Origin of the sequence: Sphingomonas sp. HMP9, assembly GCF_013374115.1 — a bacterium.
Taxonomy (GTDB): domain Bacteria; phylum Pseudomonadota; class Alphaproteobacteria; order Sphingomonadales; family Sphingomonadaceae; genus Sphingomonas.
Genome location: NZ_AP022673.1, coordinates 2,779,726 through 3,007,097 on the forward strand (window position 1 = coordinate 2,779,726; position 227,372 = coordinate 3,007,097).

The 227,372-nt window shown below is 65.0% G+C and carries 213 protein-coding genes, 5 tRNA genes, 11 pseudogenes and 1 riboswitch (2 of these 230 only partly in view); of the genes and pseudogenes, 120 read left to right on the forward strand and 109 right to left on the reverse strand.

All coding sequences use genetic code 11. The features are described 5' to 3' along the window. Window positions 1-426, reverse strand: partial view of a cell division ATP-binding protein FtsE gene (gene ftsE / locus HMP09_RS12430; RefSeq protein WP_176501753.1) — the 5' portion only. It extends 294 nt beyond the left edge of the window; 426 of the gene's 720 nt are visible here — the first part of the coding sequence; the start codon lies at window positions 424-426; the stop codon falls past the left edge of the window. A gap of 164 nt (window positions 427-590) precedes the next feature. Here ftsE and HMP09_RS12435 point away from each other — a divergent pair, with 164 nt between their 5' ends. Further along, the gene (locus HMP09_RS12435) at window positions 591-1,388 is read left to right on the forward strand and encodes an MJ0042-type zinc finger domain-containing protein (RefSeq protein ID WP_176500619.1); all 798 of its coding nucleotides are present in this window, start codon (window positions 591-593) and stop codon (window positions 1,386-1,388) included. Between the two features lie 37 nt (window positions 1,389-1,425). Here the strand turns inward: HMP09_RS12435 and HMP09_RS12440 are convergent, their stop codons facing one another. Continuing rightward, a complete protein-coding gene (locus HMP09_RS12440) occupies window positions 1,426-2,787 on the reverse strand; it encodes an MATE family efflux transporter (protein WP_232090238.1) in 1,362 nt (453 codons plus the stop codon). A 112-nt stretch (window positions 2,788-2,899) separates the two neighbouring features. Here HMP09_RS12440 and HMP09_RS12445 point away from each other — a divergent pair. Beyond that, window positions 2,900-2,986: transfer RNA gene (locus tag HMP09_RS12445), tRNA-Leu, on the forward strand. A 76-nt stretch (window positions 2,987-3,062) separates the two neighbouring features. Next, entirely contained in the window at window positions 3,063-3,215 is a 153-nt protein-coding gene (locus HMP09_RS12450; protein WP_164913449.1) for a hypothetical protein, read from the forward strand. Between the two features lie 204 nt (window positions 3,216-3,419). Here the strand turns inward: HMP09_RS12450 and HMP09_RS12455 are convergent, their stop codons facing one another. The 6 genes from HMP09_RS12455 to HMP09_RS12480 all read right to left on the reverse strand — a co-directional run bounded on the left by HMP09_RS12455 (window position 3,420) and on the right by HMP09_RS12480 (window position 12,198). Next, window positions 3,420-3,611, reverse strand: coding sequence for a hypothetical protein (locus HMP09_RS12455; protein ID WP_176500620.1), 192 nt, complete (start codon window positions 3,609-3,611; stop codon window positions 3,420-3,422). A gap of 17 nt (window positions 3,612-3,628) precedes the next feature. Beyond that, window positions 3,629-8,656: a DUF11 domain-containing protein gene (locus HMP09_RS12460; RefSeq protein ID WP_176500621.1), complete on the reverse strand. Its 5,028-nt coding sequence runs from the start codon at window positions 8,654-8,656 to the stop codon at window positions 3,629-3,631. Window positions 8,657-8,726: 70 nt separating this feature from the next. Next, a complete protein-coding gene (locus tag HMP09_RS12465; protein ID WP_176500622.1) occupies window positions 8,727-9,863 on the reverse strand; it encodes a DUF11 domain-containing protein in 1,137 nt (378 codons plus the stop codon). 56 nt (window positions 9,864-9,919) lie between these two features. Beyond that, the gene (locus HMP09_RS12470) at window positions 9,920-10,393 is read right to left on the reverse strand and encodes a DUF11 domain-containing protein (RefSeq protein ID WP_176500623.1); all 474 of its coding nucleotides are present in this window, start codon (window positions 10,391-10,393) and stop codon (window positions 9,920-9,922) included. An 11-nt stretch (window positions 10,394-10,404) separates the two neighbouring features. After that, window positions 10,405-11,433, reverse strand: a complete 1,029-nt coding sequence (locus tag HMP09_RS12475) for a hypothetical protein (RefSeq protein ID WP_176500624.1) — start codon at window positions 11,431-11,433, stop codon at window positions 10,405-10,407. A gap of 303 nt (window positions 11,434-11,736) precedes the next feature. Then, complete coding sequence (locus HMP09_RS12480) at window positions 11,737-12,198, reverse strand: hypothetical protein (protein ID WP_176500625.1); 462 nt, start codon at window positions 12,196-12,198, stop codon at window positions 11,737-11,739. 469 nt (window positions 12,199-12,667) lie between these two features. Between HMP09_RS12480 and HMP09_RS12485 the strand changes: the two genes are divergently transcribed. Genes HMP09_RS12485 through HMP09_RS12505 form a run of 5 tightly spaced genes read left to right on the forward strand, consistent with a single transcriptional unit; the run spans window position 12,668 to window position 18,146 of the window. Continuing rightward, on the forward strand, window positions 12,668-13,732 hold the full coding sequence (locus tag HMP09_RS12485) for a type III polyketide synthase (protein WP_232090240.1): 1,065 nt from the start codon (window positions 12,668-12,670) through the stop codon (window positions 13,730-13,732). Beyond that, window positions 13,729-14,409, forward strand: a complete 681-nt coding sequence (locus HMP09_RS12490; protein WP_176500626.1) for a methyltransferase domain-containing protein — start codon at window positions 13,729-13,731, stop codon at window positions 14,407-14,409. The genes HMP09_RS12485 and HMP09_RS12490 overlap by 4 nt, the downstream gene beginning before the upstream one ends. Beyond that, the gene (locus HMP09_RS12495; protein ID WP_176500627.1) at window positions 14,388-15,476 is read left to right on the forward strand and encodes an NAD(P)/FAD-dependent oxidoreductase; all 1,089 of its coding nucleotides are present in this window, start codon (window positions 14,388-14,390) and stop codon (window positions 15,474-15,476) included. Before HMP09_RS12490 ends, HMP09_RS12495 begins: the two co-directional genes overlap by 22 nt. 31 nt (window positions 15,477-15,507) lie before the next feature. Then, window positions 15,508-15,918, forward strand: coding sequence for a peptide-methionine (R)-S-oxide reductase MsrB (gene msrB, locus HMP09_RS12500; RefSeq protein WP_176500628.1), 411 nt, complete (start codon window positions 15,508-15,510; stop codon window positions 15,916-15,918). Window positions 15,919-15,962: 44 nt separating this feature from the next. Next, on the forward strand, window positions 15,963-18,146 hold the full coding sequence (locus HMP09_RS12505; RefSeq protein ID WP_176500629.1) for a transglycosylase domain-containing protein: 2,184 nt from the start codon (window positions 15,963-15,965) through the stop codon (window positions 18,144-18,146). Here HMP09_RS12505 and HMP09_RS12510 read toward each other — a convergent pair. Genes HMP09_RS12510 through HMP09_RS12520 form a run of 3 tightly spaced genes read right to left on the reverse strand, consistent with a single transcriptional unit; the run spans window position 18,122 to window position 19,825 of the window. Continuing rightward, the gene (locus HMP09_RS12510; protein WP_176500630.1) at window positions 18,122-18,796 is read right to left on the reverse strand and encodes a M48 family metallopeptidase; all 675 of its coding nucleotides are present in this window, start codon (window positions 18,794-18,796) and stop codon (window positions 18,122-18,124) included. The genes HMP09_RS12505 and HMP09_RS12510 overlap by 25 nt on opposite strands. 4 nt (window positions 18,797-18,800) lie before the next feature. Continuing rightward, on the reverse strand, window positions 18,801-19,235 hold the full coding sequence (locus tag HMP09_RS12515) for a YcgN family cysteine cluster protein (protein ID WP_133020171.1): 435 nt from the start codon (window positions 19,233-19,235) through the stop codon (window positions 18,801-18,803). Then, window positions 19,232-19,825, reverse strand: a complete 594-nt coding sequence (locus tag HMP09_RS12520; protein ID WP_176501756.1) for an SCO family protein — start codon at window positions 19,823-19,825, stop codon at window positions 19,232-19,234. Before HMP09_RS12520 ends, HMP09_RS12515 begins: the two co-directional genes overlap by 4 nt. Before the next feature lie 79 nt (window positions 19,826-19,904). On the opposite strand from HMP09_RS12520, the gene HMP09_RS12525 reads away from it, so the two are divergent. Then, window positions 19,905-20,513, forward strand: a complete 609-nt coding sequence (locus HMP09_RS12525; protein WP_232090241.1) for an ankyrin repeat domain-containing protein — start codon at window positions 19,905-19,907, stop codon at window positions 20,511-20,513. Between the two features lie 144 nt (window positions 20,514-20,657). Here the strand turns inward: HMP09_RS12525 and HMP09_RS12530 are convergent, their stop codons facing one another. The 3 genes from HMP09_RS12530 to tsaD all read right to left on the reverse strand — a co-directional run bounded on the left by HMP09_RS12530 (window position 20,658) and on the right by tsaD (window position 23,243). Beyond that, window positions 20,658-21,167, reverse strand: a complete 510-nt coding sequence (locus HMP09_RS12530) for an MmcB family DNA repair protein (RefSeq protein WP_176500631.1) — start codon at window positions 21,165-21,167, stop codon at window positions 20,658-20,660. 61 nt (window positions 21,168-21,228) lie between these two features. Continuing rightward, window positions 21,229-22,206 carry an NAD(P)H-dependent glycerol-3-phosphate dehydrogenase gene (locus HMP09_RS12535; RefSeq protein ID WP_176501758.1) on the reverse strand — a complete coding sequence of 326 codons (978 nt, stop codon included), beginning with the start codon at window positions 22,204-22,206 and terminating at the stop codon, window positions 21,229-21,231. An 11-nt stretch (window positions 22,207-22,217) separates the two neighbouring features. Next, complete coding sequence (gene tsaD, locus HMP09_RS12540) at window positions 22,218-23,243, reverse strand: tRNA (adenosine(37)-N6)-threonylcarbamoyltransferase complex transferase subunit TsaD (protein WP_176500632.1); 1,026 nt, start codon at window positions 23,241-23,243, stop codon at window positions 22,218-22,220. A gap of 52 nt (window positions 23,244-23,295) precedes the next feature. Between tsaD and hemC the strand changes: the two genes are divergently transcribed. Continuing rightward, window positions 23,296-24,213 carry a hydroxymethylbilane synthase gene (gene hemC, locus HMP09_RS12545; RefSeq protein ID WP_232090243.1) on the forward strand — a complete coding sequence of 306 codons (918 nt, stop codon included), beginning with the start codon at window positions 23,296-23,298 and terminating at the stop codon, window positions 24,211-24,213. Further along, window positions 24,210-25,883: a uroporphyrinogen-III synthase gene (locus HMP09_RS18430; protein ID WP_232090245.1), complete on the forward strand. Its 1,674-nt coding sequence runs from the start codon at window positions 24,210-24,212 to the stop codon at window positions 25,881-25,883. Before hemC ends, HMP09_RS18430 begins: the two co-directional genes overlap by 4 nt. A gap of 849 nt (window positions 25,884-26,732) precedes the next feature. Here HMP09_RS18430 and HMP09_RS12555 read toward each other — a convergent pair. Beyond that, window positions 26,733-27,524, reverse strand: a complete 792-nt coding sequence (locus HMP09_RS12555) for a DUF72 domain-containing protein (protein ID WP_176500633.1) — start codon at window positions 27,522-27,524, stop codon at window positions 26,733-26,735. A 41-nt stretch (window positions 27,525-27,565) separates the two neighbouring features. After that, window positions 27,566-28,231 carry a Crp/Fnr family transcriptional regulator gene (locus tag HMP09_RS12560; protein ID WP_176500634.1) on the reverse strand — a complete coding sequence of 222 codons (666 nt, stop codon included), beginning with the start codon at window positions 28,229-28,231 and terminating at the stop codon, window positions 27,566-27,568. 146 nt (window positions 28,232-28,377) lie between these two features. Here HMP09_RS12560 and HMP09_RS12565 point away from each other — a divergent pair, with 146 nt between their 5' ends. Both HMP09_RS12565 and HMP09_RS12570 read left to right on the forward strand, forming a co-directional pair. Continuing rightward, window positions 28,378-29,148 (forward strand): class II aldolase/adducin family protein, encoded by a 771-nt coding sequence (locus HMP09_RS12565; RefSeq protein WP_176501760.1) that lies wholly within the window; start codon window positions 28,378-28,380, stop codon window positions 29,146-29,148. A 27-nt stretch (window positions 29,149-29,175) separates the two neighbouring features. Then, window positions 29,176-30,342 (forward strand): alpha-hydroxy-acid oxidizing protein, encoded by a 1,167-nt coding sequence (locus tag HMP09_RS12570; protein WP_176500635.1) that lies wholly within the window; start codon window positions 29,176-29,178, stop codon window positions 30,340-30,342. Window positions 30,343-30,352: 10 nt separating this feature from the next. Here HMP09_RS12570 and HMP09_RS12575 read toward each other — a convergent pair whose 3' ends face one another. The 8 genes from HMP09_RS12575 to HMP09_RS12610 all read right to left on the reverse strand — a co-directional run bounded on the left by HMP09_RS12575 (window position 30,353) and on the right by HMP09_RS12610 (window position 38,487). Next, window positions 30,353-30,538 carry a Trm112 family protein gene (locus HMP09_RS12575; RefSeq protein ID WP_176500636.1) on the reverse strand — a complete coding sequence of 62 codons (186 nt, stop codon included), beginning with the start codon at window positions 30,536-30,538 and terminating at the stop codon, window positions 30,353-30,355. After that, entirely contained in the window at window positions 30,535-30,729 is a 195-nt protein-coding gene (locus HMP09_RS12580) for a hypothetical protein (RefSeq protein ID WP_176498639.1), read from the reverse strand. Before HMP09_RS12580 ends, HMP09_RS12575 begins: the two co-directional genes overlap by 4 nt. Next, complete coding sequence (locus HMP09_RS12585; RefSeq protein ID WP_176500637.1) at window positions 30,726-31,364, reverse strand: LON peptidase substrate-binding domain-containing protein; 639 nt, start codon at window positions 31,362-31,364, stop codon at window positions 30,726-30,728. Before HMP09_RS12585 ends, HMP09_RS12580 begins: the two co-directional genes overlap by 4 nt. Further along, on the reverse strand, window positions 31,361-32,257 hold the full coding sequence (locus tag HMP09_RS12590; protein ID WP_176501761.1) for a tetratricopeptide repeat protein: 897 nt from the start codon (window positions 32,255-32,257) through the stop codon (window positions 31,361-31,363). The genes HMP09_RS12585 and HMP09_RS12590 overlap by 4 nt, the downstream gene beginning before the upstream one ends. A 250-nt stretch (window positions 32,258-32,507) precedes the next feature. Beyond that, the gene (locus tag HMP09_RS12595) at window positions 32,508-36,023 is read right to left on the reverse strand and encodes an error-prone DNA polymerase (protein ID WP_176500638.1); all 3,516 of its coding nucleotides are present in this window, start codon (window positions 36,021-36,023) and stop codon (window positions 32,508-32,510) included. Between the two features lie 13 nt (window positions 36,024-36,036). Continuing rightward, complete coding sequence (locus tag HMP09_RS12600) at window positions 36,037-37,506, reverse strand: Y-family DNA polymerase (RefSeq protein WP_232090878.1); 1,470 nt, start codon at window positions 37,504-37,506, stop codon at window positions 36,037-36,039. Then, a complete protein-coding gene (locus HMP09_RS12605) occupies window positions 37,475-38,257 on the reverse strand; it encodes an ImuA family protein (RefSeq protein ID WP_176500639.1) in 783 nt (260 codons plus the stop codon). Before HMP09_RS12605 ends, HMP09_RS12600 begins: the two co-directional genes overlap by 32 nt. Then, window positions 38,254-38,487 (reverse strand): hypothetical protein, encoded by a 234-nt coding sequence (locus HMP09_RS12610; protein WP_176500640.1) that lies wholly within the window; start codon window positions 38,485-38,487, stop codon window positions 38,254-38,256. The genes HMP09_RS12605 and HMP09_RS12610 overlap by 4 nt, the downstream gene beginning before the upstream one ends. 182 nt (window positions 38,488-38,669) lie before the next feature. Here HMP09_RS12610 and HMP09_RS12615 point away from each other — a divergent pair. The 6 genes from HMP09_RS12615 (at window position 38,670) to HMP09_RS12640 (ending at window position 44,785) form a co-directional block, all read left to right on the forward strand. Further along, window positions 38,670-38,744, forward strand: a tRNA-Gly gene (locus tag HMP09_RS12615). Window positions 38,745-39,193: 449 nt separating this feature from the next. Further along, window positions 39,194-39,880 (forward strand): ABC transporter ATP-binding protein, encoded by a 687-nt coding sequence (locus HMP09_RS12620; protein WP_176500641.1) that lies wholly within the window; start codon window positions 39,194-39,196, stop codon window positions 39,878-39,880. Next, a complete protein-coding gene (locus tag HMP09_RS12625) occupies window positions 39,870-42,416 on the forward strand; it encodes an FtsX-like permease family protein (protein ID WP_176500642.1) in 2,547 nt (848 codons plus the stop codon). The genes HMP09_RS12620 and HMP09_RS12625 overlap by 11 nt, the downstream gene beginning before the upstream one ends. Then, entirely contained in the window at window positions 42,416-43,483 is a 1,068-nt protein-coding gene (locus tag HMP09_RS12630; RefSeq protein ID WP_176500643.1) for a lipocalin-like domain-containing protein, read from the forward strand. Before HMP09_RS12625 ends, HMP09_RS12630 begins: the two co-directional genes overlap by 1 nt. Window positions 43,484-43,566: 83 nt before the next feature. After that, window positions 43,567-44,451, forward strand: a complete 885-nt coding sequence (locus HMP09_RS12635; protein WP_176500644.1) for a type 1 glutamine amidotransferase — start codon at window positions 43,567-43,569, stop codon at window positions 44,449-44,451. A 28-nt stretch (window positions 44,452-44,479) separates the two neighbouring features. Then, window positions 44,480-44,785, forward strand: coding sequence for a hypothetical protein (locus HMP09_RS12640; protein ID WP_176500645.1), 306 nt, complete (start codon window positions 44,480-44,482; stop codon window positions 44,783-44,785). A gap of 46 nt (window positions 44,786-44,831) precedes the next feature. Here the strand turns inward: HMP09_RS12640 and HMP09_RS12645 are convergent, their stop codons facing one another. The 3 genes from HMP09_RS12645 to HMP09_RS12655 form a co-directional block, all read right to left on the reverse strand. Further along, a complete protein-coding gene (locus tag HMP09_RS12645; RefSeq protein WP_176500646.1) occupies window positions 44,832-45,182 on the reverse strand; it encodes a response regulator in 351 nt (116 codons plus the stop codon). A 90-nt stretch (window positions 45,183-45,272) separates the two neighbouring features. Beyond that, window positions 45,273-45,617, reverse strand: a complete 345-nt coding sequence (locus HMP09_RS12650; protein WP_176500647.1) for a hypothetical protein — start codon at window positions 45,615-45,617, stop codon at window positions 45,273-45,275. Between the two features lie 14 nt (window positions 45,618-45,631). After that, window positions 45,632-47,053 carry a PAS domain S-box protein gene (locus tag HMP09_RS12655; RefSeq protein ID WP_232090247.1) on the reverse strand — a complete coding sequence of 474 codons (1,422 nt, stop codon included), beginning with the start codon at window positions 47,051-47,053 and terminating at the stop codon, window positions 45,632-45,634. A gap of 256 nt (window positions 47,054-47,309) precedes the next feature. Between HMP09_RS12655 and HMP09_RS12660 the strand changes: the two genes are divergently transcribed. Continuing rightward, a complete protein-coding gene (locus HMP09_RS12660; protein WP_232090249.1) occupies window positions 47,310-47,684 on the forward strand; it encodes a hypothetical protein in 375 nt (124 codons plus the stop codon). Window positions 47,685-47,688: 4 nt separating this feature from the next. Here the strand turns inward: HMP09_RS12660 and HMP09_RS12665 are convergent, their stop codons facing one another. The 4 genes and pseudogenes from HMP09_RS12665 to HMP09_RS12675 form a co-directional block, all read right to left on the reverse strand. Further along, a complete protein-coding gene (locus HMP09_RS12665) occupies window positions 47,689-49,353 on the reverse strand; it encodes a putative bifunctional diguanylate cyclase/phosphodiesterase (RefSeq protein WP_176500648.1) in 1,665 nt (554 codons plus the stop codon). A gap of 481 nt (window positions 49,354-49,834) precedes the next feature. Next, a pseudogene (locus HMP09_RS18590) lies at window positions 49,835-50,119 on the reverse strand (MHYT domain-containing protein); the annotation flags it as partial. Window positions 50,120-50,209: 90 nt separating this feature from the next. Continuing rightward, on the reverse strand, window positions 50,210-51,604 hold the full coding sequence (locus HMP09_RS12670; RefSeq protein WP_176500649.1) for a sensor histidine kinase: 1,395 nt from the start codon (window positions 51,602-51,604) through the stop codon (window positions 50,210-50,212). Next, complete coding sequence (locus tag HMP09_RS12675) at window positions 51,594-52,259, reverse strand: response regulator transcription factor (RefSeq protein WP_176500650.1); 666 nt, start codon at window positions 52,257-52,259, stop codon at window positions 51,594-51,596. Before HMP09_RS12675 ends, HMP09_RS12670 begins: the two co-directional genes overlap by 11 nt. 91 nt (window positions 52,260-52,350) lie before the next feature. Between HMP09_RS12675 and HMP09_RS12680 the strand changes: the two genes are divergently transcribed. The 4 genes from HMP09_RS12680 to HMP09_RS12695 all read left to right on the forward strand — a co-directional run bounded on the left by HMP09_RS12680 (window position 52,351) and on the right by HMP09_RS12695 (window position 57,082). Beyond that, the gene (locus HMP09_RS12680) at window positions 52,351-53,433 is read left to right on the forward strand and encodes an ABC transporter substrate-binding protein (protein WP_176500651.1); all 1,083 of its coding nucleotides are present in this window, start codon (window positions 52,351-52,353) and stop codon (window positions 53,431-53,433) included. Further along, window positions 53,430-54,911: an OprO/OprP family phosphate-selective porin gene (locus tag HMP09_RS12685; RefSeq protein ID WP_176500652.1), complete on the forward strand. Its 1,482-nt coding sequence runs from the start codon at window positions 53,430-53,432 to the stop codon at window positions 54,909-54,911. The genes HMP09_RS12680 and HMP09_RS12685 overlap by 4 nt, the downstream gene beginning before the upstream one ends. 169 nt (window positions 54,912-55,080) lie before the next feature. Next, entirely contained in the window at window positions 55,081-56,382 is a 1,302-nt protein-coding gene (locus HMP09_RS12690) for a CitMHS family transporter (protein WP_176500653.1), read from the forward strand. A 40-nt stretch (window positions 56,383-56,422) separates the two neighbouring features. Then, window positions 56,423-57,082, forward strand: a complete 660-nt coding sequence (locus HMP09_RS12695; RefSeq protein ID WP_176500654.1) for an alpha/beta fold hydrolase — start codon at window positions 56,423-56,425, stop codon at window positions 57,080-57,082. Between the two features lie 96 nt (window positions 57,083-57,178). On the opposite strand, the gene HMP09_RS12700 is transcribed toward HMP09_RS12695, so the two are convergent. After that, window positions 57,179-58,393 carry a UbiH/UbiF/VisC/COQ6 family ubiquinone biosynthesis hydroxylase gene (locus tag HMP09_RS12700; protein ID WP_176500655.1) on the reverse strand — a complete coding sequence of 405 codons (1,215 nt, stop codon included), beginning with the start codon at window positions 58,391-58,393 and terminating at the stop codon, window positions 57,179-57,181. A 143-nt stretch (window positions 58,394-58,536) separates the two neighbouring features. Here HMP09_RS12700 and HMP09_RS12705 point away from each other — a divergent pair, with 143 nt between their 5' ends. The 6 genes from HMP09_RS12705 (at window position 58,537) to HMP09_RS12730 (ending at window position 65,957) form a co-directional block, all read left to right on the forward strand. Further along, the gene (locus tag HMP09_RS12705) at window positions 58,537-60,849 is read left to right on the forward strand and encodes a DNA translocase FtsK (RefSeq protein ID WP_176500656.1); all 2,313 of its coding nucleotides are present in this window, start codon (window positions 58,537-58,539) and stop codon (window positions 60,847-60,849) included. 224 nt (window positions 60,850-61,073) lie between these two features. Beyond that, the gene (locus HMP09_RS12710) at window positions 61,074-62,459 is read left to right on the forward strand and encodes a carbohydrate porin (RefSeq protein WP_176501765.1); all 1,386 of its coding nucleotides are present in this window, start codon (window positions 61,074-61,076) and stop codon (window positions 62,457-62,459) included. Between the two features lie 203 nt (window positions 62,460-62,662). Beyond that, window positions 62,663-63,292 (forward strand): LolA family protein, encoded by a 630-nt coding sequence (locus HMP09_RS12715; RefSeq protein WP_176500657.1) that lies wholly within the window; start codon window positions 62,663-62,665, stop codon window positions 63,290-63,292. A 330-nt stretch (window positions 63,293-63,622) separates the two neighbouring features. Next, window positions 63,623-64,405: an exodeoxyribonuclease III gene (locus tag HMP09_RS12720; RefSeq protein WP_176500658.1), complete on the forward strand. Its 783-nt coding sequence runs from the start codon at window positions 63,623-63,625 to the stop codon at window positions 64,403-64,405. Continuing rightward, a complete protein-coding gene (ribA, locus tag HMP09_RS12725) occupies window positions 64,402-65,445 on the forward strand; it encodes a GTP cyclohydrolase II (protein ID WP_176500659.1) in 1,044 nt (347 codons plus the stop codon). Before HMP09_RS12720 ends, ribA begins: the two co-directional genes overlap by 4 nt. A 32-nt stretch (window positions 65,446-65,477) precedes the next feature. Continuing rightward, window positions 65,478-65,957 (forward strand): YdcF family protein, encoded by a 480-nt coding sequence (locus tag HMP09_RS12730; protein ID WP_176500660.1) that lies wholly within the window; start codon window positions 65,478-65,480, stop codon window positions 65,955-65,957. A gap of 208 nt (window positions 65,958-66,165) precedes the next feature. Here HMP09_RS12730 and HMP09_RS12735 read toward each other — a convergent pair whose 3' ends face one another. Both HMP09_RS12735 and HMP09_RS12740 read right to left on the reverse strand, forming a co-directional pair. Next, window positions 66,166-66,840: an HAD family hydrolase gene (locus tag HMP09_RS12735; protein WP_176500661.1), complete on the reverse strand. Its 675-nt coding sequence runs from the start codon at window positions 66,838-66,840 to the stop codon at window positions 66,166-66,168. After that, window positions 66,837-67,508, reverse strand: a complete 672-nt coding sequence (locus tag HMP09_RS12740) for a YggS family pyridoxal phosphate-dependent enzyme (RefSeq protein WP_176500662.1) — start codon at window positions 67,506-67,508, stop codon at window positions 66,837-66,839. Before HMP09_RS12740 ends, HMP09_RS12735 begins: the two co-directional genes overlap by 4 nt. A 22-nt stretch (window positions 67,509-67,530) precedes the next feature. On the opposite strand from HMP09_RS12740, the gene HMP09_RS12745 reads away from it, so the two are divergent. Then, window positions 67,531-68,049, forward strand: a complete 519-nt coding sequence (locus HMP09_RS12745; RefSeq protein WP_232090251.1) for a thiamine phosphate synthase — start codon at window positions 67,531-67,533, stop codon at window positions 68,047-68,049. A gap of 202 nt (window positions 68,050-68,251) precedes the next feature. Here HMP09_RS12745 and HMP09_RS12750 read toward each other — a convergent pair whose 3' ends face one another. Beyond that, window positions 68,252-68,959: a hypothetical protein gene (locus HMP09_RS12750; protein ID WP_176500663.1), complete on the reverse strand. Its 708-nt coding sequence runs from the start codon at window positions 68,957-68,959 to the stop codon at window positions 68,252-68,254. 304 nt (window positions 68,960-69,263) lie between these two features. Between HMP09_RS12750 and HMP09_RS12755 the strand changes: the two genes are divergently transcribed. Genes HMP09_RS12755 through holA form a run of 4 tightly spaced genes read left to right on the forward strand, consistent with a single transcriptional unit; the run spans window position 69,264 to window position 73,855 of the window. After that, the gene (locus tag HMP09_RS12755; RefSeq protein ID WP_056419732.1) at window positions 69,264-69,695 is read left to right on the forward strand and encodes a DUF3576 domain-containing protein; all 432 of its coding nucleotides are present in this window, start codon (window positions 69,264-69,266) and stop codon (window positions 69,693-69,695) included. Between the two features lie 10 nt (window positions 69,696-69,705). Beyond that, window positions 69,706-72,312: a leucine--tRNA ligase gene (gene leuS / locus HMP09_RS12760; RefSeq protein ID WP_176500664.1), complete on the forward strand. Its 2,607-nt coding sequence runs from the start codon at window positions 69,706-69,708 to the stop codon at window positions 72,310-72,312. Beyond that, window positions 72,309-72,839 (forward strand): LPS assembly lipoprotein LptE, encoded by a 531-nt coding sequence (gene lptE, locus HMP09_RS12765; protein ID WP_176500665.1) that lies wholly within the window; start codon window positions 72,309-72,311, stop codon window positions 72,837-72,839. Before leuS ends, lptE begins: the two co-directional genes overlap by 4 nt. After that, window positions 72,836-73,855 (forward strand): DNA polymerase III subunit delta, encoded by a 1,020-nt coding sequence (holA, locus tag HMP09_RS12770; RefSeq protein WP_176500666.1) that lies wholly within the window; start codon window positions 72,836-72,838, stop codon window positions 73,853-73,855. Before lptE ends, holA begins: the two co-directional genes overlap by 4 nt. A 190-nt stretch (window positions 73,856-74,045) precedes the next feature. Here holA and HMP09_RS12775 read toward each other — a convergent pair whose 3' ends face one another. Genes HMP09_RS12775 through HMP09_RS12800 form a run of 6 tightly spaced genes read right to left on the reverse strand, consistent with a single transcriptional unit; the run spans window position 74,046 to window position 79,760 of the window. Continuing rightward, window positions 74,046-74,942, reverse strand: coding sequence for a ParB/RepB/Spo0J family partition protein (locus HMP09_RS12775; protein WP_176500667.1), 897 nt, complete (start codon window positions 74,940-74,942; stop codon window positions 74,046-74,048). After that, window positions 74,939-75,721 carry a ParA family protein gene (locus HMP09_RS12780; protein WP_176500668.1) on the reverse strand — a complete coding sequence of 261 codons (783 nt, stop codon included), beginning with the start codon at window positions 75,719-75,721 and terminating at the stop codon, window positions 74,939-74,941. Before HMP09_RS12780 ends, HMP09_RS12775 begins: the two co-directional genes overlap by 4 nt. Further along, window positions 75,718-76,338, reverse strand: coding sequence for a 16S rRNA (guanine(527)-N(7))-methyltransferase RsmG (rsmG, locus tag HMP09_RS12785; RefSeq protein ID WP_176500669.1), 621 nt, complete (start codon window positions 76,336-76,338; stop codon window positions 75,718-75,720). Before rsmG ends, HMP09_RS12780 begins: the two co-directional genes overlap by 4 nt. A gap of 13 nt (window positions 76,339-76,351) precedes the next feature. Next, window positions 76,352-78,187: a tRNA uridine-5-carboxymethylaminomethyl(34) synthesis enzyme MnmG gene (gene mnmG, locus HMP09_RS12790; protein ID WP_176500670.1), complete on the reverse strand. Its 1,836-nt coding sequence runs from the start codon at window positions 78,185-78,187 to the stop codon at window positions 76,352-76,354. A gap of 54 nt (window positions 78,188-78,241) precedes the next feature. After that, window positions 78,242-79,519 (reverse strand): tRNA uridine-5-carboxymethylaminomethyl(34) synthesis GTPase MnmE, encoded by a 1,278-nt coding sequence (mnmE, locus tag HMP09_RS12795; RefSeq protein ID WP_176500671.1) that lies wholly within the window; start codon window positions 79,517-79,519, stop codon window positions 78,242-78,244. Window positions 79,520-79,526: 7 nt separating this feature from the next. Further along, window positions 79,527-79,760 carry a DUF6489 family protein gene (locus HMP09_RS12800; protein WP_056419235.1) on the reverse strand — a complete coding sequence of 78 codons (234 nt, stop codon included), beginning with the start codon at window positions 79,758-79,760 and terminating at the stop codon, window positions 79,527-79,529. Window positions 79,761-79,816: 56 nt separating this feature from the next. Here HMP09_RS12800 and HMP09_RS12805 point away from each other — a divergent pair, with 56 nt between their 5' ends. Then, window positions 79,817-80,290 carry a methylated-DNA--[protein]-cysteine S-methyltransferase gene (locus HMP09_RS12805; protein WP_176500672.1) on the forward strand — a complete coding sequence of 158 codons (474 nt, stop codon included), beginning with the start codon at window positions 79,817-79,819 and terminating at the stop codon, window positions 80,288-80,290. After that, a complete protein-coding gene (locus HMP09_RS12810; RefSeq protein WP_176500673.1) occupies window positions 80,287-80,988 on the forward strand; it encodes a dienelactone hydrolase family protein in 702 nt (233 codons plus the stop codon). Before HMP09_RS12805 ends, HMP09_RS12810 begins: the two co-directional genes overlap by 4 nt. A gap of 228 nt (window positions 80,989-81,216) precedes the next feature. Here HMP09_RS12810 and HMP09_RS12815 read toward each other — a convergent pair whose 3' ends face one another. The 4 genes from HMP09_RS12815 to hemE all read right to left on the reverse strand — a co-directional run bounded on the left by HMP09_RS12815 (window position 81,217) and on the right by hemE (window position 85,110). Then, a complete protein-coding gene (locus tag HMP09_RS12815; protein ID WP_176501767.1) occupies window positions 81,217-81,936 on the reverse strand; it encodes a TerC family protein in 720 nt (239 codons plus the stop codon). Window positions 81,937-82,168: 232 nt separating this feature from the next. Next, on the reverse strand, window positions 82,169-83,425 hold the full coding sequence (gene rho / locus HMP09_RS12820) for a transcription termination factor Rho (protein ID WP_031395107.1): 1,257 nt from the start codon (window positions 83,423-83,425) through the stop codon (window positions 82,169-82,171). Between the two features lie 267 nt (window positions 83,426-83,692). Beyond that, a complete protein-coding gene (locus HMP09_RS12825; protein ID WP_176500674.1) occupies window positions 83,693-84,154 on the reverse strand; it encodes a CopD family protein in 462 nt (153 codons plus the stop codon). Then, on the reverse strand, window positions 84,151-85,110 hold the full coding sequence (gene hemE, locus HMP09_RS12830; protein ID WP_232090879.1) for a uroporphyrinogen decarboxylase: 960 nt from the start codon (window positions 85,108-85,110) through the stop codon (window positions 84,151-84,153). The genes HMP09_RS12825 and hemE overlap by 4 nt, the downstream gene beginning before the upstream one ends. A 418-nt stretch (window positions 85,111-85,528) precedes the next feature. Between hemE and HMP09_RS12835 the strand changes: the two genes are divergently transcribed. From HMP09_RS12835 to HMP09_RS12880, 10 genes are all read left to right on the forward strand, one after another. Further along, complete coding sequence (locus HMP09_RS12835) at window positions 85,529-86,362, forward strand: pyruvate, water dikinase regulatory protein (RefSeq protein WP_176500675.1); 834 nt, start codon at window positions 85,529-85,531, stop codon at window positions 86,360-86,362. Beyond that, window positions 86,359-86,949, forward strand: coding sequence for a Maf family protein (locus HMP09_RS12840; protein ID WP_176500676.1), 591 nt, complete (start codon window positions 86,359-86,361; stop codon window positions 86,947-86,949). Before HMP09_RS12835 ends, HMP09_RS12840 begins: the two co-directional genes overlap by 4 nt. A 255-nt stretch (window positions 86,950-87,204) precedes the next feature. Next, window positions 87,205-88,017 (forward strand): shikimate dehydrogenase family protein, encoded by an 813-nt coding sequence (locus HMP09_RS12845; protein ID WP_176500677.1) that lies wholly within the window; start codon window positions 87,205-87,207, stop codon window positions 88,015-88,017. After that, a complete protein-coding gene (gene coaE / locus HMP09_RS12850; protein WP_176500678.1) occupies window positions 88,014-88,589 on the forward strand; it encodes a dephospho-CoA kinase in 576 nt (191 codons plus the stop codon). Before HMP09_RS12845 ends, coaE begins: the two co-directional genes overlap by 4 nt. A gap of 15 nt (window positions 88,590-88,604) precedes the next feature. Next, window positions 88,605-89,297 carry a DNA polymerase III subunit epsilon gene (gene dnaQ / locus HMP09_RS12855; RefSeq protein WP_176500679.1) on the forward strand — a complete coding sequence of 231 codons (693 nt, stop codon included), beginning with the start codon at window positions 88,605-88,607 and terminating at the stop codon, window positions 89,295-89,297. Between the two features lie 61 nt (window positions 89,298-89,358). Continuing rightward, the gene (gene hpf / locus HMP09_RS12860) at window positions 89,359-89,958 is read left to right on the forward strand and encodes a ribosome hibernation-promoting factor, HPF/YfiA family (RefSeq protein WP_176500680.1); all 600 of its coding nucleotides are present in this window, start codon (window positions 89,359-89,361) and stop codon (window positions 89,956-89,958) included. A gap of 113 nt (window positions 89,959-90,071) precedes the next feature. Then, window positions 90,072-90,539 carry a PTS sugar transporter subunit IIA gene (locus HMP09_RS12865; RefSeq protein ID WP_176500681.1) on the forward strand — a complete coding sequence of 156 codons (468 nt, stop codon included), beginning with the start codon at window positions 90,072-90,074 and terminating at the stop codon, window positions 90,537-90,539. Between the two features lie 109 nt (window positions 90,540-90,648). Next, entirely contained in the window at window positions 90,649-91,116 is a 468-nt protein-coding gene (locus tag HMP09_RS12870) for a PaaI family thioesterase (RefSeq protein ID WP_176500682.1), read from the forward strand. Further along, window positions 91,113-91,439, forward strand: a complete 327-nt coding sequence (locus tag HMP09_RS12875) for a DUF1491 family protein (protein ID WP_176500683.1) — start codon at window positions 91,113-91,115, stop codon at window positions 91,437-91,439. The genes HMP09_RS12870 and HMP09_RS12875 overlap by 4 nt, the downstream gene beginning before the upstream one ends. Window positions 91,440-91,592: 153 nt before the next feature. Continuing rightward, window positions 91,593-92,228: a cell wall hydrolase gene (locus HMP09_RS12880; protein WP_176500684.1), complete on the forward strand. Its 636-nt coding sequence runs from the start codon at window positions 91,593-91,595 to the stop codon at window positions 92,226-92,228. Window positions 92,229-92,328: 100 nt separating this feature from the next. Here HMP09_RS12880 and HMP09_RS12885 read toward each other — a convergent pair whose 3' ends face one another. From HMP09_RS12885 to recQ, 4 genes are read right to left on the reverse strand one after another with little or no spacing between them, the layout of a single operon-like run. Then, entirely contained in the window at window positions 92,329-94,224 is a 1,896-nt protein-coding gene (locus tag HMP09_RS12885; protein ID WP_232090252.1) for an AsmA family protein, read from the reverse strand. A 45-nt stretch (window positions 94,225-94,269) separates the two neighbouring features. After that, window positions 94,270-94,668 (reverse strand): hypothetical protein, encoded by a 399-nt coding sequence (locus tag HMP09_RS12890; RefSeq protein WP_176500685.1) that lies wholly within the window; start codon window positions 94,666-94,668, stop codon window positions 94,270-94,272. After that, complete coding sequence (locus HMP09_RS12895) at window positions 94,665-95,093, reverse strand: TIGR01244 family sulfur transferase (RefSeq protein WP_176500686.1); 429 nt, start codon at window positions 95,091-95,093, stop codon at window positions 94,665-94,667. Before HMP09_RS12895 ends, HMP09_RS12890 begins: the two co-directional genes overlap by 4 nt. Beyond that, complete coding sequence (gene recQ, locus HMP09_RS12900; RefSeq protein ID WP_176500687.1) at window positions 95,090-96,859, reverse strand: DNA helicase RecQ; 1,770 nt, start codon at window positions 96,857-96,859, stop codon at window positions 95,090-95,092. The genes HMP09_RS12895 and recQ overlap by 4 nt, the downstream gene beginning before the upstream one ends. Window positions 96,860-96,997: 138 nt before the next feature. Here recQ and HMP09_RS12905 point away from each other — a divergent pair, with 138 nt between their 5' ends. From HMP09_RS12905 to HMP09_RS12910, 3 genes are all read left to right on the forward strand, one after another. Beyond that, complete coding sequence (locus tag HMP09_RS12905) at window positions 96,998-97,972, forward strand: hypothetical protein (RefSeq protein ID WP_232090253.1); 975 nt, start codon at window positions 96,998-97,000, stop codon at window positions 97,970-97,972. 94 nt (window positions 97,973-98,066) lie between these two features. Further along, entirely contained in the window at window positions 98,067-98,288 is a 222-nt protein-coding gene (locus tag HMP09_RS18440; protein ID WP_232090254.1) for a type I restriction endonuclease, read from the forward strand. A gap of 63 nt (window positions 98,289-98,351) precedes the next feature. Beyond that, complete coding sequence (locus tag HMP09_RS12910; protein WP_232090256.1) at window positions 98,352-99,140, forward strand: hypothetical protein; 789 nt, start codon at window positions 98,352-98,354, stop codon at window positions 99,138-99,140. A gap of 467 nt (window positions 99,141-99,607) precedes the next feature. Here the strand turns inward: HMP09_RS12910 and HMP09_RS12915 are convergent, their stop codons facing one another. Further along, window positions 99,608-101,437 (reverse strand): ABCB family ABC transporter ATP-binding protein/permease, encoded by a 1,830-nt coding sequence (locus HMP09_RS12915; RefSeq protein ID WP_176500689.1) that lies wholly within the window; start codon window positions 101,435-101,437, stop codon window positions 99,608-99,610. A gap of 121 nt (window positions 101,438-101,558) precedes the next feature. Between HMP09_RS12915 and HMP09_RS12920 the strand changes: the two genes are divergently transcribed. Then, entirely contained in the window at window positions 101,559-101,789 is a 231-nt protein-coding gene (locus HMP09_RS12920) for a hypothetical protein (RefSeq protein ID WP_176500690.1), read from the forward strand. A 73-nt stretch (window positions 101,790-101,862) separates the two neighbouring features. Here the strand turns inward: HMP09_RS12920 and HMP09_RS12925 are convergent, their stop codons facing one another. The 5 genes from HMP09_RS12925 to crtY all read right to left on the reverse strand — a co-directional run bounded on the left by HMP09_RS12925 (window position 101,863) and on the right by crtY (window position 106,738). After that, window positions 101,863-102,810, reverse strand: a complete 948-nt coding sequence (locus HMP09_RS12925) for a phytoene/squalene synthase family protein (protein WP_176500691.1) — start codon at window positions 102,808-102,810, stop codon at window positions 101,863-101,865. 154 nt (window positions 102,811-102,964) lie between these two features. Then, window positions 102,965-103,546, reverse strand: coding sequence for a TIGR00730 family Rossman fold protein (locus tag HMP09_RS12930; RefSeq protein ID WP_176500692.1), 582 nt, complete (start codon window positions 103,544-103,546; stop codon window positions 102,965-102,967). A 94-nt stretch (window positions 103,547-103,640) separates the two neighbouring features. Beyond that, complete coding sequence (locus HMP09_RS12935; protein WP_176500693.1) at window positions 103,641-103,913, reverse strand: hypothetical protein; 273 nt, start codon at window positions 103,911-103,913, stop codon at window positions 103,641-103,643. Between the two features lie 186 nt (window positions 103,914-104,099). Then, on the reverse strand, window positions 104,100-105,575 hold the full coding sequence (locus tag HMP09_RS12940) for a phytoene desaturase (protein ID WP_176500694.1): 1,476 nt from the start codon (window positions 105,573-105,575) through the stop codon (window positions 104,100-104,102). Beyond that, a complete protein-coding gene (gene crtY / locus HMP09_RS12945) occupies window positions 105,572-106,738 on the reverse strand; it encodes a lycopene beta-cyclase CrtY (protein WP_176500695.1) in 1,167 nt (388 codons plus the stop codon). The genes HMP09_RS12940 and crtY overlap by 4 nt, the downstream gene beginning before the upstream one ends. 357 nt (window positions 106,739-107,095) lie before the next feature. Here crtY and HMP09_RS12950 point away from each other — a divergent pair, with 357 nt between their 5' ends. Next, window positions 107,096-107,638 (forward strand): GNAT family N-acetyltransferase, encoded by a 543-nt coding sequence (locus tag HMP09_RS12950; RefSeq protein WP_197942431.1) that lies wholly within the window; start codon window positions 107,096-107,098, stop codon window positions 107,636-107,638. Here HMP09_RS12950 and HMP09_RS12955 read toward each other — a convergent pair. Further along, a complete protein-coding gene (locus tag HMP09_RS12955; protein ID WP_176500697.1) occupies window positions 107,622-107,798 on the reverse strand; it encodes a hypothetical protein in 177 nt (58 codons plus the stop codon). The two genes, HMP09_RS12950 and HMP09_RS12955, sit on opposite strands and share 17 nt — an antisense overlap. A gap of 138 nt (window positions 107,799-107,936) precedes the next feature. After that, window positions 107,937-109,898 (reverse strand): glycoside hydrolase family 127 protein, encoded by a 1,962-nt coding sequence (locus HMP09_RS12960; RefSeq protein ID WP_176500698.1) that lies wholly within the window; start codon window positions 109,896-109,898, stop codon window positions 107,937-107,939. Window positions 109,899-110,036: 138 nt separating this feature from the next. Between HMP09_RS12960 and HMP09_RS18445 the strand changes: the two are divergent. The 9 genes and pseudogenes from HMP09_RS18445 to HMP09_RS13000 form a co-directional block, all read left to right on the forward strand. Next, window positions 110,037-110,450 (forward strand): annotated as a pseudogene (locus HMP09_RS18445) (sterol desaturase family protein); the annotation flags it as partial. Then, on the forward strand, window positions 110,419-110,805 hold the full coding sequence (locus HMP09_RS12970; protein ID WP_176500699.1) for a DUF2141 domain-containing protein: 387 nt from the start codon (window positions 110,419-110,421) through the stop codon (window positions 110,803-110,805). The pseudogene HMP09_RS18445 and the gene HMP09_RS12970, both read left to right, overlap by 32 nt. Window positions 110,806-110,874: 69 nt before the next feature. Beyond that, window positions 110,875-111,738 (forward strand): MipA/OmpV family protein, encoded by an 864-nt coding sequence (locus HMP09_RS12975; RefSeq protein ID WP_176500700.1) that lies wholly within the window; start codon window positions 110,875-110,877, stop codon window positions 111,736-111,738. Between the two features lie 82 nt (window positions 111,739-111,820). After that, window positions 111,821-111,949: a hypothetical protein gene (locus HMP09_RS18550; protein WP_269473565.1), complete on the forward strand. Its 129-nt coding sequence runs from the start codon at window positions 111,821-111,823 to the stop codon at window positions 111,947-111,949. A 174-nt stretch (window positions 111,950-112,123) separates the two neighbouring features. Further along, the gene (locus tag HMP09_RS12980; protein WP_176500701.1) at window positions 112,124-113,143 is read left to right on the forward strand and encodes a ferritin-like domain-containing protein; all 1,020 of its coding nucleotides are present in this window, start codon (window positions 112,124-112,126) and stop codon (window positions 113,141-113,143) included. Window positions 113,144-113,194: 51 nt separating this feature from the next. Then, a complete protein-coding gene (locus tag HMP09_RS12985) occupies window positions 113,195-114,244 on the forward strand; it encodes a ferritin-like domain-containing protein (protein ID WP_176500702.1) in 1,050 nt (349 codons plus the stop codon). Between the two features lie 81 nt (window positions 114,245-114,325). After that, window positions 114,326-115,204: an outer membrane protein gene (locus HMP09_RS12990; RefSeq protein WP_232090258.1), complete on the forward strand. Its 879-nt coding sequence runs from the start codon at window positions 114,326-114,328 to the stop codon at window positions 115,202-115,204. 345 nt (window positions 115,205-115,549) lie between these two features. After that, a riboswitch (TPP riboswitch) is annotated at window positions 115,550-115,661 on the forward strand. 38 nt (window positions 115,662-115,699) lie between these two features. Then, window positions 115,700-117,622, forward strand: coding sequence for a phosphomethylpyrimidine synthase ThiC (gene thiC, locus HMP09_RS12995; RefSeq protein ID WP_176500703.1), 1,923 nt, complete (start codon window positions 115,700-115,702; stop codon window positions 117,620-117,622). After that, on the forward strand, window positions 117,594-117,869 hold the full coding sequence (locus tag HMP09_RS13000) for a hypothetical protein (protein ID WP_176500704.1): 276 nt from the start codon (window positions 117,594-117,596) through the stop codon (window positions 117,867-117,869). Before thiC ends, HMP09_RS13000 begins: the two co-directional genes overlap by 29 nt. A gap of 66 nt (window positions 117,870-117,935) precedes the next feature. Here the strand turns inward: HMP09_RS13000 and HMP09_RS13005 are convergent, their stop codons facing one another. Both HMP09_RS13005 and ung read right to left on the reverse strand, forming a co-directional pair. Continuing rightward, window positions 117,936-118,235: an alkylphosphonate utilization protein gene (locus HMP09_RS13005; protein ID WP_176500705.1), complete on the reverse strand. Its 300-nt coding sequence runs from the start codon at window positions 118,233-118,235 to the stop codon at window positions 117,936-117,938. Then, window positions 118,232-118,927 (reverse strand): uracil-DNA glycosylase, encoded by a 696-nt coding sequence (gene ung, locus HMP09_RS13010; protein WP_176500706.1) that lies wholly within the window; start codon window positions 118,925-118,927, stop codon window positions 118,232-118,234. The genes HMP09_RS13005 and ung overlap by 4 nt, the downstream gene beginning before the upstream one ends. A 244-nt stretch (window positions 118,928-119,171) precedes the next feature. Here ung and aguB point away from each other — a divergent pair, with 244 nt between their 5' ends. Continuing rightward, on the forward strand, window positions 119,172-120,032 hold the full coding sequence (aguB, locus tag HMP09_RS13015; RefSeq protein WP_151990362.1) for an N-carbamoylputrescine amidase: 861 nt from the start codon (window positions 119,172-119,174) through the stop codon (window positions 120,030-120,032). 106 nt (window positions 120,033-120,138) lie between these two features. Here the strand turns inward: aguB and HMP09_RS13020 are convergent, their stop codons facing one another. Next, complete coding sequence (locus HMP09_RS13020) at window positions 120,139-120,714, reverse strand: DUF4337 domain-containing protein (RefSeq protein ID WP_176500707.1); 576 nt, start codon at window positions 120,712-120,714, stop codon at window positions 120,139-120,141. Between the two features lie 68 nt (window positions 120,715-120,782). Between HMP09_RS13020 and HMP09_RS13025 the strand changes: the two genes are divergently transcribed. Continuing rightward, window positions 120,783-121,829, forward strand: a complete 1,047-nt coding sequence (locus tag HMP09_RS13025; RefSeq protein WP_176500708.1) for an MBL fold metallo-hydrolase — start codon at window positions 120,783-120,785, stop codon at window positions 121,827-121,829. Between the two features lie 201 nt (window positions 121,830-122,030). Here HMP09_RS13025 and HMP09_RS13030 read toward each other — a convergent pair whose 3' ends face one another. Then, on the reverse strand, window positions 122,031-122,768 hold the full coding sequence (locus HMP09_RS13030; protein ID WP_176500709.1) for a uracil-DNA glycosylase: 738 nt from the start codon (window positions 122,766-122,768) through the stop codon (window positions 122,031-122,033). 22 nt (window positions 122,769-122,790) lie between these two features. Here HMP09_RS13030 and folK point away from each other — a divergent pair, with 22 nt between their 5' ends. From folK to HMP09_RS13045, 3 genes are all read left to right on the forward strand, one after another. Then, window positions 122,791-123,300: a 2-amino-4-hydroxy-6-hydroxymethyldihydropteridine diphosphokinase gene (folK, locus tag HMP09_RS13035; protein ID WP_176500710.1), complete on the forward strand. Its 510-nt coding sequence runs from the start codon at window positions 122,791-122,793 to the stop codon at window positions 123,298-123,300. A gap of 21 nt (window positions 123,301-123,321) precedes the next feature. Further along, window positions 123,322-123,397 (forward strand) — tRNA-Lys (locus tag HMP09_RS13040). A 155-nt stretch (window positions 123,398-123,552) separates the two neighbouring features. Next, the gene (locus HMP09_RS13045; RefSeq protein ID WP_176500711.1) at window positions 123,553-124,074 is read left to right on the forward strand and encodes a phosphatase PAP2 family protein; all 522 of its coding nucleotides are present in this window, start codon (window positions 123,553-123,555) and stop codon (window positions 124,072-124,074) included. Here HMP09_RS13045 and HMP09_RS13050 read toward each other — a convergent pair. After that, entirely contained in the window at window positions 124,054-124,887 is an 834-nt protein-coding gene (locus HMP09_RS13050; protein WP_176500712.1) for an HpcH/HpaI aldolase/citrate lyase family protein, read from the reverse strand. The two genes, HMP09_RS13045 and HMP09_RS13050, sit on opposite strands and share 21 nt — an antisense overlap. After that, complete coding sequence (gene galE / locus HMP09_RS13055; protein ID WP_176501771.1) at window positions 124,884-125,864, reverse strand: UDP-glucose 4-epimerase GalE; 981 nt, start codon at window positions 125,862-125,864, stop codon at window positions 124,884-124,886. The genes HMP09_RS13050 and galE overlap by 4 nt, the downstream gene beginning before the upstream one ends. A gap of 92 nt (window positions 125,865-125,956) precedes the next feature. Here galE and msrA point away from each other — a divergent pair, with 92 nt between their 5' ends. Then, window positions 125,957-126,499 carry a peptide-methionine (S)-S-oxide reductase MsrA gene (msrA, locus tag HMP09_RS13060; protein ID WP_197942432.1) on the forward strand — a complete coding sequence of 181 codons (543 nt, stop codon included), beginning with the start codon at window positions 125,957-125,959 and terminating at the stop codon, window positions 126,497-126,499. Between the two features lie 97 nt (window positions 126,500-126,596). On the opposite strand, the gene HMP09_RS13065 is transcribed toward msrA, so the two are convergent. Continuing rightward, a complete protein-coding gene (locus HMP09_RS13065; RefSeq protein WP_176500714.1) occupies window positions 126,597-127,607 on the reverse strand; it encodes an L-threonylcarbamoyladenylate synthase in 1,011 nt (336 codons plus the stop codon). 46 nt (window positions 127,608-127,653) lie between these two features. Between HMP09_RS13065 and HMP09_RS13070 the strand changes: the two genes are divergently transcribed. Both HMP09_RS13070 and HMP09_RS13075 read left to right on the forward strand, forming a co-directional pair. After that, the gene (locus tag HMP09_RS13070; RefSeq protein WP_176500715.1) at window positions 127,654-129,366 is read left to right on the forward strand and encodes an acyl-CoA dehydrogenase; all 1,713 of its coding nucleotides are present in this window, start codon (window positions 127,654-127,656) and stop codon (window positions 129,364-129,366) included. A 262-nt stretch (window positions 129,367-129,628) separates the two neighbouring features. After that, window positions 129,629-130,444 carry an arylamine N-acetyltransferase family protein gene (locus HMP09_RS13075; protein ID WP_176500716.1) on the forward strand — a complete coding sequence of 272 codons (816 nt, stop codon included), beginning with the start codon at window positions 129,629-129,631 and terminating at the stop codon, window positions 130,442-130,444. A gap of 359 nt (window positions 130,445-130,803) precedes the next feature. Here HMP09_RS13075 and HMP09_RS13080 read toward each other — a convergent pair whose 3' ends face one another. Together HMP09_RS13080 and HMP09_RS13085 are read right to left on the reverse strand one after the other, a co-directional pair. Beyond that, on the reverse strand, window positions 130,804-131,160 hold the full coding sequence (locus HMP09_RS13080) for a GntR family transcriptional regulator (RefSeq protein ID WP_176500717.1): 357 nt from the start codon (window positions 131,158-131,160) through the stop codon (window positions 130,804-130,806). A gap of 37 nt (window positions 131,161-131,197) precedes the next feature. Further along, entirely contained in the window at window positions 131,198-131,773 is a 576-nt protein-coding gene (locus HMP09_RS13085; RefSeq protein WP_176500718.1) for a nitroreductase family protein, read from the reverse strand. 117 nt (window positions 131,774-131,890) lie between these two features. Between HMP09_RS13085 and HMP09_RS13090 the strand changes: the two genes are divergently transcribed. Then, on the forward strand, window positions 131,891-133,684 hold the full coding sequence (locus tag HMP09_RS13090) for a peptide MFS transporter (protein WP_176500719.1): 1,794 nt from the start codon (window positions 131,891-131,893) through the stop codon (window positions 133,682-133,684). A 146-nt stretch (window positions 133,685-133,830) separates the two neighbouring features. Here the strand turns inward: HMP09_RS13090 and HMP09_RS13095 are convergent, their stop codons facing one another. Next, a complete protein-coding gene (locus HMP09_RS13095) occupies window positions 133,831-134,823 on the reverse strand; it encodes an aldo/keto reductase (protein ID WP_176500720.1) in 993 nt (330 codons plus the stop codon). Then, window positions 134,798-136,060 carry a dicarboxylate/amino acid:cation symporter gene (locus tag HMP09_RS13100; RefSeq protein ID WP_176500721.1) on the reverse strand — a complete coding sequence of 421 codons (1,263 nt, stop codon included), beginning with the start codon at window positions 136,058-136,060 and terminating at the stop codon, window positions 134,798-134,800. The genes HMP09_RS13095 and HMP09_RS13100 overlap by 26 nt, the downstream gene beginning before the upstream one ends. 68 nt (window positions 136,061-136,128) lie before the next feature. On the opposite strand from HMP09_RS13100, the gene glmM reads away from it, so the two are divergent. The 8 genes from glmM (at window position 136,129) to HMP09_RS13140 (ending at window position 143,604) form a co-directional block, all read left to right on the forward strand. Continuing rightward, complete coding sequence (gene glmM / locus HMP09_RS13105; RefSeq protein ID WP_176500722.1) at window positions 136,129-137,469, forward strand: phosphoglucosamine mutase; 1,341 nt, start codon at window positions 136,129-136,131, stop codon at window positions 137,467-137,469. Further along, window positions 137,469-137,684: a DUF1272 domain-containing protein gene (locus HMP09_RS13110; protein ID WP_176500723.1), complete on the forward strand. Its 216-nt coding sequence runs from the start codon at window positions 137,469-137,471 to the stop codon at window positions 137,682-137,684. Before glmM ends, HMP09_RS13110 begins: the two co-directional genes overlap by 1 nt. Before the next feature lie 300 nt (window positions 137,685-137,984). Beyond that, complete coding sequence (gene thiD, locus HMP09_RS13115) at window positions 137,985-138,860, forward strand: bifunctional hydroxymethylpyrimidine kinase/phosphomethylpyrimidine kinase (protein ID WP_176500724.1); 876 nt, start codon at window positions 137,985-137,987, stop codon at window positions 138,858-138,860. Beyond that, window positions 138,860-139,498, forward strand: a complete 639-nt coding sequence (locus tag HMP09_RS13120) for a ribonuclease HII (RefSeq protein WP_176500725.1) — start codon at window positions 138,860-138,862, stop codon at window positions 139,496-139,498. The genes thiD and HMP09_RS13120 overlap by 1 nt, the downstream gene beginning before the upstream one ends. Window positions 139,499-139,673: 175 nt before the next feature. Continuing rightward, on the forward strand, window positions 139,674-140,831 hold the full coding sequence (locus HMP09_RS13125) for a site-specific DNA-methyltransferase (RefSeq protein ID WP_176500726.1): 1,158 nt from the start codon (window positions 139,674-139,676) through the stop codon (window positions 140,829-140,831). Between the two features lie 128 nt (window positions 140,832-140,959). Continuing rightward, window positions 140,960-142,018, forward strand: coding sequence for a dihydropteroate synthase (gene folP / locus HMP09_RS13130; protein ID WP_176500727.1), 1,059 nt, complete (start codon window positions 140,960-140,962; stop codon window positions 142,016-142,018). A gap of 67 nt (window positions 142,019-142,085) precedes the next feature. Next, a complete protein-coding gene (locus HMP09_RS13135; RefSeq protein WP_176500728.1) occupies window positions 142,086-142,970 on the forward strand; it encodes a bestrophin family protein in 885 nt (294 codons plus the stop codon). 190 nt (window positions 142,971-143,160) lie between these two features. Next, window positions 143,161-143,604, forward strand: a complete 444-nt coding sequence (locus HMP09_RS13140) for a hypothetical protein (protein WP_176500729.1) — start codon at window positions 143,161-143,163, stop codon at window positions 143,602-143,604. Between the two features lie 78 nt (window positions 143,605-143,682). Here the strand turns inward: HMP09_RS13140 and HMP09_RS13145 are convergent, their stop codons facing one another. Then, entirely contained in the window at window positions 143,683-145,098 is a 1,416-nt protein-coding gene (locus HMP09_RS13145; RefSeq protein ID WP_176500730.1) for a sigma-54-dependent transcriptional regulator, read from the reverse strand. 140 nt (window positions 145,099-145,238) lie between these two features. Between HMP09_RS13145 and HMP09_RS13150 the strand changes: the two genes are divergently transcribed. From HMP09_RS13150 to HMP09_RS13190, 9 genes are all read left to right on the forward strand, one after another. After that, on the forward strand, window positions 145,239-145,361 hold the full coding sequence (locus HMP09_RS13150; protein ID WP_082441508.1) for an aa3-type cytochrome c oxidase subunit IV: 123 nt from the start codon (window positions 145,239-145,241) through the stop codon (window positions 145,359-145,361). 4 nt (window positions 145,362-145,365) lie between these two features. Beyond that, the gene (locus HMP09_RS13155) at window positions 145,366-146,502 is read left to right on the forward strand and encodes an NAD(P) transhydrogenase subunit alpha (RefSeq protein WP_176500731.1); all 1,137 of its coding nucleotides are present in this window, start codon (window positions 145,366-145,368) and stop codon (window positions 146,500-146,502) included. Window positions 146,503-146,561: 59 nt separating this feature from the next. Beyond that, on the forward strand, window positions 146,562-146,951 hold the full coding sequence (locus tag HMP09_RS13160) for an endonuclease domain-containing protein (RefSeq protein WP_176500732.1): 390 nt from the start codon (window positions 146,562-146,564) through the stop codon (window positions 146,949-146,951). Between the two features lie 41 nt (window positions 146,952-146,992). Then, on the forward strand, window positions 146,993-147,208 hold the full coding sequence (locus tag HMP09_RS13165; protein WP_176500733.1) for a type II toxin-antitoxin system HicB family antitoxin: 216 nt from the start codon (window positions 146,993-146,995) through the stop codon (window positions 147,206-147,208). Window positions 147,209-147,227: 19 nt separating this feature from the next. Then, window positions 147,228-147,557 carry a proton-translocating transhydrogenase family protein gene (locus HMP09_RS13170; RefSeq protein ID WP_056415987.1) on the forward strand — a complete coding sequence of 110 codons (330 nt, stop codon included), beginning with the start codon at window positions 147,228-147,230 and terminating at the stop codon, window positions 147,555-147,557. Between the two features lie 27 nt (window positions 147,558-147,584). Then, complete coding sequence (locus HMP09_RS13175; protein ID WP_176500734.1) at window positions 147,585-149,072, forward strand: NAD(P)(+) transhydrogenase (Re/Si-specific) subunit beta; 1,488 nt, start codon at window positions 147,585-147,587, stop codon at window positions 149,070-149,072. A 101-nt stretch (window positions 149,073-149,173) separates the two neighbouring features. After that, window positions 149,174-150,115 (forward strand): MarR family winged helix-turn-helix transcriptional regulator, encoded by a 942-nt coding sequence (locus tag HMP09_RS13180; RefSeq protein WP_176500735.1) that lies wholly within the window; start codon window positions 149,174-149,176, stop codon window positions 150,113-150,115. 64 nt (window positions 150,116-150,179) lie between these two features. Next, window positions 150,180-150,255, forward strand: a tRNA-Val gene (locus tag HMP09_RS13185). A 553-nt stretch (window positions 150,256-150,808) separates the two neighbouring features. Next, window positions 150,809-150,885 (forward strand) — tRNA-Pro (locus tag HMP09_RS13190). 137 nt (window positions 150,886-151,022) lie between these two features. Here HMP09_RS13190 and HMP09_RS18450 read toward each other — a convergent pair. Both HMP09_RS18450 and HMP09_RS18455 read right to left on the reverse strand, forming a co-directional pair. Continuing rightward, window positions 151,023-151,231: pseudogene (locus HMP09_RS18450) on the reverse strand (integrase core domain-containing protein); the annotation flags it as partial. A 54-nt stretch (window positions 151,232-151,285) separates the two neighbouring features. Then, window positions 151,286-151,543 (reverse strand): annotated as a pseudogene (locus HMP09_RS18455) (transposase); the annotation flags it as partial. Window positions 151,544-151,812: 269 nt separating this feature from the next. On the opposite strand from HMP09_RS18455, the gene HMP09_RS13200 reads away from it, so the two are divergent. From HMP09_RS13200 to HMP09_RS13215, 4 genes are all read left to right on the forward strand, one after another. Then, window positions 151,813-152,640 carry a class I SAM-dependent methyltransferase gene (locus HMP09_RS13200; RefSeq protein WP_176500736.1) on the forward strand — a complete coding sequence of 276 codons (828 nt, stop codon included), beginning with the start codon at window positions 151,813-151,815 and terminating at the stop codon, window positions 152,638-152,640. Window positions 152,641-152,758: 118 nt separating this feature from the next. Continuing rightward, window positions 152,759-154,012 carry a hypothetical protein gene (locus HMP09_RS13205; protein WP_176500737.1) on the forward strand — a complete coding sequence of 418 codons (1,254 nt, stop codon included), beginning with the start codon at window positions 152,759-152,761 and terminating at the stop codon, window positions 154,010-154,012. A 209-nt stretch (window positions 154,013-154,221) separates the two neighbouring features. Beyond that, window positions 154,222-155,490 carry an IS256 family transposase gene (locus HMP09_RS13210; RefSeq protein ID WP_176500218.1) on the forward strand — a complete coding sequence of 423 codons (1,269 nt, stop codon included), beginning with the start codon at window positions 154,222-154,224 and terminating at the stop codon, window positions 155,488-155,490. A 94-nt stretch (window positions 155,491-155,584) separates the two neighbouring features. After that, window positions 155,585-156,466: a class I SAM-dependent methyltransferase gene (locus HMP09_RS13215; RefSeq protein WP_176500738.1), complete on the forward strand. Its 882-nt coding sequence runs from the start codon at window positions 155,585-155,587 to the stop codon at window positions 156,464-156,466. Window positions 156,467-156,504: 38 nt separating this feature from the next. Here HMP09_RS13215 and HMP09_RS13220 read toward each other — a convergent pair whose 3' ends face one another. Next, window positions 156,505-157,611 carry an acyltransferase family protein gene (locus HMP09_RS13220; protein WP_176500739.1) on the reverse strand — a complete coding sequence of 369 codons (1,107 nt, stop codon included), beginning with the start codon at window positions 157,609-157,611 and terminating at the stop codon, window positions 156,505-156,507. 8 nt (window positions 157,612-157,619) lie between these two features. Next, window positions 157,620-158,567 carry a glycosyltransferase family 2 protein gene (locus HMP09_RS13225; protein ID WP_176500740.1) on the reverse strand — a complete coding sequence of 316 codons (948 nt, stop codon included), beginning with the start codon at window positions 158,565-158,567 and terminating at the stop codon, window positions 157,620-157,622. Window positions 158,568-158,760: 193 nt separating this feature from the next. Here HMP09_RS13225 and HMP09_RS13230 point away from each other — a divergent pair, with 193 nt between their 5' ends. Further along, the gene (locus tag HMP09_RS13230; RefSeq protein ID WP_176500741.1) at window positions 158,761-159,456 is read left to right on the forward strand and encodes a class I SAM-dependent methyltransferase; all 696 of its coding nucleotides are present in this window, start codon (window positions 158,761-158,763) and stop codon (window positions 159,454-159,456) included. Between the two features lie 145 nt (window positions 159,457-159,601). Here HMP09_RS13230 and HMP09_RS13235 read toward each other — a convergent pair whose 3' ends face one another. After that, on the reverse strand, window positions 159,602-160,261 hold the full coding sequence (locus tag HMP09_RS13235; RefSeq protein ID WP_232090260.1) for a metallophosphoesterase: 660 nt from the start codon (window positions 160,259-160,261) through the stop codon (window positions 159,602-159,604). Window positions 160,262-160,544: 283 nt separating this feature from the next. On the opposite strand from HMP09_RS13235, the gene HMP09_RS13240 reads away from it, so the two are divergent. Then, window positions 160,545-161,357: a hypothetical protein gene (locus HMP09_RS13240; protein ID WP_176500742.1), complete on the forward strand. Its 813-nt coding sequence runs from the start codon at window positions 160,545-160,547 to the stop codon at window positions 161,355-161,357. Between the two features lie 8 nt (window positions 161,358-161,365). On the opposite strand, the gene HMP09_RS13245 is transcribed toward HMP09_RS13240, so the two are convergent. Then, a complete protein-coding gene (locus HMP09_RS13245; RefSeq protein ID WP_176500743.1) occupies window positions 161,366-162,415 on the reverse strand; it encodes a glycosyltransferase family 4 protein in 1,050 nt (349 codons plus the stop codon). 331 nt (window positions 162,416-162,746) lie between these two features. Here HMP09_RS13245 and HMP09_RS13250 point away from each other — a divergent pair, with 331 nt between their 5' ends. Further along, window positions 162,747-163,901 carry an IS4 family transposase gene (locus HMP09_RS13250; RefSeq protein ID WP_176500186.1) on the forward strand — a complete coding sequence of 385 codons (1,155 nt, stop codon included), beginning with the start codon at window positions 162,747-162,749 and terminating at the stop codon, window positions 163,899-163,901. Here HMP09_RS13250 and HMP09_RS13255 read toward each other — a convergent pair. From HMP09_RS13255 to HMP09_RS13265, 3 genes are read right to left on the reverse strand one after another with little or no spacing between them, the layout of a single operon-like run. Then, window positions 163,893-165,092, reverse strand: coding sequence for an O-antigen ligase family protein (locus tag HMP09_RS13255; RefSeq protein ID WP_176500744.1), 1,200 nt, complete (start codon window positions 165,090-165,092; stop codon window positions 163,893-163,895). The genes HMP09_RS13250 and HMP09_RS13255 overlap by 9 nt on opposite strands. A gap of 6 nt (window positions 165,093-165,098) precedes the next feature. Beyond that, on the reverse strand, window positions 165,099-165,593 hold the full coding sequence (locus HMP09_RS13260) for a glycosyltransferase (protein WP_176500745.1): 495 nt from the start codon (window positions 165,591-165,593) through the stop codon (window positions 165,099-165,101). Beyond that, window positions 165,590-165,985, reverse strand: coding sequence for a glucuronosyltransferase (locus HMP09_RS13265; RefSeq protein ID WP_176500746.1), 396 nt, complete (start codon window positions 165,983-165,985; stop codon window positions 165,590-165,592). Before HMP09_RS13265 ends, HMP09_RS13260 begins: the two co-directional genes overlap by 4 nt. A 293-nt stretch (window positions 165,986-166,278) precedes the next feature. Between HMP09_RS13265 and HMP09_RS13270 the strand changes: the two genes are divergently transcribed. After that, complete coding sequence (locus HMP09_RS13270; protein WP_176500747.1) at window positions 166,279-167,136, forward strand: glucosamine inositolphosphorylceramide transferase family protein; 858 nt, start codon at window positions 166,279-166,281, stop codon at window positions 167,134-167,136. Between the two features lie 21 nt (window positions 167,137-167,157). Here HMP09_RS13270 and HMP09_RS13275 read toward each other — a convergent pair whose 3' ends face one another. From HMP09_RS13275 to HMP09_RS13285, 3 genes are all read right to left on the reverse strand, one after another. Further along, the gene (locus HMP09_RS13275) at window positions 167,158-169,278 is read right to left on the reverse strand and encodes a GumC family protein (RefSeq protein ID WP_176500748.1); all 2,121 of its coding nucleotides are present in this window, start codon (window positions 169,276-169,278) and stop codon (window positions 167,158-167,160) included. A gap of 159 nt (window positions 169,279-169,437) precedes the next feature. Then, window positions 169,438-170,649 (reverse strand): outer membrane beta-barrel protein, encoded by a 1,212-nt coding sequence (locus HMP09_RS13280; RefSeq protein ID WP_176500749.1) that lies wholly within the window; start codon window positions 170,647-170,649, stop codon window positions 169,438-169,440. A gap of 28 nt (window positions 170,650-170,677) precedes the next feature. After that, window positions 170,678-171,235 (reverse strand): polysaccharide biosynthesis/export family protein, encoded by a 558-nt coding sequence (locus HMP09_RS13285; protein ID WP_232090262.1) that lies wholly within the window; start codon window positions 171,233-171,235, stop codon window positions 170,678-170,680. A 320-nt stretch (window positions 171,236-171,555) separates the two neighbouring features. Here HMP09_RS13285 and HMP09_RS18595 point away from each other — a divergent pair, with 320 nt between their 5' ends. The 5 genes and pseudogenes from HMP09_RS18595 to tnpC form a co-directional block, all read left to right on the forward strand. After that, on the forward strand, window positions 171,556-171,720 hold the full coding sequence (locus HMP09_RS18595) for a hypothetical protein (RefSeq protein WP_176500751.1): 165 nt from the start codon (window positions 171,556-171,558) through the stop codon (window positions 171,718-171,720). Between the two features lie 257 nt (window positions 171,721-171,977). Continuing rightward, entirely contained in the window at window positions 171,978-172,253 is a 276-nt protein-coding gene (locus HMP09_RS18600; protein ID WP_176500752.1) for a hypothetical protein, read from the forward strand. 35 nt (window positions 172,254-172,288) lie between these two features. Continuing rightward, a pseudogene (locus tag HMP09_RS13300) lies at window positions 172,289-173,231 on the forward strand (IS630 family transposase); the annotation flags it as partial. A gap of 624 nt (window positions 173,232-173,855) precedes the next feature. Next, window positions 173,856-174,097, forward strand: a pseudogene (gene tnpB, locus HMP09_RS13305) (IS66 family insertion sequence element accessory protein TnpB); the annotation flags it as partial. A 1-nt stretch (window position 174,098) separates the two neighbouring features. After that, window positions 174,099-174,857: pseudogene (gene tnpC, locus HMP09_RS13310) on the forward strand (IS66 family transposase); the annotation flags it as partial. A 600-nt stretch (window positions 174,858-175,457) separates the two neighbouring features. On the opposite strand, the gene HMP09_RS13315 reads toward tnpC, so the two are convergent. The 4 genes from HMP09_RS13315 to HMP09_RS13330 form a co-directional block, all read right to left on the reverse strand. Continuing rightward, window positions 175,458-176,291, reverse strand: coding sequence for a WecB/TagA/CpsF family glycosyltransferase (locus HMP09_RS13315; RefSeq protein WP_176500753.1), 834 nt, complete (start codon window positions 176,289-176,291; stop codon window positions 175,458-175,460). Between the two features lie 188 nt (window positions 176,292-176,479). Next, complete coding sequence (locus HMP09_RS13320; protein WP_176500754.1) at window positions 176,480-177,571, reverse strand: glycosyltransferase; 1,092 nt, start codon at window positions 177,569-177,571, stop codon at window positions 176,480-176,482. A 248-nt stretch (window positions 177,572-177,819) separates the two neighbouring features. Then, window positions 177,820-179,001 (reverse strand): polysaccharide pyruvyl transferase family protein, encoded by a 1,182-nt coding sequence (locus tag HMP09_RS13325; protein ID WP_176500755.1) that lies wholly within the window; start codon window positions 178,999-179,001, stop codon window positions 177,820-177,822. 41 nt (window positions 179,002-179,042) lie between these two features. Further along, on the reverse strand, window positions 179,043-180,494 hold the full coding sequence (locus HMP09_RS13330; RefSeq protein ID WP_176500756.1) for an oligosaccharide flippase family protein: 1,452 nt from the start codon (window positions 180,492-180,494) through the stop codon (window positions 179,043-179,045). Between the two features lie 340 nt (window positions 180,495-180,834). Here HMP09_RS13330 and HMP09_RS13335 point away from each other — a divergent pair, with 340 nt between their 5' ends. The 4 genes from HMP09_RS13335 to HMP09_RS13350 all read left to right on the forward strand — a co-directional run bounded on the left by HMP09_RS13335 (window position 180,835) and on the right by HMP09_RS13350 (window position 186,217). Continuing rightward, a complete protein-coding gene (locus HMP09_RS13335) occupies window positions 180,835-181,752 on the forward strand; it encodes a glycosyltransferase family 2 protein (RefSeq protein WP_176500757.1) in 918 nt (305 codons plus the stop codon). Window positions 181,753-182,821: 1,069 nt separating this feature from the next. Next, window positions 182,822-183,916 (forward strand): acyltransferase family protein, encoded by a 1,095-nt coding sequence (locus tag HMP09_RS13340; protein ID WP_232090266.1) that lies wholly within the window; start codon window positions 182,822-182,824, stop codon window positions 183,914-183,916. A 240-nt stretch (window positions 183,917-184,156) separates the two neighbouring features. Further along, window positions 184,157-185,071 carry a glycoside hydrolase family 5 protein gene (locus tag HMP09_RS13345; protein WP_232090274.1) on the forward strand — a complete coding sequence of 305 codons (915 nt, stop codon included), beginning with the start codon at window positions 184,157-184,159 and terminating at the stop codon, window positions 185,069-185,071. 99 nt (window positions 185,072-185,170) lie between these two features. After that, window positions 185,171-186,217: a glycosyltransferase gene (locus tag HMP09_RS13350; protein WP_176500760.1), complete on the forward strand. Its 1,047-nt coding sequence runs from the start codon at window positions 185,171-185,173 to the stop codon at window positions 186,215-186,217. Window positions 186,218-186,510: 293 nt separating this feature from the next. Here HMP09_RS13350 and HMP09_RS13355 read toward each other — a convergent pair whose 3' ends face one another. Then, window positions 186,511-187,791: a nucleotide sugar dehydrogenase gene (locus tag HMP09_RS13355; protein ID WP_176500761.1), complete on the reverse strand. Its 1,281-nt coding sequence runs from the start codon at window positions 187,789-187,791 to the stop codon at window positions 186,511-186,513. Then, entirely contained in the window at window positions 187,788-188,786 is a 999-nt protein-coding gene (locus tag HMP09_RS13360) for a GDP-mannose 4,6-dehydratase (RefSeq protein ID WP_176500762.1), read from the reverse strand. The genes HMP09_RS13355 and HMP09_RS13360 overlap by 4 nt, the downstream gene beginning before the upstream one ends. Before the next feature lie 363 nt (window positions 188,787-189,149). Between HMP09_RS13360 and istA the strand changes: the two genes are divergently transcribed. Together istA and istB are read left to right on the forward strand one after the other, a co-directional pair. Next, window positions 189,150-190,676, forward strand: a complete 1,527-nt coding sequence (gene istA / locus HMP09_RS13365; protein ID WP_176495470.1) for an IS21 family transposase — start codon at window positions 189,150-189,152, stop codon at window positions 190,674-190,676. A gap of 13 nt (window positions 190,677-190,689) precedes the next feature. After that, window positions 190,690-191,430, forward strand: a complete 741-nt coding sequence (gene istB / locus HMP09_RS13370) for an IS21-like element helper ATPase IstB (protein WP_176495471.1) — start codon at window positions 190,690-190,692, stop codon at window positions 191,428-191,430. Window positions 191,431-191,504: 74 nt separating this feature from the next. On the opposite strand, the gene HMP09_RS13375 is transcribed toward istB, so the two are convergent. From HMP09_RS13375 to HMP09_RS13385, 3 genes are all read right to left on the reverse strand, one after another. Then, the gene (locus tag HMP09_RS13375; RefSeq protein WP_176500763.1) at window positions 191,505-191,777 is read right to left on the reverse strand and encodes a hypothetical protein; all 273 of its coding nucleotides are present in this window, start codon (window positions 191,775-191,777) and stop codon (window positions 191,505-191,507) included. An 8-nt stretch (window positions 191,778-191,785) separates the two neighbouring features. Then, entirely contained in the window at window positions 191,786-192,181 is a 396-nt protein-coding gene (locus tag HMP09_RS13380; RefSeq protein ID WP_176500764.1) for a response regulator, read from the reverse strand. 128 nt (window positions 192,182-192,309) lie between these two features. Further along, window positions 192,310-193,440 carry a sensor histidine kinase gene (locus tag HMP09_RS13385; RefSeq protein ID WP_197942433.1) on the reverse strand — a complete coding sequence of 377 codons (1,131 nt, stop codon included), beginning with the start codon at window positions 193,438-193,440 and terminating at the stop codon, window positions 192,310-192,312. Between the two features lie 359 nt (window positions 193,441-193,799). Here HMP09_RS13385 and HMP09_RS13390 point away from each other — a divergent pair, with 359 nt between their 5' ends. Continuing rightward, entirely contained in the window at window positions 193,800-196,655 is a 2,856-nt protein-coding gene (locus tag HMP09_RS13390) for a PAS domain S-box protein (protein WP_176500766.1), read from the forward strand. A gap of 637 nt (window positions 196,656-197,292) precedes the next feature. Here HMP09_RS13390 and HMP09_RS13395 read toward each other — a convergent pair. From HMP09_RS13395 to HMP09_RS13415, 5 genes are all read right to left on the reverse strand, one after another. Further along, the gene (locus HMP09_RS13395) at window positions 197,293-198,408 is read right to left on the reverse strand and encodes an IS110 family transposase (protein WP_176500188.1); all 1,116 of its coding nucleotides are present in this window, start codon (window positions 198,406-198,408) and stop codon (window positions 197,293-197,295) included. A gap of 104 nt (window positions 198,409-198,512) precedes the next feature. Next, on the reverse strand, window positions 198,513-198,782 hold the full coding sequence (locus HMP09_RS13400) for a TonB-dependent receptor (RefSeq protein WP_176500767.1): 270 nt from the start codon (window positions 198,780-198,782) through the stop codon (window positions 198,513-198,515). A gap of 49 nt (window positions 198,783-198,831) precedes the next feature. Continuing rightward, window positions 198,832-200,277, reverse strand: coding sequence for an ISKra4 family transposase (locus HMP09_RS13405; RefSeq protein ID WP_176500768.1), 1,446 nt, complete (start codon window positions 200,275-200,277; stop codon window positions 198,832-198,834). After that, window positions 200,274-200,951 (reverse strand): plasmid pRiA4b ORF-3 family protein, encoded by a 678-nt coding sequence (locus tag HMP09_RS13410; protein WP_176500769.1) that lies wholly within the window; start codon window positions 200,949-200,951, stop codon window positions 200,274-200,276. Before HMP09_RS13410 ends, HMP09_RS13405 begins: the two co-directional genes overlap by 4 nt. After that, the gene (locus HMP09_RS13415) at window positions 200,948-201,538 is read right to left on the reverse strand and encodes a recombinase family protein (RefSeq protein ID WP_176500770.1); all 591 of its coding nucleotides are present in this window, start codon (window positions 201,536-201,538) and stop codon (window positions 200,948-200,950) included. The genes HMP09_RS13410 and HMP09_RS13415 overlap by 4 nt, the downstream gene beginning before the upstream one ends. A gap of 630 nt (window positions 201,539-202,168) precedes the next feature. On the opposite strand from HMP09_RS13415, the gene HMP09_RS13420 reads away from it, so the two are divergent. Both HMP09_RS13420 and HMP09_RS13425 read left to right on the forward strand, forming a co-directional pair. Next, on the forward strand, window positions 202,169-202,816 hold the full coding sequence (locus HMP09_RS13420) for a hypothetical protein (RefSeq protein ID WP_176500771.1): 648 nt from the start codon (window positions 202,169-202,171) through the stop codon (window positions 202,814-202,816). Next, complete coding sequence (locus HMP09_RS13425; RefSeq protein ID WP_176500772.1) at window positions 202,816-203,262, forward strand: hypothetical protein; 447 nt, start codon at window positions 202,816-202,818, stop codon at window positions 203,260-203,262. Before HMP09_RS13420 ends, HMP09_RS13425 begins: the two co-directional genes overlap by 1 nt. Before the next feature lie 106 nt (window positions 203,263-203,368). On the opposite strand, the gene HMP09_RS13430 is transcribed toward HMP09_RS13425, so the two are convergent. The 3 genes from HMP09_RS13430 to HMP09_RS13440 form a co-directional block, all read right to left on the reverse strand. Then, on the reverse strand, window positions 203,369-205,225 hold the full coding sequence (locus tag HMP09_RS13430) for a S8 family serine peptidase (RefSeq protein WP_176500773.1): 1,857 nt from the start codon (window positions 205,223-205,225) through the stop codon (window positions 203,369-203,371). Window positions 205,226-205,539: 314 nt separating this feature from the next. Then, window positions 205,540-206,106 carry a hypothetical protein gene (locus tag HMP09_RS13435; protein WP_176500774.1) on the reverse strand — a complete coding sequence of 189 codons (567 nt, stop codon included), beginning with the start codon at window positions 206,104-206,106 and terminating at the stop codon, window positions 205,540-205,542. Continuing rightward, window positions 206,103-206,729, reverse strand: a complete 627-nt coding sequence (locus tag HMP09_RS13440; RefSeq protein WP_176500775.1) for a recombinase family protein — start codon at window positions 206,727-206,729, stop codon at window positions 206,103-206,105. The genes HMP09_RS13435 and HMP09_RS13440 overlap by 4 nt, the downstream gene beginning before the upstream one ends. Window positions 206,730-206,823: 94 nt before the next feature. On the opposite strand from HMP09_RS13440, the gene HMP09_RS13445 reads away from it, so the two are divergent. Then, window positions 206,824-209,721, forward strand: coding sequence for a Tn3 family transposase (locus tag HMP09_RS13445; protein WP_176500776.1), 2,898 nt, complete (start codon window positions 206,824-206,826; stop codon window positions 209,719-209,721). Here the strand turns inward: HMP09_RS13445 and HMP09_RS13450 are convergent. Next, window positions 209,718-211,022 (reverse strand): DUF4158 domain-containing protein, encoded by a 1,305-nt coding sequence (locus HMP09_RS13450; RefSeq protein WP_176500777.1) that lies wholly within the window; start codon window positions 211,020-211,022, stop codon window positions 209,718-209,720. The two genes, HMP09_RS13445 and HMP09_RS13450, sit on opposite strands and share 4 nt — an antisense overlap. A gap of 17 nt (window positions 211,023-211,039) precedes the next feature. After that, the gene (locus HMP09_RS13455) at window positions 211,040-211,645 is read right to left on the reverse strand and encodes a recombinase family protein (RefSeq protein ID WP_176500778.1); all 606 of its coding nucleotides are present in this window, start codon (window positions 211,643-211,645) and stop codon (window positions 211,040-211,042) included. 589 nt (window positions 211,646-212,234) lie between these two features. Between HMP09_RS13455 and HMP09_RS13460 the strand changes: the two genes are divergently transcribed. The 3 genes from HMP09_RS13460 to HMP09_RS13470 all read left to right on the forward strand — a co-directional run bounded on the left by HMP09_RS13460 (window position 212,235) and on the right by HMP09_RS13470 (window position 214,698). Further along, window positions 212,235-213,077, forward strand: coding sequence for a GGDEF domain-containing protein (locus tag HMP09_RS13460; protein WP_232090276.1), 843 nt, complete (start codon window positions 212,235-212,237; stop codon window positions 213,075-213,077). Window positions 213,078-213,319: 242 nt separating this feature from the next. After that, window positions 213,320-213,838: a MarR family winged helix-turn-helix transcriptional regulator gene (locus HMP09_RS13465; protein WP_176500780.1), complete on the forward strand. Its 519-nt coding sequence runs from the start codon at window positions 213,320-213,322 to the stop codon at window positions 213,836-213,838. Continuing rightward, window positions 213,835-214,698 carry an SDR family oxidoreductase gene (locus HMP09_RS13470; RefSeq protein WP_176500781.1) on the forward strand — a complete coding sequence of 288 codons (864 nt, stop codon included), beginning with the start codon at window positions 213,835-213,837 and terminating at the stop codon, window positions 214,696-214,698. The genes HMP09_RS13465 and HMP09_RS13470 overlap by 4 nt, the downstream gene beginning before the upstream one ends. Before the next feature lie 213 nt (window positions 214,699-214,911). On the opposite strand, the gene HMP09_RS13475 is transcribed toward HMP09_RS13470, so the two are convergent. Next, complete coding sequence (locus tag HMP09_RS13475; protein ID WP_176500782.1) at window positions 214,912-215,586, reverse strand: TetR/AcrR family transcriptional regulator; 675 nt, start codon at window positions 215,584-215,586, stop codon at window positions 214,912-214,914. A 73-nt stretch (window positions 215,587-215,659) separates the two neighbouring features. Between HMP09_RS13475 and HMP09_RS13480 the strand changes: the two genes are divergently transcribed. The 4 genes from HMP09_RS13480 to HMP09_RS13495 all read left to right on the forward strand — a co-directional run bounded on the left by HMP09_RS13480 (window position 215,660) and on the right by HMP09_RS13495 (window position 218,917). Further along, window positions 215,660-216,094 (forward strand): pyridoxamine 5'-phosphate oxidase family protein, encoded by a 435-nt coding sequence (locus HMP09_RS13480; protein ID WP_176500783.1) that lies wholly within the window; start codon window positions 215,660-215,662, stop codon window positions 216,092-216,094. Next, window positions 216,091-216,996, forward strand: coding sequence for an aromatic alcohol reductase (locus tag HMP09_RS13485; protein WP_176500784.1), 906 nt, complete (start codon window positions 216,091-216,093; stop codon window positions 216,994-216,996). Before HMP09_RS13480 ends, HMP09_RS13485 begins: the two co-directional genes overlap by 4 nt. Before the next feature lie 21 nt (window positions 216,997-217,017). Next, window positions 217,018-218,172 (forward strand): epoxide hydrolase family protein, encoded by a 1,155-nt coding sequence (locus HMP09_RS13490; protein ID WP_176500785.1) that lies wholly within the window; start codon window positions 217,018-217,020, stop codon window positions 218,170-218,172. 172 nt (window positions 218,173-218,344) lie between these two features. Then, window positions 218,345-218,917: a recombinase family protein gene (locus tag HMP09_RS13495; RefSeq protein ID WP_176500786.1), complete on the forward strand. Its 573-nt coding sequence runs from the start codon at window positions 218,345-218,347 to the stop codon at window positions 218,915-218,917. Between the two features lie 47 nt (window positions 218,918-218,964). Here the strand turns inward: HMP09_RS13495 and HMP09_RS13500 are convergent, their stop codons facing one another. From HMP09_RS13500 to HMP09_RS13515, 5 genes and pseudogenes are all read right to left on the reverse strand, one after another. Further along, entirely contained in the window at window positions 218,965-219,327 is a 363-nt protein-coding gene (locus HMP09_RS13500; protein ID WP_176500787.1) for a TniQ family protein, read from the reverse strand. After that, the gene (locus HMP09_RS13505; RefSeq protein WP_232090278.1) at window positions 219,317-220,234 is read right to left on the reverse strand and encodes a TniB family NTP-binding protein; all 918 of its coding nucleotides are present in this window, start codon (window positions 220,232-220,234) and stop codon (window positions 219,317-219,319) included. The genes HMP09_RS13500 and HMP09_RS13505 overlap by 11 nt, the downstream gene beginning before the upstream one ends. Window positions 220,235-220,236: 2 nt before the next feature. Continuing rightward, a complete protein-coding gene (locus HMP09_RS13510) occupies window positions 220,237-220,707 on the reverse strand; it encodes a Mu transposase C-terminal domain-containing protein (RefSeq protein ID WP_232090882.1) in 471 nt (156 codons plus the stop codon). Beyond that, window positions 220,693-220,932 (reverse strand): annotated as a pseudogene (locus tag HMP09_RS18465) (transposase); the annotation flags it as partial. The gene HMP09_RS13510 and the pseudogene HMP09_RS18465, both read right to left, overlap by 15 nt. A 444-nt stretch (window positions 220,933-221,376) precedes the next feature. Further along, window positions 221,377-221,618: pseudogene (locus tag HMP09_RS13515) on the reverse strand (transposase); the annotation flags it as partial. 91 nt (window positions 221,619-221,709) lie between these two features. Here HMP09_RS13515 and HMP09_RS18475 point away from each other — a divergent pair. Continuing rightward, a pseudogene (locus HMP09_RS18475) lies at window positions 221,710-221,913 on the forward strand (IS5/IS1182 family transposase); the annotation flags it as partial. 93 nt (window positions 221,914-222,006) lie between these two features. Here the strand turns inward: HMP09_RS18475 and HMP09_RS18605 are convergent. Then, window positions 222,007-222,915: an AMP-binding protein gene (locus tag HMP09_RS18605; RefSeq protein ID WP_332103222.1), complete on the reverse strand. Its 909-nt coding sequence runs from the start codon at window positions 222,913-222,915 to the stop codon at window positions 222,007-222,009. An 80-nt stretch (window positions 222,916-222,995) separates the two neighbouring features. Next, window positions 222,996-223,646, reverse strand: a pseudogene (locus HMP09_RS18610) (AMP-binding protein); the annotation flags it as partial. A gap of 172 nt (window positions 223,647-223,818) precedes the next feature. On the opposite strand from HMP09_RS18610, the gene HMP09_RS13530 reads away from it, so the two are divergent. After that, on the forward strand, window positions 223,819-224,997 hold the full coding sequence (locus tag HMP09_RS13530) for an acyl-CoA dehydrogenase family protein (protein WP_232090280.1): 1,179 nt from the start codon (window positions 223,819-223,821) through the stop codon (window positions 224,995-224,997). Window positions 224,998-225,008: 11 nt separating this feature from the next. After that, the gene (locus tag HMP09_RS13535) at window positions 225,009-226,121 is read left to right on the forward strand and encodes an acyl-CoA dehydrogenase family protein (protein WP_176500791.1); all 1,113 of its coding nucleotides are present in this window, start codon (window positions 225,009-225,011) and stop codon (window positions 226,119-226,121) included. Between the two features lie 111 nt (window positions 226,122-226,232). Here the strand turns inward: HMP09_RS13535 and HMP09_RS13540 are convergent, their stop codons facing one another. Continuing rightward, window positions 226,233-227,372: the 3' portion of a spinster family MFS transporter gene (locus HMP09_RS13540; RefSeq protein WP_176500792.1), read on the reverse strand. Its footprint extends 177 nt past the window's final position; only the last 1,140 of its 1,317 coding nucleotides appear in the window; its start codon lies off the right edge, out of view — the gene reads right to left on this strand; it ends in the stop codon at window positions 226,233-226,235.

Genomic DNA, 227,372 nt, shown 5'->3' on the forward strand with positions numbered 1-227,372 from the left:
CGGCCGCGCATCGGCACGCTCGGTCAACCCGACCCAGGCGAGCATCTCGCGCACCGGTTGCTCGATATCCGCTTCGGGCATGCCCGCAACGCGCAACGGCAGCGCGATATTGTCCCAGGTCGACAGATGCGGAACGAGCCGGAAATCCTGGAACACCACACCGATCCGCCGCCGGAACCCGGGCAGGCGATCGCGCGACAACACCACTGCATCCTCGCCGAACAGGCGGATCACGCCGCGCGTCGGCCGTTGTGCCAGATACAGGAGCTGCAGCAGCGATGTCTTCCCCGCACCGCTCGCCCCGGTCAGGAAATAGAACGCACCGCTGCGCAGCGTGAAGCTGACGTCTGACAGCGTCTCCGGTCCAGCGTCCGGGCCCGTGCCGTAGCGAAGCCCGACATTCTCGAATTGGACGATATTCGCCATGACGTGGTTGCGCCCGCTCTCGCCCGCTTGATGCCCGTGCCAATGCCCGTATCGGCGCTTTCGCATGAAAGCGCGCGCCGCTTCAAGCTTGCCACATATGCGGGCCGCGTGCTTATTCGCCGTGAGAACGGTCGCGCTCCGGCGGCCGCTGGTGAAGCGTATCCATGATCCTCCAATGTCCCGAGTGCAGTACGCGCTATCTGGTCCCCGACAGCGCGATCGGGACCGAGGGGCGCACCGTGCGCTGCGCCAATTGCCGGCATAGCTGGTTCCAGGCCGCCGCACCGGAGATCGAGGACGCGCTGGAAAGTCCCGAACCGACGCCGCTCGCCCCCGTGCCGCCCCCGCTCGCCCCGCTCCCGCCTGCTCCGCTGGCGCGTCCGCCGGTGGTGGAGCCTACGGAACGATTCGCACCATTTGCTTCCCCTGCGCCGGTGACGGCCGCACCGGCGGCACCCGAGTCTGCGATCATCCCGACCTATGCCGCACCGACATTCCCGCCAGTCGCCGAGCAGCCACCGTTCCGCCCCCGTCGCAACACCACGCGGCGCTGGACGATCGTGGCTGTGCTCGCCGGGTTGCTGATGCTGATTGCGGCGGGGGCGATCGTGTATCTCGGTGCGCCCGGTGTCGCGGCCAAGCTCGGTCTCGGGATCGGCAGCGACGAGACGCCGCTACGGCTACGCGACAATCCGATCGAGCGACGCGAACTGGACAACGGTTCCGAGCTGTTCGCGGTCAGCGGTCAGGTCACCAACCCGTCGAACCAGCGCCAGCGCGTGCCCGACATCCGCGCCGAACTCCGCGATGCGCAGGGACGCCTGGTGTATAGCTGGACGATCACCCCGCAGCAGCGGACGCTCGCGCCGGGCGGTGCGATCGACTTCAACTCGGCGACGTTGAACGTGCCCGCGAACTCGAAGCGGCTCGAACTGAGTTTCGCGGGCGAGGCGACGCGCTAAGTCCTTCGAGTCCTCCCTCGCCAGGGGGAGGATCGTGTCAGTGGCGCAACCGCCGGCTCACGATCCAGAACCGCACGCCGTGCAATAGTGCCGCTGTCACCATGCCGAGTCCGGAGGCGTAGACCAGCGCCATCGGCCCGAGCCCCGCGTGCACCATCCACCAGCCTGCGCCGCCTGTGACGATGAAATACGCGACGATGCTGTTCACGCCCGCGACGACCTGATCACCGAGCGAGCGGAGTGCGTAGACGAGGACGACCTGGGCGCCGTCGAACAGGATGAACGGCGCCCATACCGGCAACATTGCCAGCGCGGTTCCGTGCGTGGCGATGTCGGCCGGGAACGCCGCGACGATCGGCCCTCGGCCGACGATCAGGACGATCCCGCACATGCCCAGCGCGAGCATCGACAGGCCGGTCGCGATCAGCGCGCGCGCGATACCCGCAGTCGGATTTCCCTCGCCCACCGCATTGCCGACGCGGACGCCGCATGCCGAGCCAAGCCCGAGCGCCACCCCGAAGGTGACGTTGTGGACCGAGAACACGATCTGGAACGCGTGCGCGACGTCGTCGCCGAATTGCGTCGACAGCGCGATCAGGATCGAGAAGCCGGCAAGCTCGAGCCCCGACGCGACGGCCGGAACTATGCCGAACACCGCCAGCGTCGCGATCCCGGCTGGCACCCCCTGCCATGCCGCGAGATCGATTCGCCGTACACCCCGTTCCTTCGCGCGCGGCAGGGTCAGTGCTGCGGCGATCATGCCGACCGCACCGAGGCCGGACGCGACCGCGGTGGCCGTCGCCGCCCCGACCGCACCCATGGCGGGCAATCCGAGATGGCCGCCTGACATCGCCCAGGCGAGCACGGCGTTGAACGGCAGGATCGACAAATTCACCACCGCGACCCGCCGTGGCCGGCTGACGCCCTCCAGGAAGAAGCTGGCGGCGACGATCATGAGTTGCGGCGGATAGGTGAACGCCATTACCCGCACGACTCGCCCGGCCGGCTCGACCAGCGCAGGCGCAACGCCGATCCCGGCGAGCATGGCGTCGGCGAACACGAACATGACGCCGCCGACGACAAGCCCGAGCAGCAACCCCAGCACGAGACCTTCGCGGAGCACCTGCCCGGTTCGCGGCAGGTCGCCCGCCCCGTCGGCGCGCGCGGTGTGGACGAGCACGCCCGACAGCCATGCGAGCCCGGTGACGATCGCGATGAACGTCAGCGAGCGGCTCGCCCCCAGTGCTGCGACTTCATGCACGCCGACGAGGCCGACGACGATCACGTCGGTGACGTGCAGGATCGTCCAGTTGAGGCTCGTCAGCATCACCGGCCACGCGAGCGCGAGGATGCGCCGCGTTTCGGCCCTCAGATTCGTGGAATGACGGGGTGCGGCCATCCTTTGCGGTACCGGACGAACGCTTTTTCGCAAAGGGCGTTGCGCGATGCGGAAAGCCTTGCTAGTGGCGCTCGCCTACCAGATGCCGGGTCCGCCCGGTGATGTTTCATGGGCGGCCATGGCGGAACTGGTAGACGCGCAACGTTGAGGTCGTTGTGGGCGAAAGCCCGTGGAAGTTCGAGTCTTCTTGGCCGCACCATTTTTCCGATAGAGTAAACACCCCCTTCGAGGGTCCCCATGTCGCCGCTGTGCGTTGGGCTTGGCGGAGGCATTGCATGAGTTCGATCGACGACACGATCATCGAAACGCCCGAGGGCCCGATGACGTTTGCCCAATGGAAGAAGAAGAACCCGGTCCAGCTGCCTTCGCGCCGGACCAAGGGAAAGAAGCTGCCCAACAAGGTGAAGCTGACCACCGACGAGACATAGCGGTGGCTGAAATCCTCCCCTGCCAGGGGGAGGTGGCTGGCACTTGCCAGACGGAGGGGGAGGACACGGAACAGGCGTCATCGCCGTCCTCCCCCTCCGTCACCTTCGGCGACACCTCCCCCTGCCGGGGAGGATTTATTGGCGGTTCACCGCAGCCCCCGGCCCTTGCGTTGCGCGGATCATTCGCGCCTGGAACTTCACCCGCTACCAGAACGTCGCGTCGTCCAGCCGCCATTGACGGATCGCCTGCGTCGCGAGCGTCTCGATCAAGGCCTCGCTCGTCGCCGCATCCTGCGTCGCGAACGCCCGGGCGAGGTCCTCGACGCATGGACCGTGGTCGGTGAAGTCGCGTGGCAGCGGCATCGGTGCGGGCTGGCCCGGCATCGGCATTGGCATGGATCTCTCTCCCTGTATCATCGCCGCCCGCCGAACAGGGCGCGCGTGGCGCCACCGATCGTCGTTTGGTCGAACTTCAGCCGCATCGTCACGTACGGCCCCTGCCGCGTGTAGCGGTCATCCTCGAAATCGCGGTCGCGGTAGCCGGACACGTTATAGCCGGCACTGATCCACGTGTTCTGCGCGGGCGACACGCCGACCGACGGCCCGCCGCTCCACGACCATGCGCCGCGCTCCCATGCGTGCTGGACCGAACCGCTCACGCCGATATCGAACCGCGTGCCGATATCGTGGCGCATCTCGAACCCGGTCACGTCGATATAGCCGTCATAAGCGTCGTCGACGAAGCGCCCGGCGACGTATTTCGCGCCGTAATACAGCGTCGCCTCGGTGCCGTGGCCGAGCCCTTCGGGGCCGGTGCGATAGTTCACCGCCAGATTGTTGATGATCCGCGACGTCACCTGATCGCCGCCGCCATAGGCGGGCACGCCGAGGGAATTGGTGTCCGTGAATCCTGCATCCGCGCTCTCGTGCCGCAGTTCGAGCCGTTCGAGCACCGACCAGCGGCTGTCGAGCGGACGGAAGGCAAGCGCGACGTCGGCGGTGGCATAGGTGGCGACCGCGCCGCCGTTATCCTTGATCGTATAGGCCTTGATGCTCGACGCGAGCGTCTTGCCCTGCCCCAGCGTGCGGAGGAAATTGGTCGTGATTCCCCAGCGATCGCCGCTGTCCGCGTTGCGATATTCGAGCCGCCCGTTCCACGACCAGCGTGCCTGGCGATAGGTCGCGCCGAGCGTCGCCGCCGCGTAATCGCCGTTGGTCTGGTCCTGCCCGACATAGCCGCCCGAGGTGACCGGCTGGAACGCGTTGACCACCGCGCCCTCGGGGATCGTGCCCTTGAGCGTGTTGCTGGCGTCGAGCGTGCCGTCGACGGTCCAGTTCTTGCCGAGTGGCACCGACTGGCTGAGACCATATTGCGCATAGGTCCGCGCGCCATTCTCGCCGATCGCCTGCTGGTTGAGCGTGCTCATCAGCTTGGCACCGGTCCAGGGGGCGACGTCGACGCCGAACTGCTTGGTATGCGCGACATAGCCGTCGCCGTTCGCGATCTCGTATCCACCGATCAGGCGGATGCCGGGCTTGATCCGGTACGCGAGCTGGATCTGGTGACGGACCGGGAAGTCTACGCTGTCGCTGTCGCCACCGGGCGCGAACTGGGTTTGGCCGGTTATCGTCACCGCGCTGCCGAACAACGCCTGCGTGCCGCCGACCGTCAGCAGACGGCTGTCGCGGTTCTTGCCGTCGATGCCGCGATCCGACGCGAACTGGCCGCCGACGAAGATCGTACCGGTGTCGCGGCGATATTCCAGGCGGGCCTCGCCCGCGGCGCGCGTACCGGGGTTGCTCAACTGCTGCTGATACCACGCGACCCCCGTCACGCTCAGCCGATCGGTCAGCCGCAACCGGCCGTCGAGCCCGAATTTGCGCGTGCCTGCCTCGACGAGGTTCTGCTGACCGACACCGAACGCGGTATCCTGCTGGCGGGCATAGGCGAGCAGGTCGAGCTTGGTGCCGTGGTGGTCGACCTCGGCCAGATAGGCGAAGCCTTGCCCCAGTCCGCCGCGACCGCCCTTGGCGATCTCGCCGCGCAATTCGGTGGTCGCATCGACGCGCGCCTTGATATCGGCGCCAAGCACGGTGGCCTTGCCGACCGTCTCGTCACGGATGACCGCGGCGCCGACTTCGACGCGACCGTTGGCGAGCTTGGTCGCGACGCGCGCGGCGGCTGCCAGTTTCGCCGACCTGCCGCCCTCGATCTCGTAATCGGCGACGATGAAGATCGGGTTCAAGCTACTGTCGCGGCTCAGGATCGGCTGGCGGAAGCGGACCGTGCCCATGGACGTGTCGATGTCGTAATCGATGTGGCGGGTCAGTTCGGTGCTGGTGACGATCAGTTCGGAGCGAAAGCGATCGCGGGTTTCGAGCCGCAATTTGTCGCTGTTCGGCACGATTTTACGGCCCGACAGACGGTAGGGACCGCTCAGCCCGTTGCCCTGGATCTCGTCGCGCGAATACAGCGTGTCGGTATGCGCCGCGAACCCGGTCGCACGTACGCGCTTGCCCTCATACGCGGTCTTGATGCCGTTGAGCGTGCGATTGTAGCGCGTCAGCTGCGTGTCGGTGAAGCCGGTCTCGAAATCGCCGAACAGCGCGTAGAACTCGCGACGCTCGAGCCGCAGGTACAGTTTCCGGCGGGTCGCCGCGTCATAGCCCTGGCGCGATCCGTCGCCGTACACGGTGTAATAGCGGTCGGGGTCGATCGTGCCGAGCAGCCCGCGATCGGGATCGTATTTGTGGTCACTGTCATAGGCGATCGTCGCCAGCCACGATCCCTTGACCCGCCCCTTGGCGTAGAAGGCGAGCTGGCCGTCGGTGACCACGCTGCCCCGCTCCGACCGCGGCAGACCGGACTGGCGCTTGCTGAGCATGTCGTAGCCGAGCGAGCCCGCGCCGAACCCGACCACGACCCAGTCCTTGGCGGACGCAGCGAGCCAGGCGCGGACTTCACTGGTGTGAACGATCTTCTCTTCCGCCAACGAGACGACGACATGCACCGCACCGGCCTGCGTGGTCGGCTGGAGCGCGATGAAGGCGAGACCGTCGTCGCCGACCACCAGCGCCGTGGTGGACGCGCGCTCGCGACCGGCGAGCTGGCGACCCTGTTCGAGTTCGGCTTCGACCGCCGCGGTATAAGGCTGGTCGACGGTGAAGGGGACGAGCGTGTCCGCGCGCACCGGGCGGCCGGTCTTGTCGGTCACGCGCACCGCGATCAGCGGACGGGTCAGGCCGTCGGCGACGAGCCGGCTGTTGGCGGCATCGAACACCGCGCGGACGCCGGGCCCGGCATAATACACCTTGCGGTCGAGCGTCTTCACGACGCTGCCGTCCGCGGCGAGCACGCGTGCCTCGAGGCGATTGTCGCCGTCGATCAACGGGATACCCGTCCAGCGCGAGACCGCGACGTCGGAACCGTCACGCTGATCGGTACCGTCGAACGCGAGCGGCTCGACCTGCTTGCCGTTGATCGTCAGCGCGACTCGCTGGCCGGCCGCGTGCTTGACGACGGCGCGAACGACCGGCGCGCGCGGATTATGGTCGGCGCTCGGGAACAGCCAGTCGATGCCCGCGGTCTGTTCGCTCGCCAGCCAGTCGCGGCTACCCGCGGCGAGGGCGGCATCCGCGACCGTGATGGGAAGGCCCGAATCGGCCGCCGCGGCCTTGCCGGTGGGCTTCAACTGGAAGTCGACGCGCTTGAGCAGGCCGCCATCCCCCTCGACGAACCGCGAGATCGGGCTGTTGGCCTGACGCGTGTCGATGTCGCAGGCGACCGGCGCGTGCGTCGCGGGGATGCTCGACGTGTCGATCTGGACGACGTGCCGCCCGGCGCGGACGCCCTCGAAATGATACAGCCCGTCGCGATCGGTGGAGACGAACGTGCCGTCCTCCATCAAAAGGCGGATTCCGGGCACGCCCTTGCGCTTGTCGACCGGATCGCCGCAATTCCCCTCGGTCACGCGGCCGATGATCGTCATCGCATCGGTGAACAGGAGCGGACGCAGGCGAACCGATGCCGCCGCCTCGTTGCTGGTGACGCTGCCCTGGCCGACGACGCGCGCACGGTTGAGCGCTTCGCCGGTGGGTGCGCCGGGGGCGATGCTGACGACGTATTTCAGCTCGGTCGAGGCACCGGCGGCGAGCACGGGTATGACGAAGTCGAGGCTGCGACCATCGCTCGACACGCTCGGCTCGTCACCGCCGCGCGCGGAATTGCGCTCGTAGCGCAGTCCCCTGGGCAAGGTGTCGGCGACGTGGAGCCCGCGGGCCGCGACCGAATCGCGGTTGGTGATGCGCAGCAGATACTGGACGAAATCGCCGGGCGACGCCTCGCGCACCGATGCCACCTTCGTCAGCAGCAGCGACCCCGCCCCGGGGGCGTCGAGCGGGATATCCGCCGAAAACGGCTCGGGCGTCGACAGCGTGAATGTTTCCCCGAAACTGGCGCCCTTAAGGATGAACGCCGCGCCATCCGGGTCCTTGAGGGCAGCCAGCGTCGCGCGCTCGACCGTCGAGGGCGCGACATACGTGCCGGGCGGCACGACCCTCAGCGCATAGCGGCCAGGCGCGGTCAGCGGGAAGCGATAGCGCCCGGTTTCGCCAGGGTAGACCCGTCCGCTGGCGTCAGTGACGCTCTCGCCCGTCACCATCGACGAGGGGTAGCGGCTGACACCGTCGTCGCCGAAGACGGTTGCCGGCTGGCCGGTCTCGTCGACCAGCGTCACGGTAGCGCCATCGACCAGTGCGCCGGTGCGCGAATCGAAGGTATAGCCGGCCGGATCAATAAGGATCGAGGAGGTCGAGCCGAAGCTGAATTCGTCCTCGGTGAAGATGAGCGTGATCTTCGCGCCGCGGGTCCGCACTTCGCAGGGTTCGAGGTCGGGATATCGGCCGGTCTCGGTGGAGGGAACGCCGCCAGCGAAGATGCCGCTGTCGGGCGTGGTTTCGGTCAGCGTCAGCTTGACGGTGCTGTTGCCGATATCGGCGGTGATCACCGACGTTTCACGGACCGCGGAATCATGATTGCCGGCCTGATTGTCGAGCACCAGGATCATGTCTTCCTTGACATCCAGCGCCGCGACCTTGGGCGCGGCCGCGAACGTAGTCCCGTCGATCGGTGCGGGAGTGAAGACATAGGTCGGGGCAGTCTGACACTTCGCGCCGGTGAAGGTATAATTGGTGGGTGCCAGTCGAAAGGATAGCGTGGTCGGACGCTTGCCACGGTTTACGTCGAGCGCGACCGTGTTGGACGGCACGGTGCGTATGCCGGAATCGCTGGCCGCGTCGTCGAACGACAGCGTCGCGGTATTCTGGATACGGCCGGTCGGGGCGCCCGCCTGCGCAATCGTCGGCGAAGTGCCGACGATCAGCCCGAGCAGGAGCGTCAGGAGCAGCGCGCAGAGGCGCAAAAGGCGACGGAAGCTGGACATGAAGGGTCCTCTCCCGACGCGCGTCTCCACGCGCCGGGATCGGTCGTTCCTTTGTACGAGGGCGTGGGGTTTAGTTGATCGTCACGCGGAAGAGTGCCGCGACCGATGTCCCGCCGAGCAATGTCGGAATCGTCGCACTCACCGTCTTCGTGCTCGCGTTGTACGAACCGGAGTAGAGCAGCAACGGTACGGTGACAGAGCCGTTGTCCGCCAGCGGAACGCCGCCGGTGATACCCGTCACCAGGCAAGAGTTGCCCAGCGCGATGGCGCCGATCGAGATCGAGTTGGCGACATAGGTCGTGTTGGCCGGGATGATGTCGGTCAGCGTGACGTTGGACGCTGGCGTTCCCGTCGTGGCGTTGTTGACGACCAGGCAATATTGCACGACCGCGCCCGGGATCGCCTTCGGCGCGACGAGCAGATTGACCGGATCGGACAGCACCAGCTGCGACTTCGCCACGCTCAACGAGACATTGCGCGTGGTGATCTCGTAGCCGAGCGATGCGCGGCCCTGGCCGTTCAGCGCGGTGTCGAGGCCCAGACCATCCGAGTCGTTATCGGCAAAGACCACGTCGACGATGTTGTCGTCGTTAAGCGCGACACTGGCGGCCAGAGGCGTTCCCTGCGCGGCGATATCGCCACCCGCAGCCACTTGCGCGATCAACGTGATACCCGCGAGTGCGGCGCTCTGCGTGTTGGGGACGTCCGCAACGATGAACACGACCGCCGACGCATCGGCAGCGAGTTCATTGATGTAGGTCGCGGTATCGCTGCCGACCTCATACGTGCCGTTGTTGTTCCCATCGACGAAGATCTTGATGTTGCTGACGTCGAGATTGTCGCCCGCGAACAATCCCTGGATCGGCGTCTGGCTGGTCGACAACAGGAAATCCTGCGTGCCGTTGGTGTTGTTGGTCACCCTGAACGTCGTCACCGCGCCGGCCTGGCCGATCGCGACCTGCGTATTGGCGGGCTGGTTCGTGGAGACGGTGAGGTTGACCTTGCGATCGACCACGAAGCTGACCGCATTCGACGTCGCCGATTGCTGGACGCCGTTGACCGAATAGCTCGCCTGCGCCGTGTTGGTGACGGTCGTACCGGCGGCGGTACCTGCTAGTCCCGGTGCGGTCTGCGCCATGGCAGTACCGGCGGACACGATGGCGGCCGTACCGGCCAGCAGCGTGCGTATTACCCCTTTTGCGTACATTGTCAGGTCTTCCTTCTGTGATGGTTTTGGTCGGGAGTGGAGAGAGATTGGCCGGATCATTTGAGGACGGCCTGAAACGCGAACTGGCCTTGCGAACCGGCCGCTAACGGGCTCGCGAGGCGCCACCGGACGCTGGTGACATCGTTAGGGCTCGCCGCGCGCGTGCTGCCGTCAGGGCTGCGGACGCGGAGGGTGGCGAGCGAACCGTAAGTCTTGCCGTCGACCGAGACGTCGGGCGCAGGCGAACCGGGATTGGCCGATCGGTAGGCGATCTGGCGCGGCAACGGGTTGTCGAGCACCACGTTCGCCAGCGGCTGAGCACCGCTGTTGCGATAGGCGAGGACGAAGATGACCTTGTCGCCCGGCGTCACCTTGGTCGGCTTCACCAGCGTGACTCGGGTGGTGCCGTCGGGCGCGGCGCTGCGCGCCTCGACCAGGATGCTGCTGGTGACCTGCAACGGGCCGGCTGCAGCAGACGCGACAGCGGCGGTGGCAACCAGAACGGCGGCGATCATTGGACGCGTAATCATGGCTTGGCTCCTCATTGAATCTTGGTTTTGAACTGGACGATATGGCTGGATCCGCCGGCAACCCGGCCGAGCGCGACGGTGATGCCGGCGCCCTGCGCGGTGGTCGGGTCGAAGCGCCCGGCGTCGTCGTCGACGCCGTCGCTGAGCGGCGCGCCGTCGAGCGTCAGGCTGCCGGGGACGAAGACGGTGCCCACAGGGATCGGGTCGGCGATCCGCGCGCCGGTGACGGCATCGGTGAAGCGCGCCTCGAGCGTGTAGGTGATGACCGCGTCGCGCACCGCATTCTGCGATCCGTCGGCGGCGCGGACCGACTGGCTCTTGAGCAGCACCGGGCCCGCGACCGCCGTGCCGAGCGGAACCGAGACGGTGGCGAGGGCGCCGGTCGGTCCGACAACCGCATCGCCGCCGCCGTCGCCCGCGCCGGGATAGACACTGCCGTTCGCGCCGGATCCCGTCGTCGAGCGCGCGGTGACGGTCAACACGGCATTCGTGGTGCCGCCCTCGGGCGTCGCAACCAGAATCACGAGCAGCTTGATCGACTGGCCGGGCGTCAGAAGCGGCGTCCGGCCATCGACGGGCGCAACGTCCTTGGCAGGATCGTAGAGGCCGTCGTCATCGGCATCGATCACCAGGGCGCGCACCGTGGCCGCGCCGGGCGATACCGATGCGGTTAGGGCGAAGGATTCTATGCCATTGTCCAGATTGGTCAGCGTGAAGGGAATGGCGACCGGTTGCGCGGACACGACGATCGCGCCCTGTCCGTCGCGGCCCAGCGCCACGTCGAGGCGCTCGGCGACGATGATCGTGACGGTGTTCGAACGGGTCGACTGCGCCGTACCGTCGGCATCATACCCAAGGCCCGCGGTATTGACGATCGGCGTACCCGCCGGCGTGCCGGTCGAGGTCGCGACCGGTGGCGTCTGGGCGAGCAACGGCTGCGACAATCCCGCACCCAGGATACAGGACAGCAGGCAGGGTGCCGCTGCGACGCGTCGAAACCGTCCTCTGCTTCCCCCATGCTGTGCCATCAGACGAATCAATTTTGTCCCAATCGCTAAGATCGGGAACAAATTGTCCGAAGCCACTTAATCAAATACTACGAAATCAAAATGGGATGCGAAACCCGAACTATAGTAGTTAACGTGACAAAATCCGTTTTGCTGGAGATGATCAGTTCATAATACCCAAAACGATATCTTTCATCGTTTCCGTTCGATTGTTCGGATATCCAAATCCATAATGACTATATTTATGGAGACGTTGCCCAGACGCAAAAAGACCGGCCACGCCACGTCTCCGAAGAAGACGCGTCGTGGCCGGTCGTGGCAGGCGTGGGGCTAGGGTTAGTCGCGGAGAAGCGCGCGCAGATACGCCTTCATCTGCTGGTCGCCATTATGGCTCAGCGATATCTCGACCCGCCGCCGATCGGTCGGATCGATGACGCGGTCGATCAGCTTCAGCTTGTGGAGATGTTCGATCCAACGCTGCGACGTGGTGACGGGCGCGTCGGACATGCTGACCAGCGCCTTGATGTTCATCGGCATCCGGTCTTCGCGCGCGGCGAACAGCGCGAGGAGCATGTCCCAGGCCGGTTCGTGAAACAATTCGGCGGGCAGGAACTGCCGTCGCAATCGTCGTTGGGCCAGCACGGCATTCGCGTGCTTCACGAGGGCCGCGTCGTTCGGCTCGCCGCCTGCAAGTACAGGCTCGGCTGCTCTCTCCACCCGTCCGTTGAACTCTTCGGCTACCGCCGACAGCTTGGCAGTCAGATCCTTGATCAAGTCCACCACGGTCTCGTTCTTCACACAAGGCCCCCCGTTGCCTGTTGATACCGTTACGTGATCGCTCGGCGCATGTTTGCGGCTTGTACCGCTATGTCATGCACCGCCGACCATCCCAGACGCCAGGCTGAGACACCCCGACCTTCCAACCAGCAGCAGGATTTCGAACATAGGCCCCTGAGGAACTAACTGCACAAACATCCGGAAACCGACCACAGTATATTTAAGTACGGTTATCAAAACGATTATATGCAAATATGTCCACTCTGAACGCAATTTAATATTCTAACCCAGATCAATTCTGCATGTGTGCCAAAGTGATTTTGTTTTTTATTAAGCCGATCTGGCGACGTCGAACACGGGACCCTCAGCCCGCCCGCTGGCCGTCAAGTGCGCGTCGGACACCGTAATTTGCGACGAAACGATATCGAACCGTCCCATAGTCCGATCGAACGTGCCATGCGTTAGGCATCGATCGAAGCGAAAGGGTATCGTGTCCGCCTATCTCAATGCCGTCGGGTCCGCTGTTCCCGGTCACGATATCCACGCGGCGTTCATCGCCTGGGCGCGGTCGCGGGTCGATGCCCGGACGGAACGCGTGTTCGACCGGATGGCGTCGCGGTCGGGCATCGGGCATCGCTGGTCGGTGCTGCCGCCCACCGCGAATGGCGGCTCGCCGGTCGACGATGCAGGCTTCTATGCCGTCGAACCCCATCCGGGCACCGCGGCGCGAATGACGCTGTATGCCGAGCACGCACCCGACCTCGCCATCCGCGCGATCGAGGCGTTGCGGGCCAAGGTCGCCGTCGCGGGTATCACGCATCTCGTGGTGGCGAGTTGCACCGGCTTCGTCGCGCCGGGGATCGACCAGATCATCGCCCGCCGGCTTGGCCTTTCGTCGAGCGTCGAGCGGCTGCTGATCGGCTTCATGGGGTGTTACGCAGCGATCGTCGCGTTGCGGAGCGCGCGGCATATCGTCCGTTCCGAGCCCGCCGCGCGCGTGCTGGTCGTGACGGTCGAGCTGTCCACGCTGCACCTGCAACCGGCCGACGACATCGAGGCGCTGTTGGCGATGCTGCAGTTCGGCGATGGTGCCGCCGCCGCGCTGGTGACGGCGGATGCGACCGGGTTCGCGCTCGAAGCGCCGTTCGCCGCGGCATTGCCCGATAGCGAGCAGCTGATCCGCTGGGACGTCACCGATGCGGGCTTTGCGATGCATTTGTCGGGCGAGGTGCCGGGGCGGATCGCCGCAGCGCTGTCCGACGAGGAATTCCGCACGATCGTGAGTGCCGGCCAGCCGCCGGAGTCGATCGACGGCTGGGCGGTCCATGCCGGCGGACGATCGATCCTCGATGCGGTCGAGCATGCGATGCACCTCAATCCCGACGCACTGGCGGAATCGCGGCAGGTGCTGGCGGACAATGGCAACATGTCGTCGGCGACGTTGATGTTCGTGTTCGAGCGCTTGCTCGCCGGGCCACCGGTCGAGCATGGCGTGGCGCTGGCGTTCGGACCGGGCCTCGCCGCGGAGGGCTTCGGGTTCCGGAGCGCGGCATGAGCCTCGCGGTCCGCAGCCAGGCCGAAGAGCTGATGGATGCCGATGATCTCGACGCGGCGACCTATGCCGACGTGGTCGGCGATCTCGCGACGGTCAACACGGTGACGATGGCGCGCCGCCCGACGCTCGACTTTCTCAGCCGCGCGACCGCGGGGCGACGGAGCTTCCGGTTGCTCGATGTCGGGTTCGGCGATGGCGACATGCTCCGCCGGATCGCGCGCTGGGCGAAGGCAAAAAATATCGAGGCCGAGTTGGTCGGCGTCGATCTCAACCCGCGCAGCGAACAGGCGGCGCGGGCACATGGCGGCGACATCCGCTATGTCACGGGCGACTATGCCGACCTTGCGCATGAGCCGTGGGACGTGATCGTCAGCAGCCTCGTCGCGCATCACATGAGCCACGACCAACTGGTCGCGTTCCTGCGGTTCATGGAAATGCAGGCCCGAGCCGGGTGGTTCGTCAACGACCTCCACCGCCACGGGTTCGCGCATTGGGGCTTCCCGGTTCTGGCGACGATCGCACGCTGGCACCCGATCGTCCGGCACGACGGCACGTTGTCGATCGCGCGCAGCTATCGCCCCGACGAATGGCCGCCGCTGCTTGCCGAGGCCGGCATCACCCAGGCGAAGGTCCGCCGCGTCTTGCCGTTCCGGTTATGCGTCGAACGCCTGCGCTGATCGTCGGCGGCGGGCTCGCCGGCACCGCGACCGCGATCCAGCTCGCGCGCGCCGGCCTGCCGCATCTGCTCGTCGAGCGATCGCGCGAGACCGGCGATGCGATCTGCGGCGGGTTCCTGAGCTGGCGCACGCTGGAGACGCTCGGCGGGCTCGGGATCGACCCCGACACGCTGAACCCCGAACGCGTGACGCGCGCCCGCATTTTCGCGGGTAATCGCCGTGCGGAGGCCGCCCTGCCCCATCCGGCGGTCTCGGTCTCGCGTCGTCGGCTCGATACCGTCCTGCTGGCCGAAGCCCAACGGCTTGGAACGCCGGTCGAGCGCGGGATCACCGTGCGCGAGATCGACGGGACGAGCGCACGGCTCGCGGACGGCGCGACGATCTCGGCCGACGCGCTGTTCCTTGCCAGCGGCAAGCACGACGTTCGCGGCATGGCACGCCCCGAGGACGCGCGCGGCGCCGACCCGACCCTGGGGATCCGGGTGCGGATCACGCCCTCGCCGGCACTGCGCACAGCGCTCGCCCGCGGAATCGAGCTGCATCTGTTCGACCGCGGCTATGCCGGCCTGGCGATGCAGGAGGACGGCACCGCGAACCTGTGCATGGCCGTGCATCGTTCCAGGCTCCAGGCTGCGGGCTCCCCCGCGCAACTGCTCGACGCACTGGGACGAGACATGCCAGCACTTGGCGAATGGGTTGCGCTGATCGCGCCGAACACCCCGATCGATGCGATCGCCAACGTCCCCTATGGCTGGCGCCAACGCACCGGCGTCGATGCGATCTTCCGGCTCGGCGACCAGGCGGGTGTCATCCCCTCGCTCGCCGGCGAGGGCATGGGCATCGCGCTAGCCAGCGGAGTCGCGGCGGCCAACGCGTACGTCGTCGGCGGCCCCGCCTCCGCCGCGCACTGGCAGAAGGACTTCGCCCGCCGTCTCGCCCGCCCGATCGGTATCGCCGGCATCGTCCGCCATATCGCCGAAAGCGAACGCGCCGCGTGGCTGCTCCCGTTCATGCGGCCCGCACTGATCCAGGTCATCGCCAACGCAACCAGAATGGGCCAATCTTGAAATACGCGCCGCCAGCACGAGATGCATGCTTATGGACCAGCTCAATCTTTCCGAGGCCGAATGGCGCAAGCGGCAAACCCCCGAACAATATCACGTGTTGCGCGAGGCGGGCACCGAGCGCGCCTTTGCCGGCGTCCTGAACGATACCAAGGCCGACGGCATCTATCGGTGCGCGGCGTGCAGCAACGAACTGTTCGACAGCGCCGACAAATATGATTCCGGTTCGGGCTGGCCCAGCTTCACCCAGCCGATCGGCCCCGACGCGGTCACCGATCACGCCGATCGCAGCCACGGGATGACGCGCGTCGAAACGCGGTGCGCGCGCTGCGACAGCCATATGGGGCACGTCTTCCCGGACGGTCCGCCGCCGACCGGGCAACGCTATTGCATGAATTCGCTGTCACTCGAATTCCGACCGCGCAAAGCGAACGTCGCGGCCTGATGCCGCTTGTAGGGCGGGACCATCGCGCGTAATTCTGCGGCCACATGGCTCGTACGCGTTCTGCTTCCCCGTCCCGTCGGTCCCCAACTCCCCCGGCGTCACGCTGGCGGCGGCGGCTGGTCGTGTTCCTGCAGCTTTGCATCGGGATCGGCGTCCTCGCGCTCGGGGCGCTGGCGATCGCGGTCTATATTGCGATGTCGCAGCTGCCGAGTTTCGACAGCCTGAAATCCTCGCCCAACGGCCAGATGATCCGCGTCCATGCCGCCGACGGCACCGTGATCGTGTCGATGGGGCCGAGCTTCGGCGAATGGCTGCCCTACGGCCAGATCCCCAAGGTGATGCGCGACGCGACCGTCTCGGTCGAGGATCGGCGTTTCCGATCGCATATCGGCGTCGATCCGGTCGGCATCGCGCGGTCCGTGAAGGTGCGGTTCGATCGCGGTCACTGGACGCAAGGCGGGTCGACGATCACGCAGCAGCTTGCGCGTACCGTCTTCCTCAACAACCAGAAGAAGTTCGGGCGGAAATTCCGCGAGGGCATCCTGGCGTTCGCGCTCGAATGGAAATTCACCAAGGACCAGATCCTCGAGCTCTATCTGAACAAGGTCTATTATGGCGGCGGCGCGTACGGGATCGACGCGGCGAGCCGCAAATTCTTCGGCCACGGCGCGGATCACCTGAGCCTCGCCGAGGCCGCGGTCATCGCCGGACTCGTCAAGGCGCCGTCCAACTATTCGCCGACCGCCGATGCCGAGGCCGCGATGGGCCGCGCGGGCGTCGTGCTGGAGACGATGCAGGAAACCGGCGCGATCTCCGCGTCCGAAGCCGCCGATGCCGACGTGTCCGGACTGAAACTGGCGCCCGAACCCAAGCAGAACAGCGTCCGGTATTTCACCGACTGGGCGTTGCCGCAGCTCGATACGCTGATCGACGAGACCTCCGAGCCGCTCGAAGTGTGGACCACGCTCGACCTGACGATGCAGCGCCAGGCGGACGAGGCGATCCGGGCCAATGCACCGCCAGGCGCGCAGGGCGCACTGGTCGCGCTCGATCGTGGCGGCGAAGTCCGCGCGATGGTCGGTGGCAAGGATTATGTCTCGTCGATCTATAATCGCGCCACGCAGGCGGTCCGGCAGCCCGGCTCGTCGTTCAAGCTGTTCGTGTACCTTGCCGCGCTCGAGGCTGGCCACAAGCCGGAGGATTCGATCGTCGACGAACCCGTGACGATCCAGGGCTGGAGCCCGCGCAACGATTCGCGGCGCAACTCCGGCGCGGTCTCGTTGCGGACCGCGTTTGCCTATTCGCTCAACACGATCGCCGCGAAACTGGGGCAGGAGGTCGGCTTCAACACGGTCGCCGACATGGCGCGGCGGTTCGGCATCACGACGCCGGTCAACACGCATCCCTCGATGGTGCTCGGCACGTCGGAGGTCCGCGTGATCGACATGACGCGCGCGTTCGCTTCCGTCGCCAGCAAGGGCGTCGCGGTGACGCCGTACGGGATCACCCGCGTCACGGCGAACGGCCAGACGATCTACACGCACGAAGTCGACCGCAGCCACGTGCTCGTCGCCCCCTATGTCGCCGCAGAAATGACCGACCTGTTGCAGACCGCGGTCAACACCGGCACCGGTCGCGCGGCGCAGATCGGCCGCCCGGTCGCGGGCAAGACGGGGACGACCAGCGCGTCGAAGGATGGCTGGTTCCTGGGCTTCTCCAGCGGGATCACCACCGGCGTGTGGATGGGCCGCGACGATGCCAAGCCGATCGCCGGGCTGCATGGCGGCACCGCACCGGCAAAGGCGTGGGCCGCGTTCATGAAGCCTGCGACCGCGAACCGTCCGATCGAGCAGTTCGATACCAAGGTCACGCTGCCCGAATGGCAGTTGGAGCCGGACGAGGAGAGCTATTTCGGGCAGCCCGACAACGGCCAGATGGCGGTCGATGCGGACGGCAATCCGATCGAGCAGGGCCAGCCGCCGGTCCCGACCGACGCGCAGACCGGCGACACGATCCCGCGGCCCGATGCGGACCAGCCCGAGGCCCCCGCCGTGCCGCCGCTACAGTTGAACCAGGACTGGATCGACCGCGTCACCGGGCGTGAGCGCCGCGAGCCGTCACCGGCTGGCCGGCAGCCGCTCCAGCGCGACGTGCCCCGGGATGGGCCACGCGACCAGGTCCAGACGCAACGCTTCCAGAGCGATCAGGAAGAGCGCCCGAACCAGTGAAGCCCCGCGCCCTGCGTGCGTAACCAGACGCGCGCGGGCGTCGGATCTTCGCCGTAGAGCTGCTCGACCAAGGCGTGGAAGATCGGCGCGTGGTTCATGTGGACGCGGTGCGCCACCTCGTGCGCGACGGTGGCGCGACGGACCCAGCTTGGCGCCAGGATCAGCCGCCAGCTGTAGCGTATGACGCCGCTCGAGGCGCAGCTGCCCCAGCGGCCCTTGGCGTCACCGACCGCGACCTGGGCGACGCTGACCTTGGCCTTGGCGGCATATTCATGGGTCTCGGCCTCCAGCACGGCGAGGGCGGTACGCTTCAGCCAGGCCTCGACCCGGCGCGCGATGGTTTCGGACGGGCCCGACAGCGACAGGACCGAACCTTCGCGAACCACGGTTCGGCGGCTGCCCGGCGTCCACGCGATCGTCAGCGGCTCGTCGGCGACGGTGAGGACCGCGCCGGGCACGAACGGCCGCGGCTGCGGGAGCAACGCGCGCTGTTCCGCGATCCAGCCGGCCTTGTCTTCGGCCCAGGCCAGCGCCTGCTTCAACGCCGCACGCTTGGGGAGGACGAGCCTGGCGCGGCCGCTCGCGGGATCGATCGACAGACGCGCGCGGCGGGCGCGCGGATGACGAACGATCTCCAGTCCGTCTATCATTGGGTCAAAGCTCGCGGTCGATCACATGGTATTCCAGCTCGCCCGCCTCGTCCTCGCTGATGGTCCAGCCGCGGACCGATTGCTTGGCGCGGTGGACGGCTTCGCGGTCGCCGCAGACGAGGTAGTGCCATTCGGGCAATTGCTCGCCCGCCGCGCGCAGGCGGTACGCGCAGGTCGACGGCAGCCAGTCGATCCCGCGGACGTTGCCGGTCGTCAGCCTGACGCATTCGGGGACGTAGGCATGGCGGTGGCGGTAATCGGAGCATTGCCCGCTGCGCCGATCGAGCAGGCGGCAAGAGACGTTGGTCGCGACGAGTTCGCCGGTATCCTCGTCCTCAAGCTTGTGGATGCAGCATTTGCCGCAGCCGTCGCACAAAGCTTCCCATTGGCCGCGGTCGAGCTGGTCGATCGGCGTATCTTCCCAGAAGCGCGCGCTCACCGGACCCAGCGCTTTATCTCTGTCGCCACCGCATCGGGCCCTTGTTCCTGCGGCAGCAAAGCGATGGGCTTGCCGTCCGGATCCATCAGATAGGCCTGGCGAGAGTGGTTTACGAGGTAGCCGCCGCCGGGCGAGGCATCGCCCTTGCTCGAATAGACCGCATATTCGGTCTTGATCGCGGCGATCTGCGCATCGGTGCCGGTCAACCCGACCATGCGCGGGTGGAAGGTCGAGACGAACTGCTTGAGCACCGCAGGCGTATCGCGCGCCGGGTCGACCGTCACGAACACCGGCACGATCTTCGCGGCGATCGCAGGATCGCTCGCCTCGAGCTTTTTCACCGCAGCGCCGATCGCCTGGACATCCGTCGGACACACATCGGGACAGAAGGTGTAGCCGAAATACATGATCCGGTATTGGCCGGCGAACGCCTGATCGGTGATGGTCTGCCCGTTCTGGTTGGTCAGCGTGAAGCCGCCGCCGATCCGGGCGCCTTCCAGTGGTGGCTTGGCCGGGGGCTGGGACGAGTGGCACGCCGACAGCGCCAAGGCAGGCAGCGCGAGCGCGCAGAGGAGGAAACGGAGGGTCATGATGCCGCCAGCCTTGATCTGTTCGCTAGTGCGGCGCAAGCGTCACCCTATATCCAGGACGAACCAAGGAAGTCTCTCGATGCGTATCCGCCTGATGCTCGCCGCTACCCTCCTGACGCCTGCGCTGGCCTGCGTCGCGGCGCCCGCGTTCGCGCAAGGCCAGTCGGAGGGGTACAAGTTCCTGTCCGCGGTGCGCGATGCGAAGAACAACGAGGTGCTGGAAATGCTGGGCAAGCCCGGCAGCAACATCATCAACACGCGCGACGTGACCAGCGGCGAAGGTGCGCTCCACATCGTCATCAAGCGCGGCGACGAGGTGTATCTGCGCTTCCTGCTGCAGAAGGGCGCCGATGCGAACCTGCGCGACGGCAAAGGGAACACGCCGTTGTTGCTCGCGGTGACGCTGGGTCAGACGAACATGATCCCGATCCTGACCGCCGCGGGCGCGAACCCGAACCTGGCCAATTCGGCGGGCGAGACCCCGCTGATCCGCGCGGTGCAGCGCCGCGACGTGGGTATGATCCGGGTGCTGCTGGCCGAGAACGCCGACCCCGATCAGGCGGATATTATGGCCGGCATGTCCGCACGCGCCTACGCCAAGCAGGACGGACGCAATCCGATCGTGAGCAAGCTTCTAGCCGACGCCCCGAAGAAGGTGCGCAAAGCGGTTTCGGGCCCGAAGTTCTGATCGTCCTCGGGTCGGTACCGACCCACTCTGTGAAATGCACGTAAACCCACCCCCGTCATCCTGACGAAAGTCAGGATCCAGAGTTACGGAACGCTATCTTCAATGGCTCTGGATCCTGACTTTCGTCAGGATGACGCACCGCACTCAGAATGCCAGTCCGTCCGCATCCGGGTCCATCTGCGCGATCAACCGCCGCGCCGCGCGCCGGGCGAACGCCAGCGTGCACCGTTTGCGGACATGCGCGGGCAGCGGCACGGTATGCGCCTCCCGCACGATCGCCGCGTCGTAGCGGTCCGCGACGATGATCCCCGTGCGCTCGGGCAGGAACGCAGGCCCGTCCAGCGGCCCGACATCGAACCCGGCCGGGACCGCCCAGAAATACCGGTCGCAATGCCCGAGATAATCCGGCCACTTGCCGTCGCCGAGCAGGTCGGCGCGGGACACCTTGATCTCGACGATCACGATCTGCCCGCGCGCATCGACCGCCATCAGGTCGGCGCGTCGCCCCCCGTCGAGCGGCACTTCGGTCATCGCGGTGAGATCGTGGCGCAGCAACATCCGGATCACGCCGCGCGCCACGTCGGCCGCACACAGGACCGAGTCGGGGGGTGATCCAGGTTTGTCGATGCAAGAGTCCGGCGGCATATCGAGCATGCGCCGGAAATAGAACAATCCACGAACGAGGCAAGCCCATTCGCGGATTGGTCGCGCTGGATCAGCCCGCCTCGCCCTTCAGCGGCCGCGCGAGCAGGTCGCCGATGACGTCGCTCACCGGTGCCCCCTCCAGCAAGCGGCAGACCGCTTCGGTGATCGGCATGTCGACGCGCGCGTCGCGGGCGGCTTCGCGCAGGACAGGCGCAGTGAAGGCGCCTTCCGCAACGGTTCGCCGGTCGGCCAGCAAGGCCGCCGCCGACTCGCCGCGCCCGAGACCGACACCCAGCGAGAAGTTGCGCGAACTGGTCGAGGAACAGGTCAGCACGAGATCGCCCAGCCCCGATAGCCCCGCCAGCGTCTCCGCCCGCGCGCCGCGGGCCAGGCCGAACCGCGTCATCTCGGCGAACCCGCGCGCGATCAACGCCGCCCGCGCGTTCTGGCCGAGCCCTGCCCCCTCGACCACACCGCAACCGATCGCGAGCACGTTCTTCACCGCACCCCCGATTTCCGCACCCGCGACGTCGGTCGAAGCGTAGGTGCGGAAATGGCGTGCCGCGAGCCGGGTGGCGAGGCGTTCGCCAAGCGCGGCATCGTCGCAGGCGAGCGTCACCGCGGTCGGCAACCCGGCGGCGACCTCATGCGCGAAGGTCGGCCCCGAGAGCACCGCGATCGGCGCATCCGGATGCACCGCGCGCGCGACCTCACCGACGAGCCGCTTGCTGCCCGCCTCGATCCCCTTTGCGCAGAGCACGAGCGGAATGCGGCCGATCGGGGCGGCGGCGAGGACGCTGCCGACGTGCTGCGCGGGCGCGACGACGAGGATCGCATCCATGTCCGCCAGCGCGGTCAGGTCGTCGGTCGCGCGGATCGTCGGCGACAGCGCCACACCGGCGAGGAAAAGCGTATTCTCATGGGCGGCGTTGATAGATTCGACCACCGCTCCCTCGCGTGCCCAGAGGATCACGTCGCGCGCGCCATAGGCGGCGACCTGCGCCAGCGCGGTACCCCATGCGCCACCACCGATGACGCCGATCCTCATGGCCTGGACGCTCATGCCTTGACCCCCGCGCCACGCACCGCCTCGGCGTTCGGATCGAGCGGCCAGCGCGGTCGCGCCGCGACGTCGAGCGGATCGGTAAGGCCCGTAGCCAGTCGCTCAGCCCCCGCCCAGCCGATCATCGCGGCGTTGTCGGTGCACAGCCACAAGGGCGGCGCGACGAACCGGAGCCCGTGCGCGCTCGCGAGCCCCTGCAACGCGGTACGAACCGCGGTGTTGGCCGCGACTCCGCCCGCGACGACGAGCGCAGTCGCGCCGTGCGACGTCCGCAGCGCTTTGGTCGTGCGGTCGATCAGGCAATCCACCACCGCCGCCTGGAACGAGGCGGCGATGTCCTCGGGCGAATACTGGCCGACGACGCGCGCGACGGCGCTCTTCAGCCCCGCGAACGAGAAATGCGGTTCGGCCGAGCCTTTCAACGGGCGCGGCAAGGGGACTGCCTTCGGGTTCCCCAACGCCGCCGCCCGTTCGACGGCGGGGCCACCGGGAAAGCCCAGCCCCAGGAGCTTGGCGGTCTTGTCGAACGCCTCGCCCGCGGCATCGTCGATCGTCGTCGCCAACCGCCGATAGGCTCCGACGCCCTCGACCAGCAGCAACTGGCAATGCCCGCCCGACACGAGCAGCAGCAGATACGGAAACGCCAGGTCCGGATCCGACAGCCGCGGCGACAGCGCGTGGCCCTCGAGATGGTTGACCGCGACCAGCGGCTTGCCCGCGGCGTGCGCGAGCGCCTTGCCGGTGACGAGCCCGACCATCACCCCGCCGATCAGCCCCGGCCCCGCGGTCGCGGCGATCGCGTCGACATCGGCCAGCGTCAACTTCGCGTCGGCCAGCGCCGCGACGATCAGCGGCTCGAGCGCCTCGACATGCGCGCGCGCGGCGATCTCGGGCACGACGCCGCCGAACGGGGCGTGCGCCGCCTCCTGCCCGAGCAGCCGGTGCGCAAGGACCTGCCGGTCGCCAGTGACGAGCGCGGCGGCGGTTTCGTCGCAGGAGGATTCGATACCGAGAATGATCATCGCGCGTCTGTATAGGCCTGCGTGAAGCTTGTCGAAGGGTGCCCCTTTCTGCATGGCACGCACCATGACATGTTTTCGGCTCGGTACGCGCGGTTCGCCGCTGGCGCTCACCCAGGCAGGCCTGGTCCGCGATGCCCTGTGCGTCGCGCATGGCTGGTCGCCCGATCAGGTCGAGACGGTCGTGATCCGAACCACCGGCGACCGCGTGCAGGATCGCGCGCTTGCCGAGATCGGCGGCAAGGCCCTGTGGACCAGGGAGCTCGATCGCGCGCTGCACGATGGCGACATCGACTGCGCGGTGCATTCGATGAAGGACGTCGAGACGATCCGGCCCCCCACGCTGAAGATCGCGGCGATGCTGCCGCGTGCCGACGTACGCGATCGGCTGATCGGCGCGGAGACGTTCGCCGACCTGCGGACCGGCGCCGTCGTCGGCACGAGTTCGCCGCGACGCCGCGCGCAGATGCTTCGGCTGCGGCCCGACCTGGAGATCGTGCTGATCCGCGGCAACGTCGATACGCGGCTCGGCCGGGTGGCGAGCGGCGAGATGGACGCCACGCTGCTCGCCGCCGCCGGGCTCGATCGCCTCGGGCGCGACGACGGCCATGCGATCCCGACCGACATCATGTTGCCCGCGCCGGCGCAGGGCGCGGTCGGCGTCGAAGTGCTGGACGGCAGTGCCGCGCACGCGATCGTCGCCGCGATCGATCATGCCGACACCAGCCTGTGCGTTCTGACCGAGCGCGCGCTGCTGGCGCGGCTCGGGGCGGATTGCCACTCGCCGGTCGCGGCGCTCGCGTCGCTGGCAGGCGAGACGCTGACGGTGCGCGCCGAGCTGATCGCCGAGGACGGGACGTGCGACGTCGCCGGATCGATCGAGGGCGGTGCGGGCGAGGATTTGGGCACGATGCTGGCGATCGACCTTCTCACGCGCGCACCGGCCAGCGTCCGGCGGTTGTTCGCGGCATGACGCCCGGTCGCGCCGTTGCCCACGCCGTCGTCGTCGTGCGGCCGGAGCCCGGCAATGCTCGAACCGCAGCGGCGCTGCGGGCGCTCGGGATCGACGTACGGCAGGTTCCGCTGTTCGCCGTGACGCCGGTATACTGGAGCATGCCCGATCCGGCGGGGTTCGACGGACTGTTGCTGACCAGCGCAAACGCGGTGCGCCACGGCGGCGCGGGCCTGGACGCGCTCAAGCGCCTTCCGGTGGTCGCCGTCGGCGCGGCCACGGCAGCGGCGGCGACCGACGCCGGCTTTGCGGTCGCGGTGACCGGGTCGGGCGATGCGCGCGATGCGGTATCCGAAGCGCGCGATCGCGGCTTTGCCCGCCTGCTGCATCTTGCCGGACGGGATCGTGCCCCGACCGGCGACGGGGTCGAGGCCGTCACCGTCTACGCCAGCGACGATCTGCCGATCGACGCCGACACCACGCGATCGTTCGCCGACACCGTCGTACTGCTGCACTCCGAACGCGCTGCGATCCGGTTAAAAGACCTGCTCGACGCGACGCACGTGGACCAGTCCGGCGTGGAGATCGCAGCGATCAGCGCGGCGGTTGCCGAAGCGGCGGGAACGGGCTGGGCTGCCGTCTCGATCGCCCCGCAACCCAGCGATCCGGCGCTCGTCGCGCTTGCTGCGGCACGGGCGACCATACGCGCGATTGACCATCCGGTGCGCGGCGGGGATAAGCACGCCATGAGCGACTACGTGCCGACCGATAGCCCACGGGCACGCGGACCCAGAATGAGCATCATCATCGCTCTGACCGCGCTTGCGTTCATCGCCGGGCTGGCGCTGATGGCTTATGCCGCGAGGAAGTTGCCCTGGTTCGGCGTCACCGCGTCGACGACCGCAGGCCCGCCGGTCGCAGGGCAGAAGGCCGGCGCGAGCAGCACTGGCTATATCCCCTCGCAGCCGCTCGGTCCGGATGGCCAGCCCCAGGCGGCGGCGCCGGTCGACACCGCGGTGCTGGCAACGCGCGAAGCGACGTTGGCGGGCCAGTTGACGGCACTGGAGGCGCGGACCGCGGCGATCACCACCGATGCCGCTGCGGCCGGTGGGCAAGCGACCCGCGCGGAAGGGCTGCTGGTGGCGTTCGCGGCGCGCCGTGCCCTCGATCGCGGGGTCGGGCTGGGCTATCTCGAGGAACAGTTGCGCCTGCGGTTCGGCCAGGCCCAGCCGCGCGCGACCATGCTGCTGATCCAGGCCGCACGCCAGCCCGTGACGCTCGAGGACCTGCGCCAGGGCCTCGATGCGATAGCGCCCGATATCACGAGTTCGACCGGCGAGAACTGGCTCGACACGATCCAGCACCAGATCGACACGCTGATCGTGCTGCGCAAGGCGGGTACGCCGTCGCCGATGCCCGCCGATCGCCTCGCGCGCGCACGACGTCTTCTCAGCGCCGGCCAGGTCGAGGCGGCCCGCGCCGAAGTCGCGCGCCTCCCCGGCGCGGGCCAGGCCGGCAATTGGATGGACGCGGCGCGACGCTACGTCGTCGCGCGCCAGGCCCTCGACGTGATCGAGAACACCGCGCTGATCGGTCAACCGGGGCAGCCCCAGCCGGCACCGGTGGTGATGCCCACTCCCGAACCAGCAGCTCCCACGATCGAACCAACGCCGGACGCTACGGGGGTCTGACCCGAGGCGCCGCTGCCTTTCGCGAGGGACCGATGGTCCGACGCCGTTCCGCCCTATCGGGAGCAAGATCCTAGCGCGTCAGAGCACTCTGGCTTGGGTGATCGTTTCTAACGCTAACCAAGTATCCACTTTCCCGTCCGACTCAAAAATTCGTGGTTTTTTCGTCTGGAATGGCCGGAATGGAGAGGACAGCGGAACGGCGGCTTCCGGGGAGAACTACCGTTTAGCGGACATTTGGCTCGCCGAGGTAGGTGCCGCCATAGATCAAGCGATCCGCGGGTAGATGGCCATCGAACGACGATCCATCTCCATAGGGACGTTCGCATAGAACAATGGAGAGAATGTCTAAGCTCATCTCGCGACCTTTCCCGAAGTCGATCTTGACACGCGTAGCAGTCCCGGCCTCGCGAATCGCTACATGACAAACCCGACGAGCTTTGAGGTCTCTGATAACTTCGACAGCATGACTAAATGACGCGTGCGGCCCAAGGCTGACCAAGGCCATCGGCTTAAGCTGTTGTCCCGCAGGAGGGGCGAAGTATTTCGAGCGTAGGACCCGAAGAGGGTCTGCGTCCCACGTTCCGTTGCGATATTCCGGAGCGCGAAGTGAGGCAGGAACAGTCATAATGACTGAGTCGAGCCCGATGTAAGTGAGCGCTGCGCTTGGGCGGTAATAGCGATAGTAAATCGTCGTGCCATCGAGTGCTAGCAAGGCAGCAGCAATAGTTCCAAGGATCGCAGAACGCGGGGACATACACTCTTAATAGCGGAGGATAAAACGTCCGCAATCCGGCAGCGCAAACACTCCTCGGAATGACCCCAATTGGGCGCTAGCGGACAAACGAGCCGCTATCCTCGAACCCTGTCGATCAGCGCCATTGCCGCATGGGGTGCGCGGACCTTGGCGCCGTTGATGAAGAAGATGAACGTGTCGCGTGGCGTCTTCGCGGGTGCTGCGTCCTCGACATAGGGCAATCCCTCGGGTCGTCCGCCTGCCGCCCAGATCTTCGCCTTGTCGGCCCATGCATCCAGCGCGGTCGGTGCATAGCCGGCTACGAAGCGCTCCTCGGCATCCTCCAGCCGCGCGTAGACGAAGTCTCCGGTCACGTCGGCGATCGCGGGATAGTCCGCGGATTGCGCGAAGACGATCGCGGCGCCAGCATCGCGGCACATCGCGACGAATTCGGGCACCGCGAAACTTGGGTGCCGGACCTGGATCGCATGGCGCAGCGCGAGGCCGTCCTGCCTGGCCGGCAACAGCTTGAGGAACGCGGCGAAATCATCGGCGTCGAAGGTCTTGGTCGCCATGAACTGCCACAGGATCGGCCCGAGCCGGTCGCCGAGCTCGACGATCCCCTGCCCGGTGAATTTGGCGATCGACTCGCCGGCCTCGGCCAGCACCTTGCGGTTGGTGCAATAGCGCGAGGCCTTGAGCGAGAAGACGAACCCGTCGGGTACCGCCTTTGCCCAGGAAGCGAACGTCGCCGGCTTCTGGCTGCCATAATAGGTGCCGTTGATCTCGATCGCGGTGACGTGCTCGGCGGCATAATCGAGTTCGCGCTTCTGCGGCCATTTCTCCGGATAGAAGGTCCCGCGCCACGGCTCGTAGGTCCAGCCGCCAATACCGATTCTGATGGTCATGATGGCGAGTGTAGCGTGCTGGAGAAGGGCTTGGCGATGCCCTATTCGGTGATGACGCCGCGCAGGCCCGGCAGGTCGAGAATACGCACCTGCGCATAGGCGACCGCGACCAGGCCATCGCGCTCGAACCGCTTCAGGTGCCGGTTGAGCGTCTGGCGCGCGATGCCGACCACGCCGGCAAGCTCCTCCTGCCGGATGGTGATGCGACCGTCCCCCGCCTGCGACGCCCGCATCAGCGCCTGCGCCAGTCGCACCCGGATCGACTGTCCGACGCTCTGCGCGATGAACCGCAACGCGGTGCGTTGATGCGCGCACACGAGCAGGCCGAGATCGCGGTACAGTTCCGGGTCTGCGACCGCCGCCCGCGCAAACGCCGCCACCGGCACGTGCAACAGTCGCGCCGCTCCGAACGCGGTCGCGTCATGTGGTCTGGGATGGCCGTCGAGCGTCGACAGTTCGCCGAACCACGTCCCCGGCCGCACGATCAGCGCGAGGAGTTCCGCACCATTGGCGGACAGCCCCTTCAGCCGGACCTGCCCGTCCAGAACCGCCCACAATCCGTTCGGGGGATCGCCCGACCCATAGATTCGCGCGCCGTTCTCCAGAGCCTCGACCCGCGCCTCCTGCAACAGGCGTTCGCAACGACCCACCGGTATCGCGCCGAACCACGTGTCGGTCGCCAACATCGCATGATCCCGATCGTCCATCGCCCAAGGCTAAGCGAAATTTCGAGATTGTCACCATCGAGACAAGGTTTGCCGAATGCCGGTCGTACAAGGCGTCAAACATAAGGAGGCGGATGATGGCAACGGCATTCAAGGCGATGGAACCGGCCGCGATGGAACCGGCTGCGATGGCGACGGCGGCAACGACGATCAAGGACCAGGTATCGGCCGAGGAATGGGCGCTGCGCGTCGATCTCGCCGCCGCGTACCGGCTGGTGGCGCTGTACGGTTGGGACGATCTGATCTTCACGCATCTGTCGGCGCGCGTGCCTGGCCCCGAGCATCATTTCCTGATCAACCCGTACACGCACATGTTCGAGGAGATCACCGCATCGTCGCTGGTCAAGATCGACGTCGACGGCAACAAGGTCATGGACACCCCTGCCCCGGTCAACCGCGCGGGCTTCGTGATCCACTCGGCGGTCCACGCCGCGCGCCACGACGCGGTCGCGGTGCTGCATCTCCACACCCCGCATGGCCAGGCGGTATCGGCGATGGCCGAAGGGCTGCTCCCGCATACCCAGACAGCGATGATCGCCGGGCACGACGTGGCCTATCACGACTTCGAGGGCATCGCGACGGAACTGGAGGAACGCGAGCGGCTGGTGCGGGATCTGGGCACGAAGAACGCGATGATCCTGCGCAATCACGGCACGCTGACCGTCGGCGAGTCCGTACCGCAGGCGTTCCTGCGGATGTATTTCCTGGAGCGCGCCTGCGAGGCCCAGGTCCTGATGCTCAGCGCTGGTCGCGAGAATCTGAACTCCCCGAACCAGGGTGTCGCCGAGAAGGTCGAGGGGCAATCGAGCGGCACCGGGATGCGCATGCTCGCCGATGGTCTTGCCTGGCCCGCGCTGCTGCGCAAGCTCGACCGCGTCAATCCGGGCTATCGGGACTGACCGCAACCGGTTTCGGAAGGGCATTTCATGCCGCATTACGGCGATTACCAGAACGCGATCTATTTCGCCGGCCTCGCCGGTGTCGTCCCAAAGGTCCCGGTCGATTTCGCATCGCTCGAGGCTCGGGCGGCAGCCGCCTTGCCGCCGTCGGTGCTGGGCTATCTGCAGGGCGGGTGCGGCGACGAATTTACGCAACGCCAGAATGCCGAGGCGTTCCAGCACTGGGGCATGATGCCGCGGATGATGGTCGATGCCACGCGGCGCGACCTGTCGATCGACCTGTTCGGGATGACGCTGCCCAGCCCGATCTTCATGAGCCCGGTCGGGATCAACGGGCTGTGCACGCAGGACGGGCACGGCGACCTCGCCGCCGCGCAGGCGGCCGCACTCACCGGCGTCCCGCTGATCCAGTCCACGCTGTCGAACGATCCGCTCGAGGACGTCGCTGCGGCGATGGGCGACACGCCCGGCTTCTTCCAGCTCTACACGCCCAAGGACACGCCGCTCGCCGAAAGCCTCGTCCACCGTGCCGAGGCGGCAGGGTACAAGGCGATCGTCGTCACGCTCGACACTTGGGTGACCGGCTGGCGTCCACGCGACCTGAACGTCGCGAACTTTCCGCAACTGCGCGGCCATGTGCTGGAGACGTACTTCAGCGACCCGGTCTTCCGCGCGATGCTGGCCAAGCCACCGCGCGAGGATCTGCCCGCGGCGGTGCGGCAATGGGCCGGGACGTTCGGCAAGGTCCTGACATGGGACGACATGCCGTGGCTGCGATCGATGACGTCGCTGCCGATCGTCCTGAAGGGAATATGCCATCCCGACGACGCCCGCCGTGCGATCGATCTGGGTGCGGACGCGATCTACTGCTCCAACCATGGCGGCCGGCAGGCGAATGGCGGGATCGCCGCGATCGACATGCTGCCCGCGGTCGTCGAGGCGAGCGGAACCGTACCGGTGCTGTTCGATTCCGGCATCCGCTCGGGCAGCGACGTGGTCAAGGCGCTCGCACTCGGCGCCACTGCGGTCGGGATCGGCCGGCCCTACACCTATGGCCTGGCGCTCGACGGCGCGAACGGCGCCGCGCACGTGCTGAAATGCATCCTCGCCGAAGCCGACCTGCTGATGGCGGTGAACGGCTACCCGACGCTCGCCGCCGTCCGAGAAGCCGGAGCAACGCGGATGGGCCGCTGACGCCGGACGGTCAGGCGGCGGTGTCGTCGATCCGGCGTGCCTCTTCGATCAGCATCACGGGCACGCCGTCGCGGATCGGATAGGCCAGACCTGCCGCATCGGAGATCAGCTCCTGCGCGGCGTCGTCATAGCGAAGCGGCGTGCGCGTCATCGGGCAGACGAGCCGTTCGAGCAGCCACGGATTCAGAGGCGTCATCGTCCAACGCCTTCGCCGCGTGACGGCGGCGCCGCGGCGGCCTGGGCGATGCGACTGGATTCGCTGCCGATCCGCCGCTGCGTCGCGACGTGTTCGATCGCGGTGATCTTCTTGGGGTCGAACAGATTGGCGAAGAACATGCCGATCATCATCACGGCACCGTGCGCGCGCCCCTTGCCGGGCGACGTCACTGCAACGTCACCGATTCGTCGCCATCGTGCCGGCCGAAGAACTGCATCAGCTGGATGATCAGTTCGGCACGCTGTTCGATATCCGGCGCTTCGAGCAACGCCTGCTTCGCGGCGGCATCGAACGGCGCGATCTGCGCGATGCCGTTGACCAGGCTTTCGTCGTCGAGCCGCCCGACCGCATCCCAATCGACCGCATAACCCTGCACGTCCGCAAACCGGCGCGACTCCAGTTCCAGCGAAGACCGGCGCCCGAGCGACAGCGAGTCGTCCTCGATCAACGGCAGCAACTCGGCCTCGACCTGGCGGAACGCCGTCGTCACATCGAGCTCGCGGACGATCCGGAACAGCGCGATCCCCTCCAGCACGACGTTGTAGCGCCCGTCGTCGAGCGCCTCGACCTCGGCGATCTTGCCGACGCAGCCAATGTCATACAGCGCATCCGCATCGTCATGCGGTCCGCCCCGCGGCTGGATCATCCCGATCCGCCGGTCGCGCGCCATCGCGTCGCTGATCATCGCCCGATAGCGCGGCTCGAACATGTGCAGCGGCAGGTGCATGCCGGGGAACAGAAGCGCCCCCGGCAGCGGGAAGATCGACAGACGCGTGGTGGCGCGGGGAGGCGACTCGGTGGTCATCCGAACAGGATCGCAGACAGACGCCGTCGCTGTCCAGAGACCCACGGGTCCTCGAGCCCGACGACCTCGAACAATTTGAGCAACTGCGTGCGCGCCGCGCCCTCGTTCCAGTCGCGCTCGGCGGCGATGATGCCGAGGAACGTGTCGGCGGCGGCATCGCGGTCGTTCGCCGCCATCTGGCCGTTGGCGAGCGCGAAGCGGGCATGCAGGTCGTCGGGGGTCGCCTCGACCGCAGCAAGCAACGGCGAGAGGTCTTCAACGGGAGGCGCCGACTGCGCGAGCGCGAGCGCCGCCTGCGCGCGGTGGATCGCCGGGTCCTTGGCGATCGCCGGATCGAGGTTCGCCAGCCAGTCGGTCGCCTCGTCGAGTTGCCCGGTCGCGACCAATGCACGGACGAAGCCGGCATGGACCTGCGGATGCTCGGGCGCGATCTCGGCGATCTCGCGGAAAATCCCAAGCGCGCGCTCGCCGTCGCCCTCGGCCAAGGCCTCTTCGCCCACCGCGATCAGCGGCTCGACGTCAGGCGCCGCGTCCGTCGCGTCGGCTTCGATCGGCAACTGCTTGAGCAACTGGTCGAGGATCACGCGCAGCTGCGATTCGGTGCGTGCGCTGGTCATGTCGGCGACCAGCTGGCCCTGGAACATCGCATAGACGGTCGGGATCGACTTGATCTGGAATTGCGCGGCGATGAACTGGTTCTTGTCGGTATCGACCTTCGCCAGCACGACGCCCTTGTCGGCATAGTCCGCGGCGACCTTTTCGAGCGTCGGGGTCAGTGCCTTGCACGGCCCGCACCATTCGGCCCAGAAATCGATGATCACGAGCTTCGTCATCGACGGTTCGACGACATCGCGACGAAACGCCTCGACGGCATCCTTCTCCGCGGGGGACATTCCAAGCGTGGCCAAGTTCAACTCCCGTATTGCACTGCGCGCTATTTGGGGGCGCGCGCGATGAATGCCACCTCTAGGATGGATCGGTACGCACGACAAACCGCGCTTATTACGCGTTACCCACCGTTTTCCTGCGCACGCAGGAATCCAGGGCCAAGCAGATAACCACGTGCGGCGCTCGAAACCCTGGGCTCCTGCTTTCGCAGGAGAACGAGGCGCAGAGGCCCCGCATTGGCCGTGATGACGGCGCTCAATGAAAATCGCGCGACTTAGGCAGGACGCGAACGTCGCGCGGATGCGTCGCGCGGGGATGTCGTTCGCGAGCGTCCGGACTGCGCGTCAGTACCGGCCGGATCACCTCGTCGACGCGTGCAAGCGGCGGCTCCAGCGCATGATCTTCCGACAACAGCCGCAACATCTCGGTGCGATCCTGCACGCGCGCGGTCATCAAATGCGTGACGCCTTCCTCGCTGCGCTGGATCACGCCCTCCAGCACCATCAGCCGCGACGCCATCACCGCGCGGCGATTGGCCTCGAAATCGCGCGCCCACATCAGCCCGTTGGTGATCCCGGTCTCGTCCTCGATCGTCACGAAGATCGCATTGCCCTTGCCCGGCCGCTGGCGGACCAGCACCACGCCCGCGACCTTCGCGCGGCGGCCGTCCTTGGTGGCGTTGGCCTGCGCGCTCGACAGGACGCCTTCCGCTGCGAACCGCGCGCGGAGGAATTGCATCGGATGCGCCTTCAGCGACAGCCGCGTCGTCTGGTAATCCGCCGCCACCTGCTCGGACAGCGGCATGGCGGGCAGATGCGCGTCGGGCTCGGCTCCGAGTTCGGGCACCTCCGCCGCGGCGAAGAGCGCGAGCTGCTTGGGCGGGGTCCGGCGCACGTCCCACAACGCCTCGCGCCGCGGCTTGGCGACCGAGCGGAACGCGTCGGCATCGGCGAGCAGGTTCATCGCCCGCTGCGGCAGGTTCGCGCGGCGAGCGAGGTCCTCGATGCTGGCGAACGGCGTGGTCCGAACGCGGACGATCTCGTCGGCCCAGTCCTGACGGAACCCATCGACCTGCCGGAACCCAAGCCGCAAATCCTCCCCGGTACGGAGAGGGGGACCATCCGCAGGATGGTGGAGGGGGGCCGCCGCGGACGTTCCGCCTGGAAGGGTGGCAGGCGCAAACGCGCCGTCCGCAACGGGCCCGGCCGCAAGCGATCCGTCCGTGGAAGCCCCCCTCCACCCCGCTTTGCGCGGTCCCCCTCCCCGTGCCGGGGAGGATTCGAGCGTGCTGTCCCACGCGCTGGCATTCACATCGACCGGCAGCACCGTTACGCCGTGCTCGGCCGCATCGCGCACCAGCTGCGCGGGCGCGTAAAACCCCATCGGCTGCGAATTGAGCAGCGCGCAGCAGAACACCGCGGGGTGGAAGCATTTGATCCACGACGACACATAGACCAGCCGCGCGAACGACAGCGCATGGCTCTCCGGAAACCCGTACGATCCGAACCCCTCGATCTGCTTGAAACAGCGCTCGGCAAACTCCGCCTGATAGCCGCGCGCGACCATCCCGCCGATCAGCTTGGCCTGGAAATTGTCCATGCCGCCCACCTTGCGGAACGTCGCCATCGACTTGCGGAGCTGGTTCGCCTCGTTCGGCGTGAACCCCGCCGCGACGATCGCCAGCTTCATCGCCTGTTCCTGGAACAGCGGCACGCCGTAGGTGAAGCGCAGCAGCTGCTGCAGCTCGTCGGGCGGCCCGAATTTCGGATCGGGGGAGGGGAATTCGACCTTCTCCTTGCCGCTGCGCCGCCGGAGATACGGATGGACCATGTCGCCCTCGATCGGCCCAGGCCGGACGATCGCGACCTGCACGACCAGATCGTACAGCACGCGGGGGCGGAGCCTTGGCAGCATGTTGATCTGCGCGCGGCTCTCGACCTGGAACACGCCGATGCTGTCGCCCTTACACAGCATGTCGTACACGCGCGGGTCCTCGGCGACCGCGATCGTGTCGAGCAGATGATCGCCGTGGCCATGCTGGCGCATCAGGTCGAACGCCTTGCGGATGCAGGTGAGCATCCCGAGCGCGAGGATGTCGACCTTCATCAGCCCGAGCGCGTCGATATCGTCCTTGTCCCATTCGATGAAGGTGCGGTCCTCCATCGCGCCGTTATTGATCGGCACCATCTCGTCGAGCCGGCCCTGCGTCAGCACGAACCCGCCGACATGCTGCGACAGATGGCGCGGGAATTCGAGCAGCCGGTCGACCATCCCGCGAAGCCGGGCGATCTCCGGATTGTCGACGTCGAACCCGGTTTCGGCAAAGCGCTGTTCCTGGAACCGGCTTGAGAAACTCCCCCACACCGTGCTCGTCAGCCGCTGCGTCACGTCTTCGGTAAGCCCCAGCGCCTTGCCGACCTCGCGTACCGTGCTCTTGGGCCGGTAATGGATCACGGTCGCGGCGATCGCGGCGCGCTCGCGGCCATAGCGGCGATAGATATACTGCATCACCTCCTCGCGCCGCTCATGCTCGAAGTCGACATCGATATCGGGCGGCTCGTCGCGCTCGCTCGACACGAACCGCGAGAAGAGCAGGTCGTATTTCATCGGATCGACCGACGTGACGCCGAGGAGGTAGCAGACCACGGAATTGGCGGCCGATCCGCGCCCCTGGCACAGGATCGGCGGGTCCTGCGCGCGCGCGAACCGGACGATGTCGTGCACCGTCAGGAAGTAATAGGCGTATTTGCGCTCGCGGATCAGCACGAACTCCTCGTACAGGAGCTTCAGCATCTTCTCGGGCACGCTATAGTCATAGCGATCGAGCGCGATCTGCCAGACCATATGCTCCAGCCAGTCCTGCGCGTCCCACCCCGCTGGAATCGGCTCGTGCGGATATTCGTATTTCAGGTCGTCGAGCGTGAAGGCGATCCGTGACAGCAGCCGTGCGCTCTGCGCCACCGCGTCGGAGCGATCGCGGAACAGCCGTACGATCTCGTCCTCTGGCTTCAGGTGCCGCTCGCCGTTCGCGGCCAGCAGGCGCCCCGCCTTGTGGATCGTCGTGCGCTCGCGAATGCAGGTGACGACGTCGTGCAGGTCGCGGTCGTCGGGATAGGCATAGAGCGCGTCGGTCGTAGCGAGCACGGGAACGCTCGCCGCATCGGCGATGCGGCCAAGCCGCGCCAGTCGCCGCCGATCGCGACCACCACGCGGCATCGTCACGCCCAGCCAGATCGAGTCCGATCCCAGTCGCCTGACCGCACGAAGGACCGTCGCCAGATCGCGCTCTTTCCGTTCGGGTAGCGCGTCGCCGTCCGGCAGCGGCGACACCGGCGTCGCACCGCGCGCGCTGCTCTCGGGCATCACCACCAGCATCATGTCGGCGTGATGCGCGATCAGGTCTCCCAGCCCGAGGATGCAGCCGCCCTTTTCGGCACGGCGATTGCCGACCGTCAGCAGCCGAGTCAGCAGCCCCCAGCCACGGCGTGTCGCCGGGTAGGCGACGATGTCGGGCGTACCGTCCTCGAACACGAGCCGCGCGCCGACCACAAGCCGGAAGTCGATCGGCGGCATCCCCATGCCCAGCAGGCCGTCGCGGGCCTTCTTCAACGCCTGATGCGCGCGGACCACGCCCGCCACGGTGTTACGATCGACGATCCCGATCCCGCCGAGCCCGAGCTCCACCGCGCGGCCGACCATCGCGCCCGCATCGCTGGCCCCGTCGAGGAACGAGAAATTGGTCGCCGCGACCAGTTCGGCGAACCCGGTCATGACACGGGAGGGGTCACGCGAACACGCCGTGGAGGTACCAGCGCGGTGCCTCCATCTCGGTGTACAGCCCATGGCGGAAGATCCAGAAGCGTCGTCCGCGGCGGTCTTCGATCCGGTAGTAATCGCGCGTCGGGATATCCTCGCGCCGCCACCATTCGCCCGCGATCCGCTCCGGCCCCTCGCTGTGCGCGACGTCGTGGACGGTGCGGCGCCAACGGAAGCGGTGTGGCGGGCCGTCGGGGACCTCCGCCAGCATCGATTCGATCGGTTGAGGCGGGTCGAACAGGTAGATCGGGCGGAGCGGCGGCTCGCCGGTTTCGGGCGCGACCCACGGCGTCGGGGCCGGTGCGTCGGCCGCCGGAAGCATCAGCTCGGCCTGTTCCGGAATATGACTGTCGCGGGCGGAGAACCGGCGCACGCGCGCCCGGCCCAGACGCGTGCCGAGCTGGTCGACGAGTTGCGCCACCTCCCCCTTTTGCGCCTCGCCACCCTCCAGCTTCAGTTGCGACGCATCGAACTTCTCGGCCAACGCGACATCAAGCCGCACCAGGTCATAGCCGAACCCAGGATCGAGCGGATCGGCAAGGCTGTCGATCCGCTCGCGGAACAGCCGCATCAACAGCGCCACGTCGCGCGTGGGCTGGCCGGTCTCGATCCGCAGCCGCTGGACGAGGCCATCCGCCCGGAACAACCGCGCCTCCCACCGCCGCCCGCCCTCATGACGATCCGCCAGCTGGCCCGCCGCTTCGGTGGCGAGCTCGGCCAGCATCTCCAGCGCATATTCGGTGCGCGCGATCGGCTCCGCGAAGCGACGCTCGACCCCGATCTTGGGCACCGTGCGCCGCGCGACGATCGGCCCTTTCACGGAACCGTCGAGCCGGCGGATCATCATCGCCGCCTCCTCGCCGAACCGCGCCGCGATCACGCTAAGCGGCCGCGCCATCACGTCGCCGACCGTCTTCAGCCCGGCACGCGACAAGGCGGTGGTCGCATCCTCGTCGAGGCCCAGTGCGGCCACGGGCAGCCGCTTGACCGCGCGCTTTTCATCCGGCGCAGGGGCGCCCGCATAGCGCGCCAGCGCGCGCGCCGTATCGGGGGTATCGCCGAACGCATGGCGTACCAGCAGGCCCCGCCGCGCGAGGCGCTCCTCCAGATCGGCGGCAAGGCGACGTTCGCCCTCGAACTCGTGCACGCACCCGGCGATATCGAGGATCAGCCCATCGGGTTCGTCGAGCGCGACCGACGGCGTGTATCGCTGGCATCCGTCCGCGAGCCGCTCGAGCCATTCGTGATCGGCATGCGCGTCATGCTCATACACTTCGAGCTCCGGCACCCGCGCCCGCGCATCGGCTAGCGTCAGCCCGGGCTGGAGCCCTGCCCGCACCGCCTCTCGGTCGAGCGCCTTGAGCCGGACTCCGCCCGAGACCGTCTCGACGAATGCGATCGGCGTTTCAGCCCGTCCGACGAACAGATGCGGCCGCATCGTCCGCAGCCGCTCGATCGGCAGCCACGGGAATACCAGCGCCAGGTAGCGCCGCGGAATCACCAGAGGCGAAGGCGGTTTGGTCGAAGATATACGCGTCACGGTCCCACTCCACACGCCAGCGAAGCCCGGCCTGGCCTCCGCGTCGGCGCAGCAATTCGATGTCGAAGGCAGGTTTGCCCGGTGCGTCGGCCTCCAGCGGTCGCGAACGGCACGCGGCCACCTGCCAGCGCGATGCTGCGGCACTCGGCACCGGATCTGCACCGATGCGTAAACTCAGGATCGTCACGCCCGAGGCTTCGGCGGCCAGCATCAGCCGCCGCGTCGCGGTCAGGTCGATCTTCGGCGCACGACCCCAGGACTCGATCAAGAGCGTCCCCAGCCCGTGGCACCGCGCGGCATCGGCGGCCGCACGCAGCAAACCCGCCTCGTCCTCGACCAGCCCCAGCACCAGCGACGTCACGTCGAGACCCATCTCGACCAGCCCTGTCGCATGCAGCCGCCCGCCCTGTCGCTCGCTCGCCTCGGTCCGCAGCCACATCACCGGTGCCGCGCGCGCTGCCAGAACCGACGCCACGGCAAACCCCGCGCCACTCGCCGAATCATCGACCGTCGCGAAAACCTCGTGCAACTGCGCCTTCGCCATACCCTGCGTCAGCCACGCATCATCCGCACGGCCATCGCCCTGGGTCGGCATTCCCGTCGTGGCGATCCGCTTCAGGCGGGCGATCAGGGCGGACGACTCGTTCACAATTGTTCTTGTAATGTTCTAGTGTCGGAGTCGCCAAGCGGAATCTTTTCTGCCGGTCGATCAAAGGCTGCGATCACCGCTGATAAACCACCATAATACCGCTCTTCCGTCGCTCGCAGATGATGCACGTATCGGTTCGTCGATTTCGTTGGCACGCAGATCGGTGCGGTCGCCCGGACGATCCGGGTGAGCGCGAACTTCCGTTTCTGATCGGCAATACGGAACGCCACGTCCTAACGAGGCCCGTGGTTGCGGACGGCATCGCCCCCGCTTTTCCATGTTCCCCAGACCCCAGCCCGTCACATTTTTACACGAAGAATGCAGAAGGCGCTTGCCGTCCCGGAAACACCGGGCTAACAGCGCGCCTCACCCAGTCACCGTGTCGCTTCAGACCGGAGACATAGGCGCCAGAGCGGGCGTAGCTCAGGGGTAGAGCACAACCTTGCCAAGGTTGGGGTCGAGGGTTCGAATCCCTTCGCCCGCTCCAGTTTTCTACAGTGATACATCCACTTAGAGGCTGGCCGCCGAGGCCGAGGGTACCAATCCACAGCTTTGGGTAACGCTGGGTAACGCAGAATGATTCGCGCGCTGCTGCCGACCAGCGGCTTGTGCCACTGCAACCCAGGTCACAAACGCGCAACGAACCGGTCCCATATGACAGGAGCCGGCACAGGGGCCGTCGCCGCATCGAGAGTGTGTTCGGCACCTACGAACAAAGCCATCTGCGGACCAAGGTGCCGATCTTTCAGGATGTACGGATGTGGCGTCGCTGAAGGGCGAACGCCTCGGACGACATGCTGTTCGCGGACGGCAAAAGCGAGATCGTGCTCCTAATGCGGCAGTTCATGCCGATCCGAGACGACGCTTCGACTATACCCGGCGCCTCCCGCAAACTCGACGCTTGCGGAGCTACCCAAGCTATTGCACGGACTGGGCATGCGTGACGCCCCTCCCCTTCTCGCGGTCCGTGCGCTCGGCAAGTCGGTGCCGGGGCCGCGGCGGTTGTTCCGGCATCTGGAGCTCGACGTCGGCGCGGGCGAACTGGTCGCGATCATCGGCGAATCGGGGGTCGGCAAATCGACGCTGCTCAACATCCTTGCCGGGCTGGACGAGGCGGACGACGGCAGCGTGGCGATCGACGGGATCGCCCTCGGCACGCTCGACGAGACCGCGCGGACTCGGTTGCGGCGCGAACGGATCGGCTTCGTCTTCCAGGCCTTCCACATCCTTCCCTATCTGACATTGCGCCAGAACGTCGCGCTGCCGCTGGCGCTCGTCTCGCCGGACAAGGAAGCGGCATCGGCGCGTGCGGAAGAGATGCTGAATGCCGTGGGCCTGGACGGTCGCGGCGACGGGTATGCGCGCGACCTGTCGGGGGGCGAGTTGCAGCGCGTGGCGATCGCCCGTGCGCTTGTCCACCGCCCCGCGCTGATCCTCGCCGACGAGCCGACCGGCAACCTCGATCCGGAGACCGCCGCCCGCGTGCTGTCGCTGTTCGCCGATGCGGTGCGCGGCAATGGTGCGGCGGGCGTGATGGTGACGCATTCGGACGCGAGTGCGGCGATCGCCGACCGGGTGCTGACGCTGGGCGCCGAAGGACTGGTGGAGCGGCGTGGCGGCTGAGCGCGACCTGCAATCAGGGTCCAGACTCTGGTCGGGACGTCTCGGGCTCGGCTGGCTGATCGCGGGCGAGTGGCGGTTCCACCCTGCCCGCTTCCTGTTGACGGCGGTGGCGATCGCGGTCGGCGTGGCGCTCGGCTTTGCGGTGCATCTCGTCAACGGATCGGCGCTGGCGTCGTTCGATGGCGCGATGCGCGGCGTCAGCGGTGCCGCCGAACTGTCGGTTCGCGCGACCAGCCCGCTCGGCTTCGACGAACGCCTATATCCCCGCGTCGCGCGTGCCGACGGGGTCGGCGATGCCAGCCCGGTGCTCCGCCTTGATGCGCGGATCGGGACGGCGCGACTGACACTGCTGGGTGTCGACGTGATCCGTGCGGCCGCGGTGACGCCGTCGCTGATCGGCATCCGTCCGCGCGGTCCCGATACCGGCAATGATGCGGCGTTCGATGAGTCCGCGCTGTTCCTGTCGCGCGCGGCCATGGCTCAAATTGGCGCTAGGGTCGGGACGCGGATCGTCGTCGTCGCCAATGGCCGGTCGGTGCCGCTGCGCGTGGCGGGCACGCTGCCGGCGACGGACGAATCGACCGCGGTCGGCGTCATGGATATCGCCGCGGCGCAGTGGCGGTTCGGGCGTCTCGGGCGGATCGACCGGCTCGACCTGGCGCTATCGGATCGCGCGACTGCGGAACCGGCGTTGCGCGCGATTTTGCCGGCGGACGCGATCCTGTCGACCGCAGAGACGCAGAACGCACAGGGCGATGCCCTGTCGCGTGCGTACCGCGTCAATCTCGACATGCTGGCACTGGTCGCGCTGCTGACCGGCGGTTTCCTCGTCTATTCGGCGCAGTCGCTGTCGGTGGTGCGGCGGCAACGCGCGTTCGCGCTGCTCCGGACGCTGGGCATGCCGCGCGCCGGGATCATCGCCGCAGTCGTCATCGAAGGCCTTGCGATCGGCCTGGTCGGCGCCGCGGCGGGATTGGCGGCAGGATACGGCCTAGCATGGGCGGCGCTCCACTGGTTCGGCGGCGATCTCGGGGCGGGCTATTTCGCTGGCGGGGCGGCGCGCGTCGTGATCCAGCCCGGCGCGGCGATCGGGTTCTTCGCGCTCGGCCTGCTCGCGGCGATCCTCGGCAGTGCATTGCCCGCCCGCGTCGCGGCGCGGGCTGCACCCGCTGCCGCGCTCAAGAACGCGGGCGACGTGCTCGATCCGCGGCGGGCGGTCGCGTGGTGGCCCGCCGCCGCATTGCTCGTCGCAGGCGGTGTCGCGTCCTTATTGCCCGCAATAGCAGGCCTACCGCTGTTCGGTTTCCTGGGGATGGCGCTGATGCTCGCGGGCGGGGTTGCCGGCGTGCCGTGGTTCGCGCGCGCGCTGCTGACCCCGCTGGCGCGGCGGACGCGGGGCAGCGTGCCGGACCTGCTCGCGGTCCGCCATCTCCACGGTGCGCCCGGCGAAGCGGCGACCGCGTTGTGCGGGATCGTCGCGTCGACCGCGCTGATGATCGCGATGGCGACGATGGTGACGAGCTTCCGCGGCGCGGTCGACGAATGGCTCAACCAAGTGCTCGGCGCGGACCTATATCTGCGTACCACCGCCGGCGCGACGTTCGATCCGGCGACCCGCACCCGCATCGCGGGGACACCCGGTATCGCCCGCATCGCCTTCAGCCGCCAGATCCCGCTGACCATCGCCGCGGATCGCCCACCGGTCAGCCTGATCGCGCGACCCGAGCGCGGCGGCCGCGATCCGTTGCTGGTGCTCATCGATCGCGGTCCGCCGGTGCCCAGGGGCGTGCTGCCGGTCTGGGTCTCCGAGCCGGCGCACCGCCTGTACGGCTGGGATCCGGGCGAACGCATCACGCTGCCGATCGCCGGCCGCACGCAGTTCATGGTCGCCGGCATATGGCGCGATTACGGGCGCCAGGCGGGCGCGGTGCTGATCGACGAGGGCGATTACCAGCGTCTCACCGGCGACGACCGCCGCGACGAGATTTCCGCCATGATCCTGCCCGGTGCGGATGCGGCGAAGGTCGCGCAGGCGATGACCGATCGCCTGTCCGCCGACCTGCGTCCCCAGGTCGAGGTCGGCCAGCCGGCGACGCTACGCAAGCTGGCGCTGACACTGTTCGACCGCAGTTTTGCGGTCACCTATCTGCTGGAGGCGGTGGCGATCCTGGTCGGGTTGGCAGGCGTGGCGGCGACGATGTCGGCGCAGACGATCGCGCGCGAACGCGAATTCGGAATGCTCCGGCATCTCGGCCTCACCCGCGGCCAGCTCACCAGGATGCTCGCCACCGAAGGCGCGATCGTCGGGCTGACCGGCGCACTTGCGGGGATCGGGCTCGGCCTGATCCTGTCGCAGGTGCTGATCCACGTGATCAACCCGCAGTCGTTCAACTGGACGATGACCACGCGGATTCCGGTCGGCACGCTGATCGGCGTGGCGACCGCGCTGACCGGCGCGGCGGCGGCGACCGCGATGCTGGCGGGGCGGCGTGCGACGGCGAAGAGCGCGGTACAGTCGGTGCGGGAGGATTGGTGATGCTGCGACTCCGGGCCCTGCTCGGCTGGATCGCCGCGATCGGTGTCGCCGCGCCGGCCGCGACCCCCTATCCAGTGGTGCGGCCGGGGATCAGCCTGCGCTTTCCGGCGGATCACGGCGCGCACCCGGCGTTTCGCACCGAATGGTGGTACGTCACCGGCTGGCTGCGGACCGAGGACGGCAAGGATCTCGGCTTCCAGGTGACGTTCTTCCGCACGCGCCCGCCGGTCGACCCGCGCAATCCGAGCCGGTTCGCCGCGCGCCAGGTGCTGTTCGCGCACGCCGCACTGTCCGATCCGACCACCGGCAAGCTGCTGCACGGCGAGCAGGCGGCACGCGATGGCTTCGGTCTCGCGCAGGCGCGTACCGGCGATGCCGACGTTGCGATCCGCGACTGGCGATTGCGCCGCGCAGGGAATGGCCGCTGGACGACGCGCGTCAACGCCGACGGCTTCGGGCTGGCGCTCGACTTCCAGCCGACGCAGCCGCCCCTGCCGCAGGGGATCGGCGGCTATAGCCGCAAGGGACCGCGCCCCGAGGAGGCGAGCTATTATTATTCGGTGCCGCATCTGCGCGTGACTGGCCGCGTGCGCCGCGGCACGGGCACGGTCGCGGTGACCGGCGAGGCGTGGCTGGACCGCGAATGGTCGTCCAACTATCTCGCGCCCGCCGCGCAAGGCTGGGACTGGACCGGGCTCAATTTCGACGACGGCTCCGCGCTGATGGCGTTCCGCATCCGGCGCAAGGGCGGCGGCACAGTCTGGACGGGCGGTTCGCTCCGCCGCGCCGACGGCAGCATGACGATGTTCGGCCCTAACGACGTCGCCTTCCGCCCGCTGGCGACATGGCGGAGCAAGGCGACCGGGGCGGTGTATCCAGTCTCGCAGGAATTGAGCGTCCGCGTCGCCGGCGGCATCCAGCGCTGGCGCCTGGTCCCGATGTTCGCCGCGCAGGAACTCGACGCCCGGCGCAGCGGCCTGCCGGTCTATTGGGAGGGCGCGGTTCGCACCCGCGGCGGTCGCGGCTATCTCGAACTGACCGGCTACGAGCGCGCGCTGGAGATGTGAGCCCGCAAAATTTGCGGCGGCGGCGGACGAAACGCGCGCCAGCGCGTTGAGGTCGCTCGAACCGAAACGGGAGAGGACCGGGTTTGCCGCATTTTCTGGTTGCCGAAAGCGAGACCGCGGACGAGCGCGAGGCGCGTCGTCGCCACGCCGGCAAAAGCTCGGGCGAAACCTACGCGTCGACGCTTCGGCAGCTCCGTCCCGATGCGGAGATCACGATCGTCGCGCCCGCCGACGACGATGCAGAGGTATACGGAACCGACGCGCTGGGCCTGTTCGACGCGGTATTCGTCACCGGATCGCCGCTCCACGTCTATGACGACAGTCCGGAGGTCCGACGCCAGCTGACCTTCATGCGATCGGTATTCGCGTCGGGCACGCCGTCGTTCGGATCCTGCGCCGGGCTGCAGCTCGCGGTCGCCGCGGCGGGCGGGAAGGTCCGCAAGATGCCGCAGCAAATGGAGGCCGGGATCGCCCGCCGCATCACACCGACCGACGCGGGCCGCGATCACCCGTTGCTCGCCGGCCGCGCGGCGAGCTGGGATGCGCCTGCGATCCACGGCGACGAGGTCGAGACGCTCCCGGCCGATGCGACGCTGCTCGCGAGCAACGCCGTCACGACGATCCAGGCCGCTGAGATCCGCCATGACGGCGGGGTTTTCTGGGGCGTACAATATCACCCCGAACTCGCGCTCGGCGAGATCGCGGTAGCCCTTCGTCGCCAGGCGGAGGATATCGTCGAAGCGGGCCTCGCGGAGACGACCGACGAAGTCGAGCGCCGCGCCGCACAGCTCGATGCGCTGCACGACGATCCCGGTCGCCGATCGCTGCTATGGGCGCTTGGCGTCGACCGCGAGTTCGCCGACGAGCCACGCCGTCGCACCGAACTCGGTAATTTCCTCGATCACCTTGCCGACATAGATGCCAGCGAGCGTGCGCACGCCGCATCGGCCGATCTGTGTTCTGCCTGACCCTTTGACCCGCAACAAGGAGCGACCAATGTCCACCACTCTCAAAGCAAAGTTCGATACCCGCCGCGAAGCCGAGATGACCGTCGAGCGCCTGGTCCAGGAGCAGGGCATCGAACGGACCGATATCTTCATCACCACCGACGGCGCAGAGAACAGCGTCGGCGAGGAAAAGGCCGGTTCGGATACCGAAGGCAAGACCCCGACACCGGAGTCGCGCGACGATGCCGCGCTGGAAGGCAAGATCGTCGTGTCGGTCGATATCGCCGACGATGCCCGCGCCGCCGAAGTGAAGGCTGCGTTCAAGGAATTCGACGCCAGCGATATCCAGGGCTGATACCCCGGCGAGGTACGGCGCTAACCCCGCCGTACCTCGCCACCGTTCAGCGCGGGGCGAGTTTCCGGAACGTCTCGATCACCGCAGATTCTAAGATCGGCTTGTCGAGCACTGCGGCTGTCGGATCGCACGGTACGCATGCCTCGGGCGTGCCTGTAATGAACATGACGGGGATGTCGCCGTGCGTGGCGATGATCCGCTGCACCGCCAATGGCCCAGTCCCCTCGCGCAGCCGGACGTCCGAAACGATCATGTCCGGGATATGTGCGCCAGCCGCCACGACAGCATCGGCCTCGCAATCGGCCTGGTCATAGGACGTTGCGCCGGCCTGCTCGATCAGGCTGATGATGTGATCCGCTATCAGCCAATCGTCTTCGATCACAAGCACGTGGCACATCTGCGTTTCCCGTAAATCAGGGTTCCTCAACGCGCTGGATCGGGGTCGGGTCCAGCTTGGCCACAGTTTGTGGTAAAATAGGTTAATCGGTTAGTGAGCTTCGTCCGCGGCGTCAGTCGCCGTAGCAAACCAGTCGGCATACGGCGTGGTGCGCGCCATGTGACGGTTGAGATCGGGCGCTCCGTCCGTCCACCACACCGGCCCGCGCTCGCCGAGACCGTGCTTCGCCGTATCGACCGCAGACCGAGCGGCCACCTCTGCAGCACTGTCGCCGGCGCGCTTCGCCGCGGCCACCCCTCGCCGACCGTCCATCAACGCCGCGACCAGTCGAACGCGTTCGTCTTCGGCCAAGCCGGGGTTCGCGGTACGCCAAAGCCGTCCGCGCACCACGATATACCGTCCGTCGGGAGTCGTCAGCGCAGGCGGTTTCGGCATCGAAGCGAATGCGCCTAGAGCGGCGCGTCGATCGTGAAGACGACACCGGTATCGCGATACTCGATCCGCGCGGTGCCGCGCATATGCTGCGCGAGCACGCGTTCGATCATCCGCGATCCAAAGCCGGTGCGGGTCGGCGCGGTGACCACCGGCCCGCCGGTCTCCTTCCACAAGAAGGCCAGCCTGCGCCCGCCTTCGCCGATGCCGATACTCCAGGCGATCGTGACATGTCCGCCCGCGACATGGAGCGCGCCGTATTTGGCAGCATTGGTCGCCAGTTCGTGCAGCGCCATCGACAAGGCCAGCGTCACGCGCGGCTCGAGCCGGACATCCGGCCCCTCGACCGAGAACAGGCGACCATCGCCATCATCGAACGGCGCCATCACACCCGTCACGATATCGGCGATCGTCGCACCCTCGACCTCGTCGCGCAGCAACAGGTCGTGCGCGACCGCCAGCGATCCGATCCGCGCACCGATCGTGTCGCGTGCCTCGGACATCGACGCGGCATCGCGCAACGTCTGGTTGACGATCGCGCTGACCGTCGCAAGCGTGTTCTTCACCCGGTGCGTCAGTTCGCCTGCCAGCAATGCGCGGTGTTCCTCGGTACGCTTGCGCTCCGTGATGTCGGTCGAGAACCCGGTCATAGACAACGCCGTGCCGTCTGCGCGCGTCAGCAATTCGCCACGGATACCGACCCAGCGGACATCGCCCGACGGCGTCACGATGCGGTATTCGATGTCGTAGTCGGATCCCGTCGCCACGGTGTCCACAATCGCCGCGACGACGCGCGCGCGATCCTCCGCATGGATCGTTTCGAGGAATTCGGGATAGCCGAACGCAGCATCCGGATCATAGCCGAACACGATCTTGCAGCCCGCCGACGCGTCGAGGTGCTGGCTGGCGGGGTCGAAGGTCCAGGCGCCAAGCCGCCCCGCCTTCAACGCGAATTGCAGCCGTGCGGCGCTGTCGGCGAGCCTCGCCTGCGTCTCCGCGGCGGACGCCTCGAGCTGGCGCTGCTCGGCTTCCAGCAACGTCAGCGTTTCGCGTTCGAGCGTCACGTCGTGCTGGGACGCGACATAATAGCGCAGGTGCCGGCTGCGATCGAATACCGGCGCGACCAGCAGCCGGTTCCAGAACGGCGTACCGTCCTTGCGGTGGTTGAGCAGGTCGATCTCGATACGCTCGGCCCGCCCGATCGCATCGCGCAGCCGCGACACGTCCCCGGCATAGGTCTCGGGTCCCTGCAGGAACCGACAATTCCGTCCGACCACCTCGTCGCCGGCATAACCCGTCAACCGCTCGAATGCGGCATTCACGTGAATGATCGGGTTGTCGGGAAGCGTCGGATCGCTGATCGCCATCGGCAGGGTTGCCTCGTGGAAGCCGACGACGAAAGGATCGGTCGGATCGAGCGAACAGCCGAATGCCGCCATGGTCAGCGTATGATCGGCATCGTGGTCCGGCAAGGACGTCTGGTTCTTACTCTGTTCCAAGCGACCATTTGCTATCGAAAATCTTACACCTCCACAATAGCATACAGTCGGTGCGGGCGTTCCATTTCGGCCACCGGACGGCATCGCCGAACCACGGGCGACCGTCCTCGCGGGACGGCGCGCACACAACCGCCGTTCAGGTTGAAGCGGGTAGCGCACGCCCTCCAACGCTAGGTGCTTTGGCAGGAGAATAATCGTGAAGTCAGTCATGGTCGCCGTCATGATCGCAAGCGTGGCCGGTGCCGCCGCGCATGCGCAGACGCCGCAACAGGATTATCCGAGCTGCAACCGAACCGACCAGCACGCGGTTGCCGGCCAACGGGGCGGATCGATCACAGATGCGCGCCAGGCGCATATCTCGGTACGCGCGAACATCCTCCAGGCCGATATCGGCACCGCGCGCAAAGCTCGCCGGATCACCGAAAGACAGAGCGCGCAACTCTGGCAGCGCGTCGACAAGATCCGCCGCGCCACCGACCGCTTCGTCGCCAAACAGGGGTTCCTGAGCGCCGCCGAGCGCGCCAGCTACGATCGCGAACTCGACGCGATCGCGCTGCAGATCTGTCGGTAAGCCGTCAGGCGGCGATCCGCGCGACCGCCGCCGGCTCGCCGCCGATCGGGTTCGAGATCGCAGCCGGCGCCACCGGCACGAGGGTTTGGACGGCATCGGTGAACGGCACGATCGGTCGCCCGACCAGATAGCCCTGCACCGCGTCGCACCCGATCGCGCGCAGCAATTCGAGCTGTTCGCGCGTCTCGACACCCTCCGCATGCGTCAGCACGCCGAGTTCCTGGCCGATCGCGACGGTCGCACGCAACACCGCCATGCACCGCGGGTCTGACCCGGCTTCGATCACGAAACTCCGGTCGATCTTGATCCGGTCGAACTGGAAATCGCGAAGATGCGCGAGCGACGACTGGCCGGTGCCGAAATCGTCCAGCGCGACCTTGATCCCGGTCCTGCGGATCCGCGCCAGCATCGCCGCCGTGCGCGTGGCATCGTCGATCAGCGCGGTCTCGGTGATCTCGACCTCGACTCGCTCCGCCGCGACGCCGTAGACCAGGATCGCCTGCGTCAGATGATGCAGCAGCGCGTCCGACTTCAGCTGTCCCGCCGACACGTTGATCGCGACGTGGAGATGCGGCGACCAGCCTGCCAACTGGCGGCACGCTTCCATGATCACCCACCGGCCGATTTCTTCGATCAGGCCGCAGTCCTCGGCGATCGGGATGAAGGTATCGGGCGAGATCCAGCCGCGCGTCGGGTGGTTCCAGCGGATCAGCGCCTCATATCCCGTCGTGATCCCCGACGACAGCGCCACCACCGGCTGGAACGCGAGCGAGAAGCCGCCATTCTGCACTGCTTCGTACAGGTCGTCGGTGATGTGCTGTCGTTCGGCGAGGCGTTCGGCGAGGCCCGAGACATAGGGTTGCGCGCGCCTGCGCCCGCGCCGCTTCGCCTCGTACAGCGCCATGTCGGCGCGCTTCATCAGTTCGTCGGGGGTCAGGTCGTTGGCGAATCCGGCGATGCCGATGCTGCATCCGGGCAGCAGCCGGCGTTCGTCGATGATCACCGGCGCGCTCAGCCGGATGACGATCGTGTCGGCCAGCGCGGTCGCCGCCTCGCCGAGCTGCGTGGCGATGATCGCGATCTCGTCGCCGCCCATCCGCGCGACGAAGCTGTCGTCGGGCAACAGGCTCGTGAGTTCGGCCGCGACATGGATCAGCAACGTATCGCCGACCGCATGCCCGTACGCATCGTTGATCCGCTTGAAATCGTCGAGGTCGATCAGCAGCAGCGAGAACGGCTTGCCCAGACCGATCCGCGCCTCTTTCTCCTCGCGCAGCGCGCGGCGATTGCGCAGCCCCGTCAGCGGGTCGTGATAGGCGAGATGCGTGAGGTTGTGGAGCGCGCGGCGTTCGGCGCTGACGTCGTTGAACGTCAGCACGATGCCTTGCCGCGGGATCGATCGGCACTGCATCTGATAGGTACGGCCATCCTCCATCTCGCACTCGCGGTCGAAATCGTCATCGCGCTCGACCCATTGCTTCATGGCGCCTCCGACCAACGCGCGCTTTTCCGCCGTCCAGCCGCGGCACGCCGCGATGATGTCGAGGAACGCGTCGATCGTCAGCCCGGAAGCGATCGCGTCGAACGGCGTGTTGAACAGGTCCAGGAAGCGCCGGTTGAAATGGCGCAGGCGACCTTCGCGGTCGATGAACACGAGCCCGTCGGACATGCTTTCCATCACCGACTTCAGCGTCTGCGCCTCTTCCGCGCGCCTCTTCCGCGCGCGTCGTCTTGAAGCGCGCGAAGGTCAGCAGGCTGCCGAGGCACGTGACCGAGACCGCAAAGGTCATGCAGGCCGCGACCAGCCCTGGCGACAACACGCTGCCCGGCACGTCGTCGATGCTGCCGAGGACAAGGTCGCCCGACAGCGACAGGAAATGCGTCACGCAGATCGCCAGCGCGAACAGCAGGCAACCGATCGGACGCGAGCGCGACCAGCGGCGGTTGATCTGCCAGGACGACAGCAGCAGCGTCCCCATGACCAGCCCGGCGACATTGGTGGGCCAGGAAAAGACGTGGATGCAGTCCATCATGCCGGTGATGCCCACGGCGTGCATGCACCAGATACCGGCGCCCGCCGCCGCTGCCGCGGCGATCCGCCCCCCGTGTGCGGGCAACCGCGTGATCGCGACGATCGGCACGCCGACGGTCAGGATCCCGACCAGCGCCGACACCGTCGTCACGAACGGATCGTATCGCAGCAGCAGGTCGGGCCGGTACGCGAGGATGGCGATGAAGTGCGTCGCCCAGACACCCAGCCCGGCGGCCAGCGCAAGCGCACCGTGCCGCCAGCCGAACGGCTCGCGCTGCGAGGTGTTGGCCATGTCGATCGTGAGCAGCGACACCGACCAGCTTGCGGTCAGGCAAATTCCGACCGCCACGACGACGAGATAGCCCGAATGCTGGAAATGGAGATTGAAGAGAGTGGGTAGCATGGTCGCTCGGTCGTTTTTTTTCCGCGTGACATGAACACCTTAAAAAAATCGAACGCGTGGCAGTCGACCGTCTGGTGAAGTTGATACAGGTTACTCTAGCGCGTGAAAAAACCGCAGGATGACGGTCGTGCCGCTGGGCGCGTCGCCGAACGCGACGGTCGCGTTGAGGCGTGCGGCCGCCGACCGCACGATCGCCAGACCGAGGCCGCTTCCCTCCGAACTGCCGGGAGCGCCGAGGCGGACGAACCGGTCGAACGCCATGTCCCGCTGCTCGATCGGTATCCCCGGGCCATCGTCGACGACCGCGATCGACGTTTGCGATGGCGTCGTCTGGAGCCTGACCGACACCGTGCCACCGCGCCGGTTATAGCGAATGCCGTTGTCGATCAGGTTCGACACGATCTCGAAGATCAGCGTGCGGTGACCGGGAACGACGTGGCCGACCTCCGGGTCGCCCTCGATCGTCAGGTCGATGCCGGCGTCGATCGCGCGGTTGATCTGTCGCGTGATGACCGCCGCCGCCACTTCGCGCAGGTCGACCGCCTCCAGCGGCGCGGACACGCCCGCCTCCTCGGCGCGCGCCAACGCCAGCAACTGCGTCACCAGGCGTTCGAGACGTGTCACCGCGTCGGCGATCTCGTCGAGCGCGATGCTGCGTTCCGATCCCGAACCGCGGCGGGCGAGCGCAACCTGGACCTTCAGTACAGACAAGGGCGTGCGCATCTGGTGCGAGGCGTCGGCAGTGAAGCGGCGGACGCCGACGGTGGCCGTGTCGAGCTGCGCGAGCAGCCGGTCGAACGCGCCGGCGAGCGGGCGGAGTTCGCTGGGGAGCGGGCCGGTGTCGAGCGGGGAAAAATCCGGTCGCGCGCGGCCGTCTCGCGCCTCGACCGCGCCGCGCAGGCGAGCGAGCGGACGCAGACTCCAGCCCAGCGCAGGCCTGAGCAACAGCGCGGCGGCACCCACCAGCACGCATTCGCCGATCAGCAACGCGAGCATCAGCCGGCGGGTAAGCGCGCCGCGATTGTCGAGCGTCTCGGCGATCTGGACGATGACGGGCTTGTCGATGCGGGGAAGCGAGCGGCGGACTTCGGCGATGCGGATTGGCTGGCCACGGTAGCGCCCGAAACGGTACCGCGGCACATCGATGTCGAGCGTCGTTGGGTCGGCCGCGGGCAAGTCCGCATAGCCGGTGAGCAGGTCCGACCCGACGGCGACCCGGTAATAGACGTTGTCGCGCTCGGTGTTCTCCAGCATCCCGAACGCGGCGGAGGGCAGATCGAGCGTCACCTCGCCACGTTCGACCTGCACCGTCTCGGCGATCGCGCCGAGCGCGCCGCCGAGCACGCGGTCGTCGGTGCGGCGGACGACGTCGGCGATCAGCGTCGCACCGACCACGCCGATCAGGATCGCCGCCGCCAGCAACGGCCCGAGCACCGCGACCAGCAGGCGGGTGCGCAGCGCTGGCGTCCGCGGCTCAGCCGGCATCGAGCATATAGCCGACGCCGCGGACGGTGCGGATGCCGGGGCCGTCGGGCGCGAGCTTCGTCCGGAGGCGAGTGACATGGACCTCGATCGCGTTGCCGCCGACCGGTTCGTCGAAACCGAACACCTCGCCGATCAGCAATTCGCGCGGCACCACGCGGCCCGCACGCGTCGCCAGCGCCTCCAGCACCGCGCGCTCGCGACGGCGCAGGTCGAGCGCGCGGCCGGCGATGTCGGCGTCGCCGGTCGAGCGGTTGATCGTGAGCGTACCGACGCTGAGCACCGGGAGCGGATCGCCGCCGCGGCGCCGGCCGAGCGCACGCACGCGCGCCTCCAGTTCCTCGGGCTCGAACGGCTTTCGCAGGTAATCGTCGGCCCCGAGATCGAGCCCGCGCACCCTATCGTCGAGCGCGTCGCGCGCGGTGAGCATCAGGACGGGAACGCGCTCGCCGCGCCGTCGCAGCGTCTCCAGCACGGTGAACCCGTCGATCCCGGGAAGCCCGACGTCGAGGATCACCAGCGCGTACGGCTCTCCCGCGACCACCGACAACGCGTCCTCGCCCGTCGCGACGTGATCGACCGCGTTGCCGCCCGCGCGCAGCAGCGCGGCGATGCTGCGCGCGAGCGCCGCGTCGTCCTCGATCAGCAGGATGCGCATGAAAAACCATGAAAGGTTGGTGACAGGTTCGCTTCGTACTCCACCGCTGCAGTCTATCCGAACACAGAGACGGAAGGCGAGGAGAGTGATGATGGCCCGAATTTTTCTGAAGATCGCACTGCTGGCTACGAGTGTCACCGCGACCGCCGTCGTGGCGCAGCGCCCTGCCGGCTATCCGCGATCCTACGACCAGCTGATCTCCGATGCGCGCGCCGAGCGGCAGGTACGGATCTACGGCAATGCCGATCGCGCCGAGTTGCTGCCGGTAGTCGCTGCGTTCCGGAAGCGCTATCCGGGGATCACCGTCCTGTACGCCGACCTCGGCTCGACCGAGATGTATCGCCGCTTCGTCACCGAGACCCGCGCCAAGCGGCTGTCCGCGGACCTCGTCTGGTCGTCGGCGATGGATTTGCAGGTCAAGCTGATCAACGACGGCTTCGCGCAAGGCTATGCGAGCCCCGAAAAGCCCGCGCTGCCGCCGGTATCGGTGTGGAAGAACATGGGCTTCGGCGTCACCGCGGAGCCGATCGGGATCGTCTACAACACGCGGCTGATCCCCGCCGCGCGCGTACCCCGGACGCATGCCGCGCTTGAGGCTATGCTGCGGCAGAACGCGCGCGCCTTCGCGGGCAAGGTGACGACGTTCGACCCCGCGCGATCGAACACCGGCTATCTGTATCTGACGCAGGACATGGCGACGACGCGCGACACGCGGTCGCTGCTGGAGGCGATCGCCGCCACGAAGCCCGTCCTCTCGCTGACCACCGAGCCGATGCTGCGCGGTGTCGCCGAGGGGCGGCAGGCGATCGCGTACAACGTCATCGGCTCCTACGCGCTCGAACGCGCCCGCACCGACCGCCGCATCGGCGTGGTCTTTCCGCAGGACTATACGCTGGTCACGTCGCGGATCGCGTTCATCGCGCGCGAGGCCGCGCACCCGGCGGCGGCGAAACTCTTCCTCGATTTCCTGCTGTCGCGCGAGGGGCAGTCGCTGCTCGCCAAGCGCAGCCTGTGGCCGGTCCGCACCGATGTTGCGGCTCGCCGTCTTCCCACCGCGCAGGCCCGACCGATCCGCGTCGGCCCGCAACTTCTCGTCAACCTCGACCGCGTCAAGCGCCAGCGTTTCCTGCGCGACTGGACCGCGATTCTCGCCACCGGAGCCCAAGCCCAATGACTCTCTTCCGTACCGGGTGCGCCGCACTCGCCTTGATTGCAGCAACCCCGGCGCTGGCGCAGACTCCGAGCGATGCCGACCTTGCCGCGCTGGTCCGCGCGCAGGCGGCCGAGATCGCGGCATTGAAATCGCGGCTCGACCGGCTGGAGAATGTCGCCGCCGTTGCGCAGGCGTCCGTGCCGGTCGCGCCCGTGCAGGCTGCACCGCAGGCCGTCGCGCAAAACAACGAGCCACGCCGGACCGTGCCGTTCGCGCCGCAGCTTGCCCCGCCGGGGCCAGCCGATCGCAGCGTCGCTCAGGCTCTAGCCGCGCGCGACAATCCTTCAGGCGTGACGACCGAATGGGGCGCCGGCCTGCCCGTCTTCCACTCGGCGGACGGCGTGTACACGTTCAAGCCGCGCGGCCGCATCCTGACCGATGTGAGTTCCAGTTTCGGCTCCAAATATGACGGCCGCAACATCACGACGACGGGCATGCGCGCACTGCGCCTCGGCCTCGAAGGCGGCGTCGGCACGCATTTCTTCTACCAGTTCGAGAGCGACTTCTCGGAGAACGAGGTCGACGTCGTCACGGCGTTCGTCGGCTGGCGCAACAAGATCAGGCCGGGCCTCGATTACGACGTCCGCGCCGGCCACCTGTTCAACGACCGCAGCTTCGAAGGGTCGACCGGCTCGGATTCGACGCCGTTCATGGAACGCACGACGGTCGCGACCGCGATCATCCCGCAGCGCGGTTTCTACGGCATCGGCGTGATGCCGCGCGTGTTCTGGAAGACCGGCCATGCCTCGGTCACCGTCACCGGTGACCGGATCGACGGCACGCAGACCGTCGGCGATAGCCGCACCGTGCTGGGCCGCGCGCACTGGAACCCGATCAAGTCCGACACCGGCGTGCTCCACATCGGCGCCTGGGGCTTCGACGAGTCGCTGTCGTCGGTTGCCGGCACGCTGACGCGCAACACGGTGATCGGCGGCCGCTTCAACGGCGCGCTGCGTGTGTCGACCGGGCCGCTGATCGGCGGCACGGGGACGACCGGCTACGGGTTCGAGCTCGGCGGATACCGCGGGCCATTGTGGGTGATGGGCGAAGCCGGCCGCCGCAACGCGCGGCTCGACGGCGGGCGTGCCGATTTCGTCAGCAAGGCATGGAGCGTCTCGGGCGGTCTGTTCCTGACCGGCGACCTGCCGCCGTACAATCCGCGGCTCGGCAGCTTCGGCCAGCCCAAGGTGTTGAAGCCGACATTCGACGGCGGGGTCGGCGCGATCGAACTCACCGCGCGCTACGAAAGCCTCGATTTCGACAATCTGCTGACCGGCGGCGACGGCTGGGCGGCGACCGTCGGCGTCAACTGGTACCTCAATTCCTTCACCCGCTTCCAGGTGAACGCGATCCAGTGGAACACCGACAACCGCGCCGGCGACTATGTCGGCAACGACAGCGGCCAGACGCTCAGCGCCCGCGTCGGGGTGACGTTCTGATGCGGAGCGGCGTCTTCGGCATCTTCCGTTCCGTTATCCTGACGAAAGTCAGGATCCAGGGTTACGGCGTGCTGCCCTGCTTGGCTCTGGATCCTGACTTTCGTCGGGATGACGGGGTTCTTGCTTCCGCCCCCACCCCCTTTTTCACGCCCTTTCCTAGGACGATGCGATGAACCTTGCCCTGCTCGGCTTCCTGATGGTGGCCACGTTCATGACGTTGATCATGACCAAGAAGATGACGCCGCTGGTCGCGCTCATCGTGATCCCGTCGATCTTCGGCGTGTTCGCGGGTGAGGCCGCGGGTCTCGGCCCGATGATGATCGACGGTATCAAGAACCTCGCGCCGACCGGCGTGATGCTGCTGTTCGCGATCCTGTTCTTCTCGACGATGACCGACACCGGCCTGTTCGATCCGCTGGTCGGGCGGCTGATCCGGATGGTCCACGGCGATCCGATGCGCATCCTGATCGGGACGGTCGTGCTGTGCACGCTCGTCAGTCTCGATGGCGACGGGTCGACGACCTATATCATCACGATCGCCGCGCTGTTGCCGCTGTACAAGCGCTTCAACATGAACCGGCTGTACCTCGTCTGCCTGTTGATGACGACGAGCGGGATCATGAACCTGACGCCGTGGGGCGGGCCGACCGCGCGTGCCGCGAGCGCGCTGAAGATCGATCCGGCGACGCTGTTCCTGCCGCTGATCCCCGGCATGATCGCCGGCCTCGCCTTCCTGATCGGTCTCGCCGTGTATTTCGGCCGCAAGGAACGCGCGCGGATGGGTGATGCGGGAATCACCGCGGACACCGAGTTCACCGGCATGGCGGTCTCGCAATATCCCGAGGCACGCCGTCCCAAGCTGATCTGGTTCAACGCCGCGCTCGTCGTCACGCTGCTGACCTTGCTCGTCTGGGGCATCCTGCCCTTGTCGATGCTGATGATGCTGGCGTTCGCGATCGCGATGATCGTCAACTATCCCGGCGTCGCCGACCAGAAGGAGCGCATCTCCGCGCATGCCGGCAACGTGCTGGCGGTCGTCTCGCTGATCTTCGCGGCGGGTATCTTCACCGGAATCCTCGGCGGCACCGGCATGGTCGAGGCGATGAGCAAGGCAGTGGTCGGCGTGATCCCGCCCGCGCTGGGGCCGTACATGGCGCCGATCACCGCGCTGCTCAGCATGCCGTTCACCTTCTTCATCTCGAACGACGCGTTCTATTTCGGGATGCTGCCGATCCTCGCCGAGGCAGGCGCACATTACGGCGTCGCACCAGAGGCGATCGCGCGCGCGTCGCTGATGGGCCAGCCGGTCCATCTACTCAGCCCGCTGGTGCCCTCGACCTACCTGCTCGTCAGCCTGGTCGGGATCGATCTCGCCGATCACCAGCGCTTCACGCTCGTGCCGGCGATCGCCGTCTGCACGGTGATGACGCTGGTCGGCATGATCGCGCTCGCCTTCCCGTTCGTCGCCTGAGGTGAGCATCCCTGCAACCCGCCGCTACCGGAGATTTCGCATGGTCCGACCGCGTACACCGTTGATGCTGCTCCCCGCGATGGGCTGCGACGGGCAGCTCTGGGCGCGCCAGATCGTCGACCTCGCCGCCGTCGCGCAGGTCGAGTTCGGCGACCTCTCGCAGGACGATACGCTGTCCGAAATGGCCGCGCGCGTGCTCGCCGCCGCACCGCCGCGGTTCGCGGTCGCCGGCGTCAGCCTGGGCGGCTATGTGGCGATGGAAATGATCCGCCAGGCGCCCGAGCGGATCGAACGGATCGCGCTGTTCGGCACGCGCGCGTCGATGGAGGTCCGCCCGCGCACCGTCGTCGGCCAGGGCCTGCTCGCCACCGCGCCGCACGCCGACCCGCGCCTGACCGCGATCGTCGCCGGGCCTGCGCAGGCGATGGCCGAGCGCGTCGGCCAGGTCGTGTTCGAGCGCCAGCAACGCGCCTTGCTCGCCCGTCCCGACATCAGCGAGGCGATCGCCGCGATCCACGTGCCGACACTGGTAGCGGTCGGTGACCGCGACCTGATCTGCACGCCGGACGATGCGCGTGCATTGAGCGCACGGATCGAGGGGTCTCGGTTCCACATGCTGCGGTCCTGCGGTCACCTAGCGCCGATGGAACGGCCCGGCGAAGTCACCGCGCTGCTGCGTCAGTGGCTTAAGACCGGCTGAGCGCGCGACTATTCGCGATAGCCGTTTATCCTGCATGATCGGTTCCCCCGATCCGATGATAGGGCGCCCGCCACGCCTTATCCAGAAGCGTTCGGTTTAGATCACCATGCCCTGCAACAGCTTGGGCAGGTCACCGCTTTCGCCGCGTGCTTCGGCCATGAAGCGGTCCTTGAGCGGCGGGATCGCGTTGACGGCGCTGATACCGAAGCGGCGGACGGCGCTGGCGGTCTTGCCGGGAAGGCCGAACAGCCGCGTGAGCGTGTCGGTGGCCGCCGCGGTCATGAACGTGTCGAGCCCGCGCCAACGCTGGTAGCGCGCGAGCAGTGCGGCGTCGCCAAGGTCCAGGCCGAGGCGTTTGCCCTCGACCAGCACTTCGGTGAGCGTCGCGACGTCGCGGAAACCCAGGTTCAGGCCCTGTCCGGCGATCGGGTGGATACCGTGGCCGGCGTCGCCGACCAGTGCGAGCCGCGTGTCCGTGATGCGCGCGGCGTGGTGGAAGCCGAGCGGGTAGGACGAGCGCGGCGTAGCCATCGACAGCGCGCCGAGGAATCCGCCCATGCTCTTTTCCGCTTCGGCCAGGAACGCGCGGTCGCCGAGTTTCAGCATGCCGGGCGCGTTCTTCGCGTCGACCGTCCAGACGATCGCCGAGCGGTGGCCGTCGGCGTCATCGGGCAGCGGAAGCAGCGCGAACGGGCCACTCGCATAGAAGATCTCGTATGCAACGTCTTCATGCGGGCGTTCGTGGTGGAACGCGGCGATGATCGCGGTGTGCTCGTACGACCAGCGCGCGATGGTGATCCCGGCGGCCTCGCGCGTCGGCGAGTTGCGACCCTCCGCGGCGATCAGCAGCGGCGCACGGATCACGTCACCCGTATCCAGTGTGACGGTGACCCCCGATTCGGCGCGGTCGACCGATACCGCCCGCGTGAGCATACGCAGGTCGACATGCGGCGCGGCGGTGGCGGCGTCGAACAGCGTGCGGCGGAGAAGCTTGTTCTCGTACATCGTGCCGAGGGCGCCATCGTCCGCTTCGGGGACGAAATCGAGCTTGCCCGGCTCCAGCCCGTCGCTGACTCGGATCTGGCGGATCGCACAGCCCTGCCCCGCCAGCGTCGCGCCAATACCGATCGCGTCGAGCATGCGGTGGCTCGCGCTCGCGACGGCCGACGCACGGCCGTCGAAACCGGGCGCTAGCGTCACGGCAGGGTCGGCGGGGTCGATCACGATCGTCGAGATGCCGTGCACGCCGAGCGCCACGGCGAGCGTCGCGCCGACCAGCCCGCCACCGAGGATGATTACATCTGTGTCCATGACGCCGCTGTATCCCGCCCGCCGGTCGCTGCCAACGACGATCCGGGCACAGCTTAACCCGTGTTGTCGCGTGGTTACCTTGACGTTGCGGCCGCCGGGCGCGATGAAAAGTCGGGTTTTCGTACATTGAAGGATTGAGGGTCATGGCCAGCCGCGCGCAGCCAGCCTTGTGGCGTGAGACGGTGAAGGCGGGTGCCGTCCGCAGCGGTGCGCTGATCGCGGCGATCGCGTTGTTCGTCGGCACGCTGCTGATGGCGCTGGCGCTGGCAAGCTATCACCCGAGCGACCCGGCGCTCAACACCGCGTCGGGCGGGTCGCCGGCCAATCTGATCGGGCCGCCGGGCGCGTGGTTCGCCGATATCGCGCTCACCCTGTTCGGGCCGGCGGTCGCGCTGATGCTGCCGATCGGACCCATCCTCGGCATGCGGCTATGGCGTGATGCGCCGCTCGGGCATTGGGTGCGGATGGTACGCGGCGCCGCGATCGGCGTCGCGCTGATGGCAAGTGCGCTGGCGTTCGTGTCGGGTAGCTCGGTGCTTGCCCTCCCTGCCGGCTGGGGCGGCGTGATCGGCCTGTCGGTCTCCAGCGCGGTGCACTGGGCGTTGCACTTCATCGGCCAGCCGGTCGCCGAGCTCTGGTCCGCCCGCGCGGTCGGGCTGGTCGCGGCGATCGCCGGCGCGATCGTCTGGGGCAAGAGCATCGAGATCGATCTCGGCGAGCGCAAATGGCGCTTTCCCCGCCGCAATCGCACCGAGGCGCTCGGCTATGACGGCTTTGCAGAGATCGACGAGGACGACGACGAGCCGCTGACCTTGACGCGCAAACCGGTCGAGCCGCGCGCGGTCGCCGAGCCGGACCCGCGCCCTGCCCCCGTCATCGCCGATCGCCAGAACGCGCCGTCGCAGGCCAAGCCCAAGGAGCGCCAGTCGTCGCTCGACCTGCGCGACAACTTCACGCTGCCGAGCCTCGACCTGCTGACACCCTCGCCGCCGAGCCAGGGCAATGTGATCGACAAGGCGGGCCTCGAGCGCAATGCGCGGCTGCTGGAGAACGTCCTAGACGATTTCCACGTGAAGGGATCGATCATCGAGGTGCGGCCCGGCCCGGTAGTGACGATGTACGAGCTGGAGCCCGCGCCTGGCATCAAGGCGAGCCGCGTGATCGCGCTGGCCGACGATATCGCGCGCAACATGTCCGCGATCTCCGCGCGCGTCGCGGTGATCCCGGGGCGCAACGTGATCGGCATCGAGCTGCCGAATGCGCGGCGCGAGGCGGTTTCGCTGCATGAGCTCGTCGGCAGCCAGACGTTCGAGGACCAGTCGGCGCAATTGCCGATCATCCTCGGCAAGAACATCGCGGGCGATTCGGTGATCGCCGATCTCGCGCCGATGCCGCATCTGCTGGTCGCGGGCACCACCGGCTCGGGCAAGTCGGTCGGGCTGAACAGCATGATCCTGTCGCTGTTGTACAAGCTGACACCGAACCAGTGCCGGATGATCATGATCGATCCGAAGATGCTCGAGCTGAGCATGTATGACGACATCCCGCACCTGTTGTCACCGGTCGTCACCGATCCGGCCAAGGCGGTGCGCGCGCTGAAATGGGCGGTCGAGACGATGGAGGATCGCTATCGCCAGATGTCCTCCGTGGGCGTGCGCAGCCTCGCCGGTTTCAATGACAAGGTGCGTGGCGCCAAGGCGAAGGGGCAGCCGCTCGGGCGGAAGGTGCAGACGGGGTACCACCCCGACACCGGCGCACCGATGTACGAGGAGGAGAAGCTCGAATACGACGTGCTGCCGCAGATCGTCGTGATCGTCGACGAGCTGGCCGATCTGATGATGACCGCGGGCAAGGAGGTCGAATTCCTGATCCAGCGGCTCGCGCAGAAGGCGCGTGCGGCGGGCATCCATTTGATCATGGCGACGCAGCGGCCGTCGGTCGATGTCATCACCGGCGTCATCAAGGCCAATCTGCCGACTCGCATCAGCTTCCACGTCACGTCGAAGATCGATTCGCGCACCATCCTGGGCGAACAGGGTGCAGAGCAGCTGCTGGGCAAGGGCGACATGCTCTACATGCCGGGCGGCAAGGGCATCGTCCGCGTCCACGGGCCGTTCGTCACCGATGACGAAGTGCGGCTGGTGGCGGATCACTGGCGCTCGCAGGGGCTGCCCGACTACATCTCGTCGGTGACCGAAGAGCCCGAGGAGAGCTTCGCGCTGGAGGGTTCACCGACCGGCGAGGATTCGGCGGAAGACCAGCAATATCGCCAGGCGATCCAGCTGGTATGCGAGTCGCAGAAAGCGTCGACCTCGTGGCTGCAGCGGCAGTTGCGGATCGGCTACAACTCGGCCGCGCGGTTGATCGAGCGGATGGAGAAGGACGGCATCGTCGGTCGGCCCGATCATGTCGGGCGGCGCGAGGTGCTGCGCGATACGGAGGGGCATGCGATCTGAGGGTGGGCGTCGCTCGTTCAGTTCCTCGAGATACCCGCATTGTTCCCCCGCGAACGCGGGGGGCCAGGAGCCACTGACGCTATCGTCTGGAACCCTGGGCTCCCGCGTTCGCGGGAGAACGAGGAGGTCATCGCTCGTTGCGCCAAGCCGATTTCGACAAGGGTTTCGGACGATCGAGGCGCGGTCTACGGGGGAACACAAGTTACGGACGACAGGTGGAATTAATGCAGTATCGGCGGTTAGGCGTGGCGGCGTTGGCGCTCGCGATATCGGGGCAGGTCTCGGCGCAGGACACCGCCAAGCAGACCCCCGGCAGCACCGCCACCGACACGCAGCACCGTCCCCGTTCGGGCGTTCGCCGCGACAGCGATCTGTCTCCGTCGGCGCTGACCGCGGATACGCGGCGCACCCCGCCGCCCGGGCTGTTCGCCGACTGGTTCGATATCCGTAAAAAATTGGCGGATCGCGGCATTGGGCTCAGCGCGCGCTATGCCTCGGAAAGCGGTTATAATTTTTCCGGTGGGGACCGGAAATTGCTCCGTGAGACCGGCCAGTTCGACGTCGGCATGTTGCTCGATCTCGACAAGGTCGTCGGACTTCAAGGCGGCGCGTTCCAGGTGACCGTCACCTATCGCCGGGGCCGCGATCTCGGCGCCGACGCGAATCTGGGCGTGCTGCAACAGGTGCAGGAGGTCTATGGCCGCGGCCAGACGCTGCGCCTCACGCAGTTCTGGTACGAGCAGACGCTGGGCGAGAAACTCGAGCTCAAGATCGGACGCACCAATCCCGGCGAGGATTTCGCGGTCTTCTCCTGCTATTTCCAGAATCTCAGCTTCTGCGGGGCGCAGCCGGGCAATCTGGTCGGCGATTACTGGCAGAACTGGCCGGTCGGGCAATGGGGGGTGCGGCTGCGTTACGACGTCAATGACCATGTCACGGTGAAGACCGCGGCGTATGAGGTGAACCCGCGCAACCTGGAGAAGGACTTCGTGATCGGCCGGTTCCACGGTGCGACCGGCGCGCTGATCCCGGTCGAGGCCGAATGGCGGCGCGGCGACGACGATGGCCGGGTCGGCGCGTACAAGGTCGGCGGCTGGGTCAACACGTCGAACGGCGACGACGTGTTCTACGACGTGAACCGCCAGCCGATCGCGATCACGGGACTCGCTCCGCTCCGCCGCAGCGCGCGCTACGGCGTGTATTTCAACGTGCAGCAGCAGATCACCGGCACATCGAAAGACGGCAAGTCGGTGACCGGGCTCAGCGTGTTCCTCAACGCGACCCAGGCTGACCGCGCGACCTCGACCACCGACAACCAGATCGCCGCGGGGCTGTTCTACAAGGGGCTGGTGCCGTGGCGGCCGAACGACATCCTCGGCTTCGGCGTGGCCCGGACCAACGTGAACGGACGCCTCGCCAAGGGCCAGGCACTCGATCCCACCCGGCCCGCCGTGCAGGATGCGGAATACGCGTCGGAGATTTATTACAGCGTGCATCCGACCAGGTGGCTGGAATTGCGGCCGAACGTGCAGTTCATCCACAATCCGGGCGGCGTGCATGACGCCCGCGATGTCGGGGTGCTCGGGTTGAAGGGTGCGATTACGCTGTAGGGGAGTCGGTCTTTCCTCTTCCGTCATCCTGACGAAAGTCAGGATTCGGAGTAATATCCGCCGCGCTGCTTGATCCTGGATCCTGACTTTCGTCAGGATGACGGGGACTGTGACGGCGGACGAGCATTCCCACTGAAGTCACGCCGAATTCAGTGGCGGTTCAACCGCGGGGCGGCAATTGTCCGCGCTCCAAGGAGATTTCGATGTTCAATACCCGCCCCGCGGTGATCGCGACGATCGCCGCTCTCTCGGTTGCCGCACTACCCGCGCCGATCGCCGCACAGGCCACCGGCGATCTAGCCGCCGTGCAGAAGCACCTCCAGTCGGTCGAAACGATGACAGCCAGTTTCTCGCAGGCGGATCGCAACGGCAAGGTCCTGACCGGCGTGCTGACGCTGAAGAAGCCCGGCAAGCTGCGTTTCCAATATGAGAAGGGCGTGCCGATCCTGATCGTCGCGGAGGGCGGCGCGCTGACCTTCATCGATTATTCGGTGAAGCAGGTGCAGCGCTGGCCGATCAAGAACTCGCCGCTGGGGGTGCTGCTCGATCCGACGCGCGACATCACGCGCTATGCCAAGCTCGTCCCCGGCTATGACCAGCGAATCGTGTCGGTCGAGGCGAACGATCCCAAGCACCCCGAATATGGCCGGATCACTTTGGTGTTCGTGCGCAACGCGGGCGCGCCGGGCGGGCTGATGCTGCAGGGCTGGGTCGCGCTCGACAGCCAGAACAACCGCACGACGATCCGCCTGACCAACCAGAAGTTCGGCGAAGCGGTCAGCGACAACACCTTCCGCTGGAACGATCCGCGCCGCACGGGTGGAAGAAAGTAACAAAACTTTCGCGTCATTCATGCAAGCGACAGGTTGCGATCCCTAGAGAGTGGCTCGCGGATGTGAGGCATTCGGGATTTTTCCCCCTGTTGCCCGGATGGTTTCCCCATATCTTGCCTGCGTGACGAACGCTGAGTTGGCCCTCGCTCCATGCCCCCGGAGCGAGGGTCTTTCGCGTAGAGCGGCAAGCAAACGCATTTTGCGAGACTCGCTCAAGCGCGGCCGGCGGGCAAAGCCCGTCCGACGACAGCGGCTTTGCCGATAGCATAGCTAGTTAGAAGCCCACGCCCCTTCCTTGTCCCCACCCCCACGCGACGCTACATCGCGGCGGTGAAGATCGTCTCCTGGAACATCAACTCGGTCCGTTTCCGGATCGCCATCGTCGAGCAGTTCCTGCGTGACGAACACCCCGACATCCTGTGCCTGCAGGAAACCAAGGTCATCGACGGCGACTTCCCGTTGGAAGCGTTCCGCGCGCTCGGCTACGAGCACATCGTCCTGCACGGCCAGCGCATGCACCACGGCGTCGCGATCCTGAGCCGAGTCCCGATCGTGGAGGACGACCGATTCGACTGGCAGGCGAACAGCGAGGCGCGCCACATCGGCGTCCGCCTCGAGAACGGCGTACGGCTCGAGAACGTCTACGTCCCGGCGGGCGGCGACGTGCCCGACCGCGCGGTGAACCCGAAGTTCGGCCAGAAGCTCGATTTCATCGACCGCATGACGACCTGGTCGGAGACACTTCCCGGCCCGACGATCCTGGTCGGCGACTTCAACATCGCCCCGCTCGAATCGGACGTCTGGAGCCACAAGCAGCTGCTCGACGTCGTCAGCCACACCCCGATCGAGGTCGACGCGCTCGCCAAGTTGCAGGCAGCGGGCGACTGGGTCGATCTCGGCCGCCGCTTCCACCCCGCCCCCGCCCGCCTGTTCACGTGGTGGAGCTACCGCGCAAAGGACTGGGCGGCATCGGACCGCGGGCGGCGGCTCGATCACATGTGGGCGACCGGTGCGGCGGCCGAAGCGGCGGTGTCGCACCACGTCTACGAACGCTGCCGGAGTTGGCTGAAGCCCTCCGACCACGTCCCGATCATGACCGAGTTCGCGTTTTGAATCCGCGCGCGGCGGCCCGCGCTGTCGATGCGTTGCGACGCGGCTGGCCGATCGCGATCGACGGGCTCGTGCTCCTCGCGGTCGAAACGGCGGACGCGGAGCGACTGGCGGCGTTCGATCCCGAAGCGAATGGCGGTGTGCTGATCTCGTCAGGCCGCGCGGCAACGTTGAAGCTTGCGAACCAGCTTGCGGCGGCGGATCCGACCGAGCCGGTGCTCGTCGATCGCGCGCCCTGGATCGATTTCGCCGCCGCGACCGCGCTGGCCGATCCGCAGTTCGATCTGGCCACTCCGCTCAAGGGTCCGTTCCGCACGCTCCCGGTGACCGATCCCGACGCCGCGGCTGCGGCCTTGCGCCTTGCGAGGATTGCCGGACTCCTGCCTGCCTTCTTCCTCGGCACCGGCGAACCCGAAGTCCGCATAAGCACCGCAGACATAGACGCGCACGAAGACGCGACGCGGCTGACCCTCGCAACCCGCGCGCGCCTCCCGGTAGAGGGTGCGGAGGACGCCGAGATCGTCGCATTCCGCAGCCCCGAAAGCGCGGACGAGCATATCGCGCTGCTGATCGGCCAGCCCAATGGCCAGCCCCCACTGGTCCGCCTGCACAGCGAATGCCTAACGGGCGACGTGCTTGGCAGCCTTAAATGCGATTGCGGGCCGCAGTTGCATGCCGCGATCCACGCGATCCGACATAGCGGCTGGGGTATCCTGCTCTATCTTCGCCAGGAGGGGCGCGGGATCGGACTGGTCAACAAGCTGCGCGCCTATGCATTGCAGGACCAGGGTTTCGATACGGTCGACGCGAACACGCGGCTTGGCTTCGCCGTCGATGCGCGCGATTTCGGGGTGGCGGCGCGGATGCTGACGTTGCTCGGGCAGCGCGAAATTCGGTTGCTGACGAACAATCCGGCGAAAGTAGCGGGGCTCGAGGCCGCGGGCGTGACGGTGATCGAGCGTGTGCCGCACTTCCTCCCATCCAACCCGCACAATGCGCAGTATCTCGCGACCAAGCGCGACCGCACGGGGCACCAGTTCTGACCGATATCCCGCCCTCCCGCCGCCTGATCGTCGTGTTCGGTGCGGCCGTTCGTCCCGATGGCAGCCCGAGCCCGACCCTGGCCCGCCGCATCGCGTTCGCCGCTGCGGCGGCCGCGCGCTACGTCGATGCGGACCTGTTCTGCTCGGGTGCCAAGGGGACCCACGGGCCTTCGGAAGCGTCCGTGATGGCCGACGTGCTGGCCGAGACGGTCGACCGCTCGCGTATCCATCTCGACGAAGCGAGCGTGGATACGTTGCAGAGCGTCGTGGCAGCGACCGCATTCGCGCGTGCGGGCGAGTATGCGCAGTGCATGATCTGCACCGACGCCTATCACCAGCCGCGCATCCGCATGCTGTTCGCGATGCTCGGCATGCCGGCGAGCGCGATCCACGTGCCGCATGGCGGGAGCCGACGGTACCAACTCAAGATGCGGACGCGCGAGGCCGCGGCGATCCCCTATGATCTGGTGGCAGGGGTTGGTGCGATCTGGCGGCGGAAGCGGGGCAACTAGTCGCCGCGGACGCATTGAGTTTACGTATTCCTCGAGCGGGCACCTCCCCGGCGAAGGCCGGGGTCCAGTTGGGAAGGCCGATGTAACGAAGGTCCATCTGCCGTTATTGCCGTTCCCCAACTGGACCCCGGCCTTCGCCGGGGGGGATGTAGCTATCGGAACGGAATACTGGCTGGCTTGTCCCTGACTTCAAGAACCGGGATCCAGCTTATCCGATCAACCGCGCGACGTCCTCGAAACTCTCCGCCAGCGCATCCACACCGATCGCCTTGAGCCGCGCACCATGCTCGGCGTTGCAGTGCGATCCAGCAGACAAGCCAATGACATACCCCCCCGAGGCAACCGCGCCGGTCGCCCCCACCGGCGAGTCCTCAAGGATCGCCGTCCGCGCGATATCGACGCCAAGTTGCCGCGCCCCGAACAGGTACAGGTCGGGTGCGGGCTTGCCGTTCGTGACGTGTTCGCTGCCGCTGTAGAGGTGGTCGCCGAACGCATCGCGCAGGCCGATATGCTCCAGATGCCGCGCGATCCAGCTGACCGGGCTCGACGAGACGATCGCCTTGGGCAGGTCCGCCGGGAGCGAGCGGACGAACGCCACCGCGCCCTCGATCGCGTCGACGCCCGCGGCCATGACGCGGTCGTCCTCGGCCTTGCGCGCGGCGTAGAAGTCATCGGGGAGTGGCCGGTCTATCCAGCGCTCGATCGCGTCGATGAACTGCGGCCCGGCAAGCCCCATGAAGTTCGCCATCGACTCGTCGGCAGTGGTCGGATGCCCGGCGGCGGTGAGCCATTCGGCGATGTGTCGGTTGCCGACGGCTTCGCTGTCGATCAGCACCCCGTCGAAGTCGAACAGCAACGCGTCAAACCGTACCGCAATGCTCATGCGCCGGTCCCCCGCGCGCCGAATAACGCGCTACCGATCCGAACGTGAGTCGCGCCGATCGTCACCGCGGTCTCGAAATCGTCCGACATGCCCATGCTGAGCCCGGTCAGCTCATGATCGCGCGCAAGCTGCGCCAACAGCGCGAAATACGGCGCCGGCTCGATATCGGCGGGGGGCAGGCACATCAGCCCCGCGATCGGCAAGCCGGCGGCGCGGGCCTGTTCCACCAGCGCAGGCAGGTCCGCGATCGCGCAGCCACCCTTTTGCGGTTCGTCGCCTATGTTGACCTGGAGGAAGCAGTCCGGCCGGCGATCGCCTGCCGCCATCGCCTTGCCCAGCGCCTCGACCAGCGACGGGCGATCGACCGCGTGGATGCAATCGAACAGCGCCACCGCCTCGGCCGCCTTGTTCGACTGGAGCTGGCCAATCAGGTGGAGTTCGACGTCGGGATATGTCTCGCGCAACGCCGGCCATTTCTCCGCCGTCTCCTGAACGCGGTTTTCGCCGAACACGCGCTGGCCTTGTTCGAGCAGCGGCGCGATCGCGGCGGCGGGGTGCGTCTTGGAGACCGCGATCAGCGTCACGTCTTCCGCGCGGCGATCGGCGATGTCGGCGGCCTTGGCGATCCGGGTGCGGATGGACTCGAGCGGCGTGGTGTCAGATGTCATGGCCCGCGCTATAGGCAGCGCCGTGTCGGATCGAAAGCCCATCCCCGAGCGCTGGTTGATGACCGACGAGCGGATGGGCGACGCCTTGTGGCCTGCGCTCCGGCGATTGCCGCCCGGATCGGGCGTGGTGTTTCGCCATTACGCCACACCGGCGGCGGCGCGACGCGTGCTGTTGCGGCGAGTGCGACGGCTGGCGCACGCACGGCGGCTGGTGCTGGTGGTGGCCGGGACCTCCGCGATTCGCACCGATGGCGTTCATGGTGGCGCACGCGCGGGCGGAATCAGGACTTGGCCGGCGCATTGCCGGGGCGAGGCCTTGGCAGGCCAGCGCGCGGGGGCCGATGCGCTGTTCGTTTCGCCGGTCTACGCCACGCGGTCGCATGAGGATGCGGCCGGATCGGGCCCGGCGCGGAGTATGCGGATCGCGCGCGGACTTGGCGTGAAGGTCGTTGCGCTGGGCGGTATGAATGAAGTGCGGTGGCGACGAATACGCCGGTTCGGGTTCCACGGCTGGGCCGCGATCGATGCGTGGATGCGCTAGGGTCGCGCGCGACCATCGCCGGCTAGCGGCGAGCGCCCCTTCCGTCATCGCAGCGCGAGCTGGGATGTCTTGGCTTGGCGGGTGTCACGCGCTGCGAGGGATACCCCAGCTTCCGCTGGGGTGATGGGTCAGCGTGGCGCGGGGCATCGGTCTGCGGTCGGCAACTGGCCGGGATGCGTTCAGCGAGCCGTCGTCACAGCACTTAGAAGCGGAAGGCAGTGCCCAGATACACGGCCTGGCTGTCGCGACGGTCGTCATCGACCTTCACGAAGCGCTCACGATCCGACCGATACCGCACGCCCGCCGTCACCGCGAGGCTACGCGTCAACGCGTAGGACCCGCCAAGATCGACCGAATAGCTCGGCGCGTCTTCGACAAGCCGCGGCGCATTCGACAGCGGACGATCCGCCGCAGCCTTCACCGTGCCGCTGAACCGCTTGGCGCTATAGCTCACTGCAAGGTCAGCCGCTTCGCGCCCACCGGGCATTGCGCCGAGATCGAGCTTGTTCACGTCGCCCGAGATCGCGAACCGCTTCCAGCCCACCGACATGCCAAGGTTATACGCGATCGGCGCGATGCCGACGGTCGGCGTGGTCGAGGCCAGGCTGGCGGTGTTCGCGACACTGCGATTGGTCTGCGCACGGACCGCGACGGTCACGGCGCGATTGTCCTGCCGCGTTTCGGCAGGCGTAAAGCGGAAGCTGCCGGCGTCGAAGCCACCGCGCGCGAACATCGCGGCAAGGCGGGGGTCGGCAGCGGCCGGCGTGAACGATCCGATACCGCGAACCGCGGCGACGTTATGCTTGGCGATCCGGGCAGGCTGTTCGCTGGCGCCGAAGGCGGGCGCGACGATTGCAGCGGTGGCGACAAGCGCCCCGGCAACCACCCCGAAAATTCCCCCACGCGTCATCACAACGAATATGTCCTTCGAATCCCGTGATCGGATCCTGTTAAACCGCATCTAACATGAATTGATCCGTAGCAAAGGCCGCAGACCGGCCCATTCCCACCCTTCGTCGCCGAATTGTACGACAGTGTTGCAATCAGCACACATGTCGGCCCGATAGCGCTACCGGATCGGCCCCAGTTCCGGATGCGCCAACCCCCGCGACGATGAGCGCGCCGATACGCGCGCCACGCATGCGGGCGTCTGCTTGCGGGCGCGCGGGCACGCCTGTAGAGCAAGGGCTGATTTTCTTGCCAGGATGATGCCCATGTTCCGCCGCTCGCGTATCGCAGTCGTGCTGTTTGCCCTGCCCCTCGTCGCTTGCGGCGGCGGTTCGGCGCGTCCCAAGGCGGATCTCGCCGCATCGAAAATCACGACGATCGGCGTCAACAGCTATCTGTGGCGCGCGAGCCTCGACACGCTTGGCTTCATGCCGCTGCTCCAGACCGACTCCAACGGCGGCGTGATTGTCACCGACTGGTACACCAACCCGCAGACCCCGACCGAGCGCATGAAGGTGACCGTGTCGATCCTCGACCAGGATCTGCGCGCCGATGCGCTGCGCGTCGCGGCCCTTCGCGAAGTCAATCGCAACGGCCAGTGGGTGTCGTCGCCGGTCCAGGCCGCAACCACGCAGAAGCTCGAGGATATCATCCTGACCAAGGCCCGCGACCTGCGCCGCGCCTCGATCGCGGGCTGAGGACCAAATAATGGCGTCGCGTTTCAATGCGTTGAAGGCGGACGCGGCGTGGCAGAAAGTCTGGGACGAGCGCAAGACGTTCGCCGCCGACGACCTGTCGACCAAGCCGCGTTCGTACGTGCTCGAGATGTTCCCCTATCCGTCGGGGCGCATCCATATGGGGCATGTCCGGAACTACACGATGGGCGACGTGCTCGCGCGGTTCCGTCGGATGAAGGGCATGGAAGTGCTCCATCCGATGGGCTGGGATGCGTTCGGCATGCCCGCCGAGAATGCGGCGATGGAAAAGGGCGTGCATCCGGGCAATTGGACGCGCGCCAACATCGCGACGATGAAGGCGCAGCTGAAGCGGCTCGGCTTCGCGCTCGACTGGACGCGGGAACTGGCGACGTGCGAGCCTGAGTATTACGGGCATGAGCAGGCGCTGTTCCTCGACCTGTTCGCGGCGGGGCTCGTCTATCGCAAGGAATCCGCGGTCAACTGGGATCCGGTCGACATGACCGTGCTCGCCAACGAGCAGGTGATCGACGGGCGCGGCTGGCGCTCGGGTGCGCTGGTCGAGCGTCGGAAACTGTCGCAGTGGTTCCTGAAGATCACCGACTTCGCCGACGAGCTGGTCGACGGGCTGGGCGCGCTCGAGCATTGGCCCGACAAGGTCAAGCTGATGCAGGAGAACTGGATCGGCCGCAGCCAGGGGTTGCAGTTCGAGTTCGCGCTGGCTTCCCCCCTCCCGCTTGCGGGAGGGGTCGGGGGAGGGCCTGACACGACCGCGACGACGGCGATTGGGGAGGCCTCCCCTCCCCTGACCCCTCCCGCAAGCGGGAGGGGAATAGAGTCGGTCGAGGTGTTCACGACGCGGCCCGACACGATGTTCGGATCGAGCTTCGTCGCGGTCGCGGCCGACCATCCGATCGCGCGCGCGATCGCCGAGACGAACCCCGACGCAGCCGCCTTTATCGAGCTGTGCAAGCGTGGCGGCACCACCGCGGCAGAGCTCGACACGCAGGAGAAGCTGGGCTTCGACACCGGTATCCGCGCGACGCATCCGCTCGACACGACGTGGGAACTCCCCGTCTACATCGCGAATTTCGTGCTGATGGAATATGGCACGGGCGCGGTGTTCGGCGTGCCCGCGCATGACCAGCGCGATCTCGATTTCGCGCGCAAATACGACCTGCCCGTCAAGCGTGTCGTCTCCGAAGGCGATGACGTAGCCCCCGTATTCGTCGGCGACACCGCCTGGATCGGCGCGGGCACGATCGTGAACTCGCATTTCCTCGACGGCATGGACATCGAGGACGCCAATCGCGTCGTGATCGAACGCGCCGAGGGCGAAGGCTGGGGCAAGGGCACGACCGTGTTCCGCCTGCGCGACTGGGGCGTCAGCCGCCAGCGTTATTGGGGCACGCCGATCCCGATCATCCACTGCGACACGTGCGGCGCGGTGCCGGTGCCCAAGGACCAGTTGCCGATCGTCCTGCCCGAGGACGTCAGCTTCGACATCCCCGGCAACCCGCTCGATCGCCATCCGACCTGGAAGCACGTCGCCTGCCCGTCGTGCGGCGCGGACGCGCGGCGCGAGACCGATACTCTCGACACGTTCGTCGATTCGTCGTGGTATTTCATCCGCTTCGCCAGCCAGCCCGACGCCAAGCCGTTCGACCGGACGGACGCGGAGAAGTGGTTGCCGGTCAACCAGTATATCGGCGGCGTCGAGCATGCGATCCTGCATCTGCTCTACGCGCGCTTCTGGACGCGTGCGCTCAAGCATATCGGGATGCTCGACATCGCCGAGCCGTTCGCCGGGCTGTTCACGCAAGGCATGGTCACGCACGAGACGTACAAGTCCGCGGACGGTCGCTGGCTTGGCCCCAATGACGTGCGCGACGGCATCGAAATCGCGACCGGTGACGCCATCACCGTCGGTCGCGTCGAAAAGATGTCGAAGTCGAAGAAGAACACGGTCGATCCCGAGCCGATCGTCGACCAGTACGGCGCCGACGCGGTGCGCTGGTTCGTCCTCTCCGACTCTCCACCCGAGCGCGATCTGCCCTGGAGCGAATCCGGCATCGAAGGCGCTTGGCGGTTCGTCCAGCGTCTCTGGCGCCTGATCGAGTCGGACGATGCGGCGAAGGCCGAAGGTGAGGACATCGCGTTGCGCAAACTGTGCCACCGGACGACGGTGGGTATCGAGAGCGATATCAACGCCTTGCAGTTCAACAAGGCGGTCGCGCGGCTCTATTCGTTGTGCAGCGCGATCGAGAAGGCGGCACCCTCCGCGGATCGCGAAGAGGCGGTGCGCACGCTGCTGCTGCTTGTCAGCCCGATGGTCCCGCACGTCGCCGAGGAAGCCTGGGCGACCGCGGGGAATGACGGCCTGATCGCCGACGCCGCCTGGCCGATCGTCGATCCGGCGATGCTGGTCGACGACGAGGTGACCATTGCGGTGCAGGTCAACGGTAAGCTCCGCGATACGCTGGTGTTCCCCAAGGGCGCGCCGAAGGACGAGGTCGAGGCCGCCGCGCTCGCCTCTGAAAAGATCGTCCGCCTGCTCGAGGGCAAAGCGCCCCGGAAAGTGATCGTCGTGCCCGACCGTCTCGTGAACATCGTCGCATGAAGCGGCTGGCGATCCTCGGCGCGCTGGCGCTGGCACCTTTATTGTCCGGCTGCGGGCTGCATCCGCTCTATGCGGGCGGCAGCAGTGGTCCGGTCGCAGGCGCGCTTGGCCAGGTCGAGATCGCGCCGATCGCGGGCAAGAATGGCTGGCTGATGGCGACCGCGCTGCGCGACCGACTGCCGTCGAACGGCGCGCCGGCGATGTACCGGATCGATATCCGCCTCGACGACCAGATCAGCGGGCTGGGCGTGCGGACCGACGACAGCGTCTCGCGCGAACGGCGGACGCTGCGCGCGCGGTATCAGTTGGTACGGATCGGCGACAATTCGGTGTTGCTCGATGCGACTGCGGGATCGGATGCCGGCATCGATGTGGTGCGTTCGGAATATGCCACGATCGCGGCTGAGAATACCGCGCTCGAACGGCTGTCGGCGATCGTTGCGGACCAGATCGTCGCGCGCATCGCGCTGTACGCGCGCAATACGCCTGCCGTTGCCGCGGCGCAGGGCCCCGCACCGGCGAAGTGAAGGCGTCCGCTGGCCAGATTCGCGGTGCGCTGGCCAAACCGGGTGCGGAGATCCGCCTGTACCTGCTGCACGGGCCCGACGAGGCCGGCGCGAGCGACCTGGCGCGCCTGCTGGCCAAGGCGATGGGGGCGGATGCCGAGCGCATCGATCTCGACGGTGCGACGCTCAAGAGTGATCCCGGCCGGCTGACCGACGAGGCCGCGTCGCTGTCGCTGTTCGCGGGGGCGCGGTTCGTCCGCGTCGCGTCGGCGGGCGAGGAAAGCCTCGAGGCGTTCGCCAATCTGTTGGCCGCGGAGCGTGTCGGCAATCCGGTCGTCGCGATCGCGCCAACGGTCAAGTCGACCGCGAAGATCGTCAAGCTCGCGATCGACTCGCCGCGCGCGATGGCGTTCGCCTGCTACGCCCCCACCGCGCAGGATGCCGAACGGCTGGCGACGACGATCGCGAGCGAGAACGGCCTGCGCCCTGCCCCCGGCGTCGCGCGACGGCTGGTCGACACGACCGGCGGGGATCGCGCGGTCATTTCACGCGAGATCGAGAAGCTCGCGCTCTACCTCGACGCCGCGCCCGATCGGCCGGCGGACCTCGATCATCACGCGCTCGACGCGGTCGGTGCCGACCTGGGCGATGCGGAGATGAGTCGCGCGATCGATGCGGTGATCGAGGGACGCGTCGACGATCTCGGCGCCGAGCTGGCTGTGCTCGAAGAGGCGGGGACGTCGCCTATCCCGTGGCTGCGCCAACTCGTCCGCCGCCTGATCGCGCTGGCCGACATGCGCGGCGAGATCGACCGCGGGGAGTCGGTCGATGCGGTGATGAAGCGCCACCGTGTGTTCTTCAAGGAGGAGGCAAGCACCGCACGCTCACTGCGCCGCTGGACGCCCGTCATGCTCGCGACCGCGATCCAGAGGGTCCGGACCGCCGAGCGCGCGATCATGGCCTCGGGGAATGCCGGCGGGGTGGTCGCCGAGGCTGCCGTCGTCGCGCTGTCTCAGGCGATCGCGCGGCGGAAGTAAGTTTCGGCCCACGCCGGAATAGGTTGGTATGCTCCCTATCCCACAACGTCGTCATTCCCGCGCAGGCGGGAACCCATACTGGCAAGCTTAGCCCTGGGGTCGCAAACCGTAGAGGATATGGATCCCCGCCTGCGCGGGGATGACGAAGGGTTGAATGGTTGGGCGGGGTGGTCCCCAACCCGCCTCTCCCCTAGATCGCCCCGCCCGTAAGCCGCTGGCAAACCATATCCAGCTGATCCAACGTCGAGTAGCTCAGCGTCAACGTTCCCCCAGTCTCGGTATGCGCGACCCGCACCTGGAGCCCCAGAAGATCCGCCAACTGCCGCTCCAGCGCCGCGATATCCGCATCCGGGATCCGCGGCTCCGACGACCCGCCGCTGCGGCTACGTCCAGGCTTCGCATCGCGCGCCAGTTTCTCGGTCTCGCGCACCGACAGCCCGCGTGCGACCACCTGATCCGCCAGTGTCTCGACGTCGGGCGATCCCAGCAACGCCCGCGCATGCCCCATCGACAGCGATCCATCGACCACCTGCGACTGGACCTGCGCCGGCAGCTCGAGCAACCGCAGCAGGTTCGCGACATGGCTGCGCGACTTGTGAACGATCTTGGCGAGCACCTCCTGCGTGTGGCCGTACTCGCCGGCCAGCCGCTGATAGGCCTGCGCCTCTTCGATCGCGTTCAGATCCTCGCGCTGGATGTTCTCGATCAGCGCGATCTCGAGCGTCTCGGCGTCGTCGAAGTCGCGGACGACGACCGGCACCTCGTGCAGCCGCGCACGCTGTGCCGCACGCCAGCGGCGCTCGCCCGCGACGATCTGGAAATCATGCCCATGTGGCCGAACGACGATCGGCTGGATCAGCCCGCGCGACGCGATCGACGCGGCGAGTTCATCGAGCATCGCCTCGTCGAAATGCCGGCGCGGTTGATCGGGATGCGGCGACAGCGAACTGACCGGCAGCATCCGCACACCCGACGACTGCGATGCGGACGCCCCATCGGCGGATACCGGTGTCTCGCGTGCCATCTCGCCGAGCAACGCGTTGAGGCCCCTGCCCAGCCCCGGGCGGCCGCGCTTGTTCTCGCTCATGCCGCGGCCTGCGCGGTAACAGGCAGTCGACCGATCAACTCACGCGCGAGCGCGATATAGGCCTGCGAGCCGGAGCAACGGTGGTCGTAGATCAATGCGGGCAGCCCATGACTCGGCGCCTCCGACAGCCGCACGTTGCGCGGGATCACCGTCTCGAAAACCACTTTCCCCAATACCGCACGGACGTCCGCCGAGACCTGATCGGTCAGTCGGTTGCGTCGATCGAACATCGTCAGCGCAACCCCCAGGATCGACAGCCCCGGATTGAACCGCTGGCGGATACGCTCGACCGTGCTCAACAACTGCGACAACCCCTCGAGCGCGAAGAACTCGCATTGCAGCGGCACGAGTAGAGAATCCGCCGCGACCATCGCGTTGATCGTCAGCAACCCGAGCGATGGCGGGCAATCGATCAGCGCAATATCCCACGGCCCCTGCGCCGCCTTCACCGCGCGATTGAGCCGGTGCGTGCGCGCATCGAAATCGACCAGCTCGATCTCGGCCCCCGACAGGTCGACCGTCGCCGGCACGATATCGAGCCGCGGTACGCGGGTATGCACCACCGCCTCCTCGATCGAGGTCTCACCGACGAGGACGTCGTAGCTCGAGCGTTCGCGCTGCGAATGACCGATGCCGAGCCCGGTCGATGCATTGCCCTGCGGATCGAGATCGACCAGGAGCACGCGCATGCCCGTCGCCGCCAGCGCGGTCGCGAGATTGATGGCGCTGGTGGTCTTGCCCACCCCGCCCTTTTGATTGGCGACCGCGATGGTGATCATCGCGCGCTTACCCCATCCAGAACCACGATCGACGACTCCGGGTTCGTGACGCTTTGTTCCACGTGGAACATAAACCGCCAATGTTGCTTGAGCGCGGCCAGCTCTTCCTCATCGAAACGCCCCCGAGGAAGCAGCCACCGCGTCTCCTTTGTGGCGCAGTGCGCCGCGCCACGCAAAAGGTTTTGCAGCGACGCGACCGCGCGCGCGGAAATGATCACGGCGTCGGCAGTCGCATTCTCGACCTTCGACGCGTGGACTCGGACCTGTCCGCCGAGTCCGAGCCGGGCGACGCAGAGCTGCAGGAAGTCGGCCCGGCGACGGCGGGGCTCAACGAGATCGACCGGACCATCGCGCACCAGCGCAACGACCATGCCGGGAAAGCCCCCGCCCGTGCCGATATCGAGCCAGCGTTTTGCGCCCGCGTCGGCGCCCGCGAGTGGGACGAGCTGGAGCGAGTCAACGACGTGGCGGTCCCAGATCGTCGGGATCGTCGACGGCGCGATCAGATTCTGGTGCGGCGCCTCCGCGACGACCATGTCGACGAACGCCGCCAGCCGCTCGGTGGCCTCGGGGCCGAAGCGGTCGGCAACCCAGGCCTGTGCCCCATCTTCTGTCATGCTGCGTCTTCGGTCATGCTGGCACTCGTTTCGTATGCAATAGGACCGCCGACAGCGCGGCGGGCGTGATCCCGCCGACGCGGGCGGCGGCGGCCAGCGAGGTCGGGCGGGCGGCGCTCAGGCGATCGATCATCTCGTTCGACAGGCCGGGTATGCGATCATAGGCCAAGTCCTCGGGGAGACGGATCGCCTCGTCGGCACGCAGCCGCGCGACCTCCTGCGCCTGACGTTCGATATACGGCGCGTAGCGGGCGTCCTCTAAGACTTCGTCAACAACCGTGGTCGGAATAGCATTGGCGGCATCCGGTGCAACATGCGCAAGCGTCACGCCGTCGAACCGCAGCCAGTCGAACGCGGTCCGCCGTGCGCCGTCACGACCGATCCCCGCCCCCTTGTCGGCGACATGGGTCGCGGTGCGTTCGCAGTCGAGCGATGATCGGAAACGGGCGCGATGCTCGGCCAGCGCGTGTTGGTGCGCGAGACGCTCGGGTCCAAGGCACCCTGCCGCTTCGGCAATGCCGCCAAGCCGCGTCTCGGCGTTGTCCGCACGCAGCGACAGGCGGAACTCGGCGCGCGCGGTGAGCATCCGATAGGGCTCGGTCACGCCCTGCAGCGTCAAGTCGTCGATCATGACGCCCAGATAGCTCGACGCGCGATCGAGGATCACCGGCGCCAACTCGCACGCATAGGCCGCGGCGTTGAGCCCGGCGACGAGCCCCTGCCCTGCCGCTTCCTCATACCCTGTCGTGCCGTTGATCTGCCCCGCGCAAAACACGCCCTCGATCGCGCGCAGCGCCAACCGCGTGTCGAGCGCGCGCGGATCGATATGGTCATACTCGACAGCATAACCCGGCATCGTCATCGTCACGCGTTCGAGACCGGGGATGCTCGCCAGCATCGCCGCCTGGACCTCGATCGGGAGCGAGGTCGACAGGCCATTGGGATAGACCGTCGAATCGTCGAGCCCCTCGGGCTCGAGAAACACCTGATGCCCGTCGCGATCGCCGAATCGGTGGACCTTGTCCTCTATCGACGGGCAATAGCGCGGCCCCGCGGCCTCGATCGCGCCGGTGAACAGCGGCGACCGGTGGAATGCCTCGCGGATGATCGCGTGCGTCCGGTCGGTCGTGCGTGTGATCGCGCAGGCGATCTGCGGCAGCGGACGCGCGCGCGTCATCGGCGACATCGTCCAGGGATCGAGGTCGGAGGGCTGCTCGGCGAGCGCCCCCCAGTCGATCGTACGACCGTCGAGCCGAGGTGGCGTGCCCGTCTTCAACCGCGCCATCGGCAGGTCGCGTGCGCGGAGTTGGTCGGCCAGCGGCTTGGCAGCGCGCTCGCCGATCCGTCCGCCTTCCTCGCGATCGTCGCCACGGAAGATGCGGCCGCCGAGGAACGTGCCCGTCGCCAGCACGACCGCGCGCGCCTTTACGATCGCGCCGTCCGCCAGCACGACACCCGCCATGCGATCGCCCTCGAAATGGAGCGCGATGGCCTCTCCTTCGACGATCGACAGCCCCGCGGTCGCCGCCAGTATCGTCTGGATCGCGTGCGAATATAACCGGCGGTCGGCCTGGATGCGCGGCCCCTGCACCGCCGATCCCTTGCTGCGATTGAGCATCCGGTAATGAATCGCAGCGGCATCCGCGGCTCGCCCGATCAGCCCGTCGAACGCGTCGACTTCGCGGACCATATGCCCTTTGCCGAGCCCGCCGATCGCAGGATTACAGGACATGGCGCCAATATGCCGCGCGTCGAACGACACGAGCGCGGTGCGCGCGCCCCTGCGCGCCGCCGCGGCTGCGGCTTCGGTTCCGGCATGGCCACCGCCAACCACCACTACATCGAACATGTCACCGCCCTAGAACGGCGCAGGGAGCGCGTCAAAGATGTTCCACGTGGAACATCACTTGCCGATGCAGAAACGTCCGAACAGCGCGTCGAGCATCTCCCCCGTCGCGTCGAGGCCGAGAACGCCAGCGAGGATAGCGCGCGCCTGCCGGAGATGCTCGGCGAGGATGAGCGCATCCGAACCGGCATAGTGCAGCGCTTCGACCGCTAGCGCGCATTGCCGCCGCTGGTGCGCCTTGAGCGCGATCGCGTCGCTGCGCGGGAGCATCGCCGCGGCGCGGGCATGCAAGGCAGCCCATAGCCGGTCGAGCGATCCGCGGTCGGTCTGCGCGATGGCAAGCGCGCGGCCTTGCGGGATCGCGCCCCGCCCCGGCAGATCGGCGCGCGCGTGGATCCAGATCGCGTCGGCGCGCGGCGGTGGCGTGTCGGCCAACCAGAGGACTATGTCGGCAGCCGCCAGCGCATCCTCGGCACGTGTCACGCCGATCGCCTCGATCGGGTCCTGCGTATCGATCAGCCCCGCGGTATCGGTGAGCACATAGGCGACGCCGTCACGCGTCACGGGCAATTCGATCCGGTCGCGCGTCGTCCCCGATATTGGCGAGACGATCGCCGCATCGCGCTCGCCGAGCAGATTGAGCAACGTCGACTTGCCGCTATTGGGGGGGCCGCCGATCACGACGCGCAAGCCATCCTTCAGCCGCTCGACCGGTGGCGCGGCGATCACCGTTTCGATCTCGCCGGCTAGCGCACTCACCCCGGCAACGATCGCCTCGAACGCAGCGCTGTCGCTGGCGACGTCGTCCTCGTCGGCAAAATCGAGCATCGCCTCGATGCGGGCGGACAGCATCGCGACCGAGTCCATCCAGCCGCGCACCGCCTGGCTCACCCGTCCTTCCGCCGCGGTCATCGCCGCGACGCGTTGCCCCTCGGTTTCGGCTTCGAGCAGGTCGGCAAGACCCTCGGCCTCGGTGAGGTCGATGCGGCCGTTGGTCAGCGCACGCCGGGTGAACTCGCCGGGTTCGGCGGGACGAAGCCCGGCGACCGCGGACAAGGCCTGCTCGACCGCGGCGATCACGGCACGACCGCCATGGCAGTGGAGCTCGACGAGATCCTCGCCGGTCGCGGTGTTGGGACCCGGGAAGACGATGACCAACGCACGGTCGAGCAAAGCCCCGCCCGCATCGCGTAAGCCCCGCAGGCTCGCATGACGCGGCGCGGGCAGTGGCCCCGCCAGCGCCTGCGCTGCGGCGAACGCGTTTGGCCCGCTGATCCGGACGACGGCGATCGCCGCGGGCGGGCGCCCGCTCGATACCGCGAAGATCGTTTTCACGTAGAACTCAGCTGCTTTTCGTCGCGGTGTCGAACATGCGTTTCCACATCGCCATCCCCGCCTCGCCCATCGGCTGCCACCCGCGCATCATCGATTCGAGCATCTCGGGCTTCATCTGGCCGTCGGGGATCGCGTCCATCATCATCGCGACATAGCGGTCATGGATCGGAGTCAGATCGGGCAGCCCAACCGCACGGCGCGCCTCTTCCGGAGTACATTCGATCTCGATATTCATCTTCATGTGCGACACCCCCGATGACGCTTGAGCGGCCGATCGGGGCGCTGCATAGCAAGGCCATGTATGCGCGCGATGCCGCCTCGATCGCAACGCCAATCGGGCTGGTCCGCGTGACCGGCACCGCGGACCGGATCGACTCGATCGCGATACTGGCGGGCGGCGATGCCGTCCCGAGTGATGCGCCTGCGATCCGCGAGGCACTGCGCCAGATCGAGGCGTATTTCGCGAAGCGACTGACGGTCTTCGATCTGCCGCTCGCCCCCTCGCCTACCGACCGCGGCGCGGTCCTCCGCCAGGGGATCGTCGACATCGGCTACGGCCAGACCGCGAGCTACGGCGCGCTGGCCAAGGCGATCCGGTCGAGCGCGCGGGCGATCGGCCAGGCGTGCGCGCGCAATCCGTTTCCGATCGTCGTCCCCTGCCACCGAATCCTAGGAGCCGGGGGCAGGCTTGGTGCGTATTCCGCAGGCAACGGCCCGATCACCAAATCCAGGCTGCTCGACCACGAACGGCCGCAAGGAGGATTGCTATGACGAACACCACCACCATCTCGACGCTCGCCGGCGATGGCGAATTCACCGCGTATCGCGCGACGCCGGCCGGCACGCCCAAGGCCGCGATCGTCGTGATCCAGGAGATCTTCGGCGTGAACGCCGGTATCCGCCGCAAGTGCGACACGCTTGCCGAAGCCGGCTATCTGGCGATCGCGCCAGACCTGTTCTGGCGGCTTGAGCCCGGCATCGAGCTCGATCCCGACATTAAGCCCGAGTTCGACCGCGCTCTCGAACTGATGGGCCAGTTCGACCAGGACAAGGGTATCGCTGATATCGACGCGAGCATTCGCGCCGTCCGCAACGAGCTCGGTGACGGTGGCAAGGTCGGCGTGGTCGGTTACTGCCTAGGCGGTCGCCTCGCATTCATGACCGCGGCGCGCACCGACGTCGATGCGAGCGTTGGCTATTACGGTGTCGGGATCGACGGGCTGCTCGGGGAGAAGCATGCGATCGCGCACCCGGTGTTGCTCCACGTTCCCGAAGAGGATCATTTCGTCGACAAGGATTCACAGGCGGCGATGCACGCCGGGCTCGACGATCACCCCAAGGTCACGATCTACGATTATGCGGGCGAGGATCACGGCTTCGCGACCGAGTTCGGCGAGCGCCGGTCGGACGCAGCGGCAAAGCTGGCCGACGAGCGGACGGCCAAGTTCTTCGCCGAGCATCTGGACTAAGCGGGCCCCGACTACCGTCGTCATTCCCGCGGAGGCGGGAATCCATACTGGCTGGCGTCGCTGCAAGATGGCCGCCCATTGAGGATATGGATCCCCGCCTGCGCGGGGATGACGATAGGGTGTGTGTTGGGGCGAGAAACGCGCGGCATGACGAGCAGCGACGGATATGAAAAAGGCCTCGTCGGGAAATCCCGGCGAGGCCTTTTTGCTATCCTTGGTGCGACACCATCACTTGAACAGCGTGATGATCCCCAGCGTGTCGCTGGTCCCGGTCCAGCCTTCGTAGATCATCTTGAACGCGACCAGGACGATGACGGCCAGGCCGATATAGGCGATCCAGCGATGGCGGTTGATGATGCGCGCGATGAAGTTCGCGGCCAGGCCCATCATCGCGACCGACAGCAACAGCCCGATGACGAGGATGCCGGGATGCTCGCGCGCCGCGCCAGCGACGGCCAGCACATTGTCGAGGCTCATCGAGACGTCGGCGACCGCAACCGCCCAGGCCGCGGCGACAAAGCTCTTGCGGGACTTGATCCCCGAGCGCTCGTCGCCCTCGATCTCTTCGGATCCGGGATTGTCCGCGCCCTCGCGGATTTCACGCCAGAACTTCCAGCTGACCCACAGCAGCAGCAGGCCGCCCGCGAAGATCAGACCGACGATCCCCATCAGCCACGTCACGATCAGCGCGAAGAAGATGCGCAGGACGAGCGCCGCGCCGATGCCGATCAGGATGACCTTCTTGCGCTGGTCGGCGGGAAGCCCCGCGGCGAGTGCGCCGACGACGATCGCATTGTCCCCTGCGAGGACGAGATCGATCATCAGGACCGATCCGAACGCGGCCAATGCCTTGGGATCGCCAAGGTTGGAGAAGTCGGCGACGATGTGCTGCCAGATTTCCAGCGGCGAGCCAGGTCCGGCGACTCCCGATGCGGCGGCGGCCAGCATGGCGATGATACTCAAGATGTCAGCTCCCGGTGACGGGCCACCGCCGGTGCGCGGGGGTGGCGGATTTCATGGTGTTTCATAGCAAAGCGGCACGCGAAAGCCATTGCTCTCGCGTGCCGCCTGGTCGGTCTTTTGGGCGGACAAGGGCTAAGCCCATGTCGTCGGTCGGGGCGCTGCCCCGCCGGCCGGATCGATGCGAGTCCTGCGTCAGCTTGGCGCAGGCCGCACTCGGTTATTGATTCATGCTGTCGAAGAAATTCTCGTTGGTCTTCGAATCCTTCATCTTGTCGAGCAGGAACTCCATCGCGTCGATCGTGCCCATCTGCATCAGGATGCGACGCAGGACCCACATCTTGGAAAGCTTGGCCTTGTCGACCAGCAACTCTTCCTTGCGCGTACCCGACTTGCCGACGTCGAGCGCCGGGAAGATGCGCTTGTCGGCGACCTTGCGATCGAGCACGATTTCCGAGTTACCGGTGCCCTTGAACTCCTCGAAGATCACCTCGTCCATGCGGCTGCCCGTATCGATCAGCGCGGTCGCGATGATCGAGAGCGAACCGCCCTCCTCGATGTTGCGCGCGGCACCGAAGAAGCGCTTCGGACGCTGCAGCGCGTTCGCATCGACACCGCCGGTCAGGACCTTGCCCGACGACGGCACGACGGTGTTGTAGGCGCGACCGAGACGCGTGATCGAGTCGAGCAGGATCACGACGTCCTTCTTGTGCTCGACCAGACGCTTGGCCTTTTCGATCACCATTTCGGCGACCTGGACGTGGCGCTGCGCGGGTTCGTCGAACGTCGAGCTGACGACCTCGCCCTTCACGCTGCGCTGCATGTCGGTGACTTCCTCGGGGCGCTCGTCGATCAGCAGGACGATCAGGAACACCTCGGGGTGATTGTCGGTGATCGCCTTGGCCATGTTCTGCAACATGACGGTCTTGCCGACGCGCGGCGGCGCGACGATCAGCGTGCGCTGGCCCTTGCCCTGCGGCGACACGATGTCGATCACGCGGGCCGACTTGTCCTTGACGGTCGGGTCGGCCGGATCGAGCGTCAGTTTGCTCTCGGGGTAGAGCGGCGTGAGATTGTCGAAATTGACGCGGTGGCGGACGACGTCGGGATCGTCGAAATTGACGGCCGTGAGCTTCACAAGCGAGAAATAACGCTCGCCATCCTTCGGCCCGCGGATCTCGCCCTCGACCGTATCACCGGTCCGCAGGCCGAACTTCCGGACCTGGTTCGGCGAGATATAGATGTCGTCGGGCCCGGCGAGATAGTTCGACTCCGGCGAGCGCAGGAAGCCGAAGCCGTCGGGCAGCACTTCGATCGTGCCGAGCCCCATGATCTGGTCGCCATTGTCCGCCTGCACCTTCAGGATCGCGAACAGCAGGTCCTGCTTGCGCAGCGTCGAGGCGCTCTCGACCCCCAGTTCCTCGGCAAGCTGGACCAGCTCGGCAGGCTTCTTTTTCTTCAGGTCTTTGAGATGCATGGGGATTTCCGGATAGCGATCAACGGGAACAGGTTCGGTCTGCGCGTGCGCTGGAAAGCGGAACTGGGCGAGCCGAACAGGCAGGACCACACGACCGGGCAGGACGCCAGGAGGCCGTGCTGGGAATTGGGGTAGAATTGAGGGGGCGGTTAGTCAAGCGGGGACGGGAGAACCGCGCTTACCGTTCTCCTGCGCACGCAGGAGCCCAGGATCACGAACGCTAACGCCTGTAACCCTGGGCTCCTGCGTTCGCAGGAGCACTCGGGTTCAGAACGGCTTCACGATCACCAGCACGACGATCAGCGTCACCGCAAGCGCGGGCACCTCGTTAAGCATCCGCAAGTGCTTGCCAGTCAGCGTCGGCTTCCCCGCCGCCAGCTTCTTCGAATAGCCGACCATCCAGCCGTGATACCCCGTCAGCAGAAACACCAGCAGCAGCTTGAGGTGCAGCCACCCCAGCCCCGGCGCACCGTCCGCCAGCCCGAGGTTCAGCGACAGCGCGATCCCCAGCACCCAGACGACGATCATCGCCGGCGTCAGGATGATGCTGCGGATCTTGCCCTCGCGCTCGACCCAGTTCGCCGCCTCGCCCGTATTACCGGCCGCCAGCGCCTCCTGGTGATAGACGAGATAGCGCGGCATCATGAACAGCCCCGCCATCCAGAAGATCACGAAGATCAGGTGCGCAGCCTTCACCCAGTCATAGGCTGCCCCGAGAAAACCGCTCATGTCGTGCTCCTAACGCGGGCGATCAGCTGCTCGACATGCGCGATGGGCGTGTCGGGCAGGATGCCGTGGCCGAGGTTGAAGATATGCGGCCGCGTAGGGAACGCCGCCAGGATCCGGTCGATCGCCGCGTCGAGATCCGCGCCGCCCGCGATCAACGCGAGCGGATCGAGATTGCCCTGCACCGGCATATCTTCGGGCAAAGATGCGTTGGCCCAGACCGGATCGACCGTCTCGTCCAGCCCGATCGTATCGACCCCCGTCTCACGCGCATAGGCGGGCAGCTTGCCCCCTGCCCCCTTCGGAAAGCCGATCACCGGCACCCCCGGACACCGCGCATGCAACTGATCGACGATCCGCGCGGTCGGCGCGATCACCCAGCGTTCGAACTGCGCGGGCGAGAGCGACCCCGACCAGCTGTCGAACAGCTGCACCGCGTCGACGCCAGCCTCGATCTGCCGCGCGAGATAGTCGACGGTGTTGTCTGCGATCGCATCGATGATCGCGCCGAACGCCGCCGGGTCGGCATAGGCGAAGCGGCGCGTCTCGGACTGATCCTTACTACCCTTGCCCGCTACCATATAGGTCGCGACCGTCCAGGGAGAGCCTGCAAAGCCCAGGAACGTCGTCTCGGGCGGCAATCCCCCGGCAACCTTGGCGACGGTGCCGTAGACCGGCTCCAGGCGATCGGGGACGGCCTGCAACCGATCGAGCGCATGATCGACCAGCGCGGGTTCGAGCCGCGGCCCCTCGCCGACCCCGAAGCTGAGGTCCTGGCCAAGCGCCCATGGGATCATCAGGATGTCGGAGAACAGGATCGAGCCGTCGAACCCGAACCGGCGGATCGGCTGGAGCGTCACCTCGGCGGCGGCGTCGGGATCGGTCGCCAGCGCGAGGAATCCCCCCTTCTCGGCACGCAGCGCGCGATATTCGGGGAGATAGCGCCCCGCCTGCCGCATGAGCCACAGCGGCGGCACGGCCTGACGCTCCCCGCGAAGAGTCGCCAGGAGGGACTTGAAGGCGAGCGAATTGGAGGTCGGATCGGTCAGCGGAGCACCCTTCTTCTACTATAAGAAGATTCAAGAAATAGGTTGTTGCAGTGGTTGGGCGGTTGAACCCGGGACTTATGCGGTGATCCCGGAATTGCCAACAGCTTGACCCTCGCGCACCGGGACAAACGCGCTGATTCGATTCAAGGCTCCCCGTTACCCACAGCCTGTGGATAAAATCGGAGGCTGTGCGCGAGCGTGTGGATAGAATCGCTGTTATCCACGGCGAACCCGTCGCTTGGCGAGGCGGACGAGTTACGCTAGCCGTTCTCCCCATGTTATCCACAGATTCACGCCCATGGACCCGCTCGCTGGGGATAAAACGCCGATGATGCGGCTTCACCTCCATTTGTTGTCGGATTCGACCGGCGAGACGCTCGAGAACATCGCCAAGGCGGCGTTGGCGCAATATGACGACGTCGAGACCGTCCGCCATTTTTGGCCGATGGTGCGCACCGAGGCGCATCTCGAGCGCATCCTGCAGGAGATCGCGCAGAACCCGGGGCTTGTGGTGTTCACGCTGGTGAACCCGGCGACGCGGCGGATTCTCGAGCAGCGGTGTCTGGCCTTGGGGTTGCCCGCGGTGGCCCCGCTCGACCCGGTCAACGACGCGCTTTCCGGCTTGCTCGGGCAGCAGGCGAAGGCGCGGCCGGGGCGTCAGCATGTGCTCGACGCGGCCTATTTCGCGCGCGTCGATGCGATCCAGTGGACAATCGCGCATGACGACGGGATCGCGTGGGAGGAATGGGAGGAGGCCGATATCGTCCTTGCGGGCGTGTCGCGCTCGTCGAAGACGCCGACCTCGATCTATCTCGCTAACCGTGGCTACAAGACGGCCAACATCCCGATCGTGGTCGAGAGCCCGCCGCCCAAGATCCTCTACGGACTCAAGACACCGCTGATCGTCGGGCTGACGACCAGCGCCGACCGGCTGATTCAGGTCCGGCGCAATCGCCTGCTGTCGCTGAACCAGCAGCCGGATACGTCGTATGTCGAAGAGGAGGCGGTGATGCGCGAGCTCGCCTTTGCGCGGCGGATGTTCGCGGACAATGGCTGGCCGGTGATCGACGTCACGCGCCGTTCGATCGAGGAGACCGCGGCCGCGATCATCGCGCTGTGTAACCAGCGGAGAAGCGACGACACCGCGAAGGTCGAGGCATGAGCCTGATCCTCGCCTCGCAAAGCGCCTCCCGTCGGGCGATGCTGACCGCCGCGGGCGTGCCGTTCGAGGCGACCTTTGCAGGCGTCGACGAGGATGCGGCGAAGGCGGCGCTCCGCGACCTGTCGCCGCGCGATCTTGCGGACGCGCTGGCCGAACTGAAAGCGTTGAAAGTGTCGGCACGGATGCCGGGCTATCTCGTGCTGGGCAGCGACTCGCTGGTCGCGCTGGAGGACGGCACGATCCTCGACAAGCCGACCGACCGGGCCGACGCGGCGGCGCATCTGCGGCTGATGTCGGGCAAGCGCCACGATCTCTGGAGCGCGGCGGTCATCGCGGAGAACGGTCAGGCGATCTGGCGTCACGTCGAGCGCGCGAAAATGCATGTGCGGCCGCTGTCGGAGGCCTTCATCGAGAAATATCTGGAGGCGGAATGGCCGGCGATTGCGGGCTGCGTCGGGTGTTATCGGATCGAGGGGCCGGGTGCGCAGCTGTTCGCCAAGATCGAAGGCAGCCAGTTCACGGTTCTCGGCATGCCACTGCTCAACGTCCTCGATTTCCTGCGCGTGCGTAGCGAATTGCCGGCGTAACAGGAAATTCCCGATCCTCCCCCGCCAGGGGGAGGTGTCTGGCGCTTGCCAGACGGAGGGGGCGGTAAGGGAAACGCCTGTTCCGTGCCCTCCCCTTCCGACGCCTCCACCGCCACCTCCCCCTGGCGGGGGAGGATCGTGAGTGATGTATGCCGGTGCATGGCAATTCCATCGCGGTAGACTAAACCTTCTCGACCCGCGAAGGCGGGTGCCCAGACTGGATCCCCGCCGTCGCGGGGACATACGGAGCCTTGCATGACCCGACCCTATGCCGAAGTGATCGGCGATCCGATCGCGCAGTCGAAATCGCCGCTGATCCACGGCTTCTGGCTCGACGCGCTCGGGATCGACGCGGAATACCGCCACAAGCACGTTACCGCCGACGCGCTTTCCGCCTATTTCGCGGAGCGCAAAGCCGACCCCGCCTGGCGCGGGTGCAACATCACGATGCCGCACAAGCTCGCCGCGCTCGATCACGTCTCCGACCCCGGCGACGTCCGCGGGACGATCGGCGCGATCAACACGGTGTTCCGCAACGAGGGCGGCGACTGCATCGGCACCAACACCGATGCCGCCGGATTCTGGGCGCCGATCGACGACCTCGACATCGCAGGCCAGCCGGTCACCGTTATCGGTGCCGGCGGTGCAGCGCGCGCGATCCTTTTCGCGCTTTCGCGGATGGGCGTCGGCCCCATGACGATCCTCAATCGCAATCCGCTCAAGGGGGCCGCGTTGCTGTCGACCTTCGGACTAAAGGGTCAGGCGCTGCCGATCGGCCCCGCCGCCCCGCCCTCGCGGCTTCTCGTCAATGCGAGCGTGCTCGGCATGGCGGGCCAGCCCGCGCTTGAGATCGACCTTGGCGCGCTCGAGCCCGACTCCCTCGTGTACGACATCGTGTATTCGCCGCTCGAAACCGGCCTGCTGAAGGCGGCGCGCGCGCGCGACCTCGAAACGGTCGATGGGCTGGAAATGCTGATCGGTCAGGCGGCGGTCGCATTCGAGATATTGTTCCACGTGGAACCACCGCGTGATCGCGATGATGATCTCCGCGCGTTGCTGATCGCATGATCATCGGGCTGACCGGCTCGATCGGCATGGGCAAGTCTGCGGTCGCGGCGATGTTCGCTGACGAAGGCGTGCCCGTGTTCGATGCCGATGCGACCGTACACCGGTTGCAAGCCGCTGGTGGCCGGCTGGTCCCCGCGATCGAAGCCGCCTTCCCAGGCTCGACCGCCAACGGCGCCGTCGATCGCGTCAGGCTCGGCGCAGCCGTGTTCAGTGACGACGCCGCTATCAAGCAGCTCGAAGCGATCGTCCACCCGGCGGTCGGGGAAGAGCGCGCCGCGTTCCTGGCAAAACATGCCGGCCGGCGAGTCGTGTTCGACATCCCTCTCCTTTTCGAAACCGGCGGCGATCGGAAGGTCGACCGGGTCGTCGTGGTTTCCGCCTCGCCCGACGTCCAGCGCGCGCGCGTCCTCGCCCGCCCCGGCATGACCGCCGAGAAGTTCGCGACCATCCTCGCCCGCCAGACCCCCGACGCGGAGAAGCGCGCGCGTGCGCATCATGTCATCCACACCGACACGAGCTTCGACGATACCCGCGCGCAAGTCCGGGCGGTGCTTGCATCCTTGGAAATCTGAGCCGATACCATCGAGATGCGTGAGATCGTCTTCGATACCGAAACCACTGGACTCAGCTTTTCCGGGGGCGACCGCATGGTCGAGATCGGTTGCGTCGAGATGGTCAACCGGGTCGAGACCGGCCGCACCTTTCACGCCTATTACCATCCCGAACGCGACATGCCGGTCGAGGCGTTCAACGTCCACGGGCTGAGCCAGCAGTTCTTGTCGGACAAGCCCAGATTCGCCGATGCAGTCGAGGACTTGCTCGATTTCGTCGGCGATGCGCCGATGATCGCGCACAATGCGGGCTTCGATTTCTCGTTCCTCAATGGCGAGCTGACCAAATGCGGGCGTCAGATCGTCCACATGAAGCGAATGGTCGACACGCTGCAAATCGCGCGCAGCCGTCACCCCGGCGCCAAGCATTCGCTCGATGCGCTGTGTTCGCGCTTCGGGATCGATCGCAGCCACCGTGTGCTGCACGGCGCGCTGCTCGACGCGCAGCTGCTCGCGCAGGTCTATGTCGAGCTGATGGGTGGCCGCCAGATCGGCCTCGGCCTGCTCAGCGACACCGGCAGCAGCGCCTCGACTCCGATCGTCGTACAAGCGCCTCGGGTCGTTCGCCCGCCGCGTGTTTTCGCGGTGAGCGAGGGAGACCTTGCGGCGCATGCGGCGTTTATGAAGGGGATCAAGGATCCGATTTGGGGGGCCGTGGCGTCCGGATGACGCTGGCAGGGTGGAGCCAACAGGACCGCCCGAGGACTGTAACGCCGTTAAGGAGACGACAATGGATATCCGGATTTCTGGTCATCAGGTTGACACTGGCGAAGCACTCAACAGCCATGTGGAAGACCGACTCCAGGGTATCGCCGACAAGTATTTCTCGCGCGCCATCTCGGCCGAGGTCACGTTCGGCAAGGGCCCGCACGATGCGGGCTTCAAATGCGATATCGTCTCGCATGTCATGAAGGGCCTGGTGCTCAAGGGCCATTCGGAGGCCTATGACGCCCGCGCCGCGTTCGACGGTGCCGCCGCCAAGATCGAGACGCAGCTCCGCCGCTACATGCGCCGCCTGAAGGACCGCCACGCGGGCGAAGCGGTCGCGATGGCCGAGAGCAACGGCTATGACAATGCCGGGTACACACTGTTCCAGGAAAGCGTCGAGGAAGACGATGTCGCCGATGCACCGCTGATCATCGCCGAAACGCGCGTCGATATCCCCGAGGCCAGCGTGTCCGACGCGGTGATGATGCTCGATCTGCGCAACACCGCAGCCTTGTTGTTCACGAATGCGGGTACCGGTGCGCACAACATGGTCTATCGCCGCGGTGACGGCACGATCGGTTGGGTCGAGCCCCAGCGGGCAGCGGCCTCCAGTAACCAATAATCCCCTTCTACCGTAAGAAAGGTTCATAAGGGCGTGCGTCTATGACGCGCGCCTTTACGCCGTTGCGCAACCCGCTAAGGCAGACGCGCGGGGGCGCTTGAGACAATGAACGCATGACTGATTTCAGTGATATGCTGCGTCCCGACGCAGTCCAGACCGATGTGATCGCCACCAACAAAAAGGCGGTCCTTCAGCACCTTGGCGCAATTGCATCCGAGATTGTCGATGCGGATTGCAAGACCATCGTCGACCGTCTCACCGCGCGCGAGAAGCTTGGATCGACCGGGTTCGGCGGTGGCGTCGCGATCCCCCACGCCAAGCTTGAGGGCCTCGCGCAGGTAACGGGCGTCTTCGCGCGACTCGCACAGCCGGTCGATTTTCAGGCGGTCGACGATCTCCCGGTCGATCTCGTCTTCATGCTGCTGTCCCCCACCGATGCCGGCGCCGTCCATCTGAAGGCCCTCGCCCGCGTCTCGCGACGGTTGCGCGACAAGGCGTTCCTCGAAAAGCTGCGCGGCAGCGGATCGCCCGACGCGGTCTACGCGCTGTTCACCGCCGACGAGGTTCGCGATGCCGCGTGACCCCCGCGCTCTCGTCATCCCGACGCGCGTGCATCATGGACGGATGCCGATCGTGGCTCTGGATCCTGATGTTCGTCAGGAAACGGCCTGCGGGTCGGGCAGTACGCGGATGCCTGACACCCAGAACACCGCCGGGGCCGATGCGCATTTCCGTGCGCTCGAATCGCTCTACGCGCAGGCGCCGATCAACCGCTTCTTCGACTCCTCGCTCGAAATTCCGGAGGCCGGCGTCGCGCGAATCCGTTTCACGATCGACGAACGCCACTACCACGCGGGCGGCGCAGCGCACGGCACGAGCTATTTCAAGATGCTCGACGACGCCGCCTTCTACGCCTGCAACAGTCTGGTCACCGATCGTTTCCTGCTCACCACCGCCTTCAACCTGTTGCTCACCCGGCCGCTCAAAGTCGGTCCCGTGATCGCCGAGGGACGCTGGATCAGCGGCAAGCGACGCGTGTTCGTCGCGGACGCGCGGTTGATCGATGCGGACGGTGAGGAAGCGGCACGCGGCACAGGCACCTTCATGCGGTCCCGGATCGCGCTCGCCGGCCTGCCCGGATACCGCAGCGCAGCATGAGCGGCCGTCTTCCCAGCGGGATCCTTGTCAGCGCCTTGCTGCGGCGCGTCAATGACGCTGGCGGGTTCGGCGCGGTATTGGCGAAAGGCGACCCGCAAGGGGGCGCGATCCTGGTCATCGCGATCGACAAGTACACCCCGCCCCGGCTGCTCGAACGCGGGATCGGACCCGATGGACGGACCGCGCTGATCGACTCCACCCCGCTCGAGGACCTCGACGGATATTGGCGTCGCCGCCGCGCAAGCGACCCGGATCTATGGGTTATCGAGGTAGACATCGCAGCGGCGGAACGGTTCGCCGCTGAAACGATCCTCGACGATTGACTCGAAAGCCCCCCCAATAGAGGGGGATTGCAACATTGATTGGCGTTGTGCTGGGACGGGTGCGATCCGGATCAGTTACGCAGTCGGGGGGATGCCCGGACGATCGGCTCGTACGATTGGTTCCGTGGTCCAACCGCATCTGAATAAGTTTGAATGACGATTCTTCAGCGGGCTGCGACGATCGCAGTCATGACCTTCTCTCTGGCCGGCTTGCTCGGCAACAGCGCTCCCGGTCAGGCAACCGGTATCGATCGCTCGACCACCAATCTCACTGCTCTCGCCAATCTTAACGCACTCTCGCCGCAGAATGTTCCGCAGGTCGCTCCCGCCGCAACCACCGTTGCAGCCGTCGAGCCGATCGCTCCTGCCGAGGAAGAAGAATTCGACACGCTTGCTCAGGCCGTTGCCGCGCAGGACAGTGCCGCTGCCGACGAAGCGCTTCAGTGCCTTGCCGGCGCGATCTATTTCGAATCGAAGGGTGAGCCGCTGACCGGCCAGCTCGCGGTCGCCGAAGTCATCATCAACCGCGCCAAGTCGGGTCGTTTCCCCGCCGATGTCTGCGCCGTCGTCAAGCAGCGCGGCCAGTTCAGCTTCGTTCGCGGTGGCCAGATCCCCAACATCAACGCTGGCACCGCCTACCGCACCGCGATCGCGGTCGCCAAGGTCGCTCTGGCCGATGCGTGGAACAGCCCTGCCCAGAAGGCGCTCTACTTCAATACGCCCGATCGCCGTCCCAGCGTCCGTGCGATCAAGGTCGCATCGATCGGCAACCACGTCTTCTATCGCTGATATCCCGCGAATATCGCTGAAGTTTGACCCCGTCCCGCACCCCGCGGGGCGGGGTTTTCTGTATCGGGCGGCGCCCGCGGCGGCTCGGCAAATCCCCGCCTTAGCGAAGGACCCGCGCCGCCAATCCCGCGCAATCTGCATCCCTCGCCGTCGGGCCCTGCTCGCCGCTGATCGCCCGTCCGATCGCCTTGAAGATATTCCCGACCGATTTGACCTCGGGCGGGATCGTCACATGCGGCTGCTGGATCGTCCCGGTCATGTACGCCGACCCCGGCAGTTGCAGCAGCGCATGCTGTTTAGGCGCGCCGCTCAGGCGAATGGCGATCGCCTCGGCAGGAAACACCACGCTCCCCTGCCCGTGCAACTGGCTCGCGGTGGTATCGACGACCATCGGATCGACGCGTCCCCGCCCCTGCGTCACGTCGAGCTTCACGACCACGCACCGTAGCCCAGCGCGCGCGCCGTCCTTGGCGAGCAACGCGCGCGCCGCGTCGAACCCCAGCGCCGCGGCGATCCCCTGCGGCAACTGCCCGTCGCGCGCGACGAACCCGATGCTGCCGTCGGCGTTCCCGACCGCCGCCCGGATCGTCTCGCCCGACCCCTTCAGCCGGACCCGTGCGCTCACATTCCCGCTGAAATCGCCGCGACCGCCTGCCAGTGCCTGTACGCTGCTGCCGCGTAAACGGAGGTCGATCGCGACGGTCGGCGTCTTGCGACCGCCGCGCTGGTCGACCGTGACCCTGCCGGTGACGGTCCCCTGCGGCAGCCTGGCGACCAGCCGGTCCAGTGTCAGCAGCTGGTGATCGATCGCGATGGTCCCCTTGGCGGACACGATCGGCGACTTGCCCTTCGCCGCGACGATATGGTGGATACGGAACCCGAATGCGGCGTCGGTAGTGTCGATCTTGCCGATATCGATCCGGGTATCGGGAACCAGCCTCGGCCCGATAGCGCGTTCCAGCGCCGCGCCTTTCGCCTGCGCCTCGTCCGACGACAGATCGGCAAAGTCAAACTGGCGGGAGACGATGTCGCCGTTCACCTTGCTGCGGCCATCCCGCTTGTCGACCGTGACGTGGCCCGCAAAGTCGGACCGCCCGACCACGCCCTTCAACTGCGTGACGACCCATTTCGGCGAATCGTGGCGGACGTGCGCGCTGAACGACACCGGCTGTGTCCGGAACAGCCCTGCCTCGATCACCGCATCTATCAACTTCAGGTCGGTCGCGCGCGCCGTAACGTCCAGGGTAATCGCGTCGGTATCGAGCGGCCGGTCCATCAGGCCCCTCGCCGAGATCGACAGCGCATCGCCGTCGATCGACGCGGTGAACGGCCAGGGCTTGCCCTGCGATCGTTCGATCGACGGCCCGGCGACCGCAATCCGCACGGCCGCCCCGCGCACCGTGCCGGTGCCGTTCGCGCGGATGCCCGCAACCGGATCGGACGAGAACCGCGCGGTGATCTGCCGTCCCTGCTTGGCATCGCGGTACGAAATCACGCTGTCGCGAATGACGAGCCCCTGCAGATCGTTCGAACTGCCGCCGCCCTTGGCCTTGCCCGGCCGGTCCCAATTGGTCCGCCCTTGCTTGTCGCGCACCAGCGCCAGCTGCAGCCCGGTCGCCTTCACGTTGCGCGGGCCGAATCCGCCCTTCAACAGCGACAGCGCGGAGAAGGTCGCCTCCGCCTCGCGCAACCGCACGAAATCGCCGCCCCCGGCCCATGTCGCCTGCGGGATACGGACCTGCGTGATGCGGATCGTCGGGGAGAAGCCGAACCCGTCGACCCGCTCGATCCCGCCGATCGTTACCGGGCGACCGAAGCGCGCGGTGAGCTGTCGTTCGATCACGCCCTTGAGCGATCCCCAGGGAAACACGGCGAGCCCGATGATGACCGTAGCCATCACGGCCACGACGACGATGCCGGCGACTTTGACCCAGCGCTTGGCGACCCATGTTCTCATCCAGAGCGGCGACGCCTCGCCGCGCCAAACGTTCCGCAAGCGTCAGAACCGCTGCCGCAGAATTACCGCAGTACCGGCAGGTCGCTAGACCCGAACGCTTTTCGGCGCCAACCGCCTGATATCAAGGACATCCACCTGCGCGAGCATCACCGCGCCCAGCGCCTTGTCCCCGGTCTCGACCAATATCCCCTCTCGCGTCGCGCGCACCGTCCGCCACGACACTTCGCGCACCGCCAGCGTCTTGCCGATCCGCTTGACTGCAGCAACCCGCCCGTCATCCGCGATCGCCAGCGCGCCCTGGCCATCCGCGCCGACCACGGCCCCCGCCACCGCAAACCCGCGAAGCTGCGCTTGCGCCGCGTCCGCCGCCTCTTCCGGTGTCTCGATCTTCACGATCCGCCGCATCCGCACGACCGTCCAGCCGACGCCAGCGAGCAGTAGCACCACGACGGTCGCGATGCCGCCGACGATCGCAGGTGTCATCGCGGCCCTGCGAGCGCGTCCAGCATCGGGCGGATTCCGCGCAAATCATACCCGGCGTCCTCGGCCTGCGCGAGCAGCAGGTTCGGATTCCGCCCCGCCTTCGCTGCCGCCAGCGCCCACAGGTTGCAGCTCCGCGTTCCCGACCGGCAATAGGCCAGCACGGGGCCGTCGGCCTCGACCAGAGCCTGCGTCATCGCGTCGATCTGCGGATGCGAGAAGCCCGCATGCGTCACGGGAATCGCGACGTATTTCAGCCCGGCCGCTTCCGCCGCAACGCGAATCGCGTCGCCTGAAGGCTGTCCCGCATCCTCGTCGTCGGGACGATTGTTGACGATCGCCTTGAAGCCCGCCGCGGCGATCGTCGCCACGTCGTCGACCGCGATCTGTGGCGCGACCGAAATACTTTCGTTGATTTGCCGTATCATGCGGACTCGCGGATCACCTGGAGGAAGGCATCCCCATAGGCGTCGAGCTTGCGCGCGCCAATGCCTGAAAGCAGGCTCAGCTCGGCCCGCGATCCGGGTCGCTGCCGCGCAATGTCACGCAACACCGAATCGTGGAAGATCACATACGGTGGAACGCCCGCTTCCTTCGCCAGGTCGCGCCGCCGCATGCGCAGCGCCTCGAACAGCGGATCGTCGACCGGGTTCGGCACGGCGCCAGCCGCACCCTTGCGCCGGCGCTCGCGCTTGGGCGGCACGACGATCGACACCGCCGCCTCGCCCTTGAGGATCGCCTTCGCCGCGGGCCCGAACTCTAGGCCCCCATGCGGATTGGTGCGCAGCGCATCCTTCAGCATCAGCGCACGCGACACGGGTTTCAGCAGCGCCACCTCGTCGCCATCGACGATCCCGTACACCGACAGCGCCTCATGCCCGTTCATCAGGCTCCGCTCCGACGACACGCCCGTAAGGATACCCTCGATATACCCCACGCCGAACATCTGCCCCGTCCGGAACACCGCCGACAGGAATTTGCGCGCGGTCTCGGTCGCGTCCACCGCATCGACATTGCCGAGGCAATTGTCGCAATTCCCGCAATCCTCCAGCCGCTCCTCGCCGAAATGCTTGAGCAGGATCCGCCGACGACACCCGGCGGTCTCGACCAGCCCGCCCATCGCGGTCAGCCGCTGGCGCTCGCCCGCCTGCCGCTCGGGCTCGACCTCGCCGATCCGTTGCCGAGCGCGCGCGAAGTCCTCCGCGCCCCAGAACAGGTGCGCGATCGCCGGGTCGCCGTCGCGCCCCGCGCGCCCCGTTTCCTGATAATAGGCCTCGATCGACTTCGGCAGCCCCGCATGCGCCACGAACCGCACGTCGGGCTTGTCGATCCCCATCCCGAACGCGACCGTGGCGCAGATCACCATGTCCTCGCTCGCGACGAAATCCGCCTGGTTCTTCGCGCGCACCTGCGGGTCGAGCCCGGCATGATACGCCCGCGTCGGCCGCCCGCTCCGCCCCAGCGCCTCGGCGAGCTTCTCGGTCGCCGCGCGCGTCTGGGCGTAAACGATCCCCGGCCCCGGGATCTTCTCGAGGATGTCGGCGATCTGCCGGTTGACGTTGTCGCGCCCCGAAATCGCATAGCGGATGTTCGGCCGGTCGAACCCCGACACGATCAGCCCCTCCTGCGATATCCCCAGCTGCTCCAGGATATCCGCGCGCGTATGCGCATCTGCGGTCGCGGTCAGCGCGAGCCGCGGCACATCCGGAAAACTGTCGAGCAACGGCCGCAGCAACCGATAGTCCGGCCGGAAATCATGCCCCCATTCGCTGACGCAGTGTGCCTCGTCGATCGCGAACAGCGACAATTTGGCCTGGCCGAGCAGGTTCCGGAAACTCTCGTTCGAGGCGCGCTCGGGCGCGACGTAGAGCAGGTCGAGATCGCCCGCCCGGAACCGCGCGATCGTCTCCTCGCGATTGGTATCGACCGAGGTCAGCGTCGCCGCCTTGATCCCGACCGCCGTCGCCGCACGCAACTGGTCGTGCATCAGCGCGATCAGCGGCGACACGACCACGCACGTGCCCTCCAGCATCGTCGCCGGCAACTGGTAGCAGAGCGACTTGCCCGCCCCCGTCGGCATCACCGCCAGCGTCCGCTGGCCCGCGAGCACCCGGTCGACGACATCGCGCTGCACGCCACGAAAATCAGGAAAGCCGAAGATGCGCTGGAGATCGGGAAGGGGGTCGAGTGCCATTACCAAGCGATCTAGGCGTCGCGCGGTCGCCCGTCGAGGGGCGTGCCTGTATTCGGTATCCAGCCATTACCGATCATGAAATCGTTGCGAATACGATACGACACGGCAAGATCGCGGCGCCCTGTCGGTGGAGACCTCATGATGATCGCCTATAGTCTACGAGCCGGCGTGGTTGGATCGGTGCTCATGGGCAGCGTCGCGCTTGCCGGCGATACGGTCGCGACCATCCGCGAGGTGCCGGTCGGCGGAATGATCGCCGCAACGATCGACGGCACGCCCGTCACGCTGCGCGTCGATCCCGCGGCGCCCGGCCTGGTATTCGTCACGACTTCGGTCGCGGAACGGCTTGCGCTGAAAGGCGGTGCGCTCGGACTTGGCTATTCGGTCGGCGGGCAAGGCGCGATGCAGGCGACGACGGTGCGGCCAATGACGTTCGGGACCGATCCGGTGAAGCGCCGGATCGGTTTTCCGAGCCGCAAGCATGAGACCAAGGGCGACGCTGCCGACCCGCGGTGGATTGGGCGCGCCTATGCCGATGTCGGCGATGGCAGCATCGGGCCGGGGTCGCTGCCCGAACCGGTCGTGCGCATCCTCCTGAACGCGCCGCGTACCGGCGAACGGACCGTCGCCTTGCCGATGGTCGATGGCGGCGGCCTGCTGGGGCGGCTCTCCGGCACCTTTGCCCAGATCATGATCGGCGGCCAGCCGATCCGCGTCCGCTTCGATCCCTATCACCCCCGCACGACCGTCACCGCCAACGCCGCCACGCTGATCGCGCAGGCGCAGCGCGGTACGCTGGCCGGCCTCACCGCACCGGTCGAGATCGCCTTCGGTATCGCCCGACCGGTCCGCATGATGACGCTCGCCACCCCCCTCGCGGTTGGCCCGCTTGCGGTGTCGTCGATCGGCGTGCGAACGACCGACGTCGGCAGCGCCACCACGATCCCCGATGCCGACGCGCCACCCCCCGACCCCGACGAGATCGTCGTCATCGCCAAGGGCAAGCGCGACCCCAAACACGATCGCCTGACGATCGGCGCCGACCAGCTCGACCGCTGCTCCGCCATCGTCTTCGACAAGCCGGCGAAACAGATCCGGCTGACCTGCGGCTAAAGTCGGTCGATATCCGGCCAGTCTGTCGCGGTCCGATCATGGACCGCGACACCGCGTCCCTGCATCCGGTCACGTTCAAACCGGGGGGACGCGCATGGAACTGAACATCAGGCTGGCCGAGCTTCAGAAGCGGACGATCGAACATCGCGAGGTGCTGTTGACCGAAGAAGCGGCAAAGACCGCGCTGGTCATGCCGTTCCTCCAGTCGCTCGGCTATGACGTGTTTAATCCATCCGAGGTCGTACCCGAATTTACTGCCGACGTCGGCACCAAGAAGGGGGAGAAGGTCGACTACGCGATCTGCGCGGGCGGCTAGGTGTCGATCCTGATCGAGTGCAAGCCGTCGTCGGTCTAGCTCAACGTCAATCACGCGGGGCAGTTGTTCCGCTATTTCAGCGTTACCGACGCGCGCCTCGCCGTGCTGACCAACGGCGTCGTGTATCAATTCTATTCGGACATCGAACGCCCGAACAAGATGGACGACAAACCGTTCTTCACCTTCACGATGGACGCGATCAAGCCTGCCGACATCCGTACGCTCGAGAAATTCACCAAGGCCGCGTTCGACATTGACAAGATCGTCCAGGAGGCCGGCAACCTCAAGACGCAGTCGTTGATCCGCCAGGAGCTGGAAAAGGAGTTCGCCGAGCCGTCCGACGAGTTCGTCCGGATGATGGCGCAGCGCGTCCATGGCGGGCGCCTGACGCCGGCGATCAAGGACGGTTTCGCCAAGCTGCTCGCGCCCGCGATCGCCGCGCTGATCCGCGATTTCGTCAACGAACGCCTTTCATCGGCACTGAAGGCGTCCAGTCCGGTCGAGGACCTGCCTGTGGGGGCGTCCGACGACCCCTCCGACGGCGACGGCATCGTCACCACGCAGGAGGAGATTTCCGGCTTCCACATCATCCAGGCGATCGCCTCGCGACTGGTCGATCCGAAACGCGTGATCGTCCGCGATGCGAAATCCTATTGCGCGATCCTGCTCGACGACAACAACCGCAAGACGGTCGCGCGGATGCACTTCAACGGCATCACGACCAAGTATCTCGGGATGTTCGCCGGCAAGGACGAAACGCGGCACCTGCTGTCGGATCTGACGCACATCTACCAATATTCGAGTGCGATCGAGGCAAGGTTGCGCGAACTGGACCCGTCAATCCCGGCGTAGGTACGGCGACACCCTTCTGTTCCCCTGCGAAAGAGAGGGCCCAGGACCAAGCAGCACCATCGCTCGCAATTCCTGGCCCCCCGAGTTCGCGACGGAACAGATTTGGCGGCGTATATCGCGGCGCTTCCCGCCGATGCTTCGCCCGATACACCCCCCCAACCTCCACCCCGGCGGAGGCCGGGGCCCAATTGGAAAGGTGGCAATAACGACGCGCCGCCCTCCGTTAGCAACGTCTCCCAATTGGACCCCGGCCTACGCCGGGGCGGTGGCGCGAAGGCGGGACCCAGACTGTTCTCCCGCCTTCGCGGGAGAACAAGGAAGGGGGAGCTGCCGTTCGAATGCTGCCACCGTCCGTGCGTAACGGGACGAGCACGGAACACGTCCGACTCAGAGGGGGCGTGGGGCGCGCTGATGAGCGATGGCCATGTACGGCTGCTCATGCCGTTAGCGCCAACGCCTGAAGCCCCCTACTCCGCCGCCAGCGCCCCGTCATCGTCCCCTGCCCGCTCCTGCGCCTGCCGGTTCCACATCTCCGCATACACGCTGCCCTGCCGCAGCAGATCCCCATGCGTCCCCTTCTCGACGATCCGCCCCGCCTCGAGCACGACGATCTGGTCCGCATGCACCACCGTCGACAACCGATGCGCGATCACGATTGTGGTGCGGCCACGCTCGATTGCCTCAAGCGTGTCGAGGATTTCCGCCTCGGTCCGGCTGTCGAGCGCCGACGTTGCCTCGTCCAAAATCAGGATCGGCGGGTTCTTGAGCAGCGTACGCGCGATCGCCACACGCTGCTTTTCGCCGCCCGACAGCTTCAGCCCACGCTCGCCGACCCGGGTCGCATACCCGAGCGGCTGGCGTTCGATGAACCCGGCGATCGCCGCGCCCTTCGCTGCCGCCTCGACTTCGGGCATCTCGGCCCCCTCTCGGCCATAGGCGATGTTGTACCCGATCGTGTCGTTGAACAGCACCGTATCCTGCGGCACGATGCCGATCGCGGCGCGCAGCGACGCCTGTGCCACCTGCGCGATGTCCTGCCCATCGACGGTGATCCGTCCGCCGGTCAGGTCGTAGAACCGGTACAGCAGCCGCGCGAGCGTCGACTTGCCAGCCCCCGACGGCCCGACCACCGCCAGCGTTGATCCCGCCGGTACGTCCAGCTCCAGGTCACGCAAGATCGGCCGCCCGGCATCATAGCCGAACGAGACATTTTCGAACCGGACATGCCCCGCAGTCACTGCCAACGCGGGCGCGCCCGGCGTATCCACCACGGAGGCGGGCGTATCGATCAGGTCGAACATCGCCGCCATGTCGAGCGCGCCCTGCCGGATCGTGCGATACACCATCCCCAGCAGGTCGAGCGGCCGGAACAGCTGCGCCAGCAGCGTCGACACGAACACCACGTCGCCGGCGGATGCGAGCCCACGGCTCCACCGCCACACGACGAACCCCATGCCGCCCGCCAGCATCAGGTTGGTGATCAGCGCCTGGCCCAGGTTCAGCCAGGCAAGCGAATTCTCGCTCTTCACCGCGGCCTCTGAATAAGCCGTGATCGCGCTGTCGTAGCGTTTCGCCTCGCGCTCCTCCGCGCCGAAATACTTCACCGTCTCGAAGTTCAGCAGCGAATCCACCGCATGCGCCACCGCCCCGGTATCGAGGTCGTTCATCCGCGCCCGCAGGGCGTTGCGCCAGTCGGTCACCATCCGCGTGAACGCGATGTACCCGACCACCATGATCACGGTCGCGACGACCAAAGGCCAGCCGAACTTGGTCCAGAACAGCCCCAGCACCAGCACGAGTTCGAACACCGTCGGCGCGATGTTGAACAGCAGGAAGTACAGCATCGTGTCGATGCTCTTGGTGCCGCGCTCGACGACCTTGGTGACCGCGCCCGTGCGCCGTGACAGATGAAAATCGAGGCTCAGCGCATGCAGATGGCGAAACACCTGCGCGGCCAGCCGCCGCGACGCGTCCTGCCCGACGCGCTCGAACACCGCGTTGCGCAGATTGTCGAACAGCGTCGTCCCGAACCGCGACGCGGCGTATCCGACCACCAGCAGCACGACGAGCGTCAGCGCCCCGCGGTCGTTCCCCGCCATCCGGTCGACCGCGTATTTGAGCGTAAACGCTGCGCCGAACACCTGGATCAGCTTCGACGCGATGACGAGCAGCATCGCGACGACGATCCGCGCCTTCAGCTTGGGCTGCCCCGCCGGCCACAGGAACGGCAGGAAGCGGCGAAGCGTCGGCAGCAGGGGCTGGTCCGCGCGGGTGGAGGTGTAGGTGTCGGGTGGCATGGATTGTAACGATGTAGGCACAGTCAAGCCCAGGCGAAAGCAGTTGGGGGAACAATCCTGCCACTTCGTCTCTTTAATTACCGTGTCCAACGCCGGCCACCGCGATCCACTGGAGAATGAAATGGAACCGCTGTTCTACGTCATGGCCATCATGGGCTGCGGTGACGGCAACGTGAACTGCACCGAGGCACGCGTAATTCCGGCACGCTACGAAACGATGGCGCAGTGCCGCGCCGCGCTTCCCGACCAGCTGGCGCACAACACCGATGTCCCCTATCCGATGATCGGCGCGAACTGCCGTGCTCAGGGCCAGTTGATGGCGAAGACCGGCAGGGCCAAGTCGCAGGGTTGACCAGTTTAACCGCGATAGTGGAGACCGAGACTGGACCTCCCTCCTCGCGAAAGAACTAGCTAGACGTCGGTGATCAGCGCGGCCGCGTCCACAATCGCGCATCCCGCGCAGTTCGCGGATACAGTTTGTCCCGCTGAGCCGCCTCCCGCGCTGCTGTCAGGATAAACCCCAGCTTCTGCATTCCCGACGTCGTCACCCGGTGGTCCCAGGCATGCTCGCCGCGCGCTGCCACTGTCCGGCCGATCGCGCCATAGATCCCTGCCGCCGACAGCACGGCCCAGGCTGAGCGGAACGACAGCGCCGGCGTCCCCTCGCGCGCACTAGCCTCGAACGCCGCAGCCCGGTCCGCCATTCGCTTCGTCAACACGGCAAGGCGAGACCGGAAGGGCGGCTTCATGTGCTGGCCCGGCGGAAAGTCCATTTCGACCAGCCATTCCTCGGGGAGATAGCATCGCCCGACCCGGTCATCCTCCTCGACATCGCGCGCGATATTGGCGAGCTGGAACGCCATCCCAAGGTCGCAGGCGCGGTCTAGCGTATCCTCGTCATCCGGGTCGACGCCCATCGCCACAGCCATCATGCACCCGACGACGCCTGCGACATGGTAGCAATATTTATAGAGATCGTTCTCCGACCGCGGCCGCCATTCGCGTGCATCCAGCGCGAACCCCTCGACCAGATCACGCGCGAACCGCTTCGGCAACCGGGTCTCCGCCGCGAAGATCCGCAGCGCATCGAACGCCGGCTCGCCGACCACCTCGCCTGCGAGCGCCTGCTCGGTCATCGCCGACAACTGCACCAGCCGGGCCGGCGCGTCGTCGACGACGGTCATCCCGTGGCCGTGATCCTGCCCATCGGCGATATCGTCGCACCGCCGACACCACGCGTACAGCAGCCAAGCCCGCTCGCGCGTCGGCGTGTCGAACAACAGGCTGGCTGCCGCAAAGCTCTTAGACCCGCGCGCAATCGACTCGCGCGCGGTCGCGACGATCGCCTCGCGGGAGGGCAGGGGGTGGCTCATGACCTACCCCTTAACGCTACCACCCCGGCGAAGGCCGGGGCCCAACTGGAAAGTCTTGAGTAACTACGCGTACCGCAAACCAATTCACGTTTCCCAATTGGCCCCCGGCCTCCGCCGGGGTGGAGGGGAGTGTCGATGTGCGATCCGACGACCGTCACAGATCCGACGCGTTCATCCGCACGATCGGCTGCGTCGGAACGTGCCGCGCCATCCGGTCGAGCAGCACGTCCAGCGTATCCGCCACGATCAGCAGATCGCGGTGCTGCGGCCGGAGGAAACCGACCTCGCCCATCTTCTCCCAGAACGCGATCAGGTGGTCGTAATAGCCCGCCGTATTGAGCAACCCGACCGGATCCGCATGATAGCCAAGCTGCGCCCAGCTCAGCGCCTCCCACAACTCGTCCATCGTGCCGGTCCCGCCCGGGATCGTCACGAACCCGTCGGAAAGATCGGTGAACATCTGCTTGCGCTGATGCATGCCCTGCACGACGTGCAGCTCGGTAAGCCCCCGATGCGCGACCTCCGCATCGACCAGCGCCTGCGGAATGACCCCGATGACCTCGCCGCCACCCTCGAGCGCCCCATCCGCGATCGCGCCCATCAGGCCCGTCCGTCCGCCGCCATAGACAAGCCCGATCCCGCGCTTGGCAAACGCCAGCCCCAGCGCCCGCGCGCCCTCGATATAGGTCGGATCGGCCGGCGTGGCCGACCCACAATAGACTGCAAGACGTTTCATATGCCCGCGTTAGGGGATGTGATACCCGGTCACAAGGAGGGTACCCGGCCTGATTATGCGGGTGCCGCCGCAATGACGGCACCCGCCAACTATCTCAGCACTTGCTCCGGCAAAAATCGCCGGCCTTCCCGGCGGCATAGTTGCAGACCGTGCTTGCGGGCCAGGGCAGGGCGCTACAGGCGGCTTGGGCTGCCTGCTGCGCGATGTTGCAGGCCGTCGTGCAGGCATTGCCGACGTCTGCCTCCATGGGAGTCTCGCCGACCTCGACCGTCTGTCCGTCGAAGTTCTCGCCGATGATGTCGCGGATCTTTTGCTGCTCGTCGCTGCTGATCCCGTTCCAGTCCACGCTCTTGACAGTAATGGCCATGATGCATCCTCTCTGTTGTCGACCGGTATCCGGTCGAAAGAGATGCTAGAACAACGACCGCCGGCATCTACATCCGATACAGCCATTACTGAGTTGGTCGCCACTTCAGAGGAAGTGTAGCCTGCTAATCTATGAAACTTACACCGTTTCGGACAAATCTGGCGGACAGTAAAAGGTTTGGTAAGGCTATCGTTCGCCGAGCATCAGTGCCGCCGTAGCCTTCGCGCTCCCCACGACCCCCGGAATCCCCGCGCCGGGATGCGTGCCAGCCCCGACGAAATACAGGTTCGGAATATGCTCGTCGCGGTTGTGCACGCGAAAATATGCGCTCTGCGTCAGCACCGGCTCCAGCGAGAACGCCGACCCCAGATGCGCGTTCAGATCCTGCGCGAAATCCTTCGGCGCGTAGCTGAACTTGGTCACGATCCGCTCGTGGATATCCGGGATCAACCGCCGGCCGATCTCGTCGAGGATGCGCTTTTCCAGGATCGGCGCGATCTCGTTCCAGTCCACCGGGAACTTCCCCATGTGCGGCACCGGCGCCAGCGCATAGAACGTCGAATGCCCTTCCGGCGCCAGCGAAGGATCGGTGACGGTCGGATGATGCAGGTACAGCGAGAAATCTTCGCTCAGCACCCCGTGATCGTAAATATCCTCGAGCAGACCCTTATAGCGCGGCCCGAACAGGATCATGTGGTGCGGGATGCCCGGCCACGTCCCCTTGATCCCGAAATGCACCACGAACAGCGACGGCGAATATTTCTTCCGCTCGAGCGACCCCGTCTTGCGCTTGGCACTGCGCGACGTCGCGAGCAGATCGCGGTAGGTGTGCATGATGTCGCTGTTCGCCGCCACCGCATCCGCCTGACCCGACCAGCCGCTTGCGCACGTCACCCCGGTCGCGCGGTCGCCGAGCGTCTCGATCGACGTCACCGGATCGTCGAGCCGCAACACGCCGCCCAGCCGCTCGAACTGCGTGACGAGCGCCGCGACCAGCCGGTTGGTCCCGCCGCGCGCGAACCATACGCCGCCATCGCGCTCCAGCTTGTGGATCAGCGCATAGATCGCGCTGGTCGTCATCGGATTGCCGCCGACCAGCAGCGTGTGGAACGAGAGCGCCTCGCGCAGCTTCTCCGACTTCACATAGCTCGACACGATCGAATAGACCGACCGCCACGCCTGGTATTTCGCCAGCGCGGGTGCCGCCTTGATCATCGACCCGAAGTCGAGAAACGCGACATGGCCGAGCTTCTCATAACCCTCGTGGAACACGCCCGCCGAATATTGCAGGAACTTCTCGTATCCCGCCCAGTCGCCGGGGTGCAGCTTCTCGATCTCGGCGCGCATCTGCACGTCGTCGTTGGTGTAATCGAAATTCGTCCCGTCAGGCCAGTTCAGGCGGTAGAATGGCAGCACCGGATCGAGCGTCACGTCCTCGCTCATGTCGCGCCCGGTCAGCGCCCACAGCTCGCGCAGGCAATCCGGATCGGTGATGACGGTCGGCCCCGCATCGAACGTGAAGCCGTCGCGTTCCCAATAATAGCCACGCCCGCCCGGCTTGTCGCGGCTCTCCACGATCGTCGTCTGCACACCCGCGGATTGCAGCCGGATCGCGAGCGCCAGCCCGCCGAAACCTGCGCCGATGACTATTGCGGTCTTCATGATGACATACTGCCTGCGATGGCGCGGACGGCGCGCACGATGGGGACGGGGGGCTTGCCGGTTAGGACCCGCGCCTTGTCGGAGAGGGTCGAGCGTCCGGCGTAGAAACGGCCGATTAGCGGTGGTGAGAGGCGATAGAAGCGTTCGAGGATGCGGTAGCGTTCCTCGGGCTCTGCCGCGCGAAATAGCATCGTGTCGAGCATCCGGTAGAAGCCGCGGCTTTTCCACGTCGCCCGCGCCATCGCATGCGTGGCGTCGTGCAGGTTCGCGCCCGAGAAATCGCGAAGGCCGGCGATCATGGCGGCGGTCCGCACCGCGTCGGGCAGCGAGTAGCCCGTGGTCGGATGGAACATCCCCGCACGCATCCCGGCCTTGGCAACCTTGGCGCCACCCGAGCGCCAATAGGCGTCGAAATCGCCGCCCATCGCGACCGGCAGCACGCCCGCTTCGTGGCGCGCCGCCTGCGCCACACGCCAGCCGCGCGCGTCGGCATAGTCGTGGATCCGCGTCGTCAGCGCCTCGACGTCGAGATCGGGCGTGTCGCTGTAATAGGTGTCCTCGACGAACATCCGGTCGGCGGCGAGCGGCAGGCAATAGACGAAGCGATAGCCGTCGATCTGCGGCACGGTCGCGTCCATGACGATCGGCACCGGGCTCTCATGCGGCGCGTCGAGCACCAGTTCGCGACCGACGAATTTCTGCCACGCCAGATCGAGCAGCGACAGGTCGCCCGGCCCGCGCGCGTCGATCACGCCGGTCGCCTCGATCCGGTCGCCGTCCGCCAGCACCACCGCGGTGGCACTTGCGCCCGATACCTTGCGCCCCAGCATCAGCGCGTGCGGCGGCAGGACGCGGCGCACCTCGCGGTCGAGCCGCTCGCTCTCGATCGAATAATAGGTCGCGTCGATCGTCCGCGCATGCGCGGGGAAGCGCACGTCATAGCCGCGCCACGCATGCACCACGAGCGGCGCGACGAGCCAGCGATCGGCTTGCGCGACGTCGCTGCCGAAGAACGACCAGAGGTGATTGCCGCCGACCACGCGCGCGGAGTCGATCAGTCTCACGTCGAGCGCGGGGTGCTTGGCTTTGAGCGCCAGCGCGATCATCCCGCCGGCCAAACCCGCGCCAACGATCGCGACGTCGCAGGTTGTCGTCGATGCCATGCCTCCGACTAGCGCAAACGGCGGGACACGAAAACAACCTTTGCGAAGCAATCGCCCGCGAAGACAACCTGCGTTGTCCAGGGGAAGGGGAGGGCAGGGCTTCCAATCCTCCCCCGCCAGGGGGGGTGGCTGGCTCTTGCCACACGGAGGGGAAGGAAAGGAAAGCGTGGGATCCGCGTCCGCCCCCTCCATCGCCTTCAGCGGCACCGCCCTATCGGTGAGAGGATCGAACGATCGAGGATCACGGCGTCCGTGACGTGCGAGGGGGAAGCCGAACGTCCCTCCCTTCCAGCGAGCGGAGAATGCCCGGCAACGGATACCCCCTCGTCGTGATCGGTCCTAAGCTAAAGCATGCCCATGCCCCCATCCGCCCCCACGCTGACCACCGCCCGCCTGACGCTGAGCGGCCACGCCACCACCGACCTCGAGGACTGCGCCGCGATGTGGACCGACCCGCGCGTCTACACGATGATCGGCGGCCAACCCCGATCGCGCGAGGACGTCTGGATCCGCCTGCTCCGTTCGGTCGGCCAATGGACGGTGTTCGGCTATGGCAGCTGGATCGCGCGCGAGACCGCCACGGGCCGCCTGATCGGCGAGCTCGGCCTGATCGAGGCACGCCGCGCGATCGCGCCCTCGATCGACGCCTCTCCGGAAGTCGGCTGGACGCTGACCGGCGACGCGCACGGCCGAGGCTACGCCACCGAAGCGCTTGCCGCGATCCTCACCTGGACCGACGCGCGCATCCCCGCCACCAGCTGCATCATCGACCCCGACAACGCCCCGTCGATCCGCCTCGCCGAGCGCCTGCGCTACCGCCTGCGCACCACGGGCACCTACCGGGACGCCTCGATCCTGATCTTCGACCGAGCCGCGACCGGCGTTATTTCTGCGCGGTAACCACCGGCCTCTGTACCGACGCGATCGGCATGGGATCGCCCGCCCGGTCGTAGAACGCCATCAGCACCAACCCCAAGGCCAGGATACTGCCCGCGATCACGTAGATCAGGCTCTTGTGATCCCTGCCGGTATCCCCGCGCGCGGCGTCTTGATTTGCCATGCATCACTCTCCGAATTGGCAGGTCGTCCTGCTCTGGAGGGGGAAGCTATCAGGTTTCGCCGCACTGCATAGAGGCTATCGAAACCGCGCGGGATACGTCGGGGATAGCGATATTCCCCGGCCCGCTCGGGCCGCAGCCTATGCCGGTCCCGGCGCGATCGGCCAGTATGTGGCATACCGCTCATGCGCGACGCGGAAATACGGCACCATCCGCACCGGCTGCCGATCCGCCGCGAGGATCGTGAACTCCAGCGGCCGGTTCCCCGCCCGCATGCCTTGCGCGATCGCATCGGGATCGCCTGCCAGCGTCGGCGGCGTGAACGGCGCGGCGTTATACTCGCCGTATTTGCGCTCGTTGACGATGATGTCCGATCCCGGCGCCAGGCCTTCGCGCCCGAAGCTGCCCGCCATGACCAGCGGTCCATAGGTGAACGCGGCGATATCCGGCGCGGCGGGCGATCGCTCGACCCCGGCCCGCATCTCCAGCCGCAATTCCACCGTGTCGCCGTCGCGCCACTCGCGCGCCAGCTCCAGATACCGGCCCGGTCGGGTCGACCGCACCGCCTCGACTCCGTTCACCAGCACCACCGCGGTACGGCTCCAGCCCGGATGCCGCAGCTTCAGCATCAGGTCGGTCGGCCGCGTCAGCGTCCAGCGCAGCGTCGTCGTCGCGACGTCGGGGAACGCGGTCATTTGGGTCAGCACCGCGTCCTTGTCCTTCCAGCGCACGGCCGAAGGCACGAACAGGTTCACGTACAGCGCGGAATCGTCGTGGAAATAGATCGAGTCGCGATATTTGACGTGGTTCTCCATGCCGGTGCCGGTGCAGCACCAGAACGAATTCTCCGGCGTGTGATACAGCTTCATGTAGCCCGGCCGCGCGCCCTGGAAATAGGTCGCCATGCCGCTGTCCGGGTCCTGCGACGCGAGGATCCCGTTATACAGCGTCCGCTCGTAATAATCGGCATAGCCCGCCTGCGGATCGTGCAGGAACAGCGCGCGCGTCAGCTTCAGCATGTTGTGCTGGCAACACGTCTCCGATCCCTTCGCCGACAGGACGTGCTCGGCGAAATCGGCGACCGGAAAGAAATGCTCGTTGTCGCCGTGTCCGCCGGTCGCGAACGACCGCGTCAGCGCGACCGTCTTCCAGAAGAATTCGGACGCATCGCGGTATTCGGGCTTCCCCGTCACTTCCCAGACCCGCTGGAAGCCGATGATCTTCGGCACCTGCGTATTGGCATGCATCCCGTCGAGATGGTCGCGGCTCTTGGCGAGTGGCGCCAGAATCGCCTTGTGCGAGAACCGCTCCGCCATCGTGCGATAGTCGGCGGTCCCGGTCATCGTGTAGAGGTCGGCGAACACCTCGTTCATGCCGCCATGCTCGGTATCCAGCATGGTCTCGAACTGCGCATCGCTCAGCGGCCGGCTCGCGACCACCGCCCAGTCCGCCAGCCGCAGCAACACCGCGCGCGCCGTATCGCTGTCCGCCAGAAGCGTCGCATCGCGCAGGCCCGCATACACCTTGTGCAGCGTGTACCACGGCACGCCGGTGATCGGATCGCCGCGCAGATGCGCCGCCACCAAGGCCGGGCCGTCCGGGAATGCGCAGACCAGCCCGCTCCCCGCCGCCGCCTGGCACGCCGCCAGTTCGCGCGCGATATGGTCGATCCGCGCCTTGAACCGCCGGTCGCCGGTCGATCGATAGGCCAGCGCACACGCCGACAGATAATGCCCCAGCGTATGGCCATGGCAGTTGATGTCCGCCCACAAGGGATCCGATTCCCAGCCGCCATAGACCGGCGCCTTCGCTGGCAACCCGGCGTTCACGTGGAAATTATGCAGCATTCGGTCGGGCTTGAGTGCGAGCAGATACGCCTCGGTCTTGCGCTGCGCATGCAGGAACGGTCCCTCGCCGAGCGTGACGTCGGCCAGGTCGAACGCGCGCAATTTCGCAGTCGGCACGGCTGCCGGAACCAAGGCTTGCGGCGTGAACGCAAACGCCTCCGGACCGATCGACACCGCGCCGACGGTCAGCGCACCCTGTGCGACCCCCGTCAGGAATTTCCGACGGGATTGGCCCCCACGGCATGGCTCGACCATAACGACACCCTCTCTCGTGCTCTTGTTATTTGTCTGAGTAGCAGGAGCATCCTACAGGGGAAAGGGGGAGGATCGCGCTGTCAGGGCACCGGATACGCACGACTGGCCACAGGTCCATACCTACGCCGTTCAAGCCGGCGCGCGCCGCCCGGATGCGCGGCGGTGTCGGTCCATCCGATCAAGGAAATTAAAGGCGCTGTGATAATTCCGCTACGGGTGCTGTTGATTCCGATCAATATCGGCGCGCCGGGTCTGGTACTGACGATCCTGACGGTTATGGAGTAGGCAATCACATGACGTGGGAGGTTTTCCCCCGGTTCATGTGGCGGGGCGCAGGGGGGCGGCTGGCTGATCACGGCGAGCCATCATCAGCGACATCACGAACGATACGGGTGCAACTATGGCCTTTATTTCCGCTTCTGGGATCGGCTCTGCGGCACCGGCAGGGGGCTCGGCGACGTCACCGGATCGCCGGCGAACACTGCCGCTCGTTGCAACCGCCGCGACGCTGTGGCTGACATTGGCAGCGGCGGCGCCGGTCACGCGGCTTGACGTCCAGGTCGACAATCTGCGCTCGGCCAAGGGCATGATCCGGATCTGCCTGACCGCGGACCCCGACAATTTTCCGGCCTGCGTCGACGACGCCAACGCGCTGACCCGCTCGATCCCGGCCAGCAACCACGCCACCAGCTTCCCCGGCCTGCCGCAGCGCGGCTATGCGCTCGCGATTATCCATGACGAGAACAACAACGCGAAGCTCGACACCCTCGCGGGCATCCCGCGCGAGGGCTATGGTTTCTCGCGCAACGCCGCGGTCCGCTTCGGTCCGCCGCGGTTTTCCGCTGCCCGGTTCATGCTCGCCGGTGATGCCGAAATACAACAAGTGAAAATGCGTTACATCTTCTGACCAATCGCAACGGACCGAAAACGGTAGTACCGCGTTTCGCGATGGAACCTTTTTCTCCGGAGCATTTCCTTGCGCGCATTCACTCTCATCACGTCTGCCGCAACCGCGGCGCTCGCCATCGCCACCCCGGCGCTCGCACAGACTGATCCGAACCCCTCGCCACCGATCACCAACCCGGCGGACAACAACCGTGTCACGGTTGCGCTCGGTGCGGTGTCGATGCCCGATTATGAGGGCGCGGACAGCAATTCCTTCACCCCCGCCGGCGCCGTCGTCGGTACGGTACGCGGCCATGACTTCTTCCTCCGTGGCACGCAGCTTTATTTCAACTTGATCCCGAATACCGGCGAGGTCGGCATCAACTACGAAGTCGGCGTCATTGGCGGTATCCGCCGTGATCGCACCGGCGATATCGACAATCGCCAGGTTCGCGCGCTTGGCAAGATCGACACCGCGTATGAGATCGGCGGCTATCTCGGCATCGGCAAGACCGGCGTCATCACCAGCGACTACGACACGATCACCGCGCGCGTCGCCTACGTCCACGACGTCTCGGGCACCTATGACAGCTACGTCATCACGCCTCAGGTGAACTATACCACGCCGCTGTCGGTTCGCACGCTCGTCTCGCTGGGCGTATCGGCGGATTATGTCGGCAAGGGCTTCGGGCGGACCTACGCTGCCGTTACACCGATCGGTTCGCTTGCCAGCGGCCTGCGCACCTACGATATCAACGACAGCGGTTTCCGCCGTGCCAACGCCTCCCTCTTCGTCGTCCAGAGCCTCTCGGGCGATCTTCGCCACGGGTTCGGCGTCGGCGCGGGCGTGCTCTACGGCCGTATGCTCGGCAAGTACAAGAACACCCCGATCGTCGCCGACGTCGGCGATGCGGACCAGTGGCTCTATGCCCTCGGCCTGACCTACACCTTCTGAAGACCCGACCTCGTCGAGGTACCTGGGCCCCTCTCCCATCCGGAGAGGGGCCCGCCCGACTTCGACTGACGGCGCGCGTGGGGTGAAGCCGGCAATCAGCCGCCATCCCGCCTCCATCGCGGACACCGCAATCGATTCTAAAATCGCGCTCTCCGCACGGGCGAACGCCTTCGCCGCGGGCGATGAAATTTATTTCATCGCGCCCCCTTGAACCGTGCGTCCATTTCTCAACAGCGTACGTTCCTCGCCATGGACGGCTTTTTTATGTCCGTAATTGAGCGCGTTACGAGCGGGTTTCGAGCAATCGGCCTGGTCGGGGCCTGCCCCGTTGCGCGACTGCCGCAGAGCATTTCGACGTCCGCAACAACAAGGGGAGGACCCTGATATGACCGAGAGCGTGCACCTGATCGAAGCCCTCGATGCGCGAGTGGAACGGCGCAGCGAACGACGTGAATTCTTCAAGACCGCGCTCGGCGCTGCCGCGATGACCGCGGCCGGTGCGACCGCGCTGTCCTTCTCGAGCTCGGCGTCGGCCCAGACCGTCACCGATGCGGACGTCCTGAACTTCGCGCTCAACCTCGAATATCTCGAGGCGCAATTCTATTCCTACGCCGCCACCGGCAACGGCCTGCCGAACAGCATGCTGACCGGCACCGGCACGCAGGGCGCCGTTCTCGGCGGCCGCCGGGTCAACTTTACCGACCCGATCGTCGCGCAATACGCTAAGGAAATCGCTGCGGACGAGATCGCGCACGTCAACTTCCTGCGCACCGCGCTCGGCGCCTCGGCCGTCGCCCAGCCGGCGATCGACGTCAGTGTCACGGCGACCAGCGCCTTCTCGAACGCCGCCCGCGCAGCCGGCCTGATCGGCGCGGGCGCTGCCTTCGACGTGTACGCCACCGACGAGAACTTCCTGCTCGGCGCGTTCATCTTCGAGGACGTCGGTGTGACCGCGTACAAGGGCGCCGCCCCGCTGCTCACCAGCAAGGCGTATCTCGAGGCCGCAGCCGGCCTGCTCGCGGTCGAGGCGTATCACGCCGCGATCGTCCGCACGACGCTGTACGGCAAGGGCATCGACACGCCGTCGTTGCGCACCTCGGCGGATGCCATCTCGAAGGCGCGCGACAGCCTCGACGGTGGTGGTGCCAACACCACGATCTTCGGTGCCGGCGATATCGATCAGGGCATCTCGTCGTACAGCGCGACGCCGATAAACCTGGCGACCACGCAGGCCGCGGTCACCGTGTCGAACATCGTTCCGCTCGACGCCAATGGCGTCGCGTACAGCCGCTCGGCAAGCCAGGTGCTCAACATCGTGTACCTCACCAGTGGCGCAGCCTCCGCGGGCGGGTTCTTCCCGGCCGGCATGAACGGCAACATCAAGACGAGCACCGCAGCGGTCTGATCCGATCAGCATCGCCTTTCGCTCTTCTTCGATATTCAGGGGATTAACCCAATGACCGATCTCAATACCAAGCTGGAAATATTCGACGCGATCGCAAGCCGTCGCAACGAACGTCGCAACTTCCTCCGCTTCGCCGGCGGTTCCGCGCTCGCAATCGGTGGCGCGACTTTGCTCTCGGCATGCGGCAGCGACGATTCCGATCTCGCACCGACCCCAACGCCGGGACCGGCACCGGTTGCCGCACTCAACGACGCCGACGTGCTCAACGTCGCACTGAACCTCGAATATCTCGAAGCGCAGTTCTACGCGTTCGCGGCATTCGGCGTCGGCCTGAACGCCAACATGCTGACCGGCATCGGCACGCAGGGTGCAGTCACCGGCGGCGCACAGGTGCCGTTCCAGGACAGCGTCGTGCGTGAATATGCGCGCGAAATCGCGATCGACGAAGTCGCGCACGTCGCCTTCCTGCGCTCGGCGCTCGGCACCGCCGCCGTCGCCCAGCCTGCGATCGACATCTCGGTCGGCACGGCAGCGGCGCCCGGCGCCTTCACTTCGGCCGCCCGCGCGGCGGGTGTCATCGGTGCGACGGGGGTGTTCAATCCCTATGCCGACGACAACAGCTTCCTGCTCGGCGCGTACATCTTCGAGGACGTCGGCGTGTCGGCCTACAAGGGCGCAGCGCCGTTGATCGCCAACAAGACCTATCTCGAGGCGGCCGCCGGCATCCTCGCGGCAGAGGCGTATCACGCAGGGCTGATCCGCACGATCCTGTACCGCAAGGGTCTGCAGACGCCGAACCCGATGCCGTCGCTCATCACCGCCGCCAACCAGATCAGCGACGCACGCGACAGCCTCGACGGCACCGTCACGAACAGCACGACCGGCGTGATCGGCGACGACGATCAGGGCATCACCGGTTCGGATCCGACGATCTCGAACATCGTCCCGACCGACGCCAACGGCCTGGCCTACAGCCGGTCGGTCGCGCAGGTGCACAACATCGTCTACCTGACCAACACCGCGAAGATCGGCGGGGGCTTCTTCCCCAACGGGACGAACAACCGCCTCGATTCGCTGCGGACCAGCGGCGCCAACGCGTGATCGTCATCACGAGCTAAACAGGAAAATCCGGGTCGCGGCGCACATTCAGAGCGTCGCGGCCTCTCGTTTGGGGAACGAACCATGACACATCTTACGAAGCTCACCATGCTCGCCGGTCTCGCCGCCGCGGGCATATTTGCCGTTCCGGCCGCCGCGCAGGACATGACCACCGACAGCGACCGCAAGCCCTTCTCGGGCGTCTATATCGGCGCGGCCGGCGGCTATGACGTTCAGGGCAACGACATCGGCTCGTCGATCCTGTTCGATCGCAACGCCGACGGCAATTTCAGCGACAACGTCAACACCATCACCGGCGCCAACGCCTTCTCGCCGGGCTTCTGCAACGGCTCGGCCCGCACCGCGGTGCCCGCTTATGGTTGCCGCAACGACGACGACGGCTGGTCGTATTACGGTCGCGCAGGCTTCGACGTGCAGAGCGGACCGTTCGTGGTCGGCCTGGTCGGTGAATTCGGCAAGTCCGAGATCACCGACAGCGTCGCGGCCTTCTCGACCACGCCTGCCAGCTACACGATGGCGCGCAAGCTGAAATGGGAAGGCTCGGTCCGCGCCCGCGCTGGGTTCGCCGCGCGCAACACGCTGTTCTACGCCACCGGCGGCGCTGGTTATGCGAAGATCGACCGCCTGTTCTTCACGACCAACACCGCCAACGCCTTTGCCAGCAGCGGCAAGCGCGAGAAATGGGGCTACGTCGCAGGCGGCGGCATCGAGCAGAAGCTGACCAAGAACATCTCGATCGGCATGGAATATACCTATCACCAGTATAAGGACGATGACGCCCGCGTCCTCGTCACTGCCGGCACCACGCTCGCCGGCAGCCCGGTCCTGCTCGCGAACAACCCGTTCGTCCTCGCCCCCAACACCGCCGGCACTACCTTCCGCCGCAGCGACGAGAACTTCCGCTGGCACTCGCTTCGCGGCACGGTGGCGTTCCGCTTCTGAGGCGAAGGGCGGCTTGTGCCGATCGGCGCAAGACTCGCCCAAGCCCGGCCAGCGCAGCAAAGCACGCCACAAGGCGTAGCTTTGCTACGACTGACGGCGCGGAGTAAGAGCAAAGGCCGTTGCCCCAATCCGGGCAGCGGCCTTTCTCGTTAAGGGACCCCGCGCTCATAAAGAAACGCCACCCCGGCGAAGGCCGGGGCCCAATTGGGGGACGACGGTAACGACTGGCGGTCCTTCATTATATCCATCTTGCCAATTGGACCCCGGCCTCCGCCGGGGCGGTGCGGTGCGCAATATGGGCCGCTCAGCTTTCCCCATTGCACCCCACCCCCATCCGCCTATGCTCGCCCCACCCCGGGGGAGCGCTTTGATCCGCGCTTGAGAGGAAGGCAGGAGCCTTCGACCCGCTGAACCTGATCCGGTTGATACCGGCGGAGGGAGGGAGCGGACGTCAAAGAACCGCAGCCTTGCTCCGAGACCTTTAGGAGCAAGCGCATGGCCGACATCGAAGCACGCACCGAAACAGCAGACATCGGCGTAACCACCGGCCCGATCCGCGGCTCCCGCAAAATCCACGTCGCGGTGCCCTCCAGCCCCGACGTCCGCGTCGCGATGCGCGAGATCGTCCTCGACCCGTCCTGCTCCGAGCCCCCCTTGCGCGTCTACGACACCAGCGGCCCCTATACCGATCCGCGCGCCACGATCGACATCAACGCCGGCCTGCCGCCACTCCGCCGCGCCTGGATCGAGGCTCGAGGCGATGTGGAGAGCTACGACGCGCGAGAAATCCGTCCCGAGGATAATGGTCAGCTAGGCCCCGATCGCTCCGGCGGCGTCCCCCAATTTCCTGCCGCCATCAAGCGCCCCTTGCGCGCAAAACCCGGCGCCAACGTCAGCCAGATGCACTACGCCCGCCGCGGCATCATCACCCCCGAAATGGAATACGTCGCCACCCGAGAAAACCTCGGCCGCGCCATGCTGAAAGACTACGCCCGAGACGGCGAATCCTTCGGCGCCCAGATCCCCGACTACGTAACCCCCGAATTCGTCCGCGACGAGATCGCCCGCGGCCGCGCGATCATCCCCAACAACATCAACCACCCCGAATCCGAACCGATGGCGATCGGCCGCAACTTCCTCGTCAAGATCAACGCCAACATCGGCAACTCCGCGGTCGCCAGCAACGTCGCCGCCGAAGTCGACAAGCTCGTCTGGTCGATCCGCTGGGGCGCCGACACGGTCATGGACCTCAGCACCGGCCGCAACATCCACGACACCCGCGAATGGATTCTGCGCAACTCGCCCGTCCCGATCGGCACCGTGCCCATCTACCAGGCGCTCGAAAAGGTCGGCGGCGTCGCCGAAGACCTCACCTGGGAGATCTTCCGCGACACGCTGATCGAACAGGCCGAACAGGGCGTCGATTACTTCACGATCCACGCCGGCGTCCGCCTCGCCTACATCCCGATGACCGTCAAGCGCGTCACCGGCATCGTCTCGCGCGGCGGCTCGATCATGGCGAAATGGTGCCTCAGCCACCACAAGGAGAGCTTCCTCTACGAACGCTTCGACGAGATCACCGAGATCATGAAGGCGTACGACATCGCCTACTCCTTGGGCGACGGCCTGCGCCCCGGCAGCATCGCCGACGCCAACGACGAAGCGCAGTTCAGCGAACTCTACACGCTCGGCGAACTCACCCACCGCGCGTGGAAGAGCGACGTCCAGGTCATGATCGAAGGCCCCGGCCACGTGCCGATGCACAAGATCAAGGAGAACATGGACAAGCAACTCGAAGTCTGCGGCGAAGCGCCCTTCTACACGCTCGGGCCGCTCACCACCGACATCGCCCCCGGCTACGACCACATCACGAGCGGCATCGGCGCCGCGATGATCGGCTGGTACGGCACCGCGATGCTCTGCTATGTCACGCCCAAGGAGCATCTAGGCCTCCCCGACCGCGACGACGTGAAGGTCGGCGTCGTCACCTACAAACTCGCCGCCCACGCCGCCGACCTCGCCAAAGGCCACCCCGCCCCCCAGATGCGCGACGACGCGCTGTCACGCGCCCGCTTCGAATTCCGCTGGAGAGACCAGTTCAACCTGTCGTTAGACCCCGACACGGCGGAGCAATACCACGACCAGACGCTCCCGGCAGAAGGCGCCAAGACCGCCCATTTCTGCTCGATGTGCGGCCCGAAATTCTGCTCGATGAAGATCACGCAGGAGGTGCGCGACTTCGCGGGCAAGCAGAACGCGGCAGCGGACACCTTTATCGCCGCCGATGCTACAGATGCCGATCGTGCCCTGTTCGCCAGCGGCAAGCGTTCGGTCGCCGACGCCGAAGCCGGCATGGCCGAAATGAGCACCCGGTTCCGGGAGACGGGGAGTGAGGTTTACTTGCCCGCGTCCGGATGACCGGGCGCGGCCAAGCCGTCCCTGCGCCAGCCACTTCCGCCGCCAAGGCCAACGCCCCGCAGACCTTCACCGCGAGCGGCCTGAAGCGCCACGCGTAGCCTCGGTCGCGCAGGCCATCGCGCTGCTCGAACCCGCCACGCCGGATCATCCCGAGACGGACATAGAGTTCGATCGCCGCCTCGAATGGGCCATGATCGGCGTCGTCTCGCCGCCGCCTTACGGCAATCACGACGACGACGAAGAGTGACCGCGTCTACGCCTAACCCGGCCTGATCTCTCGTTCAGTAAATCCGGTGAAATCAACGCGAAAGCCTCACCGCTTCCGAACGAACTCCGCGCGCAGCACCAGCCCCTTGATACCCTCGTAGCGACAGTCGATTTCCTGCGCATCGCCGGTCAGCCGGATCGACTTGATCAGTGTCCCGCGCTTCAACGTCTGCCCAGCACCCTTCACGGTCAGGTCCTTGATCAGCGTCACCTGGTCGCCGTCCGCGAGCACATTGCCGACCGAATCGCGCACCACCACCGCGCCGTCATCCGCCGCCACGGCGGTCGCATCACCACCGGCGACCCACTCGCCGGTCGCCTCGTCGTACACATAGTCTTCGGTCATCGGTCGGTCTCCGGCAGCGCCCAGTCGATCGGCGCGCGCCCATGGGTTTCGAGAAAGGCGTTGGCCCTGCTGAACGGCCGCGATCCGAAGAACCCGGTCCGTGCCGCCAGCGGCGACGGGTGCGCCGACTGGATCACCAGATGCCGCCCACCCTTCGCCACGTCGTCGACGAACGCCGCCTTCTTCTGCGCATACGCCCCCCACAGCAGGAACACGACCGGTTTGTCCTGTGCGTTCACCGCCGCGATGACGGCATCGGTAAACCGCTCCCATCCGCGCTTGCTGTGCGATGCGGCCTCGCCCATCCGCACGCTCAGCACCGCGTTGAGCAGCAGCACGCCCTGCGCGGCCCAGTGGTCGAGCATGCCGTGGCGCGCGCGCGGGATGCCGAGGTCCGCCTCCAGCTCCTTGTAGATGTTGACGAGGCTCGGCGGCGTCCGCACGCCCTCGCGCACCGAGAAGCTCAGACCATGCGCCTGTCCCTCGCCGTGATACGGGTCCTGCCCCAGAATCACGACTCGCACCTGATCGAGCGGCGTCAGCGCCAGCGCGCGGAACCGGTCGGCGTCATCAGGAAAGATCCGCGCCCCCGTCGCGCGCTCAGCCTCCAGAAACGCATCGAGCGCGCGCATGTACGGCGCCTCGAACTCGGCATGCAGCATCTGCCAGCTTGGCGGGAGGGCGGATGTCATCATCTCCGCCGCATGTCGGACAGGGCAGGGGCGTGTCAATCTGCGCTACTTCTTGTTCCCCCGCGGAGGCGGGGGCCCAGGATCTCGCAGGGCAACGCCCGTAACCCTGGACCCCCGCCTCCGCGGGGGAACGGCGATCGTGTGGCTCTGGATCCCAGCCTCCGCGGGGAAACGGCGATCGTGCGGCGTTCGCTGCGAGGTGAAAGGCTCGCACAACGCGCCCCGGCTTATTATATGCGCCGCCATGACAGAGATCACCGTCGCCGCGCTGCAGCTGGGCTTCACGCCCAACATCGACCGCAACATCGCCAACGTCTCGCGGCTCGTCCACGAGGCCGCCGCGAAGGGCGCGCAGGTGATCCTGCCGCCCGAGCTTTTCGAGGGCGAGTATTTCTGCCGCGTCGAGGACGAGGGCCTCTTCGCCAACGCCGCCCCCGTGGGCGAACACAAGGCGGTGCTCGCGATGCAGGCGCTCGCGGAGGCGCTGAAAGTCACGATCCCGACCAGCTTCTTCGAGGCGGACGGGCCGCATCATTACAACAGCCTCGCGATGATCGGCCCCGACGGCAACATCCAGGGCGTCTATCGCAAGAGCCACATCCCCGACGGCCCGGGTTACGAGGAGAAGTTCTACTTCCGCCCTGGCAACACCGGGTTCAAGGTCTGGCCGCACGCGTCGGAGGCGGGGCGGACGACGCTCGGCGTCGGCGTCTGCTGGGACCAATGGTATCCCGAGACCGCGCGCGCGATGATGCTGATGGGGGCGGAAGTGCTGTTCTACCCGACCGCGATCGGCAGCGAGCCGCATGATACCAGCCTCGACACCGCGCGGCTGTGGCGGCGCGCCATGGTCGGCCATGCCGTCTCGAACGTCGTGCCGATCGTCGCCGCGAACCGCGTCGGCGTCGAGCACGGCCAGACCTTCTACGGCACCAGCTTCATCGCCGACGAGCGCGGCGACATCCTGGCGGAACTGGGCCGCGACGACGAAGGCGTGATCACCGCGACGATCGACCTCGACATCGTCAAGCGCCACCGCGCCGCGTTCGGCTTCTTCCGCGATCGCCGCCCCGATCTCTACGGCCGGCTGGTCCAGGACATCTGACGCTCCCGCCATTCCAGCGAAAGCTGGAATCCAGATTTACACGCCGCAGCGGATGCGGCTCTGGATCCTGGGTCGAGCCCAGGATGACGGGTATTGGGGGCGATCGTCAGAACAACGCCATCCCTGCCAGCAGCGCGCCGACCAGCGCGGCCGTGCCCGCCACCCACAGCAACCACCGCCGCCCGGTCAGCGCGGTGATCGAGGCCAGCGCGATCGCCACCTGAATCGCGGTCACCGCCAGCGCCAGCTTGGTATGCGGCCGAAGCGCCTCGTCCGATTCCGCGTTCGCCATCGCCGATTGCCGGTCGAGCGTCTCCGCCTCCCGCTTCAGCGCCGTCCCGCGCGCCGTGTACCGCACGATATCCGCGCGGTGCGTCGCCATCCGCGTCGCATCGAACCCGGGCGGGGCGAGATCGACCTCCATCTGCGCGATATGCCGCTTCAGATCCTCCGCCTGGTAATAGCCCCACGCGTCCGACGCCTGCGCCTTGATCAGCACCGCCTCGTTCTTGTGGAGCAGCGCCTCGTTCTGCGTATGCCCGCCGAGGAAACTCGTCACCGCCGCCAGCGTCGCCAGGATGGCGGTGAACAACGCGATCCGCTGGTCGAACGCCTCCCCGCCCGCGGCACGCTCTTCCGACAGTTGCTCATGCAGCCCGCGCACTTCGAAATCATCGTCCATGGCGATCGTTCTAGCCTTCCGCGCGTGACTGGACGCTGATGGTCGGGTGACATATTTGTAAGCGCGCCATGACGTTACGCGACGCTCGCTATCTTTTGCTGCCGCTGGTTGCCCTGCTCGCCGGCTGCGCGACGCCGTCCGTCAAGAGCTTCCCCCAAAGCGATCACTTCAACGGCACGCGCTTCTTCAACCCGGACGGCGTGCAGGGCAGCACCGGCGAGCAGAAACAGGGCCCGGTCGCGCTGCTGCGCAATCTGGTGAAGCCGCCTTATCGAAGCTGGCCCGAAGTCCCCGTCACCCCGTCGCGGCCGCCGGCGCATGTCGACGGCCGGACGATGCGCGTCACCTGGATCGGCCATTCGACCGTGCTGGTGCAGACGCAGGGGCTCAACATCCTGACCGATCCGATGTGGCTCGAACGCTCGTCACCGGTGCAGTTCCTCGGCGTGAAGCGCGTCCGCGCGCCCGGCGTGCGGCTGGAGGACCTGCCCAAGATCGACATGATCCTACTCAGCCACGATCACCGCGACCATCTCGACATGCACGCGATGCGCCGGCTGTGGCACCGCGACAAACCGCTGATCGTGACCGGCCTCGGCAACGACCAGATCCTCGCACGGAACGGCGTCCATGCGGAAGCGCGCGACTGGGGCGGGCGGGTCACGCTTCGTCCCGGCATCGACGTGATCGTCGCGCGCGCACATCACTGGAGCCAATACGACCCCGGCGACCGCGACACGACCTTATGGGCGGGGTTCACCGTGACGCTGCCCGGCGGCAACCTGTATTTCGCGGGCGACACCGGACCCGGCGACATGCTCTGGGCAACCGAGGCGCGCCGCGCAGGGCCGGTCCGCCTCGCGATCCTGCCGATCGGCGCATATCATTTCGCAGGCCACGAGACGGACAATCACATCGGGCCGGACCAGGCGGTGACCGCGTTCGAACAGCTCGGCGCGGCCTATGCGATCGGCGTCCACTGGGGCACGTTCGAACTGACCGCGGAAGGGATCAACGAGCCGCCCGATCACCTCCGCGCGGCGCTGATCCGCGAGCACATCGCCGCGGACCGCTTTCGGACGCCCGAAGCCGGCGAGGCCTGGGTGATCGAGTAGAGTCTACAGCACCCATTACCCCCGACTCCACCGTTTCCCACCTCCCCGGCGGAGGCCGGGGTCCAGTTGGTGAACGCTGCTAACTGAACGGTACGCCCCGTTACAGCGACCTTCCCAACTGGACCCCGGCCTCCGCCGGGGAGGTGTAGAAGTGCCTAGCGTCCGATCACGGTCCAGTACCCGCTCAGCTTGCCCCTCGTCTCAAATCGTCTCGCGCAACGCCAGCGCCCGCGCGAAGACCGCGTCGAACATCTCCGCAGTCAACACGCCGGTATTCACGTTGTAGCGCGAGCAATGGAAGCTATCGATCAGGATGCGGCCATCGGGCATCACATGCTCCGCCCCATGCGCAAAGCGCGCCTTGGGCAACCGTCCACCCAGCATCTTCACCGCAGACTGATGCGCAATATGCCCCAGCGCCACGAACACGCGCGCGGTCGGCACCGCGTCCGCCTGCGTCTCGAGAAACGGCCGGCAGGTCCGGATTTCTTCCGGGGTCGGCTTGTTCTCGGGTGGCAGGCACTTCACCGCGTTGAGGATGATCGCGCCGTCGAGCGCCAGACCGTCCTCGGCCTTGGCGCCATAGGTGCCGGTCGCGAGCCCGAACCGCCCGAGCGTCTCGTACAGGAACTGCCCCGCATAATCGCCGGTAAACGCGCGGCCCGTGCGGTTCGCGCCATGCTTGCCGGGCGCGAGGCCGATGATGCCGAGCCACGCCGCCGGATCGCCGAACGCGGGGACGGGGGCGTTCCACCAGGTCGGGAACTCGGTCCGCAATTGCTCGCGCACCCCGACGAGGCGGGGGCAGAGCGGGCAATCATGCGGCGGCTCGGTCTCGGGCAGCGCAGATACGGGCGCGAAGACGGTCGTGACGTCGATCTCGTCGGCCGAGCCGATCGCGGCGTCGGGAAGCGCGGAAGCGTAAGGTGTGGAATCCATGGGATTGCGCTAGGCGGACGAAATGTCGCCTGCAACCCCGCTCCCGCCGATCGCACAGGCCGCAACCACCTACGCCATCGCGCTCGGCTCCAACCGACGCGGCCGCCACGGGAGCCCCGAGCGCGAGATCGCCGCCGCGCTGAAGGCACTCGGCGACGTCGTCGCACGATCGCCGACCGTCACCAGCGCACCGCTTGGGCCGTCGAACCGCCGCTACGCCAACGCCGTCGCGCTGATCGAGACGCCGGAGACTCCGGCGGCGCTGCTCGTCCGCCTCAAACGGATCGAACGCAGCTTCGGTCGCCGCCCCGGCCGCCGCTGGGGCAGTCGCGTGATCGACCTCGACATCATCCTCTGGTCGGGTGGCGCCTGGTCGTCGCCGGGTCTTACCGTGCCGCACGCCGCCTTCCGCACCCGCGGCTTCGTGCTCGGCCCCCTTGCCGGCCTCGTCCCGAAATGGCGCGATCCGCTGACGGGCAGAACGATACGGCAATTGGCGCAATCGGTTGACCGAAAGCGGCCACGCGATTAGGTGCGCGGTCCACGATGGCGGGGGTCCGTAGCTCAGTTGGTAGAGCAAGCGACTTTTAATCGAGAGGTCCCGGGTTCGAGCCCCGGCGGACCCACCATCGATTCCTCGGGCGATGCGCCGAGCAGGTCGCGGCATGTCCCGGCGATTCTTGCCGGCGCATCGGTTGCCGCCGTCGGCATTATCCTGATCCTCCTCGTCGGTCTCGCCGTCGATCACTGGCCGTTCGCGTTCGACCGCGCGATCATCCTCGGCTTGCGCGCGTGGCATGGCCCGTCCTGGCTGCCCAACGTCGCGATCGACGTCACCGCGCTCGGCGGCGGCATCGTGCTGACGCTCGTCGTGGTCGTCGTCACCGGGTTGCTGATCGTCCAGCGACTCTGGCTGACTGCGCTGGCGACGCTGGCGGCGAGCATCACCGGCGGGCTGATCGTCGATTTCGTCAAGGCGCAGGTCAACCGCCCGCGTCCCGACATCGTCGAACACCTCGTCACCGTGTCGAACATGAGCTTCCCCAGCGGGCATTCCGCCAACAGCGCGATCGTCTATCTCACGCTTGCTGGCCTGGCGTCGCAGGTCACGGAGAACCGCGCGACCAGACGGTATCTGCTCGTCGTCGCGATCCTGCTGGTCGGCGCGATCGGGTGCAGCCGCGTGTATCTCGGCGTGCACTGGCCGAGCGACGTGCTGGCCGGGTGGAGCTTCGGCACGCTGTGGGCGCTCGCCTGGTGGCTGGCGACCGCGCGCGTACGCGCCTCAATCGGCGGCGAGCGCTAGCAGCGCCTTCGCCGCCTTCAGATGCGGCGCGTCGACCATCTTGCCCTCCATCTGCAGCGCGCCCGCGCCCGGATTGGCGGCGAACAGGTCGACGATCGCCTGAGCGTTGGCGCGTTCTTCGGCCGACGGCGTGAACGCGGCGTTGATCACCGCGACCTGGCTCGGGTGGATCGCCATCATGCCCGTGAAGCCGTCGCGCCGCCCCCGCGCGGCATAGGCGGCAAGCCCGTCGAGATCGCGGAAATCGGGATAGACCGTCTCGATCGCCGCCACCCCCGCGGCATGCGCGCCGAACAGCGTCAGCGACCGCGCGAGCTGATACGGCGCGGTGTACGATCCGTCCGCCTCGCGCGAGGTGGCCGCTCCGATCGCGGCGGGCAGATCCTCCGCGCCCCAGGTCAGCCCGACGAGCCGGTTCGTGACACCGCCATAGCTGCCGAGCGTGAAGATCGCCGCGGGCGTTTCGGTGGCGATCGGCAGGATCAGGGTGTCGCCGCTCAGCTTGGCGTCGAGCGCGGTGAGGCTGGCCGCGCCTTCCGCCTTGGGCAGCACGATGCCATCCGGCTTGCCCGCCAGCACCGCCGCAAGGTCGTCGTCCGCCAACCCCGAATCGAGCGGATTGATCCGCACGAACAGCGGCACCGTCCGCGGCTGGGCGAGGGCCGCGGCGACATGCGCGCGCGCCGCGGCCTTGCCCGCAGGTGCAACCGAATCCTCCAGATCGAGGATCAGCGCGTCCGCCCCCAGCCCGAGCGCCTTGACCATCCGCTCGGGCCGGTCGCCCGGCACGAACAGGAGCGAGCGGAGTCTCACCGGCCCTTCTCCGCCAGCGCCCGCTCCCACGCCAGCGCATCGCGGACGATCCGGTCGAGATCGGCGTGACGCGGCGTCCAGTCGAGCCGTTCCAGCATCGCGCGATTGTCCGACACCAGCATCGCCGGATCGCCCGCGCGACGCCCTTCGAGACGCCGCTCGATCGTTCTGTTCGTGACCTTGTCGACCGCATCGAGCACCTCGAGCACCGAGAAGCCCTTGCCGTAGCCGGCGTTGAGCGTGTGGCTCTCGGCCGGTTCGGCAACCAGGACTTCCAATGCGGCGACATGCGCGGCGGCAAGGTCGGTGACGTGGATATAGTCGCGCACGCCGGTGCCATCAGGCGTGGCGAAGTCGGTTCCGTAGACGCCGACATGGCCGCGCTTGCCGGTGGCCGCCTCGACCGCGATCTTGATCAGGTGCGTCGCGCCGACGGTCGACTGGCCGCTGCGCCCCTGCGGATCCGCACCCGCGACGTTGAAGTATCGCAGCGCCGCGTAGTTCATCGGGTGTGCCGTGGCGACGTCGCGCAGCATCGCCTCGGTCATCAGCTTCGACATGCCGTACGGGTTGATCGGCACGGTCGGATCGCCCTCCGCGACCGGCACCTTCTCGGGCGTGCCATAGGTCGCGGCGGTCGACGAGAAGATGAAGTGGGGGACATGCTCGACGACTGCGCTCTCGATCAGCGCGCGGCTGGCGGCGGTGTTGTTGCGGTAATATTTGAGCGGATCGCTGACGGACTCGGGGACCACCACCGAGCCGGCGAAATGCATGATCGCGCGGACGCCGTGCGTCCGGATCGCCGCGCGTACCTTCGCGTCGTCGGCGACGTTCGCCTCGACCAACGTAGCGCGGCGATCGACCGCCCAGTCGAACCCGGTGACGAGGTTGTCGAGCACGACGACGTCATACCCGGCGTCGAGCAGCGCCAGCACCGCATGGCTGCCGATATAGCCGGCACCGCCGGTGACCATAACCTTACCATCGAGCTTTGGGCCGTCGACCACGTGCGTCTCCTCTTTGTTGTGGGGTAGCGACTTCCTATCTTGGGAGAAAGGAGATCGTGATGACGGATTATGTAACGCTGGCCGGCGGCTGCTTCTGGTGCACCGAGGCTGTGTTCAAGGACGTGATCGGCGTAAAGAGCGCCGAGAGCGGGTATATCGGCGGGCACGTGCCCAACCCGACCTACAAGCAGGTCTGCGGAGGCGACACCGGGCACGCCGAGGCGATCCGGATCGGCTTCGATCCCGAGCAACTGAAGCTCGGCGACCTGCTCGACATCTTCTTCGCGACGCACGACGCGACGACGCTGAACCGGCAGGGCAACGACGTCGGCACGCAGTATCGCTCGGCGATGTTCCCGGCGGACGATGCGCAGAAGGCGGAGATGCAGGCGGCACTCGAACGTGCGCAGGCAGACTCGCCCAAGCCGATCGTCACCACCATCGAGCCGATGGATACGTGGTACGAGGCCGAGGGCTATCACCAGGATTACTGGGAAACCTCGGGCCGCTCGAACCCATACTGCATGGCGGTGATCCCGCCCAAGCTGCAGAAGCTGCGCAAGAGCTTCGCGGCACGGTCGAAGGCGGCCGTTAACGCGTAACGACGAGAGAGTAGCCGTTCCCCCGCGGACGCGGGGGCCCACCTAAATACCGTAGCGCCGTCAGACCCTGGACCCCCGCCTGCGCGGGGGAACAGCATCAACGGTGTGCGGCGCGGCGCAGGCGGTCGTTGATCGCCTCGCCGATACCGTCGAGCGGGATCGGCGCGATGGCAATGCGTGGGCAGGCGTTTGCGTCGGCAGCGTGAAGCAGATCGAACAGCCGCGCCGCCGCCTCGATCGGGTCACCCGATGCCGACAGCGTGACATCCCCCAAGACGCTGCCAAAACCGATTAGCCACTCGTCCGAAGCTGTCTCGGTAGCATTCAATCTCAGCGACTTGCTCGGCGCGTAATGGCTCTCAAGCTGCCCCGGCGCCGTCACCCCATTTTCACACCCCCCCGGCGAAGGCCGGGGCCCAGTTGGGGGACGGCCATGATGCACGTCGCGCCCAGTTACATCCGACGTTCCAATTGGGCCCCGGCCGTCGCCGGGGAGGTGCAGCGCGATCATCTCCGAAGTAATCGGCCCCGGCCGCAACACCGTCCGCCCCGCCACGATCGTCGACTCCAACCCAGCCTCGGTCGCCCCGTCGTCGATAATCAACGGCACGTTCCCCCCCAAACTCCCCGCCACATGTGCGGCCGTGGTCGGACTGATCTCCCCGCTCGCATTGGCCGACGGCGCCGCCAACGGCCGGCCCGAAGCCGCAATCACTCCCTGCATCGCGCGATGCCGCGGCACCCGTATCGCGATCGTCGCCAGCCCCGCGGTCACCAGCGAAGCGATCCCCGAATCCCCCCGCACCGGCAGCACCAGCGTCAGCGGCCCCGGCCAGAACGCCGCGGCCAGCGCGCGCGCGTCGGCGTCGAACACCGCGATCCGCTCCGCCGCCGCCAGATCGGCGACATGCACGATCAACGGATTGAAACTCGGACGGCCCTTGGCCGCATAGATCCGCGCCACCGCCTCGGCATTCGTCGCGTCCGCGGCGAGCCCGTACACCGTCTCGGTCGGCACCGCGACGATCCCGCCGTCGCGAATCAGCGCGGCGGCCTCGGCGACCGCGGCCGTGCCGTACGGTAAAATCACTGGGTGTGGACGGGTCATTCTGAAGGCCTATAGCGGGCGCAAAGCATAGCGATAAGAGGATGCGATGGCCTTCACCCCAGCAACCACCGAACAGCGTTTCGTGCTCGACCATGTCGTGCGGATCGCCGAACTCGCGAATACCGAACGCTACTCCGCCGCCAGCGACGACGTCGTCGACGCGGTCCTGGAAGGCGTCGGCCAGCTCGCCGCCGGCGAATGGGCGCCGCTCAACCGCACCGGCGACACCGTCGGCGCAAAGTGGACCCCCGACGGCGTCGTCATGCCCGACGGCTTCGCGCAGGCGTACAAGGATTATGTCGAGGGCGGCTGGGGCACGATCGGCGTCGAGGAAGAATGGGGCGGGCAGGGCCTCCCCTTCGCGATCCAGACCGCGGTGCTCGACACATTGGGTTCGGCGAACATGGGTTTCGCGCTCTGCCCGACGCTGACCGTTGGCGCGATCGAGGCGCTCCAGCATCACGGCAGCCCCGAACAGCAGGCGCTGTACTTGCCCCATCTCGCGACCGGCGAATGGACCGGCACGATGAACCTGACCGAGCCGCAGGCAGGCTCCGACGTCGGCGCGCTCCGCGCAACCGCGACGCCACTTGGCGACGGCAAATGGTCGATCAAGGGCACCAAGATCTACATCTCGTTCGGCGATCACGACATGGCGCCGAACATCGTCCACCTCGTCCTCGCCCGCACCCCCGGTGCCCCCGCCGGGACCAAGGGCATCTCGCTGTTCCTCGTGCCCAAATACCGGCTGCAGGACGACGGTACCCCGGGCGACTTCAACGACGTCCGCGTCGTCTCGATCGAGCACAAGATGGGGCTCCACGCCTCGCCGACCTGCGTGCTGAGCTTCGGCGACAACGATGACTGCGTCGGCGAGCTGATCGGCGCGGAGCTCGGCGGCATCCGCGCGATGTTCACCATGATGAACAACGCGCGCCTCAACGTCGGACTTCAGGGCGTCCAGGTCGCCGAGGGCGCGACGCAGGGCGCGGTCGCCTATGCGCTCGACCGGGTCCAGTCGGCGCGCGCGGGCTCGCCGAACAAGGACTCGGTCAAGATCGTCGAGCATCCCGACGTCCGCCGCATGCTGATGCGGATGAAGGCGCAGACGCAGGCGGCGCGCGCGCTCGTCTATTACGCCGCCGGGCAGGTCGATCGCGCCAATATGGGCGATCACGCCGCGCGCAATCGCCTCGAACTCGTGACCCCGCTCGCCAAGGCGCACGGCACCGATCTGGGCAACGAGGTCGCCAGCCTCGGCATCCAGGTGTTCGGCGGCATGGGCTATGTCGAGGAAACCGGCGCCGCGCAGTATTTCCGCGATGCCCGCATCACGCCGATCTACGAGGGCACCAACGGCATCCAGGCGGCGGATCTGGTCGGTCGCAAGCTGGGCCTGGATAACGGCGGTGCGTTCGCCACCCTGATCGCCGACATCCGCGCCGAGTCGAAGGACGAGCGTCTGCTCGCGCTGGTCGACGCGTGCGAGGCGATCGGGCGTCGCCTGGCGACCGCGGACGCCGACGACAAGCTCGCGGCAAGCTATCCGTTCCTGACGATGCTGTCGGTCGCAACCTGCGGTTGGCTGATGGAGCGGCAGGGCGGTGTAGCGGGCACCGACGACTTCGGCCGGATGAAGGCGGCCTCGGTGCGCTTCTACCTCGACCAGATCGTCCCCGAGGCGATGGGCCTGAACGCGGCGGCGAATGCGAGCGCAGCGGTGCTGTACGCGATCGAAGCAGACCTGTTCGCGGCCTGATCTCCTCCCGGCCCCCCGTCATCCTGACGAAAGTCAGGATCCAGAGCCACGCGCACTAGCGTCCGTGGCTCTGGATCCTGGATCGAGCCCAGGATGACGTAAGTGGAAAGGCCCGGCCTCGTACATTGCCCTCTACCCCCGTCCGATCCTCCACCTTCCGTTCGCCCTGAGCGAAGTCGAAGGGCTGGTCCCACACTCAGGTGCTTCGACTTCGCTCAGCACGAACGGTATGGGGATCAGGAAAAGGGATACAGAAAACCAGATGTTCGACCTCGACGCCTACCTCCTCCGTGTCGCGATGCCCGCAAGGCCGACACTCGACTCGATCGGTCTCGGCCGTCTCCAGCACGCGCACCGCCTTGCCATCCCGTTCGAGGATCTCGACGTCGTGCTCGGCCGCGGCATCGCGATCGACAGCGCATCGGTCTTCGCCAAGCTGGTGACCGCGCGCCGCGGCGGCTATTGCTTCGAGCATAACCGCCTGTTCCTCGACGCGCTCGCCGAGCTCGGCTTCACCGCCCGCCCACTGCTCGCGCGCGTCTGGATCGCCGCGACTGACGTGCCGCCGCAGACCCATACCTTCGCGCTCGTGACGATCGACGGGCAGGACTGGATCGCCGACACCGGTTTCGGCGGCAGCTACACGCCGGTCCTTCCGCTGGCGGACAGTGCCGAGGCGACCGCGCCCGACGGCGCCCGTTTCCGGCTTGAAGCCACCGAAAGCGGCTGGATGCTGCTGCGCGACGGCGATCCCATGACGACGGACGGGCGAGGATCGGGCGACGGGTTCCAGCCGCAATACAGCTTCACGCTAGCACCGGTGTTCGACGCGGATCTCGCAATGTCGAACCACTGGACCTCGACTGCCCCCGCCAGCCGTTTCACGCACACGCCGATCGCCAGCATCGTCCTGCCCAACGGCTTTGCCTCGCTCATCGGGCGGCATTACCGCCGTCGCTCGGGCACCGATACGTCGGTCGGCGAGGTCACCGATCCGCGCGTGTACCGCATCCGCATGAGCCTGTTGTTCGGCATCGACCTGAGCGTCGACGATGTCGCGGCGCTGGGGTTGTTCTAAAGCTCGCGCGCGGTTCCGAATGGTAGACCGTAGACCGTAGACCGTAGACCGTAGACCGTAGACCGTAGATCGTAGACCGTGGCCCACGGGGCACGATCCCCTAGCCCTGAGCCCCGAGCCGCTCCCACCCCACCCCCGTTCGTGCTGAGTAGCGACCGAGTAGTCCCGCAGGGACGTATCGAGGGCGCGTATCGAAGCATGGGTTCCGCGCACCAACCTGTCCTTCGATACGTCCTCTCGATACGCCGCTACGCGACTACTCGATGACTACTCAGGACGAACGGGAGGGCAGGACGAACGGGAGCGGGGAAGAACGAAGAGAAGAGGCAGGACAAGTGCGGCGTTCGATCGCAAGCGTCCTAAGCCTGCTCACGCTCCAGCAGATCACGCGCATCCAGCCCCAGCAACTCGATATGCCCCAAGATCCTGGGCCACTGAGTCGTCACGAAATTCTCGCGCTCGGCTACCCGCAATGCCTCCGCCGCACCCGGCATCACGAACATGCCGACCCCGCGCCGCACCTCGACATACCCATCGTCCTGGAAGCTTTGATACGCCTTGGCGACCGTCAGCGGATTGGCCCCCTGCTCGGCGGCAAACGCGCGGACGGAGGGAAGCTGGTCGCCCGCGCGGTAGTCGCCTCGCAAAATCCCCGCGGCGATCGTGCTGCGAAGGCGGATATATACGGGGCTGTCGTCGCTGCTGAGCGCTGTCATGCTGTTCTAATACAGCAATTAGCTCGAAAGTCGAGCCTCACGAACCCCAGTGCGATACCAGCCGTGCCATATCAGGTCGCGGCCGTTCGTCGAGCGCGCGCGACGGCGTGCCGATGAACAGGAACCCGGCGATCCGCTCGGCAGCCGAGCCGAACGCATCGCGCACCCTGTCCGAATAGGCCGGCCAACCCGTCAGCCAGCCCCCCGCAAATCCCTCCGCATGGACCGCGTGCAGCAGGTTCATGCACGCCGCGCCCGCCGAAAGCTCCTGTTCCCATAGCGGAATCTTGCTCTCCTTCGGCGACGACAGGACGACCACCAAGGTCGGTGCCTGATGCGCGAACTGGTCGAGCGACTCGAGTTCCGTCCGCGACGCCGCGGGCCGTTCCGCCAGATAGGCGTCGGTGATCAGCGTCGACAGCGCCCCCCGGTGCTCCTCACCCACGACCACGAACCGCCACGGCGCCAGCTTGCCATGATCGGGCGTGCGCGCCGCGATCTCCAGGATCGTCGCCAGCTGGTAGGAATCGGGGCCGGGCGCGATCAGGTCGCGCGGCTTTCCCGAGCGGCGGGTGGCGAGCAGCGATAGCGGCGTGGAGCGGTCGTTGAGCATGTTTCGGCAGATAGGCCCTGATGTCCGATATTTACAGGCCGGGCTTTGCCGCTAGGTTGCGCGCCATAACGGCTCCGCGTTCGACGGTGGCCAGGACGAGTATCAGGGAGCGTAAGAATGGTGGACACCCCGACCGCGGATACCCCGCGAGAGCCGGATATCACCCATAGCAACCCGGCCTCCGGCGAAACCTGGTTCGGGCATCCCCGCCAGCTGGCGCGGCTGTTCACCACCGAGGCGTGGGAGCGCTTTGGCTATTACGGCATGCGCGCGCTGCTCACGCTGTATCTCACCAAGCATTTCGTGTTCGGCGACCGCGAGGCGACCGGTCTGTACGGCGGCTACACCGCTCTGGTGTATCTGACGCCGCTTATCGGCGGCTATCTCGCGGACCAGTATCTGGGCTCCAAGCGCGCGGTGAAGTTCGGCGCGATCATCATGGCGCTCGGGTATCTGCTGCTCTGCTTCGGCGGCGAGACCGCCAAGCCTTATGCGACGATCGCCAACCAGCGTTATGCGATCGAGGTCGTCGACCAAGCCGACAGCGAAGTCCGCTATCTCGTCGACGGCGCGAGCCGGTTGAAGATCAAGGGCAATGACGACGGCACCGTCTCGCTGCTCAGCGCCGACGGCTCGACCGCGCGGACGGTGGAGAAGGGCGGCTTCGAGTCCGGCGCGGAACGCAGCAGCTTCTACGTCACGATCATGCTGCTCGCGCTCTGCATGATCTCGGTCGGCAACGGTTTCTTCAAGCCCAACATCTCGACGATGGTCGGCGAGCTCTACGCGCAGGGCGACAAGCGCCGCGATGCCGGGTTCACGATCTTCTACATGGGGATCAACCTCGGCTCGCTGTTCTCGCAATTGCTCTGTCCGTTCCTCGCGGTCGCGGTCGGCTGGTGGGCAGGCTTCGGCCTCGCCGCGGTCGGCATGCTGGCGTCGTGGACGCTGATCCAGTTCGATGGCGGCAAACTGAACGGTTACGGCGAGCCGCCGGTGCGCACCGGCCCCGATCGCGCGCTCGGCATCTATGCGCTCGCGCTGCTCGGCATCCCGATCTTCTACCTGCTGTTCGTCAACCTGATGAACGCCGAGCCGCCGGTCCCCGGATCGGGGATCGTCGGCTATATCGTCTCACTGTCGCTGATGGGCAAATTGCTGTTCGGCACGTTCCTGATCGCGGTGCCGGGCATCCTGATCTGGTCGTTCGTGAACGGCGAGCGGCGCGAGTTCCAGATGATGCTCGCGGCGATGGTCCTGATCGTGTTCAACGTCGTGTTCTGGACGCTGTTCGAGCAAGCGGGCTCGAGCCTCACGCTGTTTGCGGATCGCAACACCGATCTCAGCGTCTTCGGCCTGTTCAGCATCTCGGCCGGCCAGACGCAGTTCTTCAACGCGTTCTTCATCGTCGCGCTGGCACCGGTGATGTCGATCCTGTGGACCAAGCTGGCCGCCAAGGGCATCGAGCCGTCGATCCCGGTCAAGTTCGGCATCGCGCTGATCGGCGTCGGCGTCGGCTTCCTGTTCCTCGTCTGGGGCGCGAGCATGGTCGGCCCGTCGTTCAAGGTCGCGATCTGGTGGCTGGCGGGTCTGTACTTCATTCACTCGTTCGCCGAGCTCTGCATCTCGCCGGTCGGGCTCAGCATGATCACCAAGCTGTCCATCGCGCGCGTGGTCGGGCTGATGATGGGCGTGTGGTTCCTGTCGATCTCGGTCGCACAATATGTCGCGGGCGTCGTCGCGCAGGTGGCGAGCGTCGAGACGGTCGGCGGACAGGTGACGAACCTGAAGGTCAGCCTGGACACCTATGCGGGCGTGTTCTGGACGATCGGACTGGTGTCGGCGGGGATCGGCGTCGTGCTGCTGCTGATCTCGCCGCTGATCAAGAAGTGGATGCACGGGGTCCAGTAAGGCCCCGCTTCAATCCTCCCCCGCCAGGGGGAGGTGGCAGGCGCAGCCTGACGGAGGGGGCGGTACACGACGTCCTATGTCGCGTGTCCTCCCCCGCCGTTGCCTTCGGATCCTCCCCCTGGCGGGGGAGGATCCGAAGTAGCAGTTCAGATCCGCGTCATCGACAGCGCCTTCTCGCCGTAGCGTGGCCCCGCCGTGCCGCCCCTCGGCGCCGCCGCATCGAGCTTGGCGAGATCGTCCGCCGACAGCGTGACATCCGCCGCCTTCATGCTGTCCTCCAGCGTGACGCGGCGTTTCGACCCCGGGATCGGTACGATATCGGCGCCCTGCGCCAGCAGCCACGCCAGCGCCACCTGCGCCGGGCTCGCGCCATGCGTGTCCGCGATCCCCTTCACCACCGCGACCATCTCCATGTTCTTGGCGAAGTTCTCGTCCGAATAGCGCGGATCATTCCGGCGGTAGTCACCCTCGGGCAGATCCGACCGAGCGGTGATCTGCCCCGTCAGGAACCCGCGGCCGAGCGGCGAATAGGGCACGAACCCGATCCCCAGCTCGCGGCACAGCGGCAGGATCTCGTCCTCGACCCCGCGCTCCCACAGCGAATACTCGCTCTGCAGCGCCGCGATCGGATGCGTCGCCGCGGCGCGCCGGATCGTGTCGAGCCCGGCTTCCGAAAGCCCCAGATGCCGCACCTTGCCCTCTCGGACGAGCTCCGCCATCGCGCCGACCGTATCCTCGATCGGCACGCCCGGATCGACGCGGTGCTGGTACAGCAGGTCGATCGTCTCGACCCCGAGCCGCTTCAGCGACCCCTCGCACGCGCGCCGCACATTGGCGGGCGTCGAGTCGACTCCAGTCATCCCGTTCTCGTCATAGCGAAAGCCGAACTTCGTCGCGATCACGACGCCATCGCGCTTGCCCCGGATCGCCTTGCCGATCAGCTCCTCGTTGACCAGCGGGCCATAGATCTCGGCGGTATCGAACAGCGTCACGCCAAGCTCGATCGCGCGGTGTATCGTGGCGATGCTCTCATCGGCGTTCGCCTCGCCGTACATGCCCTTGCCGATCCCGGCCATCGGCATGCAGCCGAGGCCAAGCGCGGAAATCTCGAAATCAGGACCGAGCGTGCGATATTTCATCTGGAATCTCCTGCGAGCCACTTCTGGCTGACACGGAGATGGTGACGGCGGTATCCATAGTCACGTTGCCGACGGTGCGAAATAGGTCGGGTATGGTCTCGACTGCGATGAGCAGACCCAGCACCTCGAGCGGGATGCCCATCGCCAACGCCACGGGCGCGACCGAGGCGACGAAGCTGATCGTGCCGGGCAGCGAGATCGACCCCATCGTCGTGATCGCCGCGGTCGCCACGCCCGCCGCCATCTGCCCCGGCCCGATCGGCAGCCCCAGCCAGTGCGCGACGTAGAGCGCGACCGCGAGATTCATTGCCGGGCTGGTCGCACGGAACACCGCGACCGACAGCGGCAGGACGATCCCCGCGGTGGCGGGCGACGCGCCGAGGTCAGTCGAGGCCTTCAACATCGCCGGCAGCGAGGCGAGCGAAGACTGAGTACTGATCGCCACCGCCTGGGCCGGCGCGACCGCGCGCGCGAACCGGCCGAAACTGACCCGGCCGCCGATCATGCCGATCGGATAGGCGCAGAGCAGGACGATGAAGCCGATCGCCGAGACGCAGATGATATAGTGCAGCAGCGCCCCGAACGCCGCCGTACCGGTGCGTGCGCCGACGCCGTAAGCGAGCGCGAAGATGCCGATCGGCGCCAGCTTCAGCACCCATTTGATAATGATCAGCAACGCATCGACCACCGCCTGGAAGAAGCCGGTCAGCACGCGGCGGCGATCGTCGGGCAGTTTCGTCACGGCAAAGGCAAACGCCAGCGCGAAGACGGTCAGCGGCAGGAACGAATCGCTGGAGGCGGCAGCGACGATGTTGGTCGGCACGATCGTATCGAAGAACGCGCCGATCCCAGGCACCGGCCCGACCGGCGCGGCGCCCGTCAGCGCGGCACGCAGCGCGGAGCCGAGCGCGCTTGGCAGCGGGAAGGCATCCAGGATCAACGGCATGACCAGCGCGGCCATGATCGTCGTGCTCCACAGGATGACGACGATCATCACCATCGCGCGCACGGTGACCCGCCCGGCCCGCGCGGCCTCGGTCGTCGCGCCGATTCCGGTCACGAGCAGCCCGACGACGAGCGGCACGATCACCATCTGCAATCCGTGCAGCCACGCCGAACCGATCGGTTGAGTCACCGCGGTCGCCGCCAGCGCGTTCTCCGGCGACCACGCGGCGGCGGCGATGCCGATCGCGATACCGCCGATCAGCGCGGCAAGAATTCGTGTTGTCTGCGACATGCTCGCCCTTCATAGTCTACCGCGCTATCAACGCGTCGAATACCGATACCGGACGGAAAGCACGCACGATGGCAAGGAAATATTTCGGCACCGATGGCATTCGTGGCGCCACCAACGTCTCGCCGATGACGGCGCAGATGGCGATGAAGGTCGGGATGGCAGCAGGCGCCTACTTCCAGCGCGGCAACCATCGGCACCGCGTCGTGATCGGCAAGGACACGCGGCTGTCTGGCTATATGCTTGAATCCGCACTCGTCGCGGGCTTTACCAGCGTCGGCATGGACGTGGTGATGGTCGGGCCGATGCCGACGCCCGCGGTGGCGATGCTCACCCAGTCGATGCGCGCGGATATCGGCGTGATGATCTCCGCCAGCCACAACCCCTATGCCGACAACGGCATCAAGCTGTTCGGTCCCGATGGCTACAAGCTGTCGGACGAGGCCGAGGCTGCGATCGAAGCGCTGATCGACGGTGACGTGCCGCTCGTCCCCTCGGACCAGATCGGCCGCGCCCGCCGGATCGAGGATGCGCAGGGCCGCTACATCCATTTCGCCAAGTCGACCTTCCCCGAGAACCTTCGCCTCGACGGCATGCGGGTCGTGCTCGATTGCGCCAACGGCGCCGCGTACAAGGTCGCACCGTCGGCACTCTGGGAACTCGGCGCCGATGTCGTTGCGATCGGCGTGACGCCCGACGGCACCAACATCAACGACGGCGTCGGCTCGACCGCGCCGCAGATGCTCGCCGAGACGGTCGTCGCGAGCGGCGCGGACATCGGTATCGCGCTCGACGGCGACGCGGACCGGCTGATCGTGGTCGACGAGACCGGCACGATCGTCGACGGCGACCAGCTGATGGCGACGATCGCGGCCAGCTGGGCCCGCCAGGGGCGGCTCGCGGGCGGCGGACTGGTCGCGACGGTGATGTCCAACCTCGGCCTCGAACGCCATCTCGCCGCGCAAGGTCTGGGGTTGGTCCGCACCGCGGTCGGCGATCGCCACGTGCTCGAGAAGATGCGCTGCAGCGGCTATAATGTGGGCGGCGAACAGTCGGGCCACATCATCCTCAGCGACTATGCGACCACCGGCGACGGCCTCGTCGCGGCGCTCCAGATCCTGGCGGAAGTGAAGCGCTCGGGCGCGCCGGCAAGTGAAGTCCTCCACCGCTTCGAGCCCCTGCCGCAGTTGCTCAAGAACGTGCGGTTCGCCGGTGGCAAGCCGCTCGACGACGAGTCGGTCAAGGCGGTGATCGCCGAGGCCGAGGCCGAACTCGCCGGCAAGGGACGGCTCGTCATCCGCCCGTCGGGCACCGAACCGGTGATCCGCGTGATGGCCGAAGGCGATGACCCCGCGCAGGTCGAACAGGTCGTCGACCGGATCTGCGACGCCGTACGAAAGGCCGCCGCCTGATGCTCGAAATGCGCCCCGCCTGCGAACGCTGCGCCACCGACCTCCCCGCCGATGCGCCGGGCGCGTTCATCTGCTCGTTCGAATGCACCTTCTGCGCGGAATGTGCGGAAGCATTGGACGAGCGCTGCCCGAACTGCGGCGGCGAACTGCTCGACCGCCCGACCAGATTGGGTAAAGCGCCGCCGCAACGCCCAGCGGACGGCCGACGACACTAGAGGTACTGTTCTCTCCACGATAGCGAAGACCACCACCCCGGCGAAGGCCGGGGCCCAATTGGGGGACGGTGATAACGAAGGGCACCGCTCCGTTACTTCGACCTTCCCAATTGGGCCCCGGCCTTCGCCGGGGTGGATTGGTGACGTGATCCCCTCTGTCCTACAACCCGGCGATCATGGCATACCGCAAAACATGACCTTCACCGTCGCCACACCCCAAATCCAACCGAAGTACACAAGCCCAGCAGAACCGCGCGAGCGTCTGCACTTTCTATACTTCACTCCGACCCACACCACACAATGACCGCCAGAATCCTCATAATAGCCGGCTCGGATTCGGGCGGCGGCGCAGGAATCCAGGCGGATATCAAGACCGTCACGATGCTCGGCGCCCACGCGATGACCGCGGTAACGGCGATCACCGCGCAGAACACGCTTGGCGTGCAGGCGGTGCACCAGGTCCCGACCGACATGGTCCTCGCGCAGATCGACTCGGTCGTCCGCGACATCGGCATAGACGCGATCAAGATCGGCATGATCGGCTCGGCAGAAACCGCCCACGCGGTCGCCGCTTATCTGGAGCGTCTTTCTCCCCTCCCTGAAAGGGAGGGGCCGGGGGTGGGTCGGCCGCTTGGCGAGCCCGCCGCCAGCCCCAAGCCGACCCACCCCCAACCCCTCCCTGCCAGGGAGGGGAGTAGAATCCCCATAATCTTCGATCCCGTCATGATCGCGACCAGCGGCTCCATCCTAGCCGACGCCGCCACGATCGCAGCCTTCGAGCGGCTCATGCGGATCGCCACGCTCGTCACCCCCAACCTCCCGGAACTGGTAGCCCTCGGCGGCGAAGCAGCAATCCGTAACCTAGGCCCCGCACTCCTGATCAAGGGCGGTCACGGCGAAGGCGACCACGTCACCGATCGCCTCGTCACCGACGACGGCGAATTTCGCTGGACCAACCCCCGCATAGAAACCCGCCACGCCCACGGCACCGGCTGCACGCTCGCCAGCGGCATCGCCACGGGCCTTGGCCAAGGCCTGCCGCTGGAAACCGCGGTCGAGCGCGCGATCGCGTTCGTCCGCGCCGCGCTTGCACACGCCCCCGGGCTCGGCGCAGGACACGGCCCGATGGGGCATGCGCTCGGCACGGCCCCGTTCGACGATCTGAAAGACCGATAATGCCCGGCATGAAACACGAAAAGCTCTGCGTCGGCCCCGTCGCCGGCGTCGACGAAGCCGGTCGCGGCCCGCTCGCTGGCCCGGTCGTGGCTGCCGCCGTGATCCTGCCCTCGAAGGGCGTACCCCGCGGCATCGACGATTCGAAGAAGCTCTCCGCCTCCGAACGCGAACGGCTCTGCGCGCGGCTCAAGGGCTGTGCGATCGTCGGCATCGGCATCGTCGAGCCCGACGAGATCGACACGCTCAATATCTACTGGGCGACGATGAAGGCGATGACGCTGGCGGTCGACGCGCTCGCCACCGAACTCGGCCACGCGCCGGGCCACGTCCTCGTCGACGGCAACCGCTTGCCCCGCTGGACCTACCCTGCCACCCCGCTGGTCGGCGGCGATGCGAAATCGCTGTCGATCGCCGCCGCCTCGATCGTCGCCAAGCACACGCGCGACCTGATCATGATCGCCGCTGCCGACGTCCACCCCGAATACAACTGGCATTCGAACAAGGGCTATGGCTGTGCGCACCATATGAAAGCGCTGCGCGATCACGGCCCCACGCCGATTCACCGCCGCAGTTTCGCCCCCGTCGCCGCGGCCTATCTGGCGCGCGAGGGACTTTTCGCAAAGGAAGCGATGAGCTGAGTCTTTCGTGCCACACCCCAAGGGCTTGAGCCGCACGTCTCCCACGACTCAATATCTGGACGACGGTGACTCGATTGGTCGCATCGACGGAATCGCGCCGAAACGCCGTTAACGAAAGTTCGCTTGACGGAGTCGGACAATTCCGCCGCTATGGCGGCGACAAGGGGCGGAAAACATGGGTTTGATCGACACGATCGCGCGGCCGCGCGCGAAAAAGGCAGCGGAACCGGCGGTTAAGCCAGTCCTCCCGCTCGACCAGATCCTGCCCCTTGATCAGATCCTAAGGGGCGACTGTATCGAGCGCATGAAGGCGTTGCCCTCGAACTCGATCGACATGATCTTCGCGGACCCCCCCTATAATCTCCAGCTCGGCGGCGAACTCTATCGCCCCGACGGCAGCCATGTCGACGCGGTCACCGACGACTGGGACAAGTTCGACACCTTCGCCGCCTATGACCGCTTTACTCGCGCTTGGCTTCAGGAAGCGCGCCGCATCCTCAAGGACGACGGCTCGCTCTGGGTTATCGGCAGCTATCACAACATCTTCCGCGTCGGCGCGGCGGTACAGGATCTCGGCTACTGGATCCTCAACGACATCGTCTGGCGCAAGACGAACCCGATGCCCAACTTCCGCGGCACGCGCTTCACCAACGCGCACGAGACTTTGATCTGGGCGTCGAAGGGCGAGAAGGCGAAGTATCACTTCAACTACCGCGCGATGAAGACGCTCAACGACGAGCTCCAGATGCGCAGCGACTGGGAATTCCCGACCTGTGGCGGCGCCGAGCGGCTGAAGAAGAACGGCACAAAGGTTCATCCGACGCAGAAGCCGGAGGCGCTGCTGTACCGCATCCTGCTGGCCTGCACCGAGCCCGGCGACGTGGTGCTCGATCCGTTCTTCGGCACCGGCACGACCGGCGCGGTGGCCAAGCGGCTGGGGCGAAGCTGGATCGGCATCGACCGCGAGGGCGACTATATCGAGGCGGCGCACGAGCGGATCGAGGCCGCATTGCCGCTGGACGAATCCGCGATCCGCACGATGATGAGCCCGCGCACGCAGCCCAAGGTCGCGTTCGGCGTGCTGGTCGAGAATGCGTATCTGACGCCGGGCGCGGTGCTGACCGATTCGAAGCGGCGGTGGCGCGCGACGATCCGCGCGGACGGCTCGCTGCTCAGCGATTGCGGGACGATCGGCTCGATCCACAAACTCGGCTCGACCCTCCAGAACGCGCCCGCCTGCAACGGCTGGAGCTTCTGGCATTACGAGAGCGACAAGGGGCTGAAACCGATCGACGACCTCCGCCAGACCTACCTGCTGGCGACGACAGTCTGAAAGAATGCCGCTCGTGCCGAGTAGAGACCGAGCGTAGTCGAGGGCTCGTATCGAGGTACATGTCCCTCGATACGGAACGAACGGCGTGAGCGGTTTGAACGACAGGCGGATTTGAGGAAAAGGGGATCATGACCAGCCTCCACCTCCGCCCCGTCCAGTTCGTCGACACCCCGATCGGCCATCCCGACGGCAGCGTCGCGCGGCTCGCGGGCGGCATGCAGTGGTTCGCCGCCTATGAGGCGATCGAAGCCCGCACCCGCCGCACGATCCCCGTCGCCGACGTCGCCAACCTTGGCGAACGCGCCGCCCACCTCCACGCCGTCATCACCAGCCCCCGCGCTGCCCTACAGCTCGGCGAGCGCACGCTCCGCTTCGACCAGCCGATCGTCGCCGGCATCCTCAACGTCACCCCGGACAGCTTCTCCGACGGCGGCAAGCATGTCGACGACCCCGCCGCTGCGGCCGCCGCCGGCATCGACATGGCCGCCGCCGGCGCGACGCTGATCGACGTCGGCGGTGAATCGACCCGCCCCGGCGCGGCGGCGGTCTGGGAAGGCGACGAGATCGCCCGCCTCGTCCCCGTCGTCGAACGCCTCGCGCGCGCCGGCGCGATCGTCTCTGTCGACACGCGGAAGGCCGCGGTCATGGAGGCGACGCTCGCCGCGGGTGCGCACATCGTCAACGACGTCGCCGCGCTGCTCTGGGACGAACGTGCGCTAGACATCGTTGCGAGGAGCGCCTGCCCCGTCGTGTTGATGCACTCTCCCGACCCGAAGAAGGGCGGCCATGGCAACGGCGGCTACGCCAACGTCCTGACCGACGTCTTCGACTGGCTCGAAACGCGTATCGCCGCAGTCGTCGCGGGGGGCGTCGAGCGATCGCGGATCATGGTCGATCCGGGCATCGGCTTCGGCAAGACGCTCAGCCAGAACCTAGCGCTGCTCAACGGCCTCGCGATCTTGCACGGGCTCGGCTGCCCGATCATGCTCGGCGCCAGCCGCAAGCGCTTGATCGGCGCCCTCTCGAACGAAGCGCCGGTCGGGCAACGTCTTGCCGGCTCGATCGCACTGGCGGTCAAAGGCGCCGAGGCCGGCGTCCAGATCTTGCGCGTCCATGACGTGGCCGAAACCGTGCAGGCGCTCAAAATCTGGCGTGGCCTGCGCGATCAGTCGCTGGTCGAAGGCTGATCGTCGCTGCATTGCAGCGAAACGCCCTTTCGCGCATTAAAAGCCGTGTACACAAGGGAGTTCTCGTTTGATTGTCACTGCAACACCACGCATGAGCCAGATTCTGAGCGAGGTCTGGCGCCCGCTGCTCGGCCTGTTCGTCTGGGACGTGATCGTCACGATCACCTATTACGTCCTGCCGTTCCATGCGCCCGCGCTGCCGCTGACGCTGTTCGGTACCGCGCTAGCGCTGTTCCTCGGCTTCCGTGACAACTCCGCCTATCAGCGCTGGTGGGAGAGCCGTGGGCTATGGGGCCTGATGATCAACGCCTCGCGCAACCTCGCACGGATGGCGCGCAATATGCTGCCCGAGCCCGAAGGGCACGACATGAAGCGGACGATCGTCCTCCGCCAGATCGCCTATGTGAATGCGCTGCGTTGCCAGCTGCGCAAACAGCCCGCCCCCCCCGAAGTCCTGCGGTTCCTGTCGAAGGAAGAGGCCTCGTTCGCGCTCGATCGTACCAACATCGCCAACGGCCTGCTCGACGGCACGGGCCGCCGGATCGACATCGCGCGGCGCAACGGCTGGATCGACACCATCCAGCAGACGCAGTTCGAGGCGATCCTGGTCGATATCGCCAACGCACAGGGCGGCATGGAGCGGATCAAGAACACGCCGCTCCCCAACCAATACCGGTTCTTCCCGAGCCTGTTTACGCGCCTGTTCTGCGTCCTGCTCCCGATCGGCCTGGTCGAATCGCTTGGCTATGCGACGCCGGTCGGCTCGACGATCGCCGGCCTGATGTTCCTCGCCGTACTGCAGATCGGCGACGACCTGGTCGATCCGTTCGCGGACACGATCCACGACGTGCCGCTGAATGCGATGTGCCGGACGATCGAAATCGACCTGCTCCAGGCGATCGGCGACCCGGCTCCAGAGCCGCTGCAACCCGAACACGGCGTGCTGTGGTAGGCTGGTCGTCAGATGGGGCGGCTGTAAAAGAGTAATAACCGTCGCGACGCCGCGGCTCCACGAGCGGCACTGGTGTACGCACAAATCGTGGAGGGGTTTGTTTGAGCTGTTATCAACAACCGCCCACTATCAGACATTAAGACATAGCCCCAATACTCCAGTAGCAGGAGTTCACAATATGCGATCGGTAGTGGCATTCACCGTTGCGGCGTTGGGCATCTCGTGTGTCGCAGTTCCCGGATATTCCGCATCGGAAGTCCGAAATTATTCTCGGACGCTACCAGTAAAACCTTATTCATCAGATGGTCTGGTGGTATATGATCACCAACTAAACGGCGCGAAACCTCGAGAAAAATCGATCCTTAATACCGATCAGGTCTTGGCATTGGATATCTACTTGGAAGGTAGTCGGATTGGTGGCTGCCCGCCCATAGAAAGATTTTATGCCGATGGAACATGGGAGAAGGTAATATGCCAACGCCTTCCAGTAACTGATGGCGGGACTTGGCGTATTAAAAAAGACCGTTCAGGATCTAAAGTGTGCACCCTTACCAATAAACAATATGAAGAGTGCCGAGTCATGTGGAAGCGCTCCTCGCCCGATCGTTTCCTACTGACTATCCAAACTAAATGATGGGACTCCGATCCCGGGGAAATCGCTATCGATCTTGTTGGCTGAAATGTGAGCTTTTCACCAAAGTCCGACATTCCCTCAAGCAGCGTTGTCGATCCCGAGTTCACCCAGCTTGCGGTACAGGGTCGAGCGGCCGATGCCGAGGCGGCGGGCGACTTCGGTCATGCGGCCGCGGTAGTGGCCGATCGCGAGGCGGATGACGTCGGCTTCGATCTCCTCAAGCGCGCGGAGGTTGCCGTCGGGGCGGAACAGCGTGACGCCGCCGCCACCCAGTGCGGGCGCAGCGGGTGCGCGCTCGCGCGTGCCGAGTGCGGCGATCTCGGGGAAATCCTCTTCGGTCAGCGCGGTGTCCTCGCACAGCACGGCCGCGCGGAAGAGCGCGTTCTGCAACTGGCGGACGTTGCCGGGCCAGTCGTACCGGACCAGCAGCGCGAGCGCGGAATCGGTGATCCCGAGCGGCCGCAGCCCCGGTTGTTCGGCGATCCGCGCGAGCAGGTGGCGGGCGAGCGCGGGAATGTCGCCGGTGCGTTCACGCAACGGCGGGATCGTCACCTGGACCGCGTTGAGACGGTAATACAGATCCTCGCGGAACCGCCCGGCCTCGACCTCGTCCAGCAGCCGCGTATTGGTGGCGGCGATCACGCGGACGTCGACTTCGCGCGGGTGGCGGGCACCGATCGCAAGAACTTCACCGGTCTGGAGGACCTGCAACAGCTTTGCCTGCGCCTCGAGCGGCATTTCGCCGACCTCGTCGAGGAACAGCGTACCGCCGTCGGCATCGTGGAACCGCCCGATCTTGCGTTCGAACGCGCCGGTGAACGCGCCCTTTTCATGACCGAACACCTCCGACTCGATAAGGTTCGCGGGGATCGCGCCGCAATTGACGCTGATCATCGGCTTTTTCGCGCGCGGGGAGGCGGCATGGATCGCCTCGGCGATGACATCCTTGCCGACGCCGATCTCGCCTTCGAGCAGGATTGCGACACGCGCGCGGGCGGCCTTCGCGGCGATCGCCAGTGCGGCGCGAAAATCGGGCGAGGAACCGACGATCTCGTCGAACGCGAGCAGCGCGGGAATCTTCTCGGTCAGCGGGCGGAGTTCGCCGGACGATTTGCCGGCCACCGCCGCGTCCAGCGCCGCGAGCAGGCGATCGGGGGCGAGGGGCTTGACCAGGAAATCGGTGGCGCCGGCGCGCATCGCGCTGACCGCGTGCGCGACCGATCCGTTCGCCGTGATGACCAGGATCGGCAGCGCCGGGCGCCGTTCGCGCAAGGTCGCGATCAGGGTGGTCGCATCCTCGTCGGGTGCCCAGTGATCGATCACGATCGCATCGAGCTGCATGCCGTCCTGCGTGCCGAGCGTAGCGATCGCGGTCTCGTCGTCCGCTGCGAAAACTGCGCGCCAGCCGCCGCGCGCGGCGAGTGCGGCCACCAGCCGCCGCTGCGCGGGTTCGTCGTCGATCAGCAATAATAGGCGCTGGCCATTGCGCGTCATGGCGAATCCCGTCCCGTTCCGGCACGTGCAATAGCTAGCGCAAGTAAAGGCGGACTTAAATGTCCTGCTTGGCGTTCCCCGATGTGCGCGATAAGGTCCCGGCCATAGAGGATGGCACTGACAGGATTGGGGCACGAACCATGGCCGGCAACGGGGACATGAAGGCGCACGTCGCGACCTATTCGAGCGTGACGGGAATGATGAAATGGGGCGCGGTCGGGTGTGCGCTGGTCGTCGCACTCGTCATCTGGCTGATCTCGTAACGGCATGAAGATCGCCGTCCTGAAAGAGCAAGCGGACGGCGAGCGGCGGGTTTCCGCGACGCCGGAAACGGTGAAGAAGTTCATTGCGCTGGGGGCTGCGCTCGCGGTCGAGGCGGGGGCGGGGGATACCGCCTCGATCGCCGATGCCGCCTATTCGGAGGCCGGCGCGTCGGTAGGCGACCGTGCGGCAACGCTGGCGGGGGCGGATATCGTGCTTGGCGTGCAGGGGCCTGATCCTGCTGCTCTTGCCGGTGTCGCGCCGGGAGCGTGGATCGTCGCCAGCCTCAACCCCTTCGGTGCCGGTCCCGATGGTGGGCGTGCGCGGGTCGAGGCCTATGCCGCGGCAGGCTACGAAGCGCTGGCGATGGAATTCATGCCGCGCATCACGCGCGCGCAGTCGATGGACATCCTGTCGTCGCAGTCGAACCTGTCGGGCTACAAGGCGGTGCTCGACGCGGCCGCCGAATATAGTCGCGCCTTCCCGATGATGATGACCGCGGCGGGCACGATCAGTGCGGCCAAGACGTTCGTGATGGGCGTCGGCGTCGCCGGGCTCCAGGCGATCGCGACCGCGCGGCGGCTGGGCGCGCAGGTGTCGGCGACCGACGTGCGCGCCGCGACCCGCGAGCAGATCCAGTCGCTCGGCGCCAAGCCCATCTTCGTGGAGAATGTCGCGGGGATCGAAGGCGAGGGGACGGGCGGCTATGCCGGCGAGATGTCGCCCGAATACCAGGCGGCGCAGGCCGAGCTCGTGTCGGGACACATCGCCAAGCAGGACATCGTCATCACGACGGCACTGATCCCCGGGCGTGCTGCGCCGCGCCTGATCTCGGCAGCACAGGTGGCGAGCATGAAGCCGGGCTCGGTGATCATCGATCTCGCGGTCGAACAAGGCGGCAATGTCGAGGGTTCGGTCGCGGGCGAGGTGGTCGTCGTGAACGGCGTGAAGATCGTCGGCCACCGCAACGTGCCCTCGCGGCTCGCGGCGGACGCCAGCGCCTTGTTCTCGCGCAACCTGTTCAACTTCCTCAACGCCTTCTGGGACAAGGACGCGGGCCGCCCCGTGCTCGACGCCGAGATCGGCGACACGATCCGCCTGACCCAAGGCGGCAAAATCGTGAACGCGCGGCTGTCGTCGTGATATTCCTCCCCGGCACGGGGAGGGGGACCGGCGCAGCCGGTGGAGGGGGCGTCCCGCATATGCTACGCCCTGAAGTATTGCTGGCCCGCCGACTACGCCGCGAGATGAGCCTTCCAGAGGTTCTGCTTTGGGAGCATCTGCGAGGACAGAAGACCGGCTTCAAATTCCGCCATCAGCATCCCATCGGCCCCTATGTGTGTGACGTCTACTCCGCCGCTTCCAAGCTGGCGGTAGAGGTCGATGGCGAATTCCACGGCCGCGGCGATCGCCCCCAGCGCGACACCGATCGCGACCAATTTTTCGAGCAGAATGGCCACCGGGTGCTGCGCGTGGCCGCTAGCGACGTGCTGAGGGATATCGAAGCCGTGGTGACGATGATCGTATCGTCTGCGGCCCGCCCCCTCCACCAGCCTGCGGCCGGTCCCCCTCCCCGTACCGGTGAGGACTGATGTACGGTATCGTTGCTTCTAGCGCGTTTGTGGAGCGGACCATGAAACCTGAGGATTATGAAGTCGTGATCCGGCCGCTCCCGGTGGCCGATGGTGGTAGGTATCTTGCGACCGCCCCCGCGCTGCCGGGATGCAAATCCGATGGCGACACGCCGCAGGACGCGCTCGCGAACGCCTATGATGCGATCGCCTGCTGGATCGAAGCCGCCGAAGAACTGGGACGCGCCGTCCCTGCCGCAACGCGCGCCGCAGCGTGAGAAAATCGGGAACCGAATAATGGACTTTATCGCGATCCTGTCGATCTTCGTGCTGGCGTGTTTCGTCGGGTATTTCGTCGTCTGGGCGGTCACGCCCGCGTTGCACACACCGCTGATGGCGGTGACCAATGCGATCTCGAGCGTCATCATAGTCGGCGCGCTGATCGCCGCGGCCGCCCCGACGGTTCTGGGGGCGATCGGTGCCGGTTCGGGCGTCGCCAAGGCGCTCGGGCTGGTCGCGGTGGTGCTGGCGAGCGTCAACATCTTCGGTGGCTTTGCGGTCACCGCGCGGATGCTGGCGATGTACAAGAAGAAGGAACGGCCGGTCGCGCCCGCTTCGAGCAAGTGAGCGGTACGCCAGGCGAGGGGACGCGATATGCATGAACTGACGGTTAGCCCTTGGGCTTCGCTCGCCTATCTCGTCGCGGGGGTGTGTTTCATCCTCGCGCTGCGCGGGTTGTCGAGCCCGGCATCGAGCCAGCGCGGCAACCGCTTCGGTATCATCGGCATGACGATCGCGGTCGTGACGACTCTGGTGACGCATGTCCCGTTGCGCTCGATGGCGGTGCCGCTGGGGAACCCGCACGATCTGATGATCGACTGGGTCACGGTCGTGGAAATCCTCGCGGCGATCGGCATCGGCGCGGGGATAGGTCTCGTCACCGCCCGCCGGATTGCGATGACCGCGATGCCGCAGCTCGTCGCCGCGTTCCACAGCCTCGTCGGGCTCGCCGCGGTGCTGGTCGGCGTCGCCGCCTATCTCAACCCGCAGACATTCGGCATATCCGACCTCGTCATCCCAATGATCGGCCAGCCCTTCGCGGTGATCCACCCGGTAAGCCGGATCGAGCTTGGGCTCGGCGTCGCAATCGGTGCGATCACCTTCTCGGGCTCAGTGATCGCGTTCCTGAAATTGAACGGCAATATGGGCGGCAGGCCAATCATGCTGCCGGGGCGCCACCTCATCAACATCGCGCTGCTCGCCGGCATCCTCGGGCTGATCGCTTATTTCGTCACCGACCAGTCGGCGTGGATCTTCTGGACGATTACGCTGCTGAGCTTCGTCATCGGCTTCCTGCTGATCGTCCCGATCGGCGGGGCGGACATGCCGGTCGTGGTGAGCATGCTCAATTCCTATTCGGGCTGGGCGGCTGCCGCGATGGGGTTCACGCTGCACAACAGCGCGATGATTATCACCGGCGCACTGGTCGGCAGCTCGGGCGCGATCCTGAGCTACATCATGTGCCGCGCGATGAATCGCAGCTTCATCAGCGTGATCGCCGGCGGGTTCGGCGCGGTTGCGGATACCAGCGGCAGCGGCACGGCGATCGATCGCCCATGGAAGCGCGGCTCGGCGGAGGATGCCGCGTTCCTGATGAGCCAGGCCGAGCAGGTCATCATCGTCCCCGGCTACGGCATGGCGGTGGCGCAGGCGCAGCACGTCCTGCGCGAGATGGGCGACAAGCTGAAGGCCGAGGGCGTCCGCGTGAAATACGCGATCCACCCGGTCGCAGGGCGCATGCCAGGGCACATGAACGTCCTGCTCGCGGAGGCGAACGTGCCGTATGACGACGTGTTCGAGCTGGAGGACATCAACAGCGAGTTCGCGCAGACCGATGTCGCCTTCGTGATCGGCGCGAACGACGTGACCAACCCCGCCGCCAAGACCGACAAGACCTCGCCGATCTACGGAATGCCCGTGCTCGACGTCGAAAAGGCCAAGACCGTGTTGTTCATCAAGCGCTCGATGGGCGGCGTCGGCTATGCCGGGGTCGATAACGACCTGTTCTACCGTGACAATACGATGATGCTGCTGGCGGATGCGAAGAAGATGGTCGAGGATATCGTCAAGGCGCTGGATTAACCCCTACGCGTAAGGTTCCCGGTTCCAACGAAACTCGATCCAGTTCGGGTGTAACTCCGCGCGTGGCGCAGGTTAGTCTCCGCATCACAGCGGAGAGTTTGATGACCCGACCGGACGGCCTGCCTGATGCGGCGAATTACGACACGGGGATCGACGTGGTCCTCATCGCCGCGCCGGACGCGTCGGACCGGCTTACCGTTGCCCTCGCCGCGCTACATAGCCGCATCCTCGCCCGCCTCGATTGGCAGGCAACATCAAGCGATCACGCGGCACCACAAGTGATCGTCGTCGAGGCCGCCGGAATCGATCCCGCGTTGCTCGCCGAACGCCTGCCCGAAATCGTCGATCTGGCGGCGGCGTTGCAGGCCGGGCTGGTGGTCGCGCTGAGCGTCGAAGAGATCGACGTCGTCGCTGCGGCGACGCTGGGCGGCAGCACCCGGTTGCTGGTCGATCCCACGATCGGCGATTGCGTCGCGGCGATCGTGGTCGCCGCCGAAGCTTCGCGCATCCCGGCGGGCGTGTTCGATGTCCACCGCGAGACCGACGGCACCCGGCTCGAGCGACTGAACACCGAGGTCGCGCGGATCGCCGAAGCGCTCGCGCGACTGACGCGCGCGGAGATCGAAGGCGATGCACCCGCCCCGCCCATCGTCGGTGATCGCACCAACCGCTACGGTGCGCCACCTGCCCTGGCTGAGCCGAGTGCGGCGGATGTCCGTCGGGCGATCCGCGCGCGGCGATTGCGCGACCAGTTCTTCGGCGCGACGCTGTTCGAGGATCCGGGCTGGGACATGCTGCTCGATCTCTACGCGGCCGAACTGGAGCGAGGCCGTGTCTCGGTGTCGAGCCTGTGTATCGCCGCCGCGGTCGCGCCGACGACTGCACTGCGCTGGATCGCGCGGATGACCGACACCGGATTGTTCGAACGCCACCCCGATGCGCACGACCGGCGGCGCGCATTTATGGTACTCTCCGACCGCGCGAGCGAGGCGATGCGCGGGTACATCGCGGCCACCAGCGGCGCCGACCTGCGGATTCCGTAATGGCCCGTGCCCTTTTAGCTTGCCCCGCGCGCCGGGCTTTGGCATCGGACGTCCACCCAGGAGGGGGCGATTAGCTCAGTTGGTAGAGCGTCTCGTTTACACCGAGAATGTCGGCGGTTCGAGCCCGTCATCGCCCACCAAAATCTGCAGTAAAATCAAGACCTGGGCCACTGTGGCGGGTCGGCTCCGGTCTGAAAAATCTGCCGATCGACAGCAAACGGACTGACGATCGGAATGAGTCGCGTAGATTGCGACCTGGATTTTGTGCCGAGACGTTGCGAAATCGCTAACCCTGTCTCGATATTTGGATCGCCGCCGGACCGCCTGAAGCGCGGTGACCGCCGTCAGCGAGATAGCGAGGATCGTAGTTGGCGTAGACGGCAGTCATGCGTTCCAAATCGACCGGTCGATGCCCGCCCCTTCCAAACCACGCCTCGGCGGGTGCGTCTGGGCGGTATCCTTACTCCTCCCGCGCAGCAGCCGGAGGCAGCACCGATCGATCTGACATCTGATGATATGAAATATGACAATGCGGCGGGGTATCTTTCAAGCCAGTGGCTCATGCGGTGGCGGTAGAAGCGAGGAAATGGACGTCATTTTTGACGCGACCCGCAGATCGTCATCGCAGCATTGCGGCGTTGCGACGACAGGACGCTTGCGTATTTGGCAATGTTTCCCTAACCGCAGCGCTGTCGGGGAGTGGCGCAGGCTGGTAGCGCACCTGGTTTGGGACCAGGGGGTCGCAGGTTCGAATCCTGTCTCCCCGACCATCAGCCGCTAAGTGATCGATTTCTCGTCGCCGACAGCGTGATCGCGAATGGTTGTTTTCATGACTTTGCCCGTCTCGGCAATGGGTTGGTGAGGGTCCCCCGGTTTCTCATTCGAACTGAGGGTGAGTGTCCGGCGTTCATTCGGCCGCCTTGGCGGCTGCGGCAGCATTACATTCGACCGGCGTCATCCAATAACGCGATGTGTGGGGACATCTCTCGTTAAAGTCCTGTCGCCAGACCTCGATATTGGCTCGGGCGTCGGTCATGGACAGGAACCAGTGTGCGTTCAGGCATTCGTCGCGGAGGCGATCGTTGAACGAATCCATGAGGCATTGTCGGTAGGCTTGATCTGCCATCAGCTTCCTCACCGCAGCGTAGCGCTCTGCGGACCGGGTCAGTTTTTCCACAGCAGATGCTTCAGCGCCGATACCTCCAGCATTGACTCCGCCAGCAGCTTTTTAAGCCGTTAGTTCTCATCTTCCAGCGTTCGCAGCCGTGCCGCGTCGGACACCGTCAGCCCGCCGTACTTCGACTTCAAGTTGTAAAAGGTCGCATCGCTGATCCCGTGCTTACGGCACAGATCAGCCGTTCCCATTCCAGCCTCATGCTTGCCCAGCACCCCAATGATCTGATCATCGGTAAATCGGCTTCGCCGCATCGCTCGTCTCCATCTGACGAGCTAACTTGCCAATAGCATGAATTCTGGGGAGCAGGTCAGGAGCTGGACAGAACCGCTATTTGGGCCAAGTCAATATGGTGCATCTTTCACTGTTACAGCGTTCAGCAGGCTAATGGCGGGCGTTCCCATGTCGCGCGCATCGGCGCTAGTGACGCAGGCGATCTGGCGAACTGTTCGACATGGTGTGCCTCGACTGACCGTTTCGGCTTGGCACCATTATCCAGTACCACCAGCGGGCAAGTGACAGCGTGGAAAAAATCGGCCATGCGGTCATGGGCGATCAGAAGGGCGACGGGACTATGTTTGGCAAGACGGCGCGGGCACGGTTGAAGAATGTTTTACCGCGTAAGGTAGTCGATCAGCTTGTCTTGCTTGAAGCGAGCGCACAGCTGTTGCGCGACATCCGGGGACGTCATCCTCGAGATTGCCCGATCTGTAGCTATCATGGCCTGTTCTGGGCTAAGGGCCGGCAGCCCATGGTATTCGATGGCGAATGCCCCAGGTGCCGTTCAGTCGGTCGACATCGTCAGCATCACCTGTTGATGGAACGGCACCCTGATTGGCTCAATGGATCTGTGGTCCTCCACTTTGCGCCGGAACCCTGCTTCGACCGGCGTTACGCCGACCGGTTGAAGGCAACCGGTGGCAGCTATCTACGCGCCGACTATGAACCCACCAAAGGTGAGACGCAGGTCGATCTACAGGCCATTCAATTTCCCGACGGTTCGTTCGACACCGTAATCTGCCACAATGTGTTGGAGCACGTGCCGGACGATCGTAAGGCAATGCGCGAGATCGCTCGGGTGCTCCGACCCAACGGGCGTGCGCTCCTGTCGGTGCCGATGTTCGAGGCTTGGGAACACACCTATGAGGATCCGTCGATTACGACGGAAGAGGGAAGGGATCTGTACTTCAACCAAGACGACCATCTGCGTCTATACGGGCGGGACTTCCGTGATCGGCTCAAGGAAGCCGGCCTTGATCACACCAGCTATGTGGCGACCGAGCCAGAGGTTAGCCGCTACGGGCTCGAGCGTGGTGAGACCATTTTTATTGCTACACGGCAGCAGGGGTGACCGTCCTCGCCCGTGAGTGACCTGTAGAGGGCCGCGGATTGTCAGCAAGATGTGTAAGACGCCGGCTCGATAAGGACGATGCGTGAATCGAGCGGAGCTTTGTCACACGTCCTACGTAATGCGGTTTCGGCGCTATGCCATGGCCGCCGCAGGGCCCGTCGCTGTGGCTGGCGCCAACTTCCTGGTGTCTTTCAGCATGCTGCGTCTTGAGGCTCCAGGCACGTTCGGTACCTTCACTTTCCTGTTCGCTGCGGCCATGTTCACCGTCTCTCTGTCAGGCGCGCTTTTCGGTGCGCCGATGCAGGCGCTTCAAACCGCTGATCAGTCGAGCCGATCGGCGATCGTGGCGACGGTGGTACCCACCGCCACGGTGACGGCGTTTGTCGCCTGTCCGGTGTTTGTACTGGTCGGCCTGGCGCTCGGCCTTGAACCGTTTGCCGCGATTTTTTATGGCGCTTTCGGCATGCTGACCATCCTGCGTTCGGTGGGACGTGCGTGGTGCTATGTTGCCGAACAGCCTTGGCGAGTCACGATATCTGACGTGAGCTACGCGGTCGTTACTCTGGGTATCCTGGCAGTCAATGTCGGCTGGGTGCATGTCGCATCCGAGCGGGCTGTCTACCCGGCTCTCGCGTTCGGCATGGCCGCTGCAGTTGCAAGTCTTGGTCTCGGTTTCGTCACGTTGTTATGTTCCCCCCGCCGCGTGGCGCTACGCCGTTATGCCGCGACCTGGCAGGCGCAATCGCGGTGGTCGCTGCTTTCGGTCACGGCAACAGAGGCGGTCGCAAACGCGCACATTTACCTGCTGACCACCCTTGTGGGGGCCGTTGCGGTCGCACCAATCGCAGCCAGTGCGCTGCTAGTGCGCCCGATTAACGTCATCCAGAATGCTCTGATCGAGTACGAACGACCGCAAATGGCCCGCTTCCTGGAGACCGGTGCGATGTGGGAGGTGGATCGCTCGATCGTACTGTTCCGCGTTGTCCTCTTGCTGGTATGGACCGTCACGATCATATTCTCAGGGGCGATTGTTCTGTTTCGTCCAGATCTCGTGTTTCCCGGCAGCTACGATCTTGCCACCGTGCGCTTGGGGGCGACGCTGTGGGCCGCAGTATCCCTGATCATCGTGATACAGGTACCAAATAACGTACTGTTGCAAGCCGGTGGGGATTTCCGTGAGCTTGCGCAGGCCAGTTTGTGGGCCAGTGTTGTCAGCGTTCCCGCTGTCTTGCTGGTGATCGCAATTGCTCAGCCCGTCTGGACCGTCGCTGCGATCTTACCCGGTTGGCTCGTCAGTACGATCGTCGTGCACCATGGCGTGCGGGACTTTCGTCGGCGCATCCACAGCCGTACCGCTGAGGGGACGTCGTGAAGTCGACTTGCTCCCCGTCCCGTTCCTTGCAAGCGTATAGGTGACAATGTCTAACTCCACCCCCGCGCCCGCTTTTGATGTACGGACCGAGTGCCCGGTATGCCACGATCGCGAGCTATGCTGGAAAATGGGTGACGGTGGAGGATTGAAGGCGGCGTATCGAGGCGGGTGACGAACCTGCCAGAACCTCTCGAGGAGAGCGATACGCCATGACCGACCCTACCAACGTTGTTCGATTTCGCCAGCCCGATGATGTCGACGATCCGTTGACCGATGTGCTGCGTGCCGGAGCTCGCCGCCTGCTTGCGCAGGCGGTGGAACTGGAGGCCGAGGCGTTCCTGGCGGCACGAGAGGATCTGCGGCTGCCGGACGGGCGGCCGCGCCTGGTGCGCCACGGCCATGGACCCCAGCGTCAGGTCCAGACCGGGATCGGGCCGGTGCCAGTGTCGCGCGTGAAGATCCGTGATCGCGGCGCGGCCGAGGGAGGGGAGCGTGTGCGCTTCTCGTCGGCGATCCTGCCGCGCTGGGCACGGCGAACGAAGAGCCTCGATGCGCTGCTGCCGGTGCTCTATCTGCGCGGGGTTTCTACCGGCGATTTCCAGGAGGCGCTCGCAGCGCTTCTCGGCAAGGACGCGCCCAACCTCTCGCCGGCGGTGATCGGTCGGCTCACCGCTGAATGGCAGGTCGAATACGAGCACTGGCAGGCGCGCGACCTATCTGCTCGCCGCTACGTGTATGTGTGGGCGGACGGCGTCTACCTGCAGGCGCGGATGGAGGACCATTCCGAGTGCATGCTGGTGCTGATCGGCGCCACGCCTGAGGGTAGGAAGGAGCTGGTCGGCTTCCAGGTGGGCGTCCGTGAAAGCGCCCAGAGCTGGCGCGAGTTGCTCGTCGAGGTGAAACGGCGCGGCCTGACGATCGCTCCCGAGATCGCGGTGGGCGATGGCGCGCTCGGCTTCTGGAAGGCGCTCGACGAAGTCTGGCCAAGCACGCGCCACCAGCGCTGCTGGGTGCACAAGGTCGCCAATGTACTGAACAAAGTGCCGAAGTCGGTGCAGCCCTCAATGAAAGCCGACCTGCGCGAGATATACAGCGCGCCTGAGCGCGCAGCGGCGGAGAAGGCGATCGCAGTCTTTGCCGAGAAATATGACGCGAAATACGCCAAGGCGGTCGAATGCCTGACCAAGGACCGCGAGAGGCTGCTAGCCTTCTTCGACTTCCCCGCCGAGCACTGGGACCATCTGCGAACCTCGAACCCAATCGAAAGCGTGTTTGCGACCGTGCGCCACAGGACGGTGCGCACCAAGGGCGCGCTGTCGCCGAAGACGGCACGCCTCATGGTCTTCAAGCTCGTCATCGCCGCATCCAGGAAATGGCGTCGGCTGAAGGGCGAGAACCAGTTGCCCAAAGTCGTCGCCGGTGTCAGGTTCCGTGACGGCACCGAAGTCATCGACAGCCAATCAACCCGCGCCGCCTGATCGCCTCGTCACCCAAATTCCAGCATAGCTCCACGATCGCGACGCCGTGCGCTTATACGAGGCCCCCTATACTGACGATCCTGTCCGATCGCTGGTGGCATCAAGCTTTGCCGAACAAGGGGTGGTCGACTGGTCGCTGCTGGAAGGGGTGACCTTCGTGATCGACCAGTGTCGCCGGTGCGGCCTAATTTACCAGGTGAACACACCCAACGAGGCAATGCTCGAGGTCATATACAGCCAGATGATCAGCCCTGCCTCGCTGAATGTCCTTGAGCAAGGACTACTCACCCTGGACAATTTTCACCGTATCGCCGGCGAGTTCACGGTGTTGTTCGAGCAGCTAGGCAAACTGCCGACACAGATCCGGATGCTGGACTTCGGCATGGGGCAGGGGCGGTGGGCGCGGGTCGCGCGCGCCATGGGCGCCGAGGTCTATGCAACCGAGATTGGTGACGACAAGAAGCGCTTGGCCGCAACGCTAGGCGTGCAGGTCATCGGCGATCATGAGATCGACCGGATGCGGTTTGATCTCGTCCATACCGAGCAGGTCATGGAGCACCTTGTTCACCCCGGCCGCGATTTCAAGCGTCTGGCGCGAGCGGTGGAACCCGGCGGTTTGTTCAAGGTTGCAATCCCGTACCGCGGTCGGCTCGCCACCTTGCTTCCCGCCAAAGGGTTGCCACGCGTCGCGCTGTTTGCGGCAGGTGGCGCGCGCGCCATTCCTGGTGACGTCGAAGCATATGGGGCGATCCAGCCGCTCGAGCACCTGAACGCGTTTGGGCCGGAAACAATCGCCTGGCTTGCCGCTGACAATGGACTTGAGATCGTCACCCAGACGCGCCGGCGGAGTATCTCGGTGGATACCGTTGGACTCCGGTCACTGGCGCATGGCGCTAAGCGGATCGGTGCAGAACTGACCAAGGCGGCGATCCGGCACCGGATCGGCTACTACTTGCTCCGTCGGCCAGCGCTATAACCTTTCAAGCTCCGAGCTGATCACGATCGTTCGGGCTGTCAACGGAGAGACTCCCGACGCTCTTGCAGCCGGAGCAGCCGTACGAGACGGTTCGTCACGGGCTGCTCGAACAGCGCGAATACGATCAGTGCGGTAAAGAGTGCGAGAGCAATGGATAGGAGCACCGACGGTATCGGCCAGACCAGCCTTGCCCGTTGCAGCAAGGCAGGGCCGAGCGGCGCTATCAGTGGATGCATCATGTAGAGCGAGTAGGATGCGGCTCCCAGGAAAACGAGAGGGCGGGGGAAGCTCCGCACATGCCGTTCGATGCTGATGACGCCGAGAACCACGAGCGCTGGACCGATCGCACGTAGGAGGCCGGCATTGTCGAAGGAGGCATCAGGAAAGGCGAAAATGATGGTAAAGCCGACGGCGCACAAGCCGATGCATGTGACGAGGCCCAGTCGCGCGCCCGTCGCCCACCGTGCGAATGCCATGCCGATCAAAAACTCGAGCACGAGCGGATCCAGGTACATCATGTAGGCCGGGAAGGGATCCGGTTTGAACAGAGATCCTGCTGCGCACAACAAAAGAACACCGCCGCAAAAGGCTAGGATGTTGACGCGTAACGCGAGCGCGAGCGTGAAGACCAGATAAAAAAACATCTCGAACAGCAGCGTCCATCCCACGGCCATCAGTGGCGCTATCGTGCCGTCATCGGCGTAAGCGGGGACGAACAGGTAGGATTTGGCGACATAGCCCCAGTCCAGCGTTGCGTGCAGCACGACCGCAGGCACCAGCAGCATGGTCGCGAGCTTCACCGTCGTCGCCAGCCAGTAGAGCGGCACAACGCGGACGAGGCGCCGAAGCGCGAAGTCTGCCCAGCCACCCGCTCGCCGCTCGAACTTGCCTGCCGTGATCATCATGACGAAACCACTGATGATGAAGAAGATGTCTACCCCGGCGCCACCGTTGGACCACACCGCCATGTCCGACGAAAGGCGTTCGCTCGTGTAGTAGGTGGCGTGACGCACCACCACCATCAGCGCCGCGACGAACCGCAAGCACTGGATGCCGGCGTAAATCTCGCTGCTGGCAGTGCCATTCGACCCCGGAATGAGCGTCGGGGCAGTCGAAGCATCGCTTGTATCCGCAATTCGCGTCATCGTGTCGCTCAGTGCCGTTGGATGGTGCGATGCGCGGCGCTTCGCTTGGCGTACGCGCGAGCCCAGCTGCGGAGGCGATGCGGGATTGCCGCGATCAGACCAAAGGCGAAGAGCTGCCGCGCAGTCGGGTGACCGTGGCGAAAAGCCGCGCGGAGTAGGGCGATCAAGGCAAAGGGCGCCTTTGACCCTGTGAGCCCCTGCGTCACCACCGTCAGACAAAAGCCGGCATAGGCGCGTGGGGTGATCAGGTCGCCCAAGCTATCGATCCATTCGAGCGAACGCTGCCATGTGTACGTTTTGCTGAGCGAGGGCGCGCTGGTCGGAACGTAGTAGATAACGAGGGGCTCGGGCACCGTGATGAATACGTAACCGTGCTCCTTGACCGCCCGGATCGCGAGCTCCCACTCTTCGTGCTGCTTGGTGTCGCGGAAACGCAGCCGCTCGAACAGCGCGCGAGGCGCCATCAGGGCAGATGTCTGCAGCATGGCCTCGCCACCCTGCATCCAGCTATGGCGATCGAAAAGCCACTCGTCGATCGGTTCGCTGCCCGAATAGGGACGCGCGGGCTTCACAAAATCGCCGCGCGGGCTCACCCATCGAAAGAGTGTCATCAGCAGCGCCGGGCGATCGGACGGGGCGGCTGCGAGTTGGCGCTCCAACTTGGTCGGCAGCCACTCATCATCGTCGTCGAGAAACGCCACCCACTCTCCGGCCGATGCGGCAGCTCCTGTGTCTCGCGCCGGCCCGGCTCCTTGCTGGTTTGCATGTACGATCCAGCGAAGCCGCGGATCGCCAAGGCGTTCGAGTGTAGCGACGGTGGTCGGATCGTCGCCGTCGATCACCACGATGACCTCGGTTGTTTGATGTGTCTGAGCAAACACGCTGCGGATCGCGCGCTCCACAAGGGTCGCGCGACCGAATGTTGGGATCACCACGCTGACCATAGGCTTTGTCATACCTTCGGGGTAGCAGCAAAGCGGGGCGGCATTAAAGGACCTATGCCGCTTTAGTCGTGGAGCAGCGGGACGACCTCGTCCGGGCGCCGCCTCTGAGGAGGCGCCATCCCCAGCTCGCAACCTGCAGTCGGTGCTCGCATGTCTTGACGCCGGGCAGATCCCCTGCACAGCGTGAGGGTAAGGAGACTGACCGATGGGTGAGACGCGTTACAGCGACGGGAGCTATCTTGAGGCGAACCCTGGTTGGCACGAAGACGACTCCCCGATGAAGGCGCGTTGGATAAACACGATTTTGCAGCGCAATGGGCTTGATCCTGTAGCAGTCGCCGAGATCGGTTGCGGCGCCGGCGGTATACTGCAGGCGCTCCATGAAATGCGGCCGAAGACACGGTTTTCCGGGTACGAGATTTCTCCGCAAGCCTTTAATCTCGCTTCAGCAAAGGCACAAGACGGCGTGAACTTCTACCTTCAGGATATGATCGCTACTGACATTGGCGGATTTGATCTGTTGATGGCGATCGACGTTTTCGAGCATGTTCCGGACTATCTCGGCTTCCTGCAGGCGATCCGCAGTCGGGCGACCTACAAGCTTTTCCACATTCCGCTCGATATGTCGGTCCAGATGCTGCTTCGAGCAGGGCTGTTCACGCGCGTGCGCGGCGATCTGGGTCACCTCCATTATTTCTCGAAAGAAACTGCGTTCGATACGTTGCGCGACTGCGGCTACGAGATCGTAGACTGGAACTATACATACTGGTCGCGCGAGATTCAAAATTTGCCGCTGCGCACGCGCATCGCAAACGTACCGAGGTCGATGGTCAGTGCCGCGAGTGCCGATCTGGCAGTACGTCTATTTGGGGGTGCCTCTGCCTTGGTTCTCGCGCGATGAGACGGGCTACCGCGCAGGCTCGCTTATGTCTGAACGCTCATCGCGTATAGGACGCTCAAGCCGCAAAGCGATTGTAGCGATGTGTGCGCCCGATCGGTACAGCCGGGTAATATAGTCGGATCCGTTGACGAGACCGCGCGGCCAGTCAGCTGGTCGTCACGTCTCCGTGGACGGTCAGCACCTCCACCTCCGTCCCCTCAAGGCAGACTGCGCTTAGCGTACCCGTGCGATAGGCGCCGGTGTCGATGCCGATCCGGTTGCGGCGGATCTCGACCTCTTCGCTGATGGTATGACCGTGGACTATGATCGCGCCGTGATCGCGGGGATCATCAAGGAATTCGTGGCGTGCCCACAAAAGGTCGCGCCGGGCTTGGCGCGCGAGTGCTACACCCGGCTTCACCCCGGCATGGCAGATGAAATAGTCGCCCGATCGCGCGGTAAGCGGCCAGGACTGAAGCCATTCCACCCATTCGGTGGGAACCGCCCGCTGCAGGGCTGCGACAAAGGGTACTGCGTCTTCACCTTCTGCGAGCGCGGAGAGACCAAAGCTCTCCACCGTCTCCGCTCCGCCGACCCGCATCCAGCCGCGGATTGTTACCTCATCGCCTGCGAGCGCGCGTAGCAGCATCTCCTCGTGGTTGCCGAGCAGCGTGACCAGCTCTGGCAAGCGTCGTTGCGCTTCGTTCAGTACCTGCAGTGCCTCGCGCGAATGTGGGCCACGATCGATGATGTCGCCGACAAAGACCACTTCTCGGCGTGTACGGAGCGCGCGCTGTGCGTCGTGGCGCTCCACGACGTCGAGCATGCGCTCTAGCAGATCGGGCCGACCATGAATGTCACCTATCACATAGACACGGGTGCCAAGCCCAGCTCGCGGCGCTACGTGTCCACCGAAAAGGGTGCGGAACGCTTTCAGGACCAACTAAAAAATCCGTCCGTATCGCGGCATCTCGCAGGTATAAGCGTGAGAACGCAGGCAAGCAAGCGACGGGAACGAGGGCGCTGAGCCAGGGCCAGCAGTGTAGTAGGACGGGTGGCTCGCGGATGACGATGCTGCTATTCGCCTTGCGCACGTTGGGGAGGTCATTTTGCGGGTGATACGAGCGATTTCAGCCGGCCTGCTGGCGATCTTAGCCTTAGTGGCTTTGCTGTTTTGGGCAACGGCACCGTCGCCCAAGCCGGGTCAGTTGCTGCTGCTGCCCAAAACCGATTTCACGAAGCAGCGGTTCTTTGCCTATGTGGGACCTTGGGGCGGCGAGCTGGCTACCTCAACTCGTCTTTGGAGCCGCTTTGCCGACGCAATGATCATCGATCTCAAGCGGTTTCCGGCCAACACAAAGATCTCGTGGCGCTGGCCCCCTTTCGCGCCGAGAAACGGGGCCGGCGTGTGGGGGTACAACTGGGTAGCGTACGACAACTATGCTGGCGGCGTTACCGAGCAACGGGTCGAACCAACGCGGGTTCGTGACCTCAAGGTGTTCCGCCAAAGGTTTCGCTGGTCGATTGCCAACCGGTGGGGCGATGCCAACGTCCTAACTGAATTCTATCTGCGGTCGAACGCCACGGATGTGGAAGCCAATCGCATTGAAATCGGATGGTTCCTTCATGCACCTGCGGAAATGCGCCAGTTCTTCGACTCATCCCGCTTGGTGGGCGCATATGTCGATCCGACCGGTCGACGCTGGACTGTCAGAATGTTCGACAAATACTGCATGTTCGCGCTCGAAAAACCCGGCGACTTGCCTGAAGGCGAATTGGACATGCTTCATGCCATCAGGTGGCTGCAACAGCGTGGACTGGTCACGGGCGACGAGTGGCTGTGGGGCGTGGGGATCGGTGCAGAACCCATTACCGGCTTAGGCGACATGACGCTGCATGAGTGGCGAGTCGTACGGCAATGACGTAACGATCAGTCGCGGGTACCGGCTGCCAAGGGCAAGGTGACGTTGGCGACGTGCTCCAACCGCGCGACGACGGAACTCCAAGCCTGATCATGCCGGACGCGATCGGCTGCGGCGGAACCATCCCGGCGCAGGTCCGCGAGCGCGCTTTCGGCAAGCCAGTCGGCCGCGGCGACGACGCTGCTACCGGGCGTGATGAACCCGCCATAGCGGCGCACCATCGCCGATGCCCCGGCCATGTTCGCGATCACGGGGAGGGCGCCGGCGGCAAGCGCTTCGAGCACGATCAGTGGGAAGCTGTCGAGCTCGGACAAATGGATCAGCACGTCCGCCTGGCTAAGCGCTGCACCTAACGCCTCACCGTCCATCCAGCCGTCGAATGTCAGAACCGTATCCAAATCTTCCTTCTGGATGGCAGCAGCAAGCGCAGCGCTAACGTCTGCGTCTGCCCGGCCGATGATCTGCGCGGTAAACGGGATCCGTCGATCGCGTAGCATGGCGCAGAGCTCGACCATCCGGAAGCTTCCCTTCTCGACGGATAGCCGCCCAGCGTGAATCAGGTGGAGCTTGCCGGTCCTTGCGACGATCGGCGCAGTGAGGACTTTCTCAGGCAGGAACGTACCCAAAAGCGAGCGAGGAATACCGGACGGTAGCGCAATCTCGCCGTCTTGCCCGTCGAACAACAATCCCAGCCGATCGGCTCGATCGAGCAATTTGGCGCTTAGGTACCGCAACGCGGGCCAACGTTGGAGGCGGGCCTGCGCCCCAAGATGGGGCGTCACCAGCACGGGCATCCCGAAATTCTTCAGCCGCCACAGGAATATTAGGTCGAGAAGCGTGCTCCATTGCAGCCATACCAGGTCAACTTCGTCCAGATCGATTAGTCTTCGCCATGCGGCGTGTACTTTGTTAACGTATCGCAAAGAAAAATAAGCGGTGTCCGTTGGCCACCACTCCGCCTCCCAGTCATCCCCATGGCGGGCAAGCGCCTGTACCGCGCGGGCGCAAAACGATTCGATACCGCCGGGGTGGTGGATCGTTCCACCAAGTACCACCATGCGTCGAGTGGTAGCGGGAGGGGAATTCACCCGGCTCTCGCTGCCTTGGAGTCGGAAACCGACCGACGCTTCCGCCTTTGCTTCGTCCCGCCTTTCTGAGAGGCAGTTTTCTGGAGAGGCACGGGCACGGCAGTGGTGCTGTTCCAGAGCATCGCTATAGCGATCAACAGAAATATTTGGCCCAGCGTGTCGCGATCGAACAGGCTTGTCTCCGTAAAGTTGTGACCAAGGCAAAACATGATCGCGGCCTCACCGATCCCCTCATTTTCCGGATGACGTAGGGCGAGAATGGTGATTCTGTTTTCCCGGTTGGAATGGGGAACAGACGTTCATGAATGGCCAGGCGGCGTTTTCTTCTGATGGGGTTCATTCGTTTGTCGCTGAACTTTTTGGTGAGGATCTGCACGCGAAGCGGGTGACATCGCTTGCAAATGCGACGGTCGGCACGCTGCGTGCGTCGTCGCTGGCGGTCAGTGCCATCGGGCACGGGCTCGCGCTGGCACAGGGTGGGCTATCGCGTCACGCGATCAAGCAGGTGGACCGGTTGCTGTCGAATGACGGGATCGATGTCGATGCGCTGATGGCCGGGTGGGTTGTGTATTGCCTTGGCAGTCGCACACAGATCGTCGTCGCGATGGACTGGACCGAGTTCGATGCCGACGGTCACTCGACCTTGATGGTGTCGTTGCTCACCGAGCATGGCCGGGCGACACCGTTGTTATGGCTGACAGTGAGCAAAGCGGAGCTAAAGGAGAGGCGCAACTACTATGAATACTGGGTCGTCACCCGCCTTGCCGAACTCCTGCCGAGCGCGGTGAAGGTGCTTCTGGTCGCAGACCGCGGCTTTGGCGATACCAAGCTGTACGCGGTGCTCCGCGATGAGTTGCGCTTCGATTACGTCATCCGATTTCGCGGCAACATCAAAGTGACGGCCGCAGGCCAGAGCCGTCCGGCGAAGGAATGGGTCGGCCCCTCGGGGCGCGCCAGGCTGCTGCGCGAGGCGACCGTCACTGCGCAGGACTGCCCGGTCGGGGCTGTGTTGTGCGTGCATGCCAAGGACATGAAAGAGCCATGGTGCCTTGCCACAAGCCTGATCACGGCGTCGGCAAAGACCCTGATCGACCTCTATTCCCGACGCTGGGGCATCGAGTGCTCGTTTCGGGATGCCAAAGACTGGCGGTTCGGGATGGGAATGTCGGCAACCCGTATCTCAACGCCAGCCCGGCGCGACAGGCTGTGGTTGATCGCCGCTCTTGCTATCGTGCTGCTGACCGTGCTCGGAGCCGCAGGCGAAGCCATCGGCTACGACCGGCATCTGCGAACCAGCACGACCAAGCGACGCGTGCACTCCCTGTTCCGGCAAGGCGTGATGTACTATCAACTGATGCCCACCATGCCCGACGTACGACTACGCCCCCTCATCAGCCGGTTCGAACACCTTATCCAGAAGCAACAGATCCTCAAAAAAACCTTCGGGCTAATCTGAAATGAGGGGATTCATGAGGATCGCGGCAGCACTGAACACGCGGGCGCGTTGATTCCCGCCGCGCAACAACCGTTGTAGAGGCCACACCAGCGTCGCGAACAGAACGACCAAGGTTCCGGGTGCGCCGATCTGAGCAAGAAGGTCGAGATAGCCGTTATGGCCCTGGCTCACCTCAGCAACCCAGCCGTGCGCATAGGCGTGGATCGGCCCGCCCGATCCTAGATCCCATAACGACCCATAACCAACGCCAAGCCAAGGCCGATCGGCGTACAGTTGGATCAGCGCGGTCCAAATTCCATAACGGCCGGTGAAACCTGCCGGATCTCGGAGGAGGTCGACATACGGTGCGGGTGCTATTGCCATGCTGACGAATATTGCTGCCACTACAGCGAGGGGCACCCACGTCCAGGCCGGCGCGGCAAGCCTAGATTGCCCCCGCAGAGTCGTGGCTCGATCGAACAGCGCGCCAGCGACCAGCGCCGCAATGCCCACACCAAACGACGTAGCCGAATGGGTGAGAAGCAAGAAAACGGCTGCGGCGAGGATGATCCCGATCCGAGCCGCGATCGCTACCTTCTGGACGGGAAACGCAAACAAGATGATGGTCATGGCGCAGGTGAACCCGGCGAAATTCTTCTGCCCCATGATTCCGCGCCAATTGCCGGCGAGATCGGCTTCGCCGAGGCCATGTATGCCGATCGCCGGAAAGCGAAACACGACAGCGAAGTTGACCAGCAGCAGCAGCGCCATGAGTGCGCGTAATATCGTGGCGGAGCGTTCCGGGCCGATATAGCGTACGAGCGCGAACACTGCCCACAGTACCATTGCCGTCAGCACCAGGCGGCGGGCCCCGAGGCCGGGTTCAATGGCCCATAGCAGGCTTAGGGCGCAATACCCTAAAGATAAGAGGAGCGGCCAAGGCACAACCAACAGCCGCTCCGCATTTCGCCATGGACGCAAGGCAGAGGCGGCGAGTATGCAGATCGCGACATAGCCGAGTTCTCGCACCTTGCTCAACGTCTCGTCGCCTTGGTTCGTCATCCACGGACCGGCAATCGCCAGAACGATCAACGCGGAGAACGCAAATTGGGCAAGCGTGTTGGCCCATCGCGGGCGGTCGTCACGATGCCGCGTCTTTGCCCGGGAAAGGCGGGGGAGACGAAAGCGGTCTTCGGCGTTGGGAAGGCTCACGGTCGACTACTTCTGTTGACGGCGGCGCTGTTCGCCCGCGATTATGCCCGCTATGGCACTGCACAGACGGTCACGCTCTGGCACTTGTTCGGCAAATCTGGGTGCCTGGGGCGGCGCCTTCAGCAGCCTGTTCAGCTCCGTCTCATCCAGTGCTATGGCAATCCCGGAGCGGCTGCCGAGCGCTCGTACGGTGGCGAGCTGGTGATCGTTGCGATGTTCGTCCAGCGCGGCCACCCGGGGAAACAGGATCACTCCCTTGCGGTGCCTCTGCGCCATAACGACTGTACCGATACCCGCGTGAGAGATGATATAGCTGCACTGCTCGATTCGCCGCTCGAACTCGATAGGTCCGACGAATGAACGCCATTCCATGTTCTTGGGCCGGTAAACTCCTTCTCCAATCTGCGCAAATACCGGCTGCGGCAGTGTTGGCGCAAGCCGGTCGACTATCGTCACGAACCGGTCGAAAGGAAGCTGGGTGCCGACGGTCAGCAGGATCATAGCAGCGCGCCGTTATAGCGACGCCAGCCGTTCGCGAGATGCGCCCACTGTGTGAACCATTCGTTTGCGAAAGGTCGCGCCCATGCGCCGCTCAACGACGGCTGATCAGAATTTGCAATGCTGTCGATCCAAATCGTGTGAGCGCCGATAAAGCGCCCGGCGATAAGGCAGAAAAGCCCAGGTAGCGCGCCGTTGGTCACTAGGATCGCTGGTCGCACACGCCACACCAATCGAACCGACGCCATGAGGCACCGTAGCGCTCGTCGAGGCTCGTCCCGATTGCAGTCCGGCAGAAGGTGGAACTTGATGATGCCGTCGCGTTTGGCCAGTTCAGCATCGGTTGTCGCAAACACGGGATCCAATGCCGCAAGCGCCGGACGCAGCATCATCATTTCTTCCCAATGCCCTCCGCCGGACGAAACCGCCAAGAGCGTGAAGTCGGGCGTTACACGGCCGGGCGCACTTTCAGCTATCCGTACCAATCGGTGCCCCACAGTCCTCGACCCAGGGGGCGATCCCCAGGCTTACGCTCAACTCTTGACAGGCATCTGCTACGCCAGGAGGGAGGTATGCGCAAGCGGACCCGCGCTGGTTCATTTGGTGGTCGTGCGTGCTAGGATGATTGATGCAGCTACGTAAGGACATCTGGCGATGCGCAATCCTTCGTGCGCCTATCGCTGAAATAGTGACGACAAGGTCGCTCGAGGGATTTGCCTTCGATTGGATACCAGGTTCAAGTAATCTTCGATATCTCGCTGACCCATTTGGCCTTTGGCGCGACGGGCAGTTGTATGTCTTCACCGAGTGGTTCGATTATCGCGATTCTGTCGGTCGTATTGCGGTATCCGTCTATGATGCTGCGTTGACGCTCGTCGAGCAAACGGTGGTGCTGCGCGAACCTTGGCATCTTTCTTACCCGTTCGTGTTCGAAGCGGAAGGGGAGACGTGGCTACTGCCTGAGAGCTTCCAGTCGGGCGGGCTGTGGCTGTATCGCGCGGTATCGTTTCCGTATCGTTGGGAACGGACAGTAAAGATTACCCTTGACCATGTTCCGCTGGACGCGACGCCCTTCTACGATGGCGAACGTTGGTGGCTGTTCTACTCCCCGGCGTTTCCGCCCGCTGCTCGGCTCGTGCAGCTGTGCGCAGCGTATGCCGACAGGATCGAGGGGCCGTGGCAGTCCTATATCGCCAATCCCTTTTTCACGGATTTACATGGCGCGCGGCCTGGTGGCACACCGATATGGCATCGCGGGAATCTTTACCTGCCGGTTCAAGGTTGCACAGGCACCTACGGGGCGGCCGTACGCCTGCTGAGGATCGACAAGCTGGCTCCGGACAACATTGTAGCGGCGTTTGTGAACGAGATGAGCGCGCCTCTTGCGGCGACACCTTTCACAGACGGGTGCCATACTTTGGCCGCAGTGGGTCCAGTGACTCTGATCGACGTCAAGCAAACGAGGTTCTTGGTGGGCGCGCTCGCGTCGCGCCCTTTGCGTGAGCTGTACCGCCGCAGGCAAGCCTCCCAGCCGTACCGCTGGTGATGCCGGCAGCACGCCGGATTCCTAGTTTTGGTAATATTCCGAATATTGCTTGGAATAGTAGTAAAGCCCGCCAACGGAGTGCGCACTTGGGTCTACTTGTGTGTAGATAATTCCTACGGGTTTGCTGCCGTCTTTACGCAGCCAATCGGCGGAAGACACAGCAGCAGAAATCGGCGTACTGCTCCACTTAACCACGAGTACAGTCGCGTCAGCAAGTGTAGCAAGGTAGCGTCCATCCGCCAGTCCCATCAACGGTGGCAGATCAAGCACGATGTAGTCGTAGCGCGCGCGGGCTGCCTCGAGAAGCTGCTCCATGCGGCCCTCGCCGAACAGGTTCTCGCCTGAGAAATAAGGAGTGGCAACGAGTAATTGATCGAGATTGGGCACGTCGCTTGGCTCGATGGCTTCCTCGAGGGAAATTTCTCCATGAAGCAGTTCCACCAGTCCAACCTTGAGCGTCGTGCTTCGCACCATTTGCCGAACCGTCGCACGCCGTACGTCGCACTCTAGGAGAAGGACGCGTGCATTGGCGATTGCCAGTGTTCGCGCGAAGGCAACGGCCGACGTGGTCTTGCCCTCCGCCGGTAAGGAGGACGTTATCGCGATCACCTTCACGTCCGCGCGATCCCGACCTCCAATAATAGCTGTGCGTGCGATGCGAAACGCTTCGGCGAACATCGAGGTGGGGCGTTCGAGCATGAGTTCCGTTGGCTTGTCGGACTTACCGACCCGAGGAACAACGGCAAGCACGGGCAACCCTAGCTGCGCTTCCAAATCCGCCACCGAACGGAATCCCCCACTCAGCATCTCCTGCGCGGCGATGGTGGCTGTGCCTGCGGCAAGGCCAACGATCAGGGCGAGCATATAAAGAAGAGGCTTGTTGGGTGCGCTAGGAGCGGACGGGGGCTGAGCCGAGACGGCCACCTCGGCAAGCGTCGACTGCGTCGTTGCGGCCTGCATGCTGTCGAGCGAAAGCTGCGACATCTTGTCATACAGTGCGCGCTTGGCGTCTGCCTCGTGCTGCAAAGTGTCGGCGGTGGCGGACGCCTGAACGCTCTGCTCACGTTGATGCTCGAGCTGGCCAAGCGACTGGTGCAGGCTATCGACGCGAGCCTGCATCGCCGTCGCATTACCCCGGAGCGAGACTACGATGCGGTTCGCCTCCGTCTTTATCTGCGCGTCAATTGAGTTCACCAGATCGCGCACGCGGATACTTTCAGGATGCCGCTCGCCGTATCGCTTCTCAGCCTCATTCTGCGCCAACAACGCTTGAGAGCGCTGATTGCGCAACGCAAGGATCGCTGGTGAACTTATAACTTCGGACACGGTGTCAAAATTGCCTCGTGCGACCTGCCCCTGTGCTGCAGCCAGCGTAGCGCGCGCAGTTGCGGCATCGCTCTCAGCGGATGAAAGCGTGCCGGCCAGGGGTGCAACCTGTTGATCGATGATCGTACCCCCACCAACACTACCTTCCATAATGCCAGAACGGGCACGGAACTCTGCCGCACGCGCCGAGGCTTGTGCCGCATCCTTGGCAAGAGCACCGAGTTGTTGCTGGTACCAGGTGTTCTGCTCCTTAGCTGTCCCAAGCGATTTGCTGCTGCGATATTTGATGTAACCTTCAGCAAATGCGTTGGCGAGCTGCGCCGCTTTGATCGGGTCGGTCGAAGTAACGGTCAGGTCGAGGACATAAGCATCCTTCTCACGCAAGGCTGTGAGATGCTGTAGCAGTGCATTGGCAACTACCGTCTCTCGAGCGGCCGAGTTGTTGAGCGAGGAATTGGTAGTGGTCGTCAGCACCTGAGCAAATTCTTGGTCTGCGACCAGATCCTGAGATCGGACGATTTCGCGAGCTACGGCTAGCGATCTTACCTCAGTAAGCTCGGTTTGGATGGCATCATCCGATAAGGTAGCAGCCTGCTGAGTGCCGCCGCTTAACGGGCTGCGGCTAGGGTATAGTCGCACTTTGGAGGTAGCTGAATATTGGGGTGTCATGAACGAAACTAGAACGCAGCCCAGCACGAACACCGTGGCGGTGACGGCGAACAGCGTCAACCAGCGCCGGCGGACCGTATCCCTAACCACGCTGATAACGTTCGCAAGCCGAACCTCCTGCTCGTCCGCTTCGTGTCTTACTTCCATCTCGTCCGACTTCCCTATTTGCCAATCAAGCGGCAGCTAAGACTTAGCGTTATGATACGTACGATACCCGAATATTTTACAACTGGAACGTTATCGCGGTCTCGATGCGAGCTTCGCTTAATGAGCTAGAAGTGTCGCTCGACGGTCGCTGACGATAGTTCAGCCCCCCCTCAAGCTTAAGCGCCGTGATAACAGTAAGCGCGCACCAACGCTGGCACTGTAAAAATTGGTCGTGTTTCGACTAATTTGAAAGGAAAGGTGCGATAAATCACCAGTCGCACTGAGAATCATGTTCCGCAATACTTCGTAATCGGATCTAACAGTGAGGCTGGTGTTTAAATACGGATTGAAACTACCAACGGTGGCGTCCTCAATTGAGCGTCGCCCCGTCATTCCAAGGGTAAGGCGTCGGGTTGGAAAAGCTTCGAGTTGTGTCTCGAACGAGAAGCCACGCACCGTCCTGTAGATGCCTGCGTCAAAGTCGCGAATGCCATAGCCGACGCCGATCGTCCCCCGGATGCGCCCAGCGATATCAACGTTGACGCCACTGAGGAACCGTACAGCCCTGGAATCGACATTCGGCAGCCCCGACTGAAGCAGCTGATCAAAGTACGTACGACCGCCGCCAATCTGCACAAAGAGCGAGACGGATGGGGTCCTCGCATATTCGAATTGCGCCGTCAGGCGCGTGACCTGTCGATCGCGTTGGCTCTGATCAAGTTCGCCGCCGGCCCGTAGCGGTATCGGTGCGAAAGCGAAATCGGAATAATCGAATAATACAAAGGCGCGGCCGCGGCCTTGCGTATAGCTGGCTTTGAGTGACGCAGCGTCGCGGCGGTAACGAGACAAGGCCGCCACGATGGGGCTGACCTCACCCGAAAAGCTGTTCTCGGCTTTGCGCGCGATGCTAACCTCGCCATCGATCTTGACGGAATGATATACGTCCAACCGGCCAACCGCGCTAAAATTCCACAGATGCTCGTTGCGTTGCGGTTCGCCGACATATTCACGGTGGGTTGTCGTCCCGGAGACTTGCAGCAGGTGACGAGACCATCCCGAAACGAGGCGTGCCGATCCCTGCTGATAGAGGAAGGGGGCCGCAATATGGTTGCTAGAGGTGTTGTAGGTATTCGAGGTGGCGCCGGTACCAATGTCAATGCTAGGGAAAAAGGTTACTCCACCTAGCGGAACGCCCAGTTGCGTATAGTCCGGACGAGATTGTTGTTGCACGCTCACGTTGCGGTCTCGGCCGAAGTCCTGCGGGATAGTTGGCTGGACAACCAGGCCCTCCTCAACTTGTGCGCAAGCCGCCTTGGGCAAAACGACAGCCGGAGGCATTAACACAGCTGCCGCCCAGAGCCGGGTCGTCACAAGTCGCTTCCTTACACTGCTGCTATTGTCAGAAATATCTCTCGCCCACGTGAACTGTGTCGCCTGGATACACGCGCAGCTCCGGGGTAAGGCGATAATTAACTTCCTCAGTCTCGCCTTGACGACGAATGCGCACAATGTCGTGGTTCGCGCGTGGCGTGAAACCCCTAGCCGTTGCGATGGCGTTCATGGCGGTCAGCCCGAACGTGTACGGATAGCTACCCGGTGACGACACCTCGCCGAGTATAAACAAGGGCCGCAACGTGCTGACTTCCCCACTAAGCTTCGGCAGGCGCAGGTAACCGTCGGCGTAACGGGCGCGCGCGGCAGCAATGACCTCGGCCACCGTATGCCCTGTCGCGGGCAAATTTCCAATCAGGGGCAATGAAATGGCGCCGTCCGCTGCAACACCGAAGTCTCCCGACAATGTCGGCTCGTTGAACACAGTAACCTTGATCCGATCGCCAACACCTAGTCTGTAATCGTCAAACGCAGGCGAACCAGACAGATAACGATCGCCGGTCGACAAGACAGGGCCGCTGCCCTTTTCCGCACAAGCAGCGACCGCGATTATGAGGGCAGTCATTACGGTGGAACGGATTAGCATGGAGGTTCGCAAGCCTAGAAATAGGGTAGTGGCCATCTTGCACAGTGGCTTTCGGGAAGCAACCGTTCGAGCAGGCAGCCGAGCGATCGCGCTCGGTCCGGTCAGCGCGCGCCTCATCAACGGTCGGCATGCCGACCTCGTGGAGCAGCCGCTGGCCGATGTTGGCGCGGCGCCTCAGGCGCTGATCCTCGAGCCGATCGGCCGCAATACCGCGCCGCCGGAGAGCACTGCAGCGATCGCAGCAGGTGGCGGCGGCAACGCGCTCCTCGTCATGCCGTCGGATCACGTGATCGGTGATTTTGGCGGCGTTCCAAACCGCGGTCGACGCGGCGATGGCGCTCGTCACGCAAGGGTGGCTCGTCACCTTTGGCATCGCGCCCGACGCGCCTGAAACTGGCTATGAGTGGATCCAAATCGGTGAGGAGCTGCAGCCCGGCGTCAACCGCGTCGCGCGGTTCGTCTAGAAGCCTCCTGTCGACAAGGCCCAGTCAATGCGGGCCAGCGGCGATCATGTATGGAACGGCGGAATCTTCCTGTTCCTTGCTGGCGCCTATCTCAGAGCGTTTGCACACTTCAATCCGTGTATTCTGATTGCCGCCCAAGCGGCGATGGACAAGGCGCGTATGGAGGGCACGCGGATATATTCTGACGCGGCCGCCTTCGCCACCTCGCCGGACGCTCCGATTGACTACGCGGTAACAGAAAAGGCCGGCGCGTCGCCGTGGTGCCAGTCGATATGGGCTGGAACGACGTCGGCAGCTGGGATGCACTGCATGCGATCAGCGATGTCGATGGTGACGGCAACGCTCACCGCAATCATGGCAATGGTAACGTGCTCGCGATCGGCACGAAAACTTGCTTCGTCCGCAGCGACGGCATCCGCGTCTCGCTGGTGGGGGTCGAGGGCCTGATCGTGGTTTTTAGCAGCAACGACGTGCTAGAGCGGTTTCTGCCCGTGCTGAATCATGAGGGGATTCCCGTCGCTGCGGTTTTCTGATTCAGGATTCCTGCCGGTGCAGGAGGCTGGCATGGATGGCGCGAGCATTGTCAGTAGATCTTCTTGATAGAGTTGTGGCGGCGATCGCGGGTGGTCTGTTGCGTCGGCAGGCCGCGGTTCGGTTCGGTGTCAGCGCCGCGAGCGCCGTCCGGTGGCAGCAGCTTGCAAACCCGCACGGGACGCCGGCGCCACAGCAGCAGGGCGGCGATCGACGTTCGATGAGGATCGAGGCGAATGCCGGTTTGATCCTGGAGGCTTACAAAACGACGCCCGACATCACCCTGGCCGAGTTGCAGGCGCTTCTGGCTGATCACGGCACCGAGGTCGCACTCGGCACGATATGGCGGTTCTTCGCGCGACGCGGGATCACGCGCAAAAAAAGACCGCGCACGCCACAGAGCAGGATCGTCCCAACATCCTGAGGCGGCGCGAGGAATGGTTCGATGGTCAGCTCGATCTCGATCCCGAGCAGCTCATCTTCATCGACGAGACGTGGGCATCAACGAACATGGCACGTCGCTACGGCAGAGCGCCACGCGGCGAACGACTGCGGGCCGGCGTGCCGCACGGGCACTGGAAAACCACCACCTTCGTCGCGGGTCTCAGCCGCACCGGCATGATCGCGGCCTGGGTGCTCGACGGGCCGATGAACGGTGACGCCTTCACCACCTACGTGACCCGTGTCCTTGTGCCCGAACTCTCGCCCGGCAACGTCGTCATCATGGACAACCTGTCTAGTCATAAGGCGCCGGCCGTGCGCGCCGCCATCGAACCCGCAGGTGCCAGGCTCCTGTTCCTTCCACCCTACAGCCCGGACTTCAACCCTATCGAGATGGCCTTCTGAAGCTGAAGGCGCATCTGCGAAAAGCGGCAGAGCGGACAATTCACGGCCTCTGGGTTGCCATCGGCCGTATCGTCGACCTCTACTCGCCCCAGGAATGCTCGAACTATTTCGCAGCCGCTGGTTACGCTGCAGACTGGTCAGAAACCGCTCTAGTCATGCCGCGCGGTCGCGGCCAAAAAGTCAAGAAGCTGATCGAGGCGATGAAATCGCGGGACAAGGCTTGAAGCGTAAGCGTGGTCTGAATGGCGCCTTGTAGGTCGAGCGTTCAACGGGTTGATGGTGGCTCTTTGAACGGGGCCGTGATGTCAAACGAGACTATCGAACCAACCGCGGATGTAGCGACTAGTCATACGACCGGTCGTATGAGTGGTCATATCGAGATTGTCGGTCGGGTGTCGGGTCGACGCCGCTGGACGGTCGAACAGAAGCTGGCAATCCTACGTCATCCGTTTGGGCCGGATGGGTCGGTCCGGGGCGGCGGTCGAGCGTCACAAGGTCGGGAGAGGCGCGATCTACACTTGGCGGCGCCAGGCGATGTCGGGTGCACTGAGCGGAGTGCCGGCCCGGCCTCAGACCGCATTTGCGGAAGTCCGGATCAGCGAGCCGCCCGTGATGCTGTCGGCGCCGCCCGTCGAGGTGGCAGCGGACGCCCGGACCACGGGGTAGATCGGCATCGAGCTGCCGTCGGTTGTACGGCTGACCGTCGACGGCACAATCGACGCCGAGGCGCTATCGCGCGTGATCAGTGTGCTGGCGCGATGATCCCGCAGCCGACATCGACGCGGATATTCCTGGCGTGCGGCGTCACCGACATGCGCAAGGGCTTCGATGGCCTGGCGGTATTGGTGCAGCAGGTGCTCCGGGAGAAACCACATTCTGGTGCGCTGTTCGCGTTCTGCGGCAAGCGCAGCGACCTGATCAAATTGCTGTGGTTCGACGGTCAGGGACTATGCCTGTTTCGAAGCGGATGGACCGTGGGCGTTTCGTCTGGCCGGTGACGCATGCTCGACCCCGGCCGCGGAGGTACCGCGATCGGGCGGCTGTGAGTCTATGCGGTCGACGACCGCGCCTAGGGCAACACGACCTCGGCAGTGACATGGTATCGCTTCACAACCGACCGCACCGGTGCGCATCCGCAAGCCCATCTCGCGGGATTTCGAGGCTTCCTCCAGGCCGAGGCCCATGCCGGTTACGACGGGCTCTATCGAAGCGGCGTTACCGATGTCGCGTGCTGGGCCTGCTCAAGGCGCAAAGTGTTCGACTTGAACGAGCGGGTTGCCACGCCGCAGACCACCGACATTCTTGAACGCATCGGTGCCTTGTACGGCATAGAAGCCGAGGTCCGCAGCAGGCCGCCAGACGTGCGGCTGGCGGCGCGGCAGAACCAGACGAAGCCGCTGGTCGATGCGCTGCGCGAGATACTCGACGCGGCACTACGCCGGCTGTCGCCGAAGTCCGACATGGCCAAGGCTATCGCCTATGGCACGAAGCGATGGCCGGCATTGTGTAGCTATATCGATGACGGGCGCCTGGAGATCGATAACAACATCGCCGAACGTGCGCTGCGGGGCGTTGCCGTCGGACGACGCAACTGGCTGTTCGCCGGTTCGAAGACGGGCGGCGAGCGCTCCGCAGCGATCTACACCGTCATCCAGACCTGCAAGGCCAATGGCGTCGACCCGCAGGCCTACATCGCCGACGTCACTGGGAAGATCGCAGCTGATTGGCCAGCGGCGCAATGGGAAGAGCTCATGTCCTAGAACCGGGCCCAACAGCCTACGAAGCCGGTAGCACAAGCTGCATAGTCCGCTGCCTGCCGGCCACCCTTACCTTAAAGCCATCGTTCGAGAGCTGGACGTCAGGACGGCCCTTCTATCCTAAGCCCTGCTAAACTCACCACGCGGGCGCCGAAGGACCAAGGCACGAAGTGCTGCGGACATCGATGCGGCGGGGGTCGACTAGGCGCGTCGAGGTGTCAGCGGACAAGGCCTGTGCGTCAACGAAGTTCAAGTTGTCAGTTTCGACGAGCGATACGACTGGCTCGGATAGTGATCGTTACTGCGGTTGGTTGATAGTCTCGTCCGGCATCATAGCTCCGTCCAAAAACCCGCCGAACGGTCCGCCCGCAATTTCCAGCCTTTCGTAGCTCTCTGCCAAAATCTGAGACCGAGTATTGTCTCTCCACTTCTGGCAGCCAACTCTCGTAAATAAATTGGAACGGACCGGCTTCGTATCCGCATCGTCACAAGTGTTTATCATGGTTGTAAGCCTTCTCCTCTTAAGAAAGGTCGATCCACCCAGGCTTACGCAGCAAGGTCAAGCAATGCCGCCACGCTGCCGCGGCGCTTTGTTAACGAAACCTAGGCTATCGAAGGCGCAGGCGACGCGTCGTGATCCTCGCCCGAGATGCCGGGGGGGGGGCAGATTTGAACAAGCCGGTGCCCGCTCATGACCTTCAGGAGGAACAAGGCGTCTCCCAGATAGCGGGGGATAAGCCGCTTCGGTTCGCTAAGCAGGCGGTGCAGCCACTCAAGGCTGAATCGACGAACCCAAAGCGGCGCACGGCGTTTCAGACCTGAGGTGAAGTCTAGCGCTGCGCCGACGCAAAATATTCGGGCGGACGGAAGCTGCACAAATTTGCTCGCGATCCAACGCTCTGATTTGGGTGCTCCAACGCCCATAAATAGGTGCGTCGTTCCAAGTGCCTGGATTCGGTCAATGAGGTCCGCGCTATGTACATCGTTATCCTGGAAGCCGAACGGGGGGCTAAAATATCCTACCGCCTCTGGCGCGAATCCGCGGGTGACAAGCTGCCTGACGAGCGTGCTGCCGGCATCGTCCGAACTAGTGACAAAAAAGGGGCGGTCCAGACCCGGCCGCAACCGTGCGATCAGTGCAGGGAAAAGATCTGCGCCCGTCACGAGTGGCAATGCTTCGCCGCATTGGAAGCGAGCAAGCATTTGTAGTGGGCGGCTATCTACCGTCACAACGACGGCTAGACGATATGCTCGTTGAAAGGCTCGATCGCTTTGCAAGAGACGGAGATGGTTTAGGTTACAAGTACAGAAAAGCTGTGGCGCATCAATGGGAGCAAATGCAAGTTCAACGACTTCAATAAGGCGCGCGCGCTGAAAGCAAAGGCCATAACGATCCCGCGAGGTCGAACGCTGAACCATCAATCCGGTGTCGTTCATCTGTAACCCTATTATATTGACAAATGCAAGGTTTGATCACTAGTTTGAAACTAGTTAAGAACGCGGAATAGCACATTCGGTAAAGCGTAGTTCGGCGGGCGCAAATGCTAATTTTGTCACCCTCTCAGGGAAATGCGACAGCCTTCCGGCATCATCGTACACTTGAGGTACAGTCAATGTAAAAGCGATCACTGTGAGACCTGGCGTAAAAGTCTTTTTGCGATCGCGATCCAACTGAATTGCTCGCTATAGGCAGCGACCGCCGCTTTGGCGGGGAGATTGTTCGAAGCCTGCAAAACGACATTCGCAAGATCTTCTGATGAGATTGAAAGCGGTACGAAGCTCGCCCAAGGCGGGGCCACCGTACGATGAATTTCGATATCGCTGCAAACGACAGCCAAGCCTAGGCTACCAGCTTCGACCAGAGGCATGTTGAACCCTTCGGCTAAGGACATCGAAATAAAGCATTTGGAAGTCTGGTATAACGCCAGCAAAGTTTGATCCGAAGCGTGACCGTGCCATTCTAGCGTACCGCCTCGCTCGGCAAGATGTTTCTCCCAATTGGCCGCGACCGGCCCCCAGCCGTTTCGACCAACAATCGCTAATGACCAATCAGCGGGTAAATAGGGTTCCAAGGCAAGGATTGTGTTATAGTTCTTTCGCGGCTCGATAGTGCCTACCGCTATCAACTGTTGCTTCGCCCGGTCTGCTGGCGGGGCTGCGCCAAGATCGATGCCTGGTGCATTACCGATCGGGACTACGTCGCGCCGTAGAATATCTGACAAGCTATGGGCCATTAGGTCCGTCGGCGCGAAGATAGATTTGTAGCGAGATGCCATACGGGTTTCCAAATCCCTGAACAAAAAGCGGCCGCGGAAGTTCATCGCGTTGGAACGGGTCCACGGGAAATCGTCGTGGATGATCCGGGCGACTGGTGTCTTGTTAAGTAAGGCAAGCGGACTTGGTGGAAATGCCGGACATACAAGTGTGTCAAACAGTTGTTTGCGATATTGTTTGGTGGATGGCAGCGCAAGCCAGCCAGCGAAACCGCCTTTCACGGGTACTAATCCGTCGCCATTAAGTACGGTCGAGCGCTCGTCAACAAACGCAATCGTATCGTGGGCTATCCCTCTCAATGCATCGAACAAATTTATCGCGTACCGTTCGATTCCGGTGGAGGCATTGGGCCGGGTAGCTAGCACGAGATCCAGGGCAATTGGCAAAGGCTTAGCCTCCTGATGTTGCAGTTGCGTATCGAAGATTACGTAGCCATGCAACAAAAAGCGATTTTCGCTGACATTGGTCGTGGCTTAAGCACATTGTTTCTAAAGGGCCTCACTTGGTATTGTCGATCTGGCCGTCTGGCGTGACAACCGCGTTATCGTGCCGGTCGCGGTGTAGAGCGCACAGGCTAGCAGTAAACGACTGCCCACTTGTACGCTTTTGCGGCGGGTTTTCATCAGCCACCTAGCAAGTATATTGGGCTGCGGCGGGTACCAGTCCTATCGCGTTTAAAACGGACAACTGCCTACATCTCTGCAAGACATGCGCTGAGCAGTTTCTCGCGAGCGGCTGCTGATTGTGCCCGTATCGACGTCCGTACGATATCGGTGGCGGCGCTGTCGCGAAGCATTTGCGCGGCATGAGCGACCGCGCTACGCAAATTTGTCGGGTTTGCGATGGACTCGCGATACACGTAGAAGGGCGCTGCCCCGTTCATGCTAAACAACGTTTCCTTCTTCTTGTCGCCCAGCGTATGTGCTATCCGCTCCGCCCCATAACCCAGGCAGATTGTCGGAATGCCGATGTTCCAAGCATTGACGCAGAGATGGTAGGTGTCGGAAACGATGAAATTGCAGGTTGCTAGGACCGGAAAGATGTCTTGAGGCAAGGGTGGCTTGGAGGAGGCTGGATAGCCCGCGGCGCGCGCTAACGGCAACTGACGGGGCGCGGACCCCAACCATGGTACCCAGGTCGCCTCCGCGTCCAGCTTCTTTGCCAACATACGTGAGAAGGCGAGAGGCTGTACGATCCATTTTGCGCGACCGAAGAACACTCCAAGTCGCAGGCGACTTCCGCTGTTCGCTGCGGCAGGCAAGGGCAGATCCGCAGCGGCGTAATCTTCCGGGCGCAACAGCAACGCGCAGTCGATGCCAAGAGCCGAACGCCCACCGCGATACGGATCAGCTTTAGCGGCCGAAATCGCGTCACGAAAATATACGCCCTTGGCGAGGCGTAGCATTCGTTCCAACGCGGTGCGATAGCGAGTGTCGCTCAGCTCGATAGCGCCGATCGTAATGATGGTGCCCCCAAAGATCAGGACCCTGCCCAACACCGCATCGGGTGCATCTTCAAGCATCAATGCGCGATAGACCAGATTTTCGGCCTCCGCCTTAGTACTGGCAATGCCATCACGCACGAGCCATCCGCAGAGGTCGGCATCCCAATAGCCCTTGGATTGCAGGAAATCGCCCCAATAGACGATCAGGTCTGCAGCATGGAGGTCGTCAAGATGGCGATGCAGCGGCTTATATGCAACGGGTCGCTTCTCAAGATCGTAACCTGCGCGATCAGGGTCGCCGAGGCAGTAGAAGGAGACGGACTCGGCCGGAAACGTTTCGGCGAAAAAGCGCGCCGCGGAATAATCCACCGTGTACATGCCTGTGTTGCGATCCGGCGGAAAAGCACACACTACTGCGATATTCGACATCATTGATCCCCCAATTTTAATTGTAACTGCTTGTTCTCGTATTACCCTCGGGCCTGCAATTGTTCCGGCCGCTTTAGAACCCGGCGCGCAACCTCTAGGACGCGCGCGCCGAACAGCAGGAACGCCACGGCGAAATACGTGGTACAGGCCAGCAGGGTGGCAAGGATCGCGCCGCCAATAGTATTCAAGTCCAAGCCAAGAACCTTAACCAGACCTTCGACCGCCAGGATCACGGCGGCCCCAGCGGGAACGGGCGCGAGCGTCGATAGCGCTGTACTGGCGCGCACCGACGAATTGTGTCGCTGCAGTACCAACGTAAGTCCAACGAAGCCCACGAAGCAGCGCAACACGAAGGCCGCGGCTGCAACGTAGATGTTGAACATGGCGCCAATCGCTAGGAACACGACGTTGAGCAAGAGCTGCCAAAGGTTGTTCTTCAAGGCCAACCGCGATGATCCGAACGCCACCAGGAACGACGACAACGGCGAGGCCACTGCGATTAGTGGCAGCGCGCCAAGCAGGATCGCCGTTGTGCCCGTTAATTCCGACCATTTACCACCCAATGCAACCGAGACCAGATACGGACCTGCGAAGGGCATGACGACCATTGGGAGCGTCGCTACCACCGTCATCGAGCGACATACCTGCCACATGGCCTCGATCGCGCGCTCGCGCTGATCCTCCATGCGCGAGAAGATCGGCAGTAGCGTATTGTTAACGGGATTAAGGACAAAACCCGTGACCATGTCGAGAGCCACCCGCGAGAGGCGAAAGACGCCGATCGCGGCGGGGCCGACGAATGCGCCGACGATCACGTCCGCCGAACGGATGTTCACCTGCGTTAAGGCCGCCATACCAAGGATGTCGCTAGAAATGCCTGCGAGACCGCGCAAGCCGCCGCGCGCGAACCGCGGGCGCCATGAGGTGCTCAGTACGCTGATGACAGTTGAGACAATAGGCGCGAGCGTCACTTGAAGCACGATGCTCCAAGCCCCGGCTCCGGCGAGGGCTAGCCAGCAGCATAACGCCCCGGCCGCCACCTGGCCCACCGACCTGCGCACTACCAACCGGCGATATGCAAAGGTGCGCATTAACAGCCCATCGGGCACCACGCCAAAGGCAGTAGCGAGCGGCACCAGCATGGTCGGCAGCATCAGCAACCCGATCTCTCTGAGATCGCCGATGTTGTAGAAGATTGCGCAGATCACTACCATCACCAGCGAGCTCAAACCGCCGAGCCAAGCCATCAATGAGAAGATCGAGTTTAGGAAAGTCTCGTCCACCTCCTTGCGCTGCACAACGATCTGAGATCCGGCTTGAAGTGTCGTCATCACGATCACCGCAGCCGTCGTGGCCAGCGCAGCAAAGCCGAACTCACGGGGGCCAATCACCTTGGCTACTATCAAGAACACCAGCGCCTGAGTCACGCGATCTGCGGCAATCTGCAGGAATTGCCACACTATACCCGTGATCGCGATGCGTGAGTATGTCATTCTGCCCCGCCCATTTCGAAACTCATCTTAGCGTACGTTGGCGGTTAGCGCCATCACCTCATGCAATGTCCGGCCCGTAAAAGTATGGCCACATAGCAGTATCCCGGCTAACATTGCGGCAATGCACCAAAATATGCGGCGATGCAGTAAGAATGGAGCCGCTACCCGAGTACTTGGCCCCATCATCCGGAGTCGTGGGGTTGTGCCGCCCGGTAGCGGAAGCTATCGCGTGGCTGATAACACCTGGAGCGCGTTGACCTGCTTTGGGGTTTGAACGGCTGGACGGACGACGATCGTATTCCGCGTCGCAGCGATGCCGTTACAATGGGGGCCAGCGCCAATGCGATCGATTTCCTTCGTTATCTGCACGATCCAAAAGTCCAAGGTCGATCATCGCCTGTCAGAAGTACTGACTAATCTCGTCCAGCAGCAAGACATACGGTTCGAGATCATTCTGGTGTGGGACGGCAGACGGATGGACAGCCCGCCCGTCTATCCGGGCGTAACGGTCATCGCGGTCGATCTAGTTAGCATATCGGAAGCACGCAACATCGGCGGGCTTGCCGCCCGCTACGACACGATCTGCTTTCTGGACGACGACACCTTTCCAATCGATCGCAATTTCTCGATCAAGATCCTCGATGTGATGGAGGCGCAGAAGCTCGACTTCGTCACCTGCAACATCCACTCCGCCGGCGAGGTAATGTCGGGGGGCGCCGTCGCGCGCGATACCGATCTCGACGAGCGGACCGTAATAGTCCACATGTGGGAACCCGGATTGACAGTGCGACGCGACGCCTTCGTCAAGACCCAGTTCGATGCGACACTCGGCATCGCCTGCATCCACGGCTCAAGCGAAGGGTTCGATTTCGGATATCGCCTGCTGCGCAACGGGTTCAAGGGGCGCCGACAGGCGTCGATCTTCATTGATCATCCCCCGCTCGATACCGCCAACGAATATCGCGTCGAACGCGCCTTCTTCTACTCGCTGGGTAACGGCGCCGTGCTACTCCAGCATGGCTATTACGGCACTTATGCATGGCAGATTACAAAAACCCTCGCGCGCCTTCTCGTGTCGCTTCTAAAGGGGGATATGGTCCGCGTGCGCGCATCGTTCGTGCGAAGTCTCTGCATGATGATCGGACCGTTCCTGCCGCGACGGCGCGGGCGGATCATGCCCACCTCGTTCCTCGCGCCCCGGCCTGCCGTCTCCGACGGGCCGCAGGTGCAGGCGGTGCCACTGGAACCGGCCCGGTGATACGCCGCGGTTCCGTCTCCTTGTCGTCGGAAGTAACGTGAATGGCATTAGATAGATCGGAAATGCTCTTGGGAACTCACGTCGAAACAAACGCCCTGTGTGAAGAGACACTCGATCACAAAATTCGGCCAAAACAAGTTGTTCTTGGGCTCGATACTCTTCGGTTCATTACAGCCATGTGGGTGTCCTTATACCATGGCGCCCGGTATCCGATTGATCGCGTCGTTAAGCCAGACTCTCTCGTGAATGATATATTGCTGTTAATCGGCAATACTACATGGAACGGAACGGCTGCAGTGACCGTTTCTTGTCATTTCGGGATTTCTCATTCACGGCGCCAATATTGGTAAATCAAGTGTCGTGCTTCCAGCATTCTGGTTGCGGCGTGGTATTCGTCTAGGCTTACCTCTGGTTGCAACCCTTCTTGTCTCGCACATACTCGGACCGGGGTATATTGGCGCCCTAAGGGCCATAATGTGGATCGATCACCATAGGCTGTATGTGGACGATATGGTTTTTCGGTATACTGTGTGTATTTTGGCTTGCGGCTGAAACATAGCGTGGAACAGGAAAATCTTCTTTAGCAATTCTGGAGCAGTTTGGCATAGCCGGATACAGCCTTTATCTGACACATATGCTTATTATGCAATATATGGAAAGTAATCTAACTGGTTGGAGTCCATTTGTGTATTGGGTGGTGACTTTGCTATCTGTAGCTATATTATGTTGGTGTTTTTACAAGGCCGTCGAGTTTCCTTCGCATCGGCTCGCGAGATGCCTTGGTAGACGAATGCGGCTTGCTGGAGAAGCTTCATTAGGTTGACGAGGTTAGTTATAGGCTGTGTTTTTGGGGGGGCTGCCTTGCTTGCTCGTTTTCGGCACAACATGCTCGCCTTTTTTAAAACAAGCTGAGGGCGGTGGTTCGGTTCGGTGATAAAGGTAAGCATTCCGTTGAGGGGCATACATGAACGACGCTTCAAGGGATTTCCCGCTCGACACGCAAGAAGAGCCGAGGGTCCGGTACGACGCGCTCGACAGCCTGCGCGGCATCGCTGCGCTGGGGGTCGCGTTGCATCACCTTCAGGTCGCTAGCCATATTTACTTTTTCCCTACGACGCGGAACGCCTATCTCTTCGTCGAATTCTTCTTCGTCCTCAGCGGCTTCGTGATCGCCCACGCATATGCTGACCGGCTGAACGGGGGCGCTGCATCGTTGCGTTTCATGATCAAGCGGTTCGGGCGCGTCTGGCCTCTGCACGTCGTCATGCTCTTGTGCTTCATAGCGGCCGAGACCGCGTTGTACCTCGGCAGCCAGTACGCCCATATGCCGCTTCCGCGTCCGCCCTTCAGCGAGGATCGCACTCTACTCGGCATACCGATCAATCTGGTAATGCTGAACGGGTTGATCCCTTATATCGGCGCGGGCTGGAACGCGCCCAGCTGGAGTGTCAGCGTGGAGCTCGCGGCATATCTGCTGTTCGCCCTCTCGGCCATGATACCCGGCCGCTCCGCGCGCATCGTCTTTCACGCCGCGCTGATCGTCGTCGCCTTGTGCATGCTGTGCGTCGTTCACAAGGTGATCGGCATCGAACGCTGCGTTTTCTCGTTCTTCATCGGCACCTTCGTCTGGCGGTTCCGGGCGGCGCGGGTCGGCCGCATCGGCACGGCGGCTGAGCTTGTCGCGGTCGGATGCGCGATCGCGATCCTTTTGCCGAGCATGCCGCGCGTTCAGTTCGTCGTTGCGCCGTTGGTCTTTGCCGGGGTGATCTTCGTGCTGTCACGTCAGGCGGGCAAGGTTTCGGCGGTCCTCAGGGCGCCGTTCGCGCTGCGCCTCGGGCTGACGTCCTATTCGATCTACATGGTGCATTTCTTCATCGCCTTTGCGGTGACCAACGTCATAAAGGTGGGTGGACGGATTGGTCATCAGGCTTGGGTGCTGCCGGGAACCGATCTGGCGTTGATCGGTAACAGTGGCTTGCTAATGGACGCGATCACCATCGCGTATCTTGCGGTCGTCATCCTCGTCGCGAAGTTTACGTATCGGTATATCGAGAGGCCCGGCATCGCTTGGTTCGGTAGACTTGCCGATACCGTCCTGCGCGTGCGGAGTGCAAGCACGCGGGTCGGTAAGCACTGTGAAGTCAAGGTCATCGACGTGGCTTGATCGTGGTGGATGTGTCATGCGACTCCGTGCAAGTTTACGGGTTAGCATGGTTATGGTTGATTGTGTGTACGGGTCGTTTCGCCGCGACATTTGCTCGGGCCGGCATCAAGGCGCTTGCCAGTACGTGGCCGCCCCGGCACAAAGCTTGATATGTCTATGATCTCTCGCCGTTTCATCGTCCAGGGCGGGGCCGCTGCCCTAGTTGCAGCTGTAGGATCCACCGTCATCCCCGCGCGGGTGATGTCAGCAGGCAGCTTCCGCTTGGGCGTAAACCTGGCCGGTGCGGAGTTCGCCATGATTGGCGGAAAATGGCATTGGCCCCTCGAGGACAACCTTCGCTATTATCTTGGGAAGGGCTTCAACGTCTTTCGTGTGCCGTTCAAGTGGAACCGTCTACAACTCGCGGTCGGTGGCTCACTAGAGATCGATGCGTTCGCCGGCCTCGACGCTCTTATTCGAACAGCGACCGGCGCAGGCGCGGTGATTCTACTCGACGCGCATGATTACGGTCGGCGCGGCGATCAGATCATCGCCCAGACCGGCTCAAGCGTTGATGCGGGAGCGTTCGCGGATTTCTGGGGGCTGATGGCGCGCCGCTACAAGGCGAACGGCCGGATCTGGTACAATCTGATGAATGAGCCACACGACGAGGACCCGATGGCCAATCTCGCTGCGCAGAACGCGGCATGCGCTGCCATCCGCGCCGCTGGCGCAACGTCTAAGGTGCTGTTTTCGGGCAGCGCATGGACGGGCGCGCATTCCTGGCTTAAAACAGCTAATGCGAAGGTCATGCTGTTGGCGCGAGACCCCGGCAACAACTACGCATTTGATGCGCATCAATATCTCGACAAAGGCTATGGCGGCGGCACTCCCGTCGCTATCCCCGGCGTGGGTGCGCGTGTCCTCAACGACATTTACGGCTGGGCACGTCAGAACGGCAAGAAAATCTTCCTTGGCGAGTTCGGCACCGGCCCGAGCGCCGCGTCGCTGGCGGAACTCGACGCTCTGCTATCGTTCATGGTTCGGCACAAGGATGTGTTCATCGGCGCGACCTATTTCGCCGGGGGGGGGACCTGGGGCAAAAGCATGAGCTCCACAGACCCGGTCGATGGTATCGAAAAACCGCAGACACTACTCCTGCAGCGCTACCTTTAACGCCAGTCGCGGGGCGCAAACAATCGGCGATCCGAGCCTTGCGCGGTGCCAGCGTCCTTCGTATCGGATGGTCTACTGGAGCAACGTGCGGAGCATTTGATGAACTTCGGGCCGAGCGACGAAACCGATCTGCTGATCTTCCAAAACTATTTTTCGCCCAGCAGACATGCGATTTTCGAGGAACTCGGCAAGGATCGCAAGCTTGTAGTGATGTACCTACAATCCGGGGTCGACGAAGGCCGCAGGTGGGTTGAAGAGACACCGAAGAACTATGTGGCACGGCGAATTCCGACGCGGCAAATTGCAAAGGTGGTCTTGCCGGTCGGGCATCTGGGTCTTCCAAAGAAGGCCGAGGTCGCACTAATGGTGGATAACAATCCCACCAACGTCGCGATGTTACTCCTTGCGCGTACGGTCAAAGGCATCGCCGGCCGAACCTATCTTTGGGTTGAGCATATTCCCGATCCTTCGAAGGGGCAAGGAAAGACGCTGTACCAAACGATGACCTCGCGAGGCTTGTTGCGCTTTAATGATGGCGCCGCCAGTTTCTCCGCTATGAGTGACCGATACCTCGCAAGCTTGGGCTACGAGGGCGTTATCAGACGCATCCCCCAAGTCGTGCCCGCGCCGGAATTGGGTGCTGCCCGTCGGCGGGTGCAGACGTTGCGACGCTTCGGATATCTGGGCAGCGGCGTCGCCCGTAAGAACGTCAGTGCACTTCGTACTGCGGTAGACGCCATACTGCACCCTGACCTTACCCTGTATTTAGCTGGCTATGACCCGGTGGATATTTGGCCGCGTGAAATAGCCTGTGGCTATATTGCAGGCTTGGAGTTGGAGGCGTTCTTCAACGACATCGACGTGCTGGTCCTGCCGTCGATCATCGATCCATGGGGGCTCGTCGTCAACGAAGCTCTCATGCGCGGGCGCCTTGTCATCGTATCGGAGTTTTGCGGAAGTTCGGAAATCGTTGCACAGATCGATCCACGACTGGTCTGCGGTCTGACTTCATTCGAAATTCAGGCGGCGATCGAGTATGCGATCTCCTTGTCGACGTCCGAGGTGGATGACCGCCTTCGCCGCGCCCGTAATGTGATGGAGGGCTTTACCGTCGTGGCCGCTGCGGATGCTTTCCGACGGCTTTAACGCCCAATCACCGGCCGAACTTCTTAATACGTGCCGCCGGCGGACACTAGCGTTGCCACTTAGTACTGACATTGAATTATACGCCACTAGCGGATGAGAAAATTGGCTCAATCGTATGTTCTAGGTTGTCCGGTCTCGAGCGCTAGACCGGCAAGAAAGTCCGAGCTGCGCCGTGTCTTAAGCGCCGGGTGACGTCCTCGATGTAGTCGTACGGGCCGATTATCCCGCGATTTAGTTCGATTTTTCTTGCGACACTGCGGCAACTACAGAAGCATTTCTAGGCGGTTCGTAAATCAAATGCCCCAGTAAACAATGTTATTCGGCAGAGTGTGTTCGGCGAACAGCCCCTTTAGGTCGGCGAGCACGCCGCCGCCGCGAAGGAAACACGTAGCCCCTGTAACACCAGCAGCGCGGTATTCTTCATGCGGGACCGCCAAGAGTACAGCGTCATAGGCTGCTTTTTCCGCGTCAACGACTAGTTCTATCCCATATTCCTGCGCCGCTTCGTGCCGGTCCGCATGCGGATCCGTCACGTCGACCCCGTGGCCCAATAACTTCAAGCGCGCGATCACGTCGGCAACCTTGCTGTTGCGTAGATCGGGCACGTCCTCCTTGAATGTCAGCCCCATCACTAACACGCGAGATTTTGGCACGAGCTGAGCGGAAAGCTGGTCGGCGACCCACCCACCCATCGCGTCGTTGATTGCGCGCCCCGACAGAATCACCGCTGGATCGTGGCCAAGCGCTGCGGCGCAATGCGCGAGATAATAGGGATCTACTCCAATACAGTGACCGCCAACCAGGCCGGGCTGGAATGGTAGAAAGTTCCATTTGGTCCCGGCCGCTTTCAACACGTCCCAGACTGAAATATCCATCAGCGAGAAGATTCGCGTGATCTCGTTCATGAAGGCAATGTTGATGTCGCGTTGTGCGTTCTCGATGACCTTGGCGGCCTCGGCGACCTTGATGGACGCGGCTTGATAGGTTCCCCCAACCGTAACCGCGCCATAGACCGTAGCGAGACGCGCGGTGACCACCGGACTCTCTCCCGCAACGACCTTGGTAATCTTGTCGATGGTGTGCTCGCGGTCGCCGGGATTGATGCGCTCTGGCGAGTAGCCGAGGAAAAAGTCTCGGCCGCGGATCAGACCGGATGCTTGTTCCAGGATTGGACCGCACAGGTCTTCGGTAACGCCTGGATAGACCGTGCTTTCGTAACAGATGATTGGGCGCCGGGCGCCGTCGAGCATGCCACCAACCATCCGTGATGCCCGCTCAATAATTGAAAGATCAGGCCGGTTATCGGCATCGACAGGGGTGGGAACGGTGACAATATAGATGTCAGAAGCTCTGACAGTAGCGGGATCGCTCGTCAGGCGAAGGGTCGTTTTCTCCAGCCGCTCGGACGTTATCTCGTTGGTGCGGTCATGGTGCCGCTGTAGTTCGGCGATCCGGCCGGCATCAATGTCGAGGCCGGTAGTGTCGAACCGTGACGCCAAGGCAATGGCAAGCGGTAAGCCGACATAGCCGAGGCCCACGACGACAATGGATGGCTTGTCGATGGACGCGTTCATACGCCGTGGTAGGTCCGATACCACTCGACAAAGGCCGGAACGCCTCGATCGATCGGTGTGGTCGGCGTAAAGCCCAGATCGCGCTGGATTGCGGTGATGTCCGCGTATGTCTGGCGTACGTCGCCCGGCTGCATCGGCAGGTAAGTCTTCGCGGCCTTACGCCCACAAGCCTGCTCGAGAAGGCCGATCATGCGCCCGAGATGCTCCGAATTGTTATTGCCGATGTTGTAGAGTCGGTGTGGTGCGCGGCTACCACCTGCCTTTTCCTCATTGTCATCGGGCGGCGGATTATCGTGACAGGCAACGATACCCGTGACGATATCGTCGATATAAGTGAAGTCGCGCTCCATCTCCCCCTCTCCGAACACAGGGATTGGCTCGCCGGCGAAGATCGCTTTCGTGAAGATCCACATCGCCATGTCTGGGCGACCCCACGGTCCGTAGACGGTAAAAAAGCGCAAGCCGGTCAGAGGCAGGCGGTAGAGATGGGCGTAGGTTTCACTCATCAGCTCGTCCGCCTTCTTGGTGGCGGCGTAGAGGGACAGTGGATGGTCAACGCGGTCTTCAACCCGGAAGGGCAGGGTAGTGTTGCCACCGTACACCGAGGAGCTCGACGCATAGACCATGTGCGCGACCTTGTGATGCCGAGCTACCTCCAACAGGTTGAGGTGGCCTACTAGGTTCGACTGAACATAGGCGTGTGGATTTTCAATTGAGTAGCGCACGCCCGCCTGCGCCCCGAGGTGAATGATGCGGTCAAAGTCGTGATCAGCGAGCGTGGCGTTGAGTGCTGCCATGTCAGCAAAATCGACACGCAAAAGGGTGAAGCGGTCGCCGAACTTATGCTCGAGCCGTGCGAGGCGATCCTCCTTCAACTGAAGCGAGTAGTAATCGTTGACGATATCGATTCCGATCACCGCATCACCGCGTGCCAGCATGCGCTCCGCGGTATGCATGCCAATGAATCCGGCTACTCCGGTGATAAGCGTTGTCATGACCGATCTCGTTCCCCCCACGCCTAGCCCACCGATCCGATGGGTAGGCCAACTCCACCAAACCTACAGCAGCAAGCATAGCCCTGCACGCTGCAGAACGTCGCTTTTCTTCCAGTGAGCCGATTGAAAGTGGTACATGATACAGACGGCCCGATTAGAGCTATAAGTCCTGCTGATTCCGAGGCAAGCCGCCCCCTCATTCCGAAATAATGCCGCCCCCTGATTCCGAGAAATAGTCGCCCCCGGATTCCGAGATGATGTCGCCCCCTTGCGGGGTGGGTCGGACCGGGATCGCCGGCAGGGTTATCGTCGCTCCTTTGGGTCTGTCCGAAGGAGTGAATGATGCCGGCGGGAAGGGTGAGTATGCGACGTGTCCGCGAGATGATGAGATACCGGTTCGAACAGGAGCTGGGATACAAGGCGATATCGCTGCGCGTGGGTGCGGTGCCCTCGACGGTGCGGGCGACCTTGAAGCGTGTCGCGGATGCGGGACTGAGATGGCCGCTGGACGAGACGCTCGGCGATGCTGCGCTGGAGGCATCACTTTACCGCGATGCGGGCAAGAAGACCGGCCACCGCCGCTGTCCCGAACCCGACTGGGCGCAAGTTCATCGCGAGCTGAAGCGCAAACATGTCACGCTGCAGGTGTTGTGGGACGAGTATATCGCCGAGCATCCGACCGGCTATCGCTACAGCCGATTCTGCGACCTGTATCGCGGCTGGGCGATGAAGCTGCCGGTTACGATGCGGCAGAACCATGCGCCGGGTGACAAGCTGTTCGTCGATTATGCGGGCGACAAGATCGCGGTGGTGATCGACCGACTGACGGGCGAAGTGCGTGACGCGCATATCTTCGTGGCGGTGCTGGGGGCGTCCAGCCTGACCTATGCCGAGGGAAGCTGGACCGAGACGCTGCCCGACTGGCTGGCGGCGCACACGCGCGCGCTCGCAATGTTCGGCGGTGCGCCGGCGCTGTTCGTGCCCGACAATGCGAAGGTCGCGGTGATCAAGGCTTGTCTTTACGATCCGCAGGTCAACCGCAGCTATGCCGAGATGGCGGCGCATTACGACAGCACGGTGCTGCCGACGCGGCCGCGCCGCCCGCGCGATAAGGCAAAGGTAGAAGCTGCCGTGCTGATCGTCGAGCGCTGGCTGTTCGGACGCCTTCGGCGTCGGATCTTCTACAGCCTGGCCGAACTGAACGCCGCGATCGCCGGGTTGCTTGCCGAGCTGAACGATCGGCGCGTGCTGCGCCGGGTTGGGCAGACGCGTCGTCAGTTGTTCGAAGAGATCGACCGGCCCGCGCTGAAGCCGCTGCCAGCCGAGCCCTATGTCTACGCCGAATGGCGGCGCAGGCGCGCGGGACTCGATTATCACGTCGAGATCGAGCGGCATTATTACTCCGTCCCATACCGCTTCGCACGCGAGCCGATCGAAGCGCGGATCACCGCGGCGACCATCGAGCTGTTCCACAAGGGCGAGCGGATCGCCGCGCACATGCGCGGCTCGGGCAATGGCCGCCATACCACGATCCCGGAGCATATGCCCTCGTCGCACCGGCGCTTTGCCGACTGGACCGTGGAGCGGATCGCGCGCGATGCGACCGCGATCGGGCCATGTACGGCATTGCTGTGCGAGAAGATCCTCGTCGAACGGCGCCATCCCGAGCAGGGCTTCCGGGCCTGTATGGGCATCATGCGCATGACGCGCAGCTTCGGTGCCAAGCGGATCGAAGCGGCTTGTTCGCGCGCGCTCGATATCGGTGCGCTCACCTACGGCTCGGTCAGATCGATCCTCGACAAGAACCTCGACCAGATCCCGTCATCGCCTCCGGTTGAGAGCCCGCCGGTCGATCATCCCAACATCCGGGGCTCACGCTATTATCACTGAAAGGAACACGACGATGCTCGCACATCCGACCCTTGATCGGCTGAACGAAATGGGCCTGGCCGGTATGGCCAGGGCGTTTGACGAACTTGCCACCAATGCCGAAGCGGATCGGCTTACCCATCCCGAATGGCTGGCACTCCTCCTCGACCGCGAATGGGGTGTCCGCCACGATCGCAAGCTTGCCGCCAGGCTGCGGTTCGCCAAGCTGCGCCATCAGGCCTCGCCCGAGGACATCGATTATCGCAAACCCCGCGGGCTCGACCGCGCGCTGGTCGTGAAGCTCGTGGTCGGCGACTGGATCGCCGCACACGACAATCTGGTCATCACCGGACCCACCGGGGTCGGTAAGAGCTGGCTTGCCTGCGCGCTTGGTCACAAGGCCTGCCGCGACGATCGCTCGGTGCTCTATCAGCGCGTCCCCAAGCTGTTCACCAGCCTCGCGCTTGCCCGCGGGGATGGTCGTCACGAACGCTTGCTGCGAAAGCTCGGCGGCGTGCAGCTACTCATCCTCGACGACTGGGGCCTGGAGCCGCTCGACGCACTCGCGCGCCACGATCTGCTCGAGATCCTCGAAGAACGCTACGGGCGGCGCTCGACGATCGTTACCAGCCAGCTGCCCATCGCCAGTTGGCATCAGGTGATCGCGGATCCGACCTATGCCGACGCGATCCTCGATCGCCTCGTCCACAACGCCCATCGGCTCGACCTCGATGGCGATAGCATGCGGCGTGCGAAAACCAGCCAGATCGCTTGACGTAAGCACCGAACGAAACAACAACGATCATTGCCGACAAGGCCCCGCTTCCGGGGGGCGACATCATCTCGGAATCAGGGGGCGCGATCATCTCGGAAACGGGGGGCGACTTCGTCGGAATCAGCAGACAGGGCGTCCGCTTCCAGTGCGGCTGCAATCGCCACGCGATGAGCGCGGTGTCCGGTCTGCGTCGAGTTGAAGAGTGCCAACAGCTTTTCCGCCTCCTCGGTCGAGAGGGCGTGCATCCGCAACCTGGTTATCAGCGCTTCCTGTTGAACAATGTGGCACTCACCCTCGGCGATGTGCCGGTCAGCCATCTCCAGGTCCGCTTGTGTGTAGTGGGTCATCCGCGTGCCTACGCAGCGCGCGTGCCGGGTTCAGGCGACACTGCGTTCATCAGCATGGATATTGCAGTGACCACCTGGGCAACCGCGAACGGCTTTTGAAGCATGATGCTGTCCGGAACTCCGTAGGCGCTGTGTTCGTGGGCGCTGTCACCGGACATATATATCACGGGAATGTGGGGGTGGAGCTCGCGAGCGCGGCGCGCGATTGCCCAACCGTCCGGGCCCGAGCCACAGCGAATGTCCGTGAGAACTCCGGCCACGGCCTCTTCCGCCTCGAGCGCGGCGACCGCAGCGTCGCCCGAGGGCGCGACGTGAACGGAAAAACCACCGTCCTCAAGCGCGTCTTGTACGCTGATGGCAATCAGAGCCTCGTCTTCGACGAGCAATAGAAGAATGGGATTCATCGCACCGATCCGCGCGGCAAAAGCAGGGATCGTCCCTATGCGGACGGTCTCTCGGCGCAGGCAGGCCTATACGAGCGATAACTAGCTCGTAACATAATTTAGCACAGGGCCATACCCGCGCGTGTTCATTAGTTCCGATGGGGAAAATCTAGCGAAAGGCTGGTGCCCTTGTCCGACTTCCATTCAGGTACGCCCCGGATCTGTCGTGCCAACCCCTCGATCAGCGCCCTGCCGGTCCCGAAGCCGGGACGGGCTGCCTGGGTTTCTGCCGGCAACCCCTTCCCATTATCGCGAATCTGGACCCGCAGCCGATCGGCGTGCTTGTACGCCTGGACCAAGATGATGTTTTCGGCTCCGCCTCGATCGCCGTCGAATGCGTATTTCAGGCTGTTGGTGGTGAACTCGTTAAGAATGAGCCCGAGTGGAATGGCAGTGTCGCTCTTGATTTCCACGTCCTCAATGCGCGCATCGAGCTGGACGGGGATCTCCTTGTGAAGCTCAAGCAGGCCTTCGAGGAGCAGGGTTACATAGGAGCGGAGAGACACCTGATCGCCGCTCTTCGCCGCATACACCTGCTCGTGCACGAGGCGGAGCGCCTCGATACGGTCGCCGACAATGCCCAACTCCTGGCGCGCATCTTCCGATTGAGCCTGTTTTACCCGCATCCGGACCAGGCTGCTGATCGCGCCTATGTTGTTCTTGATACGGTGCTGCAGCTCATGAAGCAGCGTCTCGTTCGTCTCCGCTGCACGCTGAAGGTCATGCACCTTGTTGAGCCGATCGATCACCGGCCCAAGGATCGTCGCGTAAGTGCGCAGAAAGGCGGTTGTCTCCTCGTCAGGCTCCCATTCCTCGCGGCTGTCCACCTGCAACAGCCCGTATGGCTTCCGGCCAGGAAGGAAGATGGGCACATTCACAATACCGACGACACCGGCTTCCTTCAAAAAGTCGGGGAAGTCGAACCGATCCTCCTTGCGAAGGTCGGGGGTGATGACCGGCTCACCGATTTCAACCGCATAGGTTTCCGACGAACGCTCACCCATGGGCAGGCGGACCTGTCCGACGACGCCGGGTTGCCAGCCGACACCCGCCCGGACGAACAGGGTCTGATCTTCTTCCTCGATCTCTATGACCTTGGCGAGTTCGGTGCCGAGCGCTTCCCCTACCAACCGGCACGCTTCGGTCAGCACACCATTCAGATCCTCACACTCCAGCGAGAAATCTCCGAAGTCAGCCAGAATCCGCTGCTGCCGCCTCATGCTCTCTGAATCAGTCACCGTGCCTCCCGCGACAAGGTTACCGTCCTAGCAGACAATGCGCGGAGCAACACCCAAACTTGCCTCTCCCGCGACCGGCTACCGTCATCGGCGTAGTGCTTGTTGAGGCTGTCTCGTCGTCAAAGTCCCCGTTTTGGATTTCGCGAATGTCGTCGCTTTGGCGTCTGAGTGCAATTGAGACCTTTCAGCGCAAATCGGCCTCGTAAAGGCGGCGCTTTCGTTCATTGTGCTCACTGGCTTCCGTGCGGACCTAGCGATCGCGGAGAAGCGCGAGGACGAGTGCGCTGGCGAGCACAGTCGAGCACTGATATGGCAGTCACTAAAATTGATTGGGACGATAGATGCTTAGCTTCCTCGCCGAAGGTGGCCAGATGGGTGCCGCCATCCGCGGCTTTGACTGGAGCGGGACGCCACTCGGGAACCCGGCAAGCTGGCCGACGCCTCTAAAAACGCTCGTGGGCGTCCTGCTCAACGCGAACCAGCCCATGTTCGTAGCCTGGGGGCCGGAGCAGATCCTGCTGTATAACGACGCTTATGCTGTAGTGCTGGCTGACAAGCATCCCGGCGCACTTGGACGCCCGTTCCTTGAGGTCTGGTCGGAGATCAAAGCGGACCTGATCCCGATCGTCGAGCAGGCATATGGAGGCGTGCCGGTCCATATGGACGACATCACGCTCATGATGGACCGCCGGGGCTATGTCGAGGAAACACACTTCGCATTCTCCTACACGCCGGTCAGGGCTGCGGGAGGCGTGGTGGACGGTTTCTTCTGCGCCTGCACGGAGGTAACCGAACAGGTTCTTGGCGAACGCCGTCGTGCGGCAGATACCGAGCGGCAGAGGAGGTTGTTCGAGCAGGCTCCCGGCTTCATTACAATCCTGCGTGGTCCCGACCACGTGTTCGAGTTCGCCAACGCTACCTACCGACGCCTGTTCGGTGAGCGCAACTTCGTTGGTAAAACGGCGCGTGAAGCGTTCCCCGAACTGGGTTCCCAAGGTTTTTTCGAGCTGCTCGATCGCGTCTATCAGAGCGGTGAGCGTTTCGTTGCGGATCGCACGACCATCCGCCTCGATCGCCTAGGCTCAACGACCGAAGAGTTGGTCCTCGACTTCATCTACGAGCCGGTCACAGATGACGCCGGAAGGGTAACCGGTATCTTCGTCGAAGGTCATGATGCGACCGAGGCGCACCGTGCAGAAGCCGAGCTACGCGAAAGCGAAGAGCGTAACCGACGAATGGTCGAGGGCGTCAAAGACTACTCGATTTTCACGGTCGATGCGGCAAACCGGGTGCTGGATTGGACGCCGGGCGCAGAGGCCGTGTTCGGTTGGTCGGCAGATGAAATGAAAGGCAACAGCGCCGATATCCTCTACATGCCGGAGGACAGGGCTGCCGGTGTACCCGAACGCGAGCTAGCCACTGCACGCGCCGAAGGTTGCGCGAACGACGAACGCTGGCACGTCCGCCGAGACCGCTCGCAGTTCTTCGCAAATGGCTCGGTGCGTCCGCTCCATGATGCGTCGGGTGTCATCATCGGCTTCATCAAGATCGCCCGCGACGAAACCGAGCGTCGGGCAGCAGAGGCAGCCTTGCGCGAGACCGAGCAGCGATATCGATTGGCTGCCAAGGCGACCAACGATGCGATCTGGGACTGGAACCTCACAAGCGATCGCATCGATTGGAACGAAGCGGTCACCGTCCTTTTCGGCTATTCCGCAGCCGAGGTTGAACCGAACGGCGACTGGTGGATCGAGCACATCCATCCAGCTGACCGGGACCGAATCTACACCTCCATTCACGCTGTGATCGATGGAGCCGGAGACCACTGGGCAGCCGAATACCGCTTCCGCCGGGGGGACGGCACCTTCGCCCATGTTTTCGACCGGGGCCACGTCATTCGCGACGAGCAAGGCCGCGCCACCCGCATGATCGGCGCCATGCTCGACCTGACCGAGCGCAAGCGGGCCGAAGAGCGGCTGCGCGAACTGAACGAGACGCTCGAAAGCCGCGTCATGGAGCGAACGACGGAACTGATGGCCTCGCAGGATGCGCTTCGGCAGGCCCAGAAAATGGAGGCGGTCGGGCAATTGACCGGTGGCCTCGCCCATGATTTCAACAACCTACTGACCGGCATCTCGGGCAGCCTCGAGATGATGCAGGTCCGTATCTCACAAGGGCGAGTGGCGGAGGTCGAGCGGTATGTGACCGCAGCGCAGGGTGCAGCCAAGCGCGCGGCGGCACTCACCCATCGACTGCTCGCCTTCTCGCGCCGGCAAACTCTTGCACCCAAACCGACGGACGTGAAACAGCTCGTCACCGGTATGGAGGACCTGATCGGCCGCACAGTCGGCCCAGCGGTAGAAATCGAGACGGTGAACGCGGCCGGGCTGTGGCCCAGCCTGATCGACCCGAGCCAGCTCGAAAACGCAGTGCTCAACCTCTGCATAAACGCACGCGACGCAATGCCGGATGGAGGCAAGATCACGATCGAGACCGGCAATCGCTGGATGGACCAGCGCGGGGCCGAGCAGCGCGGGCTCGAGCCGGGCCAGTACATCTCGTTGTGCGTGTCCGACACAGGCACTGGCATGGCGCCTGACGTTATCGAGAAAGCGTTCGATCCATTCTTCACGACGAAGCCGATCGGTATGGGGACCGGGCTCGGGCTGTCCATGATCTACGGGTTTGCCAAACAGTCGGGCGGCTCGGTCGGCATCTATTCCGAGGTGGGTCAGGGTACGATGGTGTGCGTCTACCTGCCGAGGCATGTCGGAAAGGCAGAAACCGAGGAAAGCGAAACCGGCGTGGAGGAAGCACCGCGGGCCGAGGCGGGTGAGACGGTGCTGGTAGTTGATGACGAGCCTACCGTCAGGATGCTTGTCGCCGAAGTGCTGACGGATCTCGGCTACACCGCCATCGAGGCGGCGGACGGCGCGGCCGGACTGAAGGTCCTAAACTCGGATATCCGCATTGATCTGCTAATTACCGACGTTGGTTTGCCAGGCGGCATGAACGGCAGACAGGTCGCCGACGCGGCGCGCAACGTGCGCCCCGATCTAAAGGTGCTCTTCATTACCGGCTATGCCGAGAACGCGGTACTGAGCCATGGTCATCTCGATCCAGGTATGCACGTTCTGACTAAGCCGTTTGCGATGGACGCCCTCGCCAGTAGGATTCGGCAGCTGATAGAGGGATGATCGGCGCCCTGTTTGGGATGCTGCGCTCGCTCCGCTCTATTGCGGCAGCTGCGGTGAACCCAGCCTTCCTGAGTTAACCGAGCGCTTCGCGGCCGACGCTAAAACCACCAATGGGCACTGCTGCCGCAGCGTTGTCGCGAAAATGCTCGTTAGAACAATAACGAACTAGCGCCGTCGACTAGGGCATGCCCTAATTCAACATCGATAATTGTCGGCGTCTAATCCGGCTCCCAATGCGGCGATTAAACACTCGATTTGGCAACCGCTAGGTACGTATTTCTCGCCGTTTAGGGGACCGGTGAGAGGATGTTCGAAAACGTACGCTCTCATGACTGCCATCTGAGACGCTGGCCAAGTTTACTCCTCCGCTGACGCCAACGCCAGCGACTGTTTGAACCTTGGCGGGTGTGCCGCGGACTCCTGATCGACGACGATTGATCAAGCTCTCATCCGCGGATTGGTCACCGCACTACCCGTATCCGTCGCTGGGCCTATCCTCCGTCTAAGTTCGGGCGTCGGACGAACCTGCCCCACCGTACACCGTGGATTGCCCATCACAGTCGGGTGCCCGCGGCACGCCGGCCAAGGCTATACAGCTGATGCGCTGGCGCCTCCTCTTGTTGTCGCCACTGGCAAATCAGTTGGCCTTCGCAGGCGCCATCCGGCGTGCGATATCCCAGGCATAGCCGACCAGTTCGCGCGCGATCGCGGTCGTTACCTTGGGCTGCGGCTTGCCGGTTGCCGACAATCGACGGAAACGCTGACATAGTCGCACCTGCGCTTTCCAGCCGATAGCTTGAACCTCCTCCGGCAGATCGGCGACGCGTTCCCGGTAACGCCGTTCCTCACGCGCCGGCAGCCGATAGGACCAGCTCGCTTCCACGAGCGTGGTGCGTGCCTGCGCGTTCCCCGCTCGGGTGATGCGGCCGCGATGGGTGCGCGCGCCACTGGAGTGCTCGGACGGGACAAGGCCGACATACGCCATCAGCTGCTTGGGATTATCAAAACGAGTGAGGTCGCCGATTTCGGCCACCAGCGTGGCAGCGCTGACCAGCTTGATGCCACGCAGGGCTTGAAGTCCGCGCACCAGCGGGGCGAAATGCCATGTCGCCACCGCCTCGCCAAGCGCTGACTCGAGACGGATGACACGGGCCTGAGCCTCTAAAACCCGCTTCTGAAGCTCCTCAAACGCCAGCTGCTGATGCGGATAATCAAAGCGCTGTTCGGATAGCCATCGCCAATACATCTTCGTCCATGCAGACCGTCCTCCGAAACGACGATCGTGTCGAAGGAGGAAGCTGCGGACAGTCTGTTTGGCTGCGGTCGCATCGTCCTGCGCACTACGCCGGGCGCGGATCAGGTCACGCACCGCCTCATGTGCCTCATCCGGTACCCAGATCGCCGTCAGTTCCCCCGCCCGCAACAGGCGTGCTAACGTCATCGCATCTCGCCGATCCGTCTTTACGTGGTCGCCCGGCCGCCTCGGCATCATCGACGGCGCGATCACGATGCACGGCTGCCCCAGCTTGATCAGCAAACGTTGTAACCCGTAGCCGCAAGGACCAGCCTCGTAGCAGAAGCTCAGCGTCGCGCCTGGTGTTGCCAGTCGTTTGACCAGTTTCCTGATCTCATCGTCATCGTTGGCTACGGTGCCCACGAAGCGGACCTCACCCCCGCGTTCGCCCTCGGCAACCGCGACCGCGATGGTCGCCTTATGCACATCCAGCCCGATATACTTCGCCACATCCGTCATGACTCGCCTCCGTTGCTGACTACTCCATCGCCAACATCTCAGAGCCGCAAAGGCTTCCCGCAGTCATCGGGTCTAAGCTCACGGGGGGCCTGTTTGGCGCCCTGCTACAGCGTGATCGTCGCTCCGATGCGCAACATCCTGGGTTCGACGGTGCGGCTGTGGACGCCTTCGATCCCGTCGATCGGCTCACCGGGCAATCGTGACGCATAGTAATAGTCCGCGTCGGCGCGCGCGGTGTCGAAGATGTTGAGCATCTCCGCGGTCACCTCGACGGGGCCGAACCGACGTGCGGCGCGCAGGTTGACGACGGTCGTGGCAGGGGATCGTACGCTGTTGTCCTCGATCAGGGAATGCGGTCCCAGGTAGGAGCGCATCACAAAACGGGGGCAACCCGGTTTGAGCGGGGGGTAAGGCAAACGTCCATTATGCTGTCTGCGCTGGTCTGAACCCAGGCCATCGTTTTCGGAACACGCCCTCGAGTTCACCATTCAGCACGCGCGTTCGCGTCTGCAATTGAAGATGCGCGCCGTGCCGCGTCCAGCGCATCGATTGCCGTTTCGAAAAGCGCTTGGCGACCACCTGATTGATCGCGCTCTCGACGAAGCCCGATGAGATGCGCTCGCCGGCGCGGTATCGCTCGCCATAGTCGATGACGCTGCTGGCATTGCGACCGATATACACGCCGAACTCGGCGAGCGCCGCGGAGAGCTTCTTCAGCTTGGTCTTGGCGATATCGGACGCCTCTTCGCTGTCCGCGTCGACGTCGTCCTTGATCCAGGAAGCCTGGTCGATCGCGTCATCGACATGCCCGTTCCACAGCAGCTGCTTGAGCCGGTCGAGATCGCTCGCATGCTTGTCCCGCCACTCGATGTCCGGTCCCGCTCCCTTTATCATCTGGCCAATGACGGTGAGCCGCATCGCTATGTGGAACCAGTCGAGCACGTGCTCCGCTTCCGGGCTGATCCGGCGCTGCAGTTTGCGCACGCTCTCGCCGCCATCGGACAGGAACACGAGTCTCTGGTTGGGCTGGTATCCTTGCCTTCGCAGCATTTCGAACATGCGCCGACGCGGTCGATCATCAAACGCCTGCACAAAGGCGAAGCAGCGACCCAGCGCCGATGGTGCCGTCGATGCAGGGTCGCCGACCGGATCGTCGGCGTCGCGCCGAACCGATGTCAGACCCTTGCCCGCGATCACCTCGAACCATGAGCCTTCGCGGTCGCGAACATATCCGCCGTCGATGCCGACCACCATCGGGCCATCGGGTAGCGGCATATCGAAAAGATCGAGCTGACAGCCCTCGAAGAAGGCTTGTTTCTCTGGTCCGAGCTCCGCCTCCTCGCGGCGAGCCTCGGCATACAGATCGCGGCGCACGCGCTCGGCGCCGATCGGACGGTCCAATGGCAGGAGTTCGCCAAGCATGCGCGCCGCCAAGCCATAGGACATGAGCGATCCCCAGCGCGTCTCCAGATAGAGCAGTTCCGGGCTGGTGCGCCGAACCAGCAGTTCGGCCAGCGGCGTGACCGTGATGCCCGTACCTTGGTCGCCACCACACCCGCACCGCCGCAGTCGCTCGGCGATGATCGTTTGCGTGCCGAATATGGTGCGCATCACGATCGGGCGGCGATCCTTCAGACGGCGACGAGCGCCGCATGCCGGACAGGGTCGGCTGGCCGTCTGCCACGCCGCTGCCTGAGCGGTGATCATCTGTTCCTGAATGCCGTGAAGCAGCGCGTGACCCTCGGCGAGCGTCAGGCCGAGCGTCTCCGGGGCAAGTGAGACGGCGCGATCGATCAGCGCGGGCCTGCTGCGTTCATCTTCGATCGCGTGATCGCCAAGGATAACATCGACAGCACAGTGCAGGGTCATGGAAAAGCTCCCTCGTCAGCCCCCTGCTTACCCCCGATCCTCTCGTTCGCCGCTTTCCTGTCGAACCGCTCGACGAGCCGAAGCCGTCGCCGCATACTTTCGACCGTGCGATCCAGCTCGTCCATGCGATCCTGGTTCATTACGATCCTGCTGAAATCATTCGTGCGCAGCCCGTCGGCCAGTTCCCCGGCGAAGTCGGCCATAGCCTCGACATCATCGTCATCGTACGGATCAAATGCCTCGCTGACGGCAGCCGCGTAACCCCGCGGGCCGCCACAATCCTCGGGCGGACAGGTGCCGCGCCCGGCGATGCAGCGCGGAACGCTGCCGCGCAGGTCGGTTTGTTTCAGCGGCTCGATACGAACGTCATGCTCCCACCAATCTCCGAAATCATAGACATAGGAAAAGCGCTCACCGCTCCGCAGCCGGAAGTCGCTGAAGCGGATACGAGGGTTGCGGCCAGTCTCCGGACCATAATCGACACCGTGCAGGTGAAAGCGCCAGAGATGCTGGTCTTCCCATCCCATCGCCGCCTGAATGGCGATGTGCAGCCCGGACAAATTTATCGAGGCAGGCACGACGATGCGTCGCCAAGCGGTCGGCTTCACACCGTGGAGCGATATGCGCAGCCGGAGGACACCGGGACTGTCGGTTGCGGTGTCCGTGCCGGTCATGCGGCGCGACGTGCCTGCTCGGCAATGGCCATGGCGTCCGCCTCGGCGACATAGGCATAGAGCGTGGGCTTAGAGATCCCCATCAGCGTGCAGATATCGCGGACCGTCTTGTCCTTCGCGCGGTATAGCTCGACCGCATGGCGGCGTTTGTCGGGCGATAACCGATGCTTGCGGCCGCCCATGCGACCGCGTGCGCGAGCCGCTTCAAGACCAGCCTTGGTCCGCTCGCGAACGAGCGCGCGCTCGAATTCGGCAAGCGCCGCGAACAGATGAAAGGTCAGCTTGCCATTGATCGTCGAGGTGTCGATGCCCTCGGTCACGGAACGGAGCTGAACGCCTTTGTCGTCCAGCTGCCGCACGAGCGCTATCAGGTCCGGCAGTGATCGCCCAAGCCGGTCCAGACGCCAGACGACGAGCTGGTCCCCGGCACGAGCATATTCCAGCGCCGCGATCAACCCCGGCCGATCCCCATTCGCGCCGGACTTTTTGTCGTCGAACGTCTTGTTGCAGCCCGCCTTGCGCAGGGCATCCTGCTGCAGGTCGAGGTGCTGGTCCTCAGTCGACACTCTGGCATAGCCAATGAGCAAGCGCAGGTTCCCCCTCAGGGCAGGAAAGCCGTCAAACAGCGGCGGTGATTGCCGTTGTTTCGCTTACCTGTTTTCCTTACCTTCACGCAGGAGGGAACACCAGCGGCGACGATCGGGATCAGAATTCGGCAATCATCCGGACGTTTGCCTTACCCCCCGCTCAAACCGGGTTGCCCCCGTTTTGTGATGCGCTCCCCAGGTAGGGGTCGGTTCCGGGAGAGGGCGGAAAAGCACCCTAACGATATAAGTTCGGTTGATCAGCGGTTTACGAGGACCGTCCCAGTCGAACACATGTCTGTTTGGGACGGTTTTTGGCCGCTAAAATCCGCTGTTTCTCAGCTGGAAGCGCGGGATAGGTTCAACTGGGACATTCGAAACCGGTTTAGCGTGTCATTCCGCCCTCAGCCGGAACCGACCCCCGACTAGGCCCGTTCTATTTGTTCTTGTTTCGTTTCCTCTAATCTAATGATCATGCCCCAGCCTGCGGGACTTGGCGGTCACGCTCATTAGAGGGGTCAGTTCCGGCTGAGGGCGAAATGACACCCTAAGCCCTGCGTCTCGGCTGCTTTGCATGCGCGGACGGTAGATCGTGTTTGTGGTGAGCGGTCTCGGACGATATTGTGACGCCCCATGGCAGCGGAAAACAGCAAGGCTCTGGATACGAAGGTGGTTCGTGCACTGCTGGATCGCCATGCCTGCCCGGTGCCGTTCCATGCGGTCCGCACACGCTTTCTCGGCAACATCGCGTCGCCAATATTCAGCGCATCCCCATTGCGGGTTGTGGAAGGGCTGTGGGGCGGCGAAATGCCGGAGTTCCACAGCATGGCGGAAGCAGAGACGCTGATCGGCATGCTGGTCCAGGGGCTCTGGAACGACTTGGCCAGGCACCAGAAACGTAGCCAGTCATTCCGGCTGACGCGGTTGCCGATCCAAGCGACCGCCCCAGATCTGCATTATTTCGGACAGGTCCGCATGAAGGAGCTCGATGGCTTCGTGGACGGCCTGTTCGCCGGGGAGGACGAGATCGACCTGCCCGAGCGCGCGCATGTTGCGGTCGGGTTGCTCGGAGAGATGCACGCGATAATGGTCGGCATCGTCGATCTGGTTGACCGCGATCTTATAGCTGACGACCGTGTGCAGCTTGAGATCAAGTTGCGGGGCTTGCGCGATCTGACCCGGATCATGAAAGGCGAGATTCACGAGGCGGTGCTGTCCTGCACGCGCGCGCGTCGGCAGATGCTTGAGGGCATTCCGACCATGAATCCCACAGTGCATTGATGGGGGCGCCGAACGAGGAACGTCTGCGCGAGACATTGCCCAAGATCGAGGCCCTGTATGCCGCGGCTGGAACGCAGGGCGAGAAGGTTGCGGCAGGTGCCGCGGCCGAGCGCCTCCGGCGCCGCTTCGAGAAGACGCGTACTGAAGAAGCGAGCGAGGAGTTCAGGTTTTCGATCTCCGATCCCTGGTCCCGTCAGCTGTTCGTCGCGCTGTGTCGCCGGTACGGTCTGCGGCCGTTTCGCTACAGCCGGATGCACCGCCAGTCGGTTGTCGTGCAGGGACCACGAAGCTTCGTGGATGGCGTGTTATGGCCGGAGTTTGAGGAGTTGAGCGTCGCGCTGACGTCGCATTTGGGCGAGATCACCGATCGGATCATTCGCGAGGAAGTTCATGCCTCGACCCAGGACGCTGAAGAGGTTCGTGAGACGTCACTTCTGAGTTTCTGACGTCGCATATGTCGCCGCTTTTGCGACAGCGGGATGGCAGATCGTCGTCGACCTGACTCGATCCGCGTCCAGAGACATGCGTCGATCAATTCGGCACGGGGCTATGTCATTTCATCCCGGCATGCAGGGACTGGCGCTGATTCATCGTTGGAAGTTTTGCGTCCCCGATCGGCGTCGCGCCATCGATGATGCGACGAATAGTCTCAGGGGGTGTGAGTTTGGGCTCAACCGCTAGTATCTTCGCTGCCAAGTTAACGACCGCAGGCGCCGCCATGGACGTTCCCGAAAGCCGCAAACGGGTCCCGCCAGGAACCACCGATGAGACTTGATATCCGTTAGCGTAAATTCGAACCGTTCTGCCGTAGCTTGTAAAGGACGTGGCGTCGCCCGCTTGATCCACCGCACCGACGGTTATGAGGTTTGGTAGCTCGAACGACGAAGGAATGTCCTCGTTGAAGCCCGCATCGTCGTTCGAATTGCCGGCTGCTGCCACAAACAGGACCTCCGGTGCGCCTTGCAGCGCTTCGAGCAATCCGGCGCGATCGATCGCAAAAAGCTGCCGTGCGATGGACTTTCGGTCATTCGCATCCTTACCGGCACCATTAGCTTCCAGCGCGGCCTCGTACGCTGCGGGACCTTGCCCCCAACTCATGTTGACGACGCGCATTTTGCGATCGCGAAACCACTGGACGAACGTGGCGTAAGCGGAAGCCTGACGACGAATGCGAGCTTCGGTAGGTACCGCGGGAACGGTGTGCCAATCCCAGTTTTGACGGGCGACTGCCAGCCGGATCGCTGGATTGCCGCGGGCAGCAATGCCGGCAACGTGGGTGCCATGAGCGTAATAGCCCCCAAAGAAGTTCAACTCCTCGATTGTCCCGGCCACCTCGTCGGCGCGGAGCGACGCGATCTTCTCGAACACTGCGTCTGCTGCCGGGCTGTCGATACCCTGTTCGGCATCGGACTCGCCTTGGATGTCGTGCAGCCGGATGGGGTAGGCCAAAGCCTGTTCCGGTGTGAGCGGGATGAGCTCCCCATGAGCGGGGTTGAAGTCGATGTCGAACGCTAGCCCGTGTCGGTCGAAGCGCGGATCGGGATGCGGATCGTCGAACACTTGACCAGGAAACAGCGACAGATCGCTACCCTCATCCCAGATGGCGACGTTGACCGGCGTCAACCGCTGGCTGCTCAGCAGCGTAACCTCCCGCACAGCCCAGATGTCGGGCTTTTCGACACGGTTCGCAGCGATGTACGCCTTCAGCACCGCAATCGTTTCTGCGCGCACTGGCAGCCAGACCTTGGCGGCAACGCGGCTGTAGATCAGCCGCGCGGCGAGATCTCCGCTAAGGTGCCCGGTACGCGCAACGGCAGGCTCGATGAAGGTGGCGACACTCCCAGCAATGATCGGTCGGGTCTGCCGGATTGCCGTAACCTTACTATTTTTGATCGTCTCGCCGATGACGGCCCAAGGCAGGCTGTTCAGCCATTCACCGTAGATAGACGCATACGCCTTTCGAAACCTCTCGCCCGAGGTCTGGCCAGTCTGGCGGTGCGCAGCGACTAGGGCTTTCAGCCTCATGCTGCTCAGCAATCTGTCTGCGGGCTTGCCTTCCACCTCGTCTATCTGCGCGGCTAGGGCCAGGACGCGGGACTCATCGCCTTGCAGAACTGCGACGCTTTGGAGCGTCATCAACAAACCACGTTTGGTGGCGGGGTCCACGATCTCGTAGGATGTGAGCGTCGCTTCAATATCGGCCGCTACCCTGGCTGCGAATGCGTTGAACCTCGCATCGTCGGCAGCGAGCAAGCTGGATGCTGTTCCGGCAACCGGATAGGTAAACCGCGGCAGATCGTCTTGCGTCCGTACGATATGTTTAGACGCCACAGATGGCTGAGCGTGCGCCGAAACCGAGAAGATCGCCGCGGTGCACAGAACAATGAAGCGTTGTCGCGCCCAGCGCATAGCAAACTCCCTCACGCGAAGCTCTATCGAGAGTACCGTACAATGCTTCATGGCTCATTGGCCACAGGCAGGCTATTTTATCGCGAAGGTCACTTTGGCTACGCCGCTTTGGCAGGATGCTTTGAACGTCAGCCGCTTGTTCCGGCTGGGCCACTCAACTCGTGAAGCAGCCGAGACGCAGCTGACATGGCAGCTGAGCAAGGCTGCCCGGATCCACGAACATTTGGTGCTAGCCGGCAGCGCTGCCCCACCTGGCCGCGGTAAGCGGCGAGCCTTTGTCGCAAATGTGCTGAGATAATCGTCACGTGGGTGCGCTACAGATCCGTGAGATCCTCGGGGTATCTCCCACCGCGTTGGCAAAAGGCCTCCCAGGTTTTCTTACCGAGCTCTGAAACCACGAGACATTCCGGATCATCTGACATCGGTTCCAAGAGGGCGAGACGAAGGAGCGGTGCGATCGTCTTGTCGCCGATGGCCTTGTCAATGGCACGCCCGGGGACGACGAGTTCCCATCCGGCCGTTCCCCGTCCGGTGACGGTCAAAGCGAGATGTCCGCCCCATGCCGGCTCGTCGCCACGCCCTAGCGTGAACAGGCAAATGCTCCAGAAAGCAGTTCTTGGGCGGGGCGGGATCAGCATCCATTCCATGGCTCCGGTACCCGCTTGCTCGACAGCGGATATCGGGTTGGCCGGATCGTCACCGACACCGCTAACGCCATCGCGCCAGGCTCGTTCCAGTGCCTGGGCGATGGCACCTGCCGTATCGACGGCAAGGCCGTATTTGCGGTTGTAACGGTCCTTGGCGACGATCCCGCGCGCGATCTCACGAAACCGCGCCTTGCGCCGTGGGTCGGAGGAAAATCTTCCGGATGGCCCGGTCATGCCGCCTCCTCGACCGGCGCTGCATCCACGCGCGCGCGCCCGACGATCGCGGCGACGGTGTTCTTGCTGAGACTGAGATCGCGGGCGATCCAGCGATAACTGCGGCCTTCGGCAACGAGTGCCAGCACCTTGGGCGCGAGCCGGTCCGATTTAGGACGGTCGCCGATTTGCCGACCGAGCTTGCGTCCCCGTGCCCGCGCTGCGGCGAGACCGGAGCGGACGCGCTCGCTCAGCATGTCGCGCTCGAACTGCGCGATGCCGGCGAGCATCGTCGCCATCATCCGCCCGTGCGGCGTATCGACTTCGAAAGTCATGCCGCTCATCGCGACCACCGACACCCGCCAGCCCGACAGTCGGTTCAGCGTATCAAGCAGATCCTGCGTCGAACGCCCCCAGCGGCTGAGTTCTGTGACGAGGATCGCATCGATGTGGCGCGCCTGGGCCAGTTTCATAACCTCGGCACGTGCCGAGCGGTTGGCCTTCATGCCGGACGCAGTTTCGCGGAAGACCTCTACCACATCATATCCGCCACGCTCGGCAAAACCGACAAGATCGCGAAGCTGCCGCTCGCACGACTGGTCGGCGGTCGAGACACGGGCGTAGATGGCGGCGCGTTGTCCCAATTGAACCTTCCCGAAATCAGGCCCCAAAAACCCTTGATTCACGCGGGGCCAGTGTTGTCCAAAACAGACTTCTGTTCAATCGGGACAATGCCGCATGCCCAGACGCCATATCCTGAGCGCGCGGCATCGGTCGGCGTTGCTCGACCTGCCGACCGACGAGGCGTCGCTGCTGCGGCATTACATCCTGGCGGATGACGACCTGATCCATATCGACCGGCGACGCCGGCCGGAGAACCGGATCGGCTTCGCACTGCAACTCTGCGCGCTGCGCTATCCCGGACGGATGCTGGTGCCGGGCGAGGTGATCCCGCTTGCTGTGTCCGCCTTCCTCGGCGCCCAGCTCGGTATCACCGGTGACGCGCTCGTTCGCTACGCCGTTCGGCGCCAGACCCGCCAGCAGCACATGGAGGTGCTGCGCTCCATCTACGGCTACAGGACGTTCCCCGGTCAGGGCGCGCCGGCACGGGCGTTCCGCGACTGGCTGTTCATCGAAGCCGAGCAGGCACGTTCGAACGACGATCTCGCCCGGCGCTTCATCGCCCGCTGCCGCGAGACCATAACCATTCTGCCGGCGATCACGACGATCGAGCGGTTGTGCGCCGACGCGCTCGTCGCGGCCGAACGTCGGATCGAGAAGCGCATCGCCACGCGCCTTGATCCGGCCGCTCGCACTCGGCTCGACCGGCTGACGACCGAGATGCTGCCGGGGGCAATCAGCCGCTTCATCTGGCTGCGCCGGATCGAGCCGGGCAATAATTCCGCCGCGGCGAACCGGCTGCTCGACCGATTGGAGTTCCTGCGCGCGATGAATCTCGATACCGGTCTGCTCGCCGGCGTCCCGCCGCATCGTGTCGCCCGGTTGCGCCGACAGGGCGAACGCTACTTCGCCGATGGCCTGCGCGATCTCAGTGCCGACCGGCGTCGCGCCATCCTCGCGGTCTGCATCATCGAGTGGGCCACCGCGACCGCGGATGCGGTGATCGAGACGCATGACCGGATCGTCGGGCGCACCTGGCGCGAGGCGAAGCAGCTGCATGACGCACGCGCCGCGGAAACCAGAAATGGGGTCACTGCGACGCTGGGCGGGTTCGCCGCACTCGGCCAGTCGCTGCTCGAAGCGCATGGCGACGGCGCGTCGCTGGAGGATGCGGTCGCGCGTGCAGCGGGATGGGAGCATCTCACCCGCCTCGTCGCTACGGCCAGGACACTGACGGACACGCTCGGCGACGATCCGCTGGCCCATGTCGATCAGGGCTATCACCGCTTCCGCCGCTATGCCCCGCGCATGCTGCGCTGCCTCGACCTCGAGGCCGCGCCGGTCGCCCGGCCCTTGCTGGACGCAGCGACCGCCATCGCGACCAAGGGCGCACTTCCGACGACCGACGATTTCCTGCGCCCACATTCCAAATGGCGGCGACAATTGCGGGCGAAGGGCGACGATGATGCGCGCCTCCGGGAAGTCGCGGTGATGTTCCACCTGCGCGACGCGCTGCGCTCGGGCGACATATGGCTCGACCGCTCGCATCGTTACGGCGACCTCCGCCACGTTCTTGTGCCGATGGCGGTCGCGCGCGCCGCGAAGCTGGCGGTCCCGCCCGACCCGCATGTCTGGCTCGCCGACCGCAAGGCGCGACTTACCGATGGCCTTGCCCGCCTCGGTCGCGCGGCGCGCAACGGCGCGATCCCGAAAGGCAGCATCGAGGGTGGCACGTTGCGCATCGATCGCCTGACCGCCGATGCCCCGGACGGGATCGATGACCTAGTGCTCGACCTGTATCGACGCCTGCCACCCGTCCGCATCACCGACCTGCTGCTCGAAGTGGATGCCGCGCTTGGGTTCACCGACGCCTTCACCCATCTGCGCACCGGCGTACCGTGCGGCGACCGGATCGGCCTGCTCAACGTCCTGCTCGCCGAGGGGCTGAACCTGGGACTGCGCAAGATGGCTGAGGCGTCCAACACCCACGATTATTGGCAGCTTTCCCGCCTCGCGCGCTGGCACGTCGAAAGCGAAGCGATCGATCAGGCGCTGGCTCATGTGGTCGCCGCGCAAGGAGCGCTGCCGATGGCAAGGGTCTGGGGCATGGGCACCACCGCATCGGCCGATGGCCAGTTCTTCTCTGCCGCGCGGCAGGGCGAAGCGATGAACACGGTCAACGCCCGCTACGGCAACGATCCCGGCATCAAGGCCTATACCCATGTCAACGACCGGTTCGCGCCGTTCGCGTCGCGGACCATCCCCGCGACCGTCAGCGAGGCACCCTATCTGCTCGACGGGCTGACGATGAACGAAGCCGGGCGGCGGATCGAGGAGCAGTACGCCGACACCGGCGGGTTCACCGATCATCTGTTCGGGATCAGCGCCATGCTCGGCTACCGCCTCGTGCTGCGCATCCGCGACCTGCCGTCCAAACGGCTCTACGTGTTCGATCCCGCCGCCACGCCGAGCGAGCTGCGGCCGCTGGTGGGCGGGAAGGCGCGCGACGCGTTGATCGTCTCCAATTGGCCCGACCTGTTCCGCTGCGCGGCCACCATGAGCGCGGGGCAGGTCGCGCCGAGCCGCATCCTGCGCAAGCTTGCCGCCTATCCGCGCCAGAACGATCTGGCGGCCGCACTGCGCGAGGTCGGCCGGATCGAGCGGACGCTGTTCATCATCGAATGGATCCTCGATGCCGGCATGCAGCGCCGTACGCAGGTCGGCCTCAACAAGGGCGAGGCACACCACGCGCTCAAAAACGCCTTGCGCATCGGCCGCCAGGGCGAGATCCGTGACCGCACCACGGAGGGGCAGCACTACCGGATCGCGGGACTTAACCTGCTCACCGCCATCATCGTCTACTGGAACACCCTGCATCTCGGCCATGCCGTCAAAGCCCGACGCCGCGAAGGGCTTGATACGCCCGATCACCTTCTCGCCCATATCTCACCGCTCGGATGGGCGCATATCCTCCTCACCGGCGAATACCTCTGGCCCAAGGATACCGCCGCTTAGGGTGTCATTTCGCCCTCAGCCGGAACCGACCCCAGCCTGGCGCCCTGATGCACCGTCCGCAGCAGCTCGATCGACGCAAGGATCTGATCGGTCGGGCGAAACGACCGGAAGCTGAACGCCGCGAATACGAGCCTGGCGACGGCGCGCAGCGATCTCTGGCGACCCACCAGTTCGTCGAACTCGTCGTGCCTGTCGGGATGAACGAGACCGGAGGCTACCGCGACGCTGGTCTCCAGCGCCTCCCACCCGAGCGTGCCGGCGATCGCCGCGCCGAGATCACCGCCGCTCGTGCGCGCCGCCAGCAGCGCCCGGCCGAGCTGGACATGATCGACCGCGACGCCAGTCAGTATATCGGCCTCGCGCAAGCGCCGCTCGTTGCGGCTCCACTCCGCCTTACGCCGGGCGGTGCCGAGGAGCCTGCCGAACAGGTCGATTGCCAGGTCGGTGAGCGCTGCCTGCCGCTCGATCACGAAGGCGGTCAGCGTCGCATAGCGGCGGTCTGCCGAGAAGCGCTGCATCTCGCGGGCGTGGAGGATGCGCGCTTCCTTGGCGATGACGCCGTAGCGGTTGGCGTGGATGGTTTTTCGCCGTTCGTCGGTGATCCCTGCGCGGCGCACGACCTCGAGCCGGGCGATCACCGCCTTGAGGCTTTTCGTTCTGGCGCCTTCGGGTGCATCGGCGATCCAGCCGAGCATGGTTCGCTCTCCGCTCCGTTCGCTGAGCAACTCGTCCAGGCTGGCCAGCGTGGCCGGGCTGAGGTCGGCGATCAGATGTCGATACGCCTGTCGCCGCGCCATGGCGCGACCAGCCAGCGCAAGTCGCTCGATCAGGTCCGCGCCCGGGACAACAATGCGCGCGGCCTTCAGCGCGTCGATGACGGCGAGTACGATCGGTTCCCCCTTCTCCGTGGCCACCGCGCCGATCGCTGCCGCTCGGATACACAGGCGATAATCGCGCTCCTGCATCGTCCGCAGGTCCAGTTGGGCCACGATCTCGGCCAGATGCTCGCGCCGGGTCTCGTCACGCCGGGCGTAAAGCTCGAACACGACCGGATCGATGCCGATCTGGTCGGCGACCGTATCGAGGACAGCGACCGGGATCGTCTCGCCCGAGCGCAGTGGCCGCCCGAGATCGCGCACCAGCGCCAGCTGCACCGCGAAGCCCAGCCGATTGTGGGATCGGCGACGACGCCTGGCGAAGGCGACATCCTCCGGCGTGAGCGCGTAGCGCGCGAGTGCCTCCTCGTGGGTGTCGGGAGGCTCGAACAGAACCGATCGCGCCTGAGCATCCAGAAATGCCACGCCGGCGATCCGCTCAGTCAGCCGGTGATCGCAGGCTTGTCGGCCGCCCCGGCCCCGGCCCACCCGGTCCGCTTCAGCATGTCGATCAACGTCGAGCGCGGCACCTTGAAGCTGCGGCATATCGAGGCCTTGCTGGTGCCGCCCTCCAGCGCCGCCAGGATCTGGTCGATCTTCTCAGCATCGATCGTGGGCGGTCTGCCGCCCTTGCGGCCACGTCGACGCGCCGCGGCGAGTCCTGCGTTGACGCGCTCGGTGATCAGTGCCCGCTCATATTCGGCGAGCGTGCCGAATAGGTTGAACAGGAAGCTGCCATGCGCATTCGTGGTGTCGATCGCTTCGGTCAGCGACCGGAAGGCAACGCCGCGCTGTTTCAGTTCCTCGACGATGCGGATCAGGTGCGACAGCGACCGGCCGAGCCGATCGAGCTTCCAGACGACGAGCACATCGCCTTCGCGCAGATCGGTCATGCACGCTTTCAGGCCCGGTCGATCGTCGCGTACGCCCGAGGCGCGATCCTGGTGCAGATGCCGCTCGTCGATACCCGCGCCGAGCAGCGCGTCACGCTGCAGATCGACCGACTGGCGATCGTCGTTGGTGGAGACCCGCATGTAACCGACCAGCATATGCGACAAACCCCGAAATAGACGTTGTCGCGCATCCTAGCGGTCCGACAGGGTTTGTCGTGCGAAATACGGGGCTTTTCGGAGGGTGGATCAGCAGTCGCCGAGTGGTGCGCGGAAATCAGATGTTTGCCGTTGTCCTTAATCGCACCGTCGACGCGTTAGCGTACACGGCTGAAGAAATTCCCACGGAGCCCCCTATCGGTCCTCTTTGCAGACCGGCTTACAACCGACGTGATGCAAAACTTTTGATTTTCGCATCAAGAATGAGCTGTTGAACCCGAACTCTGCCTTTCCCAAAATCCGATGCTGTTTTGAGATTCAGTCGCGCGACCGCCAAGCGCCGTGCATCGAATACCGACCTGCTCGCGATCATTACGTCTGAAAGAGCCGTCGGTTGGACCGAGAAAGGCGTGATCTTCATCGCCCGTTAGGTGCCCAAGGCTTACGAACCACTCCGACGTCTTGATGCGTTGCGTATCTCGGGAGTAGCGGTTTGAAGCCTTGGGCACCTGACGACGCGAAGGCATCAGCCGTCCTCCAATTGATCGCGGAGCATTCCAGCGATGTCATTGCCCTTGTTGGGCCTGACATGACCTTCAGCTATATTTCTGGATCCTCCGAGCGGTTGTTTCTCAGATCGCCGTCCGAAGTGATCGGGCACCCTGTCTTCGAGTTCGTATTCCACGAAGATCTGCCTACTCTCGTTGAAGCTAACCGGGTCGTAATGGGTGGCGGCTCGAACGATGCGACGGTCATCGTGCGAGTCATTCGCGGCGATGGCTCCCTGCTCTGGGTTGAAGTAGCCTCAAGGGTTGTCGAGAACCTGAAGTCGGGGACCCCGGGGGACCGAGCGGTCATCATGCGCGACGTATCTCAGCGCAAGGCTCTCGAAGACGAGTTGCGTGCCATGGCGATGAAGGACGGCCTTACCGGTCTTGCCAATCGCCGGGCGTTTGATGAGGCGCTTTCGGGAGAGTGGAAGCGGACGCTTGTTGCCAAATCACAGCTGTCGCTGCTGATCGCGGATATCGATCACTTTAAGAAGTTCAACGACGCTCATGGGCATCAGGTGGGGGACGATTGCCTCCGCAGCGTGGCAACGGCGTTCCTTTCGGCAACCAGCGCCGATAAAGATGTGGTCGCCAGATATGGGGGTGAGGAACTGGCCGTCATACTACCTGACGCTAACCGTGATCATGCTATGGATGTCGCTGAACATATCAGGGCTGCTGTCGAGGCGCTGCAAATTCCCCACGGAGTAGAGGTAGGAGGGGTAATTACCGTCAGCATCGGCGTAGCTACCGCTCTCGCCCGTGACGGTGCAACAGCCGTAATGCCGCAGACTTTGCTGACCTCTGCCGACCGCGCACTATACCTCGCGAAGGAAGCCGGAAAAAACTGCTGCAAATCAGCGCTTTTGCTGGCGAGCTAGCCACAGCTAATTAGCTAATGGAGCTGTTGAAACACGCCCGCCCCATAAAACCTGGCCATCCCGTAAACGATCGTTTTGGGAACGCCTGAGCCGTCTCGATCGCCGTTCCCAATCGGGAATCGATTAGCGCGCACCGGGATTGTTCCAACTGCCGCGGGCGGTTCTGACATCACCACGCTGCAACCTGCGCATTGAGTTGGAACAAAAAAGCCTGATCTCCATTTTGACAGTATAGTGTCATAATGAAAGCAGGCTGTCTTTTGCCCCATCAAGACAACACCGTGCGCGAGCTGGCGCTGACTATATTTGCCGCGAACGGCCGCCTTGTCGGTGCCGGGAACGAGCTGGTCGCGCATCTCGGCCTGACCAGCGCCTGGTGGCAGGTGCTGGCGGCGTTGCGTTATTCGCCTTTCCCGCTACCGACCGCCTCGATCGCTCGCAACATGGGCCTGACCAGGCAGGCGGTGCAGCGCATCGTCGATGTGCTCGCCGAACGTGGGCTCGTCGAGTTTCAGAGCAATCCGCATCATCAGCGCGCCAAGCTGGTCGTGCTAACGCCCGCCGGCCTTGAGGCAGTCACAGGCGCGGAAAACGTGGTCGCGCCCTTGGATCAGGCCATCCTCGACCGGATCGGGAGCGAACGCTTGCAAGCCGCGATCGCCACGCTGGACGAGATGATTGTCATCATTTCCGAGCGGCTCGACGGTGTCGAAGACGCGTCGTCCTCCATCCCCCACAACCTCAAGGAAACCCTGCCATGATCCTGGTTCTAGGCGCCACGGGTGGCATCGGCGGTGAAGTATGCCGGCTACTGAAGCATGAAGGCACGCCGTTCCGGGCGATGGCCCGCAAGCAGGAGCAGATCGACTGTTTCCACAAGGACGGCGTAGACGCCGTGCGCGGGGACCTCGACCGGCCCGAGACGCTGACGGCCGCGATGACCGGCATCGACACACTGTTCCTTGTCACCGCGCCCACCCAGGCCCAGGTCGCTCAGGAGACGGCAGCGATCAACGCCGCCAAGCGCGCCGGGGTGGGCCGAATCGTCAAGATATCCGCTTCCGACTGCAATGTTCGCTCAAAAATCCCGTGGGCCAAGTCGCACGCGCTGATCGACCATCATCTGCGCGCATCGGGGGTCGAATGGACGATCCTAATGCCGACAGCATTCATGCAGAACTTTCTTTGGTTCACCAAGCCGGTCGCGAAAGGTTATCTTCCGCTCGGCGCGGGCAAGGGTTCGGTCTCGTGGATCGACACGCGCGACATCGCGCGGGTCGCGGTCACCGTGCTGATGCAAGACGGACACAGCCGCGCGACCTACTTCCTGACAGGCCCCGAAACCTTCGACATGGCGGAAGCGGCTCGGCAACTGGCGAAGGTAACGGGACATGGCGTGCGCTACCTCGATTTGCCTGGTCCCGTCTTCCGCACGGTCCTGCGCCTCACCGGCAACTCGCGCTGGATGGCCAACGGGTTGGTCGCGCAGTTCTCCGACATGGTGGCGGGCCATCACGACATTGATCCGACGGGCGAGGTCGAGCGCCTGACCGGACAGCCGCCCAAGGATTTCGCGACCTTCCTGCGCGACCACCGCGATGCATTCGCCAAGGCTGCTTGACCCGCCAGCCCTCCGTCAAAAGGATATATCGTGCAACTGGATGTCCCTTCCTTTGCAGGTCCCATCGTGGTGACCGGCTACCGCGAGCGGACGTTCGTTCTGTCGCGGGAGCGCACCGATCGTATTCTCGTTTGATGCTGTGGCTTGGGTTTCGGGAAGCTCTGGGCTTTCCCAAAACTCGATGCTCAATCGGGAAAGACGGGCTGGGAGAGCTTACGACGCGTCGGCGGCGTGAAGACATCCGGCGCGGGAAAGGAGGTCGATGGCATCGTCGATACGACGTGGTGCTTCCGCATCCAGTAATTCGCGATCGTCGCCGATCAAAGCACGCATCTGGTGGGGAACGAACACCATGTCGATGAAACGGCCCGCGATGCTTGATGCATGCTCGATCTGATCCGGCGTAGCATCGGCCCCGGCGATAGCCCGTGCGACGCACGCGACGCCCCCATCTCTTCCTATCCGGTCAACCAATCTCGCAAGCTCGGGCATGCGGTGGGCGGTCGTGAAGACCACACGCATCAGTGCGACCGCCTCGGGCGCCAGAGCGTGATCCAACAAGCTATTCCCGACCGCTCGCAGCCGGTCCTGAACGGACAAATGCCACGGCACTTCCCCTGACGGGATTAGCGTGCGGTCGACCATCCGCCGAACGACGGCCGCGAACAATTCCTCCTTGTTGGCATAGCGGGCATACAGGCTGGCCTTGCCCGCACCCGCCTGCACGACGACCTGATCGCAGCTCGTCGCATCGAACCCGAGCCGAAGGAACAGGTCCGTGGCGGCGTCAAGAATGCGACGATCGACCTCGCCGGCTTGGTCGGCGGATGGTCGGCCACCGCGTCGCCGCATTGCTGGATCGGGTTTCGGAACGGTCAGCGTTTGCATCACGCAACCATATAGGGCATTGCGCCGTTTAATAGAACTGAACGGTATAGTTCAGTTAAATATTGAGGTGCGTATGGCTGGAATGACACTCGAAGACCTCTCCGAGAAAATGGGCAAGATCGACTTCGGGATGCTCTCCACCCGCACCGGGGGCGGCGCAGTCGTAAGCCGGCCGATGAGCAACAACGGCGAGGTGGAATACCAGGGCGACAGCTTCTTCTTTACCGATGAGCGCGCGCGGATGGTCTCCGACATCGCGGGCGACGCCCAGGTCGGACTGACGTTCACCGGTGCTGCCGGCTTGCTAGGCGGCCCGCCGCTGTTCATCGCGGTGGAAGGCAATGCCGAGCTGATCCGCGACAAGGCGCAGTTCGTGACCCATTGGACAAAGGATCTCGACCGATGGTTCGAACAGGGAGTCGACACGCCCGGTTTGGTGATGATCCGGGTTCATGCAGACCGCATCCATTACTGGAACGGTAGCGACGAAGGCGAGATCGCGCTGTGAACGATGGTACGGGGCGGACGATCGCGCTGGCCGGTGCAACGGGCGATCTTGGCGGACGCTTGCTGTCGGCACTCATCCGTCGCGGCGTGGAGGTGCGTGCAGTGGTCCGCAGCACCACGCCGGCCGCCTCGCAGGATGCCGTGCGCGCCGGGGGCGGCACGCTGGTCCCGGTCGATTTTGCCGACGAGGCTGCGCTCACCGCTGCGCTGGCGGGTGTGGAATGCGTTGTCTCGGTTCTGAACGGCCTGGAACCGGTGATCCTCGATCTTCAGGGCCGGCTTCTCGATGCGGCGGTCGCGGCGGGCGTACCCCGCTTCATCCCGTCCGACTTCTCGCTCGATTTCACCAAGACCCGCCCCGGCGACAACCGCAACATGGACCTTCGCCGCCGCTTCATGGCGCGGGTCGATACCGCGCCGATCCGGGCGACCTCGATCTTCAACGGCGCGTTCGCGGACCTGTTGATCGGCGAAGCGCCGATCGTGCTGCCGCGCTTCCTGCGCATCCTCTACTGGGGTGACGCAGACCAGCCGCTGGACTTCACGACGAAGGACGATGTCGCGGACTATACCGCCGACGTGGCGCTCGATGCCGATGCGCCCCGCTTCCTGCGGATCGCCGGGGACGTGGTGTCCCCGCGCGACCTGGCGACATCGATGACGCGGCTCGACGGTCGCCGCTGGAAGCCGTTTCGTGCGGGCGGGCTCGGGCGTCTCTCGGCGCTGATCCGCATCGCGCGGACGCTGTCGCCAAAAACCGACGCGCCGTTCTCGGCGTGGCAGGGCATGCAATATGTCCGCGACATGTCGAGCGGGCGCGGCAAGCTCTCGCCCCTCGACAATGGTCGTTACGGCAAGACCGACTGGACGCGCGCCGAAGCCGTCCTCGCCCCGACAATCTGATCCCATTTCCGGAGTTTCACGATGAGCGACGCCATTCAGCCGTTCGAGATCCACATCCCCCAAGTCGAACTCGACGATCTGGCCGATCGCCTCACCCGCACCCGCTGGCCGGATGCCGGCACGGTGCAGGATGGCTCACAGGGCCCGCAACCGGGCCGCATCCGCGCCCTTGCAGAGCGATGGCAGGACGGCTACGACTGGCGTGGCACGGAGGCGCTGCTCAACGGCTGGGGCAGCAGCCGCACCGTGATCGACGGGCTGGGCATCCACTTCCTGCATATCCACTCGCCTGAGCCGGATGCGACACCGCTGCTCCTGACGCACGGCTGGCCGGGATCGGTGCTGGAGTTCCGTGATGTGATCGGCCCGCTCAGCGATCCGCGCGCGCATGACGGCGATGCGTCGGACGCCTTCCACCTCGTAATTCCAGCGCTGCCGGGCTTCGGCTTCTCCGACAAGCCGATGGAGCCGGGCTGGGGCGTCGGTCGTACTGCGGCCGCGTGGGGCGAGCTGATGCAGCGGCTCGGCTATGGCGATCGCTGGATAGCGCAAGGAGGAGACTGGGGCGCGGCGGTCACGACGGCTCTAGCGCATATGCGCGTGCGTGGCCTCGCCGGCATTCATCTCAACATGGTGATGTTCCAGCCGACGCCTGAGGAAGTTGCCGATGCGACGCCGCAGGAGCAGCGCATGCTGGACGATGCCGTTCGCTACGACCGGGATTATTCGGGGTACATGAAGCTCCAGTGCACCCGGCCGCAGTCGCTTGCCTTCGCCCTCGCGGACTCCCCCGTGGGACTGGCTAGCTGGATCTATGCGCTGTTCCAGGATGTGTCCGACAGCGGCGGGCGTCCCGAACGCGTCATCTCGCTCGACCATCTGATCGACGACATAATGCTCTACTGGCTACCGAACGCTGGCCCAAGCTCGGCACGCTTCTACTGGGAGGCGGCGCAGGAGATGGCGAAAGGGATGCCGAACGTGCCCCTGCCGCTTCCGGCCGGTGTCAGCATGCTCCCCGGCGAACAGGTGCGTCTGTCGCGCCGCTGGGCGGAGAAGCGCTTCGCCGATCTTCGCTACTTCGGCGAGGCGACCAGCGGCGGGCATTTTGCGGCGATGGAGAACCCTGCGACGTTCGTGGAGCACGTCCGCTCGACGTTCCGGGCCATGTCGTAACAGCGGTTAGCAGGGTCTTCCCGATTGGGAACGTCTCGTAGGAATGACCGCCGTCCAATAGGTGTTCACGGGCAAGGCCGGGAAACCGCCGTTTTCCATTTTCCCAAAAACCGTTCCCAAAACCACTTTCTCACGATACGCATTTTGGACGGAGTTATGAGAAAGGAGCGGCATGCTCATTGGCTATGCGCGGGTGTCCACCCCGGATCAGGATCTGGCGTTGCAGATGGATGCCCTCAACGCGGCCGGCTGCGAACATATCGCGACCGACAAGGCCAGTGGCGCGAGCATCGTACGGCCGGGTCTGACCGAAGCGCTGGGTAAGGCCCGTAAGGGCGATACGCTCGTAATCTGGAAACTCGATCGCCTCGGGCGGTCGATGAAGGGACTGGTTGATCTGGCGGCTGACCTGTCTGCACGGGGAATCGAGTTGCGCTCGCTCACGGACGGGATCGACACCGGCACGCACACGGGACGTCTGGTATTCCATATTCTCGGGTCGATCGCGGAGATGGAGCGCGAGTTGATCCGCGAACGAACGATGGCGGGGCTGGCTGCGCGTCGAAAAGCGGGCGGGGGTGGCGGGCGCAAATCCGTTCTGACCGCTCGCAAGAGAGATATGGCCGTAAAGCTCCTCGCTGCCGGCGATCGGCCACAGGACGTAGCGGAAGCCATCGGCGTATCCGTTTCTACCTTTTACCGCCACTTTCCGGCGGGTGGCAAAGAGCAGGCGGACGACAAATAGTGCTGATACCTGCACGACTGCCTATAGATACCGCCCACAAACCCACCTTATCCATAAAGCCTGAGCCGCATTTTGTGGATGATTTCCGGATCGCAGCGGATCGCCCAGCGCGCCGCCACCTTCGCCCGTGCATGGCAGCGGGCGTCGGTCATGTTGCGGAGCCGGCGGATCGACTGGCCGGTGCCGCTGGACAGCCGATCGAGCAAGGCTTGCGGCGGATCGTCCGCGCATCGGTGGAGGTCGTCGGTATCGCAGCCGAGCCCGTATCGGCAGAAGGTCGCCACGCCCATCCCGTAGGTGTCAGCCAGTCTGCGGATGTAGGTTTCCAACCGTTCGAGCGAACGCGGTTGCGGGTGCAGCGGCCAGCGTGGACGCGGTAGGTCGCCCATCAGCCCGGCTTCATCGAACACGGGGAAAGGACGCTTCGAACAAGGCGCGTCGTTCGTCAGGCCCGCGATATTCGCACCCGTCGAGCATCGTGCGATCGATGCGCTCGCTGCCATTCAAGAGCGCATGGACCGTCGCGGCGGTCAGCAAGGCCGCCACTTCTCCGATCAGGCCGGCGGAGCGACGTAGCACCATGCTGCGCAGCTCGGGCAAGTCGGCCAGCGCCGACCGCTCGCGCAGCGGCAGCGCGCGCTCGAAGCTGGCGAGCAGGCGGGCGAAAACACCATCGTCCTGCCATGCCGGCAAGGGGATCGGCTCAAAGCGGTTCTCAAGCTGGTCGTCGCTGCGTACCGCGATCTGTGCCTGTTTGGTGCCCAGGCCGACGATCGGGATGCGAAGCGTGTTGCCAAGAAAGCGGAGCATGTTCAGGAACTCGGCGCGACGGCGGTGCGTGCCGGCGAGCAGGTTGTGCAGCTCGTCCACGATCAGCATCCGCGCCTCGACGGCGCGTAGCAGGTCCAGCGCGTAGCGTTCCAGACGTTCGCCAGAGAGATTGAACGACACCGGCGCGTTGAGCGCGGTCAGGATCGAGCCGTAGAAGCGCCGGATGCTGGGCTCGGTCGGCATCTGCATCACCACTACCGGCACGACCTCGCGCTGGCCGCACGGGCTTGGCGCCGGTGGATGCAGACGCCGAAACTTCTCGGCGATCATGCTCTTGCCGTTGTTGGTCGGCCCGACGATCAGCAGGTTAGGTGGCCGGATGCGGCCCGGTCCGAGCCGGATAACTTCATCCAATCGCGCCAAGGCCGCTTCCGCATGGGGATGGGCAATCCACCATTGGCCGTGCATGTGGGCCACGCGCTCCGACGACGGCAGATCGGCGACGGCGCGGGCAGCGGGCGAGAGATGATCCGGCTCACCCGACATGCTCACCATTCTTCTACGTCGAAGGGCTGGGATGAAGCCGTGCGATCGACCGCGCGCATCGGCCACGGCGATGCCGGCTCGCTCAACCGTGGATCGGGTTCGGCGATGACGCGAAGCCCAAGCCGACGCGCCTGGTTGCGTCGAGTCGTGCGCGTCGTGGCTCGCGCCCGTGTCTCGATCTCGCGCATCTCCTCGATCGCGGCGAAAAGGACGCCTTCGTCCACCTCGCCTTGGCGCTGCCGGCGCAGGCGGGATCGCGCGAGACGGTGTTCCCACAGTGAAACGGGCGGTCGGGCAAGCTCGCGATAGCCAACTTCGAGATAGCCGCCATCGTCGGGGTCGTGGACATAGATGCGGCTGAGGTCACGGGGATCGCGGCGTATCAGCACGCGCCGGGGCGGCCCGTCCCGCTCGATCCAGGGCTTCAGCGCGTCCGAATAGTAGTGGATGTGGTCGATCTCTTGCCGGAGAATCTCGTTCTCCCGCCGAAGGCGCTTCAACTCGGCAGCCATATCTGTCTGCGGCGCTTCGCCGGGCATCTCCATCAATCGATCACGACGACGGCCGATCCAGCGTACCAGCGTCGACAGGCCAACGCCCAGATCCTCCGCCACCGCACGCTGCGTACGCCCGCTGGTCGCCACCAGCCGGACCGCCTCGTCCTCGAATTCCTTCGTAAATCGTCGCTGCTTCGTCATCGAGTTCACCTTTCATCTCAGGAAAACTCTCCACTTTTCTGAAGCAAGTCCACTTGGGCCTTGGCTCGACCAACTGGAAACAAGAACACACAAGAATGTCGCCGTCGTCGCGCTGGCTAACAAGATCGTCCGGATCAGTTGGGCAGTGCTGGCACGTCAGGAAGAGTATCGGCCTCCCATGCCGATCGCCGCCTGACGCTCAAACCGCAACACCCAGGTCTGCAGCACGAGGAGTGATGGCAAACAGTCGATGGCGATACGGTCCAAGCCTGAGCAAAAATGCAGCCGTTGAAGGCTGAACCAGCTTGTTAGGACGACCGTGCGCGTATCCCATCATGGCCAGGGATCGAGATGTCCCACAAACAGGCCGGATACATTTACGCAGACTGTGCAGCCTATCGCGTTTCATGCTTGCCAGACGGGGGCGGACCATACATTTTAAGCCAGAACGTCCTGCAGGATATGTTTGTCAAGGCTGAGGTCCGCAACCAGCTGTTTCAGCTGCCGGTTCTCATCCTCGAGCTGCTTAAAGCGCCTCAGCTCGCCAACACCGAGACCGCCGTACACCTTCTTCCAGCGGTAAAACGTCTGCTCCGAAATCCCCATTCGCCGGATGACTTCGGCTACCGGTGTGCCGGTTTCAGCGCGAACGCAATCTGCTCGTCTGTGTACCTAGATTTCTTCATTTCCAGCTCCTTGCCCGAAGGCTTCTCAAGGCCGGAAAACTCTCGCTCAAAATGGACTAAAAACAGGCGGGACGTCAAATTTGGCGATGCGTATCCCACACTTGCCAAGCTGTTCGCCGATGGGGGGCATGCCGGGCCGAAGCTCGAAGCGGCGGTCGCCCGCCCATAACGTCTGACAATCGAAATCGTCAGACGTTCCGACCCAGCGGATTTCGTAATTCTGGCCCGGCGCTCGGTCATCGAACGCACATCGGCGTGGTTTAGTCGGTGCCGGCGTCTCGCCAAGGACTGGGAAGCCTCCATAGTATAGTCCGAAGCTTGGACGGTCGTCTTACCCATCAGGCGAATGACCAGCTGCACTGCTAAACTCGAATTATTAGCTGCGCTCTTACGTGCCCGCGACGTGGGCGTGGTATCGCTCTCGGAGGACCGTCTTCAGAAGCTTACCGGTCGCCGTGTGAGGAAGGTCATCGACTATGATGACATCGTCGGGGAGCCACCAGCGCGCAACGTGGCGAGCGAGATAGGCTAGAACGGACGTACGGTCAACCGTGGCGCCGGGGTTGAGACGGAGCAGCAACAACGGACGCTCTTGCCAACGCGGGTGCGGTACACCGATGACAGCGGCTTCCGCTACGCCGGGATAGGCGGTGGCAACATTCTCCAGATCGATCGACGAGATCCATTCGCCACCGGACTTGATCACGTCCTTGGCGCGGTCGGTGACGTGGAGGAAGCCGTCGGCATCAATCCGCGCGATGTCGCCGGTGTCGAGCCAGCCGTCGGCGTCGAGCATCGTCTCGGCCTCCACCCCAAAATAGCGTTCGATCACCCAGGGCCCGCGAACCTTCAGCAATCCAGCCGCGGCGCCGTCGTGCGGCAGCGCCGCACCGGCGGCATCCTCGATCCGCAGTTCGATCCCGAACACGGTGCGGCCCTGCGTGGCGCGCAGCGCGACCAGCGCGTCGGGATCAAGGCCGACATGCTTGGCGTGCGGGCGGCAGACGGTGGCGACGGGGCTGGTTTCGGTCATGCCCCAGGCCTGCATTGCCTCGACGCCGAGCAGGTCGCGGAAGCGCGTGATGAGCGCGGCGGGCGTCGCCGCACCGCCCATAAACACGCGGTCGAGTTTCAGCGCGGCGCGGTCCCCAGGGGGCAGCGTTGCGATGTGATCGAGCAACGCGAACCAGACGGTGGGCACGCCGAGCGAGAAGCTGACACCCTCGTCGCGCAACAGCGCATGGAGCGACACCGGATCAAGCGCCGCACCCGGCAGCACGAGCTTCGCGCCGCACATCGCCGCCGCGAACGGCACCCCCACGCGTTGACGTGGAACAACGGCGTGACCAGCAACACGCTGTCGCGGGCCGACAGGGCCATCGAATCCGCGGCGCAGGCGGCAAACGCGTGCAGCAGCGTAGAGCGGTGACTGTAGAGTACGCCCTTCGGATTGCCGGTCGTCCCCGACGTGTAGCAGAGCGTCGATGCGGCGGATTCCTCGATTGCCGGCCAGGCGGGCAGGGGCGCGGTATCGGCGATCAGCGTCTCGTACGCGATCAAACCGGGCAGGTCGCTGGCGGGCATGTCGGCCTTCGCGGACAGCACGATGATCGTTGGGACGTCGGGCAGACCCGCGACTAGCGGTTCGATGATCGGCAACAGGTCTGGATCGACGCACAGGATGCGCGCGCCGCCGTGGCCGAGGATATAGCTGATTTGTTCGGCGAACAGTCGGGGATTGACGGTGTGTAACACCAGCCCGCTCGCGGTGACGCCGTAATAAAGTTCGAGATGCGCGGTGCGGTTCCACGCCAGCGTCGCGATGCGGTCGCCGCGCCGCGCGCCCAACGCTTCGAGCGCGGCGGCGACGCGGCGCGCGCGGGTCGCGACGCGGCCCCAGGTCGATCGCTCGATCGCACCGTCTGCTGCCCGCGACACGATCTCGACCGCGCCATGGTTGATCGCCGCGTGGTCGATCAGCAGGCCGGTGGTCAGCGGGCGATCCTGCATCAGTCCGCGCATCGTCATTCTCCTGTTGTGCGGCGGGGGTGCCAGAGGATCGGGGGCGGTTGAAGGCTCGGATCCGCATAGCCGCGGACAATCGCGTGGGTGATTTTCCGCCCGCCTACCACGTCCGATGTTGCCGCCCGCCGCCGCGCGCCAGATCTTAGTTCCGCACAGTGAACAAGGGCCAGATGCCGTGAACCTCGATTTCGATGCCGACGACCAGGCGTTCCGTGCCGAGGTGCGCGCGTTCTTCGCCGATGCGATTCCAGCTGCCTGGAGCACCCGTGTTCGCGCCGGGCTGCGGCTCGATCCCGAGGATCTGACCGCGTATCAGCGGATGCTGGCGGCGCGCGGCTGGGGCGCGCCGACCTGGCCGATCGAGCATGGCGGCACTGGCTGGTCGCCGACGCAGCTCTACATCTTCTGGTCGGAGGCAGCGCGTGCCGATGCGCCCGCGCAATTCCACCAGGGCTTGGAGCTGATCGGCCCGATCCTGTTCACCTATGGCAGCGCCGAACAGCGGGCGTACTATCTGCCGCGGATCATCAGCGGCGAGGACTGGTGGTGCCAGGGCTATTCGGAACCTGGCGCCGGCTCCGACCTCGCGGCGCTGCGCACGCGGGCGGACCACGACGGCGACGCCTATGTGCTCAACGGCCAGAAGATGTGGACGAGTTACGCGCATGTCGCGACGCAGATGTTCGTGCTTGCACGCACCTCGACCGAGGCGCGGCGGCAGCAGGGCATCTCGCTGATCCTCGTCGACATGGCGACGCCGGGCCTGCGCATCCGCCCGATCGCGACCCTGGACGAGAAGCACCACACCAACGAGGTGTTCCTCGACGACGTCCGCGTGCCCGCCGCGAACTTGGTCGGCGAGGAGGGGCAGGGCTGGAACTACGGCAAGGTTCTGCTCGATCGCGAACGGATGGTAAGTGCCGCGACTGCGATCTTCCTGCCGCAGACGGTGCGCGGTATCCGCGACGCCGCGCGGCGGCGGCGGATCGGCAGCGTGCCGCTGGCCGAGACGTCGGGTTTCGCGGGGAAACTCGCGCAGTTCGAGATCGAGGTGATCGCGTTGCAGACGATGGTGCTGCGGCTGATGGGCGACGCGGCGGCGGGCGCGGATTCAGGGCCGCGCGGATCGATGGTGAAGCTGCGCTGGTCCGACCTGATCCAACAGGGCACGACGCTATGGACCGAGGCCATCGGGCCGGAGGCGGCGCACTGGCAGGCGATCGATGGCGCTCCGCTGGCTGAGGACATGCCCTATCCGATGCAGGGTGCGCTGCATTCGCGAGTCACGACCATCTATGGCGGATCGAGCGAGATCCAGCACGATATCATCGCGCGCCGCGCGCTCGGGCTTTAGGATTCTGATCGATGAATTTCCTCTACAGCGACGAACAGCGGATGCTTTACGAGAGCGTAGATCGGTACGGCCAGCAGGAGTGGCGGGCGGCCGCTCGGCTCGCGACTTTGGCGGCGGGGCCTAAGGCGGCTGCGCGACGCTGGCGCGCAATGGCTGAGCTCGGCTGGCTGATGTTACCGATCGCGGCAGAGGACGGCGGTCTCGGCGGCGGGCCGGTCGAGGTGATGGCGGTAGCGGAAGGTCTCGGGCGGCATCTGATCACTGATCCCTGGGTGTCGTCCTGCGTCCTCGCGCCCGCCCTCCTGCACGGCGGCGGCGATGCCCCGACCGTGCTGGCGACCGAGATCGGCGCGGGCGTTGCGCGCGTCGCAGCCGCGCTGATCGAAGCGGACGGTGGCCATGACCTGCATCGCGTTAGCCTGCGCGCCGAGCGGGTCGGCGGCGGCTATCGCCTGTCGGGCGCGAAGGTGCATGTCGAGGACGGCGCCGACGCCGACTGGTTCGTCGTCTCCGCGCGCACCGCCGGCGGCGATGCCGAGGTCGCGGGGATCAGCCTGTTCCTCGTCCCCGCCACCGCGCCCAGGCTGACGATCGAACGCTTCCGCGCGATCGACGGCCACCGGCATGCGCGGCTGCGATTGGACGGCGTGACCGCCGCTACGCTGGTGGGCGAGGCAGACGCCGCGCTCCCGCTAATCGCCTCGGCGGTCGACCGCGCGATCTGTGCGCACCTGGCGGAGGCGACCGGATCGATGGAGGCGGTCGCGGCAACGACGCTCGATTATCTTAAGACGCGGCATCAGTTCGGCGTGCCGATCGGGAGCTTCCAAGCCTTGAAACACCGCATGGTTGACCTGACAATCGCCTGCGAGGAGGCGCGTGCGATGACCTATCACGCGACGCTCAACCTCGACGGGCTGGACTGCATCCGTGCAGTGGCCGCGGCGAAGACGCGTGTCGGGCAGTGCGGGCTGTACGTCGCGCGGCAGGCCGTGCAGCTGCACGGCGGCGTCGGGACCAGCGACGAACTGATCGTCAGCCATCATCTGAAGCGCCAGATGATGCTCGACCTCGCGCATGGCGGCGCGGACCATCATCGCGCAAGGTTCGCGGCGGCGGCCTGACCTATTAGCCCGTCATCCCGCGAAACGGGAGCCCAGGGTCACAAACGATAGCGCTCCTGGCTCCTGGACCCCCGCGTTCGCAGGGGAGCCAAGCCGAACGTCGATCCCGCCCTAATCCGCCTCGTCCGCGACGATCGTCCGCGCCGCGACCGCGAACAGCACCGACGCCAGCACCAGCGGCAGCGCGACCAGTGCCATCGCCATGCGCAGCCCCGCGACCGGCCCCATCGTCGCGCTCAGCCAGTCGCTCGCAAGCCCGACGAACAGCGGCCCGAAGGCGAGCCCGATCGCGTTGGTCAGGAACAGCTGGATCGCCGACGCCATCGCGCGCAGCGGCGCGGCGGCGAGCGTCTGCACCGCCGCGAACGCCGAGCCATAGTTTAGCGCGTGGACGAAGATCGCGCAGCCGAGCAACGCGAACGACAGGCGGATATCGCCGCTGAGCGCGGTACCGGCGAACAGCGGCACCGACAGCGCCAGTGTCGCGGTCGGCAGGCGGACATAGCCGATGATGCCACGCCGCGCGATCCGGTCGGCGAGCCACCCTCCGATCAGCGTGCCGAGCCCGCCGCCGATGCCGACCAGCAGACCCAGCGTCACGCCGAGGAACACCGACGGCGCGACGCCCCAGTTGGCGGCCAGCGCCGCGAGGCCCGCGGCATGCGTACGCATGTAGAGCGAGCCGAAAAACGCCGCTTGCCCGTAATAAGCGAACGCCGCGAAACCCGAAGCGACCGATATGCACCAATAGGAGCGTTTCACGCGCAGCATCTGCAACACTGTGGCGAGCGGCAGCGGCGCGGCGCGAATCGCGGTCGCCACGCGGCGCGGCTCTTTCAACGCCAGCACCACGATGATCGCAAGGATCAGCCCCGGTGCGCCCGCAAGAAAGAATGCCGCGCGCCAGCCGAGCGTCGCGAGGAGCACGCCGCCGAGCACTAGCCCGGCGAGCGAACCGAGCGGGATACCGAGCGTGTAGAGCGCCAGCGCGGAGGCGCGGCGTTCGCGCGGCACGTAATCGGTGATCAGGCTGTGCGCGGCCGGCGTGCAGCCCGCCTCGCCGACGCCCACGCCGACCCGCGCGAGCAGCATCTCGCCGAAATTGCGGGTGACGCCGCAGAGCATCGTGAACGCGCTCCACACCGCAAGTGAACCGGCGATTATGTGGACCCGGTTGCCGCGATCGGCGACGCGGGCGAGCGGAATGCCCAGCACCGTATAAAACAGCGCGAACGCCAGCCCGCTGATAGC

Coding starts and splice junctions, on each gene's coding strand:
- recQ (WP_176500687.1), bottom strand. CDS start 96,859: ATGGCACTCGACCCCCTTCCCGATCTCCAGCGCATCTTCGGCTTTCCT.
- HMP09_RS12470 (WP_176500623.1), bottom strand. CDS start 10,393: ATGATTACGCGTCCAATGATCGCCGCCGTTCTGGTTGCCACCGCCGCT.
- HMP09_RS12450 (WP_164913449.1), top strand. CDS start 3,063: ATGAGTTCGATCGACGACACGATCATCGAAACGCCCGAGGGCCCGATG.
- HMP09_RS13065 (WP_176500714.1), bottom strand. CDS start 127,607: ATGACCCGTCCACACCCAGTGATTTTACCGTACGGCACGGCCGCGGTC.
- HMP09_RS12670 (WP_176500649.1), bottom strand. CDS start 51,604: ATGCCGGCTGAGCCGCGGACGCCAGCGCTGCGCACCCGCCTGCTGGTC.
- HMP09_RS12875 (WP_176500683.1), top strand. CDS start 91,113: ATGAGCGGCCGTCTTCCCAGCGGGATCCTTGTCAGCGCCTTGCTGCGG.
- HMP09_RS13180 (WP_176500735.1), top strand. CDS start 149,174: ATGACCCGACCGGACGGCCTGCCTGATGCGGCGAATTACGACACGGGG.
- HMP09_RS13345 (WP_232090274.1), top strand. CDS start 184,157: ATGTCAGCAGGCAGCTTCCGCTTGGGCGTAAACCTGGCCGGTGCGGAG.
- HMP09_RS12435 (WP_176500619.1), top strand. CDS start 591: ATGATCCTCCAATGTCCCGAGTGCAGTACGCGCTATCTGGTCCCCGAC.
- HMP09_RS12530 (WP_176500631.1), bottom strand. CDS start 21,167: ATGCTCGATATGCCGCCGGACTCTTGCATCGACAAACCTGGATCACCC.
- HMP09_RS12695 (WP_176500654.1), top strand. CDS start 56,423: ATGGTCCGACCGCGTACACCGTTGATGCTGCTCCCCGCGATGGGCTGC.
- HMP09_RS12835 (WP_176500675.1), top strand. CDS start 85,529: ATGATGCGGCTTCACCTCCATTTGTTGTCGGATTCGACCGGCGAGACG.
- istB (WP_176495471.1), top strand. CDS start 190,690: ATGCTCGCACATCCGACCCTTGATCGGCTGAACGAAATGGGCCTGGCC.
- HMP09_RS12825 (WP_176500674.1), bottom strand. CDS start 84,154: ATGAGCGGTTTTCTCGGGGCAGCCTATGACTGGGTGAAGGCTGCGCAC.
- HMP09_RS13455 (WP_176500778.1), bottom strand. CDS start 211,645: ATGCTGGTCGGTTACATGCGGGTCTCCACCAACGACGATCGCCAGTCG.
- HMP09_RS12490 (WP_176500626.1), top strand. CDS start 13,729: ATGAGCCTCGCGGTCCGCAGCCAGGCCGAAGAGCTGATGGATGCCGAT.
- hemE (WP_232090879.1), bottom strand. CDS start 85,110: ATGCGGCAGGCGGGGCGCTATCTCCCCGAATATCGCGCGCTGCGTGCC.
- HMP09_RS12960 (WP_176500698.1), bottom strand. CDS start 109,898: ATGGTCGAGCCATGCCGTGGGGGCCAATCCCGTCGGAAATTCCTGACG.
- HMP09_RS13025 (WP_176500708.1), top strand. CDS start 120,783: ATGACGTTACGCGACGCTCGCTATCTTTTGCTGCCGCTGGTTGCCCTG.
- HMP09_RS12815 (WP_176501767.1), bottom strand. CDS start 81,936: ATGCTGGCCGCCGCCGCATCGGGAGTCGCCGGACCTGGCTCGCCGCTG.
- HMP09_RS12560 (WP_176500634.1), bottom strand. CDS start 28,231: ATGGACGATCGGGATCATGCGATGTTGGCGACCGACACGTGGTTCGGC.
- coaE (WP_176500678.1), top strand. CDS start 88,014: ATGATCATCGGGCTGACCGGCTCGATCGGCATGGGCAAGTCTGCGGTC.
- HMP09_RS12690 (WP_176500653.1), top strand. CDS start 55,081: ATGAACCTTGCCCTGCTCGGCTTCCTGATGGTGGCCACGTTCATGACG.
- HMP09_RS12905 (WP_232090253.1), top strand. CDS start 96,998: ATGATGATCGCCTATAGTCTACGAGCCGGCGTGGTTGGATCGGTGCTC.
- dnaQ (WP_176500679.1), top strand. CDS start 88,605: ATGCGTGAGATCGTCTTCGATACCGAAACCACTGGACTCAGCTTTTCC.
- HMP09_RS18440 (WP_232090254.1), top strand. CDS start 98,067: ATGGAACTGAACATCAGGCTGGCCGAGCTTCAGAAGCGGACGATCGAA.
- HMP09_RS13090 (WP_176500719.1), top strand. CDS start 131,891: ATGGTGGACACCCCGACCGCGGATACCCCGCGAGAGCCGGATATCACC.
- HMP09_RS12775 (WP_176500667.1), bottom strand. CDS start 74,942: ATGAGCGAGAACAAGCGCGGCCGCCCGGGGCTGGGCAGGGGCCTCAAC.
- HMP09_RS13160 (WP_176500732.1), top strand. CDS start 146,562: ATGCTACGCCCTGAAGTATTGCTGGCCCGCCGACTACGCCGCGAGATG.
- HMP09_RS13095 (WP_176500720.1), bottom strand. CDS start 134,823: ATGAAATATCGCACGCTCGGTCCTGATTTCGAGATTTCCGCGCTTGGC.
- HMP09_RS12655 (WP_232090247.1), bottom strand. CDS start 47,053: ATGGCGGCATTCGGCTGTTCGCTCGATCCGACCGATCCTTTCGTCGTC.
- HMP09_RS12890 (WP_176500685.1), bottom strand. CDS start 94,668: ATGACACCTGCGATCGTCGGCGGCATCGCGACCGTCGTGGTGCTACTG.
- HMP09_RS12495 (WP_176500627.1), top strand. CDS start 14,388: ATGCGTCGAACGCCTGCGCTGATCGTCGGCGGCGGGCTCGCCGGCACC.
- HMP09_RS12880 (WP_176500684.1), top strand. CDS start 91,593: ATGACGATTCTTCAGCGGGCTGCGACGATCGCAGTCATGACCTTCTCT.
- HMP09_RS18605 (WP_332103222.1), bottom strand. CDS start 222,915: ATGTGCGGCGCGAAGCTCGTGCTGCCGGGTGCGGCGCTTGATCCGGTG.
- HMP09_RS12935 (WP_176500693.1), bottom strand. CDS start 103,913: ATGGCCATTACTGTCAAGAGCGTGGACTGGAACGGGATCAGCAGCGAC.
- HMP09_RS12520 (WP_176501756.1), bottom strand. CDS start 19,825: ATGACCCTCCGTTTCCTCCTCTGCGCGCTCGCGCTGCCTGCCTTGGCG.
- HMP09_RS13375 (WP_176500763.1), bottom strand. CDS start 191,777: ATGACCCACTACACACAAGCGGACCTGGAGATGGCTGACCGGCACATC.
- HMP09_RS13505 (WP_232090278.1), bottom strand. CDS start 220,234: ATGTCGGGTGAGCCGGATCATCTCTCGCCCGCTGCCCGCGCCGTCGCC.
- HMP09_RS12455 (WP_176500620.1), bottom strand. CDS start 3,611: ATGCCAATGCCGATGCCGGGCCAGCCCGCACCGATGCCGCTGCCACGC.
- thiC (WP_176500703.1), top strand. CDS start 115,700: ATGGCCGACATCGAAGCACGCACCGAAACAGCAGACATCGGCGTAACC.
- HMP09_RS12680 (WP_176500651.1), top strand. CDS start 52,351: ATGGCCCGAATTTTTCTGAAGATCGCACTGCTGGCTACGAGTGTCACC.
- thiD (WP_176500724.1), top strand. CDS start 137,985: ATGACCGCCAGAATCCTCATAATAGCCGGCTCGGATTCGGGCGGCGGC.
- HMP09_RS13325 (WP_176500755.1), bottom strand. CDS start 179,001: ATGTCGAATATCGCAGTAGTGTGTGCTTTTCCGCCGGATCGCAACACA.
- rho (WP_031395107.1), bottom strand. CDS start 83,425: ATGCATCTCAAAGACCTGAAGAAAAAGAAGCCTGCCGAGCTGGTCCAG.
- HMP09_RS12600 (WP_232090878.1), bottom strand. CDS start 37,506: ATGCGGCCGCATCTGTTCGTCGGACGGGCTGAAACGCCGATCGCATTC.
- HMP09_RS13150 (WP_082441508.1), top strand. CDS start 145,239: ATGGCCGGCAACGGGGACATGAAGGCGCACGTCGCGACCTATTCGAGC.
- HMP09_RS12710 (WP_176501765.1), top strand. CDS start 61,074: ATGCAGTATCGGCGGTTAGGCGTGGCGGCGTTGGCGCTCGCGATATCG.
- HMP09_RS13275 (WP_176500748.1), bottom strand. CDS start 169,278: ATGGAAGTAAGACACGAAGCGGACGAGCAGGAGGTTCGGCTTGCGAAC.
- galE (WP_176501771.1), bottom strand. CDS start 125,864: ATGGTCACCGGCGGTGCCGGCTATATCGGCAGCCATGCGGTGCTGGCG.
- HMP09_RS13405 (WP_176500768.1), bottom strand. CDS start 200,277: ATGACCCTGCACTGTGCTGTCGATGTTATCCTTGGCGATCACGCGATC.
- HMP09_RS13410 (WP_176500769.1), bottom strand. CDS start 200,951: ATGACCGGCACGGACACCGCAACCGACAGTCCCGGTGTCCTCCGGCTG.
- HMP09_RS13460 (WP_232090276.1), top strand. CDS start 212,235: ATGACCTTCAGCTATATTTCTGGATCCTCCGAGCGGTTGTTTCTCAGA.
- HMP09_RS12590 (WP_176501761.1), bottom strand. CDS start 32,257: ATGTCCCCCGCGGAGAAGGATGCCGTCGAGGCGTTTCGTCGCGATGTC.
- HMP09_RS12980 (WP_176500701.1), top strand. CDS start 112,124: ATGACCGAGAGCGTGCACCTGATCGAAGCCCTCGATGCGCGAGTGGAA.
- istA (WP_176495470.1), top strand. CDS start 189,150: ATGCGACGTGTCCGCGAGATGATGAGATACCGGTTCGAACAGGAGCTG.
- HMP09_RS13495 (WP_176500786.1), top strand. CDS start 218,345: ATGCTCATTGGCTATGCGCGGGTGTCCACCCCGGATCAGGATCTGGCG.
- HMP09_RS13005 (WP_176500705.1), bottom strand. CDS start 118,235: ATGACCGAAGACTATGTGTACGACGAGGCGACCGGCGAGTGGGTCGCC.
- HMP09_RS12755 (WP_056419732.1), top strand. CDS start 69,264: ATGTTCCGCCGCTCGCGTATCGCAGTCGTGCTGTTTGCCCTGCCCCTC.
- HMP09_RS12845 (WP_176500677.1), top strand. CDS start 87,205: ATGACCCGACCCTATGCCGAAGTGATCGGCGATCCGATCGCGCAGTCG.
- HMP09_RS12940 (WP_176500694.1), bottom strand. CDS start 105,575: ATGAAGACCGCAATAGTCATCGGCGCAGGTTTCGGCGGGCTGGCGCTC.
- HMP09_RS13420 (WP_176500771.1), top strand. CDS start 202,169: ATGGCAGCGGAAAACAGCAAGGCTCTGGATACGAAGGTGGTTCGTGCA.
- HMP09_RS12525 (WP_232090241.1), top strand. CDS start 19,905: ATGCGTATCCGCCTGATGCTCGCCGCTACCCTCCTGACGCCTGCGCTG.
- HMP09_RS13470 (WP_176500781.1), top strand. CDS start 213,835: ATGATCCTGGTTCTAGGCGCCACGGGTGGCATCGGCGGTGAAGTATGC.
- HMP09_RS12955 (WP_176500697.1), bottom strand. CDS start 107,798: ATGGCAAATCAAGACGCCGCGCGCGGGGATACCGGCAGGGATCACAAG.
- HMP09_RS13285 (WP_232090262.1), bottom strand. CDS start 171,235: ATGACTGCCCTCATAATCGCGGTCGCTGCTTGTGCGGAAAAGGGCAGC.
- HMP09_RS12650 (WP_176500647.1), bottom strand. CDS start 45,617: ATGCCGAAACCGCCTGCGCTGACGACTCCCGACGGACGGTATATCGTG.
- HMP09_RS13360 (WP_176500762.1), bottom strand. CDS start 188,786: ATGACAACGCTTATCACCGGAGTAGCCGGATTCATTGGCATGCATACC.
- HMP09_RS13430 (WP_176500773.1), bottom strand. CDS start 205,225: ATGCGCTGGGCGCGACAACGCTTCATTGTTCTGTGCACCGCGGCGATC.
- HMP09_RS13355 (WP_176500761.1), bottom strand. CDS start 187,791: ATGAACGCGTCCATCGACAAGCCATCCATTGTCGTCGTGGGCCTCGGC.
- HMP09_RS13110 (WP_176500723.1), top strand. CDS start 137,469: ATGCTCGAAATGCGCCCCGCCTGCGAACGCTGCGCCACCGACCTCCCC.
- folP (WP_176500727.1), top strand. CDS start 140,960: ATGACCAGCCTCCACCTCCGCCCCGTCCAGTTCGTCGACACCCCGATC.
- HMP09_RS13475 (WP_176500782.1), bottom strand. CDS start 215,586: ATGCAAACGCTGACCGTTCCGAAACCCGATCCAGCAATGCGGCGACGC.
- HMP09_RS12920 (WP_176500690.1), top strand. CDS start 101,559: ATGGAACCGCTGTTCTACGTCATGGCCATCATGGGCTGCGGTGACGGC.
- HMP09_RS13385 (WP_197942433.1), bottom strand. CDS start 193,440: ATGAGGCGGCAGCAGCGGATTCTGGCTGACTTCGGAGATTTCTCGCTG.
- folK (WP_176500710.1), top strand. CDS start 122,791: ATGTCGCCTGCAACCCCGCTCCCGCCGATCGCACAGGCCGCAACCACC.
- HMP09_RS13220 (WP_176500739.1), bottom strand. CDS start 157,611: ATGACGCGAATTGCGGATACAAGCGATGCTTCGACTGCCCCGACGCTC.
- mnmG (WP_176500670.1), bottom strand. CDS start 78,187: ATGTTCGATGTAGTGGTGGTTGGCGGTGGCCATGCCGGAACCGAAGCC.
- HMP09_RS13030 (WP_176500709.1), bottom strand. CDS start 122,768: ATGGATTCCACACCTTACGCTTCCGCGCTTCCCGACGCCGCGATCGGC.
- HMP09_RS13480 (WP_176500783.1), top strand. CDS start 215,660: ATGGCTGGAATGACACTCGAAGACCTCTCCGAGAAAATGGGCAAGATC.
- HMP09_RS12780 (WP_176500668.1), bottom strand. CDS start 75,721: ATGATCACCATCGCGGTCGCCAATCAAAAGGGCGGGGTGGGCAAGACC.
- HMP09_RS12685 (WP_176500652.1), top strand. CDS start 53,430: ATGACTCTCTTCCGTACCGGGTGCGCCGCACTCGCCTTGATTGCAGCA.
- HMP09_RS13170 (WP_056415987.1), top strand. CDS start 147,228: ATGGACTTTATCGCGATCCTGTCGATCTTCGTGCTGGCGTGTTTCGTC.
- ung (WP_176500706.1), bottom strand. CDS start 118,927: ATGACATCCGCCCTCCCGCCAAGCTGGCAGATGCTGCATGCCGAGTTC.
- HMP09_RS13425 (WP_176500772.1), top strand. CDS start 202,816: ATGGGGGCGCCGAACGAGGAACGTCTGCGCGAGACATTGCCCAAGATC.
- hemC (WP_232090243.1), top strand. CDS start 23,296: ATGGCACGCACCATGACATGTTTTCGGCTCGGTACGCGCGGTTCGCCG.
- msrA (WP_197942432.1), top strand. CDS start 125,957: ATGACGGATTATGTAACGCTGGCCGGCGGCTGCTTCTGGTGCACCGAG.
- HMP09_RS12810 (WP_176500673.1), top strand. CDS start 80,287: ATGACGAACACCACCACCATCTCGACGCTCGCCGGCGATGGCGAATTC.
- HMP09_RS13535 (WP_176500791.1), top strand. CDS start 225,009: ATGAATTTCCTCTACAGCGACGAACAGCGGATGCTTTACGAGAGCGTA.
- HMP09_RS12870 (WP_176500682.1), top strand. CDS start 90,649: ATGCCTGACACCCAGAACACCGCCGGGGCCGATGCGCATTTCCGTGCG.
- leuS (WP_176500664.1), top strand. CDS start 69,706: ATGGCGTCGCGTTTCAATGCGTTGAAGGCGGACGCGGCGTGGCAGAAA.
- HMP09_RS13265 (WP_176500746.1), bottom strand. CDS start 165,985: ATGATGATGCTGCGTCCGGCGCTTGCGGCATTGGATCCCGTGTTTGCG.
- lptE (WP_176500665.1), top strand. CDS start 72,309: ATGAAGCGGCTGGCGATCCTCGGCGCGCTGGCGCTGGCACCTTTATTG.
- HMP09_RS12465 (WP_176500622.1), bottom strand. CDS start 9,863: ATGTACGCAAAAGGGGTAATACGCACGCTGCTGGCCGGTACGGCCGCC.
- HMP09_RS13020 (WP_176500707.1), bottom strand. CDS start 120,714: ATGGACGATGATTTCGAAGTGCGCGGGCTGCATGAGCAACTGTCGGAA.
- HMP09_RS12510 (WP_176500630.1), bottom strand. CDS start 18,796: ATGATAGACGGACTGGAGATCGTTCGTCATCCGCGCGCCCGCCGCGCG.
- HMP09_RS13435 (WP_176500774.1), bottom strand. CDS start 206,106: ATGACCGGGCCATCCGGAAGATTTTCCTCCGACCCACGGCGCAAGGCG.
- HMP09_RS12990 (WP_232090258.1), top strand. CDS start 114,326: ATGACACATCTTACGAAGCTCACCATGCTCGCCGGTCTCGCCGCCGCG.
- HMP09_RS13205 (WP_176500737.1), top strand. CDS start 152,759: ATGCGGTTTCGGCGCTATGCCATGGCCGCCGCAGGGCCCGTCGCTGTG.
- HMP09_RS12440 (WP_232090238.1), bottom strand. CDS start 2,787: ATGGCCGCACCCCGTCATTCCACGAATCTGAGGGCCGAAACGCGGCGC.
- HMP09_RS12460 (WP_176500621.1), bottom strand. CDS start 8,656: ATGTCCAGCTTCCGTCGCCTTTTGCGCCTCTGCGCGCTGCTCCTGACG.
- HMP09_RS13490 (WP_176500785.1), top strand. CDS start 217,018: ATGAGCGACGCCATTCAGCCGTTCGAGATCCACATCCCCCAAGTCGAA.
- HMP09_RS13350 (WP_176500760.1), top strand. CDS start 185,171: ATGAACTTCGGGCCGAGCGACGAAACCGATCTGCTGATCTTCCAAAAC.
- rsmG (WP_176500669.1), bottom strand. CDS start 76,338: ATGACAGAAGATGGGGCACAGGCCTGGGTTGCCGACCGCTTCGGCCCC.
- HMP09_RS13225 (WP_176500740.1), bottom strand. CDS start 158,567: ATGACAAAGCCTATGGTCAGCGTGGTGATCCCAACATTCGGTCGCGCG.
- HMP09_RS12930 (WP_176500692.1), bottom strand. CDS start 103,546: ATGAAACGTCTTGCAGTCTATTGTGGGTCGGCCACGCCGGCCGATCCG.
- HMP09_RS12505 (WP_176500629.1), top strand. CDS start 15,963: ATGGCTCGTACGCGTTCTGCTTCCCCGTCCCGTCGGTCCCCAACTCCC.
- HMP09_RS12950 (WP_197942431.1), top strand. CDS start 107,096: ATGCCCCCATCCGCCCCCACGCTGACCACCGCCCGCCTGACGCTGAGC.
- HMP09_RS13155 (WP_176500731.1), top strand. CDS start 145,366: ATGAAGATCGCCGTCCTGAAAGAGCAAGCGGACGGCGAGCGGCGGGTT.
- HMP09_RS12800 (WP_056419235.1), bottom strand. CDS start 79,760: ATGAAGATGAATATCGAGATCGAATGTACTCCGGAAGAGGCGCGCCGT.
- HMP09_RS12985 (WP_176500702.1), top strand. CDS start 113,195: ATGACCGATCTCAATACCAAGCTGGAAATATTCGACGCGATCGCAAGC.
- HMP09_RS13330 (WP_176500756.1), bottom strand. CDS start 180,494: ATGACATACTCACGCATCGCGATCACGGGTATAGTGTGGCAATTCCTG.
- HMP09_RS13465 (WP_176500780.1), top strand. CDS start 213,320: ATGAAAGCAGGCTGTCTTTTGCCCCATCAAGACAACACCGTGCGCGAG.
- HMP09_RS12700 (WP_176500655.1), bottom strand. CDS start 58,393: ATGGACACAGATGTAATCATCCTCGGTGGCGGGCTGGTCGGCGCGACG.
- HMP09_RS12630 (WP_176500643.1), top strand. CDS start 42,416: ATGCTGCGACTCCGGGCCCTGCTCGGCTGGATCGCCGCGATCGGTGTC.
- HMP09_RS12735 (WP_176500661.1), bottom strand. CDS start 66,840: ATGAGCATTGCGGTACGGTTTGACGCGTTGCTGTTCGACTTCGACGGG.
- HMP09_RS13070 (WP_176500715.1), top strand. CDS start 127,654: ATGGCCTTCACCCCAGCAACCACCGAACAGCGTTTCGTGCTCGACCAT.
- HMP09_RS12585 (WP_176500637.1), bottom strand. CDS start 31,364: ATGACCACCGAGTCGCCTCCCCGCGCCACCACGCGTCTGTCGATCTTC.
- HMP09_RS13260 (WP_176500745.1), bottom strand. CDS start 165,593: ATGATCCTGCTGACCGTCGGCACCCAGCTTCCTTTCGACCGGTTCGTG.
- HMP09_RS18430 (WP_232090245.1), top strand. CDS start 24,210: ATGACGCCCGGTCGCGCCGTTGCCCACGCCGTCGTCGTCGTGCGGCCG.
- HMP09_RS12915 (WP_176500689.1), bottom strand. CDS start 101,437: ATGCCACCCGACACCTACACCTCCACCCGCGCGGACCAGCCCCTGCTG.
- HMP09_RS12805 (WP_176500672.1), top strand. CDS start 79,817: ATGTATGCGCGCGATGCCGCCTCGATCGCAACGCCAATCGGGCTGGTC.
- HMP09_RS12535 (WP_176501758.1), bottom strand. CDS start 22,206: ATGAGGATCGGCGTCATCGGTGGTGGCGCATGGGGTACCGCGCTGGCG.
- HMP09_RS13315 (WP_176500753.1), bottom strand. CDS start 176,291: ATGAACGACACCGGATTGATGGTTCAGCGTTCGACCTCGCGGGATCGT.
- crtY (WP_176500695.1), bottom strand. CDS start 106,738: ATGGCATCGACGACAACCTGCGACGTCGCGATCGTTGGCGCGGGTTTG.
- HMP09_RS12925 (WP_176500691.1), bottom strand. CDS start 102,810: ATGAGCCACCCCCTGCCCTCCCGCGAGGCGATCGTCGCGACCGCGCGC.
- HMP09_RS12565 (WP_176501760.1), top strand. CDS start 28,378: ATGGCGACGGCGGCAACGACGATCAAGGACCAGGTATCGGCCGAGGAA.
- HMP09_RS12675 (WP_176500650.1), bottom strand. CDS start 52,259: ATGCGCATCCTGCTGATCGAGGACGACGCGGCGCTCGCGCGCAGCATC.
- HMP09_RS12575 (WP_176500636.1), bottom strand. CDS start 30,538: ATGACGCCTCTGAATCCGTGGCTGCTCGAACGGCTCGTCTGCCCGATG.
- glmM (WP_176500722.1), top strand. CDS start 136,129: ATGGCAAGGAAATATTTCGGCACCGATGGCATTCGTGGCGCCACCAAC.
- HMP09_RS13085 (WP_176500718.1), bottom strand. CDS start 131,773: ATGCTCAACGACCGCTCCACGCCGCTATCGCTGCTCGCCACCCGCCGC.
- HMP09_RS13380 (WP_176500764.1), bottom strand. CDS start 192,181: ATGAATCCCATTCTTCTATTGCTCGTCGAAGACGAGGCTCTGATTGCC.
- HMP09_RS13230 (WP_176500741.1), top strand. CDS start 158,761: ATGGGTGAGACGCGTTACAGCGACGGGAGCTATCTTGAGGCGAACCCT.
- HMP09_RS12570 (WP_176500635.1), top strand. CDS start 29,176: ATGCCGCATTACGGCGATTACCAGAACGCGATCTATTTCGCCGGCCTC.
- HMP09_RS13175 (WP_176500734.1), top strand. CDS start 147,585: ATGCATGAACTGACGGTTAGCCCTTGGGCTTCGCTCGCCTATCTCGTC.
- HMP09_RS12750 (WP_176500663.1), bottom strand. CDS start 68,959: ATGACGCGTGGGGGAATTTTCGGGGTGGTTGCCGGGGCGCTTGTCGCC.
- HMP09_RS12620 (WP_176500641.1), top strand. CDS start 39,194: ATGCGTGACGCCCCTCCCCTTCTCGCGGTCCGTGCGCTCGGCAAGTCG.
- tsaD (WP_176500632.1), bottom strand. CDS start 23,243: ATGATCATTCTCGGTATCGAATCCTCCTGCGACGAAACCGCCGCCGCG.
- HMP09_RS13120 (WP_176500725.1), top strand. CDS start 138,860: ATGCCCGGCATGAAACACGAAAAGCTCTGCGTCGGCCCCGTCGCCGGC.
- HMP09_RS12895 (WP_176500686.1), bottom strand. CDS start 95,093: ATGATACGGCAAATCAACGAAAGTATTTCGGTCGCGCCACAGATCGCG.
- HMP09_RS12840 (WP_176500676.1), top strand. CDS start 86,359: ATGAGCCTGATCCTCGCCTCGCAAAGCGCCTCCCGTCGGGCGATGCTG.
- HMP09_RS13395 (WP_176500188.1), bottom strand. CDS start 198,408: ATGACGGATGTGGCGAAGTATATCGGGCTGGATGTGCATAAGGCGACC.
- HMP09_RS13250 (WP_176500186.1), top strand. CDS start 162,747: ATGAATGGCCAGGCGGCGTTTTCTTCTGATGGGGTTCATTCGTTTGTC.
- HMP09_RS13145 (WP_176500730.1), bottom strand. CDS start 145,098: ATGACGCGCAATGGCCAGCGCCTATTATTGCTGATCGACGACGAACCC.
- HMP09_RS13245 (WP_176500743.1), bottom strand. CDS start 162,415: ATGGTGGTACTTGGTGGAACGATCCACCACCCCGGCGGTATCGAATCG.
- HMP09_RS13235 (WP_232090260.1), bottom strand. CDS start 160,261: ATGCTCGACGTCGTGGAGCGCCACGACGCACAGCGCGCGCTCCGTACA.
- HMP09_RS13075 (WP_176500716.1), top strand. CDS start 129,629: ATGTTCGACCTCGACGCCTACCTCCTCCGTGTCGCGATGCCCGCAAGG.
- hpf (WP_176500680.1), top strand. CDS start 89,359: ATGGATATCCGGATTTCTGGTCATCAGGTTGACACTGGCGAAGCACTC.
- HMP09_RS13165 (WP_176500733.1), top strand. CDS start 146,993: ATGAAACCTGAGGATTATGAAGTCGTGATCCGGCCGCTCCCGGTGGCC.
- HMP09_RS12595 (WP_176500638.1), bottom strand. CDS start 36,023: ATGACCGGGTTCGCCGAACTGGTCGCGGCGACCAATTTCTCGTTCCTC.
- aguB (WP_151990362.1), top strand. CDS start 119,172: ATGACAGAGATCACCGTCGCCGCGCTGCAGCTGGGCTTCACGCCCAAC.
- HMP09_RS12665 (WP_176500648.1), bottom strand. CDS start 49,353: ATGTCCGACGGGCTCGTGTTCATCGACCGCGAAGGTCGCCTGCGCCAT.
- HMP09_RS12715 (WP_176500657.1), top strand. CDS start 62,663: ATGTTCAATACCCGCCCCGCGGTGATCGCGACGATCGCCGCTCTCTCG.
- msrB (WP_176500628.1), top strand. CDS start 15,508: ATGGACCAGCTCAATCTTTCCGAGGCCGAATGGCGCAAGCGGCAAACC.
- HMP09_RS13390 (WP_176500766.1), top strand. CDS start 193,800: ATGCTTAGCTTCCTCGCCGAAGGTGGCCAGATGGGTGCCGCCATCCGC.
- HMP09_RS13445 (WP_176500776.1), top strand. CDS start 206,824: ATGCCCAGACGCCATATCCTGAGCGCGCGGCATCGGTCGGCGTTGCTC.
- HMP09_RS12865 (WP_176500681.1), top strand. CDS start 90,072: ATGACTGATTTCAGTGATATGCTGCGTCCCGACGCAGTCCAGACCGAT.
- HMP09_RS13335 (WP_176500757.1), top strand. CDS start 180,835: ATGCGATCGATTTCCTTCGTTATCTGCACGATCCAAAAGTCCAAGGTC.
- HMP09_RS12555 (WP_176500633.1), bottom strand. CDS start 27,524: ATGACCATCAGAATCGGTATTGGCGGCTGGACCTACGAGCCGTGGCGC.
- HMP09_RS12740 (WP_176500662.1), bottom strand. CDS start 67,508: ATGACATCTGACACCACGCCGCTCGAGTCCATCCGCACCCGGATCGCC.
- HMP09_RS12645 (WP_176500646.1), bottom strand. CDS start 45,182: ATGTGCCACGTGCTTGTGATCGAAGACGATTGGCTGATAGCGGATCAC.
- HMP09_RS13125 (WP_176500726.1), top strand. CDS start 139,674: ATGGGTTTGATCGACACGATCGCGCGGCCGCGCGCGAAAAAGGCAGCG.
- HMP09_RS13080 (WP_176500717.1), bottom strand. CDS start 131,160: ATGACAGCGCTCAGCAGCGACGACAGCCCCGTATATATCCGCCTTCGC.
- HMP09_RS12640 (WP_176500645.1), top strand. CDS start 44,480: ATGTCCACCACTCTCAAAGCAAAGTTCGATACCCGCCGCGAAGCCGAG.
- HMP09_RS12705 (WP_176500656.1), top strand. CDS start 58,537: ATGGCCAGCCGCGCGCAGCCAGCCTTGTGGCGTGAGACGGTGAAGGCG.
- HMP09_RS13100 (WP_176500721.1), bottom strand. CDS start 136,060: ATGTCGCAGACAACACGAATTCTTGCCGCGCTGATCGGCGGTATCGCG.
- HMP09_RS13210 (WP_176500218.1), top strand. CDS start 154,222: ATGACCGACCCTACCAACGTTGTTCGATTTCGCCAGCCCGATGATGTC.
- HMP09_RS13400 (WP_176500767.1), bottom strand. CDS start 198,782: ATGCGCTCCTACCTGGGACCGCATTCCCTGATCGAGGACAACAGCGTA.